The organism is Micromonospora sp. AKA38, from assembly GCF_027925725.1.
GTDB lineage: Bacteria > Actinomycetota > Actinomycetes > Mycobacteriales > Micromonosporaceae > Micromonospora.
In genome coordinates, this window is the sequence record NZ_BNEI01000005.1 from 1 (window position 1) to 224,191 (window position 224,191).

The window sequence follows — 224,191 nt, forward strand, 5'->3', positions numbered from 1 at the left end:
TTTGACCATCCGGCCGAACCGCGGGCCCAGTTCCTTGGCGGTCGGCAGCAGGTGCAGCTCGGCCAGCTCGGTGGCCGCCGGGATCCGCTCCGCCGGGTCGAACGTGGTGGCCACCCGTACGGTGACGCCAGGGCGCGGAACTGCGTCAACGCGTCGGTGAGGACCGCCACCCGCCCGGGGACGGTGCCCATCACCATCAGGACCTCGATCATGACCTACCTTCTCGGGCCAGGACGCGCGCGCCGGCGGGGACGTCCGCGGGGCGCCGGTGCCGAGACCAGCTCGGTGACCTCGCGGACGGCGGGAATGAGCTGCTCCTCGCGGGCGTACTGCCGCGCCTCGGCGCGGGCCTTCGCCCGCTCCTGGGGGCCGGCCTCGCGGGCCATCGCGGCGGCCCGCCGGAACGCGCCGGCCAGCTCGGCCGGGTCCAACCCGACCGCGCCGGTCCAGAGCGGGTACGTCGACAGCACGGTGGAGGCGTCGTGGTCCGCCTCGTGGGCGGAGACCACCGGCATCCCGGTGGCCATGTACTCGTAGACCTTGCCGGAGGTCATGAACCGGCCACCGGTCACCATCAGCACCACCGCGTCCCACCGGGAGTAGAGGTCCACCACCTCGGCCTTGGGCACCGAGCCGCCGACCACCACCCCGTCGACGGCGGCGGCCCGGAGCAGCTCGGCGTGGGCGTTGTCGCCGCGCGCCCAGGCCGCGCCGATGTGGCCGCGGACCTCGAAGCGCGCGTCGGCCAGCGCCGGGTCCTCCGCGCGCGCCGTCCGCCACCCCTCCAGCACGGCGCTCAGCAGCGGCACCGGCAGGTTGAGCGCGCCGAGGTAGCCGAAGGTGAGCGGCCGGTCGGCGGGGGCGGGGAGCGTCTCGGCCGGGATGCTGGCCGCGTCGTAGCCGTTGCGCACGACCCGCATCTTGTGCGCCAGCTCCGGATAGCGTTCGCGGTACCAGCGGGAGATCGGCTCGTTGACGTTCCAGATGGCGATGGCGTTGGTCAGCAGCTTGATCTCCCACTGCCCGGAGACCGACTCCCGGGTGAACGCCTCGCCGTTGTTGATCACGTCGACCGACCAGCCGTCGCGGAAGTCCACCACGTACGGGACCTGGTGGGTCTCCCACAGCTTCCACGTGGCGGACAGGTTCACGTACGGGGCGCAGGTGGTGACCAGCAGGTCGACCGGCCGCTCCCGGTGGATCTGGAGCAGGGCCTTCTCCAGCGCGGGACGCCAGCCGCCGAAGACCGGCTCCGGGAAGATCTTCAGGTTCTGCTTGCGCAGGTCGGCCAGGTAGTCCAGGTGAGCCAGCGCGCGCTGCTCGGTGAACGCGCGGATGTCGGTCTCCAGGTCGTCCCGGAACAGCGGCAGCTTCACCACCCGGACGTGCGGGTCCACCCCCTGGGACAACGTGTGGTCCAGCCCGTACTCGCGCTCCCACGCCTCGTCCGCGATGGTGACCGCGGTCACGTCCCAGCCCGCCGCGGCGAACTGGTTCGCGGTCTCCCGCATCCGGTAGGCGCAGCTCTTGGCGGCCGGCGGAAAGCCGATGGCCAAATAGATCATGTGCGGTCGGGACCCGGACCGTCGCGGCCGGGGGAGCTTCAACGAGTCCCAGAGAGTTCGCCCGTTGTTCATCGATTCCGATCCTGGGAGGGTGGGGGAGAGCGGAACGGCCCTCGGACAGCCTGCGGACCCTACAATAACGCCGTCCCGCGCGCCGGACGTGCCACCGAGGGGTGGGGGTCACCGCTTTCGTAGACTGCTACGCCATGACCTCGCCCGCGCCCGACACCCGCGATCGTGAGCCCGTGCCCGCCGGGGACGCCGAGGTGGCCGGTGGCGACACCCCCGGTCCGGCGCCGGCGGCCGAGGGTCGTCCGGCTCGCCGGCGGTGGTCCCGGGTCGACGCGGTGGTCGCGCTGGTGTTCCTGCTCGGCGCGGTCTGGGTCACCGCCCGGGGCTGGCGGGACCCGGGCGGGCGACTGCTCGGCAGCCGCCCCAACGACCAGGGCTTCAACGAGTGGATGCTGGCGTACGCGGCGCACGCGGTCAGCCACCTGGAGAACCCGTTCTTCACCACGCTCCAGAACGCCCCGGCCGGGGTGAACCTGATGACCAACGTCGGGCTCCAGCTCCCCGGGCTGGTGCTCGCCCCGGTCACCCTGCTGTTCGGCGCGTCCTTCTCCTATCTGCTGTTCATCACGCTGAACCTGGCCGGCACCGGATACGCCTGGTACCACGTGCTCTCCCGGCACCTGGTCGACTCCCGGGCCGCCGCGTTCGTCGGCGGGCTGTTCTGCGCCTTCGCCCCGGCGCTGGTCTCGCACAGCAACGGTCACCCGCACATCACCGCGCAGTGGCTGGTGCCGTTCATCGTCTGGCGGGTGGTCGCGCTGTCCCGGGGCGGGCACGTGGTCCGCGACGGCCTGGTGCTGGGCGGGCTGGTGGTGGCCCAGTTCTTCGTGAGCCTGGAGATCCTCTTCCTCACCGCGCTCGGCTGCCTGATGCTGGTCCTGGCCCACCTGGCGGTGCGACCCCGCGACGCGCTGCGCCGGGCGCGCCCGATGCTGCCCGGGCTGGCGATCACCGCCGTGCTGGTGGGGGTCGCGGCGGCGTACCCGCTCTGGATGCAGTTCGCCGGGCCGCAGCACCGGGTGGGCCACCCGGGCACCCCGGACATCTACGCCCTCAAGCTCGGCTCGTACGTCAGGTACGCCACCCAGTCGGTGGCCGGCGGCCCGACCAGCGCGGTCGGCTGGGCGCCGAACACCACCGAGCAGGCCAGCTTCTACGGCTGGTCGCTGCTGGTGCTCGCGGCCGGCGCGCTGTGGTGGCTGCGGCGGGACGTGACGGCCCGGGTGCTCGGCGTCGTCGGCCTGGTCTCGGCGCTGTTCTCGATCGGCACCACCTGGACGTCCGGCACCCGCCGCACCGACATTCCGGCGCCGTTCGCGCTGGTGCAGGACCTGCCCGTGTTCGACTCCGTGGTGGTGGCCCGGTTCGCGCTGATCACCACCGTGGCGCTCGGTGTCCTGCTGGCCGTGGCCGGCGACCGGCTCGCCGCCCGGCGGGACGAGCCGTCCGGGCGACTGGCCGCCCGGGTCGGTGCCGTCGCGGTGGCCGCCGCGCTGCTGCCGGTGCTGCCGGTGCCGCTTGAGGCGCGGGGTCGCACGCCGGTGCCGGAGTTCGTCACCGGCGGGGCCTGGCGCGACCACGTGGCGCCCGGTCGCACCCTGGTGCCGGTGCCGGTCAACGGCATGACGTCGCTGTACTGGAGTTCGGCCGCGGTGGCCGGCTTCGCGGTGCCCGAGGGCTACTTCCTCGGGCCGGTCTCCGCCACCGACGCGACCGGGCGCTGGGGCGTCGACCCGCAGCCCACCGCCAAGCTGCTCACCGCCGTGTCCCGGGGCGAACGGGACACCGCGGTCGGACCGGCCGACATCGCCCAGGCCCGCACCGACGTGCGGTACTGGAAGGCCGACGCGGTGGTGCTGCCGGACCGGGGGGCGCGCCGCCACGACGACCTCAAGGTCGTGCTCGACGCGCTGTACGGCCCCGGCCGGCGGGTCGACGACGTGTGGCTCTGGGACGTCCGGCCGGTCACCCGCTGACCGCCCGGCGGCGGGCCGGTCAGGGCGACTTCGTCCAGATCAGCAGCAGGTACCCCCCGAAGTAGGCGGAGAACACGACGAGCGTCACCAGCACCGTGACGGCCCGGGCCCGACCGGCCCGGGCCAGGCCCACGGCCGCCGGCAGCAGCAGCGGGAACGCCGGCAGCAGGAACCGCGCCTTGGAGTGGTAGTAGCCGGCCGCGCCGAGCGTGGTCACCAGCAGCAGGCCGCTGTAGAGCAGCAGTTGCCAGGGCTGCCGGTCGAGCACGCTCAGCACGAAGAACATCAGCGACACCAACGCCACCACGGTGACCACCAGCAGCGGCAGCGCGGCCACCTGCACCAGCGCCTGCTGCCCCCGGTCGACGGTGTAGACGCCGAAGTCGAACGAGGTGCCCCAGCCGGCCGACTGGATGTGGAACCAGCCGTCCGGCCGTCCGGTCCGCGCCCCCACCCAGGCCAGGTACGCCAGCCAGCCGGCGGGCGCGAGCAGCAGCGCCGCGTACGGCCGCCAGCCGTCCCGCCGCCGGAGCACCGCCAGCAGCGCGGCCAGCCCGACCACCGGGATCAGGGACGAGGCGGTGGGCCGGGTCAGGCCGGCGAACAGGCAGACCACCCCGGCGGTGACCCAGTGCCGGCGCAGCAGCGCGTACAGCGTCCACGCGGCGAGCGCGGTGAACAGGCTCTCGCTGTAGCCCATCGACTCCACCACCGCGTGCGGCATTGCCGCCCAGAGCGCGGCGAGCAGGACGCCGGTGCGCCGGTCGTGCAGGTACGCGCCGATCGCGAACAGCCCCCACGCGGCGGCCAGCCCGGCCAGCCACGCCACCAGCAGCGCCGACTCGCGTGGGCTGAGCGGGGAGATCCGGTCCAGGGCCGCGGTCAGGCCCGGGTAGAGCGGGAAGAACGCCATGTTGCTCTGCGTCTTCTCGTACCCGTCGTACCCGTGCTGCGCGATGGCGAGGTACCAGCCGCCGTCGGCCCGGGTGAGCTGCTCGACCGGGTTGCTCCCCACGTTGCCGGCCCAGATCCAGACGGTCAGCAGCCCGATCAGGCGGATCACGGCGTAGACCGCCAGCGCGGGCAGCGCGGCGCGGGCGGCGTGGCGCAGCCGCCCGGCGGGCGTGGGCCGGGGCGGGTCGGGCGCTGCCGACGCCGGGCGGCTCGGTTCCTCGGTCGTCACCACGTCCATTGTCTGATCCATCCGCGCTGACCTGGTGTGATCCGGCGGCACGCGGGCCGTGGGCGGGCGGCGTGCCGCCGGCCCGGCGACGACCCGGGGCGTGCACCGGTCGTTGAACAGCATGGAGGGTAGCAATCGGCGCGACAGGTCACGGATCGCCGACGGCGGCCGGCGTGGCGGCCGGAACCGTTGTCGTAGACTCGCTCGGGTCCGCGGGCGCGGTGCTGGCGACGACGGAACGGGCAGGAATGGGATCTGACGGCACGACCGCAGCGGCGGGCACCCGGGGACGGGTGGTCATGCTGGTGGACAACGGGGTCATCGGGGACTCCCGGGTGCAGAAGGCGGCGCGGTCCGCCGCCGACGCCGGCTGGGACGTCGTCCTGCTCGGGCGCGCGCCGGTGGGCCAGCCGCAGAGCTGGCGGCTCGGCGCCGCCGAGGTGCGCCTGATCCCCATGGCCGAGCCGCTGTCCCGTCGCCGGCACGAGTTCCGCCGCGCCTGGCTGCGGCATCCGCTGGCGTACCCGCCGAGCGGCGTCGCCGCGCACCGCACCCAGACGGTCCGGGCGTGGCGCGCGGACCTGGCCGTCCGCCGGGCGGCGCTGACCACCGCGGCCCGCGAGTCCGGCGCCGGCCGCCCCGGCGGGCTGCCCTGGGCCACGCTGCGCGCCGAGGAGAAGCTGGCCGGCCTGACCCGTCGGTGGGTCGGGTTCCGTAACCGCCAGCTCACCCGCGCCCGCAAGGGCCGCAAGCTGGACGGCCCCTGGGACCGCGCGTACACGGCGTTCTGGCGTCGGCTGCGCGGCGACGGCGCGTGGCGCCGGCTGGAGCCCGGCCTGTGGGACTACGAGTTGGCGTACGGCCCGGTCGTCGACGAGCTGGCGCCGGACCTGATCCACGCCAACGACTTCCGGATGCTCGGCGTCGGCGCCCGCGCGAAGATCCGGGCCGCCGCCACGGGCCGGCGGATCGCGCTGGTGTGGGACGCCCACGAATACCTCCCCGGCGTGCAGCCGTGGCGGGACAACGCCCGTTGGCTGCCCGGCAACGTGGCGCACGAGCGGGAGTACGTGCCGTACGCGGACGCCACCACCACCGTCTCCGGCGGCCTGGCCGACCTGCTGCGCGAGGAACACCGGCTGGCCGAGCGCCCGGCCGTCGTGCTCAACGCCCCCGCGGTCGACGAGTTGCCGGCCGACCCGACCGGGCCGGTGCCGGACATCCGCGCGCTGTGCGGGCTCGGGCCGGACGCCCCGCTGCTGGTCTACAGCGGGGTGGCCGCCGCCAAGCGCGGGCTGGGCGTGCTGGTCGAGGCGCTGCCCCGGCTGCCCGGCGCGCACGTCGCCCTGGTGGTCAACAAACCCACCTCGGCGTACGTCAGGGGTCTGGTCACCCGGGCCGGTGAGCTGGACGTGGCGGACCGGCTGCACGTGCTGCCGTACGTGCCGCACCACCAGGTGGTCCGCTTCCTGGCCGGCGCGCAGGTCGGCGTCATCCCGATCCAGCACTGGCCGAACCACGAGATCGCGCTGATCACCAAGTTCTTCGAGTATTCACACGCCCGCCTGCCGCTCGTCGTCTCCGACGTGCGGACCATGGCCGAGACTGTCCGGGAGACCGGCCAGGGCGAGGTGTTCCGCGCCGAGGACGTGGCGGACTTCGTCCGGGCGGTCACCGCGGTGCTCGCCGATCCGGCGCGGTACCGCGCCGCGTACGACCGGCCGGGCCTGCTGACCGACTGGACGTGGGAGGCGCAGGCGCGGGTGCTCGACGACGTCTACGCCCGGCTGCTGCCCGACGCGCCGCCCCGCCCGGCCACGCCGGCGCCCGCGCCGGCTCCGGCGGCGGTTCCGGCTTCGGTGGAGGTGGGCGCGTGAGCCAGCCGGACGTGACGGTGGTGGTGGCCGTCTACAACACCATGCCGTACCTCACCGCCTGCCTGGACTCGCTGGTCGGCCAGACCATCGGCCGGGACCGGCTGGAGGTCGTCGCCGTCGACGACGGTTCCACCGACGGCAGCGGCGCGGAGCTGGACCGTTACGCCACCCGCTACCCGGGGACGGTCCGGGTGCTGCACCAGGCCAACTCCGGTGGCCCGGCGGCGCCGAGCAACCTGGCGCTGGACCACGCCCGGGGCCGCTACGTCTTCTTCGTCGGCTCCGACGACCACCTCGGGCCGGAGGCCCTGGAGCGCCTGGTCGCCGCCGCCGACCGGTGGGACTCCGACGTGGTGCTCGGCCGGATGGTCGGCACCAACAAGCGCTACGTGCACCAGGCGGCGTACGCCTGCACCGCGGAGCGGCTCGACCTGTTCGACAGCGCGCTGCCCTGGTCGCTGTCGAACACCAAGCTGTTCCGCCGGGACCTCGTCGAGCAGCACGGGCTGCGCTTCCGCACCGACATGCCGATGGGCAGCGACCAGCCGTTCACGCTGGAGGCGTGCTTCCGGGCGAAGAAGGTCTCGGTCCTCGGCGACTACGACTACTACTTCGCCGTCAAGCGGGACAACGCCCAGAACATCACCTACGCCAGCCGCTTCTCCGAGCGGTTGCGCTGCGCCGAGGAGCTGGTCGCGTTCGTGGCCGGCCTGATCGGGCCCGGCCCGAAGCGGGACGCGGTGCTGGTGCGCCACTTCAGCTGGGAGGTGGCGAAGCTGCTCCGCGAGGAGTTCCTGACCCTCTCCCCGGACGTGCAGCAGCACGTCCACGACCGGGTCCGGAAGCTGGCCGGGGCGTACCTCACCGAGGGCGTGCTCGCCCGGATGGAGCCGGCCCTGCGGGTGCGGCTGGCGGTGGCGCGCGACGGCGGGCTCGACGCGCTGCGCGAGCTGATCGGGCAGCAGGCCGACAAGACGCTGCCCGAGGTCACCGTGGACGACGGTCGCTGGTACGCCCACCACGTCGGGTTCCGCGACCCCGCGTTCGGCTACCCGGACGACTGGTACGACGTCACCGACCGTGCCGCCGCGCAGCTCGCGAAGCTGACCGCGACCGGGCTGGCCTGGGGGCGGGACGCCGCCGGTGCGCGGGCCCTGGTGGTCACCGCCCGGAGCCGGTGGGCGGAGCTGGCCGAGCTGAGCGCCGAGGCGCTGCGGGTGAGCGTGGGCGATCTCACGGGTGCCACGTCGGTGACGCCGGACGGGCCCGGTACCGTCGTACGGACCGACTTCGCGGTGGACCGGCTGTTGGCGGTCGTCGCGCCGAACGGGGAACGGCGGACGGTACGCGCCGAGGTGTCCGCGCTTGACGGGGCCGGCTCGGCGCCGATGCGCACCGACCGACCCGTCGCCGCGCCCAAGCTGCTGGCCCGCCACGGCGCCCGGTTGCACCTCGTCACACCCACCACGAACCACAAGGGCCACGTGATCGTCGCGATCACGCCGGTGACCCCCGGTCGGTTCCTTGCCCGCCTGCGCCGCATCTGGCCCTCTGGAGGAAAGTAGTTCATGAACATCTGCGTCGTCGCGCTCGGAAAGATCGGCCTGCCGCTCGCCGTGCAGTTCGCCTCGAAGGGGCACCGGGTGATCGGTGCCGACGTCTCCGAGCGGGTCGTCCAGCTGGTCAACGACGGTGCCGTGCCCTTCCCGGGTGAGGCCGACCTGGACGTCAAGCTGAAGGAGGCGGTCGCCGCCGGGCTGCTGTCGGCCACCACCGACACCGCCGCCGCGGTCGCCGAGTCGGAGGCGGTCGTCGTGGTCGTGCCGCTGTTCGTGGACGCCGAGGGCGTACCGGACTTCGGCTGGATGGACGACGCCACCCGGGCCATCGCCCGTGGCCTCAAGCCGGGCACGCTGGTCAGCTACGAGACCACGCTTCCGGTCGGCACCACCCGCAGCCGCTGGGCGCCGATGCTCTCCGAGGGCTCCGGCCTCACCGCCGGCACCGATTTCCACCTGGTGTTCAGCCCCGAGCGGGTGCTCACCGGCCGGGTCTTCGCCGACCTGCGCCGCTACCCGAAGCTGGTCGGCGGCATCGACGAGGCGTCCGCCGCGCACGGCGTGCGGTTCTACGAGGCGGTGCTCGACTTCGACGAGCGGGCCGACCTGGACAAGCCCAACGGCGTGTGGGACCTCGGTTCGGCGGAGGCGTCCGAGCTGGCCAAGCTCGCCGAGACGACCTACCGGGACGTGAACATCGGCCTGGCGAACCAGTTCGCCCGCTTCGCGGACACGGTCGGCGTGGACGTCACCAAGGTGATCGAGGCGTGCAACACCCAGCCGTACAGCCACATCCACTCGCCGGGCATCGCGGTCGGCGGCCACTGCATCCCGATCTACCCGCGGATGTACCTGTGGAACGACCCGGCGGCCACCGTGGTCCGCTCGGCGCGTGAGGCCAACGCCGCGATGCCGGACTACGCGGTCGACCTGCTCGCCGCCGCGTACGGCGACCTGACCGGGGTGGGCGTGCTGGTGCTGGGCGCCGCCTACCGGGGCGGCGTGAAGGAGACCGCCTTCTCGGGCGTCTTCCCGACCGTGGAGGCGCTGCGCCGGCGGGGCGCGACGCCCTACGTGTCCGACCCGATGTACTCGAACGAGGAGCTGGCCGCGCACGGCCTGCCCGGTTACGACGGTGAGCCGGTCGGCGCGGCGGTGATCCAGGCCGACCACGCGGAGTACCGCAACCTCACCCCGGCCGACCTGCCGGGCGTGACGGTGCTGGTGGACGGCCGTCGGGTCACCGACCCGGCCCGCTGGGCGGGCGTGCGCCGGGTGGTCATCGGCGGTTGATCAGGCTGCGCGGCGGGCCCCGGCCGGAACGGCCGGGGCCCGCTTCGTGTTGTGCCCCGGCGGGTACCGGGCGTGAAAGTCGTCGTCCGATGTTCACCTCTCGGACACCCCGGTAATACTTGCGTCACTTGACCCGTTTAGGGTCGCAGCCGTCCGGTATCGGGCCTCGCCGACAGCGGCGGGCAGACAGGGAGCGTGTCGTTGTTCAGCAGAGTACGCAGCCAGCAGGGCCTCGCCGCGGTGGGCGCGACGCTCCTCGGGTACGGCGTGATGATCCTCGCCGGGGCGCTCGGCCTGGTGGTCCCGTACGCGGTGGCCGCGGTGGTCGCCCTCGCCGGTGAGGCGGCCCTGGCCGTCCGGTACGCCGGGACGGCCGAGCTGCTCGCCAAGGCCGGTGTGGGCGCCACGTTCCGGCGGCTGCTGCGGGACCTGTCGGTGGTCCTGCTGGTGCTCGCCGCCGTGCGTCCGGGCGTCACCGGCACGGTTGGGGTGCTGCTGCTGCCCGCCGCGCTGTGGACCCTCGCCGTGCTCACCACCGCCGTGACGAAGACGATCGACGGGCGGGTCGACCCGCCGGCGTACACCCGCAACATCGACCTCGGCGCGCTGCGCCGCGTCCCGGTGCCGCCGGCCTGGGCGCGCGGGCTGGCCGGGCTGCGGATGCCGCTGCTCAACGTGCTGCTGGTGCCGGCGGCGGTGGTGGCCGCCGCGCTGGACCGGGTCGCCCCCGTGGTGTTCACCGGCCTGGTCACGCTGGTCGCCGGTCTGGTCACCGCCGTGGTGCTGGCGCTGACCGCGCTGCGCGGCCGGGGCGGGACGCCGGGCGTGCTGCCCGCCGTGCACGACTGGCTGGCCCGGGAGCAGCCCGAGGTGGCGCTCTACTTCGCCGGCCCGGCCAAGGACGTCTACCAGGCCAACATGTGGCTCGCGCCGCTGGAGGCGACCGGCCGCCGCGCGGTGGTGCTGCTGCGCGCCGCGGACGCGTTCGACCAGCTCGCCGACACCCGGCTGCCGGTGGTCTGCGTGCCGGCCGGTGTCGACTTCATGAACCTCGACCTGGGCTCGCTGCGGGTCGCGCTGTACGCGGCCAACGTCGGCGCCAACATCCACCTGCTGCGCGAGCCGGGCGTGAAGCACGTCTTCGTCGGTCACGGCGACAGCGACAAGGCGGCTAGCGTCAACCCGTACAGCAAGGTGTACGACGAGGTGTGGGTGGCCGGCCCGGCCGGCCGGGAGCGGTACGCCCGGGCCGGCGTCGGCGTGCTGGACCGCGACATCGTGGAGGTGGGTCGCCCGCAGCTCGCCGGCGTGCACACGTTCGGCTCCGGCGCCACCGACCACGCGTTCACCGTGCTCTACGCGCCGACCTGGGAGGGCTGGCTGGACGACGACCCCTACCACACCTCGCTGGTGCTGATGGGGGAGCGGATCGTGGCCGGGCTGCTGGCCGCCGGGAACCTGCGGGTGGTCTACAAGCCGCACCCGTTGACCGGCACCCGCTCGCCGAAGGCCAGGGCGGCGCACGAGCGGATCGTGGCCCGGATCCGGGCCGCCGGCGGCGACACCGACCCGACCTCGCTCGACGGTGCCGCGCACCTGGTGGTCACCGGCCGCACGCCGGCGCTGTTCGACTGCTTCAACGTCACCGACCTGCTGGTCAGCGACGTGTCCAGCGTGGTCTCCGACTTCGTGCAGAGCGAGCGGCCGTACGTGGTGGCGAACCCGGCCGGGCTGTCCGAGGACGAGTTCCGCCGGCAGTTCCCCACCGCGCGGGCGGCGTACCTGCTCTCGGCGGACTGCGGCGAGCTGGCCAAGATCCTGGACGTGACCCGGGGCGGCGACGACCCGATGACCGAGGCGCGGCGGGAGCTGAAGGAATACCTGCTCGGCCCGGCCGGGTCCAACCCGATGGACCGCTTCCGGGACGAGATCGGCCGGCTCTGCGGCTGACCGGCGCACCGACGCGCGGGGGCGGTGACCGGTCCGGTCGCCGCCCCCGTCGCGCGTTCAGCCCTGCTGCGGCGGGTTGTCGACGTCCCGGGAGACGACCTCGCCCTTGGCGTCGACCCAGCCCTTGGGGCGGGCCGGGTTGCCGGCCACCAGCTGGTACGGCTGGACGTCCCGGGTGACCACCGAACCGGCCGCGATCATCGCGTACTCGCCGACCTCGATGCCGCACACCAGCGTCGCGTTGGCGCCGATCGACGCGCCGCGGCGGACCAGCGTCGGGGTGATCGTCCAGTCCGGATTCTGGGCACGCGGCCGGAAGTCGTTGGTGAACACCGCGCACGGCCCGACGAAGACCTCGTCCTCGATGGTCACGCCCTGGTAGACCGAGACGTTGTTCTGGATCTTCACCCGGTCACCGACCGTGACGCTCGCGTCGACGTACACGTTGCGGCCGATCACGCAGCCGGCACCGACCTGGGCGCTCGACCGGATGTGGGCCAGGTGCCAGACCTTGGTGCCGTCGCCGACCCGGGCGCCGTCCTCGACGTCGGCCGTCGGGTGGACGAAGACGGAGGCGGACCGGTCGTTGCTGTCAGTCATTTCCACTCGCATCGTTGCGGGGCGCGTCGCGCCGTCGGGCGGGGCTCGACGCAGCATAACGAGCGCTTCAGATGATCAGTTCGGCCACCGCGTCGGCGGCCGGCCGGTCCGCCGGCAGCGCGTGCGCGGCGACCACCGCGTCGACCGGCAGCGCGGCGTACAGGTGCGGGAAGAGCGCGCCGTCGCGGGACTCCTCCCAGCGCAACGCGTCGCCGAGCCGCGCCTCGTCCACCGCGAGCAGCGTGAGGCCGGTGACGCCGGCGAAGTACCGGCGCGCGGTCTCCACCACCTGCCCGGCGGCGGAGAGGTGGAGGTAGCCGTCCTGCCGGTCCAGGGCGGTGCCGGCGAAGCTCCCGGCCGCCCGCGCCGCCCGCCACTCGTCGTCGGCGAGAATCTTGTAGATCACCACCGCAGCCTAGAACGGCCCTCGCGTCCGGGCGACGCGTCTGCCACCATTCCGGGGGCAACAGGTCGAGCGGACGGAGAGACACGGGTGCGGATCCTCCTGGTCGAGGACGACCGACGGGTCGCCGCGGCGCTGTCGTCCGCGCTGACCCGCCGGGGATACCAGGTGGAGCACGCCGCCACGGTCGCCGCCGCGCTCTCCGCCGCCCCCTGCGACCTGGTGCTGCTCGACCTGACGCTGCCCGACGGCGACGGCACCGACCTGTGCCGCGAGCTGCGCCGGCGCAGCAGCCAACTCGGCATCATCGCGGTGACCGCCCGGGGCGAGGAACGCGACCGGGTGCTGGGCCTGCGACTGGGCGCCGACGACTACGTGGTCAAGCCGTTCTCGATGGTGGAGTTGCAGGCCCGGATCGAGGCGGTGCTGCGCCGGGCCGCGCACACCGTGCCGGAACGCCACCTGATCGAGGCGGGCGAGGTCCGCATCGACGTGGGCGGCCGGACGGTCAGCGTGGCCGGGCGGGCGGTGACGCTGACCCGTAAGGAGTTCGACATCCTGCTCTCGCTGGCCCGCCAGCCCGGGGTCGCGGTGCCCCGGGACCGCATCCTGCTCGACGTGTGGGGCACCACCTGGGCCGACCGGCACACCGTCGAGGTGCACGTCGGTTCGTTGCGCGGCAAGCTCGGCGACCCGACGCTGGTGGAGACCGTACGCGGGGTCGGCTACCGGCTCCGCACCACGTGAGGAGGCCGCGGTGCGCCGCCGGTTGGTGATCAGCTACCTGCTGCTGATGGTGCTGGTGCTGCTCGCGCTGGAGACCCCGCTGGCGGTGACGCTGGCGTCCCGGGAGACCGACCGGGTCCGGGCCGACCGGCTCGCCGACGCCACCCGCTTCGCGTCGCTCGCCGGTCCGGCGCTGCGCGGCGGCAGTCCCGGCCCGCTGGACGGGGAACTGGCCGCCTACGACGACCTCTACCGCATCGGCGCGGCGGTGGTGGACCGGGACCGGCGCACCGTCGCCGCGTCGTCCCGGTGGGAGCCGGACGCCGGCACCGGCCCGGCGGTCGACACCGCGCTGTCCGGGCAGCAGTTCAGCGGCCCGGAGTCGGTCTGGCCCTGGGTGGACGGGCCGCTGGTGACGGCCGTCCCGATCAACGACGGCGGCGAGGTGCTCGGCGCGGTGGTCACCACCACCCCGGCCGACGCGGTGCGCCGCACCGTCACGGTGTGGTGGCTGATGCTGGCCGGCATCGGCCTGCTCGCGGTGCTGGCCTGCGTCTCCACCGCGTTCGGGCTGGCCGGCTGGGTGCTGCGCCCGGTCACCGAGCTGGACGCGGCGACCCACGAGATCGCCGAGGGGCGCCGCACCGCCCGGGTCCGGCCCCGCCTCGGCCCGCCGGAGCTGCGCCGGTTGGCGACCAGCTTCAACCACATGGTCGACGCGGTCTCCGACGTGATGGACCGGCAGCGGGCCTTCGTCGCGCACGCCAGCCACCAGCTCCGCAACCCGTTGACCGCGCTGCGGCTGCGGGTGGAGGAGCTGGGCCCCAGCCTCACCGACCCGGACGGCCGGGCCGAGCACCGGCTGGCGCTGGAGGAGACCGACCGGCTGGCCACCGTGCTCGACGCGCTGCTGACGCTGGCCCGGGCCGAGCGGGAGGAGAACCAGCGGGTCACCGTGGACGCGGGCGCGGCCGCCGCGTCCCGGGTGGCGGCCTGGCTGCCGCTGGCCCGGCACCGGGCGGTCACGCTCCGGCTCGACCCGGTCGACACGCCGGCGTACGCCCGGACCGTGCCGACCGCGATCGACCAGGCGCTCGACGCGCTGATCGACAACGCGGTCAAGTTCAGCGGCGCCGGGGGAGAGGTGACGGTGACCGTCCGCCCGGCCGACGGCGGGACGGCGCTGACCGTGGCCGACACCGGCCCCGGCATGACGGCCAGCCAGCTCGACCAGGCCACCGAGCGGTTCTGGCGGGCGCCGGACGCGCAGAACGTGGACGGCGCGGGGCTGGGGCTGACCATCGCCGCGGTGCTCGTCGACGCGTCCGACGGCCGGCTCACCATGCGCCAGGGAGAGCCGAGGGGCCTGGTCGCCGAGCTGTGGTTCCCGGCGCCGCCCGACGACGCCGACGCCCTCGACCCGGCCGACGGGCCGGCCGCGCCGCAGCGCCACGACGAGCCGGTCGGCCGCTGACCCCGGTCAGGGCTTGGCGTCGCGGTACCACCGGGCCGCGCCCGGGTGCAGCGGCAGCGGGGTGGTCACGATCGCCGACCGGGGGCTCATCCGGCCGGCCGCCGGATGCGCCGCGGCCAACTCCTCCCGGCGTTCCATCAGCAACCGGGTCACCTCGCGCACCAGGTCGGCGGGGAGGCTGGCGCGGACGATCAGGTAGTTCGGGTTCGCCACCGTGCTGACCGGCTCCGCCTGGTAGACCGAGCGGGGAATGTCCCGGGTGACGTAGACCTGCCCGTACGCGCGCCGCAGCGGCTCGGTCCAGTCGCCCAGGTCGACCATCCGCAGCGAGGTCTGCTGGGCCAGCTCGGCGACGCCGCGCACCGGCAGGCCGCCGGAGAAGAAGAACGCGTCGATCCGCCCCTCGCGCAACGCGGCCACCGAGTCGTCCAGCCCCAGGTGCTCCTGGCGGATCCGGGCGCCGCCGAGCTGCGCCACCTCCAGCAGCCGGGTGGCGGTGACCTCGGTGCCGGAGCCGTCGGCGCCCACCGAGACTCGCCGCCCCCGCAGGTCGGCGAGCGTGCGGACCGGACCGCCAGCGGTGGTCACCAGGTGCAGCAGGTCGTCGTAGACGCGGGCCACGGCGAGCACGGCCGGGTGGGCCGGCTCCCGGGGCGGCAGCACGTCGGCCTGGGTGAAGCCCAGCTCCGCGTCGCCGGCGCCGACCAGCCGGACGTTCTGCGCGGAGGCGGCGGTCACCACCACGTCCGCCCGCACCCCGGGCAGCTCCCGGTTGAGCAGCGCGGCGAGCGACTGGCCGAAGGCATGGTAGACGGCGGTCGGGCTGCCGGTGGCGATCCGGATCCGCACCGGCTCGGAGGGCTCGTCCCGGCAACCGGCCACCGCGGCGACGAGCAGCAGCAGCAACGCCAGCGGGGCTGCGGTCCGGCGCCGGCCGCGCGCAGACCAGTGTCGGTTCACGCGCTGCACTCTGCGCCGTGCAACCGCCGCCGCGCAAGCCCGCCGCCGGGACCGGTCAGCCCAGGGCGGCGCTCTCGGTGATCCGGGCCCGGTGCTCGCCGTTGGCGACGCTCACCAGGAAACAGCCCGAACCCGGCCGCAACGCCGCCGGCACCTCCAGCAGCGCCGCGCCGCGCACCAGCACCGCCGCCAGGTCCCGGTCGGTGAGCCGGATGCCGAGGCAGTGCCGGCGTACGTGCCGGCCGCCGGCGAGCAGCGCGGCCCGCCAGACCGCGGTGGCCAGCCGGGGACGCCAGACGCGGCGGGCCGTCGACGCGCCCGGGAACGGCCCGCCGAGCAGCTCGCGACGGCCCTGCCGCCAGCCGGCCGCCAGCAGGTTCGCGTACGTCGACCGGTGCTCCGGGAGCACCGACAGCCGGTGCAACTCGTACCGGCGGCGCAGCCCACCGGTGGTCAGCTCGTGCGCGACCGGCACGTCGAGCCGGCGCAGCAGGTACCGCATCCGGTGCGCCGCGTCCTCCCGGTTGAACTCGGCGATCCCGCCCCGGTACGGGTCGACGTCGAGCCGGCGGACGTGCCCGGCCGGCGGCGTCGTGCAGCGCACCAGGCAGGCGAGTTCGAAGGCGTCGGTCAGGGTCGGCCAGTCCAGCGGCGGGGGCGACGACGGGCGCGGCCGGTCGAGCAGCGTGGTGGGCTCGGAGAGCATCGGCACAGCTCCTTGGTCGACGTCGGGGCCCCTCTACCGTGGCCCGCACCGCCGGGCCGGGGAACCGCTGCGCCCGAGCCTTGAGCAAAATTTGCGCGAAGCCGCGCTCAGAGTTCGGTCACGACCACGTCGAGCAGCCGGGGCCGGCCGGGCGTGCGGGGGCCCTCCTCGACCGTGTGCCCCAGCTCGCGCAGCGCCCCCACCAGCGCGGCGGCGCTGCGCGGGCGGGCGTCGGCGACGAGCAGGTCACGGACCAGCCGGCCCTTGGTGGCCTTGTTGAAGTGGCTCACCACCGACCGGGACGGGGTGCCGTCCACCAGCCGTTCGTGCAGCACCCGCACCGTCACCGTCCGGTCGGCGAGCGGGCCCGATGGCGTCCAGGTGGCCGCGTACGCGCCGGAGCGCAGGTCCAGCACCGGGCCGCGACCCGCCGCCGCCGTCATGGCCGGGTCCAGCGCGGCCCGCCAGTACGCCGCCAGCGCCCCGATCCCCGGCAGCCGCGCCCCGACCGGGCAGCGGTACGGCGGCACCCGGTCGGTGAGCCGCACCGCGCCCCACAGGCCGGAGCTGATCAGCACCGACCGGCGGGCGGCCCGCTGCGCCGCCGGGGGGAGCGTGGCCAGGTCGAGCGCCTCGTAGAGCACCCCGGTGTAGAGCCGCCCGGCCGGTGCGGTCGCCGCCACCCGCAGGCGCGCGTTGCGGCGCAGCTCGCCGCGCTGCCCCTCGCTCAACCCCAACGCGTCCCGGGCGGCGGCCTCGTCCGGCCCGGCGCACAGCGCGACGAGCGCGTCCAGCACCGCGTCCCGGGCCGGGTTCAGCTCGGGCAGGGAGAGCCGGGACAGGTCCAGCCGGCGGCCGGTGCCGGCGTCGGCCTTGCCCTCGGACGGGGGCAGCAGGATGAGCATCGGCACAGCGTACGGGCGCGCCTCAGCGCCACGGCCGCACGGCACGCTCCGGGTGGTACACGCGACTGTGCCCCACCTCGGCCACCACCGCCGCGTCGGCCCGCCCGCCCAGCAGCCGCCGCAGGGCGCGCTCGGCCGGCGACCCGACCGCCACCACGTACCCGGGGCGGGCCGCCCGTGCCACCCGCTGCCAGTACGCCGGGTAGCGGTTCTGTCCCGGGGTCAGGTTGCCGTCCAGCACGCCGCAGGCCACCGCCTCGCCGGTGTTGAAGATCAGCCGGTTGCAGGTCCAGTAGTCGCCGTACACCTCGTGCAGCCCGGCGCGCCGCACCGCGCCGGCCAACCGGCGGGCGTCCCGCTCGTCGGCGCGGATCCCGGGCAGGCCGACCAGGAGCGTCGCGGTGCCGGCCAGCGTGGCGGCGGTCAGCCCGGCCAGCATCACGGCGGCCGGCAGGCCGCGCAGCCGGTCCGCCCGGCCGGCGGTGGCCCGCAGCGCGGGCGCGGCGGCGCGCCAGAGCGGCCAGAGCACCGCCGGCAGCGACACCTGGAGCACCGACAGGTAACGCGCGTCGCCCAGCGGGTCGGTGGCGGCGAGCGGGCTGCGCACGTACGCCAGCAGCGTCAACGCCGCGCCGGCGACCAGCGCGAGGATCGCCGCGGCCCGGACCCGCGCGGCCGGGTCCCCGGCCCGGCGGTACGCGACCACGCCGAGCCCGGCGGCGGTCACCAGCAGCACCGGGTAGAGCACGCCGAACCACTGCGCCCAGCGCGCGCAGCCGTCCATCGGGCAGAGCCCGGACGCCAGCGGCACCCCCTCCAGCAGCCCGCCGTGCAGCCGCGCCGCGAGCGACGGGGCGACCCCCTCCTTCGTGCTGATCTCCCGGAACACCGACAGGGAGTCCTGCCCGGGCGGCGCCACCACGTTGTCCTTGATCATCGGTGCGACGCCGGCCAGGAAACCGACGACCAGCAGCACGCCCGGCCAGCCGATCAGGTCCCGGGGCGCGGCCAGCACCAGCACCACGCCGGCCGCCAGCAGGTAGGGCGTGATCAGCCAGTCCGACCAGAGCGCCAGCCCGGTGAGCAGGCCGAACGCGCCGGTGGCGAGCCAGCGGTGCCGGACCCGCCGCTCGCCGAGCGCGACCGCGAGCAGCAGCAACGCCAGCACCGCCGGTTTGACCTCGGGCCGGCCGCCGACCACGGTGAGCTGGTCCCGGACCACCCGCTCCGAGCCGAGCGCCAGCAGGCCCACCACGGCCACCGCCAGCCAGGGGGAGAACAGCCGGCGGGTCAACCGGTACGCCAACCACAGGAAGACCGCGTAGAGCGCGAGCAGTGGCAGCCGCAGCACCGGCCAGCTCGGCCCGGCCCAGCCCACCAGCGGCGCGGCCAGGTACGACTCCAGCATCCCCATGTAGCGCTGGCCGTAGAGGAAGACCGGCCGCTCGTGGCCGCCGGCGATGTGCAGCGCGGCCAGGCCGAACGTGGCCTCGTCGCTGTTCGAGGCGGGCACCGTGAACAGCGTCAGCACCAGCCGGTAGCCGACCCCGGCCGCGCCGAGCAGCAACGCCACCAGCGCCGGCGCGTCCGGGTTGCGCTTCGCTGTCGACACGACCCAGGCCCCCGTCGTCGCCCCCGACCGCAGTCTGACACGCTGCTCACCCGGTGCCGGGGCGGATCGGCGGAGATCACTCGCGTGGCCGGGCCCGGCCTGTTGTGGCAGGGTTGGCACGTGCCGCCGACACCACCGGACCAGCTCGCCGTGCCCCAACTGCACCGCGCCGCGCGCATCGAGGACGCGCTGCACGGCCTGGTGGAGCGCCGGTTGCGGCGCACCGGGTGGCAGCCCAACATCATCGCGTACGCCGGTTACGGCGCGCCGGGCTGGGCGCGGGTGCTCTGCCGCGTGCTGCTGGGCCGACCGGACACCCGCCGCCGCGGCCGGCTGGACAAGGTGCGCGGCTGGCGCAGCTTCGCCACCCTGCCGGCCAAGCACGCCCGGGTGACCGTCGAGGTCAACGGCGTGCGCCACGAGGTCACCGCGGACCGCAGCGGCTTCGTCGACACCGTCGTCGAGGGTGACTTCACGCCCGGCTGGGGCTGCGTACGCCTGAGCGTGGCGGACGCCGAGCCGGTGGAGGCGCTGGTGCGCGTCCTCGACCCGAACGTCCGGTTCGGCATCCTCTCCGACATCGACGACACGGTCATGGTGACCGCGCTGCCCCGGCCGATGCTCGCCGCGTGGAACACGTTCGTGCTCGACGAGCACGCCCGCAACGCCGTGCCCGGCATGGCGGTGCTCTACGAGCGCCTGGCCACCGCCCACCCCGGCGCGCCGGTCTTCTACCTCTCCACCGGCGCCTGGAACGTCGCGCCCACGCTGACCCGGTTCCTGTCCCGGCACCTCTACCCGGCCGGGCCGCTGCTGCTCACCGACTGGGGGCCGACCGCCGACCGCTGGTTCCGCAGCGGGCGGGAGCACAAGCGGGCCACGCTGGCCCGGCTGTCCCGCGAGTTCCCCGAGGTGCGCTGGCTGCTGATCGGCGACGACGGGCAGCACGACCCGGAGATCTACCGGGAGTTCGCCGCCGCCCACCCGGACAACGTGGCCGGCGTGGCGATCCGGCGACTCTCGCCGACGCAGTCCGTGCTCGCCGGCAGCCTCCCCGCGCCGCAGGGACGGTCCTCCTCCGGCCCGGTCGGCCAGAAGTGGCTCAGCGCCCCCGACGGCGCCGGCCTGTGGAAGCTCCTCCGCGAAGCCGACCTGGTCTGATCGCCGGGCTCCGGAGTCAGTTCTGGCGGAGCCAGAGGACGCCGAGCGGGGGGACCTGGAGGGCCGCTGAGGCGGGCAGGCCGTGCCACGGGATGTTCTCCGCGTGCACCTCGCCCAGGTTGCCCACCCCCGACCCGCCGTAGTGGTGGGCGTCGGTGTTCAGCGCCTCGGTCCAGGTGCCGCCCGCCGGCAGGCCGATCCGGTAGTCCGCCAGCGGCGTCGCGGAGAAGTTCGCCACGCACACCAGCGTCCCGCCGTCCGGAGCGATCCGGATGAACGAGACCGCGTTGTTGGCGACGTCGTCGCCGGCGATCCAGCGGAACCCGGCCGGGTCGGTGTCCTGCGCCCAGAGCGCCGGGGTGGCCCGGTAGGCGCGGTTCAGGTCGGCGACCAGGCGCTGCACGCCGGCGCGCGCCGGGTCGTGGGTGAGGTACCAGTCGAGGCCGCGTTCCTCGCTCCACTCCCGGTCGTCGGCCAGCTCGCAGCCCATGAAGAGCAACTGCTTGCCCGGGTGCGCCCACATGTACGCCAGCAGCGCCCGCACGTTCGCCAGCCGCTGCCAGGTGTCGCCGGGCATCTTGCCGGCGAGCGACCCCTTGCCGTGCACCACCTCGTCGTGGCTGATCGGCAGCACGTAGTTCTCGCTCCACGCGTACGCCAGGGAGAACGTGAGCTGGTGGTGGTGGTGCTGGCGGTAGATCGGGTCCTTCGAGGTGTAGAGCAGGGTGTCGTGCATCCAGCCCATGTTCCACTTGAAGCCGAAGCCGAGCCCGCCGTCGGAGGTCGGCCGCGTCACGCCCGGCCAGGCGGTGGACTCCTCGGCGACCATCAGCACGCCCGGGTGGTGCCGGTAGACGGTGGCGTTGACCTCCTGGAGCAGCGCGATGGCCTCCAGGTTCTCCCGGCCGCCGTGCACGTTCGGGGCCCACTGCCCCTCCGGCCGGGAGTAGTCGAGGTACAGCATCGAGGCGACCGCGTCGACGCGCAGCCCGTCGACGTGGAACTCGTCCAGCCAGTAGAGCGCGTTGGCGACCAGGAAGTTGCGCACCTCGTTGCGTCCGAAGTCGAACACGTACGTGCCCCAGTCGGGCTGCTCGCCGCGGCGCGGGTCGGGGTGCTCGTAGAGCGGGGCGCCGTCGAAGCGCGCGAGGGCCCACTCGTCCGTGGCGAAGTGCCCCGGCACCCAGTCGAGGAGGACCCCGATGCCGGCGGCGTGCAACCGGTCGACCAGGTGGCGGAAGTCGTCCGGGTCGCCGAAGCGGGCGGTGGGCGCGTAGAAGCCGGTGACCTGGTAACCCCACGAGCCGCCGTACGGATGCTCCATCACCGGCAGCAGCTCCACGTGCGTGAAGCCCATCTCGGTGACGTACGCGGTCAACTGCTCGGCCAGCTCGCGGTAGCCGAGGCCGGGCCGCCAGGAGCCCAGGTGCACCTCGTACACGCTCATCGGCTCCTCGTGCGGTCGCCGCGTCGTCCGGCGCTCCAGCCACTCCGCGTCGCCCCACGCGTACGCCGAATGGTGCACCACCGACGCGGTGGCCGGCGGCACCTCGGTGCGGGTGGCCATCGGGTCGGCCTTGTCCCGCCACCGGCCGTCGGCGCCGAGAATGCGGTACTTGTAGCGGCTGCCGGCCGGCACGCCGGGCAGGAAGACCTCCCACACGCCGCTGGACCCGAGCGACCGCATCGGCCAGCCGTCGTCCGGCCCCCAGCCGGTGAAGTCGCCGACCACCCGCACGCCGCGCGCGTTGGGCGCCCAGACCGTGAACGCCACGCCCTCGTCGAAGACCCGGGCGCCGAGCGCCGACCAGAGCCGCTCGTGCCGCCCCTCGCCGATCAGGTGCAGGTCCAGGTCGCCGAGCGTGGGCGGGTAACGGTACGGGTCGTCGAGGGTCGCGCCGTCCACCTCCACCCGGTAGTCGAGCACCTCGCCGGGCACCACCGACTCGAAGACGCCGACGTCGTGCACCCGCTTCATCGGATGCCGTTCCCCGTCGACGAGCAGCGTCACCTCGCCCGCGCCCCGGCGCAGCGTGCGGATCGTGGTGCTCCCGTCGGCCGGGTGCGCGCCGAGCACGGCGTGCGGGTCGTGCGCCTCGCCGGCGATCAGCTGGTCCATCGTGCGTCGTCCTTCTCGGCCGGTGCGGTCGGTGCGGTGCCGCCGGAGAGGTCGGCGGGTACGTCTTCGACGGTCAGGTCGGGCGTCGCCGGGTGCGCCGGCTCGGCGTCGGCCGGTGGCGCCGGGCGGCGCACGGTGAGCACGTGCGCCGGTTGCAGGTACGGGTCGAGGCGCACCGCGTTGCGCTGCCCCCAGTCGTACTCCGTGCCGGTCAGCTCGTCGCGCACGGTGAACCGCTCGTGCCAGTCGAACCCGAGCGCCGGCATGTCGAGCGTGGTGTTGCCCCACTGCACGGTGCGGGAGTCGAACGAGCAGACCACGATCACCGTGTTGCCGGTCGCCGGGTCGTGCTTCGACCAGCACAGCAGCGCCGGGTTGTCGATGTCGTGGAAACGCAGGTTGCGGAGCTGGTGCAGGGCCGGGTTGTCGCGCCGGACCCGGTTGAGCGTGGTGATGAACGGCGCCAGCGACCGCCCGCGCGCCAGCGCGCCGGCCCAGTCGCGGGGCCGCAGCTCGTACTTCTCGTTGTCCAGGTACTCCTCGGCGCCGGGACGCGCGACGTGCTCGAACAGCTCGAAGCCGGCGTACATGCCCCAGGAGGGGCTGAGCAGCGCGGCCAGCACCGCCCGGATCTTGAACATCGGCGGCCCGCCGTGCTGCAACGACTCGTGCAGGATGTCGGGCGTGTTGGGCCAGAAGTTCGGCCGCATCCAGTCCGCCGAGGCGACCAGCTCCTCGCAGTACTCCCGCATCTCGGCCGCCGTCGTGCGCCAGGTGAAATAGGTGTACGACTGGGTGAAGCCGACCTTGCCCAGCCCGTGCATGATCGCCGGGCGGGTGAACGCCTCGGCCAGGAACAACACGTCCGGGTCGACGCGCTTCACCTCGGCGATCAGCCAGTGCCAGAAGTCGAACGGCTTGGTGTGCGGGTTGTCGACCCGGAAGATCTTCACGCCCTCGCCGACCCAGTGCAGGACCACCCGCAGCACCTCGGCCCGGATGCCCTCCGGGTCGTTGTCGAAGTTCACCGGGTAGATGTCCTGGTACTTCTTCGGCGGGTTCTCCGCGTACGCGATGCTGCCGTCGGCGCGGGTGGTGAACCACTCCGGGTGCTCGGTGACCCACGGGTGGTCCGGCGCGCACTGCAACGCCAGGTCCATCGCCACCTCCAGGCCCTGCTCGGCCGCGGCGGCGACGAAGTCGCGGAAGTCCTCCGGCGTACCCAGGTCGGGGTGGATGGCGTCGTGGCCGCCCTCGGCCGCGCCGATCGCCCACGGCGAGCCCACGTCGTCCGGCCCGGCGGTGAGCGCGTTGTTGCGGCCCTTGCGGTTGACCCGGCCGATCGGGTGGATCGGCGGCAGGTAGAGCACGTCGAAGCCCATCGCGGCCACGCCGGGCAGCCGGTCGAGCGCGGTCACGAACGTGCCGGAGCGGGCCGGCGCGTCCACGGTGGCCGGGATCGCGCCCTCGGAGCGGGGGAAGAACTCGTACCAGGCGGAGAACAGCGCGCGCGGCCGGTCCACCCACAGCGTCCGCTCGTCGCCGGCGGTGACCAGCTCACGGACCGGGTGCGCCCAGAGCAGCGGCGCGAGGTCCAGCGCCGCGCTCACCCGGTGGGGCAGGTCCTCGTCGTCGTCGCGCAACGCCTTGACGGCTGCCCGCACGCGCTCCCGGTCGGCCTTCGGCACCAGGTCGAGCGCGGCGGTCAGCACCCGCGCGCCCTCGGCCAGGTCGTTGGCCAGCTCGGCCGGCCCCTGCCCGGCGGCCAGTTTCTTGGTCACCGCGTTCTGCCAGGTGAGGTACGGATCTCCGAACGCCTCGACGGCGAACCGCCACTCGCCGACCGCGTCCGGGCAGATGGTGGCGTGCCAGCGGTCCTGCCCCGGCTCGCCGGGACGCATCCGGGTGAACGGGCGGGCCGCGCCGTCCGGGCCGAGCCAGACCACGTTGCAGCCGAGCGCGTCGTGGCCCTCGCGGTAGGCGCGGGCCGACACCGGCACGACCTCGCCGACCACCGCCTTGGCCGGGTAGCGACCGCAGGCGACGACGGGGGAGACGTCTTCGATCGGGAACCGTCCAGTCACCCGCTCAACCTACTGCGCGAGATCGTCTCGCGCTCGGCAGCGCCCCCCGATGCCCCCGTCGGTGCCCACCGCCGCGCGGCGGGGGTCTCCGGCGTGCGCAGGCGCCTTATTGCCTGCCGGCCTACCAACTTGATGGCGTGGACGGGTCGCCTCGTGACTCGTTCACGCCATCAAGTTGGTAGCGCTGCGCGCACACCCATTGCCCCGCTACGGCGTCTCGCACCGGCCAGGTACTGGACTGGTACTGCTCACGCAGTTCGGCGATGGACGGCAACTCGTCGCCGCCCAGTGGCGGGTGCGCCGCAAGCTGACCCCGCCGCCGGCCGGCCCGCCTAGGGTTCCCGCATCCGGGCCCGGAGCACGTCGAACTCGCATCCCGGCGCGTCCGGGTCGAAGCCGTGCTCGATCAGCCAGCGTGACGCCACCAGGCTGCGCAGCGACCACCAGGCGCGGATCACCTCCCGATCCGCGCCGGCGCCGTAGCCCGCGAGCAGGTCGTCCAGGCGTTCCTCGTGCCCGAGCGTCAGCGTCGCGAGGTCGGCCATGGCGTCGCCGGGGGCGGCCTCGGACCAGTCGATGACGCCGGTGACCTCGTCGTTGTCGACGAACACGTGGGTGATCTGGAGGTCGCCGTGGACGAACGCCGGGTTCCACGGGCGGAGCGCGGCCCCGGCGATCTCCCGGTTGCGCCGGATCACCTCGGCGGGCAGGACGGCGTTGGCGAGCAGCCACGCGCACTCGCTGTCGAGTTCGGCCGCCACGTCGTCGAGCCGGTGTCCGGGCCACGGCGGCAACGGCGCGTCGTGCAGCCGCCGGACGGCGGCGCCCGCGGCGGCCCACGCCGCCGGCGACGCGGTCGACGGTTCGCCGAGGAGGCCGAGCGCCGTGCCGGGCACGGCAGCGATCGCGAGTACGGGCGGCTCGTGCCAGCGGACCGCCGGGGTCGGTATCGGCGCGAGGGCCATCGCCCGCACCTCGATCTCGGCGTGCGACGGGTCGCCGTCGATCTTCAGGAACACGTCGCCGACGCGCAGCGTCACGCGCTGGCGGTGGGCGACGACGACCTCGACGTCCTGCGGGCCGGCCGTCCGGGCGGGATCTGCCATGTCGGCCATCCTGGCCGGGACGGCCGCCGATGTCGCCGGAGTTTGCCGGGCGGGACGGGTCTCCGTCGGTTTGCGGCTCGGTAACGGCTCACCACGGCCACCTGCTCGCCTCGTCATGCTGGACCAGCGCCGGCTTCGACGTCCGGGGCTTAGGTCCCGACTCCCGGGACGTCACGGTGACCGGAAGAAGGGGCCCCGCCTCTACCGGAGGCGTTAGGAAGGGGCCCCTCCTTTCACGGAGTGGTAGAGGGCGAGCGTCTGGTCGGCGATGGCGGGCCAGGAGAAGTGCTCCACGGCGCGCCGCCGGCCCGCCGCGCCGAACTCCGCGATCCGCGCCGGGTCGGCCAGCAGCTCGTTCATCCGGGCGGCCAGGTCGGCCACGAAGCGTTCCGGGTCACGTGGCGTGCCGGAGCCGTCGGCGGCCTGTTCGATCGGCACCAGCAGCCCGGTCTCGCCGTCGGCGACGACCTCCGGGATGCCGCCGGTGGCGGTGGCCACCACGGCCGTCTCGCAGGCCATCGCCTCCAGGTTGACGATGCCCATCGGCTCGTAGACGGACGGGCAGACGAAGATCGTGGCGTGCGTGAGCACCTGGATCACCTCGTGCTTGGGCAGCATCGCCGCCACCCAGACCACGCCCGAGCGCTTCGCCCGCAGCTCGGCGGCCAGCTCCTGGACCTCGGCGCCGATCTCGGGGGTGTCCGGCGCGCCGGCCAGCAGCACGAGCTGGGTGTCGGCGGGCAGCTCCCGGGCCGCGCGCAGCAGGTACGGCAGGCCCTTCTGCCGGGTGATCCGCCCGACGTAGACCACGCTGGGCCGGGCCGGGTCGATGCCGAGCCGGTCGAGCACGTCGGTGTTCCGGTCCGGGGCGTACTGCGTGGTGTCGATGCCGTTGTAGACCACCCGGACCCGGTCCAGGTCCACCGCCGGGTACGCGGTGAGCACGTCGCGCCGCATGCCCTCGCTCACCGCGATGATCGCGTCGGCGCTCTCGTACGCGGTCCGCTCGCACCAGGAGGAGAGCGCGTACCCGCCGCCGAGCTGTTCGGCCTTCCACGGGCGCAGCGGCTCCAGGCTGTGCGCGCTCACCACGTGCGGCACTCCGTGCAGCAGCTTCGCGGTGTGCCCGGCGAGGTTGGCGTACCAGGTGTGGCTGTGCACCACGTCGGTGCCGGCGGTGCCGGCGGCCATCTCCAGGTCGACGCCCATGACGCGCAGCGCGGCGTTCGCGTCGGCCAGCCCGGCCGGCTCGGCGTACGCGGTGACGCCCGGCTCGTCGCGCGGCGCGCCGAAGCAGTGCACCCGCACGTCGGCGAGGCGGCGCAGCTCGCGGGCCAGGTATTCCACGTGCACCCCGGCCCCGCCGTAGACCTCCGGCGGGTATTCACGAGTGAGCAGGTCGACGCGCATCGGTGCCATGCCCGCACCCTAGTGCAGACCGCCGGATCGCACCGGGTACGCAAGTGTGGCCGTCCGAGTGGTGAAGTCGCGCCCGGGTGGATAGCGTCTGACCATGGCTGCCAAGGTGCTCGCGATCGTCCTGGCCGGCGGGGAGGGCAAGCGCCTGATGCCCCTGACCACCGACCGGGCGAAGCCGGCCGTCCCCTTCGGCGGGATGTACCGCATGGTCGACTTCGTCCTCTCCAACCTGGCGAACGCCGGCTTTCTCAAGATCGTCGTGCTGACCCAGTACAAGTCCCACTCCCTGGACCGTCACATCACCAAGACCTGGCGGATGTCGACGCTGCTCGGCAACTACGTCACGCCGGTGCCGGCGCAGCAACGCCGCGGCCCGTGGTGGTTCGCCGGCTCGGCCGACGCGATCTACCAGAGCTTCAACCTGATCAACGACGAGCAGCCCGACTACGTGATCGTCTTCGGCGCCGACCACATCTACCGGATGGACCCCCGGCAGATGGTGGAGGACCACATCGCCTCCGGCGCCGGGGTGACGGTGGCCGGCATCCGCCAGCCGCTGAGCATGGCCGACCAGTTCGGCGTGATCGAGGTCGGCGAGGACGGCAAGCGGATCCGGGCGTTCCGGGAGAAGCCCACCGACGCGGTGGGGCTGCCCGACGCGCCCGACCAGATCTACGCCTCGATGGGCAACTACGTGTTCTCCACGGGCGCGCTCTGCGAGGCGGTCGAGCGCGACGCGGAGGACAAGACGAGCAAGCACGACATGGGCGGCAGCATCATCCCGATGCTGGTCGAGCGCGGCGAGGCCAACGTCTACGACTTCAAGGACAACGAGGTGCCGGGCAGCACCGACCGGGACCGCGGCTACTGGCGCGACGTGGGGACGCTCGACTCGTTCTACGACGCGCACATGGATCTGATCAACGTGCACCCGGTGTTCAACCTCTACAACTTCGACTGGCCGATCTACACCGAACAGCCGCCGTACCCGCCGGCCAAGTTCGTCCACCAGTGGGGCGAGCGGGTCGGCCGGGCGGTCGGCTCGATGGTCTCGCCCGGCGCGGTGATCTCCGGCTCGCTGGTGGAGAACTCGGTCGTCTCGCCGAAGGTCAAGGTGCACTCCTGGGCGCACGTCGACGGCGCGGTGCTGATGGAGGGCGTCGAGATCGGCCGGCACGCGGTCGTCCGCCGCGCGATCCTGGACAAGAACGTCTACGTTCCGGAGGGCGCCGAGATCGGCGTCGACCTGGAGAAGGACCGCCAGCGCTACACCGTCTCCGACAACGGCATCGTCGTCATCGGCAAGGGCCAGCGCGTCGAGCCCTGACCGGCCCCCATCCAACCCGAGGAGGATCCCGCAGTGGCCCACCCCCGTGCCGGGCAGCCCGCCGAGCCCGCCGACCTGGTCGACGTGCCCCGGCTGGTCACCGCCTACTACGCCGAGCACCCGGACCCGGACGACCCGGCGCAGCAGGTCTCCTTCGGCACGTCCGGGCACCGCGGGTCGAGCCTGCGCAACGCGTTCAACTCCGACCACATCCTCGCCGTGACCCAGGCGCTCTGCGACTACCGGCGGGAGCACGGCGTGGACGGGCCGCTGTTCCTGGCCCGGGACACCCACGCGCTCTCCGCGCCGGCCGAGGCCGACGCGCTGGAGGTGCTGGCCGCGAACGACGTCACCGTGCTGCGCGACAGCCGGGACGGCTACACCCCGACCCCGGCGGCGTCGCACGCCATCCTCACCCACAACCGGGGCCGCACCGGCGGGCTCGCCGACGGCATCGTGATCACGCCGTCGCACAACCCGCCGTCCGACGGCGGGTTCAAGTACAACCCCACCAACGGCGGGCCGGCCGACACCGACGTCACGAAGTGGATCCAGGACCGCGCGAACGCCATCCTCGCCGCCGGGCTCAAGGAGGTGAAGCGCATCCCGTACGCGCGGGCCCGCGCCGCCGACACCACCGGGGAGTACGACTTCCTCGCCCGGTACGTCGACGACCTGCCCGCAGTGCTGGACATCGACGCGATCCGGGACGCCGGGGTGCGCGTCGGGGCCGACCCGATGGGCGGGGCGAGCGTCGCGTACTGGGGGGCGATCGCCGAGCGGCACCGCCTCGACCTCACGGTGATCAACCCCGAGGTGGACCCGACCTGGCGGTTCATGACGCTCGACGGCGACGGCAAGATCCGGATGGACTGCTCCTCGCCGAACGCGATGGCCTCGCTGATCGCCGCCCGGGACCGCTTCGCGGTCTCCACCGGCAACGACGCCGACGCCGACCGCCACGGCATCGTCACGCCCGACGGCGGGCTGATGAACCCCAACCACTACCTGGCGGTGGCGATCGGCCACCTGTTCCGTACCCGGGAGCGGTGGAGCCCGGCCGCGGCGGTGGGCAAGACGCTCGTCTCCTCCTCGATGATCGACCGGGTCGCGGCCGACCTGGGCCGGCCGCTGCTGGAGGTGCCGGTCGGCTTCAAGTGGTTCGTGCCCGGCCTGCTCGACGGCACGGTCGGCTTCGGCGGCGAGGAGAGCGCCGGCGCGTCCTTCCTGCGCCGCGACGGCAGCACCTGGACCACCGACAAGGACGGCATCCTGCTCTGCCTGCTGGCCGCCGAGATCATCGCGGTGACCGGGCGCACGCCCAGCGAACACTGGGCCGAGCTGGCCGAGCGGTTCGGCGCGCCCGCCTACGCCCGGATCGACGCCCCGGCCAGCCGGGAGCAGAAGGCCGTCCTCGGCAAGCTCTCGCCGGAGCAGGTGACCGCCACCGAACTGGCCGGCGAGCCGATCACCGCCACGCTCACCAGCGCCCCGGGCAACGGCGCGTCGATCGGCGGGCTGAAGGTGACCACCGAGTCGGGCTGGTTCGCGGCCCGGCCGTCGGGCACCGAGGACGTCTACAAGATCTATGCCGAGTCGTTCCAGGGGCCGGAGCACCTGGCCCGCATCCAGGACGAGGCGAAGTCACTCGTCGACGGCGTGCTCGGCACGGCCTGACGGTCAGCGGTCCGGGGGCAGCTCACGGCGGTTGAGCTGCTCCCGCAGCCCGTCCGGCAGCAGCTCGCGGAGCTGGTCGGGCAGCAGCGGCAGGTCCAGCAGGCTCAGCTTGAGCTGGTTGCGTTCCTGGTAGCGGCGCGGGTCGAGGCGGACCACCCGGCCGGCGTCGCGGACGTACCGGACGTGCACCGACCCGCCGGTCGCCGCCTCGCGGATCAGCAGCCCGTCCATCTCCACCGCCACCGGCGCCGAGTCCGGGCGCAGCTCCAGATGGACGCTCTCGTGCGGGGAGAGCAGCACCGACCGGGAGATCCCGGCCATCGGCGCCGACGGCGTCACCACCAGCGCCTCCGTGGCCGGCGAGACCAGCGGGCCGCCGGCGGCGTAGCTGTACGCGGTCGAGCCGGTCGGCGTGCTCACCACGATCGCGTCGCACCGGTAGTAGCCGTACCGCTGGCCGTCCACCGCGAGCGTGGCGGTGACGAAGCCGGCCCCCGGCTGCCGGACCAGCGCGATGTCGTTGAACGCCACCACGTCGTCGCCGCACACGTCACAGGCCAGGCAGGCGTGCGACTCGATGGTGAAGTCGTGCGCCACCAGCCGTTCCAGCGCCCGGGGCAGATCGGGCGGCTGCACCTCGACCAGGAAACCGACCCGGCCCAGGTGCACCCCGAGCACCGGCTTCGGGTCCCGTACGGCCAGCCGCAACGCGCCGAGCATGGTGCCGTCCCCGCCGATGCTGATCAGCGCGTCGCTCTGCGCGGCCAGCGCGTGGGCGGCCACCGCCGCCACCGAGGGCGGCACGCGGTGCCGGTCCTCGGCGCGTACGGCAAGCGTCTTGCCGTGCCGGGTGGCCCAACCCACGATCATTTCCACCACCTCGGAGACGTCCCGAGTCGGGTGCAGCACCAGCCCGAACACATACCCCGCCACCGATACAGCTCACCACACCGGCGGGCGGCCCGCCGGGTGTACGGCCGCGACCGCGCGGCTCAGTGGGAGGTGACGAAGACGAGCTGCTCACCGGGCCAGGGCTCGGTGATGCCGTGGCGGTCCAGGAGCGTCATGCCGCGGGCCTCGATCGCCTTCACCAGGTCGTCGGTCTCTTTCCAGGCGGTGGCGGCCCACGCGTCGAAGGCCGCGTCGGCGACGCCCTGCTGCGCGTCCACGATCAACCGACCGTCGGGCCGGAGCACCCGCTGGATCTCGTCGACCGTGCGGTCCAGGTCGAGCGCGTGGTCCAGGGCATTGCAGTAGACGGCGTCGACGCACCGGTTGGGGAAGACCAGATGGTGGAAGTCGCCGTGCAGCACCCACGGGTTCTCCTCGCCGGGGTTCAGGTCGATGCCGACGGCGAAGGCGCCCACGTCGTGGAACGCCTTGACCTCGGTGCCGAGCCGGGCGGCGAGGCAGAGCACCGATCGGCCCGTCCAGTCCTCCCCGGCCAGCCTCGCGGCCAACGCGGCGCGGAACCTCCGGTCGTACTCCGACAGGTCCAGCAGCGCGAGCTTGCTGCGTTGGTGTGCCACGTACGACTTGTACGAGCGGTAGCGGCGACTGGTCACGAGCTGGTCGGCGTCCGCTGGTTGCCAGGACCGGGCGTCGCGGACGAACCAGGCCAGGCCGGCCCAGGCCCGGCGGTCCAGCAGGACCCGGGTGGTACGCACGGGGCGTCGGACGGCCTTGGTGACGGTCCTGGCGAGGGTGCGCGCGCTCATCGTGCTCCTTCCGGGTGATCGCGATGCGGGGCGTGGATCACCATCCGACCTGCGGGCGGCGTTCGACCCGCTCCTGTCCTCCTACCAACGGCCGTCGTCCGGTCCGGTGATGGGCGACCGGATGATTTGTCCCTTTAGCGCGGTTGCGCCGCCTCGGTCGCTCGCGCCGCCGGACGTGACCTCCTGCCGCGGTGGTCGTTAGGTGGTGGGTCGGGTGGGAACGGATGAGCGTTCTCGGGGACCAAAACTCCCGCTTTGCCCCACTTGGTGGCGTTCAATCACCCAGAATGTCCACGGTGTGCATCGCAGGAGACGACAAGGAGAGTCCACGTGCCAGGTGACGGTGGGTCGCTGCGGGATCAGCCGCCGACGCGGCCGATGACTGCACACGCCCGCCCCCCGGAGTGGCGGTCCCGCCCGTACGACACGGTCAAGCGGGTGATGGACGTCGCGTTGGCCGTCGTCCTGCTCGTCCTCGCGGCCCCGCTCATGCTGCTGGTGGCGGGCGTGATCCTGGCGACGCACGGGCGTCCGGTGCTGTTTCGGCACACCCGGCCGGGCCGGGACGGCGCGTTGTTCGACGTCGTCAAGTTCCGCACCATGCTGCCGTTGGATCCCCGCCGTGGCCTGGTCACCGACGCCGACCGGCTGACCCGGCTCGGGGCCTGGCTCCGCGCCAGCAGCCTGGACGAGCTGCCGGAGCTGTGGAACGTGCTCCGCGGCGAGATGAGCCTGGTGGGCCCCCGCCCGCACCTGGTCAGCTACCTGGAGCGGTACACCCCGGAACAAGCCCGCCGCCACGAGGTCCGCCCCGGTCTGACCGGTCTCGCGCAGGTGCGCGGGCGCAACGCGTTGAGCTGGGAGAAGAAGTTCGAGTACGACCTGGAGTACGTCGACCGGCGGTCCCTCGCCCTGGACCTGCGGATCCTCGCCGAGACCGTCAAGGTGGTGCTGCGTCGGGAGGGCATCTCGGCACCCGGCACCGTCACCTGGCACGAGTTCATGGGCACCCCGAGCGAGCGTGACGCCAGTGACCGTCGCTCGTCCCCGGCGGCGACATCGGCACGTTCGTCCGGCTGATCTCGACACGACGGGAGCCCCATGGTCAGGATCCTGATCTTCGGCGCGTCCGGCTTCATCGGCCGTGCGGTCCGGGTCGTCCTCGCGGAGCACTTCACGGTCGTCGCGCCGAGCCGGCGGGAATGCGACCTCGTCGCGCTGGACGGGGCGGACCTGATCGCGTTCCTGCGACGGGTACGACCCGACGCGGTGGTCAACTGCGCCGGGCGGATCGTCGGCACCGCCGCCCAGTTCATCGAGGCGCACACGCTGGTCACCGCCAAGCTGATCGAGGGGGTCGAGGCGGTCTCGCCGCGGACCCGGCTGGTCCGGATCGGCTCGGCGGCCGAGTACGGGATCATCCCGTACGGCGGCGACGCGGCCGAGACGGATCCGGCCCACCCGGTGAGCGAGTACGGAATCAGTCAGCTCGCCGCGACCGACCTGGTGCGGCTGGCCGCCGGTCGTCCCCAGGTCGACGCCGTGGTGCTGCGGGTCTTCAACCCCGTCGGACCGGGTTCGCCCCACGGCACCGTGCTGGGGCGGGCCGCCGACCTGCTGAAAGCCGCGTCGGCCAGCGGAGCCGGCCAGATCGAGCTGGGGCTCAGCGACGCACACCGCGATTTCGTCGACGTCCGCGACGTGGCGGGGGCGGTGCTGGCGGCGCTGCGGGCCGATCGTCTGCCGGCGCCCGTCTTCAACGTGGGCAGCGGCCGGGCGGTTGCCGTCCGGGAGGCCGTCGAGATGCTCGCCCGCCAGGCCGGGTTCACCGGGCACATCGTCGACGGGCTGCGATCACCGGCCGCCGAGCGGTCCGCGGCGGTGCCCTGGACCCGCGCCGACATCAGCCGGGCCGCCGACGCGCTGGGGTGGTCTCCCCGGCACTCGCTGGCCGACTCCCTGGCCGGGCTGTGGGCCGGCCGGCTGGGTGCCCCGGCCGCGCCGAACGACACCCTCGCGTTCGAGTCGGTCAACTCCTGACACCGACTTCCACCTCGACGAAAGAGGACATTGTTGAGTGCGACCCGCGTACTGGTCACCGGCGGCGGTGGCTTCGTCGGAAGCAACCTCGTCCGGGCCGCCCTGGCCCGGGGTGCGTTCGCCGACATCCGGGTGATCGACGACTTCTCCGTCGGCCTGGAGAGCAACCTGGACGGTTGCGACGTGGAGGTGATCCGCGGCTCGATCCTCGACCCGTCGGCGCTCCACCGGGCGATGGTCGACCGGGACGCCGTCGTGCACCTGGCCGCCCTGCCGAGCGTGCCGCGCTCGCTGCGCGACCCGATGGCCTCGCACGCCGCCAACGCCACCGGCACGCTCGCGGTCCTCGACGCCGCCCGGCACGCCGAGGTGGGCCACGTGATCGTCGCCTCCTCGTCGTCGGTGTACGGCAGCAATCCGGCGCTGCCCAAGAGCGAGACGGACTGGACCCGACCGCTGAGCCCGTACAGCGCCAGCAAGCTCGCCACCGAGGCGTACGCGTTGGCGTTCCAGTCCAGCTTCGGCCTGCCGGCCCTGGCCTTCCGCTTCTTCAACATCTACGGCCCCGGCCAACGTCACGACCACGCCTACGCCGCGGTGATCCCCCGGTTCGCGTACGCGGCACTCGTCGGTGAGCCGCTCACCGTGCACGGAGACGGCGGCCAGTCCCGGGACTTCACCTACGTGGAGACCGTCTGCCAGGTGCTGATCGACGCGGTGCTCCGTCGGGTCGCGCACCCGCAGCCGGTGAACCTCGCCTTCGGCACCCGCACTGACCTGCGCACCGTGCTGGACGAACTCCGCCTGCTCGTGGACCGGCCGCTCACCGTCCGGCACGAGCCGCCCCGGCCCGGGGACGTGCGGCACTCCCAGGCCGACAACCTGCTGCTGCGAGAGCTGTTCCCCGGCATCCGCCCGGCGCCCTTCGCCGACGGCCTGCGCCACACGGTGGACTGGCTGCGGTCCCGGCTCGGCCCGCTCACCGCCCGGGTTCACGGCGAGGTGGCCCCCAGCGGCTCGCTCAGCGCGCGTACCGTGCGGTAGAAGTCGGACCGGCGGGTGTCGAGCACGTCGGCGCGGTAGTCCTGGGCGCGCCGCAGGTTCCGCCGCGACGCCTCGGTCAGCCGCGCCGGATCGGCCACCAGCGTCCGGATGCGCTCCGCCAGCGCCGCCGGGTCGTCCGGCCGGACCAGGACGTCCTCGGCCAGCAGCTCCGGGATGCCCCCGGCGGTCGAGCCGATCGCCGGCAGGCCCCGCGCCATCGCCTCGATCAACGCCCGGGGCAGCCCCTCGGTGCGCGACGGCATCACGAACACGTCCGCCCGGTCCAGCACCTCGCGCAGGGCCGTGGGGGAGGACACCCAACCGGCGAACGTGACCTGCCCGGCCACTCCTCGTTCGTCGGCGTACCGGCGCAGCTGGTCGGCGAACCGCCCCACGCCGACATGGGTCAGTTCGTGCCGTTCGCCGGTGCGGTTCAGCTCGACGAGCGCGTCGATCAGCGTGTCGACGCCCTTGTACATCTGGTCGAGCGAGCCGACGGAGAGCAGCCGGGCCGCCGGCAGGGCCGCGGTGTGCACCCGCGGTTCGTCGACGTACGCCTCCGTGGGCAGGTCCACCGACGAGATGCTGACCGAGGGCGCGCCGGCGGCGGCCGGATACCGTCGTTGGAGCACGTGCTCGGTCTCGTAGGAGACGGCGGCGGCAGAGCGGCACTGCTGCTGCATGGTGGTGGTGGCCCAGTAGCGCAGGGCGGGCCGCGCCGGGTGCTGCACCCCGCCGGGGGCGAACAGGTCGTAGGGATCCCCGATGACCTCGACGGCGTATGGCCGACCCCGCCGTCGCAACCGACCGCTGGCGATCGTGGCGATCGGTGAGGGCACCCGGAGGATGACCGAGTCGGCGTCCACCACCGCCCGGGCGATCGACTGCCGGATCGCCACGTTGTGCCGGGCGAACTGTGCCGGACCCTCGTAGTACGGAACCGCCCACACCTCGACGCCAGGTCCGTCCACCCGGCCGGCGTCGGACGGCGCGGCGTCGACATGGCGTACCCGGGACAACAGCCGAACCTCGTCGAAGGCGGCCAGATAACGGGACCAGATCGAATGGTCGGGTCCGGCCTCGATCCAGGTGCGGCCGTCGGGCGTTCGCAGCAGCCGGTGCTCCGACGTGACGACGACTTTGGACATCAGTTCTCCCGTCGAGAGTCGGACAGGCTTACCCCGGGTGCATCAGCGTTCTATCAGAATAGTCAGACGCTTGCTGTCGCGTCCTCGAAACAGGACAGATATCCGTGCACCTCGACGATTCCTGCGGTTCTGCCCGTCACTTTCCACGCGACAAGATCGTTGCACCGGACGGTGCGGCAGGCTGGGCGTGGCCGACATTCCAATTCGGGGGCTCAAGGGGGAATTCGGTGTTCTCGTTCGTCGGACTGCCAGGAAGGCCGTGAACCGGGGCTATGTCGGCGCGCACGCCGCCGCGGAGGCGGCCACGCGGCGGGACCGCGCCGCTCGGCGGGCCGACGGAGCCCGGATAGCTGACCCGGGCAAGGTGCTCTGGGCCATGCTCGGCCTGGCCGTGGCGTCGGTGGCCCAGTGGGCGGTCATCACGTTGCTCGCCCGCTTCGGCACCCCGCACATGGTGGGGCAGTACGCGTTCGGCCTCGCGGTCAGCGCGCCGGTGATGCTGGTGGCCGGCCTCGGCCTGCGTACCGTCCTGGTCACCGAGACGCAGGGGCGCTTCGACTTCGACGACTACCTGCGGCTGGGTGTCGTCGCGGCGCTGGTCGGGCTCGTGCCGCTGACCCTCATCGCCGGTGTGCGAGGGTCCGCCGACGGCGTGATCATCATGCTCGTCGGGCTCGCCAAGGCGATCGACGGGATCGGTGAGATCTACTTCGGGTTCTTCCAGCGGCGGCTGCTCATTCGAACGATCAGTGTCGCGATGATGGTCAACAGCGTTCTCACGCTGCTGTTGATGGGAGGCCTGCTGCTACTCACCGGCAATGCGGCGTGGGCGACGCTCGGCTCGGTCATCGGGTCGACCATCGGGTCGATCGCCTACTCCCGCCGGGCGGCCCGTCGACTGACCGGACCCTCGGTGCCGGGCACCGGCGGAAAGGCATGGCGACACTCTCGGCTGCTGCTGGTGATCGCCTTTCCGGTGGGGCTGTCCGTGGGGCTCAACTCGTTCACCACAAACATTCCCCGATATATTCTGGAGCGGCAGCAGGGTACCGCCGCACTCGGCATCTTCGCGGCGCTCAGCTACGTGGTGCTGGCCGCCAACACGTTCTTCTCGGCGGTCTCGCAGACGGTGCTGCCCCGGATGGCTCAGCTCCACCAGGGCGGTCACCACCGCCGGCTGGCGGCGCTGACCGGGCGGCTGGTTCTCGCCTGCCTGGTTCTCGGCGCCTGCGCCTGTCTCGTTGCCGCGGTGGTCGGTGGGCCGGCGCTGAGGTTGCTGTACGGAGCCGAGTATGCCGGCTACACCGGTGTCCTCGTCGTCCTCACCGTCGCGGTTGCGTTCAGCGGGACGCTGTTCTTCATCAACACCGCGTTGCTCGCCGCCCGACGATTCGGCAACCAACTGACGGCGAGTGTCGCGATGCTGGGGCTCAACATGGCCGTCAGCGTCCTGCTGGTTCCGGCGTACGGCCTCGTCGGCGCCGCGTGGACGGTGGTGGTCGCCCTCGGCGTCGAGACCCTGATCAAGGTTGTGATGCTGATCCGGTCGCTCTCGATCCGCCCCGGGGAGAGGGCTCCGGGTGCCGGCCGACGGTCAGGTCTGAATCCTGGTGGGACCCGTCACGTCGGCCCGCAGCATCGGCGGGGACGGATCCGCGCCTGAGGACGGCCGGGCCATCGCGTCCCGCACCATCTGGTAGAAGCCGTTGCGTCGAGGCTCCAGGGTCTCCCGGGAGAACTGACGGGCCCGGGCCAGGTTCCGTGCCGAGGCCGCATCCATGCGAGCGGGATCGTCGAGCATCAGGGCAATGGCCGTGGCCAGGGCCGAAGGGTCCCCCGGAAGCACCGTGTCAGCCGCGGGCAGGAGTTCGGGGATGCCACCGACCCGCGTGCCGATGGCCGGCAGGGCGCGTGCCATGGCCTCGATCAGCGCGCGCGGCAACCCTTCCGTCCGCGACGGCATCACGAACAGGTCCGCGCGGTCGAGCTGTTCCCGGAGCGGGGTGCCGGGGGCAACCCATCCGGCGAGCGTCACCCGGTCGGCCACGCCGTGCTCGGTGATCAGACGATGCAGCCGGTTCCGGTACTGACCGTCACCGAGGTGCACGAGTCGCACCCGCACCCCCCGGGCGGCGAGCTGCGCCACCGCGAGGACGAGCGTGTCGACCCCCTTGTACATCTGCTCGAGCGTGCCCACCGCGACGATGGTGGGTACGACACCGACCTGCCTGGCGAACCGTCGAGGACGAGCCACGAATGCCTCGGCCGGCAGATCGATGCTGGACACGGCGACGGTCGGCACGCCCGGCGCGCCGGGATACCGGGCCTGGAGGTGCGACTCCGTCACGTACGACACGGCTGCCGCGGCGCGGCACTCCCGCCGCAGCCGCCTTGTTGCCCGGCTCCGCAACAGCGGGCGGAGGGGATGCCGGATGACGCCCTTGGCGAAGACGTCCCAGGGATCACCCACGACCTCCACGGCGAACGGCAGTCCCTGCCGGACGCGGGCCGAGCACAGCAGCGTTCCGAGGACGGACGGGACCCGGAGGATCACGGCGTCGTCCGCGGTGGCGGCGGCACCGACGGCGCGGCGTACCAGGTGACGTCGACGGAGATACTGCCAGGGACCGAGGTAGTAGGGCACCGCGTGGACCTCGACGCCCTCGCCGTCGACCCGTCGTAGGTCGGCCGGAGGCTCCCGCTGGTCCCGGACCCGGGCCACGACACGGACCTGGTCGAAGGCGCTGAGGTAGCGTCGCCAGAAGCGGTGGTCGGCGGTCGTGGACGTCCACACACTGCCGTCCGGGGTCCGGATGAGCCTGCTCTCCGTGGTGACCACGACCCTCACTCGGCGGTCTCCAAGGAAGAACGTCGAGTGCCGGCTACCGGGCGTCGCGGGCGATCGGTCGCATGTCGCTCGACGGCCTCCTCAATGAGGTCGACCATCCGGTGTTCCGCCCGCTGCCTGTCGAAATGCTGCTCGGCGTATCGGCGGGCATGGTCGCCACGGGTGTCCAGCCGCCCGGCCGCGTACTCGCGGTACGCCACCTCCAGGCCTTCGGCCAGTGCGTCGACGTCGTCTCGTGGCACCACCCAGCCGGACCGCCGGTCCACGGTCTCCGGCAGTCCACCCGCATCGCTGACCACACTCGGCACCGACATGGCGCTGGCCTCCACCGGGGCCCCGTGCCCCTCGGACAGGGACGGGCTGACGCTGAGGTTCGCCGCTCGGTAGGCCGGGCGCACGTCCTCGACCGAGTTCAGCCACGTCACGCTCGGATCGGCGGTGACGTCGAACCGCCGGATCAGCTCGTCCCGATGCGCCACCCCGATCCGGTTGGTGCCGCCGCCGACCAGCAGGAGGTGCGCGTCGGGCCGGCGGGCCCGGAACGACCGCCATGCCTCCAGCAGCACGTCGTGGCCCTTGATGCCCCGCCGACTCGTGCCCAACCACCGTGGTGGATAGACGAAGGCGACCATGATGACCACGAAGCCCGACAGCGGCAGGCCGAGGTCGGCCCGGGCCTTTGCCCGCTCCCGGTCCCGGTGTGACGGGGGCCGGTAGCGGGAGATGTCGACCCCCACCGTCACCGCGGGGCGGCGTTCGCTCGACAGGCCGAGCTCTCCGTAGAGTCGAGAGGTGTAGGCGGTGCCGCAGATCACGAGATGGTCCAGGCGGCAGAGCACCCGTTCCACCGCGCGGATCACGGGCGACTCGAGGAACAACGGGCCGACCACCGTGTGCACCCGGCAGAACCCGAGCCCCAGGGAGGCGATCCGGGCGGCGAGGGCGGCGGCGTACAGGTGATGGTTCACCACGTCGGGCCGCAGCTCACGCAGGAGCCGGCGGAGCTGCCACAGTTGGCGCACCGTGGCGGGGGTCGGACGGAAGCGGAAGCTGAACGGGGACGGCACGGTCCGTACGCCGATCTCGTGCAGGCGTTCGGTGAGTCGACCGGGGCCGGCCGGAAGGACGACGATGGGCTCGTGCCCACGGTCGCGCAGGGTCGCTGCCTGCGTGGCGACCCAGGCGCCGCCCACATTGGTCTTGACGATGATGGCGATGCGCAGACCCCTCATGGCGTCGTTCACCCGCGCTCCAGGAACCGCTCGATGGTCCGGAAGACGTGTGCCTCCTGTGAGTCGTCCATGGCCGAGCCGCTCGGTAGCGCGAGACCGTGGGCGAAGAGTCGGTCCGACACCCCGTTCAACGCTGCTCGGGCGCCTGCGTAGACCGGCTGGCGGTGCATCGGCTTCCACAGCGGGCGGGTCTCGATGTCGGCGCGGGAGAGTGCCGCCGCGAGGTCGGCGGCGGGCCAACTCGACCGTTCGGGATCGACCACGACACAGGTCAGCCAACAGTTGCTCTCGACGTCGCCTTCGCCGAGCAGTCGCACTCCGGGTATGGCCGCGAAGAACTTGGCGTACCGCTCGCGCAGTTGCCGGCGGCGTGACCTCATCTCGTCGAGCCGGGTCAGTTGGGCCCGGCCGAGAGCGGCCAGCAGGTTGCTCAGCCGGTAGTTGTAGCCGACCTCGTGGTGCTCGTAGTGCACGACCGGCTGCCGGGACTGGGTGGCCAGATGCCGGCACCGCTCCACCAACTCGCCGTCGTCGGAGACCAGCATCCCGCCACCGGAGGTGGTGATTATCTTGTTGCCGTTGAAGGAGAAGACTCCGGCACGTCCGAACGAACCGGCCGGGCGCCCGCCGTGGGCCGCACCCAACGACTCGGCGGCATCCTCCAGCAACGGAACGCCGGCCGCATCGCACACCGGGACCAGGCGGGTGTAGTCGGCGCAGGCGCCGAAGAGATCGACCGCCATGACCGCCGCGACGCTTCGGCCCTCAGCCCGCAGCGTCTCCAGCAGCGCGGCGAGAAGCGCGGGATCGATGTTGCCGGTGTTGGGCTCACTGTCGACGAAGACGGGCTCGGCGCCGGTGTAGACCACCGCGTTCGCGCTGGCCACAAACGTCATGGTGGGTACGACGACGACCTGGCCCGGGCGGACGCCCAGGGCGAGCAGCGCGAGATGCAGCGCCGCGGTGCCCGAGCTGACGGCCACGGCGTGGGCGCACCCGGCTCGCTCCGCGATGTCCCGCTCGAAAGCGGTCACCTCGGGACCTACCGGCGCGATCCAGCCGGACCGCAGGGCGTTGATGAGATAGGACTCCTCGAGCTGCCCCACGTCGGGCGGGGACAGATGGACCCGGCCGCTCATGCAGTCTCCCGTCACGATGGTGGACACCCTCGGGGGGTTCATAGCAAGGATGAACAGATCTTATCCGACATATACCTTGAAAGCGGTCATAATTCCCTCAACGGGTAACCGAAGATGATCGGCCCACTTCCCGTGGCGGCCCGACGCTTGCGACGGCATCAGGACCTGCGGCTAGGCGACCGACGTGACCGATGCTCGCCGGTGCCGGCCCGCCAGTTCGTCGCGAACGGGCCCCGCTGGATGTGGCGGGACGCGAGCGAGATCGTGTGGAGAGGCGTGGTGGGTTCGGCGGGAGAAGAAGACGACGGTGACCAACGGCAGCGCGGTCTTCACGAGGTACCAGAGCAGATTGTCGAGGTCGCTGCCGAGGGCAAGGATCACGATCACCCCGGCGATGCCACTCATGACCGCCACCCCGGATTCCCTGCTCAACCGGGCGCCGAGGTAACGGCGGCGGGCTGTCCGGACCACGGCGGCCAGCACGGCGAACGAAGCTACCGAGCCGGCCGGACCGAAGTTCAGCAGCGCCTCCCCGGCAAGGCCGTAGATGCGGGACGATCGCCAGCCGGAGTCGAAGGCGCCTGTGCCCATCAGCATGTCGGTCCCGGCCTGCACCTTGTCGCGCATCCACTCCGGACGCGAGGCATCGGGAATCATGAACGCCGCGGCGCCGACGTAGGTGACGCCGTAGCTCAGCGGCGCGTATCCGGCCCGTTCATGGTGAAGAAGTACCGCTTGGATATCGGACCGGCCGAGGTCGCCGAGCAGCATGGTCGGCATGGTCCGCCCCGTCTCGTCGCCGAGTTCGGTGACCGAGGTGGTTCCTTTGGTGGCGAACAGGATCTCGCTACCGGCGCTCTTGTAGACGCCATAGGCGTACATGAAGACCAGGAACGAGATGCCCATCGCGGCAAGTGCGCGTCGGGTGACCGGCCGCACCGCCAGGTGCACGACGATCAGTCCGATGAGCAGGGGCCAGATCGTGTTACTACGTGAGCCCCGCAGGCCGCCGACGGCGAACTGCGTGATCGCGAACACCAGGAACAGTGCGGACAAGGTGGCCGGCCGCCCGGTCAGTGCCACCCGGAAGCGCACCACCGCCACGACGAATCCGACAAGCGGGAACGACTCGCCGATGAGGAGCAACCACCCGTAGCCGATGAAGGAATCGCGATCGTCGGCTGCTGCCGACACGTAACCGCTCAGGCCGCCGAAATGGATGATGACGGCGACGAAGCCGGCCAGGCCGACCGCGAACGCCAGCCACCCGAGCTGGACGAACACCCGATCGTTCAGCTTCCGTGCGACGCGCGGGCTCCGTGTCGACGGCACCCGGAGGTTCAGGACCACGCGGTAGACACACAGGCCCAACACGTTCAGCGTCGCCATCGCGCCGAGCCCGGCCTTCCAGTCGGTAAGCGGTTCCAGGAACCTGGGCCAGTAATCGAGCATGACGTGCAGGATCGGCGCCAGATAGAAGAAGTGGAATCCGAACAGGCCGACCAGCGCCCGAGGGTCGAACGTGTCCAGGCGCCGCGCCGCCCAGTCCACCACGTCCGGCGCGACCAGCATGCCGCAGATGGTGACCGGGATCATGTACCAGTGCAGGAGTCGTGCATCGAATGCGATGAGGACCAGGCTGATCAGGGTGGGCAGGATGACGGCGAAGAGCCACGGGTCACCGCCCCTGGTGGTCCTCTCCATGCCGTTGTTGCCGATCATCAGCGCCATCCCCGTATGCGTCCTGCCGCCTTCCCGCACCGACGACCGTGATCGCAGACGCGGCCTGCCGTATGGCTAACGGAACCAGACGTGGAAAGTTGTGAGGGAATCTGCGACGAACTGAAATCGCGAAAAGGGCCGTGTGCCCGCACCTCTCCCTCTACCCTCCAGCCAGGTCGAGTCGTATGTGACGATCACCAGGGAGGGCCGAATTGGCCACCGTCATCCCAACCGGGGCCGCGGCGGCGACGCCCCCGACCGCTGGCCGACCCGCCACTCGCACGGTGGTCTTCGTGGCGGGCGTCGGCATGACGCTCACCAACATCGTCGCGCCCGTCGCACGGTCGCTCGCCGACCGTGGCATCCGGCGGGTGGCGGTGGCCGGGCGTGGTTCCGTCGGCCCCGAACTGCTGGCTTCCTTCGACGACGTCCGCGAGGTGACGCCGTTCCGCCGGGGGCGACCGGCGGAGATCGTACGGGCGGCCGGGGAACTGCGTCGCATCGTCCGCGAGGAACGGGCGGCCCTACTGCACCTGCACTCGCCGTTCGGCATCGCGGTGGGCCGGCTCGTCGCCCGCAGCAGCCGGACCCGCCACCTGGCGGTGGTGAGCGGTACCCTCTTCGGCGTCCCGGGGTTGTCCGGCCGCGTCTTCACCGTGGCCGAGGCGGCGTCCGCGTGGTGCACGCCCACCTACGTCACGCTGAACCCGGAGGACGAGCGCAGCTACCGTCGTCTCGCGCCCTGGAGCCGGGTCCACCGGGCGCCGTGCGGCGCGGCCGGTGTGGACCCGACGCAACTGCGCCTCGATGACGCCGGGGACGCGGCGCCGAGGGACCGCCCACCCCGGGTGCTGGTGCTCGGCCGCCTCACCCCGGACAAGAACCTCGACCTGGCGGTCGCGGCGTGGCGCCGGGCCCGGTCCCACCTGCCCGGTCTCGAACTGCGCATCGTGGGGTCGTCGCCGCCCGGCGAGAGGGCGTGGACACCACCGGCCGAGCCGGGGGTGAGCGTCGGTCCGTGGACCTCCCGGCCGGGTACGGAGCTCGCCCGGGCCGACGTGCTGCTCTCCACCAGTGGCCGGGAGGGCCTGCCGATGACCCAGGTGGAGGCGCTCAGCCTCGGCACGCCGGTGGTGGCGGTGCAGAACCGGGGCAGCCGCGCGTTGGCCGACCAGGTGGAGGCGGGGTTCACGTTGGTGCCGGCCTGCGCCGAGGCGGTGGCGGATGCGCTGCTGGACCAACTGCGGGCCAAGCGGGTGGTGGTTCCGGCCCAGGTGCTGCGGAGCTGGGAACGGCAGTCCGTGGTCGACTTCCACGTCCGGCTGATCCTGCGGGAACTCGGGGTCGGGTGATGTCCGGCGGCCCGGTGTAGGGTGCGACGACCCGTATCCCGACCGGCCGTCCTGGAGTTTGCCCGTGCTGCACCTGAGGGTGATCGCGCCCGCCGACCGGTCGTCGGCCGTCGTCGACCTGTTGGCCGCCGACCCCGGCGTGACGCACCTCGTGGTGCTCCCCGGCGCCGCCCGCGAACCGGCCGGCGACTACGTCACCTGCGACGTGGTCCGGGAGAGCGCGGACGGGGTGCTGCACAAGCTGCGGGAACTCGGCGTCGAGGCGCACGGGGCGATCGCCGCCGAGGACGTGGAGCTGACGCTCTCCGCGGCGGCCGACCGGGCCGCCGACGAGGCTCCGGGGCACGGCGAGGACGCGGTGGTCTGGGACGAGATCGCGGCGAAGACCGGCGAGCAGACGGTGCTCACCGGCACCTTCCTCGCCCTGATCACCGTGGCCACCATGATCGCCGGCATCGGCGTGCTGCTCGACCAGCCCATCCTGATCGTCGGCGCGATGGTGGTCGGCCCCGAGTTCGGCCCGCTCGCCGCGCTCTGCGTGGCGCTGCTGCGCCGTCAGCCCGGCGTCGTCGGCCGCTCGGTGCAGGCCCTGACCGTCGGCTTCCTCGTCGCCATGGTGGCCACCGTGTTGAGCACCTGGGCGCTCACCGCGGCCGGTCTGGTCAGCCGGGACATGCTGCTCGACGAGCGTCCGCTCACCGACTTCATCTGGCGTCCGGACGCGCTCTCCTGGGTGGTCGGGCTGCTCGCCGGTGTCGCCGGCATGCTGTCACTGACCTCGAAGAAGTCCGGCTCACTCGTCGGCGTGCTGATCTCGGTGACCACCGTCCCGGCGGCCGCGAACGTGGCGGTCGCGGCGGGCTACGGGGTGTGGCACGAGGCGGCCGGTTCCGCCCTCCAACTGGTGATCAACCTGGCCGCCATCGTGCTGGCCGGGCTGCTCACGCTGGTCGTGCAGTTGTGCTGGTGGCGGCGGGTGGCGCGGCGGGCCGGGCGGGGGGTGCCGCGGCAGCGGGCCGACCGACCGACGCCGGTCACCGCCAGTCGTCGCCCGCCTCGAGACGCCGGCTGAGCAGCGTCGCCAGCGGAACGGACTCGCCGTCCCGGCCGCCCCGCCCGACCACCAGCGGGGGCGCGCTCGGCGGCGGCTCGGCCCCGAACAGCCGCGACCCCAGACTCGGCGGCACGCTGAGCAGGTAGAAACGCCCGTCGGTGTCCACCGCCCGGCTGCGCGCCCGGTCCACGTACCAGCCGGTGATCCGGGTGCGGTAGCGACCGCGGCCGTCGTGGGCGGTCGCGACCAGCCGGTCGGTCGCCAGGCCGCGCCGCCGCGCCTCGGCGGCGAACGCGGCCACCAGCTTCGCGGCCTCCGCCTGCTCCGCGGCGCGTTCCCGGGCGTCGGCCGCCGCGTGGGCCGCCATCGCCCGGCGCTGCCGCTCCCGCCACTGCGCGTCGTCGTCCACACCCACGACCGCGAGGGTACGCCCGCGCCGCGCGCCCGCGCGCCCCACGACCGCCGGGTCGGGCGGTCCCGCTCGTGTGGGCGGTGTCCGTGCGTGTGGGCCGTGCCCGGCCGGGTCTGGCGGTGCTGGCCGGGTCGCGGTACCCGCCCGGCGTGGGCGGTGCCACCCGCCTCGCGGCGCTGTCGAGCTGAGTCGTTCGTGCTCTCAGCTCGACAGGGCCGCGACCGGCGACGGTCAGGCCAGCCCGGCCCGGCGCAACGCCTCCGCCATGGCGTCGTTGACCGGCGCGGAGGCGCCACCGCCGCGCCCCTGACGCGGCTGTGAGCCGCCCCGGTCCCCACGCTGACGGCCGCCGCCTCCGCCTTGCCCGCCGCCGCCCTGCGCACGGTCCTGCCCGCCGGCCTGTCCGCCCCGCTGCCCGCCGCCGGCCTGCCCGCGACCCGGACGGCCACCGCCCGCACCGCCTCGGCTGCCGTCCGCACCGCCTCGGCCGTCGCGGTCCCGCCGGCCCTCCCCGCCGGCCGGGCGTCCGCCGCCGGTCGGCGCCTCGTCGTCCAGACGCAGCGTCAACGAGATCCGCTTGCGCGGCACGTCCACGTCGAGCACCCGCACCCGGACCACGTCGCCGGACTTCACCACGTCGCGCGGGTCCTTGACGAACGTGTGCGACATGGCGGAGACGTGCACCAGACCGTCCTGGTGCACGCCCACGTCGACGAACGCGCCGAACGCGGCCACGTTGGTGACCACACCCTCCAGCACCATGCCGGGCGTCAGGTCGCCGATCTTCTCGACGCCCTCGACGAACGTCGCGGTGCGGAACTCCGGCCGCGGGTCGCGACCGGGCTTCTCCAGTTCGGCCAGGATGTCGGTGACGGTGGGCAGGCCGAACGTGTCGTCCACGAAGTCGGTCGCCCGCAGGCCGCGCAGGATCGCGGACCTGCCGATCAGCGCGCGCAGGTCCTGCCCGGTGGAGGCGAGGATGCGGCGCACCACCGGGTACGACTCGGGGTGCACGCTGGACGAGTCGAGCGGGTCGTCGCCGCCCGGGATGCGCAGGAAGCCGGCGCACTGCTCGAACGCCTTGGGGCCGAGCCGGGCCACCTTCTTCAGCTCGGTCCGGGTGCGGAACGGCCCGTTCGCGTCCCGGTGCAGCACGATGTTCTCCGCCAGCCCGGCGCCGATCCCGGAGACCCGGGTGAGCAGCGGCGCGGAGGCGGTGTTGACGTCCACCCCGACCGCGTTGACGCAGTCCTCGACGACGGCGTCCAGCGAGCGGGACAGTTTCACCTCGGACAGGTCGTGCTGGTACTGCCCGACACCGATCGAACGCGGGTCGATCTTCACGAGTTCGGCGAGCGGGTCCTGGAGACGCCGGGCGATGGAGACCGCCCCGCGCAGCGACACGTCGAGCCCCGGCAGCTCCTGCGAGGCGTACGCGGAGGCGGAGTAGACCGACGCGCCCGCCTCGGAGACCACCACCTTGGTCAGCGTCAGCTCGGGGTGTTGCTTGATCAGGTCACCGGCCAGCTTGTCGGTCTCCCGGCTGGCGGTGCCGTTGCCGATCGCCACCAGCTCGACGCCGTGCGTCGCGGCCAGCGTGGCGAGCGTGTGCAGCGACGCGTCCCACTGCCGGCGCGGCTCGTGCGGGTAGATCGTGTCGGTGGCGACCACCTTGCCGGTCGCGTCGACCACCGCCACCTTGACGCCGGTGCGCAGGCCCGGGTCGAGACCCATGGTGGGCCGCGCGCCGGCGGGCGCGGCGAGCAGCAGGTCACGCAGGTTGGTGGCGAAGACCCGGACGGCCTCCTCCTCGGCCGCCTGCCAGAGCCGCGTCCGCAGGTCGGCGGCGAGGTGGATGAGGATCCGGGTACGCCAGGCCCAGCGCACCGTGTCGGCCAGCCACCGGTCGGCGGGCCGGCCCCGGTCGCTGACGCCGAACCGGCCGGCCACGGCGGCCTCGTAGCGGCTGGGCCCGGTGACCGTGTCGGCGTCGTCCTCGGCGTCCGGGGCCATGGTCAGCTCCAGCACGCCCTCCTTCTCACCGCGGAACATGGCGAGGATCCGGTGCGAGGGCAGTTTCGGGTACGGCTCGGCGAAGTCGAAGTAGTCGGCGAACTTGGCGCCGGCGGCCTCCTGGCCCTCGCGTACCCGGGAGACCAGCCGGCCCCGCGACCACATCTGCTCGCGGAGCGTGCCGATCAGGTCGGCGTCCTCGGCGAAGCGCTCGATCAGGATGGCCCGCGCCCCGTCCAGCGCGGCGGCGGCGTCGGCCACGCCCTTCTCCGCGTCGACGAAGCCGGCCGCGGTGGCGCGCGGGTCCTGCGCCGGGTCGGCGAGGAGCGCGTCGGCCAGCGGTTCCAGCCCGGCCTCGCGGGCGATCTGCGCGCGGGTCCGCCGCTTCGGCTTGTACGGCAGGTAGATGTCCTCCAGCCGGGACTTCGAGTCCGCCGCCAGGATCTGGGCCTCCAGCGCGTCGTCGAGCTTGCCCTGACCGCGGATCGACTCCAGCACCGCGGCCCGCCGCTCGTCCAGCTCCCGCAGGTAGCGCAGCCGCTCCTCGAGCGTGCGCAGCTGCGCGTCGTCGAGGGTGCCGGTGGCCTCCTTGCGGTAGCGGGCGATGAACGGCACGGTGGCGCCGCCGTCGAGCAGCTCCACGGCCGCCCGCACCTGACGCTCGGCGACGCCGAGTTCCTCGGCGATCCGCTGGTGCACAGACTGAGTCACGATCTTGCTCCGCCTCTTCCCGGTGAGTTCGTCGTGCATTCTGCCCGCCGGCGCCGACAGCCGCGCAGCCGCCCGATGGCAAAGCCGACGAATAATATGAAAGCGCCCCTGGGCTGCCAACCGTGCCTCTAGCCTCCAACCAGGAATTTCTACTCCTGTCTGGAGAACCGGGTGAGCACGGAGAAAGTGGTCGTCATCGGTCAGGGTTACGTCGGCCTTCCCCTGGCCGTGCGCGCCGTCGAGGCCGGTTTCGACGTGGTGGGCCTGGATGTGGACGCCGACCGGGTCAAGCGCCTCGCCTCGGGGGAGTCCTACGTGGAGGACATCCCCGCCGAGCGCCTCGGCCGGGCCCTCGGCAGCGGCCGTTACCGCCCGAGCACCGAGTACGCCGACGCCGAGGGCTTCGACGTCTGCGTGATCACGGTGCCGACCCCGCTCCGGGACGGCACCCCGGACCTGAGCTTCGTCGAACAGGCCGGCCACCACGTCGGCCCGTACGTGCGGCCGGGCGCCACGGTGGTGCTGGAGTCGACGACGTACCCGGGCACCACCGAGGAACTGCTGCGCCCGCTCCTGGAGACGGCCAGCGGACTGCAGGCGCCCGGGGACTTCCACCTCGGCTACAGCCCGGAACGCATCGACCCGGGCAACCCGACCTGGCGGCTGGAGAACACCCCCAAGGTGGTCTCCGGCGTGGACGCCGCCGCGCTGGAGCGGGTGGACGGCTTCTACCGCCGGATCGTGGCCCGGACGGTTCCGGTGCCGTCCACCCGGGTCGCGGAGCTGACCAAGCTGATCGAGAACACGTTCCGCCAGGTGAACCTCGGGTTGATCAACGAGCTCACGATCCTCTCCCACCACCTCGGCATCGACGTCTGGCAGGCGATCGACGCCGCCGAGACGAAGCCGTTCGGGTTCATGCCGTTCCGGCCCGGGCCCGGCGTCGGCGGCCACTGCCTCCCGATCGACCCCTGCTACCTGTCCTGGCAGGTCAAGCGGCGGCTGGGCCGGCAGTTCCGGTTCATCGAGCTGGCCAACGACGTCAACCACGAGATGCCCGAGCACGTCACCCAGCGGATCATGGCCGGCCTCAACCGGGCCGGCCGGGCGGTCAGCGGCGCCCGGCTGCTGATGCTCGGCCTGGCGTACAAGAAGAACACCGGCGACATGCGTGACTCGCCGGCGGTGGACGTCGCGCGCCGGCTGTGCGACCTCGGCGCGGACGTGCGGGCCGCCGAGCCGTACGCCGAGCCGCACCAGATCCCCGCCGGCGTGCTGGTCGTGCCGCTGACCGAACACGAGGTCGACGCCGCCGACGCGGTGATCGTCGCGACCGACCACGACGTCTTCGACTACGAGATGGTGGCCGGCCGGGCCCGCTACGTCTTCGACGCGCGGAACCGGTGTTCGGGACCGACCGTGGAGCGGCTCTAGGAGCACCCCGCCCCGACCGTCGACGGCTGCGCTAGCGTGGCGATCATGGAGGCACCTGCGGATCCACGGGCCCGGCGACTCTTCGGGGGCAGCGCCCGGGCGCTCGGCGACCTGGCCGCCGGTCCGTTCCGGGCCGACCGGGACCGGATCGTCGCCTCGCCGTTCTTCGCCCGGCTGAACGGCGTCACCCAGGTGATCAGTCCGGGCGGCTCCGGGCTGCTGGTGCACAACCGGCTCACGCACAGCCTGAAGGTGGCCCAGGTGGCCCGCGCGATCGCCGAACGGCTGACCGCCGACCCGGCGCACCGGGACCTGCTGGAGAAGCTGGGTGGCTGCGACCCGGACGTGGTCGAGGCCGCCGCGCTCGCCCACGACCTCGGGCATCCGCCGTTCGGGCACCTGGGGGAGCGGGTCCTCGACCGGCTGGCCCGGCAGCGGCTGGGGCTGCCGGACGGCTTCGAGGGCAACGCCCAGTCGTACCGGATCGTCACCAGCACCGAGATCCGCGGCGCCGCGACCACCGGGCTGGACCTGACCGCCGCGGTCCGGGCGGCGATGCTGAAGTATCCGTGGACCCGGCTGGACCACCCCGACCCGCACCCGCGGCACCTCGACCCGGCGCCCCGGGGCGCCGCGCCGCCGCCGGACGACCCGGAGAGCGGGTCGCTGAAGTTCGGCGCGTACCGCACCGAGCTGGACGACCTGCGGGCGGCCCGGGAGCCGTTCGCCGGGCGGATCCCGGACTGGCAGCAGACGCCGGAGGCGTCCGTGATGGACACCGCCGACGACATCGCGTACGCCATCCACGACGTGGAGGACTTCTACCGCGTCGGGGTGCTCCAGCAGGGCGCGGTGGCCGCCGAGCTGATGGCCTGGCAACGTGAGTGCGGGCACCTGCGGTCGATCACCGCCTCGGCGCTGGACACCGCGGGCCGGCGGCCCGGCACGGCGATCGAGCGGCTGCGTCGCCAACTGCACCGCAAGGACGGCTGGATCGCCGACGACGAGGCGTTCGCCGCGGCGGTCGAGCACGTCCGCGAGGAGCTGGTGGAAGGGCTGCTGGCGCTGCCGTTCGACGGCTCGATCGAGGCGGAGCAGTACGTCGCCCGCTTCTCCGCCCGCTGGTCCACCCGCTTCGTGGACGCCATCACGGTGACCCCGGAGCCGGACGTCCGCTCCGGGTACGTGCTGCTGGGCAAGGCGCAGTGGCACGAGGTGCAGGTGCTCAAGTTCGTCCACCACCGGTTCGTGCTGGCCCGCCCCGACCTGGCGCTGCACCAGCGCGGCCAGGCGCGGCTGCTGGACACGCTGGTCGAGGCGCTCTGGGAGTGGCTGCTGGACCCGGAGGAGGAGTCCCGGCTACCCCGCCGGCTGCACGACCTGGTGGAGCTGGCCGAGGCCGAGCTGCACCCGCGTACCCCGGACCGGATCGGTCGGGCCCGGGGCCGGGCCATCGTCGACTTCGTCGCGCAGCTCACCGACGGTCAGGCGGTGGCGATGCTGGACGCGCTCTCCGGGCGTTCCGGCGCGTTGTGGACCGACGCGTTCGTGCTCTGAGGCCCGCTCAGCGGGCCGGTACTCCCTTGACCACGAGGCCCGGCGCCACGTCGCGCACCACGCAGGCGCCGGCGCCGACTGTCGCGCCGGCCCCCACCCGAAGGCCCGGCAGCACCACGGCACCCGCTCCGACCAGCGCTGCGGTGTCGAGGCGGCAGTCGCCCGAGACGGCCGCGAGAGGGTGCAGGGAGACGTAGTCACCGACCACGCAGTCGTGGGCGAGGGTGGCGTTCTGGTTGACGTGCAGGTGCCGTCCGACGGTGACTCCGGTGGTGATCCGGCCGCCGGCGAACACCACCAGACCCTCGGCCGACACCAGGTCCGGGCCGACTGTCGCGTCCGGGTGTACGAGACTGGCCGCGGGCAGGCCGAACAGTTCGACCCGCGTGCCGACGACCCGCCGGATCCGTGGGTCGCCGAGGCCGAGGACGACGTGGGTCGCCGGCGACAGGTGCCCGAGCGTGGCCACGGTCCCGAGGTAGGGGACACCTGTCGACTCGACGCGCTTACGGTTCCGCTCCGACGGGTCGTCGTCGACGAAGCCGACCAGCCGCCAGGGCGGCCGGTTCGACGCGGCGTTGACCGCGGCCACGACCTGCGCGATCTCCCGACCGTGACCGCCGCATCCGACGATGACGAGGTCAAGACCCACCGCCGCTACCGTCCCGCCGTCGCCGGTTCGGGCTGCTCCGGGGCGGTGCCGCGGAACTCGTACGCGGTGGCGGTGCCAGGTGCGTTGATTCCCCGCCGGCGGAGCACGGCCACCGCCGTCCGGGCCAGGATGCGGGCATCGAGGCTGAGGCTCCAGTGGTCCACGTACCGGAGGTCGTAGGCGAACCGCTTCTCCCAGTCGAGCTCGTTGCGGCCATTGACCTGCGCCAGGCCGGTCAGCCCCGGTCGGACGGCGTGGCGCCGGAACTGCTCCGGTGTGTAGAGATCGCGGTAGCTGGTCGGGAACGGGCGAGGACCCACGAAACTCATGTCCCCTCGCAGGATGTTCCAGAGGCTGGGCAGTTCGTCCAGGCTGGTGGACCGCAGCCACCGCCCCAACGGGGTCAGCCGGAGCTGGTCGTCGTCGGGCGAGAAGGCGGGGCCGCCGCCGGCCATGGAACGAAACTTCACGATGGTGAACTCGCGGCCCCGCCAGCCGATCCGCCGTTGCCGGAAGAGCACCGGGCGGCCCAGGCCGAGCAGCACCGCGACCGCCACCGCGGCCAGCACCGGGGCCATGACCAGCAGGGCGGTCGAGGCGACGACGACGTCGACGACCCGCTTGACGACCGCGACGCCGCCCCGGGATGAGGTGGGTGTTGCGGGATCTACCACGCCTGGGGAGAGGCGAACCTGCATGCTGTCCTCCGGCCGCTGACTCGTCAGCGAACAGAGTACGCAAAAACGGGCCGAAGAGTGCCTTGTCTGTCTTTTTCCGCCAAGTCAGGCGATCGCCTGCCACCAGCCGTCCACCGCCGGCGGCTCGTCCACCACGACCCGCTCGCCGGGGCGCGGCACCGCCAGCCGGGCGCCCCGCGCCTTCGCCTCGGCCCAGAGCCGGTCCACCGGCTCCGACCAGTCGTGCAGGGCCAGGTTGAACGTGCCCCAGTGCACCGGCACCAGCAGTTCGCCCCGGACGTCGAGGTGGGCGGCGACCGCCTCCTCCGGGAACATGTGGATGTTCGGCCAGGCCCGGTCGTACGCGCCGATCTGCATGAGCGTGACGTCGAACGGACCGTGCTCGGCGCCGATCGTGGCGTAGCCGTCGAAGTAGCCGGAGTCGCCGGTGTAGAACACCTTCCGCCGCGCGCCGGCCACCACCCAGGAACTCCAGAGCGTGCCGTCGCGACGCAGCCCGCGCCCGGAGAAGTGCTGTGCGGCGGTGGCGGTGAGCGTCACGCCACCGACCCGGTGGTGCTCCGACCAGTCCAGCTCGACGATGCGGTCCGCCGGCACGCCCCAGCGTTCCAGGTGGGCGCCCACGCCGAGCGGCACCAGGAACGGCGCGGACTGGTGGGTCAGCAGCCCCCGGACCGTCGCCATGTCCAGGTGGTCGTAGTGGTCGTGCGAGATCAGGACGGCGTCGAGCCGGGGCAACTCGTCGAGGCGGACCGGCGGCTCGTGGATGCGTCGCGGGCCGACCAGCGCCGACGGTGAGCACCTGTCGCTCCAGACCGGGTCGAGCAGCACCCGGTGGCCCTCGATCTCCACAAGCGTGGAGGCGTGGCCGTACCAGATCACGTTCAGCTCGTCGGCCGGGTCGGCGGGTGCGGCGTCGGTCGGGCGCAGCAGCGGCACGGCGCTGCCCGGCCGCCGCTTCTGCTTGCCGAAGATCAGCTCTCGGACCAGGTTGCGGCCCGGGTCGGCGACCATGGTGGCGTTCGTGCCGGTCGGGTTGTGGAACGTGCCGTCGCGGAACCGCGGTGACCGGGCGGCGCGTTCCGCCCGGGCGCCGGTGAGCCGGCCGCCGAGCTGGGCCGGCACGTCACGCGCCGCCCACGCCAGCCCGGCCACGGCGGCCAGCCCGGCGAGCCGCCACCCCCGCCCGCCGCCTGCCGTGCCCGGTTCGCGTTCCGTTGGTGCCCGCATGTTCGTCCCCTCCGCCGTGTCCCGCAGTACACGGTAGCCACCACCGTCCCCGTCCGTGGAACGACGGGCGTGGGGATGCTGACTCAGCTCAACCGCCGCCGTACCGCCGACCCGACCATCGCGGTCGCCCCGCCAACGGTCCGGACCACCCGCGACAGGTCGGGCAGCCAGCCGCCCCGGACCGCCTCGCCGGCCGGGTTGGGCGTGAACACCGCGCCCTCGGTCGGCGGCACCGGCCGGCCGGTGAGCCCGCCGAGGCGCATCAGCGGGCCGACCAGCACGTCGTAGACGGCCGGCAGCGCGGTGAAACCGACCCGCATGACCAGGTTGACCCGGCCCACCGAGATCTCCCGGCGGGGCTTGTCGGCGCAGTGCGCGATGGCCCGGGCCACCCGCTCGGGGGTGGTGATCGGCAGCGGTGGTCGCCCGATCCGTCCCACGTAGTTCGCCGCCTGCTGGTAGACCGGGGTGTCCACGCTGCCGGGGGTGACCAGGCAGACGTTGACGCCGGGCAGGTGACCGGCCTCCTTGAAGTGCCGCAGCGCCACCCGCGCCACCCCGGCGGAGCCCAGCAGGTCGGTGCGGACCACCTGCTCGAAGACCTCCGCCGGGATCTCCTCGAAGCGTCCGTACGCCATCACGGCGGCGGTGTGCACCCAGACGTCGATCCGGCCGAACCCGGCGACCGCGGTCGCCGTCAACGCGTCGAGCGCGCCCGGTTCGGTGACGTCGGTGGGCACGACGCGCACGTCCGCCGCGCCGGCGTCGGCGCACTCCCGGCGTACCTGCTCCAGCGTTTCGGGCGCGCGGGCCGCGAGGACCAACCGGTCCCCGCGGCCCGCGAACTCCCGGGCCGCCGCCCGGCCGATCCCGCTGGTCGCGCCGGTGACGACCACCGTCCGGGTCACGGTGCGAGCACGACCTTGACGCAGCCGTCCTCCTTCTTCTGGAACATCTCGTACGCCTGCGGCGCCTGCGCCAGCGGCAGCCGGTGGGTCCGCAGGTCCTCGACGCCCAGCGGGTCGTCGTCGCCCGCCAGCAGCGGGATGATCTCGTCCACCCAGCGGCGCACGTGGCACTGGCCCATCCGCAACTGGATGCCCCGGTCGAACATCTCCATCAGCGGCATCGGGTCCTGCTCGCCGCCGTACACCCCGGAGATCGAGACGGTGCCGCCGCGCCGGACCGCCTTGAGCGCGGCGTGCAGCACCACCAGCCGGTCCACGCCGGCCGCGTCGATCATCGGCCGGGCCAGCTTGTCCGGGAGCAGGCCGGCGGCGGCCTGCGCGATCTTGCCGACCGGCGCGCCGTGCGCCTCCATGCCGACCGCGTCGATCACCGCGTCCGGGCCCCGCCCGTCGACCAGGTCGATGAGCGCGCCCGGCACGTCGTCGAGCTGGCTGACGTCGAGCACCTCGATGCCGTGCCGGCGGGCCATCTCCAGCCGCTCCGGCACCAGGTCCAGGCCGATCACCCGGCCGGCGCCGAGGTGCCGGCCGATCCGGGCGGAGAACTGCCCGACCGGGCCGAGGCCGAACACGGCCAGTGTGCCGCCGGGCGGGGTGTCCGCGTACTTCACCGCCTGCCAGGCGGTGGGCAGGATGTCGGAGAGGTAGAGCCAACGCTCGTCCGGCCCGGTGTCGGGGATCTTGATCGGGCCGAACTGGGCCTGCGGGACGCGCAGGTACTCGGCCTGGCCGCCCGGGACCGAGCCGTAGAGCGAGGTGTAGCCGAACAGCGACGCGCCCTTGCCCTCGGCCGTCACCTGGGTGGTCTCGCACTGGGCGTAGAGCTGCCGCTCACACATCCAGCAGTGCCCGCAGGAGATGTTGAACGGGACGACCACCCGGTCGCCCTTCTTCAGCCGGGTCACCCCGGAGCCGACCTCCTCGACGATGCCCATCGGCTCGTGACCGAGGATGTCGCCGGGCTTCAGGTACGGCCCGAGCACCTCGTACAGGTGCAGGTCGGAACCGCAGATGGCGGTCGAGGTGATCCGGACGATCGCGTCGGTCGGCTCCTCGATCCGGGGGTCCGGGACGTCCTCGACCCGGACGTCACGCTTGCCTTGCCAGGTCAGTGCCTTCATGCCTGAATGTCCTCCTCGGTGCCGTCCATGGGACTGCTACCCGCGAGACATCACTTGAACCGGCGTCCGTCGCGCGGAGTCCCGGCCGTGTCGTCGGGCGCTCGGATGGGCAGTGGCGCCCTGCAAACCTGATGGCGCAGGTGGTTCACCGCGCCCGCCGGACGGACTGACGATGATCGACACCAGCTCGCCGAAATGGCGGTATCCCGGCCCGTGCGATACCGCCACCTCGGCGAGCTGGTGTGGATCAAGGCGCCGAAGGCCATCACGCCGGCGAGTCGGCGTGGGAACGCGCTGTTCCCGATGGCCCGCCACCGCGTCCGGGGCTTCGGCCGCTGCTCCCCCGATGCATCGGTGCCATCAAGTTTGTAGCGACCGAGGAGCGCCCCTCCACGTACTGCGCCGTCCGCGCCCGCGCCGCCGGCCGCCAGGCCGCGCCCGCCCTTTCGACCCGGCCGGAGCCGGCTCGAAACATGCAGGACCGGCTCGCGTCGCGCGTGGGTTCGAGGCCGGGCGGGTCAGGAGCCGGGGGTGCCGGCCCGCTTCGTGGTCGCCTTGAGGTAGTCCCGGTTGAGGCGGCCGATGGTGTTCAGCGGGATGCCCTTCGGGCAGGCCGAGGCGCACTCGCCGATGTTGGTGCAGCCGCCGAAGCCGGCCTCGTCGTGCGCGTCCACCATGCCGATCACCCGGGTGTAGCGCTCGGGCTGCCCCTGGGGCAGCAGCGAGAGCTGGGTGACCTTGGCGGCGGTGAACAGCATGCCGGAGCCGTTCGGGCAGGCCGCGACGCAGGCGCCGCAGCCGATGCAGGCGGCCGAGGAGAACGCGGCGTCGGCGTTGTCCTTCGCCACCGGGGTGGAGTGCGCCTCGGGGGCGCTGCCGGTCGGCGCGGTGACGTAGCCACCGGCGGCGATGATCTTGTCGAACGCGTTCCGGTCCACCACCAGGTCCTTGATGACCGGGAAGGCCCGGGCCCGCCAGGGCTCGATGTCGATCGTGTCGCCGTCGGAGAACTGCCGCATGTGCAGCTGGCAGGCGGTGGTGCCGCGCTGCGGGCCGTGCGCCTCACCGTTGATCATGAGGCTGCACATGCCGCAGATGCCCTCACGGCAGTCGTGGTCGAACGCGACCGGCTCCTCGCCGTCGAGGATCAGCCGCTCGTTGAGCACGTCGAGCATCTCCAGGAAGGACATGTCCGGGGACACGTCCGGCACCGGGTAGGTCACCATCCGACCCTTGTCCTCGGGGCCGGTCTGGCGCCAGATGCGCAGGGTCAGGTTCACTTGTAGCTCCGCTGCGAGGGGTGGACGTATTCGAAGGTCAGGTCTTCCTTGTGCAGCACGGGCTCGCCGGTGCCGGTGTACTCCCAGGCGGCCACGTACGCGAACCGGTCGTCGTCGCGCTGCGCCTCGCCGTCCGGGGTCTGGTACTCGGCCCGGAAGTGGCCGCCGCAGGACTCCTCGCGGTGCAGGGCGTCGATGCACATCAGCTCGGCCAGCTCGAAGAAGTCGGCCACCCGGCCGGCCTTCTCCAGCGACTGGTTGAGCCCCTCACCGTCGCCCGGGACGCGGACCCGCTGCCAGAACTGCTCGCGCAGCGCCCGGATCTCGGCGATGGCCTTGCGCAGCCCGGCGTCCGAGCGCTCCATGCCGCAGTGCTCCCACATGATCTGGCCCAGCTCCCGGTGGAACGAGTCCACCGTGCGGTCGCCGTCGACCGCGAGCAGCCGCGCGATCCGGTCCTCGACGTCGGTACGCGCCGCGACCGCCTCCGGGTGGCTGGCGTCGACCTTCTCCATCGGGTTGGCGGCCAGGTAGTTCGCGAGGGTGCTCGGCAGCACGAAGTAGCCGTCGGCCAGGCCCTGCATCAGCGCCGAGGCGCCGAGCCGGTTCGCGCCGTGGTCGGAGAAGTTCGCCTCGCCGATCACGAACAGGCCGGGGATGGTCGACTGGAGGTCGTAGTCGACCCAGAGGCCGCCCATCGTGTAGTGCACGGCGGGGTAGATCCGCATCGGCACCTCGTACGGGTCCTCGCCGGTGATCCGCTCGTACATCTCGAAGAGGTTGCCGTACTTGGCCTCGATGGCCTTGCGGCCGAGCCGGTCGATGGCGTCGGCGAAGTCGAGGTAGACGCCGAGGCCGGTGGGGCCGACGCCGCGTCCCTCGTCGCAGACGTTCTTCGCGGCGCGGGAGGCGATGTCGCGGGGGACCAGGTTGCCGAAGGACGGGTAGATCCGCTCCAGGTAGTAGTCCCGCTCGGCCTCGGGGATGTCCCGCGGGCCGCGGTCGTCGCCCTTGGCCTTCGGCACCCACACCCGGCCGTCGTTGCGCAGCGACTCGCTCATCAGCGTCAGCTTCGACTGGTGGTCGCCGGAGACCGGGATGCAGGTCGGGTGGATCTGGGTGTAGCAGGGGTTGGCGAAGTACGCGCCCTTGCGGTGCGCCCGCCAGGAGGCGGTGACGTTGCAGCCCTTGGCGTTGGTGGAGAGGTAGAAGACGTTGCCGTAGCCGCCGGAGGCGAGCACCACCGCGTCGGCCATCTCGGTGCTGATCTCGCCGGTGACCATGTCGCGGACCACGATGCCGCGCGCCCGGCCGTCGACGACCACCAGTTCGAGCATCTCGTGGCGGGCGTTCATCTCCACGTTGCCCAGGCCGATCTGCCGTTCGAGGGCCTGGTACGCGCCGAGCAGGAGCTGCTGGCCGGTCTGGCCCCGGGCGTAGAAGGTGCGCTGCACCTGGGCGCCGCCGAACGAGCGGGTGTCGAGCAGGCCGCCGTACTCGCGGGCGAACGGGACGCCCTGGGCGACGCACTGGTCGATGATGTTGACCGAGACCTCGGCCAGCCGGTGCACGTTCGACTCCCGGGAGCGGAAGTCGCCGCCCTTGACCGTGTCGTAGAAGAGGCGGTGCACCGAGTCGCCGTCGTTGCGGTAGTTCTTGGCGGCGTTGATGCCGCCCTGGGCGGCGATCGAGTGTGCCCGGCGCGGACTGTCCTGGTAGCAGTAGGACTTCACGTGGTAGCCCTGCTCGGCCAGCGTCGCGGCGGCGGAGCCGCCGGCCAGGCCGGTGCCGACCACGATCACGGTCAGCTTCCGGCGGTTGGCCGGGTTCACCAGCTTCATCTGGAAGCGGTGGCGGTCCCACCGGGTCTCGACCGGGCCGTCCGGGGCCCGGGTGTCGGCGATCGGGTCGCCATCGGTGTAGAGATCCATGTCAGGCCACCAATCCGGTGAGTACGGCGAACGGGACCACCAGGTAGCCGGCGCAGAGCACGACGGCGAAGACGAGCGCGGCGGCGCGGGCCCGGCGCTCGACCCGCGGCGTCTGCTGGCCGAGGCTGCGGAACGCGCTGAACGCGCCGTGCCGCAGGTGGAAGCCGAGGGTCACGATGGCGAGCGTGTAGAAGAGGGTGACGTACCAGCGCTCCGGGGCGAAGTCGGCGACCACGTTGCCGTACGGGTTGGCCGGGTCGCCCTGCGGGTTCAGGTGACCGGTGGTCAGGTCCAGGATGTGGTAGATCACGAAGAGCAGGATGATCACACCACCCCAGCGCATGGTGCGGGCCGCGTAGTTCACGTGGATCTTCCGCCGGTGCGCGTACGCCACCGGGCGGGCGGCCCGGGCGCGCATGGCGAGGACGACGGCCGCGCCGATGTGGGCGAGCACCGCCACGGTGAGGACGGCGCGCTGGATCCACAGGTACCAGGTGGTGGGCAGCAGCGGCGTGCCGAGGTCCCGGAGCCAGTGCGCGTAGTGGTCGAACGACGTCTCGCCCGTGAAGATCTTCAGGTTCCCGAGCATGTGCACGATCAGGAACAGCACCAGGAGGATGCCCGTCACCGCCATGACGGCCTTGAGGCCGACGTTCGAGCGGATGGGCGACCGAGTTTTCGTGATTACCACACGACCGACGCTAGGAGCACTTCGATCAGGCGTCCAATGCATCGAAATCACAGTCTTGATAGCCGTAAGCTATAGAGATGCAGCTCCATCAGCTCCGGTACTTCGTTGCGGTCGCAGAAGTACGACATTTCACCCAGGCGGCCGATGTCGTCGGCATAACGCAGCCCTCGTTGAGTAAGCAAATTCACGCCCTGGAGGCCGACCTCGGGGCGCCGCTCTTCGAGCGGGTAAGGGGCAACATCACGCTCACCACGGCCGGTGAGGTGCTGCTGCCGCTGGCCAAGCGGATCCTCGCCGACGTGGACACCGCGACCCGCGAGGTGCAGGAGCTGGTCGGGCTGCGCCGGGGGCGGGTCCGGCTCGGGGCCACGCCCAGCCTGGCCACCTCGCTGGCGCCCCCGGTGCTGCGCCGGTTCCGCGACGCCCACCCCACCGTCGACCTGCGCGTCGAGGAGGGCGGCTCGCAGGATCTCGTCCGCGACATGCTCCGCGGCGACCTCGACCTCGCGCTGATCATCATGCCGTCCGGCGGCGCCGACCCGGGGCTGCGCGTCGACCCGATCCTGCGGGAGAGCCTGGTGGTCGCCTCGGTCGACCCGCTGCCGGGCGTCTCGACCGGCGGCGAGCTGCGCATCACCGACCTGCGCGACCAGCCGCTCGTCATGTTCCGCGAGGGCTACGACCTGCGCGACGCCACGCTCCAGGCGTGCCGGGCGGCCGGCTTCGAGCCGGCCCTGTCGGTGGACGGCGGGGAGATGGACGCCGTGCTCAGCTTCGTCGAGGCCGGGCTCGGCGTCGCGCTGGTGCCCGGCATCGTGGTGGCCCGCCGGCCCGGCATCCGGGTCACCCGGCTCGCGCCGCCCGGCGTGCGCCGTACCATCGCGGTGGCCCGCCGCCGGGACGTGGTGCCCACCCACGCCGGCCGCGAGCTGCGCCGGATCCTCCTGGAGTACGTGCACGACGCGACCGCCACCGACCGGCTCCCGGCCGGCGTGGAGCCGCTGGCCTAGCTGGCGGCGGCCGTGGGCCAGGTGCGCAGCAGGGCGTCGACGGCGTCCAGGACCCGCGCCCAGCTCTCCGGCGGAGCCGGCGGGCTGTGGTCGAAGCCGCCCCCCATCTCCAGCCCGACGAAGCCCTGGAAGACGCTGCCGAGCAGGCGGACGGCGTGCGTCTGGTCCGGCTCGGGCAGGTAGTAGCCGCGCAGGATCGCCCGCATCATCTGGGCGTGCCGGACGCCGGCGCTGCCGGCGGCGGTCGGTGGATCGAGCCGCAACTGGGCCGCCGCCCAGCGGCCCGGGTGCTCGTGGGCGTAGTCGCGGTAGGCGTTCGCGAAGGCGGTCAGCGCCTCCTTGCCGGCCCGCCCGGCGAGCGCGTCGGCGGCCCGGTCGGCGAGTTCGCCCAGCGCGAGCAGCGCGATCCCGGTCCGCAGGTCCTGGGAGTTGCGGACGTGCGAGTAGAGGCTGGCGACCGTGACGCCGAACCGTCTGGCCAGCGCCGACACGGTCACCTGGTCGAAGCCCACCTCGTCGGCCAGCTCCGCCCCGGCCCGGATCAGACGCTCCTGACTGAGTCCCACGCGCCCCATGTGCCTCCCCTCACCAAAGCTCATTATGCCTTTGCCTAATACCTTTAGGAAAATTACCCTCGGGTGTATGACCCCGCTTACCGAACCCGAGATCCGGGCCGCGTTCGTGAACTGCACCAGAGGTGAGGCGAAGCGCATGCACGTGCCCCGCGACCTCGACGCCCGCCCCTGGGCCGACCTCGACTACCTCGGCTGGCGCGATCCCCAGGCGTCCGACCGGGCCTACCTGGTCGCCACCGTGGACGGCCGACCGACCGGCCTCGCGCTGCGCCGCCCCAGCCCCGGCCCTCGGCAGCAGCGCCGCAACATGTGCTCGGTGTGCCTGACCAACCCGGCCGGCGGCGTCAGCCTGATGGTCGCGCGCAAGGCGGGCAAGGCCGGGCAGCAGGGCAACTCGGTGGGCATCTACCTCTGCGACGACCTCGCCTGCTCCCTGTACCTGCGCGGTCGCAAGGACGCCGGCCCCGGCGGCCGCCTGCCCGAGTCACTGACCCTGGCGGAGAAGATCGACCGCACCGTGTCGCACCTCACCGCCTTCATCACCCGCGTCACCACCTGACCGCACGCCGCGAGCGGGGGTCAGCGGGCTTCGGCGTCGTCCATGGCGCGGTAGATGCGCTGCTCGGAGACCGGGTACGGAGTGCCGAGCGCCTGGGCGAACACGTTCACCCGCAGCTCCTCGATCATCCAGCGGATCTGGCGGGCCGCCGTCGAGCCGCGCCGGGCCGGCGGCAACGCGGCCAGCATGTCCTGGTACTCCTTCTGCACCACGGCGATGCGGTCCTGCTGCTGCTTGTCGCGCTGCGGGTTGCCGGGCAACCGGTCCAGCCGGCGCTCGATCGCGGTCAGGTAGCGCAGCAGGTCGGGCAGGCGGGCGTAGCCGGCCTCGGTGAGGAAGCCGGCGTGCACCAGGCCGGTGAGCTGGGCGCGGATGTCGGCGAGCGCGGCCACCACGGCCAGGTTGCGGGTGGCGCCGAGCCGCTGCTCCACCGCGTACGAGGCGGCCAGCACCTGCCGGGCCCGGGCCATCACCTCGACCACGGTGTCGACCAGGTCGGCGCGGACCCGCTCACGCAGTGCGGCGAAGCCGTCGGCGTCCCAGGCCGGGCCGCCCGCGTCCGCCATCAGCTTGTCGATGGCGGCGCCGGTGGCGTCCTCGATCAGCGCCGGCACCCCGCCGTGCGGGTTGCGGGACAGCGCCAGCTTCGCCTCGTTGCTCAGCCGCCCCTGAAGGAACCGCGCCGGCGACGGCATGGTCAGCCGCAGCAGTCGACGGGTGCCGGCCCAGTGCGCGGCCTCCTGCTCGCCGGCGGAGTCGAACACCTTCACCCCGACGGTCGCGCCCTCGTCCACCAGCGCCGGGTACGCGGTCACCGCGAAACCGGCGCGCACCTGCTCGATGGTGCGGGGCAGGCTGCCGATCGACCACTCGGTGAGCCCGCTGCGGGCCACGTCCGGCGCGGCGGCGGCGACGACCTGGCGTACCTCCTGGCGGAGCCGGCGTTGCAGCGCCGGCAGGTCCTTGCCCTCGGCGACCGGTTTGTCGTCGTCGCCGAGCACCCGGAACGTGACCCGCAGGTGCGACGGCAGCTTGCCCACGTCCCACGCGTCCGGCGGCACGGTCACCCCGGTCATCCGGCGCAGTTGCCGGGTCAGCGCGGCCAGCAGCGGCTCCTCGCCGGGCGTGATGGCGGCCAGCGCCGCCCGCGCGTAGTCGGGCACCGGCACGAAGTTGCGCCGGACCGGCTTGGGCAGCGAGCGGATCAACGCGATGACCAGTTCCTCGCGCAGCCCCGGCACCTGCCAGTCGAAGCTCTCCGCCGGCACCTGGTTGAGCAGCGGCAGCGGGATGTCCACGGTGACGCCGTCGGTGGGCGCGGTCGGGTCGAACGTGTACGTCAGCGGCAGCGTGACGCCGTCGGCCCGCCACTCGTCCGGGTAGTCCTCCTCGTCCACGCCGCCGCGACCGGCGTTGACCAGCAGCTCGCGGGTGAACGTGAGCAGGTCCGGCCGCTCCCGGCGGGTCTTCTTCCACCAGGTGTCGAAGTGCCGGCCGGAGACGACGTCGGCGGGGATCCGCTGGTCGTAGAAGGCGAAGATGGTCTCGTCGTCGACCAGGATGTCGCGCCGCCGGGCCCGGTTCTCCAGCTCCTCGACCTCGGTCAGCAGCTTCTGGTTGTCCCGCCAGAACTGGTGGTGGGTCTGCCAGTCGCCCTCCACCAGCGCGTGCCGGATGAACAGCTCCCGGCTCAGCGCCGGGTCGATCCGACCGAAGTTCACCTTGCGGGAGGTGACCAGCGGGATGCCGTAGAGCGTGACCTTCTCGTAGGCCATCACCGCAGCCTGCTTCTTCTCCCAGTGCGGCTCGCTGTAGCTGCGCTTGACCAGGTGCTGGGCCAGCGGTTCGACCCACTCCGGCTCGACCCGCCCGGCCACCCGGCCGAAGAGCCGGGACGTCTCGACCAGCTCGGCGGCCATCACCCAACGCGGCGGCTTCCGGAACAGCGCCGAGCCGGGGAAGATCACGAACTTCGCGCCGCGCGCGCCGAGGTACTCGTGCTTCTGCGCGTCCTTGAGCCCGAGGTGGGACAGCAGGCCGGGCAGCAGCGACTGGTGCACCTTCGGGGTGTCGATCTCCTCCGGCAGGTCCGCGCCGGCGCCGCGCCGGCCCTCACCCTTCTCCGAGGTACGCAGCACCTGGCGCACCTGGCTGACGATGTCCTGCCACTCGCGCACCCGCAGGTAGTTGAGGTATTCCGCCTTGCACATCCGGCGGAACGCGCTGGAGGACAGCTCCCGCTGCTTCTCCCGCAGGTGCCGCCACAGGTTGAGGTACGCGACGAAGTCCGACTCCTTGTCGGCGAACCGGGCGTGCGCCTGGTCGGCCTGGGCCTGCCGGTCGGCGGGCCGTTCGCGCGGGTCCTGGATGGAGAGCGCGGCGGCGATCACCACCACCTCGGTGGCGCAGCCGTTGCGCTCGCCCTCGATCACCATCCGGGCCAGCCGCGGGTCGACCGGGAGCTGGGCCAGCCGCCGGCCCAGCGCGGTCAGCCGCTTCGCCGGGTCGGCCTCGGTCGGGTCGAGCGCGCCCAGCTCGTGCAGCAGGTTGACGCCGTCGGTCACGTTGCGCCGGTCCGGCGGGTCGATGAACGGGAAGGCGGCGACGTCGCCGAGCCCGATCGCGGTCATCTGGAGGATGACCGAGGCGAGGTTGGTACGCAGGATCTCCGGGTCGGTGAACTCCGGGCGGGAGTCGAAGTCCGACTCGTCGTAGAGGCGGACGCAGATGCCGTCGGAGGTGCGCCCGCAGCGCCCCTTGCGCTGGTTGGCGCTGGCCTGCGAGACCGGCTCGATCGGCAGCCGCTGCACCTTGAGCCGGCTGGAGTAGCGGGAGATCCGGGCGGTGCCCGGGTCCACCACGTACTTGATGCCGGGGACGGTCAGCGAGGTCTCCGCGACGTTGGTGGCCAGCACCACCCGGCGGCCGGCGTGCGGGGCGAAGACCCGGTGCTGCTCGGCGGTGGAGAGCCGGGCGTAGAGCGGCAGGATCTCGGTGCCGAGCAACGAGCGTCTGGACTGCACCAGTTTGCCGAGCGCGTCGGCGGTGTCCCGGATCTCCCGCTCGCCGCTGAGGAAGACCAGGATGTCGCCCGGCCCCTCGGCGGCCAGTTCCTCGACCGCGTCGCCGATGGCCTGGATCTGGTCCCGGACGTTCTCCTCGTCGGCCTCGTCCTCCCCGTCGGCCTCGGTGACCTCGACCAGCGGCCGGTACCGTACCTCCACCGGGTAGGTGCGACCGGAGACCTCCACCACCGGCGCCGGGTTGCCGTCGGCGTCGGCGAAGTGCCTGGCGAACCGGTCGGTCTCGATGGTCGCCGAGGTGATGACCACCTTGAGGTCGGGCCGGCGGGGGAGGAGCTGGCGCAGGTAGCCGAGGATGAAGTCGATGTTCAGGCTGCGTTCGTGCGCCTCGTCGATGATCAACGTGTCGTACTGCCGGAGCATCCGGTCGGTCTGCAACTCGGCCAGCAGGATGCCGTCGGTCATGAGCTTGACCAGGCTGTTCTCGCCCACCTGGTCGGAGAAGCGGACCTTGTAGCCGACCACGCCGCCCAGCTCGGTGCCGAGTTCCTCGGCGATCCGGTCGGCGACCGTCCGGGCGGCCAGCCGCCGCGGCTGGGTGTGCCCGATCAGGCCGGTGACACCGCGCCCCAGCTCCAGACAGATCTTCGGGAGCTGGGTGGTCTTGCCGGACCCGGTCTCGCCGGCCACGATCACCACCTGGTGGTCCCGGATGGCGGCGGCGATGTCGTCCTTGCGCTCGCTGACCGGAAGCTGTGCCGGGTAGGTGACGGTCGGCACCGCGGCCCGCCGGGCCGCCAGGCGCGCCTCGGCGCGGGCCACCTCGGCCCCGATCTCGGCCAGCGCCGCCTCCCGCCGCTGCGGGTTCCGCAGCTTCCGCGCGCCGTCGAGCCGCCGCTGGAGCCGGCGCTGGTCGCGGAACATCAGGGGGCCGAGGCGGCGGTGCAGGTCGCGGGTGGTCTCGGGAGCGGCGGGTACGGCTGGATTCTGCATGTCGTCGCCAAGGATAGGCAGCCGCGCGGCGGACCGCTCCCGGGTTACCCGCGCGTGGGCGTGCCGTCCGGGCGCGACGCCCCGGCCCGGATAGGGTTGCCGCCGACGAGGTCGACGAGGGGCGGGGATGATCATGCGGGACACCGACCGGGCGCTCGTGCAGGCCGCCACCGCCGTCGCGAAGCTCCGCTGCCGCAGCGAGAACCACACCGTCGCGGCGGCCGTGCGCAGCGCCGACGGGCGGGTGTTCAGCGGCGTGAACGTCTACCACTTCACCGGCGGCCCGTGCGCCGAGGTGGTGGCGCTCGGCGCGGCGGCCACCCAGGGGGCCGGCGAGCTGGAGACGATCGTCGCGGTGGGGGACCGGGGGCGGGGCGTCATTCCGCCGTGCGGGCGCTGCCGGCAGGTGCTGCTCGACTACTTCCCGTCGATCCGGGTGATCGTCGGGCCGCCGGACGGGCTGCGCGCCGTGCCGGTGGCCGAGCTGCTGCCCGAGACGTACGTCTGGTCGGACCACCAGGTCGAGGTGCCGGCCGCTCCGCGTACCGGGGTGTGGCCGCAGCCGGTGGTGCCGGTGAGTCGCCAGTCCGCGGAGGACTGAGTTCCGCGCTGGCCGTCACCCGCCCCTACTGGGACGCGCTGCCCGACCTGGTCCGCGACCACCTGCGCTGCCCGGTGGTGGACACGCTCGTCCCGATCCGCCGGAAGCACACCATCGACGGCCCGGTGATGGGCGCGGAGTAGGCCCGCCGCGTCAGCCGCCGCCCGCTCGGGCGCGCAGTGCCCGGATGGTCCAGTCCAGCACCGGCGCCAGGCTCTCGGCCGGGGGCCACCCGTTCACCACCGAGAGCAGGTGCTCGTAACGCTCCCGTCGAGGGTCGTGGGCAGCCTCCAGCCGGTCCAGCAGCCGCTGCCGCAGGTCCGCGTCGTCCGGCCGGCCGCAGAGCCGGGCGTAGCGGGCCGTCGCCCGGTCCAGGGTCGCGTCGGCCCGGGGCGAGGCCGGGTCCACGCCCGCGGGCAGCGCCGGGGCCGCCTCCTCCCGGACCACGGCGACCGCGTCCCGGCGTACGCCCTCGACGCCCCCGCGGTCGGCCGCGTGCGACTCGGCCAGCCGCCGCAGGGCGGCCCGGAAGCCCGGGTCCAGCGCCAGCTCGGCCAGCTCCACCCAGGCTTCCCACCGGGCGTCGTCCGCGTCGGCGGGCAGTTCCGGGGTGAGCGAGCGGCGGACACCCGCGAAACCGGGATCGGTCAGGCCGGTGAAGGTGGCGTCGAGGAACTCGTCGACGAGCCGGCGGCGCTCCCGCTCGGCCAGCCCGGCCAGTCGACGCATCAGGTCGGCCTGGGCCGGGGTGGACCCCCGTCGGGCGATCATGGTCAGCGCCGCGCGCCGCGACCGCAGCACGCGGATCTGCGCGGCCAGGGCGTCCGCGTGCGTCGCGGCGGCCTCGGGCAGGGTGACCTCCAGGGCCACCACCCGGCGCACCGTGGCCAGGTCGACGCCCAGCTCGCGCAGCGTCCGCACCAGGTCGATCCGGGCCGCCGCCTCGGGACCGTAGCGGCGGTGACCGGTCGGGCCCCGGTCGGTCGCCGGCACGATCCCCCGGTCGGACCAGAACCGGATGGTCTTCACCGGCACGCCTGTCCGCCGGGCCAGGTCGCCGATCGAGTAGCGCTCTCCACCGTCCATGTCGCCCACCCTGCCGCCTCCCCCCGGTGGAGGCGCAAGCCCATCGACAACGCCGAGTTAGGCGTGCCTTACCTGGTCAGTTAAGGTAAGGCGTACCTAATCGGAAGGCGAACACCCCCGTGACCACCGTCGCCGTCCGGCCCGCCCGGGCCGACGCCCCCGCCCGCCCCGGCGCGTCCCGCCGCGTCGCGGTCACGTTCGCGGCGGTGCTCCTGCTCGTCGCCGCGCTGCTGGCCAGCCTGGCGCTCGGCAGCCGCCACCTGCCGGTCGACCAGGTGTGGCACGCGCTGGTGGCGCCGGACGACGGCGACGCCACCACCGTGGTCCGCGAGCTGCGGGTGCCGCGTACCGCCCTCGGGTTGGTCGTCGGGCTCGCGCTCGCGCTGGCCGGGGTGCTGTTCCAGGCCGTCACCCGCAACCCGCTCGCCGAGCCGCGCATCCTCGGCGTCAGCGCCGGCGCGTCCTTCGGCGTGGTGCTTGCCATCGCCGTGTTCGGGGTCGGCACGCTGGCCGGCTACGTCTGGTTCGGCATCGCCGGCGCGCTGCTCGCCGGGCTGCTGGTGTTCGCCATCGCCAACCGCACCCGCGACGGCGCCAGCCCGGTCACGCTCGCGCTGGTCGGCGCCGCGCTCGACGCCGGTCTCGGCGCCATCGTGTACGCGCTGCTCAGCATCGACGCCCGCACGTTCGAGGAGTACCGCTTCTGGGTGGTCGGCGGGCTCACCGGCCGGGACGTGGGTGTCGCCGGGCAGGTGCTCCCGTTCGTGCTGGCCGGCGTGCTGCTGGCCGCGCTGGCCGCCCGGGGCCTGGACGCGCTCGCCCTCGGCGACGACGTCGCCCGCGGGCTGGGGCACCGGTTGGCCCTGGTCCGGCTGGCCGCCGGCGGCGGCGGGGTGCTGCTCACCGGCGCCGCGGTGGCCGCCGCCGGCCCGATCGCGTTCGTCGGGCTGGCCGTGCCGCACCTGGCCCGGGCCCTGGTCGGCGCCGACCACCGCTGGACGCTGCTGGTCGCCGCGCTGCTCGGCCCCGCGCTGGTGCTGGCCGCCGACGTGACCGGCCGACTGGTCGCCCCACCCGGCGAGATCCCCGCCGGCATCGTCACCGCCCTCCTCGGCGCCCCCCTGCTCGCCATCCTGGTCCGCCGCGCCAAGGTCGTCACCTCATGACCACCCCCGCCCCCCGCGATCTTGCGCTTTCTGCCCCGGCAAAGCAGACAAAGCCCTCATCGAGTGGGCCGCAATTGCAAGATCGCCGAGGGCGGAGTGGGGCGCTGGCGGGGAAGGCGCTGCTGCGCGTGGGGGCGGTGGCGGTGCCGTTCCGGTGGCGGGCGGTGGTTGTGGCGGGGGTGCTTCTGGGGCTGCTGCTGGGGGCGGTGGTGGTCAGCCTCTCGCTCGGGACGCCGTACGTGGCACCGGGTGACGTGCTGCGGTCGTTGTCCGGGGCCGGCACGCCGTACGACCTCGTGGTGCGTGACCTGCGACTGCCCCGCGCGGTGCTCGCGGCGCTGGCCGGGGCGGCCTTCGGGGTGGCCGGCACGCTGATCCAGAGCGTCGCCCGCAACCCGCTGGCCAGCCCCGACGTCATCGGCGTCACGCAGGGCGCCGGGCTGGCCGCCACGGTGGCGCTGACCAGTGGGGCGGCGGCGGTCCTGGTGGCCCCGGCGGCGCTGCTCGGGGGCCTGGCCGCGGCGGTGCTGGTGTTCGCGCTCGGCGCGCGGCACGGCCTGGCCGCCCAGCGGTTCGTGCTGGCCGGCGTGGCGGTGGCGTTCGCGTTCCGGGCGCTCATCGAGGTGGTGATGCTCACCGCCGACCCGATCGACGGCCTGCGCGCCCAGCTCTGGCTGATCGGCACGCTGGCCGGCAAGGGATGGACCGAGGCGGCCTGGATCGCCGGCACGCTCGCCGTGCTGCTGCCGGTGCTGCTCTGGGCCGGCTGGGCGCTGCGCGGCTCCGCCCTGGACGACGACACCGCCCGGGGGATCGGGCTGCGCCCGGTGGCCCGGCGGATCGGCCTGGCCGGCACCGGCGTGCTGGCCGCCGCCGCGGTCACCGCCCAGGTCGGCGCCGTGGACTTCGTGGCGCTCGTCGCCCCGCAGGTGGCCCGCCGGCTGGTCCGCGCGGAACGCCCGCCGATGCTCTGCGCCGCGCTGCTGGGCGCGCTGTTGCTGGTGCTCGCCGACCTGGCCGGCCGTCGCCTGTTCGCGCCCACCCAGTTGCCGGCCGGTGTGCTGACCGCGGCCATCGGCGGCCCGTACCTCATCTTCGTGCTGCTGCGCACCCGAGGGAGGCGGTCGTGACCGCGCTGCTGTCCACCCGCGACCTGGTCGTCGGCTACGAGGGCCGGACCGTGCTGGACGGGCTGGAACTCGACCTGCCGGCCGACGCGTTCACCGTTATCGTCGGCCCGAACGCCTGCGGCAAGTCGACGCTGCTGCGCACCATGGCCCGGCTGCTCACCCCGCGCCGCGGCGCGGTGCTGCTCGACGGTACGCAGATCCGCGACCTGCCCACCCGGGACGTGGCGCGGCGGCTCGGCGTGCTGCCGCAGAGCCCGCTGGTGCCCGAGGGGATCACCGTGGCCGACCTGGTCGGGCGCGGCCGGCAGCCCTACCAGCGCTGGTGGCGGCAGTGGTCGACCGAGGACGGACGGGCCGTCGACGAGGCGATGCGGCTGGCCGACGTGACAGCGCTCGCCGACCGCCCGGTGGACACGCTCTCCGGCGGGCAGCGCCAACGGGTGTGGATCGCCATGACGCTCGCCCAGGACACCGACGCGCTGCTGCTGGACGAGCCCACCACATTCCTGGACCTGGCCCACCAGGTGGAGGTGCTGGACCTGCTGCACCGGCTGCGCGCCGAGCGGGGCCGGACCGTGGTGGCCGTGCTGCACGACCTCAACCAGGCCGCCCGGTACGCCGACCACCTGGTCGCCATGCGCGGCGGCGCGGTGGTCGCGGTCGGCCCGCCGCGCGAGATCCTCACCGCCGATCTCGTCCGCGACGTGTTCGGGCTCGACTGCGTGGTCGTGCCCTGCCCGGTCACCGGCGCCCCGCTGGTGGTGCCCGCCCGCACCCAGACCTCGGCCGCTCCGGCCGGCACGTCGGCCCCGGCCGGCGCCCCCGTCGGCGACGCCTGAGCGTGCCGACCGCACCCGCACCACGGAAAGGAACCTGATGCGTCGCCTCGCCGCCGTACTCACCACCGCTCTCGCCCTCGGCGTCGGCCTCACCGCCTGCGGGGAGAGCGACCCCGTCGCCGACGCCGGCACCGGGGAGACCCGGGAGATCACCCACGCGATGGGCGCCACCAAGGTGCCGGCCGCGCCGAAGCGCGTGGTGGTGCTCGACACCGACAAGATCGACACCGCGCTGTCGCTGGGCGTCACGCCGGTCGGCGCGGCCACCGCCGGCGAGGCGAAGAGCTGGCCCACCTACTTCGGCGCGGAGAAGCTCACCGGCATCACCGAGGTCGGCGTGCTCACCGAGCCGGACCTGGAGGCGATCAACGCGCTCAAGCCGGACCTGATCCTGGGCAGCAAGTTCCGCCAGGAGAAGTTCTACGACGAGCTGTCCGCCATCGCGCCCACCGTGTTCACCGAGAAGGTGGGCGTGACCTGGAAGGAGAACTTCCTCCTCGACGGCCGGGCGCTCGGCAAGGAGCAGGAGGCCAAGGACCTGCTGGCCACGTACGAGAAGCGGGCGAAGGACGTCGGCGCGAAGCTCGGCGACCCCGGCGCGCGGAAGGTCTCCATCGTGCGCTTCATCCCGGGCAACATCCGGGTGTACGGGCCGGACTCGTTCTCCGGCATCGTGGTCGGTGACACCGGCCTGGGCCGCCCCGAGCGGCAGCGTCTGGACGGCAAGGAGGACAAGCGGTTCGACCTGGTCAGCGCCGAGCGGGTGAACGAGGTCGACGGCGACGTGGTGTTCGTGACCGCGTACGGCGAGAAGGCCGCCGCCGAGCAGGCGAAGGTCACCGCCGGGAGCCTCTGGCAGGGCCTGTCCGCGGTCAAGGCGGGCAAGGCGCACGTGGTCTCCGACGAGACGTGGATGACCGGCATCGGTGTCACCGCCGCCAACAAGATCCTCGACGACCTCGAAAAGCACCTTCCCGCCTGACCCCCACCCTCCACCCCTTTCGAGGGCGCTGGCGGGGAGGGGAGTGGGAGGGGGCGGGGAGGGTTAGGCGGCGGTGGACCAGATGGCGCGGAACGCGGCGGCCTCGCCGGCCAGCCACTGCTCGATCCGCTCGGGCTTGGCGTCGGCCGGCATGCGGTGCGCCTCGCCGCGCCGCACGTCGACCAGCACCGGCTCGGCGTGCGGCAGCACCGCGTCCATGTGCCGGGCCATCAGGTGCAGCGTGGCAAGCGTCGCCTCCTCGCTCGGCGGCGCCTCGTCGAAGTGCAGCCGGATCGCCTCGGCCCGGCCGTCGGCGAAACGCACGCCGAACTGCGGGTTGATCTTCACGGGCAGGTCGCCCAGCATCGCCAGCGCATCCCGGGTCTGGGCCAGGTCGACGCCGGTCGGCTCGCCGAGCGAGTGCAGCCAGCGCGTCGCGCCCGGCACGAGCGCCTCGTAGAGCGGGCGCCAGCGTGGCTTGACCACGTCGGCGACCTGGGCCAGGTGGGTGCCGCCGGTGTGGAACGCGACGTCGGCCTTGAGCGCCTTGACGAACTGCCCGTGCGGGTTGAAACCGTGCCGGCTCGCCCGCTGCCGGCGCAGGCCGCCGACGAACGTCGCCTTGGTGGGGCCGGTCCGGTCGACGTAGCGGGTGAAGCCGAGGAGGGTGGCGTAGGGGGTGAGAGGGGCGGCTGAGGTGGGCGCAGTCACGAGCATCCTCCCAGGTCAAAAGCTCGTTTAGTACATACATTCTAATCGACGGGTGTGACATCGCCCAGGGTTTGGCGGCGCGTACGCGGATGGCGCAGAACGCCCGCGGTGGCGGCACGCCCCGTCGCGGTCGGTGGAGCACCGGGGCGTCTCGGGTACCTGCCGCAGGAGAAGGCGCTGGACCGGCGCCGAGGTGGCCCGGCTCGGCCCGGGCAGCGGCCGGCTCGGCCCGGAAAAGGGCCGGGCCGGCCGAGTCGGGTCAGAGCTGGCCGACGTCGGTGACCCGGACCACCGCCGCGCCCACCTCGTCCGAGGCGGCCAGGTCGACCTCCGCGCTGATGCCCCAGTCGTGGTCGCCGTCGGGGTCGTCCAGGATCTGGCGTACGGTCCACCGCTCCCGGCCCTGCTCGATCATCAGCAGCGCCGGCCCGCGCGCGTCCGGCCCCACCCCGATCGAGTCGTACGCCTCGAAGTACGGCTCCAGCGCGTCCGCCCACGCGTCCGCGTGCCAGCCGTCCCCGGCGTCCAGCTCGGCGAGCAGGTCCCAGCGGCGCAGGGCAGCCAGCTCGACGCGACGGAACAGCGCGTTGCGCACCAGCACCCGGAACGCCCGCGCGTTACGGGTCACCGCCGGCGGCCGGTCGTCCAGCGAGGCGGCCACCTCGGCCACGTCGGACGGGTTGCGCAGCCGCTCCCACTCGTCGATCAGGCTGGAGTCGACCTGGCGGACCAGCTCACCCAGCCACTCGATGAGGTCGACCAGTTCCTCGGTCTTGGCGTCCTCCGGCACGGTCTGCCGCAGCGTCTTGTACGCGTCCGCGAGGTAGCGCAGCACCAGCCCCTCGGAGCGGGACAGCCCGTAGAACTGGACGTACTCCGGGAACGTCATGGCCCGCTCGTACATGTCCCGGACCACGGACTTCGGGGCGAGCTGGTGGTCGGCGACCCACGGGTGGCCCTGGCGGTACATCTCGTACGCGCCCTCCAGCAGCTCGGCGAGCGGCTTGGGCCAGGTCACCTCGTCGAGCAGTTCCAGGCGGGCCTCGTACTCGATGCCGTCGGCCTTCATCGCGGCGACCGCTTCGCCGCGGGCCTTGAACTGCTGCGCGGAGAGGATCTGTCGCGGGTCGTCCAGGATCGCCTCGATCACGCTGAGCACGTCCAGCGCGTACGCCGGGGACTCCCGGTCGAGCAGCTCGATGGTGGCCAGCGCGAGCGGCGACAGCGGCTGGTTGAGCGCGAAGTCGAGCTGGAGGTCGACGGTGAGGCGTACCCGGCGACCCTGCTCGTCCGGCTCGGGCAGCTCCTCGACCACGCCGCCGGCGCGCAGCGCCCGGTAGATGGCGATGGCCCGGCGGATGTGCCGCCGCTGGGCGGCCGGGTCCTCGTGGTTGTCGGTGAGCAGGTGCCGCATCGAGGCGAACGCGTCGCCGGGGCGGCCGATCACGTTGAGCAGCATCGAGTGGCTGACCTGGAAGCTGGAGGTGAGCGGCTCCGGCTCGGCCTCGACCAGGCGCTGGAACGTCGGCTCGCCCCAGCCGATGGAGCCCTCCGGCGGCTTCTTCTTCACCACCTTGCGGCGCTTCTTCGGGTCGTCGCCGGCCTTGGCGAGCGCCTTCTCGTTCTCGATCACGTGCTCGGGCGCCTGCACCACGACGCGGCCGATGGTGTCGAAGCCGGCCCGTCCGGCCCGGCCGGCGATCTGGTGGAACTCGCGCGCCTTGAGCAGCCGGGTGCGGATGCCGTCGTACTTGCTCAGGCCGGTGAAGAGCACGGTGCGGATCGGCACGTTGATGCCGACGCCGAGCGTGTCCGTACCGCAGATGACCTTGAGTAGGCCGGCCTGGGCGAGCGTCTCCACCAGGCGGCGGTACTTCGGGAGCATGCCGGCGTGGTGCACGCCGATGCCGTGCCGGACCAGCCGGGACAGCGTCTTGCCGAAGCCGGACGTGAACCGGAAGTTGCCGATCGCGGTGGCGATCAGGTCCTTCTCGGCGCGGGTGCAGACGTTCACGCTCATCAGCGCCTGGGCGCGTTCCAGCGCGGCGGCCTGGGTGAAGTGCACCACGTACACCGGGGCCTGCTTGGTCTCCAGCAGCTCTTCGAGCGTCTCGTGCAGCGGCGTGGTCGCGTACGAGAAGAGGAGCGGGACCGGTCGCTCGGCCGAGCGGACGACGGCGGTCGGCCGGCCGGTGCGCCGGGTCAGGTCGTCGACGAAGCGGGTGGTGTCGCCGAGCGTGGCCGACATCAGCACGAACTGGGCCTGCGGCAGCTCGATGATCGGCACCTGCCAGGCCCAGCCCCGGTCCGGCTCGGCGTAGAAGTGGAACTCGTCCATGATCACCTGGCCGACGTCGGCGCGGCGGCCCTCCCGTAGCGCCAGGTTGGCCAGGATCTCCGCGGTGCAGCAGATGATCGGCGCGTCCGCGTTGACGCTGGCGTCGCCGGTGAGCATGCCGACGTTCTCCGCGCCGAAGACCTCGCAGAGCGCGAAGAACTTCTCCGACACCAACGCCTTGATCGGCGCGGTGTAGAACGTCGTCCGGTCGCCGGCGAGGGCCGCGAAGTGCGCCGCGATCGCCACCAGGCTCTTGCCCGAGCCGGTCGGCGTATTCATGATCAGGTTCGCGCCGGAGACGATCTCGATGACCGCCTCCTCCTGGTGGGGGTAGAGGTCGAGACCGCGCTCGGACGCCCAGGAGGCGAACGCGTCGTAGAGCGTGTCGGGGTCGGCGGTCTTCGGCAGCGCGGCGGTGAGAGTCATGGCGGCTCCCATCGTGCCTGGGCGGTGCCGTGCCGCGCCAACCGGGTTCAGCGCTGCGGCGTCAGCGCCCCGGTTCAGCGCCCCGGCTTCAGCGCCGCCGGTGGATCAGGTCGAAGACGTCCCGGCCGGCGGTCAGCGCGCGCCGCTCGAACTTGGTCACCGGCCGGTGCGCCGGGCGGGGAGCGTAGCCACCGTGCACGTCGACCAGCTCCGGATCGGCGGTCAGCGTCGTCCGCATCGACTCGGCGTACTCGGCCCAGTCGGTGGCGCAGTGCAGCGTGCCGCCGGGCGCCAGCCGGGACCGCAGCAGCGCCACGTGCGCCGGCGCGATGATCCGGCGCTTGTGGTGCCGGGTCTTCGGCCACGGGTCCGGGAAGTAGACGTGCACCGCGTCCAGGCACCCCTCGGGCATCGCCCGGACCAGGTCCAACGCGTCGCCCTCGGCGACCCGCACGTTCTCCAGCCGGTGCCGTTCCACCAGGTCCAGCAGGTTGGCGATTCCCGGCGTGTGCACCTCGACCGCCAGATAGTGTCGGCTCGGGTCGGCCGCCGCCATCGCGGCGGTGGCGTCGCCCATGCCGGAGCCGATCTCCAGCACCAGCGGCGCCCGCCGTCCGAACAGCGCCGCCGGATCGCACGGCCCGTCGAGGGCGGCGATCTCCAGGCCGTACGCGGGCCAGAGCCGGGTCAGCGCGTCGCGCTGCCGGTCACTCATCCGGCCGCGACGCGGATGGAAGGTGCGGATGCGGGCGGTGGAGACGTCGGTGGTGGTCACAGCGACCCGAGCCTACGCGACCGACGCGGCCGTTCGGATGTGAGGTGCGGCCGGGGGTGAGAGGATTCATTCCCGTACGCCGGGAGGGGTCATGGGGTCAGTCAGGGGACGCGCGGCGCTGCTGGTCGCGGTCGGCGCGTGCGCCTTCCCGCTGCTCGGCGCGGTGCCCGCCCGGGCCGAACCGGTGCCCGAGCAGCCCGCCGGTGACGTGATCTTCGTGGAGGTCACCCCGGGCACGGTCGAGCCGGGTTTCCTGGTCGGCATCCGGGCCAGTTGCCGGGACAATTCGGTGCCCGCGATCGTGGCCTCCGACGCCTTCGGCAAGATCCAGGTGCAGCCGCAGCGCGGCCTGCTCACCGCCTCGCCGATGGTCAACGAGCGCACCCGACCCGGCAACTACCGGGTCAAACTGGAGTGCCCGAGCGGGGAGACCGCGTCCACCATGCTCCAGGTCGTCAAGCGGGCCCAGCCCACCCGGCCGCCGAGTCACCCGCCCAGCCACTTCCCCAGCCGCGGCCCGGCGACCGGCTTCGGCGGCACCGCCGGCCCCGGCCTCGGCGGCCTGCTGGTGCCGATCGGGTTGGCGCTGACCATGGTCGGCGCCGGTCTCGGCGTGGCCGCCTCCCGTCGGCACGCCGCCGGGCGCTGAGGCCCGCCATGGCCGACCACGCCGCCCCGCCGCCCGCCGGTTCCCGGCGCTCCGGCTGGCCGTTCCTCGCCCTGCCCCCGCCCGCCGCCCCGCCGCGATCCGGCGGCTTCCGTTCTGCCGCGCCGGCCACCGGCTCCCGGTCGGCCACCGCGCCTCCGGGCGGCTCGGGGCCGTGGAGCCCGCCCCCGACCGGTCCGCCCCCCGCGCGCTCCCGGCCGGCCGGTCCGCCTCCTGACGGTGGGTCGCCGTCCGGTCCGTCGCCGAGGCGGGACCGGGGCCGGAGCCCCTGGTCGAAGCCGCTGGCTGTGGTGCTGGTGCTGGTCGGTGTGTTCGCCGTCGGGGCCGGCCTCGGCCGCACCGCCGGGCCGTTCGACTGGGCCGAGGCGTCCGCCGGGTCGAGCGCGGTGGCACCCGCGCCGACCACCGCCGCGGCCCGGAAACCGGCCGGCAAGCCGGTCCGCCTGTCCGTGCCGGCCATCAAGGTCGACGCGCCGGTCACCCCGGTCGGTCAGGCGCGGGACGGGTCGGTGGACGTGCCGCCGCTGACCGAGACCGACCAGACCGGCTGGTACAACCGGGGCGCGGTGCCGGGGGAGCCGGGGCGGGCGATCATCGTCGGTCACGTCGACAGCAAGAGCGGGCCGGCGGTGTTCTACCGGCTCCGCGAGCTGAAGCCCGGTGCGCTGATCCGGGTGACCCGCACGGACCGCAGCGTGGTGTCGTTCACCGTCGACAGCGTGGAGTACTTCGACAAGGCGAAGCTACCCGCCGCCCGGGTCTACGGCGACTCCGGCCCGGCCGAGCTGCGCCTGATCACCTGCGGCGGCACGTGGCTCGGCGGTCGCACCGGCTACGAGGACAACGTGATCGTCTTCGCCACCCGCACGCCGTGACCGGCCTTCCACCCACCACGACGGACCGACGTCCATACCGTTCCACTCATGGCGCGCTGGCCGGGTGGGTGGAACGTTATGGCTGTCTCCGCGCCCGTTTGACGTTCATGCCGTTCCACCGACCGCTTGCACTGCGCCCCGCGCTCCGGCCAGAGGAGGGTGAGGGTTTGGGTGCGTCTGTGGTTGCCAGAGCGACAATTGGCGGCGACGAAACGGACGACGAAAGCCGCCAACCTCATGATCGCCGGGCCGGGGCGGGCCGGCGGGGCGCTGTCAGGGGGTGTGGGGGACCTGGAGGGCCACCTCGAACTCCAGGAGGGTGGCGCCGGTGGCGACCGGCTTGCGCGGTTCGGCGCCCTCGGGGGCGGCGTGCGCGGCCCGGGACGAGCCCTGCGCCCACGCCTGGTACGCCTCCTCCGTCTCCCACCTCGTGTAGACGAAGTAGCGGGTCTCGCCGGCGACCGGGCGGAGCAGCTCGAAGCCGAGGAACCCGGGGGAGTTCTCCACCGCGCCGGCCCGGGCGGCGAACCGCTTCTCCAGCTCCTCGCCGGCACCGGGCGGGACGTCGATCGCGTTGATCTTCACGACTGCCATGCCGTCCAGCCTACGGCGACTCAGAACGCCTCGACGGCGGGCGTCAGGTCGGCGTCGACCACGATCGGGGCGTGGTCGGAGGGGCCCTTGCCCTTGCGGGCCTCCCGGTCGACGTACGCGGAGCGGACCGCGCGGGCGAACGGCGCGGTCGCGTACACCAGGTCGATCCGCATGCCCTTGTTCTGGTGGAACATGCCGGCCCGGTAGTCCCAGTAGGTGTAGGGGTGCGGACCCTTCATCGGGGTGGGCACCACGTCGCTGAGCCCCAGGTCGCGCAGCGCGGCCAGCGCGGCCCGCTCGGCCGGCGTGACGTGGGTGGAGGTGGCGAACAGCGCCGGGTCCCAGACGTCGGCGTCGGTCGGCGCGACGTTGAAGTCACCGCAGACGGCGAGCGGCCGGGCCGCGGCCACCTCCGGCTCCAGCGCGTCGCGCAGCGCCGCGAACCAGGCCAGTTTGTACGCGTAGTGCGGGTCGTCCGGGGCGCGGCCGTTCGGCACGTACACCGACCAGACCCGCACCCCGTCGCAGGTGGCGGCGATGGCCCTCGCCTCCGGCGCGGGGAACCCGGGCTCGCCGGGGAAGCCGACCGCCACGTCGGCCAGCCCGACCCGGGACAGCACGGCCACACCGTTCCACCGGCCGTCGCTGTGGCTGGCCACCTCGTAACCCAGCGCGCCCACCTCGGCGACCGGGAACGCCCCGTCCGGGCACTTCGTCTCCTGGAGACAGAGCACGTCGGGCTTCGTGGTGCCCAGCCAGTCGAGCAGCCGGGGCAGGCGGGCCTTCACCGAGTTGACGTTCCAGGTCGCCAGGCGCATGGCCCCAGCCTGCCGCATCCCGGCCCGCTCCGCCCGGTCAGCGTTCCGGGGTGTCGCCCGGGCGGGTCTGCTCGGCGAGGAAGCGTTCCAGCTCGGCGCCGAGTTCGTCGGCGCTGGGCAGCGGGCCGGTCTCGGTGGCGAGCAGGCTCTTCTCGCCGCGACCCCGGGCGAACGCGTCGTACTGCTCCTCCAGCGCCTGGACCAGCGTGGCCGCCTCGTCGGTCTGGGCCACCTGGCGGTCGATCTCCACCCGGATCGCCTCGGCCGCGGTGCGCAGGCCGTCGCGCGGCAGCAGCAGGCCGGTGCCCTTGGACACGGCGGCGAGCAGCGCCTCGGCGGCGGCCGGGTACTCGGTCTGGGCGACGTAGTGCGGCACGTGCGCGGCGAAGCCCAGCGCGTCGCGTCCCTGCTCGCCGAGCCGGTACTCCAGCAGGTGGCCGACGCTGGCCGGCACCTGCACCTTCTGGAGCCAGGGCTCGTGCCCGGCGATCAGCTCCGGCCGGGTGGCGTGCGCGGTGACGCCGCTGGGCCGGGTGTGCGGCACCGCCATCGGGATCGAGTTGAGCCCGACGGTGAGCCGGACGTCGAGGCGGGCCGACAGCCCGGCGACGGCGGCCACGAACCGCTCCCACTGGAGGTCCGGCTCGGGGCCGGTGAGCAGGAGGAACGGCGTCTCGTCGTCGTCGTGCAGCAGGTGCAGCTCGACTTCCGGGGCGTCGTAGTCGGCCCAGTGGTCCTCGACGAAGGTCATCACCGGTCGGCGGGACCGGTAGTCGAACATCTGGTCGATGTCGAAGCGGGCGATGGTGCGGGCGTCCAGGGAGGTGAGCAGCTGTTCCCGGGCCAGCCGGGTGGCGCTGCCGGCGTCGACGAAGCCGGTGAGCGCCTGGATCAGCACCGGCTGGCCGAGGTCGTCGGGCAGCTCGTCGGTGAGTTCGTAGAGCTCGTGTGGGTCGAGCACCGGTGGGTCCTCCCTGTCGACGCGTACGGGGGGCGTCGCGCGAACGCGTCCCCGATTCGGCAAACGTACCGGGGGGAGTGGTCCATTCCGTTACGGACCCGTCGACCGCCCGGAGCGTGATCACAATTCGGCCACGGCTCGGTCCGGCGGCCCATGGCGGGTCGCCCGAACGGACGAGTTAGTCGATCACGGGCCGTTCCGCCGCCGGCCGCGTGCTTCCTGCCCGGGCCGACCGGCTGCGCGGCGGACCGGCGGTTGGCCCGTTCCGCGAGGTCGGCACCGTGCTGGGTGGGCCCGCACACGAATGTCCCGCGGCGTCCCCACGAAGTGTGGCGAGGGCCACCCGTTGAGCCTGGGTGATCCCTATTTGCCCTGTCTAGCCTCGTCGGATGCGTGACAACGGCACCCCCGACGACCCGAACGACCCCGGCCGCCCGACTGACCGTTTGGACGATACCCCCTCAACCGAGTGGACAACCACTGCCTCGGCGGGTACCCGGCGTACCCGGCTGCGGGCGCTGCTGAACCCCCGCGCCCGGCTGGTGGTCGCCGCCGGCACGGCCTGCTGCCTCGGCCTGGTCGGCGTCAGCCAGCTCGGCCTCGGCGCCCCGGACCGCGCCGCGAAGCCCGCCCCCGCCGTGGAACTGGCCGAGCGCGCGGCGCTGGACGCGGCCTCCCGCGGCCTGGCCCGGCCGAGCGCCGCCCCGACCACCCCGACCACCCCGAGCGCCAGCCCGTCCCCGTCCCTGTCCCCGTCCGCGACGTCGAAGCCGAAGGTCAAGGCCACGCCGAAGGCGAAGCCGAAGCCACGCCGGATCGTCCCGGTCGCCGGCCTGAACCGCACCCAGATGGACAACGCCACGAAGATCGTGCGGGCCGGCCGGGAGATGGGTGTGCCGCGCCGTGGGCTGGTCATCGCGGTGGCCACCGCGATGCAGGAGAGCACGCTGCTCAACTACGCCAGCGGGGTGCTGCCCGAGTCGCAGAGCTACCCGCACCAGGCCGTCGGCTGGGACCACGACTCGGTCGGGCTGTTCCAGCAGCGGCCGAGCAGCGGCTGGGGCACGGTGGCCCAGCTGATGGACCCGGAGTACGCGACCCAGGCGTTCCTGGCCGCGCTGGAGGAGATCCCCGGCTGGCAGGACCTGCCGCTGTCGGTCGCCGCCCAGGCGGTGCAGATCTCGGCGTTCCCCGACGCGTACGCGCAGCACGAGTGGCTGGCCGGCGAGGTGGTGGCGGAGGTCCTCGGCTGACCGAACTGGACGGTTGCCGGACGGCCGGTCCGGGTACCAAGGGGTTGCCGGTTCCAGGTACACATGAGGGGGACCGCGAACAGGAGGACGTCATGTCGCTGATGCAACGGATCACCACCTTCCTGCGGTCGCCGCGTGGTCAGCAGTTGGTCGACCGGGGCCGGCGCGAGATCGCCAAGCCGGAGAACCAGGCCCGGCTGCGGCAGCTCGCCACCCGGCTGTCGTCGACCCGCCGTCGCTGACCGACCCACCCCCGCCGTACGAACCCCGGAGCGTCCCGTGACCGACCCCGCCCCCGTCGACGGGGAGCCCACCGCCGTCCCCGCCGCCCCGGTCCCGCCGGTGGAGGCGCCCGAAGCGCCGCCGGCCACGCTGTGGGACCGGATGCGGGAGGACCCGCAGTACGCGCCGGAGCACCTGGCGCTGGAGGCGGTGCGCCGGCTCGGCCCCGAGGCCGCGCAGTGGGCCGCCCGGGCGCGGGCGGAGCGGCCGGACGCACCCCCCGAGCAGGTGGCCGACCAGGCGGTGCGCAAGTTCGTCAACCACGCCCGGCTGTCCGGTGCGGTCTCCGGCGCCGCCGGGCTGCCCGGCGCGGTGATCGACGTGGGCGTGCTGGCCTGGACCCAGGCCCGGCTGGTGCTGCACGTGGCCGCCGCCTACGGCGTCGACCCGACACATCCCGACCGGGCCACCGACCTGCTGGTGCTCCAGCGGGTGCACAAGGCCGCCGAGACCGCCCGGCTGGCGCTGGGCGTGGCCGCCGGCCGGGAACGCGCCGGCGCGTTGTTCGGCTCCGCCGGCAACCGGGCGCTGGGTCGGGTGATGCTCCAGCTCGGCGTGCGGCTGGCCCGGATGGCCGGGGTCCGCGCCGCCAAGCGGATGTTCGCCAAGGTCGTCCCCGGCGCCGCGATCATCCTCGGCACCTGGGCCAACTCGTCGGCCACCAAGGAACTCGCCGACCGGGCCCGCGCGCTCTACCGGGTGGCCGGCCCCCGGCAGCTCCCGGGCCCGCGCCAACCCTGACCGGGTCGGTCGGCCTCAGTCGCGGGCCCAGCCGGAGGCGTTCCAGGCCACCTCGGCCAGCCGGCCCTGGCCGGCCGCGTTCGGGTGGAACCAGTCCAGCGCGTTGACCTGGTCCAGGCCGAACCGGTGGCGGTGCACCGCGCCGCCGTCCCAGCGGCAGCGTGAGCCGTACGCGCGGCAGGCGGCGCGCAGTTCGTCGTCGTACGCCTCGATCCGGGCCTTGACCTTGGCCCGGCGGGCCGTCGCGGCCGACGCGGTCGACGTGGCGTCGGCCAGCAGCGCCGGGCAGACGCCGCGCGACCAGGCCCGGACGGCCCGCGACTCGGTGTGCCCGAGCTGCCAGAGGCGGTAGAGGTCGGGGATGCTGACCACCAGCACCCGCGCCTTCGGCCGGCCCTTGCGCACCACGGTCAGCGCCGCGTCGACCTGGTCCCGGAACGTGTCGACCGGGGTCATCGCGTCGACCCCGGCCCGGCACACGTCGTTCGCGCCGATCAGCACGGTGACCAGGTCCGCCTTGTCGCGGACCGCGGCCCGGGCCTGGTCGGCGAGCCCGGCCGCGCGGGCGCCGGGCTCGGCCCGGTTGTACGCCCGCAGCGCCGGCGCGTCCGCGCGCAGCCGGCGGTAGACGCTCTCCACCCGCAGGCTGTCCCCGCTCGACCACGAGTTGCGTTCACAACTCACCAGCACCAGGCAGGAGCCGAAGCCGGTGGTGACCGAGTCGCCGAGCGCGGTCAGCACCCGGGGGTCACCGGGCCGGGGCGTGTCGGACGGGCGGGGCGACGCCGAGCCGGAGCCGTCGCAGGCCAGCGCCACCAGCGCCGCGACGCAGGCGAGCGCGGCGATCCAGCGTCGAGGCATGCGGGTTCCCCCGTCCGGTGGCGCGAGGCGGCGCGTCGACCCTATGCGCCTCGGTCGTCCGTACGGAAGGTCTGTCGCCCATCTTTCATTGACACCGGTCGTTCACATTCGCGGGCTCAGCGTCGCCAGGGCGCCGGCTGGCCGTGCAGCCACCAGTGCAGCGCCCGGGTGATCCGCGGCAGCACCAGGTAGGTCATCAGCGGGGTCAGCACGAGCGTCATCAGCAGCGTCCGGCCCGCCAGCGGCACGTCGGCGACGAACCGGGCGGTCAGCAGCGTGGCGGTGAGGCTGAGCGGGAAGAACGCCAGCCAGATGGTGACCGCCTGCTTCCAGCGCGGCGGCGCGGCCGGGGCCGCCGGCTCGGCCGCCCCGACGGTCTCCACCACGTGGTCCACCGGCCGGTCGAACCAGCCCTCGATGCCGGTACGGCGTTCCACCCGGGTGTGCTCGACGATGCCCTGCGCGGAACTCAGCCACCAGTGCCGCTGCGGGGAGTCCTCCCAGCCGCGCAGCGTGTCCGCGTCGGCGAAGCGGTACATCACGTGCCACTCGGCGGAACCCGGGGCGCTGCGGACGAAGCCGGCGCCCAGGAACCCCGGGAAACTCTCCGCGAGCGCCGTGCCGGCCCGCATCCACGCCACCATCTCCCCGGTACGCGCCGGGTCGGCGCGCCGCGAGACGGCGACGGTCACGGGCACCGCCTGCATCGTGGTCATGCCATCCTCTCCACCGCCGCGGGATCTCCGCCGGAACCGGCACACCGATCCAACGCGTCCACCCCGCGGTCGCATCCGCCGCGTGCCCGCTCCGTGGCCGGGATCACCGGTCGCCTCGGCCGCACCGGTTAACCCCGGCCGAGCCGGGGTAGCCGGGAAGAATGACCCGATCACAGCCCCGCCGCGCCCGTGGCACGGTCGGACACGCGAACAGCGCGCTGAACCTGCGCCTCGTGCTGGCCCTGTTCGGTGTGGTCGTGATGACCGTCCTCGCGGTGTTCGCGTTCGCCGCCGACCTGGCCTGGCTGGGCGTCGTCTGCGCGATCCTCGCCGTGGTGGCCGTGGTCGATCTGGTCGTCATCCAGCGCCGTCGCGCCGCCCGCCGCCGGGAGGAGCCGGGCGTGCGGCACTCGCTGTTCGAGTGACAGGAGTCCCCATGCCCATCGCCACCACCAATCCCGCCACCGGACAGGTGCTCAAGACGTACGACGCGATGTCGGACGAGCAGGTCGACGCCGCGATCGAGCGGGCCGACCTCGCGTACCGGCAGTTGCGGGACACCACGATCGCGCAGCGCGCCCGGTGGCTCACCGCCGCCGCCGACCTGCTCGACGCCGAGCGGGACTCCACCGCCCGGCTGATGACCACCGAGATGGGCAAGACGTACGCCGCCGCCAAGGCGGAGGTCACCAAGTGCGCCACCGCCTGCCGCTTCTACGCGGACAACGCGCCGGCCATGCTCGCCGACGAGCCGGCCGACGCCGCCGCGGTCAAGGCGAAGCGGGCGTACGTCCGCTACCAGCCGATCGGCGCGGTGCTGGCGGTGATGCCGTGGAACTTCCCGCTGTGGCAGGTGATGCGCTTCGCCGCCCCGGCCCTGATGGCCGGCAACACCGGCCTGCTCAAGCACGCCTCGAACGTGCCGCAGACCGCGCTCTACCTGGAGGACCTGTTCCGCCGGGCCGGTTTCCCCGAAGGCGCGTTCACCACGCTGCTGGTCGGCTCCGACGCGGTGGACCGGATCCTCAGCGACCCCCGGGTCCGCGCCGCCACGCTCACCGGCAGCGAGCCGGCCGGCCGCTCCATCGCGCAGATCGCCGGCCGGGAACTCAAGAAGACCGTGCTGGAGCTGGGCGGCAGCGACCCGTTCGTGGTGATGCCCTCGGCCGACCTGGACAAGGCCGCCGAGGTGGCCACCACCGCCCGCTGCCAGAACAACGGCCAGTCCTGCATCGCCGCCAAGCGGTTCATCGTGCACACCGACGTCTTCGACGCGTTCGCCGAGAAGTTCGCCGCCCGGATGGCGGCGCTGCGGGTCGGCGACCCGATGGACGACGGCACCGACGTCGGCCCGCTGGCCAGCGAACGCGGCCGGGACGAGGTGCACGACCAGGTGACCGACGCGGTGCGGCAGGGCGCCACCGTGCTCTGCGGCGGCGAGAAGCCGACCGGGGACGGCTGGTTCTACCCGCCGACCGTGGTCACCGACCTGCGGCCGGAGATGCGGATGTGGGGCGAGGAGGTGTTCGGCCCGGTCGCCGGCCTCTACCGGGTCGGCTCGTACGAGGAGGCCGTCGAGGTGGCCAACGGCACCAGCTTCGGCCTCGGCTCGAACGCCTGGACCACCGACCCGGCCGAGCAGGAGCGCTTCGCCACCGACCTGGACGCCGGCAACGTGTTCGTCAACGGCATGACCACGTCCTATCCGGAGCTGCCGTTCGGCGGCGTGAAGAACTCCGGGTACGGTCGCGAGCTGTCCGCGCTGGGCATGCGCGAGTTCTGCAACACCAAGACGGTGTGGATCGGCGAGGGTGAGGCCGGCGCGGGCGCCGGCGCGCACGCCGAGTGAGGTGCGGTTGGCCGGACGCCGGCATGGGTAGGAGTGCTGCCCATGACGGCGTTCGGCTTCCACGCATCCCATGAGCAGATCCACCCGGCGAAGCTGCTGGAGGCGGTGATCCACGCCGAGCGGGCCGGCTTCGACGCGGCCATGTGCTCCGACCACTTCTCCCCGTGGAGCGAGCGGCAGGGCCAGTCCGGGTTCGCCTGGTCCTGGCTCGGCGCCGCGCTCCAGGCCACCAACCTCTCCTTCGGCGTGGTCAACGCGCCCGGCCAGCGCTACCACCCGGCGATCATCGCGCAGGCCATCGGCACGCTCGGCGCCATGTACCCCGGTCGCTTCTGGGCGGCGCTGGGCACCGGCGAGGCCAGCAACGAGCACATCACCGGCGACGTCTGGCCCCGCAAGGAGCTGCGCAACGCCCGGCTGCGCGAGTGCGTCGACGTGATCCGGGCGCTGCTGGCCGGCGAGGAGGTCAGCCACGACGGGCTGGTCACCGTGGACCGGGCCAAGCTGTGGACCCGCCCCGAGGAGCCACCCGCGCTGGTCGGCGCCGCGGTCAGCGTGGCCACCGCCCGCTGGTGCGCCGAGTGGGCGGACGGGCTGATCACGGTCAACGCGCCGGTCGACCACCTCCGGCAGATGATCGACGCCTACCGGGACGCCGGCGGGCGCGGGCCGCTGCACCTCCAGGTGCACGTGAGCTGGGCGCCCGAGCAGGCCGAGGCCGAGGCGATCGCGTACGAGCAGTGGCGCAGCAACGTGTTCGCGCCGCCGGTCTGCTGGGACCTGGAGACCGCCGAGCACTTCGACGTGGTCAGCGCCGACGTGCCGATGTCGAAGGTCACCGACACCGTCAACGTCTCCGCCGACCTGGGCCGGCACGTCGGCTGGCTCCAGGAGTACGTGGAGCTGGGCTTCGACCAGATCGCGCTGCACCACGTGGGGCAGGAACAGCGCGCGTTCCTCGACGCGTTCGGCGCCGAGGTGCTGCCGAAGGTACGCCCGACCGCGTGATCACGGGCCGGCCCGGGGCCGCCTAGGCTCGTACCCCATGGAAGCTCTGTTCGAGGTCGTGGTGTTCCTGGCGATCGCCACGTTCGGGGCGGCGCTGGCCCGCCGGCTCGGGTTGCTCGCGCCGATCCTGCTGGTGGTGCTCGGCCTCGCGCTGTCCTTCCTGCCGTTCTTCCCGCACGTGCGGCTGGAACCGGATCTGGTGCTCGTCGGCATCCTGCCGCCGCTGCTCTACGTGGCGGCGGTGAACACCTCGGTCCCGGCGTTCCGGCTCAACCTGCGGCCGATCCTGCTGCTCGCGGTCGGGCTGGTGATCTTCACCGCGTTCGTGGTGGGCACCGTGGTGCACCTGTTCCTGCCCGACCTGCCGTACGCGATCTGCGTGGCGCTCGGCGCGGTGGTGGCGCCGCCCGACGCGGTCGCCGCCACCGCGGTGGCCCGTCGGGTCGGCCTGCCCCGGCGGGTCGTCACCATCCTGGAGGGCGAGAGCCTGGTCAACGACGCCACCGCGCTGGTGCTGCTGCGGGTGGCGATCGTCGCGGCCACCGCCACCACCGGCGGCGTCGGCGTCGGTGACGTGGCCCGGGAGGTGCTGATCGCCGCCGGCGGCGGCATCGTGGTCGGGGTGCTGGGCGTGGTGGTCTTCGGCTATTTGCACAAGCGCATCACCGACCCGGTGCTGGACAACGCGCTGTCGCTGATCGTGCCGTTCGCGGTGGTGTACGCCGCCGAGGAGATCCACGCGTCCGGCGTGGTCGCGGTGGTGGTGACCGGGCTCGGCATCGGCCACAAGCTGCCGATGCTCATGTCGGCCGGCTCCCGCCTCCAGGTGACCGCGTTCTGGCGACTGATCCAGTTCCTGCTGGAGGGATTGGTGTTCCTCCTGGTCGGCCTGCAACTGCCCGAGGTGGTGCGCGACCTCGACGAACCGGTCGGCTCGCTGGTCGGGATCACCGCCGCGGTGCTCGCCGCCGTCTTCCTGTCCCGGTTCGTCTGGATGTTCCCGGCCACCTACCTGGCCCGGCTGGTGCCCCGGATCCGGCAGCGCGACCCCGCGCCGCCGGTGCAGTTCCCCATCGTCATCGGCTGGGCCGGCATGCGCGGCGTGGTGACGTTGGCCGCCGCGCTGGGTCTGCCGCTCACGCTCGCCGACGACCGGCCGTACCCGCGTGCGCTGCTGATCTGGCTGGCCTTCGCGGTGATCGTGGCCACCCTGGTCGGGCAGGGCGCCACCCTGCCCTGGCTGGCCCGGCGGCTGCGGCTGCCCCCGGACGACCCGGTGCAGGACGCGCTCTCCGCCGCCGGGGTGCAGCAGCGGGCCAGCCGCGCCGCCCGGGAACGGCTCGACGCGCTGGCCGGTGACGCGCCCGAGGCGGTGGTGGAACGGCTGCGCGGGCTGACCACGTCCCGCGCCAACCTGGCCTGGGAACGGCTCGGCGGCACCGACCGGGAGACCCCCTCCCAGGCGTACGCGCGGCTGCGGCAGGAGATGATCGACGCCGAGCGGGAGGTGTTCCGGGCCGCCCGCGACTCCGGCCAGATCCCGGAGGAGGTGCTCACCCGCGCCTACCGGGATCTGGACCTGGAGGAGTCGCTGCTACGACAGGAGGTTCTCGAATGAGCTGTCCGCACCTGACCGGGGCGGGCGACGCCGAGCCCGCCATCACCACCGAGTGCCCCGACTGCGTGGCGGTCGGCAACCGGGACTGGGTGCACCTGCGCGCCTGCCTGAGCTGCGGGCACGTGGGCTGCTGCGACTCGTCGCCGTACCAGCACGCCAGCCAGCACTTCCGGTCCACCGGGCACCCGGTGATGCGCTCGATCGAGCCGGGGGAGTCGTGGCGCTGGTGCTTCGAGGACGAGGAGATCGGCTGACGTCGGCGGCGCTCAGTCGAGCCGGCGGGCCAGCACCTGCCCCGGCCACGGCGGCCGACCCGGTCGGATCACCGTGAACGGCTCGGTGGCGGTGAACCCGCAGCCCTCGTAGAAGCGCACCAACGCCCGGTCGGCGCTCCGGAAGCAGTCCACCCGCAGCAGGCCGAGCCCGCGTTCGCGGGCCAGTTCCGCCGCGTGCGACAGCAGCCGCGCGCCGACCCCCCGGCCCGCGTACGCCCGGTCGGTGACCAGCAGGTTGACGTACAGCTCCGGCTCGGTGGCCGGCGGCACGTGCTCGGTCGCGTCGCCGACCACAAGCGCGCCGACGACCGTGCCGTCGGTCTCGGCGAGGTACAGGCCGCCGCCGCGAGCGTAGGCGTCGGCCCGGGCGATGTGGCGCGTGTCGGACGAGACCGGGTCGACGCCCCACTGCTCGGGCCGGCCGCGTTCGACCAGCCACGCGATGGCGCTGTCGAACAGCCGCAGCACGGTCGGTGCGTCCGCCGGGCCGCCGGGCCGGATGGTGATGCTTCCCCGTTCGGTCATCCCGTCATCCTGCTACCCGGGGGTGCCCGGTTGCCCGGTCGGTTCGCCGGTGGGCGCCGGCCGGCTCGCCACCGCGCGGCGGACCAGCGCCGGGGCGGCCAGCCCGACGACGGCGTACAGCCCGCCGAGCACCAGCCAGCCCACCCCGCCGCCGCCCAGCACCAGCAGCGTCAGCAGGCCACGACCGAGCGCCTGGGCCAGCCCGGCGAGCAGCCCGTCCGCCCCCTGGTAGGCGCCGATCGACCCGGGCGGGGCCAAGTCGTAGGCGAGGCCCGCGCCGGCCGCGCCGTGCCACAGGTCGCCCACCGTCCACACCGCGGTCGCCACCAGCAGCAGCACCACTGCCGGGAGCACCGGCAGCGCGGCGGTCACCGCGTACAGCGGGGTGGCGGCGGCCAGCACCAGCCCGGCCCGGCGCGGCTTGCGGGCCGCCGGGGCGGCGGTGTCCGCGCCCTGGCTCAGCCGCACCGCCAGCAGCACGGTGAGCACCGTGTTGGTGGTGGCGGAGAGGCCGACGTCCCGGGTCAGGTACAACGCGCCGCCGGCCAGCCAGAGCCCGGTGCCGACGGTGTTGGCCAGGGTGGCGAGCGCCAGGGTGCGCAGCGGGCCGGGCGGCGGGCCGCCCCTCATCCGCGCCCGACCGGCACGACGCCCTCGTCGACGGTCATCCCCGCGACGCCAGGCGCAGCCGTCCCCCGCCGAGACCCGGAACGGCGCGACGCGGCTCACACCACCCGGCCTCGGTGCCCCGCCCTGCCGTCCGTTCGTCGATCTTGGAATTGTGGCGGTTGACAAAGCTGACATTCATCGCTTCCCAGGCACCACAAGTCCAAGATCGGCAGGAGGCCGTGGTGCGGGGGCCGGTCGGTAGGGGGTTGTCAGGCCGGGCGGGTGGCGGCGCGCTCGCGGGGGTGGGGTACGCGGACCGACGCCATGCCGGCGGCTGTGGCGGCCTCGACGCCGAGGGTGGTGTCCTCGAAGACCAGGCAGTCGGCGGGGTCGACGCCGAGCCGTCGGGCGGCCAGCAGGTAACCCTCCGGGTCGGGCTTGGGCCGCGTGCAGTCCTCGGCGCAGACCAGCGTGTCGAACCGGTCGAGCAGGCCCAGCGTGGTCAACGACGCGGTCACCGACTCCCGGGTGCTGCCGGAGACGACCGCGAACGGCAGCCGCCCGTGCGCGTCCTCGATGTGCGCCAGCACCTCGGGCACGGCGCTCACCCCGGGCAGCAGTTCCTGGAACAGGTCCTCCCGGCGGCGGGCCACCACCTCGACCGGCATGGCCAGGCCGTGCCGCCGGTTGAGGTCGACGACGATGTCGGCGACCGGCCGGCCGCCCCAGGCGTAGAACAGGTCCTCCGGGAACTCGCAGCCCCACTCGGCCAGCGCCGCGCACCAGGCCCGGTGGTGCACCGGCATCGAGTCGACGATCGTGCCGTCGCAGTCGAACAGGTACGCGCGGAAGTCGCCGGCCGGCAGGGGGAGAGCCACCGGTGCAGCGTACGCCGAAAACCGTTCGCGTCCCCGCGTCCGCTCTGCCAGGGTCGGCGCCGTGCCGCACCGCAGCAGAAGCGCCCGCGCCGACGAACTGACCGGGATCCAGCGGATCGAGGTGGCCTCCGGCGCCCCGTTCCGGGAGATCGGCATGCACCTGGTGGCGGACATGCCACCGCTGCCCTTGGACGCGCTGGCCGCCGGGCAGCGCGCCGGCCGGCTGCGGGTGGCGGTCGACGCGGCCGACCGGCCGATCGCGTTCGCGCTCGTCGACCTCGTCGACGGGGCGGCCCACGTCCAGCAGCTCAGCGTCGACCCGGCGTACGCGCGGCGCGGCATCGGACGGGGCCTGCTCGACGAGGTGGCCGGGTGGGCGGCGGCCGAGGGGTGGCCGGCGTTGACGCTGACCACGTTCCGGTCGGTGCCGTGGAACGCGCCGTACTACGCGCGCTGCGGGTTCCGTGAGCTGGCCGAGGCGGAGCTGAGCCCGGGGCTGGCCGGGTTCCTGGCGGCCGAGGCGGCACTCGGCTTCGACGCGACCGACCGGGTCGCGATGCGCCGGCCGGTCGACTGAACCGACTCGGCGACGTGGGCAGGCGGGGCGCGGACCGGGCCGACGTCGGTCAGTGGGCGCCGCCGAGGTTGAGCACCACCACGCCGGCGATGACCAGCCCGGCCCCGACGACCTTGGTCACGCTCAGCGGCTCGCCCAGGAACGCCGCGCCGACCGCCATGATGGCGGCGGTGCCGAGCCCGGACCAGATCGCGTACGCCACGCCGACCGGGACGTCCCGCACCACGAGGGCGAGCAGCCCGAACGCGGCCAGGTAGCACGCCACCAGGCCGACCGTGGGCCAGAGCCGGGTGAAGCCGTCGCTCGCCTTGAGCAGGCTGGTGCCGATCACCTCGGCGGTGATCGCGAGGGCCAGGAGCAGGTACGCCATTTCGGGACCGTACCCGCCGACGTCGCGGACCGTGCGGTGACGACGCCGGACGGGCGCCGCCACCGCACGGTCGCGGGGACGGGAACGGGTCAGGAGAGGGTGCAGGCCTTCCCGTTCAGGGTGATCAGGGCGGGATCGGGGTTGGGGGCCCCGGAGCCGGTGCCGTTCAGGCCGAACGTGGTCGACGCGCCCGGTGCCAGCTTGGCGTTCCACGCCAGGTTCTTCGCGGTCACCGTGGCGCCGCTCTGGGCGACCTGCGCCGACCAGGCGTGGGTCACCTTCTGGTCGCCGGTGAAGGCCCAGCGCAGGCTCCACCCGTTCACCGCCGACGTGCCGGTGTTGCGCACCGTCACCTGGGTGGTGAAGCCGGACGGCCAGCTCCCGTGGGTGGTGTAGGTGACCGCGCAGGTGGGCGCCGGCACGGCCGCCGCGTCACCCTGGTCGGCCAGGAACGAGGCGAGCCAGGCCAGCGCCGAGTTCCAGTTGATCGCCACCTCGTTCGTCGCGTACGAGTTGATGTCGTCGACGTAGCAGAACATCGGCGCGCAGCCGGCGAGCAGGTTCGCCGCGTACGGGTCCTGGAGCGCGGCGTTCGGGCCGCCGGCGAGCGAGCCGGCCGGCGGGGTCGGCAGGTCCGGGTTGAGCTGGTGGCCGAAGATCCGGCTGTGCTGGTTGTGGGCGTTCTGCTCGCCCCAACCGGTCACGTAGGACATGTTCAGCGCGTTGCGGCCGAACAGGTAGTCGGCGGCCTGCACCGCGCCGTCCCGGTACTTCGCGTTCCGGCTCAGGTCGAACGCGGTGGCCAGCACGATCGTGTTGTTCACGATGTTGCTGTTGCTGCCCCAGACGTACGCGTCGGCGGTGCCGGGCATCGGCAGCCCGTACGCCTGGTCGGCGATCGTGGCCAGGTAGCGGTCCGCGGCGGCGGTGATCGACGCGCGGATCCGGGTCTTCTCCGCGGCGGGGAGCGTGTTCGGCACGGTGGCCAGGTCGAGCCGGCCCAGCGCGGCCACACTCTGCCAGCCGAACGCGCCGTTCGGGGTGAACACGTCGGCGGTGTGCAGCGGCGAGCCGGTGACGTCGGCCAGGTACGCCTTGTCGCCGGTGGTCAGCCACAGCTCGACCGCGGCCCAGTAGAACTCGTCGGTGACGTTGTTGTCCTCGTACGCGCCACCGCCGGTGCCGTCGCTGGCCGAGGCGTAGATCGCCGGGTGCGCCTTGGCCGCCGCGTACGCGGTCTTCGCGGCCGTGCCGCAGCGGGTCGCGAACGCGGCGTCGTACGGGGCGAACAGCCGCGCGCACTGGGCGGCGACGGCAGCCAGGTTGAGCGTGGCCGCGGTGGACGGCGGGTGCAGCTCACGCACCTGCGGGTCGTCCTGCGGCGCGAGCGGGAGGCCGGTCCAGTTCTGGTCGTGGATCTTGTGGTGGACCATTCCGGCCAGCGGCTTGCCGGCCGGCACCTGCATGCGCAGCAGGAAGTCCAGCTCCCAGCGGGCCTCGTCGAGCACGTCCGGCACGTCGTTGCCGCGCTCGGGCACCCGCAGCGTGGCGTCGCCGAGCGCCGCGCCGCCGTCGGCGGTCTCCGCGGTCTTGGTGCGCTCGAACGTGTTGAGCAGCTGGTAGGTGGCGATGCCGCCGTTGACCACGTACTTGCCGTGGTCGCCGGCGTCGTACCAGCCGCCGCGCACGTCCAGCTTGTAGTCGCAGACGCCGGGCTGGCACGGCACGTCGGTGTCGCCCTTGTTGGGGGCGACGTCGAGGTGGCCGGCGGGGCGGGCGTACTCGTCGCCGATCAGGTCGCCGTCGATCGCGATGCCGCTGCGCTGGGCGTAGAAGAACTGGAGCGAGTCGGCGCGCAGCCGGTCGTAGACCGTGCCGGAGATGTCGAACGGGTGGCTGGTCTCCCCGTCGACGGTCAGCGTGTAGCCGGTTCCGGGCGTGCGGTACGCGGAGAAGTCGACGGTCTGCACGTTCTGCGCCGACGCCTCGTCCACGCCGCGCGGGGTGGTCTCGCCGCTGGCCACCACGGCCCCGGCGGCGGACTTGAGCTGCCAGGGCAGCGCCCCGGTGGCCTCGGTGACCACGGTGGCGTGCTTCGGGCCGCCGGGCAGGTAGCCGACCTGGTTGACCCGGACCCGGGGACCGGTGTCCGGCTCGTACGGCGGGGCCGCCTCGCCGCCGCGCAGCGACACGTTGTCGAGGCAGAACGTCTGCGCCTGCGCGCTGCCGCCGACCTGGAAGATGAGCTGCGCGCCGGCGTTGTCGGCCGGCGCGGTGAACGTGGTGGTGACGTGCTTCGCGGTGCCGGTGGCGGTGGCGTCCACGCTGGCGTACGTGGTGTACGGGGCGCTGCCGAGCTGGAGCACCGCCTTGAGCGCCGCCCCGGGGGTGGCGGAGACGTCGAAGGAGAGTTCGTACTCGGCGCCGGAGATCAGCGGCACCGCGTCCTGGCCGATGCCGGCGTCCCAGGGGTTGGCCGTGCCGGCGGCGACCGTGGTGCAGAGCCGGCCGTCGGTGACCGCCAGCTCGCCGGTGCCGTAGGAGAACCAGGGGGAGACGCCGGCGCTGAAGTCGCCGTTGCGGAGCTGTTCGGGGGCGTCCGGCGGCACTTCGGCGAGGGCCGGGCCGGCGGTGGCGCCGGTGAGCGCCAGGGCGGCGGTCGCGGCGAGCGCGACCAGCCGACGACGGGAACGGGTCACGGAGGGTTCCTTCCGTGCTTCGGAGGTGACGGTGGGGGAGCGACGGGAGCTGGGAGCGCTCCCAATATCAGGCCGATGTTTCCATCGCGTTCCGTCGCTGTCAATCGATCCGGTCCGATGGCGGGCGCGCGCCCAGGCGCAGTGAGATTCACCGCGCCACGTACGATGGTGGTGATCTCCTAGAGACAACCGAGCCCTCGACCTGGCAGGCTGCGTCCCATGACCCTGAAGCTTCGTTCCGTCGGAGCGAGCGACCGTGGGCTGATCCGCAGCGGCAACCAGGACGCCCAGCACGCGGGCCCCTGGCTGGTCGCGGTCGCCGACGGCATGGGCGGCATGGCGGCCGGCGACCTGGCCAGCCGCATCGCGATCGACGCGATCGCCCCGCTGGACGTGGAGACCCCGGAGGACGCCCTGGTCGCCGCGCTCCAGGGCGCCATCGAGCAGGCCACCGCGGGCATCCGCCGGGCGGTCGAGGAGGACCCGGAACGCCAGGGCATGGGCACCACGCTGACCGCGCTGCTGTTCGCCCGCACCGGGAGCTGCCTGGCGCTGGCGCACGTCGGCGACTCCCGGGCCTACCTGTTCCGCGACGGCGTGCTCAAGCAGGTCACCCGCGACGACACGTTCGTGCAGATGCTCGTCGACCAGGGCCTGATCACCCCCGACCAGGCGAGCAGCCACCCACGGCGCGCCGTGGTGACCCAGGCGTTGCAGGGCGACCAGGTCTCCCCGGCGTACGCCACCATGGTGCCCCGGGCCGGTGACCGCTGGCTGCTGTGCAGCGACGGCCTCTCCAACGTGGTCCGCGCCGACACCCTCACCGAGGTGCTCGGCGAGGGCCTGGACCGGGACGCCTGCGCGGCCCGGCTCATCGACCTCGCGCTGCGCGCCGGCGGGCCGGACAACATCACCGTGGTGATCGCCGACGTCGTCGAGGAGTGAGCCCGGTCAGCGCCGGCGCGGGCTGGCCCGGCGGGTCGGCTCGGCCGTCGTCGGGTCCTCCGGCCACGGGTGCCGCGGGTAGCGCCCGCGCAGCTCCGCCCGCACCTGCGGATAGCCGGTCCGCCAGAACGAGGCCAGGTCCGCGGTGACCGCCACCGGCCGTCCGGCCGGCGAGAGCAGGTGCAGCAGCACCGGCACCCGCCCCTCGGCGATCCGGGGCACGTCCCGCCAACCGAACGTCTCCTGGAGCTTGACCGCGAGCACCGGCGCCGCCGCATCGGCGTAGTCCACCCGGATCCGCGAGCCGCTCGGCACCGGCAGCCGCTCCGGCGCCAGCTCGTCCAGCCGGGCCGCCTGCCGCCAGTCGAGCAGTCGGCGCAGCGCCGTGGCCACGTCGACGCGGGCCAGGTCGGCCCGGCGGCGTGCCCGGCCCAGCTCCGGCCCGAGCCAGCCGGGCGCGGCGGCGAGCAACGCGGCGTCCGACACGTCCGGCCAGTCGTCGCCGAGCGCCTGTCGGCAGAAGGCCAGCCGGTGGCGCAGCGCGGTCGCCTCCGGCGTCCAGCGCAGCAGCCCCGGACCCTCCTGCCGCAGCCCGTCCAGCACCGCCGCCGCGACCAGTTCCGGCTCGGGTGCGGCGAGCGGCCGGTCGACCAGCTCGATCGCGCCGAGACGGACCACCTCCCGGGCCACCACCTCGCCGCCGGACCAGGCCACCTCCCGACCGTCGCGCAGCAGCGCCGCGCCGGCCTCGCGCGCGGTCGCCTCGTCGACCGGCGCGGCCAGCCGGACCCGGGCGGCCGGCGCGCCGGGGGAACGGTCGGCGACCGCGACGGCCAGCCACGTCGACCCGGCCAGCCCCGACCCGGCCGCCAGCTCCGCGGCGGTGCCACCGGCCATCAGGTACGCGGACCCGCCGGGCCGCCGCACCCGGGCCAACCGTTCCGGGTACGCCAACCCGGCCAGCAGCCCCGCGGCCAGATCGTCCGGCAGGCGTTCCGGCCGGCCGCCGAGGTCTCCGGCGGGCCGGTGCGGTGGTTGGCCGGTCGTCGCTCCGGTCTCCGGCCGGCTGTCGGCGGTGCGGGCGGGCAGGGCGGCGCGCAGCCGGCGTACCTCGGCGCGCCACCGGGCGGTGGCGGCCGGGTCGGTGCCGGCGCGCAGCCGGCGCCACCGGGCCGGCAGGTCGTCCCCCATGCCGCCCGACGACTCGTCGGCGAGCACCGCCACCACCTCGGCCGCCCGGTCGGCGCCGACCCGTTGCACGCCGTCGAGCAACGCCCGGGCCAGCCGGGGATGGGCGCCGACCGACGCGATCGCCCGCCCCCGGGACGTGATCCGGCCGTCGGCGTCGACCGCGCCGAGCGTGGCCAGGGTCTCCCGGGCCACGGTCAGCGCGGCCGGCGGCGGCGGATCGGGCAGCGCCAGGCCACTGCCGTCCGGCGCGCCCCAGGCGGCCAGCTCCAGCGCGAACCCGGTCAGGTCGGCGGTGGCGATCTCCGGTTCGGGCTGCGGGGCGAGCCGGGCGTGCGTCGCCTCCGACCAGCAGCGGTAGACCGCACCCGGGGCCTCCCGCCCGGCCCGGCCGGCCCGCTGGGTGGCCGCCGCCCGGGACACCGGCACGGTGACCAGCGCGCCCAGCCCGCGGGCCAGGTCGGTGCGCGGCACCCGGCTCAGCCCGGCGTCCACCACCACCCGCACCCCCGGCACGGTCAGGCTGCTCTCCGCCACCGCGGTGGCCAGCACGACCCGCCGCCGGACGGTTCCCGGGTGGGCGGTTCCTCGGCCGGACGGTGGGGCCAGCGCGGCGTCCTGGGCGGCGCCGGAGAGCCGGCCGTGCAGCGGCAGCACGGCGACCGTGTCGCGCAGGTCGGCCAGCCGCCCGGCGACGGCCGCGATCTCGCCCGCCCCGGGCAGGAAGACCAGCACGTCGCCGGCCCGCTCGCGCAGCGCGCGGCGCACCGTGGCGGCCACGTGGTCCAGCAGCGCCGGGTCCACCCGGCCCGCGCCGGGTGGGGCGATCGGGCGCGGCGGTGGCGCCCACACCCGGTCCACCGGGTGCAACGCGGCCTCGGCACGGACGACCGGGGCGGGCCCGCCGCCGCCGAGCAGCGCGGCGAACCGGTCCGCCTGCGGGGTAGCCGACATCGCCAGCAGCCAGAGGTCCGGCCGCAGGGTGGCCCGGGCCTCCACGCTGAACGCCAACGCCAGGTCGGCGTCGAGTTGCCGCTCGTGGCACTCGTCCAGCAGGACCGCGTCCACCCCGGGCAGCTCCGGGTCGTGGTGCAGCCGGCGTACCAGCAGGCCGGTGGTGACCACCTCGACCCGGGTCCGGGGCCCGCTCCGGCGCTCACCCCGGACCGCGTACCCGATCCGGTCGCCGACCCGCTCGCCGAGCAGGGCGGCCATCCGGTGCGCGGCGGCGCGGGCCGCCACCCGCCGGGGCTGGGCGATCACCACCCGCCCGGTGACCGCGTCGGCGACCGCCAGCGGCGCGGTGGTGGTCTTGCCGGTGCCCGGCGGCGCCACCAGCACCCCGGCGCCCGTCGCGCGCAGCGCCTCGACGAGCGCCGGCAGCACCGGCCGGACCGGCAGGTCGAGAGCAACGTCGGCGAGCACGCTCCCACTCTCGCACCCACCCCCGGATGCAAGCACGGGCCCCCGTTAACGGGGGCCCGTGCTTGCATCCGGGCGCGGAACGGCCCGGTCGGCGCATCGCCGACCGGGCCGGTAGCCGCTAGTACGTGCCGTCGAGCTGGCCGCGCAGCTTGGTCAGCGCCCGCGCCAGCAGCCGGGACACGTGCATCTGCGAGACGCCGATCTGCTCGGCGATCTGCGACTGGGTCAGGTTGCCGTAGAAGCGCAGCGTGAGGATCCGCTGCTCGCGCTGGTCGAGCGTGGCCAGCGCCGGGCCGAGCGCGACCCGCATCTCGGCCAGCTCGAACTCGCCGTCCTCGCCGCCGAGCAGGTCGCCCAGCTCGGTGGCGCGCTCGCCGTCACCGGTGGGGGTGGACAGCGACACCGCGTTGTAGGCGCGGGCGCCTTCCAGGCCCTCCAGCACCTCTTCCTCGGTGACCTTGAGGTGGGCGGCGATGTCGGCGACCGTCGGCGACCGGCCGAGCGTCTGGAGCAGGGTGCTGTTGGCGTCGGAGATCGCCAGGCGCAGCTCCTGGAGCCGGCGCGGCACCCGGATGTCCCAGGTGCGGTCGCGGAAGTGGCGCTTGAGTTCACCGATGATGGTCGGGATGGCGTAACCGGCGAAGTCGACGCCGCGGGACGGGTCGAACTTGTCGATCGCCTTGATCAGCCCGATCGCGGCGGTCTGTGCCAGGTCGTCGCTGGGCTCGCCCCGGCCGCTGTAACGGTGGGCGAGGTGGTTGGCCAGCGGGAGCCAGGCCTCGATGGCGCGGTCGCGCAGGGCGGCCCGCGAGGGGTGGTTCGGGGGCAACGCGACCATCGCGTCGAGCAGACTGGCGGCGCTGTCGGTGAGTGAGCGCGGGTCGAGCTTCGCGGGTGCCTTGGTCGTCGGGGCGGTCATGGTGGTCCTCCCTGCACCTCGTCCGCGGAGAAAAAGAAGAGACGCTGTGGTTTAGGTTTAAGTAGTCCGTTCGGGAGCAAGACTAGCCTGATCAGCTAACGGAAATCTAGCCGAAAGTACGATGCACTTACGGTGCATCAGGGCAGGAAAGGTCCTTATCGGGCCACAGCCCGCCCGAATCGCCGGGACGGAGTGTCGACTTTCTGTCGTTGTTCCGCCAACGGGACCGCCCGTAGCGTCCGTGGGGACACGTCTACGGAGGCACCGTGCTCGATCCCGCCGCGCCGCAACTCGTCATCAACGCCCGGACGCTGCTGTTCAGCTGGCTCCCGGCGGACCCGGGCGCGGCCGAGGCGCTGGTGCCGACCGGGCTCCGCCCGCATCCGCAGCGGCAGGTCTTCCTCAACCAGTACGTGGTCGACGACGACACGCAGACCTCCGGCTTCGGGGCCTACTCGCTGACCTACCTGGGCGTCTCCCTGGCGGACATGGAGCCGCCGGACCGGGAGACCCCCGGTGGCTGGTGGACGCACTACCTGGCCTCCAGCGACCGCGTCCGGCAGTACGCCGCCGCGCGTGGCGCCCCGGCCGCCGACGGGACGACCCGGCTCGACCTGCGGCGCGGGTGGCTCACGGCCGAGACCTGGGTGGACGACCGCCCGCTGATCCGGGTCACCGCCCGCGTCGGGCACACCGGCACCGACGCGTACAGCGGCCACCACCGCTATCTCACCCGCCACCTCGGGGAGCTGATCGTCACCGACTACCCGTACGTGGCCGAGCCGGTGTCCCCGTTCGAGGTCGAGTCGGTGGAGTTCCTGGCGCCCGACCATCCGGTCCACGCGCTACGCCCGGCCAACCCGCTGGACGTCTGCTGGGGGTTCTACTCGCCCCGGGTGTCCTTCGCCTACCCGGCCCGGCCGGGTCCGCCGGGCGAGCCGGCGGCACGTCACCAGGTGCCGGCGCGTCGGGCCCGCAGCGGTCTGCCGTCCGGGTCGTAGACCAGCCGGTACGCGGGCAGCGCCCAGATCCGCGTACGCCAGGGCAGTCGCTCGGGACGGTGCGGCCGCAACCGGCCGGGCGGGCGGGGACCGACACGGCCGCCGTCGTGCCAGCGGTCCAGCGCGTCCGCCGCCGCGGTGATCGCCGCCACCGCGTCCGCCGGGTCCAGCAGGTCGTCGTCCTGCGTCCCGTCCGGGTCCCGGTCCAGGTGCTCACGCCACAGCCGCAGCCGCAGGTCCCGGGCGAAGGCGCGGGCGCCGTCGCCGAGGCCGGCCGGGTCGGCGGGCGCCCGCTCGTCGCGGGTGTCGTCGAGCACGGCGCAGGACAGCTCGCTGTCGTGGGTCCAGGAGCGGCGGTTGAAGTTGTCGCTGCCCACGCTGGCCCAGACGTCGTCCACCACGCACACCTTGGCGTGCACGTAGACCGGGGTGCCCTCGTGGTTCTCCACGTCGAAGATGTGCACCCGCTCCGGGGCGGCCCGGTGGCAGAGCGAGAGCGCCTGCTCCCGGCCCACCATGTTCGGCGGCAGCGCCAGCTTGCCGTCCACGTCCGGATGACGGGGCACCACCGCCACCAGGTGCAGCTCCGGGTGCTCGCGCAACGCCTGGGCGAACAGTTCGGCCACCTCGGTGGACCAGAGGTACTGGTCCTCCAGGTAGATCAGCCGGCGGGCCCGGCGGACCGCCTTGGTGTAGCCGCGGGCCACGGTGCGCTCGCCGTCCGGGGCGAAGGAGTAGCGGGGGCGGACCGCCGGGTAGGTGCGCAACACCTGGATGTGGTGCGGGCCGCAGGGTGGCGGGTCGGCGGGCTGCTCGGGCAGCGGGTCCGGGGTGAGGTCCGAGCCGCGCAGCCGGTCCCGCAGGTAGGCCAACGGGTTCTCCGAGTCCAACGGCATCGGGTCGGTCCACCGCTCGCGGAACGTGGTGTCCAACGCGCCGACCACCGGGCCGCGCACCGCGAGCTGCACGTCGTGCCAGGGCGGGGTGGGGCCGTACCGGGGGGACATGCCCACCGGTTGCGGGTCGCCGGCGTGCGCGGCGTCGTCGCGCCGGCTGTGGCACAGGTCGATGCCGCCGGCGAACGCGATGTCGCGTTCCGGCTCGTCGGGGTGGCGCAGCACGACCAGCTTCTGGTGGTGCGATCCGCCGCGGCGGACCCGCTGGTCGAGCAGCACCTCGCCGCCGGCGGCGCGGATCGTCTCGCTGAGGTCGCGGTTCTCCGCCTCGCTGTAGGAGAGCGTGTCGAGATGGGAGCGCCAGAGCAGCCCCTTGACGATCACCCCGCGCTGGGCGGCCCGCGCGAACAGTTGGGCCACGGTCGGCCCGTCGGGGCGCATCCGTTCGTCCGGGTCGCCCCGCCAGTCGGTGAAGAACAGGTGGTCGCCGTCGCCCAGCGCCTCCACCTCGCTGACCAGCCGGTCAAAGTACGCGGATCCGTGAATCAGCGGCTCGGCGAGGTTTCCATCCGTCCAGACGGGTAAATCAGAGCCTGGGTTGGCGCGTTCCTGTGCGGTGAGGAACCAGTCCCGCAGGGTCACGTTCCAACCTCCCGAGGTCGACGACAGTCCTCACACGGTAGGACCCCCGGCAGGGCCCCGCACCACGACGCAGCAGGTCGGCGGCGGTACGCGCCTGGGGTACCCCGGACCCCTGGATCGCGAAACCCAAGGAGGCACAGACATGCCCGCCGAGACGACGAACACCGTGACCGACGGCCGCGACCAGGCGGTGGAGGGGGAGCGGGGTGCGCTGGTGGCGGTCCTGTTGATGGTGATCCTCGGGGTGGCCGGGATCTTCGCCGTCTCCTGAGCCGCGCCGGGCGCCCCGGCGAACCGGAGCGCCCGAGCGGGGCCGTGCCCCTGACCGCCCGGTCAGGGGCGGTCGCCCTGACCGTCGCTGTGCGGCAACCGCCCGGTCGGGATCACCCCGAGCCGGCCGGCCTGGAAGTCCTCGACCGCCTGGATCAGCTCGGCCCGGGTGTTCATCACGAACGGGCCGTAGTGCGCCACCGGCTCGCGGATCGGCTGGCCGCCCATCAGGTAGAGCTCCAGCGCCGGGGTGTTGCCGTCCTGCGTCCGGTCGGCGGTGATCCGCAGCGCGTCGCCGGGCCCGTGCACGGCGAGCTGACCCAGGTGGATCGGCTGCCGGTCGGTGCCGACCGTGCCCCGGCCGGCCAGCACGTAGACGAGCGCGTTGAAGTCCGGCCGCCAGGGCAGGCTCAGCTCGGCCCCGGGCTGCAACGTCACGTGCGCGATGGTGATCGGCGTGTGGGTCGAGCCCGGCCCCCGGTGCCCGGCGATCTCGCCGGCGATCACCCGGATCAGGCCGCCGCCGTCGGGCGTGGTGAGCAGCGCCGACTCCCGGCCGCGGATGTCCTGGTAGCGCGGCGCGCTCATCTTGGCCACCCGGGGCAGGTTGACCCAGAGCTGGAGACCGTGGAACAGGCCGCCGCTCATCACCAGCTGCTCCGGCGGCGCCTCGATGTGGAGCAGGCCGCTGCCGGCCGTCATCCACTGGGTGTCGCCGTCGGTGATGGTGCCGCCGCCACCTGTCGAGTCCTGGTGGTCCATGATCCCGTCGATCATGTAGGTCACCGTCTCGAAGCCCCGGTGCGGATGCCACGAGGTGCCCTTCGGCTCACCCGGCGCGTAGTCCACCTCGCCCATCTGGTCGAGGTGGATGAACGGGTCGAGATCGGTCATGGAGACCCCGGCGAAGGCGCGGCGGACCGGGAAGCCCTCGCCCTCGTAGCCGCTGGGCGCGGTGGTGACCCGGCGGACCGGGCGGTAGCTGGTGGACTCGTCGAGCTTCGGCAGGCGGGGCAGGACGAGGACGTCGTCGACGGTGATCGCGGGCATCACGGGCTCCTTTACTTGTCGGCCGGGGTGGACGACGCGACGCGGTCGGCGCGCAGGCGCCGGCCGAGCCGCTCGAAGACCCGGGTGAGGCAGGCGACCTCGGCGTCGTCGAGGTCGTCGATCAGGTGGGTGCGCACGGAGCGCCTGTGGTGCGGCGCGGCCTCGCGCAGGGCCAGCAGGCCGGCCGCGGTGAGCACGGCCTCGCTGCCGCGCCGGTCGGCCGGACAGGACTCCTTGGCCACCAGGCCGCGCTTCTGCATCGAGGTGACCTGGTAGGTCAGCCGGCTCGGGGAGAACACCAGCCGGTCGGCCAGCTCACCCATGCGCAGCCGCTGCCCCGGCGCCTCGGAGAGCAGCACCAGCACGTGGTAGTCGGCGAAGCTCAGCTCGCTGGCCGCGCGCAGGTCGTCCTCCAGCTGGGTGAACAGCCGCTGGCTCGACTCGATGTAAGCCCGCCAGCAGGCCATCCGCTCCGCGTCCAGGCTCTCCGTCATGCCGCAAAGATAGCACTACTTAAAATTTAAACAAGTGCCTTCGGCGTGGCCGCCAGCACAGTCCCGTCCCCAGGAAGACGATCGCTCGAAATTTGAAGCGACCGCCCGGCTAGGGTCGGGGGATGGATGACCTCGACGTGCTCGACTGGCGGGAGCGGGTAACCGGGCTCTACCTGTCCGACCTCGACCTGAGCGGGTTCCGGGCCGCCCGGGACGAGCTGTTCCGCAGCCACCCGAGCAGCCCGGTGCCACCCGCCGACCGGGTCGGGTTCACCGGACTGCGGTGGTACCCGCCGGACCCGGCCGCCGTGGTGGAGGCGCCGCTGCGGCCCGCCACCGGCGCGCTGAGCATCGACACCGGCGGGCCCGACGGGGTGGTCGACTACCGCCGGGTGGCGGTCGCCGAGACACCCTGGGGGCCGCTCACCCTGTGGTGGATCGACGCGTACGGGGGCGGGCTGTTCGTGCCGCTGCGCGACGCGAGCTGCGGCGACGGGTCGTACGGCGGCGGGCGCTACCTGACCGACACGGTGAAGGGCACGTTCGGGCGGGGCCTGACCGTGCTGCCCGGCAACCGGGTCCGGCTCGACGCCAACTACCTCTACAACCCGAGTTGCGCCTACGACGACCGGTGGGCCTGCCCGCTCGCCCCGCCGGAGAACCGACTCGACGTGCCGCTGCGCGCCGGGGAGCGGGCGTACCACGAGTGACGCGGAACGGGAGGGCCCCGACCGGGACCCTCCCGCGGGTGGCCGCCGGCCGCCTCAGCGGGCGGTGGCCCCGGTGGGCGTCAGGTGCATCCGACCGAGCATCTGCCGGGCCTGCTCCGCCAGCTCCGCGTCCACGGTGACCGCGTACTGGCTGGCCCGCAGCGAGCTGGCCGAGGTGAAGTCGCGCTGTCCACCGCTCATGGCGTGCGCGACCGCGCCGAACACGGCGCCCCAGATCGCGCCGATGACCAGCCCGACCAGGATCACCGCCAACCAGTTGCCGGCCGTGAAGATGCCGAAGAGCAACCCGATGAACAGGCCGAACCAGGCTCCGGTGCCGGCGCCCAACAGCGCCGCCCGGCCCGTGGTGAGTCGCCCCATCACGGTCTCCACAAGCGTCAGGTTGGTGCCGACGATCGACGTCCGTTCCACCGGGAACCGGTTGTCGGCCAGATAGTCCACCACGCGTTGGGCGGACGGATAGTCCGGGTACGAGCCGATCGTGACGGTCGGCGGGCCGGCCTGCGGCCCGTGTCCGTCCCCGCTCGGCGGCGTCGGGCGACCGCCCGGGCCGGACGGGAGGTTGTCGCTGCCCGGCATTCCGGGTCGCCAGGCCGCGGTCGGAGTCGAGGGTCTGGTCATGAGCATCCTCCTTCGTCAACCCGCCGCGTTCCCGACACCGGCGAGCGGTAACGCGCCGGCCCGCGCCGATCCGGCGAGGCATGGTGACGGCGAGGCCGGGTAGCCCGTGACGTGCGGACCGGACGGATCAGTGAGCACGGCTTCCTCGCCGACGGGCGCAGCGCCGCCCTGGTGGACACCGCCGGCGCGGTCAACTGGTGGTGTCCGGCCCGGTTCGACGGGCCGTCGGTCTTCGGGCGGCTGCTGGACGACGACGCCGGACACTGGGCCATCCATCCGGAGGGCGAGTTCACCAGCACCCGGTCCTACCTGAACGACGCGCTGGTGCTGCGTACCGTCTTCACCACGCCGACCGGGACGGTGGCGGTCACCGACGCGTTGGCGCTGGAGCCCGGCGCGCGCGGGCACGACGTCGGGCTGCGGTCGCCGCGGGTGCTCGCGCGGCTGGTCGAGGGGATCGACGGCGAGGTGCCGATGTGGGTGGACTACGCGCCGCGGTTCGAGTACGGCCGGGTCGGCGCCTACCTCACCGAGCGCGACGGGGTGGTGGTGGCCACCGCCGGCGCGTGCCGGCTGGAGCTGCGCGCCGACGTGGACCTGACGTTCGCCGACGGGACCGCCGTCGGGCGGTTCACCGCCCGCGCCGGCAGCGCCCACCACTTCACCCTCGGGTACGCCCCGACGTACGCCGGTGGGACGCCGACGCTGCCCGACGCCGCCGAGATGGTGGCCGGGACGGTCGCCGGCTGGCGGTCCTGGGCCGAGCTGCACGACTACCGGGGGGAGTACCGCGACCTGGTCCGGCGCAGCGCGCTCGTGGTGCAGGGGATGACCTACGGGCCGAGCGGCGCGGTCGTCGCGGCGGCCACCACCGCGCTGCCGGAACAGCTCGGCGGGGACCGCAACTACGACTACCGTTTCGTCTGGCTCCGCGACTTCAGCCTGACGCTCCAGGCGCTCTGGCGGGCCGCCTGCCCGGACGAGGCGGACCGGCAGTTCACCTGGGTGGCCCGGGCGATGGGCCGGCTCGGCGACGCCCCCGCCCCGATCATGTACGGGGTCGAGGGGGAGCGGGACCTGACCGAGCACGACCTCGACCACCTCGCCGGGTACGCCGGCAGCCGGCCGGTGCTGGTCGGCAACGACGCCTGGCGGCAGCGGCAGAACGACGTGCTGGGCGAGGTGCTCGACGCGGCCTGGCTGATGCGGCACTACCTCGACCCGATGTCACCCGACGTGCGCCACCTGCTCCGCACGCTCGCCCACCAGGCGGTACGCGACTGGCACCGGCCGGACGCCGGGATGTGGGAGGCGCGCGACGCCGAGCGGCACTACGTCTCGTCCAAGGTGCAGTGCTGGACCGCGCTGGACCGGGCGGTCCGGTTCGGGTCGCGGCTCGGCGACCCGGCCGACGTGGCCCGCTGGGCGGCGGCCCGGGACGAGGTCCGGGCGGCGGTGCTCGCCCAGGGCTGGAACGAGCGGGTCGGCGCGTACACCGGCGCGTTCGACTCCGACGACCTGGACGCCTCGGTGCTGGTCATGCCGCTTGTCGGGTTCCTGCCGGCGGACGACCCGCGGATGCGCGCCACGATGGACGTGATCGAGCGGCGGCTGTCCCACAACGGCCTGCTGCGACGCTGGGACGGTGACCCGGCCGGCTTCGTGATCTGCTCGTTCTGGCTGGCCAGTTGCCTGGCCGAGGCGGGCGAGCTGGACCGGGCCCGGCGGTTGTTCGAGCAGCTCGCCGCGCGCACGAACGACCTCGGCCTGTACGCCGAGCAGATCGACCAGGTCACCGGCGAGCAGCTCGGGAACTTCCCGCAGGCGTTCTCGCACATCGGCCTGATCAACGCCGCCGGCCGGATCACCGAGGCCGCCGCGCGGTTCGCGCACGACCGACCGGCCGTGCCGACCGGCGCGGCCCGCACGGAGGGAGCACGCGGATGACCGGACGGCTGGCGGGCAAGACCGCCCTGATCACCGGCTCGGACTCGGGCATCGGCCAGGCCACCGCCATCGAGTTCGGCCGGGAGGGCGCCGACGTGGTGGTGCACTACCTGCACGACCACGCCGGGGCCAACCACACCCGGGCCGAGATCGAGTCGGCCGGCGGGCGGGCCGTGGTGGTGCAGGGCGACATCAGCGTCGAGCACCAGGTCGACGCGATGTTCGACGAGGCGCTGGCCGAGTTCGACCGGCTGGACGTGCTGATGAACGACGCCGGCGTGGACGCCTCCGGCATCCCGGTGGCCGACCTGGACACCGAGACCTGGGACCGGTGCATCCGCACCAACCTCTACGGCATGTTCTTCTGCTGCCGGCGGTTCGTCCGGCACCGCCGGGACGCCGGCGGCGGCGGAAAGATCATCAATATCACCTCGATCCACCAGGAGGTGGCCCGGGCCGGCGGCGCGGACTACGACGCCAGCAAGGGCGGCATGCTGGAGCTGGCCAAGAGCCTGGCGCTGGAGGTCGCCCCGATGCGCATGAACGTCAACAACATCGGGCCCGGGATGGTGCTCACCCCGTTCAACCAGGAGGCCATCGACGACCCGAAGTACCTGCACGAGCAGGTGCAGAGCATCCCGTGGAAGCGGGCCGCCGAGCCGGCCGAGATCGCGAAGCTGGCGGTGTTCCTGGCCAGCGCCGACGCCGACTACGTGACCGGGTCGACGTACTTCATGGACGGCGGCCTGATGCAGAACCAGGGCCAGGGCGCCTGAGCGGCGCCGCCGCGCCGGGTGCGGGAGGATGGCGCGGTGAAGCTGGTCGTCATGGCGGACACGCACGTGCCGAAGCGGGCGCGGGACCTGCCGGAACCGCTCTGGGCGGCGGTGGACGCCGCCGACGTGGTGGTGCACGCGGGGGACTGGGTGGACGAGGCGCTGCTGGACGCGCTCGAGGCACGGTCGCGCCGGCTGGTCGGCGTGTACGGCAACAACGACGGGCCGGCGTTGCGGGCCCGGCTGCCCGAGGTGGCCCGCGTCGAGCTGGCCGGGCTCAGGGTCGCGGTGGTGCACGAGACCGGGCCGAAGACCCGGCGGGAGGAGCGGTGCGCCGCCGCGTACCGCGACTGTGACCTGCTGGTCTTCGGCCACTCGCACATCCCGTGGGACACCGTCGCCCCGGGCGGGTTGCGGCTGCTCAACCCGGGCTCGCCCACCGACCGGCGGGCCCAGCCGTACGCGACCTACCTGACCGCCCGGGTGGCGGCGGGGCGGCTCGACCGCGTCGAGCTGCACCGCCTCCCCCCGCGCTGATCGCCCGGGCTCAGCGCCCCCGGCCGGTCTCCGCCTGGAGCTCGTCGATCCGTCGGGACGCCTCCGCCTTGGTCAGCCCCTCCGGCACCGTCTCGCCCGCCTCCTGGGCCAGGGTGTGCAGGTAGGACTCCTGGGCCGCGGTGGGCGGCTCGTCGCCGGTCACCCAGTCGTCCGGGTCCTTGACGGCGGCGTCCGGGTTCACGGTGGTGCGGTCGTTGGTGCGGTCGGCCATGATGATCACCCTTTCTCGAACGGATGTGCCATTACCCCCGTGCCGGCCGGTTCATGCCGGCCGGCACCTACGATCAACCGATGACAGCGGACCGGGCGGGTGTGGTGGTGGTCGGCGCGGGCATCGCCGGGGTGGCGTGCGCGACCGAGCTGGCTCGGGCCGGCATCCCGGTCGAGGTGCGCGAACGCGCCCGGGTGACCGGTGGGCGAATGGCCAGCAAGCGCTTCGACGGGCGTCCCGCCGACCTGGGCGCCGCCTACTTCACCGTCGACGACCCGGACTTCGCCGCCGTGGTCGCCGGCTGGCAGGCCGCCGGGCTGGTCCGGGAGTGGACCGACACGCTCGTCGCGTACGGGCCGCGCGGCCGGGAGCAGGTGACCGGCCCGATGCGCTGGGCCGCCCCGCGCGGGCTGCGCTCGCTCGTCGAACACCTGGCCGCCGACCTGCCGGTCACGCACGACCGGCTGATCATGGTGGTCGAGCCGGGACCCCGGGTGGACGGCCGGGCCGCCGAGGCGGTGGTGCTCGCCATGCCGGGCCCGCAGGCCGCCCTGCTGCTCGACCCGGCGCTGGAGACGGCCACCCGCGCGGTGGCGACCCAACGCTGGTCGTCCACGCTCGCCGCGGTGCTGCACTTCCCGTCCCGCCGCTGGTCCGACTTCCGGGGCGCGTTCGTCAACGACCACCCGGTGCTGAGCCTGGTCTGCGACGACGGCGACAGGCGTGGCGACGGCGCCCCGGTGCTGGTCGCGCACACCACGCCGGCGTTCGCCGCCGGGCACCTGCTCCAACCGACCGCCGCCCGGCCGGAGATCGAACAGGCCGTCCGGGACCTGCTCGGGCTGCCCGAGCCGGCCCTGTCGACCCACGTGCACCGATGGACGTACGCCCGGCCGGTGGCGACCGGCGCGGACGGCACGTTCCACCTGGACGACGACGGGATCGGCCTGGCCGGCGACGCGTTCGGCCGGCCCCGGGTGCAGAGCGCCTGGCGATCCGGCCACGATCTCGGTCGGGCGTTGGCCGCCCGGCTGCGCGGGGACTGAGCCGCCCCCGCCGGCCGTCGGGGATCGCTCAGCCGGCCGGCACCGGCTCCCTGCCCGCACCGGTCTCGGTGCTGTCCCGGGTGCGGTCGCCCGCCCGGTCCAGTAGCTGCATGACCGGCGTCGCGGCGACCCCGTGGGCCACCACCGAGACCACCACCACCAGGCCGACGGTGGCCCAGAGCAACTCCGCCTGCGGGAAGTCCGTCTTGCTGGTGGCGTACGCCAGGTAGTAGAACGAGCCGACGCCGCGGATGCCGAACGCCGAGATCACCCAGTGCTCGGCCGGCCGGCCCGGCGCGCCGCGCAGCGACAGCCAGCCGACCAGCGGCCGGATCACCAGCACCAGGCCCAGCCCGACCAGCGCCGCCGGCCAGGTGAGCGGCGTCAGCAGCCCACCGATCACCGCGCCCCCGAACAGCAGCAGCAACAGCACGGTGAGCAGCCGTTCCACCTGCTCCGCGAAGTCGTGCAGCACGGAGTGGAACTCGCTGGTGCGTTCGGCGGCCCGGATCGCCCGGGCGGCCACGAAGACCGCCAGGAAGCCGTACCCGCCGATCACCTCGACCAGCCCGTACGCGAGGAACGTGGCGGCCAGCGCGAGGAAGCCCTCGGAGTGCTTGGCCAGCCGCAGCGTGCTCGGGGCGCGGAAGAACAGCTTGCCGAGCAGCCAGCCGACCAGCAGGCCCCCGCCCACGCCGGCGGCGAGCTTGTAGACCACGTCCACGGCCACCCACTCGGCCAACCAGTCGGACGGGGCGAGGCTGGTGCTGGCGATCGCGATGGCGGCGTAGACGAACGGGAAGGCCAGACCGTCGTTCAGGCCGGCCTCCGAGGTGAGCGCGAAGCGCACCTCGTCCTCGGAGTCCTCCACGTCGGTCGGCTCACCCACCTGCACGTCCGAGGCGAGCACCGGGTCGGTCGGCGCGAGCGCCGCCCCGAGCAGCAGCGCCGCCGCCGGCACCAGGCCGGCCCACCACCAGCCGAGCAGCGCCACCGCGGCGATGCACAGCGGCATGGCGATGGCCAGCAGCCGCCAGGTCGACGACCAGCGGGCCCAGCTCAGCGGCCGGTCGATCTTCAGACCGGCGCCCATCAGGGCGACGATCACCCCCACCTCGGTGAGGTGGGTGGTCAGCTCCGGCGAGCGCAGCGGATCCGGTGTCGGCAACCCGGTCGGCAGCGCGAAGACCAGCATGCCGAGCCCGAGGAACGCGATCGGCATCGACAGTGGCCGCTTCTCCAGCACCCGGGGCAGGATGCCCGCCAGCAGCGCACCGACGCCCAGCAGAGCGAACGCGACATCGACCGGTTCCACGACCCCACCCTTCGGCCGCCCGGCGGCCGGGCGGAGGTGGTCAGCAGTGCCCCGAACCGCTGCCGGCTAAGCCTTTCGACGCAGCGGTGTTGACCGGCGGCTCAGCCGAGGGAACCGATCGCGCTGTCCGGCAGCCCGTCGAGCAGCTCGGCCGGGTCCTCGTACACCGCCACCGCGCCGGCGCCCGCCAGCTCGGCCCGGCCGGTGCCGCCGCAGGTCAGGCCGATGCAGGGGATGTCCAGCTTGCCGGCCGCGGCGACGTCCCAGACCGAGTCGCCGACGAACACCACCCGCTCGGCGGCCAACCCCGACTGTTCCAGCGCGGCGGCCAGGATGTCGGGGGCGGGCTTGCTCTCCTTCGCGTCGGCCGAGGAGGTGACCGTGTCGATCACGTCGTCGGCGTCCAGCGCGGCGCGTAGCACCGCCACCTCGTGCTCGGCCGCCGAGGTGGCGAGCACCACCCGCAGGCCCCGGTCCGCGCAGGCGTGCAACAGCTCCCGGGCCCGGGGCAGCGGCGCGAGCCGCTCCCAGTACTCCGCGTAGAGCGCGTCGTGCGCGTCGCGCAGGCGCCCGTCGGCGTCGGTGTCCCGTTCGGCGCCGAGCAGGTGGTCGAGGAGCTTGTCCGAGCCCATGCCGATGGACCGGTGGATCCGCGCCATCGGCACCCGGTGATCGGCCTGGCGCAGCGCCTCCCACCAGCTCACCGCGTGCAGGTAGGTGGAGTCGATCAGGGTCCCGTCGACGTCGAAGAGGACGCCGTGGCGCGTGTCGTCGGTCATGGCGTGCCTCCTACCCGGGACGGATGCGGGCGACGCGCGGCTCACCCGGCCGGAATGAGGATCTCGAACCAGACCGTCGAGCCACGTACGGTCGGGTCGGTGCCCCACGCGTCGCTCAGCTCCTCGATCAGGCCGAGCCCGCGGCCACGGCTGCTCAGCGTGTCGGTCTGGGCGCGGGTGACCTGCCCCCGGGTGCCCGAGTCGGCGACCGACACCAGCAGCCGCTCCGCGCTCAGGTCGATCTCGACCCGGGCGGCGGTGCCGGCGTGCAGCAGCGCGTTGGTGGTCAGCTCGCTGGTGCAGAGCACCGCCGCGCCGACCACCGCCTCGGGCACCTGCCACTCGGTGAGCTGGGCGGTCAGCCAGTGCCGGACCCGGCTCGGCGCGGTCGGCTCGGCCGGCACCTCCATGCCGGCCGACCGGCTGGGCCGGACCGCGTGCTCCACCGCCAGCACGGCCACGTCGTCCTCGGTGGCGCCCGGCACGGCGGCGGTCGCGACCGCGCACAGCGCCCGGGGGTCGCTGCCGTTCGCGGCGCTCACCGCCGCGCCCAGCCCGGCCAGCCCGGAAGCCAGGTCCTGCCAGCGTCGCTCCACCACGCCGTCGCTGTAGAGCAGCAGCGTGTCGCCGGGACGGAACGGCACGGTGACCGGGCGCGGGACGCCGCCGAGGCCCAGCGGTGGGCCGGGCGGCACCTCGACGAACTCCGCGGCCGGGCCGGCGTCCGTCCGGCCGCGCCGGATCAGCGGCGCGGGATGGCCGGCGCTGGCCAGCGTGACCTGCTTCCGGTCGGCGTCGACCACACCGAACACGACGGTGACGAACAGCTCGTGCGTGCCGCCCTCGACGCCCAGGCTCGCCACCAGCCGGTCCAGACCGCCGAGCACCGCGTCCGGCCGGGGATCGGACAGGGCGAGCGCGCGCAGCGCGGCGCGGACCTGACCCATCCGGGCGGCGGCCTGCACGTCGTGCCCGGCCACGTCGCCCAGCACCACGCCGAGCGCGCCGGTGGGCAGCAGGAACGCGTCGTAGAAGTCGCCGCCGGCGGCGTTGCCGTCGACGCCCGGCTCGTAGCGGGCCGCGATGCGCAACCGGGGCAGGTCGGGCAGTTGCTCCGGCAGCATGCTGCGTTGCAGCAACTGGGCGGTGCCGTGCTGGGTCTCGAAGCGGCGGGCCCGCTCGGCGGCCTGGCCGATCAGCTCCGCGGACGCGGCGAGCAGCGCCCGTTCCGCCGGCGACCAGGGGCGTGGCGCCTGGTAGCCCACGGTGAGCGCGCCCCGGACCACGGTCGAGCGCAGCGGCAGCGCGGCGAGCGCCCGGATCTTCTCGTCGTGCCGGTCCGCCGCGACGTCGCGCAACGGCTGCCCGTCGGCGGTGAACGAGGGCACGCCGCTGCGCGCGGTGACCACCGCCGGCAGCGTCGCGTCGGCGCTCGTCCGGCGCCACAACGGCGGCAGCCGCTCGTCGGCCTCGTCGAGCAGCTCGCCCCGGATCCGGCGGACCAGCCGCCAGGTGGTGCCCTCGTCGACCACGAAGGAGACCCGGTCGGCGTCGAACGAGTGCAGGCAGTAGCGCAACGTCACCCGGGCCACGTCGTCCAGGGTGAGCGTGCCGGAGAGCGCCGCGGCGAAGTCGCTGAGGCTCTGCAACTGCCGGGTGAGCTGGGTGGTCTGCGCCGAGACGGTGAGCACGCCGACGATGCGGCCGGTGGAGTCCCGGACCGGGGAGTGGCCGCGGGTGAACACCGCCGGCTCGGCCGGTCCGGCGCCCTGCCGGTCGGCCGGCAGCACCGCCTCGCGCTCCAGGAACGGCTCGCCCTGCCGGTAGACGCGCGCCAGCGCCTCGCCGGCGCCGGCCTCCCGCCACACCTCGGCGAACACCTCCGCCGCCGGCCGGCCCAGCGCGTCCGGGTGCCGATCGCCGATCAACTCGGCGTAGCCGTCGTTGTAGAGCAGGACCAGGTCGTCACCGAGGAGCAGGGCCATCGGTACGGGGGAGGACAGCACCACGTCCGCCACCGCGCGCACCGCCGGGTCCCAGCGCTCCGGGGCGCCCAACGGCGTACCGGCCCACGGGTGGGCCGCCGCTCCCGGAGTGGGGGCGGACGGCGTGGGAATCCGACCGACGGTGCCTGGCATGACCGCAGCCTAACCGGCGGGTGGCCGACGGGTTCCGATCATGCGGCCACCGTCGCTGCCGGTCACCGTCGGCGTGAACGTTAAGGGCAGGTCAGGGCCGGTTCGGCGGGTCATGTCGGGAAATTGCCCCGGTCCGGCCCGGCGTGCTGTCCAGAGCGACGGGTATGCGGGCGGCGCAGTTCACGCGACAGGAGGGACATCATGCCGAAAACCCTCGCGGTCGGCCAGGTCGACATCAGTGCGGCCTGGACCGACTTCTGGAGGTCGGTGCTGCTCTTCGTACCGAGGGCCATCGCGTTCATCGCGATCCTCGTGGTGGGTTGGCTCATCGCCCGAGCCGTCCTCAAAATCGTGGACGCGGCACTGGAACGGGTCGGGTTCGACCGCGCCGTGGAGCGCGGCGGGATCAAGCGCGCACTGGAACGCACCAAGTACGACGCCAGCGACATCCTGGCCAGACTGGCCTACTACGCGGTCCTGCTGTTCACCCTGCAGTTCGCCTTCGGGGTGTGGGGACCCAACGCGATCAGCGACCTGATCCGCGGGGTGGTGTCCTGGCTGCCGCGGGCCTTCGTGGCGATCGTCATCGTGGTGATCGCGGCCGCCATCGCCAACGCCGTCCGGCAGTTGGTGTCCGGCGCGCTCGGCGGGCTCTCGTACGGCCGGATCCTGGCCGACGTGGCGGCGTTCTTCATCCTGGCGCTCGGTGTCATCGCGGCGCTGAACCAGGTGGGCATCGCCACCACGGTGACCACGCCGGTGCTCATCGCGTTCCTCGCCACGGTGGCGGGAATCCTGGTCGTCGGTGTCGGCGGTGGTCTGATCAAGCCGATGCAGAACCGCTGGGACGGCTGGCTGGACCGGGTCTCGGAGGAGTCCCGGGCGTTCCGGCAGCAGCGGCAGGGGCAGCAGACCGGCCGCGGCGACTACGAGCGGCGGATGGCCGACCGGGGCGGACAGCCGGCCCCGACCGGGCCGCAGTCGTCCATGTCGGGAGCGGGCACGTACCGCTCCGGCGAGCGGGGCGACGAGACGCAGCAGTTCCGTCGGCCGGGCGGCTGACGGCAGCACGGGTGACGGGGTGTCCGCGGGGCGATCGCGGGCGCCCCGCGCCGTGTCTCAGGCCAGGTGGCGCGGGTCCAGCGCGCGGGCCAGCAGGCAGACCGCGAGCAGCCGGGTGAGCAGCCAGCCCGGCGCGGACCAGTCGACCGGCCCGACCGGAGGCGTCCAGCCGTGCTCGGACGCCGCCTCCCGCAGCCCCTCGGCGTACCCGGCGAGCGCCGCCACGGTCAGCGGCCGGCGGTCACCGTGCAGGCTGTCGCGTACCCCGGCGGCGTGCTGGTCGACCTCGGCGAGCAGCCCGGGGTTCAGGCGGGCCGCGGCCAGGCCGGCGGCGCCGACGGCGGCGGTGAGCGTGGTGAGGGTCGACCGTGCGGCCACCGCCGCGGACGGGGTCGCGACCCGGTTGTTCGGCACGCGCATGGGGACCGAGGCTAGCCCCGCACGGACCGGGGCGACCTCGGCCGACCGGACGATGCCCGGCTCGTCCGGGCGACCCGACCCGCCTCGGCCCCGGGGATTGAGCCGCCCGCGGCGGGGCAGAAGGGAACCACGCAGACGACGCAGCCGAGTCCGCGGAGGCACACGATGGGACAGCAGGCCGACGGACCGGACCGGGCGCACCGCCGGCCGGACGGGGTGAGTGACGCCACGGTCGAGGCGCTGGGCAAGCTCGGTGAGGCGCTGGAGTGCGTCGAGCGGGCCCGCGGCCACCTCTACGAGCTGCACCAGCTCATCGGCCACGCCGATCTGATGCTGGACGAGGCGGTGGAGCGGTTCCGCTCCGCCGGCCACCCGACCATCGCCGAGCGGATCGACCGGGACCTGCTCGGCCGCAACGTGATCGCGGGTCGGTGGACGTTCCAGATCGTCGAGGACTTCGACGACGGCTACCACGCGCTCTTCCGAGAGGTGGACCGGCAGGCCCGGGACGAGCTGGTCGGGGGCCGGCGGCACCTCTACGAGGCGGAGCTGAAGGAGCGGCGCCGCAGCCGGGGACGGCCGGGGCACGAGGCGCGCCCGGCCGAACGGTGATCAGTCGGAGGAGCGGGCCTGCGCCGGGCGACGGCGGCGGGCGCCGTCGTCGGCGATGATCACGGTCGCGACCATCAACGCGACCACCACGCTGAACAGCCAGGAGCTGTCGTCGCTGAACTTCGCCGCAACGGGAGCCTGGACGGCGGCGAGCAGGAAGCCCAGCCAGGCGAGGCGGCGCTGACGATTGGAGAGGAAAGCGGAGCCCTGATCCATCCCGAAATTCTTACGCGCCGGACCCGGAGAACTGCCAGCCGTTCGGCCGATTCTGGATGGCCTGTCCGTTTTCCCGACCGTCCGTACGGCAGTTTTTGTCGTTTCGGTCGATGCGCGCTCCCGGTTCCGGGCACTCGACGGTGCCCGGAACCGGGGTAAGTCAGATGCTGTCCGGTCCGGTCCGACCGGTGGTGGACGGCCGGTACGCCCGGTCCGCGTCGGTCATCTCCCGACGCTCGGCCTCCGCGCCGGCGCCCCGGTCCACCGCCTCCGGACCGTGGCCGAACGCGGCCTCCTCACCGGCGTCGTTCCCGGTGGCGTCGTCGGCCTGGCCGTCCAGCGTCGACCGGGCGATCGCCTGGTCCAGCTCGTGCAGGGGAGTGCGGTCCTCGTCGCGCCACTGGCGGTCGTTGTCGGTCATTCCCCTGCGGTACCCGGGCCGGATGATCGCAAACGGACCACGGGCACGGCGATGGCCGCCGGCGGAGCCGGCGGCCATCGGGGTTCGTGCGGGGGAGACGCTCAGGGGGTGGGGCGGTCGACCCCGCCGCGCCAGGCGCCGGTCTCCTGACCGCGTCGCTCGATGAACTGCTTGAACCGCTCCAGGTCGCCCTTGGCCCGGCGGTCCACCACGCCCAGCTTGTCGCCGGCCTGCTCGACCACGCCGTGCGGCTCGAACTCCATCTGCAACGTGACCCGGGTGTGCCCCTCGTCGAGGCGGTGGAAGGTCACCACACCGGCCTGCTGGGTGCCGCCGGTGGACCGCCACGCCACCCGCTCGTCCGGGAGCTGCTCGGTGATCTCGGCGTCGAACTCACGCTTCACACCGGCGATCTCCACGGTCCAGTGCGTCATCGTGTCGGAGAGCTGCCGGACCTCCTGCACGCCCTCCATGAAGTGCGGGAACTCCTCGAACTGGGTCCACTGGTCGTACGCGGTCCGGATCGGGACGTCCACATCCACGTGTTCCATAACGCCGCTCATGTCGGGGTTCCTCCTGTTCCGCCGGTGTGCTGTCGCGAACCGTGGGCCGGCCCGCTCACCAGCGCGTCGTCTCGTTCCTGTGCCCGAGTGCGGCCCACACCTCGGAAACCGTCTGGTAACGCGTGTCGTCCGGCAGGCCCTCCAGGGCGGCGACGATGTCCGCCGGCGCCTCGTTCTCCCGGGCGTTGGCCACCAGCGCGTCGCGGTCGCCGGGCAGCGCCGCCATGCCGATGAACCGACCCAGCCGGCTGCGCGCCTCCACGTCCGTGGAACTCATCCCCTGCGGGGAGCCGGTGCGCAGGTCGCCGGCCGGCGCCGTGGTGGCCTCCGGCTGGTCCTCGCCGGACGGCTCGGCCTGGCGGAACTCGTCGACCCGGGCACCACCCGTGCCCGGACCCTGGACCAGGCCGCTGACCTCGCTGCTCATCTGGTCGTCGACCCTGGGCGAGTGCTTGCTGCTGCCACGTTCCATGCCCTCAGGGATGCCCCGGGGGACCGCCGGTAAACCGGAGCCGGTCCGGCGGGCCGGTCATCCGGCCCGCAACCGGGCGGGCGGTGTCAGGAGTCGGCCGGCGCGCGGGGCGGCAGCACCGGCTCCGTCGGGTCCTCGACGCCGGCCTGTATCGCCCGGCCCCGCTGCAACTCCGCGTTGACCTGCACGCCGAGCATCAGCGCGCAGTTCGACAGGTAGAGCCAGACCAGGAACGCGATCACCGCGCCGAGACTGCCGTAGGTGACGTCGTACGAGCCGAAGTTCGCCACGTAGAGGCCGAAACCGAAGGACGCCAGCACCCAGGCCAGCAGCGCCAGCCCGCCGCCCGGGGTGAGCCAGCGGAAGCGCGGCTGCCGCACGTTCGGCGCGATCCAGAACAGCAGCGACAACAACGTCATCGCGACCAGCGCGAGCAGCGGCCACTTCGTCACCGACCAGGTGGTCCGGGCCAGGCCGCCGGCGTGCAGCCGGTCGCCCACCGCGTCGGTGACCGGGCCGCTGACGATCAGCCCGGTGGCCACCACCGCCAGCAGCAGCATGGTCACCGCCGCCATGCCGATCTGGAGCGGGCGGAGCCGGTAGAACGGCCGGCCCTCCTGGACCCCGTAGATCGCGTTGGAGGCCCGGGTGAACGCGCCGATGAACCCGGACGCGGACCAGAGCGCGCCGAGCAGACCGAAGCTCAGCAGCGCCTTCGCCGGGCCCTGCTGCTCGACCACGGTGCGCACCACGCCGACGAACGCGTCGTTGCCGACGACCGAGCCGGCGCCGATCTCCCGGGCCAGGTCGATCACGGTGTCCACCGTGCGCGGGCCGTCGGAGACCAGCCCGACCAGGGCCACCACCACGATCGTGGACGGAAAGAGCGCCAGCACCCCGTAGTAGGTGAGCGCGGCGGCCCAGTCGGCGCAGTTGTCCTTGACGAAGCCCTGGCCGCTGCGCATCAGCACGCCCCGCCAGGTGCGCCAGTCGAGCTGGCGCATCCGGCGGGGGAAGCGGGCGCGGGCCGCACCGTCGACAGTGGGTGGTGTCGTCGCCGTCATGACCGCCTCCTCCACGCGCCGGTGCGCCACCGGGGCGTGGCCGGGCGGTACCCCACGGTGGAAATCGACAAACCGTGCACCGGTTTGTCCCCCGGACCGGAGGGAACGACACCTGACACCCGACCGAGACGGAGGTGGACGAGATGCCCGGGCGCGAGGTGTTGCCCAGCACGTTGAAACGGTCCCCCGCCAAGGCGCAGCGGACCTGGGAGAAGACGCACGACTCGGCGGTCGAGACGTACGGCGAGGGGGAACGCGCGCACCGCGTCGCCTTCGCCGCGGTCAAACACGAGTACGAGAAGGTGGGCGACCACTGGGAGGCCAAGGGCCGCAAGGGCCCGAGCGACAAGCAGGCCGCCGGCGGCGGCCCGGCCCGGCGCGCGCCCACGGCCGGCGGGGTGGACGCCAACGCCACCAAGGACCACCTGATGTCGGTGGCGAAGAAGCTCGACGTGCGGGGCCGCTCCCGGATGACCAAGCCGGAGCTGGTGAAGGCGATCGAGAAGGCGAACAACAACGCCACCCGCAAGGCCCGCGGCGGTCGCTGACCCGCCAGGGGTACGACGAGGGAGCCCGGGACCGCGCGGTCCCGGGCCCGCCGTTGAGGGTGCTCACCAGTGGCCGCCGCCCGGCGCCTCCAGGTGGACCACCTTCACGGTGCTGAACTCGTCGAGCAGCTCCGGGCCGTACCCGAAGCCCTGGCCGCTGCCCCGGCGCGGCTGGGCGGCCCCGCCCGGCGCGCCACCGAACACGGCGTTGACCTTGACGGTGCCCACCGGCAGCTCCCGCCAGGCCCGCTGCGCGTGGCTCATCGAGCCGGTCAGCACGGTGGCGGCCAGCCCGTACGGCGAGTCGGCCGCGCACCGCAGCCCCTCGTCGAACGAGTCGACCAGCACCACCGGCGCGACCGGGCCGAACGTCTCCTCGCGCACCAGCGCCATCTCGTGCCGGCAGCCGTCCACCACCGTGGCCGGGTAGAACGCGCCCGGCCCGTCCGGCGCCGCGCCCCCGGTGCGGATCCGGGCGCCCTGCGCCACCGCGGCGGTGACCTGACCGTGCACGTGGTCCCGGTGCCGCCGGTCGACGAGCGGGCCGAGCTGGGTTTCCGGGTCGCGGCCGGGGCCCATGGCGAGCGCCTCGGCACGGGCCACCAACGCGTCGACGAACTCCTCCGCGACGTCGCGGTGCACGTAGACGCGTTCCACCGCGACGCAGATCTGCCCGGCGTTGGCGAAGCAGCCCAGCGCCGCCTGCTCGGCCGCCCAGACCGGGTCGACGTCGGCGTCCACCAGCAGCGGGTCGCTCCCGCCGTTCTCCAGCAGCACCTTGGCGCCGGTCCGCGCGCCCGCGGCGGAGATCGCCCGGCCGGTGGCGGTCGAGCCCACGTGGGCCACCACGTCCAGCTCCTGCCCGGCCAGCGTCGCGCCCACCTCGCCGCCGCCGGTGAGCAACGACAGCACGCCGGCCGGCAACGCCGAGTCCAGCGCCCGGGCCAGCAGCCAGCCGGTGCCCGGGGTGCGTTCGCTCGGCTTGAACACCACCACGTTGCCGGTCACCAGCGCCGCGCCGAGCAGGCCGCAGGAGACCGCCACCGGATCGTTCCACGGCGTGATCGCGGCGACCACGCCGCGCGGCTCCGGGGCCATGAAGTCCACCGCGGCGTGGCCGCCGTGCAGCGTCCGGCCGCCCCGCAGCGGGGCCAGCTCGGCGTACTGCCGGAGCGTGCCGACGCCCGCCGCCACGCCGCCGCGGGCGTCGTCGAGCGGCTTGCCCATCTCCGCGGTGGTCGCCTCGGCCAACTCGTCGGCCGCCGCCTCGACCGCGTCCGCGGCCCGGTGCAGCGCGGCGGCCCGCTCGGCCGGGGCGGTCGCCGCCCACTCCGCCGCCGCGCCCCGGGCCGCCTCCACCGCCTTGGCCACCTCGTCCACGCCGGCCACCGGCGCCCGGGTCACCGGCGTCCCGTCGGCCGGGTCGTGGACGACCAACTCGCCGCCCTCGCCCCCGGCACCCCACACCCCACCTATGAGCTGCGCAACCGTGTACATGCCCGTGGTTGCCCCGGTCCGGGCCGGACAAACGCGTTTTGCCCGGTCACCGGCCGGGTAGGCGGATCGGATGACTCCCACCGCCGACGCCGTCGTCATCGGGGCCGGGCACAACGGGTTGGTGGCGGCCAACCTCCTGGCGGACGCCGGCTGGGACGTGCTGGTCCTGGAGGCCACCGAGGCGCCCGGCGGCGCGGTGCGTTCCGCGCACGTGACCGCCCCGGGCTACCTCAGCGACCTGTACAGCTCCTTCTACCCGCTCGGCTTCGCCTCCCCGGTGCTGCGCGGGCTGAACCTGGACCGCCACGGCCTGTCCTGGACCAACGCCCCCGACGTGCTGGCGCACCTGCTCCCCGACGGGCGGGCCGCGGTGGTCAACCGCGACCTGGACACCACCGCGGCGTCGCTGGAGGCGTTCGCCCCCGGCGACGGGGAGCGCTGGCGGCACGCGTACGCCGACTGGCTCCAGGTGGCGGAGCCGATGCTGGGCGCCATCACCAGCCCGTTCCCGCCGGTCCGCGGCGGGGTGGGCCTGCTGCGCCGGCTGCGGGTCGCCGGCGCGCTGCGGCTGGCCCGCCGGCTCGTGCTGCCGGTGCGCAAGCTCGGCGCGGAACTCTTCGAGGGTGAGGGCGGGCCGGCACTGCTGGCCGGCTGCGCGCTGCACACCGACCTGTCCCCGGAGGAGGCCGGCTCCGGCGTGTACGGCTGGCTGCTCGCCATGCTCGGCCAGCAGGTCGGCTGGCCGGTGCCGGTGGGCGGCGCGCAGCGGATCACCGACGCGCTGGTGGCCCGGCTGGTGGCGCGCGGCGGCCGGATCGAGTACGACGCCCGGGTCGAGCGGGTGCTCACCGCCCAGGGCCGGGCCATGGGGGTGCGGACCGCGGACGGGGCGGACTGGCGGGCGCGCCGCGCCGTGCTCGCCGACGTCCCCGCCCCGGCGCTCTACCTGGACCTGGTCGGCGCGGCGGCGCTGCCGCCCCGGCTGGTCGAGGATCTGGCGCACTTCAAGTGGGACGGCTCCACGCTCAAGGTCGACTGGGCGCTGTCGGCGCCGGTGCCGTGGCGGAACCGGGACGTCGCCGGCGCCGGCACCGTGCACCTCGGCGCGGACCTGGACGGCCTCACCACGTACGCCGCGGAACTGGCCCGGGGCGAGGTCCCGGTGGACCCGTTCCTGCTGGTCGGACAGATGACGGTGGCCGACCCGAGCCACTCGCCGCCGGGCACCGAGTCGCTGTGGTCCTACACCCACCTCCCGTTCCGCCGGAACTGGCGGGCCGAGGAGATCGCCGGGCACGTGGAGCGGATGGAGGAGGTGCTGGAGGCCGCCGCGCCGGGCTTCCGCGCGTCCGTCGTCGGGCGGCACGTGGCCGGTCCGGCCGATCTGGAGGCGGCCGAGCCGAGCCTGGTGGGCGGCGCGTTGGGCGGCGGCACCGCGGCCGCTTACCAGCAGCTCTTCCTGCGGCCGATCCCGGGACTCGGCCGGGCGGACACCCCGGTGGACCGGCTCTACCTGGCCAGCGCCTCGGCCCACCCGGGCGGTGGGGTGCACGGCGCGCCGGGCGCGAACGCCGCCCGCGCCGCGCTGGCCCGCGACCGCGCGTTCACCGGCCAGGTGTACGCCCGCGCGATCGCCGCCGCCCACCGCACCGTCTACCCCTGACGCCGCGCTGCCCCTGCCCCCGCCCCCGCCCGCGGTCCGGGCCCGGTGCCCGGCGCGCCTGACGCCCCGACCGGGCGTCTCCCTGGCGGGATGATGCCATCACGGAAGGTAGTCGTTGTTGGGGGCCAGTGAGTGTCCATCCGCCGCCTTTGCTCTGCAGCCATCGACGCATCGGTGACGCAACGTGCCGACGGCGGGTCGCGTGCCGGCCGAACGGAAACGCTCGGTCGCAGGTCAGCGCGGTGCTGCGTCGAAGGCTGCAGAGCAAAGGCGGCGAGCGTGTCACCTTACCGACGGCAAAGAAATCACGCTGCGTCATGTTGACGCAGCGTGATGGCTTGGCGTGCGGCGGCTCGGTCAGGAGTCGATGTTGCGGTGGCGGGTGCGCAGCTTGAACGGCATCAGCGCGCTCTCGATCTTGGTGGCCGTGGTCATCTTCGAGTCGCCCTCGCGGCGCTCCTCGAAGCGGATCGGCACCTCCAGGATGGTGTGACCCAGCTTCGTGGCGAGGTAGTGCATCTCCACCTGGAAGCTGTAACCGTTGGACTGCACCCGGTCCAGCCCGATGGCGCGCAACGCGTCGGCCCGCCAGATCTTGAAGCCGGCGGTCAGGTCGCGGATCCGCACCCGCAGCAGCGTGTGCACGTAGAGGTTGGCCCAGCCGCTGAGCGCGCGACGGTAGAGCGGCCAGTTCTCGTCCAGCTCGCCGCCGGGCACGTAGCGGGAGCCGATGACCACGGACGCCTGGGTGGAGAGCAGCGCGCCGAGCATGCCGGGCAGCGCCTCCGGCGGGTGCGACATGTCCGCGTCCATCTGGGCGACGTACTCCGCGCCGTCGTCGATCGCGCGGCCGATGCCGTCCACGTACGCCCGGCCGAGGCCCTCCTTGCCGGGGCGGTGCACCACCAGCACCCGGTCCGGGTGCTCGATGGCCAGCTTGTCGGCGACCTCGCCCGTGCCGTCGGGGGAGTTGTCGTCCGCGACGAGCACCTTCAACCCGGGCAGTGGCAGCGCGAGGAGGCGCTCGACCAGCACCGGGAGGTTGCCCGCCTCGTTGTAGGTCGGAACGACGACGGTCAGGCGCGCGTCCGCCCACGGGGAGGGCAAGTGCACGGGTTCGATCATCACGGACTTCCTCGGTCGGCCGACAGGTTCACCTCAGAGGGTAGCCAGTCCGCTTTCCGGCGTCCGCACAGACGCCCCGCGATCGACGGCTCACCGCTCCGACTTCTGTCGCGTCGCGATGTCGGAGAGCCGGGCCAGCGTCTCCCGGTTCCGTAGATGCAGCACGAGGTCGTTCAGCTTGGTCCGGACCCACCGCAGCGGTCCGGCCGCGAAGTCCTCGCCGAGGGTGACCCGGGTCCGGCCGCCGTCCAACGGCTCCAGGACGAACGCCACGACCGCCTCGCCGGCCGGCCAGAGCCCGGCGCGCAGCACCAGCCGATGCGGCGCCTGACACTCCAGCACCGTGGACTTGTCCTGGAGCGAGAACGGCCACGGGCCGGCCCGGTGGTGCAACCGGCTGCCCACCCGGGGCCAGGTGTCGTCCACGTCCCGCACATGGGCGGTGCCCACCACCCAGTCGCTGTACGTCCAGCCGTCGGCCAGCACCTCGAAGACCCGGTCCGGGGGCGCATCGATCACTTTTTCCACAACCGCCACGAGTGTCCGGTACCCCGGGGCGGCCGTCGCTAACGGCAGCCGGGTTAGCTTCTCGGAGGCGGCGGGTAACCGGGGCTGACGTTTACTCCTCGGGGGGTCGGGAACCCGCCGCCCGTGCGACGGGACCACGAGCGGGATCAGTGCAGGTCAGCCCGGGTTTACCCGGGTGCTGACCGGCTCCCGTCCGGCCTGTACGAGGCGGTGCTGCTGGACCGCGACGGCACGCTGGTGGAGGACGTGCCGTACAACGGTGACCCGGAGAAGGTCCGGCCGGTGCCGGGCGCCCGGGAGGCGCTGGACCGACTGCGCGCGGCCGGGTTGCGGCTGGCCGTGGTCACCAACCAGTCCGGCCTGGCCCGGGGCTGTTTCACGGCGCACGACCTGCACCGGGTCAACGCCCGGGTCGAGGAGCTGCTCGGCCCGTTCGACAGCTGGCAGATCTGCCCGCACGCGGAGCCGGACCGGTGCGCCTGCCGCAAGCCGGCGCCGGGGCTGGTGCACGCCGCCGCGCGTGCGCTCGGCACCACGGCGAGCCGGTGCGTGCTGATCGGGGACATCGGCGCCGACATGGCCGCCGCCGCGGCCGCCGGCGCCGCCGGCGTCCTGGTGCCGACGCCCGCCACCCGGGCCGCCGAGGTGGCCGCCGCGCCGACCGTCGCCGCCGACCTGCCGGACGCGGTGGACACCGTGCTGACCCGGATGCGGCTGGTGGCCGCGCCGGCGCCCGACCGTCGGCGTCGCGCCGGCACCGTGCTGGTGGTCCGCAGCGACGCGGCCGGGGACGTACTGGTCACCGGTCCCGGCATCCGGGCGGTCGCGGCCGGCGCCCGCCGGGTGGTGCTGCTCTGCGGTCCCCGCGGCCGGGCCGCCGCCGAACTCCTGCCCGGCGTCGACGAGATCGTCGAATGGCCGTTGCCCTGGATCGACGCCCCCGCCCCACCGGTCGACCCCACCGCCATCCACGCGCTCACCGACCGGCTCGCCGCCGTGCACGCCGACGAGGCGGTCGTCTTCACCAGCTTCCACCAGTCCCCGCTGCCCCTGGCCCTGCTGCTGCGCCTGGCCGGCGTGCCCCGGATCAGCGCCGTCAGCGACGACTACCCCGGCGCCCTGCTCGACGTGCGCCACCGCGTCCCGGTCGGCGTGCCCGAACCCGAACGCGCGCTCTCCCTCGCCGCCGCCGCCGGCTACCCGCTGCCCGAGGACGACGAACCCGCGCTGCGCCTGCGCGCCGATCGGTTGCCGCAGGTCCCGGCGGCGACCGGAGCGCCCGGCTACGTGGTGCTGCACCCGGGCTCCTCGGTGGAGACCCGGGCCTGCCCGGTCGAGCTGGCCACCCGGGTGGTCCGGGTGCTCGGCGCCGCCGGCCACCGGGTGGTGGTCACCGGCGGGCCGGACGAGCGGGAGCTGACCGCGCGGGTGGCCGCCGCCGGCGGCGTCGACCTGGGCGGCCGGACCGGGCTGGCCGAGCTGGCCGCCGTGATCGCCCGGGCCGGCGCGCTGGTGGTGGGCAACACCGGTCCGGCGCACCTGGCCGCCGCGCTGGGCGTGCCCGTGGTCAGCCTGTTCGCCCCCACCGTCCCGTTCGGCCAGTGGGGACCGTACCGGGTTCCGACCGTCCGCCTCGGCGACGCGGGCGCGGCCTGCCGGGACACCCGCGCCACCACCTGCCCGGTCCAAGGCCACCCCTGCCTCTCCGCGGTCGAGCCGGGCCGGGTGCTGGAGGCGCTGCGGCTGCTCGGGGTGGCCGGATGAACATCCTGCTGTGGCACGTGCACGGGTCCTGGACCACCTCGTTCGTGCACGGCAAGCACCGCTACCTCATCCCGGTCAACCCGGCGCGCGACGCCTACGGACTCGGCCGGGCGCGCACCTACCCCTGGCCCGACAACGCCGTCGAGGTCACCGCGGAACAGCTCCGCACCACCGACGTCGACGTGGTCGTCCTGCAACGCCCCGAGGAACTCGACCTGGCGACCGAGTGGCTCGGCCGCCGCCCCGGCCGCGACCTCCCGGCCGTCTACGTCGAACACAACACCCCCAAGGGCGACGTCCCGAACACCCGCCACCCGATGGCCGACCGCGACGACCTGCTGCTCACCCACGTCACCGGATTCAACGAACTGTTCTGGGACAACGGCGCCACCCGCACCACAGTGGTGGAACACGGCGTCGTCGCACCCGCGGTCGAATGGACCGGCGAACTCGACCGCCTCGCCGTGGTGATCAACGAACCGGTACGCCGCTGGCGGGTCACCGGCACCGACCTGCTCGCCCGGTTCGCCGCGGTCGCCCCGCTGGACGTCTACGGCATGAAGGTGGCCGGGCTCGCCGCCCACCTCGGCCTGCCCGAGGACCGCCTGACCAGCCACGACGACGTGCCGCAGCACGCCATGCACGCCGAGCTGGCCAAGCGTCGCGCCTACCTGCACCTGTGCCGCTGGACCTCGCTCGGCCTCAGCCTGATCGAGGCCATGACGATCGGCATGCCGGTGATCGCGCTGGCCACCACCGAGGCCGTCGAGGCGGTACCGCCCGACGCCGGAGTGCTCTCCACCCGGGTCGACGTGCTGCTCGACGCCGCCCGGGGCCTGCTGGACGACCCGGCGGCCGCCCGCCGCGCGGGCGCCGCGGCCCGGGCCGCCGCCCGCGACCGCTACGGCCTGGAGCGTTTCCTCGCCGACTGGGACCGGCTGCTGGAGGAGGAAGTATGCGCATCGCGATGATCTCCGAACACGCCAGCCCGCTCGCCGTCCTCGGCGGGGAGGACGCCGGCGGCCAGAACACGCACGTCGCCGAACTCTCCGCCGCGCTCGCGGCAGCCGGACACGACGTCCGCGTGCACACCCGCCGCGACGCGGTGGACCTGCCGGTGACCGTGGCCGCCCCGGACGGGTACGAGGTGGTGCACGTGCCCGCCGGCCCGGCCGAGCCGGTGGCCAAGGACGACCTGCTGCCGTACATGCCGGCGTTCTCCGACTGGCTGACGGACCGGTGGCGCACCGAAGACTGGCAGCCCGAGGTGGTGCACGCGCACTTCTGGATGAGCGGGCTGGCCGGGCTCGCGGCGGCCCGGCGCACCGGCGTGCCGATCGTGCAGACGTACCACGCGCTCGGCACCGTCAAACGCCGCCACCAGGGCGCCCAGGACACCAGCCCGCCGGGCCGCGTCGACCACGAACGGGAGTTGGGCCGCGCGGTGGACCGGGTGGTCGCCCAGTGCCAGGACGAGGTCGCCGAACTGGTCCGGCTCGGGGTGCCGCGGTCCCGGATGACCGTCGTGCCGTCGGGGGTGAACCTGTCCACCTTCGACCCGCTGGGCCCGGTCGCCGACGCCGACGGCGGCCGGGCCCGCATCCTCACCGTCGGACGGCTGGTCGAGCGCAAGGGCTTCCAGGACGTCATCCGCGCCACCGCGCTGGTGCCGGACGCCGAGTGCGTGGTGGTCGGCGGCCCGCCCGCCGGGCTGCTGGAGACCGACCCGTACGCGATGCGGTTGCGGGCGCTGGCCCGGTCGCTCGGCATCGCCGACCGGGTACGCCTGGTCGGCGCCGTGCCGCGTGAGGAGATGGGCCGCTGGTACCGCTCCGCCGACGTGCTGGTGGCCGCCCCCTGGTACGAGCCGTTCGGGCTCACCCCGCTGGAGGCGATGGCCTGCGGCGTACCGGTGATCGGCACCGCGGTCGGCGGGCTGATCGACACGGTGGTGCCCGGCCGCACCGGCGACCTGGTGCCGGCCCGCGACCCGGGGGCGCTCGGCGCGGCGATCCGGGGCCTGCTGGCCGACCGGATCCGCCGCTTCGCCTACGCCACGGCGGCGCTGGAACGGGCCCGGACCCGCTACTCGTGGGCCACCGCGGCCGAGCGCCTCGGCGCGCTGTACGGCGAGGTGGCCGGCGTGCGTCGACCCACCCGGGTGGTCGCCTGATGACGGCCGCCCCGACGGCCGGCGGGACGGTGCTGGCGGACCACCTGACCCGGCTGGCCGGCGCGTTGCCGCCGCTGCGCGAGGCGGAACACCTGCTCGCCCGCTGGGGCGGGGAGCTGGCGCACCGCCTCGCCGCCGGCGGCCGGTTGCTGGTGGCCGGCAACGGCGGCAGCGCCGCCGAGGCCCAACACCTCACCGCCGAACTCGTCGGCAAGCTCCGCCACGACCGTCAACCCCTGTCCGCCATCGCCCTGCACGCCGAGACCAGCGCCCTCACCGCCATCGCCAACGACTACGGCTACGACGAAGCCTTCGCCCGCCAGGTCCGCGCCCACGGCCGACCCGACGACCACCTCCTTCTGCTCTCCACCAGCGGCACCAGCACCAACCTCCTGACCGCCGCGCACGCCGCCCACGACACCGGCCTGCGCTGCTGGGCCTTCACCGGACCCGCCCCCAACCCCCTCGCCGACCTCTGCCACGAGCGGCTGGCGGTCGACTCACCGGACGCCCAGGTGGTGCAGGAACTGCACCTGGTGGCCGTGCACGTGCTCTGCGAGTACGTCGACCGGGCGTTGCCGGCGGCGCTGGCCGCCCGGGCCCCGGCCGGTCCGGTGCGCACCGGCGTCGAGGTGGTGCTCGGCGACCCGGCTCCGGAGGTGCAGACCCGATGAGGAGGTCGAGCATGGCGGGACCCGTGGTGGTGCTCGGTGACACGCTGCTGGACCGGGACGTCGAGGGGGCGGTGAACCGGCTCTGCCCGGACTCCCCGGTGCCGGTGCTCGACGAGACCGCGTCCGTCGACCGCCCCGGCGGGGCCGGCCTGGCCGCCGTGTTCGCGGCCGCGCTGGGCGCCGAGGTCGCGCTGGTCACCGCCGTCGCCGACGACGCCGGCGGGGCCCGGCTCGGCACCCTGCTCGCCGCCGCCGGGGTGCAGCTCTACGCGCTTCCGCTGGCCGGGGCCACGCCGGAGAAGGTCCGGCTGCGGGCGCGCGGGCGGGTGCTGCTGCGCCACGACCGGGGCGGGCCGACCGGGGTGCCGGGGGAGCCGGGCGAGGCCGTGCGGCGGCTGCTCGCCGGCGCGTCCGCGGTGCTGGTCAGCGACTACGGCCGGGGCGTCGCCGGGCACCCCGCGTTGCGGGCCGCGCTGGCCGCCACCCGGGCGCCGGTGGTGTGGGACCCGCACCCGCGCGGCCCGGCGGCCGTGCCCGGGGTGCACCTGGCCACCCCGAACGAGCCGGAGGCCCGGGACCTGGCCAAGACGCCGCCGGGCGGGTCCCGGCTGGCGAACGCGTCCCGGAGCGCGCAGGCGTTGCGCCGGCGTTGGCAGGCCGGCGCGGTCGCGGTCACGTTGGGCGGGGACGGCGCGTTGCTCTGCCATGCCGGTTCCACCCCGCTGGTGGTCCCGGCGCCGCCCGCCGAGGGGGACACCTGCGGCGCGGGGGACCGGTTCGCCGCCGCGGCCACGCTGGCGCTGGCCCGGGGCGCGCTGGTGTCCGAGGCGGTGCAGGAGGCGGTCGCCGAGGCGTCCGCGTACGTGGCCGGCGGAGGCGTGACCACGGCGTTGCCGGCGCCGGTCCGGGCCGTCGCCCCGACGGTGGTCGCCGCCGGCGGGGACCGGATCGGCGCGGTCGCCGCCGGCGAGGTGCTGGCCCGGGTACGCGCCGCCGGCGGCACCGTGGTGGCCACCGGCGGCTGCTTCGACCTGCTGCACGCCGGGCACGTGGCGACGCTCCAGGCGGCCCGGCAGCTCGGCGACTGCCTGGTGGTCTGCCTCAACTCCGACGCGAGCGTGGCCGGGCTCAAGGGGCCGGAGCGCCCGGTGGTGCCGCAGGGCGACCGCAGCCGGCTGCTCGCGGCGCTCGGCTGCGTCGACGCGGTGCTGGTCTTCGACGAGCCGACCCCGCACGCGGCGCTGTCCTGGGTGCGTCCGGACATCTGGGTCAAGGGCGGTGACTACGCCAGCGGCGGCGGCGCGGAGACGCTGCCGGAGTCGGCGATCCTGGCCCGCTGGGGCGGCCACACGGTGGTGGTGCCGTACCTGGCCGGGCGGTCCACCACCGACATGATCGCCGCGGCCCGCGCCGGCCGCGGCAGCGCCGGCTGGCCGGCCGGCCCGGTCGCGGAGACCGGTCCGGAGCCGGTCGTCCGGTCCACGGCGAAGGGAGCACGATGAACGCGCCTCGCAACCGGCCCGGTGCCGGGCCGACCGTGCTGGTCACCGGCGGGTCCAGCGGCCTCGGCGCGGCGGTGGTCGCGGCCGTGGCCGGCGCCGGTGGCCGGCCGCTCGTGCTGGACCGGCAGCGCCCCGCCGACGGGGTGCCGTGGGTCGAGTGCGACCTGGCCGACACCCGGGCCGCCGAGGCCGCCACCCGGGACCTCGCGGAACGCTCCGGCGGCCTGGACGCGGTGGTCACCGCCGCCGGCCTGGACGTGCCCGGGAAGCTGGCCGACGTGCCGGCGGAGACCTGGGAACGCATCGTCACGGTGGACCTGCTCGCCACCGCTGCGGTGATCCGGGCCGCGTTGCCCTTCCTGGAGGAGTCCCGGGGCACCATCGTCACGGTCGCCTCCACGCTCGGCGTCAAGGCGGTCGGCGACGCGACCGCCTACTGCGCGGCGAAGTTCGGGGTGGTCGGGTTCACCCGGGCGCTCGCCGCCGAGCTGGCCGGCGCGGTCGGGGTGACGCTGTTGATCCCCGGCGGCATGCGCACCGCGTTCTTCGACGAGCGCGACGAGCAGTACCGGCCCGGGCCGGACGCCGTGCTCAACGAGCCGGCCGACACCGCCGCCGCGGTGATGTTCGCGCTCTCCCAGCCCGCCGGCTGCGCGGTCCGCGAGCTGGTGGTCTGCGCCGAGCGGGAGTCGTCGTACCCGTGATCCTGGTGCTGCGCGCGCTCGGGGTCGGTGACCTGGCCACCGCGGTCCCGGCGCTGCGTGGCCTGCGCGCCGGGCTGCCCGGCCGGGAGTTGGTGCTGGCGGCCCCGGCCTGGCTGGCGCCGCTGGCGGCGCTGACCGGGGCGGTCGACCGGGTGCTGCCCACCACGGGACCGGACCGGATCCGGTGGACCGGGCCGCCGCCCGAGGTGGCGGTGAACCTGCACGGTCGGGGACCGGAGTCGCATCGGGCGCTGGCCGCCGTCCGGCCGGGCCGGCTGGTCGCCTTCCGGAACCCGCCGGCCGGCCACCTCGACGGTCCGGCCTGGGACGCCGACGAGCACGAGGTGCGTCGCTGGTGCCGGCTGCTGCACGCGTACGGCCTGCCGGCGGACGCCGGGGACCTGGCGCTGCGGCGGCCGGCCGCGGTCGGCGTACCGGCCGGCGTGACGGTGCTGCACCCGGGCAGCAAGGTGCCGGCGAAGCGCTGGCCGGCGGCCCGCTTCGCGGGGCTGGCGCGGGTGCTCACCGCGCGCGGCCACCGGGTGGTGTTGACCGGTTCGGCCGACGAGCGGGCGCTGGCCGCCCGGGTGGCCAGCGACGCCGGCCTGCCGCCGACGGCGGTGCTGGCCGGGCGGACCGGCCTGACCGAGCTGGCCGCGCTGGTGGCCGACGCCCGGGTGGTGGTGAGCGGCGACACCGGCGTGGCGCACCTGGCCACCGGGTACCGGACCGCCTCGGTGGTGCTGTTCGGCCCGGTGTCGGCGGCACTCTGGGGCCCACCGCCGGAGCGGCGCCGGCACCTGGTGCTCGGCCGCGTCGAGGCCGCCGGATCCGACCCGGATTCGACCGGTTCCGGCAGGGTAGGAACGCATCCGGCGTTGGATGCCATCGGGATCGACGAGGTGGTGGCGGCGGTGGCCGAGGTGGAACGGGTCTCCGGTGCGGTTGCGGCGTAGCGACCCGGGCCGGCCGGGGTACGCCCGGCGGCGGCGCGGCAAGGGCTGGCTCTTCCTGGACCCGACTGGCGAACCGGTGCGCGACGCCGACGAGCTGGCCCGCCTGCGCGAGCTGGTGGTGCCGCCCGCCTGGCGGGACGTGTGGCTCTCGCCGCACCCGAACGGGCACATCCAGGCCACCGGCATCGACGCGGCCGGCCGCAAGCAGTACCTCTACCACCCGCAGTGGCGGCGCAAGCGGGACGAGGCGAAGTTCGACCACGTGCTGGAGGTGGCCCACCGGCTGCCGGCGCTGCGGGACCGGGTCGCGCACGACCTGGCGCTGCGCGGGCTGCGGCGGGAGCGGGTGCTGGCCACCGTGACCCGGCTGCTCGACATGGGCGCGTTCCGGGTGGGCAGCGACCAGTACGCGACCGGCGACGACCCCACGTTCGGCGTGGCGACGCTGCGGCCGGAGCACGCCCGCTCCCGCGGCGGGTGCGTGGTGTTCGAGTTCCCGGCCAAGGGCGGCATCGACCAGGTCCGCCGCGTCGAGGACGCGGAGCTGTGCCAGGTGCTGCTCAACCTGCGCCGGCGGCGGCGCGCCCAGGAGCGGCTGTTCGGCTACTGGGACGGTCGCGCGTGGCGCGACGTGCGCAGCGACGAGGTGAACGACTACCTGCGCGACGCCAGCGGTGGTGAGATGACCGCGAAGGACTTCCGCACCTGGCACGCCACCGTGCTGGCCGCCGCCGAGCTGGCCTCGGTGGGCCCGCAGCGGTCCGCCACCGCGCGCCGCCGGGCGGTGGCGGTGGTGATGCGCTCGGTCGCCGAACTGCTCGGCAACACGCCGACGGTGGCCCGCACGTCGTACGTGGACCCGCGCGTGGTCGACCTGTACCACGGCGGGGTGCTGGCGCCGGTGCAGCCGGAGATGCCGCGCGAGGCGGTGGAGAAGTCGGTGCTGGCGCTGCTGGAGGAGGAGGCGGCCGACTGACCCCCGACCGGCCCCGTCGGTCCTGGGGGGAAAGCGACGGGGCCGGAACCCGGGTGCCGTCCGATGCGGCGCGAGGGGATCACCGGGCGGCCGCCCGCGGCTGGACCGCCGCGGGCGCCACGCCACGGCCCCCCGTTACCAGCGGGTCGTCACCGTCGCCGGTGGCGGCCCGGGTTCATTGTGTCCGGGTCGAGTTGACTTCGGATGCCGTGCTGTTGACGATCCGTGCCTGTTCCAGGTGACGCGTCCGGAACGCCTGCGGCGTCTCCGCCTGGGTGGCCCGGAAGGCGCGGCTGAAGTGGGCCTTGTCCCGGAACCCCCAGCGGCCGGCGATGACCTGGATCGACCGGTCGGCCAGCGCCGGGTCGGCGAGGTCGCGCCGGCACCGGGCCAGCCGCTCGTCCCGGATGTACGCCGCGACGGTGGTCTCCTCGTCCTCGAAGAGCCGGTGCAGGGACCGCACCGACAGGTGGTGGGCGTCGGCGATCGTGCCGGGGCCCAGCGTCACGTCGCCGAGGTGCTGCCGGACGTACGCGTGCACCTGGGCGAGCAGCGCGCGACGCCGGACGTCGGTCGGCACCGCCTCCTCGGAGACCAGGTGGCGACCGAGCAGCGTGGCGATCAGGTCGAGCGCGACGCCGCCCAGCCGGTCCGCGTCGACCGCGTGGTACTGGTCCGGATGGCTGGTGATCCGGATGAGGTAGTCGGCCAGCAGGGCGCCGATCCCCTCGGCGCCGGACATCCGGCTGGCGAACAGCGGGGTGAGCCGGCGGTGCGGCAGCGGCAGCGCGTCGTACGGGATGAGCGCCGCGATCGACGCGGCGGACCGGTCGTCGGCACGGTCGGTGTGGTGGCTGAGTTCCTGCGGCCGGGCGCAGTCGTAGAAGGTGAGGTCGCCCGGTGGGCAGACCCCCCGCTGCCCGTCCTGGTCGGCGATGCCGGTGCCGTTGAGCGTCAGCGCCAGCACGTAGCAGTCGGCGTCGGAGCGGCTGATCAGCTTGCGGGTCCGGATGCCGTCCAGCGACGGGTAGCGGTGCCGGATGAGCTGGATCGGCCCCAGTTCGAGGAACTCGGCCCGCGCCTCGAAGTTGTCGGCGTGCTCGGTGTGGACGCGCATCAGCGTGGGCGTCTGGGCGAGCATCTCCAGCCAGAGCCCGAAGCGGTCGGCGGCGGGTATCTGCGCCGTGTCGAAGATCTGCGCTTGCATCGGTGTGTCCATGAACGACCCCCGTGGTCTGTCGACATCCCTCCACAAACACGACGCCCCACGGGGCCGAAATGCGGCACCCGTGGGGCGTGACGTCCGTCATTGACGAACGTGGAAGCCTCTGTTAACTCTGCGTTCAGTCGTTGAGCACGTGGGAGAGTCGGTCCCGGAACCGGCGCTCGGAGTCGCTCACCACGTCCCCGCCGATGCCCAGGATGCCGCCGGTGGAGGCGGCGCCCACCACCTGCTCGGCGATCTCCACCAGCCAGTGCCGGTACGCTCCGGCCTGCCCCTCGTCCACCCTGCCGGTGAGCAGGGCGGAGGCCTGTCCGGCCCGGGTGAGCACGTCCTCGATCATCGCGGTCGGGTCGTCCGGCGTGATGACCGGCAGCTCCGCGCCGGTCTCCGGGTCGCCGACCCGGGACACGATCTCGCCGGCCACGGCGGCCACCAGCGGGCTGGCCGACTCCCGGCCGGCGGCGATGGTCTCCAGCCCGGCGGCGTTCTCGGCCATGGTGCGCCGGGTGCCGTCGGACTCGGCGGCCGCCGCCGCGGTGAGCACCGACTGCGGCAGCCCCACCAGCAGCCCCCACTCCTCGTCCGAGACGCCGAACCGGGTGTACGCCGGCTGCTCGATCACGATCAGGTTCCTTTCGCCGCGGTCGTCGTTGTCGACGGGCACCGTCGCGGTGCCCGGATCAGGCTAGTCCAGCTCCAGCAGGCCCTGTTCGGACACCACGCGCACGGACAGCGTCTTGTAGCCCACCTCGTCGAAGAGCACCGTCATCCGGCCCTCCTCGTAGCTGAGCACCAGGCCCGACCCCCACTCGGCGTGGCGGACCTGACTGTGCACCGGGAACGGCCCGACCGCGCCGTCGTTGGCCACGCTGGTGCCGGCGTGGCAGTTGTCGCAGTGGCCGCAGACCTCGCTCATCTGCTCACCGAAGTACGCCAGCAGCGCCTGCCCGCGGCAGCCGGTGGTCTCGGCGAACGCGCGCATCATGTCGGTCCGCGACCGGGTCACGGTCTGCTGCCGTTCGGCCTCGGCGCGCGCGGCACGGCCGGCCTCGGCGGCGTCCGGCGCGTAGCGGGGCACCCCGACGCGTTGCCGGGCGCGGGGCTCGGCGGCGCCGATCTGCTCCAGCAGGGAGAGGTACTGGCCAAGCTTGCGCGGGCCCAGCCCGGTCAGCTCACGCAGCTCCTTGCGGGTACGGGCCTTGCTCCGCAGCACCGCGGCCAGGTCGGACAGTTCTTTCTCGTCGGGCAGCCCGCCGCTGAAGTAGCGCTGGAGGCCGACGTCCTCGGAGCGCCACAGCAGCAGCACCCGGGACGGGGAGCCGTCCCGGCCGGCGCGGCCGATCTCCTGGAAGTAGCTGTCCGGCGAGTCGGGCAGCGCCATGTGCACCACCCAGGCGATGTTCGGCTTGTCGATGCCCATGCCGAACGCCGAGGTGGCCACCATGATGGGCACCCGGTCGGCGAGGAACGCCTCGTGCAGCTCGTGCCGCGCCGCGGTGGGCATGCCGCCGTGGTAGAACTCGGACGGGAAACCTGCCTTGGTCAGTCGCTCGGCCAGTTCCTCGGCCGCGCGCCGGGTCGGCACGTAGATGATGCCGGGCCGCTCGTCGTCGCGCAGCAGCGCGACCAGCCGCCGCCACCGGTAGTCCTCGGTCGGGCAGTGGGCCACCTCGAGGAACAGGTTCGGCCGGTCCAGCCCGGAGACCACCACCTCGGGCTCGCGCAGCCGCAGCCGGGCGATGATGTCGTCGCGCACCGGGGGCGAGGCGGTGGCGGTCAGCGCCACCACCGGCGGCCGGCCGAGCCCGTCGATCAGGTGGCCGAGCGCGAGGTAGTCCGGCCGGAAGTCGTGGCCCCAGGACGAGATGCAGTGCGCCTCGTCGATCGCCACCAGCGCCGGGGACAGCGAGCGGACCTCGGCCAGCCGGTCCGGGTTGCTCAGCGCCTCGGGCGTGATGAACAGGAACTCGGCCCGGCCGGCCCGGACGTCCTCGATCGCCTCGGCCTGCTGGGCGGCGCTCTCGTCCGAGCTGATCCGCACCGCGCGCAGCTCGGGCCGTTGCCGCTCGTTGAGCGCGGCGATCTGGTCCTGCTGGAGCGCGAGCAGCGGGGAGATGACCACGGTCGGGCCGGGGATCAGGCTGGCCGGGATCTGGTAGATCGCCGACTTGCCGGCGCCGGTGGGGAGCACCACCAGGGCGTCGTGGCGCTGCATGACGGCGCGCATGGCGGCCAGCTGGTTGGGCCGCAACGCGGTCCAGCCGAACAGGTTCTTCGCCGCGCGGCGCAGAGTGGTGGCGTGCCTGGTCAGTTTCATCAAGCGCCTCAGCTACCCCCGGAGTCCGACCCCGAAACCGGCCTCGGCGATCACCGCAGTCGGGGCAGCACGTGGCGGATGGTAGTGGTCGGAGATCCACAGTGCCTCGAAGCCGGCGTGTGCTCCTGACTGGACAGGAAGTAACCGATCTTCATGCGCCTCACCCTCCGCCGTGTCGGGACACCGACACCCCTACCCCGGCGGACCCTGTCGAACCGGGTGTCAGCGGCGGAACATGGCCCGGATCGCGATCAGCAGGAAGAGCGCGCCGACCACCAGGCCGAGCAGGCGTACGCCGGGGATGTCGGCGGCGCCGGTGGCGTCCGCGAGCGGCAGGGCGGGCATGGACGAACTCTCCCACGGGGTGGGGCGGGACGCCAGCAGCTAACAGTAAGGATTGTTGACTATTTAGCTGCGCGGTGTGACCATGTCAGCACCCGTCGATCCCCGGCGGGTTCCGTGGGGATACGGGGGTAGCACAGCGTGAGGGAACGGATCGTGGGCGCCAGCGGAGACCTGGCGGCGCTCGCCGCCGCCGTCCTGCAACCCGGTTTCGTCGGCACCACCCCGCCGCCCTGGGTCTGCCGTTGGCTCGGCGAAGGGCTCGGCGGGGTGGTCCTGTTCGCCCGCAACGTCGTCGACCACGAGCAGGTCGCGACGCTGACGGCGAACCTGCGGGCGGAGCGGCCGGACGTGATCGTGGCGATCGACGAGGAGGCCGGCGACGTCACCCGGATCGAGTCGGCCCGGGGCAGCTCGCGGCCCGGCAACTTCGCGCTCGGCGCGGTGGACGACGCGACGCTGACCGAGGACGTCGCCCGCGACCTGGGCGCCGAGTTGGCCGCGGTCGGCATCACGCTCGACTACGCCCCGGACGCCGACGTCAACTCCAACCCGGCCAACCCGGTCATCGGGGTGCGCTCGTTCGGCGCCGACCCCGAGCTGGTCGCCCGGCACACCGCCGCCTGGGTGCGCGGCCTCCAGGCCGGCGGCGTCGCCGCCTGCGCCAAGCACTTCCCCGGGCACGGCGACACCCGGGTCGACTCCCACCTCGACCTGCCCCGCATCGGCGGCGACCGGGACCGGCTGGACGCGGTCGAGCTGGCCCCGTTCCGCGCCGCGGTGGCGGCCGGGGTCCAGGCGGTGATGACCGGCCACCTGCTGGTGCCGGCGCTCGACGAGGAGCTGCCGGCCACGCTCAGCGCGCGCATCCTGGGCGGGCTGCTCCGCGAGGAGCTGGGCTTCCACGGCGTGGTGGTGACCGACGCGGTGGAGATGCGCGCGGTGTCCGACCGGTACGGCTTCGCCGGGGCGGCGGTGCGGGCGCTCGCCGCCGGCGCGGACGCGATCTGCGTGGGCGGGGAACGGGCCACCGAGGCCGACGCCCGTGAGCTGCGCGACGCGATCGTGGCCGCGGTGGTGCGCGGCGAGCTGCCGGAGGAGCGGCTGGCCGAGGCGGCGAAGCGGGTCGGTCAGCTCGCCGCGTGGAGCGTCGCCGCCCGCGCCCACCGCAGCGGTGGCCGGCCGGCCGCCGACGGGTCGCCGATCGGGCTGGCCGCCGCCCGCCGGGCCGTCCGGGTCACCGGTGACGCCGGGCTGCTGCCGCTGGCCGGGCCGGCGCACGTGGTGGAGTTCGCGCCGCCCCGCAACATCGCCATCGGTGAGGAGACCCCGTGGGGGATCGCCGCGCCGCTGGCCCACCTGACGCCGGGCACCACCACCGCCCGGTACGCCGCCGACGCCGTCCCGGCCGACCCGGCCACCGGCCCGGCCGACCGGCCGCTGGTGCTCGTGGTCCGCGACCTGCACCGGCACGGCTGGATGCGGGACGCGGTGACCCGGGCGCTGGCGGCCCGCCCGGACGCGGTGGTGGTCGAGCTGGGCGTGCCCGAGCTGGCCGCCGGTCGGGTGCACCTGGCCACCCACGGCGCCACCGCGGCGGCGGCCCGGGCCGCCGCCGAGCTGCTGGCCGGCGTCCGCTGAACTCCCGGCCCGGCCGGGTGGGGAGGTCCCCCGGTCGGGCCGGGCCTCAGGGCGCGTCGACCACCAGGTCGGCGTAGTCCGGGTGCCGTTCGATGAACGCGGCCATGAACGGGCAGCGGGGCACCACCCGGCCACCGTTGGCGCGCACCTGGTCCAGCGTGCCCCGGATCAGCGCGGCGCCCACGCCCTGCCCCTGGTAGCGGTCCTCGACCTCGGTGTGCGTGAAGACCAGCACCTCGCCGCGTGGCAGGTACGCGGTGAAGCCGGCCAGCGCGTCGTCGACCAGGATCTCGAAGCGGTGCTTGGCGGGGTTCTCCTCGACCAGGAAGCTCACCGGACCATTGTCCCCTCGCCGTCGGCCAGCCGGTCGAGTTCGGCCAGCAGCCGGTCCACCTCGTCGACCGTGTTGTAGTGGTAGACGCTGGCCCGCACCGCGCCGCCGCTGTCGCGCAGGCCCATGGCCTGGAAGTACTCGTACGCGTAGTAGTCGCCGGAGGAGAGGCAGAGGCCCGCCTCGCCGAGCGCCGCGGCGGTCTCCGCCGGGGTCCGCCCGGCCACCCGGAACGACACCGTGGGGCAGCGCCGGGCGGGCGCGCCGTACACCGTGACGAAGGGTCGGGAGGCCAGCCCGGCGAGCAGCCGGTCGAAGACCGCCTCCTCGTGCGCCTGGGCCGCGGCCAGGCCGGCGTGGACCCGTGCCCGGCGGTCGCCGGTCGCGGCCGGGTCGAGCGACGCCAGGTGGTCCACCGCGGCGGTCACGCCGGCCAGCAGCGGGAAGCTGGGCGTGCCGTACTCGAAGCGGTCCGGGACCGTGTCGGCGGAGGGGAGCAGCTTCGCCGGGCGCAGCGCCGCCCACCGTGCCGGGTCGGCGACCATCGCCGCCAGGTGCGGGCCGGACCACTTGTACGCGCTGGTGACCAGCACGTCCGCGCCCAGTGCGGCCAGGTCGGTGGGGCCGTGCGGCACCGAGTGCACCCCGTCCACGCAGACCAGGGCGCCGACCGCGTGCGCGGTCTTGGCGATCGCCGACACGTCCGGCGCGGTGCCGATCGCGTTGCTGCCGGCGGTCACCGCGACCAGCCGGGTGCGCTCGCCGACCAGGTCGGCGTACTGGCCGGCGGGCAGCTCACCGGTGGCCCGGTCGAACTCGGCCCAGCGCACCGTCGCGCCGGCCGCCTCGGCGGCCTGCACCCAGGGCCGGACGTTGGCGTCGTGGTCCAGCCGGGAGACCACCACCTCGTCGCCCGGTCGCCAGCCGGCGCCCAGCGTCCGGGCCAGCGTGTAGCTCAGCGCGGTGGCGCTGGGCCCGAGCACCACGCCCGACGGGTCCGCGCCGAGCAGGTCGGCGACCGCGGCCCGGGCGTCGGCGACCAGTTCCAGCGCGCGCCGCCCGGGCTGGAAGGCGGTGCTGCGGTTACCCATGGCGGCGCGCATGGCGTCGGTCACCGCCTCGATCACCCCGGTCGGGGTCTGGGTGCCACCGGCGCCGTCGAAGTGGGCGAAGCCCTCGCCCAGCGCGGGATACGACCCCCGCACCCGGGCAACATCAAAAGCCATCCCCGCACCCTAGCTTGCGGGACCGGGAGCGGTGGTGGTGAGCACGTACCGTTGGGGAGGTGACGAACCGACGCGCCATCTTCCCCCCGACCCCCACCCGTCGTGCCGCCGGGCTGCTCGCCGGTCTCGCCCTCGGCGCCGCGTTGCTCGCCGGGTGCAGCTCCAACGGCGCCGACACCGACTGCGGCCTGGACGCCTGCACCATCACCTTCGACCGTGGCGTGGACGCCAGCGCCACCATCCTCGGCGTCGAGGCCAAGCTCATCGGCGCCCAGGACGACCAGGTCACCGTCGAGGTGGCCGGGGAGCAGCTCTCGCTCACCACCGGCCAGCAGGCCACCGAGGTCGGCGGCTTCCAGGTCAGCCTGGACAGCGTCACCGACCAGAACGTCACGCTGCGGGTGGCCCGCAACCCCAACAACTGATCGGATTCGGCCGGGCGGCGGTCGGTGGCGACGGGCGGTGACGTTTGGAAAACTGCACGTCGGGAGATTGAGGGCCCATGTCTCTCACCCGGAACGCCGGAGCCACCGCCGCCCAGGCCAAGAACAGCCGGTGGCTCGAACTGCTGACTCGCGCCGGTTTCATCGGCTACGGAATCGTCCACCTCCTCTTCGCCTGGCTGGCGCTACAGATCGCCTTCGGGAATTCCGGGGAGGAGGGCAACCAGAACGGCGCGCTGCGCACGCTCGGCGAGCAGCCGCTCGGCAAGTTCGTGCTGGTGGTGATCGCCGTCGGCCTCTTCGCCATGGCCATCTGGCAGGCCTCCGAGGCGCTTGTCGGTCACCAGTCCAGGACCGGCAAGGAGCGCACCTTCGAGCGGATCGCCTCGGTCGTCCGGGTGATCATCTTCGTCTGGCTGGGCTGGACCGCGATCAAGGTCGTCCAGGACGCCAGCTCCAACTCCTCGGACCAGCAGCAGCAGCTCACCGAGAAGCTGATGGCCTCCGACGGCGGCCGGTGGCTGGTCGCCCTCGCCGGTGTGGTGCTCGCCGCGGTCGGCATCGGCATGGTGATCTACGGTCTGAAGAAGAAGTTCGAGCGCAACCTCAAGACCGGTGAGATGAGCCCGAAGACCCGCCAGCTCACCCGTCGGCTCGGCATGGCCGGGTACGCCGCCCGGGGCGCCGTCTTCGCCATCGCCGGCCTGCTGATCGTGGTCGCCGCCGTCAAGTACGACCCGGAGAAGGCGCGCGGCCTGGACGCCGCCCTGCGGACGCTGCGCGACCAGGCGTACGGGCCGTGGTTGCTGGCGCTGATGGCGCTCGGCATCGCCGCGTTCGGTGTCTACTGCTTCTTCCAGTCCCGGTACCGCAAGGTCTGAGCCTGGTCGATACCCGGACCGCGGGGCACCATTGGGCCTTTGTGCCCGAATCCGCGCGGGCCGGAGGGAGAGAATGTCGTGCAGAGCTATCTGGTGACCGTCGCCGCCGCGCTCGCCGCGGCGGCGGTCGCGCTGGTGCTGGTCGAGGTGGTGCACCGGCTCACCCGCCGGCTCGGTCGCCGCTCGCTGCTGATGACCGAGCTGACCGAGCACTCGCACCGCGCGTTCCAGGTCGCCGCCACCGTGGTCGGCGTCCAGCTCGCGGTGCGGTTCACCACGCTCTACGCGGTGGGCAGCCCGTGGCGGCAGTTCGTCCTGCACACGCTGGTGCTGGCGATGATCGCCGCGGCGGCCTGGCTGGTGGCCTCGCTGCTGGTGGTGGCGGAGGACACCGCGTTGGCCCGGTTCCGGGTGGACGTGCCGAACAACCGGCACGCCCGTCGGGTACGGACCCAGGTGGTGCTGCTGCGCCGGCTGACCATCGCGGTGATCGTGATCCTCGCCGTCGGCGTGATGCTGATGACGTTCCCGGCCGTACGCGGCGTCGGCGCCGGCGTGCTCACCTCCGCCGGTGTGGTCGGTGTTGTCGCCGCGCTCGCCGCGCAGAGCCTGCTCGGCAACGTCTTCGCCGGCCTCCAGCTCGCCTTCAGTGACGCGGTACGCCTCGACGACGTGGTGGTGGTCGAGGGGGAGTGGGGCCGGATCGAGGAGCTGACGCTCAGCTACGTGGTGGTGCAGATCTGGGACGACCGCCGGTTGATCCTGCCCACCTCGTACTTCACCAGCAAGCCGTTCCAGAACTGGACCCGCACCGAGGCGGCGGTGCTCGGCACCGCCGAGTTCGACCTCGACTGGGCCATCCCCGTGCAGGCCATGCGGGAGGAGCTGCGTCGGCTCTGCGAGGGCACCGAGCTGTGGGACGGCCGGGTCTGCGTGCTCCAGGTGACCGACGCGACCGGTGGGATGGTCAAGGTCCGCGCGCTGGTCAGCGCCGCCGACGCCGGCAGCCTCTGGGACCTGCGCTGTCTGGTCCGCGAGCACCTGGTGACCTGGGTACGCGACCACCGCCCGACCGCCCTGCCCCGGCTGCGTGCCGAGGTGGGCGACGCGACCGGCCCGCTGCCCTGGCAGGTGGTGCAGCCGCGCCGGGCGGCCCGCCGGCCGGCCGACACCGAGGCGCACGACGACGCGCGGGTCTTCGGCGGCAGCGACGACGGGGACGCCCGCAGCGAGGTGTTCGTGGGCCGCGAGGACCACGCCGACGCTCGCCGCTGAGCCGTCGTACCCCCGATCGGAGCCCCCGGCCGCCCGCGCGGCGCCGGGGGTTCTCCGTGCGTGCCGAGCCTGGGGGCGGACGGCCGGGGTTCGTAGCGGGCCGGGCCGGACGGGTTTGCCCGGCCGAGTTCCGGGGACCTGCTGCGCACGCCCCGGATTCCGGCTGGTCGACGCCGGGCGCCGGTGGCGCGCGGCCGGGCCGACCGGCCGCCCCGCGCAGGATTGACGGGCGGCGACTCCGGGCATACAGCGCGGTGATGAAGAAAGGAGGACAGCATGGCTGACGTCGCGAGTCACAGTACGTCCCGGACCGGGCACGAGCCGTCCACCGCGGAACTGGTGCAGCGGGCCACCGAACAGGTCACCCGTCTGGTACGGGACGAGTTGACGCTGGCCCGGGCGGAGCTGACCCAGAAGGGCAAGCACGCCGGGATCGGGATCGGTCTGTTCGGCGGCGGCGGGGTGATGGCCCTCTACGGCGCCGGCGCGCTGGTCGCCACCGTGATCCTGCTGCTGGCGCTGGTCATGCCGGCGTGGCTGGCCGCCCTGATCGTGGCGGTGGCGCTGTTCCTGCTCGCCGGGATCCTGGCGCTGGTGGGCAAGAAGCAGGTCAGCCGTGCCGTCCCGCCGGTGCCGGAGGCGACGGTCCGCAGTGTCCGGGCGGACGTCGACACGGTCACCGCCGCGGTGAAGGACGGGAGGCGGGCGTGACCGGCAACGGGAACGAGAAAGCGAACGGGAACGGGACCCCGGACGTGGCGGCGCTCCGGGAGGAGATCCGCCGGACCCGGGTGGAACTCGGTGAGACGGTGGAGCTGTTGGCGGCCCGGGCCGACCCGAAGGCGCTGGTGCGGCACTCCGCCGAGCAGGCCAAGGCGAAGGTGCGCCAGGAGGCGTCGCTGACCGTCGCCCGGGTGCGCACGCGTGCCACCGAGCGGGCCCGGCAGGTCCGGGCGCAGGCGTACGAGTCGGGTGAGGCGGTCGGGCGCAACCCGTTGCCGTGGGCGGCCGTCGCGGCCGGCGCGGTGGTGACCGTGGTGGTGCTGTTGGTGGTCCGAGGGAGGCGCAGGTGAGCGGCAGGATCGGCAAGGCGGCCTACAAGCCGGTGGGGGTGCTGCTCGGCCTGGCCGCCGGCACGGTCGCCGGAATGATCTTCCGGCAGGTCTGGAAGCTGACGGCGGGCGACGGTGACGCGCCGAGCGCCACCGACGAGGACCGCGGGTGGGGCGAGGTCCTGGCCGCCGCGGCGCTCCAGGGTGCGATCTTCTCGGCGGTGCGCGCCGCCGTGGACCGGGGCGGCGCGGTCGGCGTACGCCGGCTGACCGGGCACTGGCCGGACTGAACCAGCTCGATCGAAGGCCCCTTTCCCATCGCGTGGGAGAGGGGCCCTTCGCGTTTCCGGACCCCGGCCATCCGTCGATCTCCGGACAACTTTCAGGTCACATGTCGGAGAACTTCGTCCGGTAGGCTGTGCGAAGTTTTTGCGTACGTGGTTTGCTGTCTCACGCTGTTGCGAGACGCGTGGGTTGAGGGACGTTCCCTGCACGGGGGCCGCCTCAGGCGCCGCTGCTCGAAAACGGCCAATCGGCCGCACGGCGTGCTCGGCCGCCAGTTTTAGAAGGAGTTGCACATGGCGCAGGGAACCGTGAAGTGGTTCAACGCTGACAAGGGCTTCGGCTTCATCACCGTCGACGGCGGGGGTGCAGACGTGTTCGTCCACTTCTCGGCCATCCAGTCCAGCGGCTACCGCACGCTGGAGGAGAACCAGCGGGTGGAGTTCGAGATCGCCCAGGGTCAGAAGGGTCCGCAGGCCGAGCAGGTCCGCCCCATCTGAGCTGACACCGCGCCGGCCGCGCCGGCCGGTGCACGAAGCCCCGCATCCCGTACGGGAGGCGGGGCTTCTCCGTGTCCCGTACGGCAGGCGTGCCGGTGCGCCTCAGCGGCGCCGGGCCCGCATGCCGAGCCAGAGCGCCACGAACCCGACCAGGACGACCACCGGGCCGACAAGTGCCCAGATCCGCCGGTCGGTCAGCACGCTGCCCTCGACGTAGCCGAGCCCCAGCACGGTCCAGAGCGCGCCGATCACCACCGCCAGCAGGCCCATGGTGAGCCGGAACCAACCCCTCATCGTGCCCCCTCCGACGACGTCCGCCCCACCCCAGCATGCCCGCCGACGCCGGTCGTGGGCGACGCCGCGCCGACGGGCCGGGCCGGTGCGGTCACCACCGGTCGTGCACCTGCGGCCGGATCAGCTCGTCGTAGGTGGCCCGCACGGAGGCCAGCTCCACCTCGGTCAGCGGCGGCTGGCCGGCCGCCTCGGCGTTGCGCCGGGCCTGCTCGGCGGAGCGGGCGCCGGGGATCACCACGCTCACGCCGGGCTGGTCGAGGATCCAGCGCAGCGCGAACTGCGCCATGGTGCGGTCGTCGCCGACCAGTGGTGCGAGCCGGCGTACCGCGGCCAGGCCGAGGTCGTAGTCGACGCCGGAGAACGTCTCGCCGACGTCGAACGACTCGCCGTGCCGGTTGAAGGTGCGGTGGTCGTCCGCCGGGAACGTGGTGTGCTCGTCGTAGCGGCCGGAGAGCAGACCGCTGGCGAGCGGGACCCGGGCGATGACGCCCACCCCGGCCGCGGCGGCGGCCGGCAGCACCCGTTCCAGCGGCTTGTGCCGGACCGCGTTGAGGATGATCTGCACGCTGGCCACGCCGGGTCGGGCGATGGCGGTGAGCGCCTGGTCGCAGGTCTCCACGCTGACGCCGTACCCGGCGATGCGCTTCTCGGCGACCAGCGTGTCCAGGCCGTCGAAGACGCGGTCGTCGGCGAAGACCGCGGTGGGCGGGCAGTGCAGCTGCACCAGGTCGAGCGTGTCGACGCCGAGGTTGGTCCGGGACCGGTCGGTCCAGGCCCGGAAGTTGTCGAGCGTGTACGCCTCCGGCGTCTGCGGCACCCGCCGGCCCATCTTGGTGGCCACGGTCAGCCCGTGGCCCGGGTGGGCCCGCAGGAACCGCCCGATGAGCTGTTCGCTGCGGCCGTCGCCGTACACGTCGGCGGTGTCCAGGAAGGTGACGCCGGCGTCGACGGCGGCGGTCAGCACGTCGAGCGCCGCGTCCTCACTGACCTCGCCCCAGTCGGCGCCGAGCTGCCAGGCGCCGAGTCCGATGATGCCGACGTGCCGGCCGAGCCGGTCGAAGTTGCGCTGTTCCATCCGGTCGAGCCTAGTGAGCGGGTTGCCGTGGCGCTCGTCGGGCCGTACGGTCGTTAGCAAGACGTACGTACGGTTTGGAGGCTGTCATGTGGGATCCGAGCACCTACCTGCGCTACTCCGACGAACGCTCCCGGCCCTTCCACGACCTGCTGGCCCGCGTCGGCGCCGAGCGCCCGCGCGCGGTGGTCGACCTCGGCTGCGGGCCCGGCACGCTCACCGCCGGGCTCGCCGAGCGCTGGCCCGGCAGCCGGATCACCGGCCTCGACTCCTCGCCCGAGATGATCGGCCGGGCCGCCGCCCTGGCCGCCCCGGTCACGTTCGCCGTCGGCGACGCCCGCGACTGGCGGCCGGCGCCGGACGTCGACGTGCTGGTCGCCAACGCGGTGCTCCAGTGGGTGCCCGGCCACCGCGAGCTGCTCACCCGCTGGGCCGTCGAGCTGCCGCCGGACGCCTGGCTGGCGTTCCAGGTCCCCGGCAACTTCGCCGCGCCGTCGCACCGCGCGCTGCGTGAGGTCGCCGGCCGGGACCGGTGGCGCCAGCCGCTCGCCGGGCTGCTGCGCGAGGCCCCGGTCGGTGAACCCGTCGACTACGCCACGCTGCTGACCGGAGCGGGCTGCGCGGTGGACGCCTGGGAGACTACCTACGTGCACCTGCTCCCGGTCGCCGGCGCGGACCACCCGGTGCTGACCTGGATGGAAGGCACCGCGCTCCGCCCCGTCCGGGCCGCGCTGGACGCCGCCGGCTGGGCCGACTTCCGGGCCGAGCTGGGGGCCCGCCTCGCCGAGGCGTACCCGGTGCGGCAGGGTCAGGTGTGTTTCCCATTCCGCCGGATCTTCGTGGTGGCCCGCACCGGCGCCCGCGCAGAGGAGAACCCGTGACCGACCTGTCCACCTTCATCGCCGGCCTGCCCAAGGTGGAGCTGCACGTGCACCACGTCGGCTCCGCCTCGCCCCGGATCGTCGCCGAACTGGCCGCCCGGCACGAGGGGCGCAGCCCCGTCCCGGCCGACCCGGAGGCGCTCGCCGACTACTTCGCGTTCCGCGACTTCGCCCACTTCATCGACATCTACCTGAGCGTGGTGGACCTGATCCGGGACGCCGACGACGTCTGGCTGCTCACCCACGAGGTGGCCCGCGAGCTGGCCCGCCAGCAGGTCCGCTACGCCGAGCTGACCGTCACCCCGTACTCGCACGTGCACCGGGGCATCCCCGCGCCGGCGTTCTGCGAGGCGATCGAGGACGCCCGCAAGCGCGCCGAGGCCGACTTCGGCATCGCGCTGCGCTGGTGCTTCGACATCCCCGGCGAGGCCGGGCTGCCGGCCGCCGAGCAGACGCTGCGCATCGCGCTGGACCAGCGGCCGGACGGGCTGATCAGCTTCGGTCTCGGCGGCCCCGAGATCGGCGTGCCCCGGCCCCAGTTCAAGCCCTGGTTCGACCAGGCCCGCGCGGCCGGGCTCCGGTCGGTCCCGCACGCCGGTGAGACCACCGGGCCGGAGACCATCTGGGACGCGCTGCGCGAGCTGGGCGCCGAGCGGATCGGCCACGGCATCTCCGCCGTGCTCGACCCGGCGCTGCTGGCCCACCTGGCGGAGCGCCGGATCCCGCTGGAGGTCTGCCCCACCTCGAACGTCCGCACCCGGGCGGTGGCCAGCCTGGACGAGCACCCGCTGCCGCAGCTCGTCGAGGCCGGCGTGCCGGTCAGCATCAACTCCGACGACCCGCCGATGTTCGGCACCACGCTCGACGAGGAGTACGCGGTCGCCGCCCGGCTGCTGAAACTCGACCCGCACGGGGTCGCCGCGCTGGCCCGCGCCGCGGTGGACGCCGCCTTCCTGGCGCCGGCCGAGGCGACCCGGATCAAGGCCGAGATCGACGCGTACACGGCGGGCGCGGCGGGCTGACCGACCGGACGGAGAGCGGCGCGCGACGGGAGCGAGGTGTGGGGGGACCGGACTCCCGCCGCGCGCACGGATCCGCCGGCCGGAAGGTGTTACGGGGCGTCCCGGCCGACGGAACTGATGGGTTCTGTCAGAGATCCTGGCATTTCGCGGCGGTGTCGGGGCGGTCGTTAAACCACTCCTAAGGAGAACTTGCGCCGGCCCACAACCAGGGGTCAGCGCGGGCGCGGCCAGCGCCGTCCGGCGCGTGGCTCCCGGGCCTCCCGGGTCATCCGACCCACCAGCCCGAACCGGTTGACCTGCCGGGGCGCCGCAGCCGGATCGGCCAGCAACATCACCACGCTGGCCCCGCCGAGCCGGGCCCGGTCGATGCTCACCGAGCCGTTGGCCTGCAACGCGACCCGCTTGGCGATGTCCAGCCCGAGCCCGGTGGAGCCCTTGTCGCTCTCGCCCCGGCGCAGTGCCCGGTCCGGGTTGGCGATGCCCGGCCCGGCGTCGTCGATCCGGATCGCCACCCAGCCGTCCCGGCGGCTCACCGCCACCTCGAACGCGGTGCCCTGCGGCGTGTAGCGGAACACGTTGCCGATCACCGCGTCCAGCGCGGCGGCCAACTCGGCCCGGGGCACCGGCGCGGGGATGCGCAGTTGCGCCCCGACCACCCGGTGCGGCCGGTTCTGGTCGCCGGCCAGCGCCGACCAGAAGACCATCCGGTCCCGCACCACCTCGCTGACGTCGCAGGACGCCGGTGCGGTCTCCTGGCTGACCGCCTTGCGGGTCGTCTTGATGAGCTGGTCGACCTCGCCCTCCAGCGTGACGATGGCCTGCCGGATCCGCCGGATGCCGCGTCGCCGGTCCAGCTCCGCCTCGCTGAACGTGCCGATGCTGGTGTCGTCGGACTCCAGGGCCTCCGCGTCCAGCCGCAGCGCGGTCAGCGGGGTACGCAGCCGGTGCGACAGGTCGGCGACGAGTTCGTGCTCGTCGGCGCGGAGCGCCACCAGCCGCTCCGCCATCCGGTTGAACGCGTGCCCCGCCTCGGCCAGCTCCCGGGGACCGGCCGGCTCGACCCGTACGCCCAGCTCGCCGTCGCCCACCGCGAGCGCCGCCTTGACCAGGTCGCCGGTGGCGTCCACGGCCCGGGCCGCCACCCGGTCGACCACGATCACCGCGGCGCCGACCAGCGCCAGCGCCACCGCGAGCAGCAGCAGCCACCGCCCACCGCTGCCCGCGTCGAGCACCTCGTCGGGGACGAAGACCTCCACGACGGCCACCCGGTCACCGAGCACCACCGGGTCCAGCCGCAGCACGCCACCGTCCACCTCGGTCACCACCGAGCGCCGCTGCGCGGCGGCGTCGGCCAGCGCGGCGGAGTCGGCACGGCCGGCGGACTCGTCGGCGCCGACGCCGTGCACGACCGGCCGCAGCGCCGGGTCGTCACCGCTGGCCGCCACCGCCCGCCGGACCACCTCCGGGTCGGTGCTGACCGCCAGCGCGCCGGTGACCAGCGCGCCGCGCCGGGCGGCGTCGGCCAGCTTCTCCTCGCGGGACTGGTCCGACAGGGTGATCCCGAGCGGGACGAGAAAGGCGAGCGCGACCAGGCTGCACATGCCGGCGGTGAGCCAGGCCAGCGCCGTCCTCAGTCCGGTGCCACCAGCCGGAAGCCGACCCCCCGCACGGTGCGCAGGTAGCGCGGCTTCGCCGCGGACTCGCCCATTTTGCGGCGGAGCCAGTACAGGTGAACGTCGATGGTCTGGTCCTCGCCGACCGATGGCTGCCGCCATACCTCCTCCAAGAGTTCCCGCCGGGACACTACCCGGCCGGGACGCGCGGCGAGATACGCCAGCAGGTCGAATTCCTTGCGGGTCAGTGCCAGCGCCTCCCCGTCCAGCACCGCGCTGCGCTCGCCGACGTCCACCCGCAGGCCGCCGACCGTGTGCACGGCCGGTTGCACGGTACGGCTGGCCCGGCCGGCCCGGCGCAGCACGGTGGTGATCCGGGCGTCCAGGTGCGCGCCGGTGAACGGCTTGACCATGTAGTCGTCCGCGCCGGCCCGCAGCAACCGGACCACCGACTGCTCGTCGTCGCGGGCGGTGGCGATGATGATCGGCACGTCCGTGATGCCGCGCAGCATCCGCAGCGCGTCCGAGCCGTCCAGGTCCGGCAGGCCCAGGTCGAGCACCACCAGGTCGGGCGTCTCCGCGGCGACCCGGCGCAACGCGTCCAGCGCCGTGCCGACCGCGTGCACCGCGTGGCCCCGGTCGGTCAGCGACCGCAGCATCGCGCCGCGGACGACGTGGTCGTCTTCGACCAGCAGGACGGTTGCCACGTCAGCACCGTACTCGGCGTGGCAAGTCGGTCGCGTTGCGGCAGGCCGGGGAACCGGGCAAGCTGGAACGGCGATGACGTTCACCCTCTTCCCCGACGCCCGCCTCACGCTCGCCCGCGACGCGCTGGCCGGCCTGTCGGTGGGCGACGCGCTCGGCTCCCAGTTCTTCGTGCCCGGCCGGCACCCGGCCGACCTCGCCGAGGGCCGGCTGCCCGCGCCGCCGTGGGAGTGGACCGACGACACCGAGATGGCCTGTTCCGTGGTGGCCGAGCTGGCCGCCGCCGGGCGGATCGACCGGGACCGGCTGGCGCTGGCGTTCGCCGAGCGCTGCGAGCCGTACCGGGGTTACGGCCCGGGCGCGGTGACCGTCCTGCGGCTGATCCGCACCGGCACGCCGTGGCCGGTGGCCGCCGCGTCGGCGTTCGACGGGCAGGGCTCCTGCGGCAACGGCGCGGCCATGCGGGTGGCCCCGCTCGGCGCCTGGCACGCCGACTCCACCCGGCGCGCCGCCGACCAGGCCCGGGCCTGCGCCGAGGTGACCCACGCGCACCCGGAGGGGATCGCCGGCGCGGTGGCCGTGGCGGTGGCCGCCTCGCTGGCCGCCCGGGCCCGCCTCGACGGCGACCGGCCCGAACCGGCCCGCCTGCTCAACGCCGTGGCCGGCGCGCTCGACCCGGCCGGCGAGGTGCACCGGGGCGTCCGCCGGGCCGCCGCGATGCTCGGTCGCCCGACCGTCGAGGTGGTCGACGCGGTGGGCAACGGCTCGCGGGTCACCGCGCAGGACACCGTCCCCTTCACGCTCTGGGTCGCCGCCACGCTGCTGGCCGACTACCCGGCCGCGATCCGCGCCTGTGTGGAGGCGGGTGGCGACGTGGACACCACGGCCGCGATCGTCGGCGGCGTCGTCGCCGCGTACGCCGGGGTCGGCACGCCCGGCGGCGTCCCGGAGGGCTGGCTGACGGCGCGCGAGCCGCTGCCCGGCTGGCTCACCGCCCCGGCCTGACCCCACCCCGTCGGTGCTCCGGCGGGGCTCACCCGGCGCCGATCCGTGCCCGTCACGCTCCTCGCGCCCGCTGTGCCGCCCGCGCCCGTCACGCCCGCTGTGCCGCCCGGGCTCGTCATGTTCGCTGTGCCGCCCGCGCGCGGTGCCGCCCCCGGCGGCTGCCGCCGGTCCCGCCATTACCGTGAGTGACGGCCCGGTGGGGCATGGCGCGGAGAATCGATATACCTCAGCGTCATAATTATGACTCCGAGGTATATCGCTTGGCGGACTTACTGTCCCCGCGGCGCGACACGCCGAAGAATTGCCGTCCCGACACGCCCGCAAGCTCACGCGGGCGGGCGCGCGCCGCCGACCGGGACGGGCTCGACCATGGTCACGCCGTCGCCGTCGCCCTCGCCGTCCGCCGCGCTTCGGTGCGGCGCGGGGTCGACCGGGGGTCCGTCGGCGGTGGGGGAGTCGGGTCCGGGCGACAGGGTCATGGTGCCGCGTCGGCGGCGGCTGAGCAGCCAGCCGATCGCCCCGCCGCCGGCCAGGCCGGCGAGCAGGCCACCGCCGAGCAGCAGGTCCGCGCTCGGCCCGTCGTCGGCCGCCGGCGCCGCGGCGGTCACGTCGGCCGGCGCCGGGTCGCCCGGCGCGCCGTGGCCGCCGTGCGCGCCACCGGCCGCACCGGCATCGCCGCCGTGCGGGGCGGCGCCCGACAACGGCGGCAGCAACGCGACAGTCGGCGCCGGGTGCGCGCCACCGGCCGGGTCCGCCCAGCGGACCACCGTGCCGTCGGCGTACGTCTGCACCACGGTGAAGGTCAGCCGGTCGGTGGCCGGCATCGGGCCCATGCCCAGCGGCAGCCGGACCGTCCCGGCGCCGCCACCGGGCACCCGCAGCCAGGTCACCGCGTGCGTCACCTGGTTCAGCTCGGCGGCGTGGATGCCGGCCACCGGCTGGTCCAGGGTGCGGGTGGTGATGGTCGGCGCCCAGTCCGGCACGGACAGCGGGTAGACCTCGCCGATCGGCGCGTCCGCCGGCATGGTCAGCTCGATCTTGCTGGTCCGGGTGCCGGGGCGGTCGGCGGGCACCACCACCGACAGCTCGATCGCGTCGCCCTGGCGCACCTCGCCGGGAGAGGTCGTGACGGTCACGCCGGCGGCGGCGGCCGGGCCCGGCCAGCTCACCGCTCCGGCCAGCGCGGCGGCCAGCAGCGACGCCGCCCACCGGCCCTGACGGGTCATCCTCATGGTCGTCCCCATCCTCGTCGACTGGGGTCGGTTCCGGCTCCGGCCCCACCCGGTAGTTCGGCCGGGACGGCGGAAAGGTTCAACGCGGCGGGGAAGTCGTGACCGGCGGGCCGGCGTCGGCGTCGGCGTGGTCGGGGTGACCGATAGCATCGCAGGGGCCGGTCCCCGGCAGATCCGTACCGTCGACGACAGGAGTCACCGTGTCCGCACCCCGTACCCCCGCCGTGGCCGACCCCGTCGTCGTCGCCGCCGGGACCACGGCGGCCGACGCGGTGGCCGCGGCCGGCCTGCCCACGACCGGGCCCAAGGCCGTCGTGGTGGTCCGCGACCCGCGCGGTCAGCTCCGCGACCTGGACTGGGTGCCGGCCGAGGAGACCACCGTCGAGCCGGTGGCGCTGAACAGCCCGGCCGGCCTGGAGGTGCTGCGGCACTCCACCGCGCACGTGCTCGCGCAGGCCGTGCAGGACGTGTTCCCGGAGGCGAAGCTCGGCATCGGCCCGCCGATCGAGAACGGCTTCTACTACGACTTCGGCGTCGACAAGCCGTTCCAGCCGGACGACCTGGCGAAGCTCGAGAAGCGGATGCAGGAGATCGTCAAGTCCGGCCAGCGGTTCCGCCGGCGGCGCTTCGCCAGCCTCGACGAGGCCCGCGCCGAGCTGGCCGCCGAGCCGTTCAAGCTGGAGCTGATCGAGGTCAAGGGCGAAGGGCTGGACTCCTCCGAGGTGATGGAGGTGGGCGGCGGCGAGCTGACCATCTACGACAACCTCGCCGCGAACGAGGAGAAGGTCTGCTGGTCGGACCTGTGCCGGGGCCCGCACCTGCCGAACACCCGGCTGATCGGCGCGTTCAAGCTGATGCGCTCCGCCGCCGCGTACTGGCGTGGCTCCGAGAAGAACCCGCAGCTCCAGCGCGTCTACGGCACCGCGTGGCCGACCCGGGACGAGCTGAAGGCGTACCTGAAGTTGTTGGAGGAGGCCGCCCGGCGCGACCACCGCAAGCTCGGCGCGGACCTCGACCTGTTCAGCTTCCCCGACGAGATCGGCTCCGGCCTGCCGGTCTTCCACCCCAAGGGTGGCGTGCTCAAGCGGGTGATGGAGGACTACGTCCGCACCCGCCACATCGAGGAGGGCTTCCAGTACGTCGGGACGCCGCACATCTCCAAGGAAGGTCTCTTCCACACCTCGGGACACCTGCCCTACTACAAGGACACGATGTTCCCGCCGATGGAGATGGAGGGCAGCGACTACTACCTCAAGGCGATGAACTGCCCGATGCACAACCTGATCTACCGGTCGCGCGGGCGGTCCTACCGGCAGCTCCCGATCCGGCTGTTCGAGTTCGGGTCGGTCTACCGGTACGAGAAGTCGGGCGTGATCCACGGGCTGACCCGGGTGCGCGGCTTCACCCAGGACGACTCGCACTCCTACTGCACCCGCGAGCAGGCGCCGGCGGAGATCAAGCACCTGCTGGGCTTCGTGCTCAGCCTGCTGCGTGACTTCGGCATCGACGACTTCTACCTGGAGCTGTCCACCCGCGACGACACCCGGCCGGACAAGTTCGTCGGCACCGACGAGGACTGGGCCACCGCCACCGCCGTGCTGGAGGAGTGCGCCCGGGAGACCGGCCTGGACCTGGTGCCCGACCCGGGCGGCGCGGCGTTCTACGGCCCGAAGATCTCCGTACAGGCCAAGGACGCCATCGGCCGGACCTGGCAGATGTCGACGATCCAGTACGACTTCAACCAGCCGAAGGGCTTCGGGCTGGAGTACCAGGCCGCCGACGGCACCCGGCAGCAGCCGGTGATGATCCACTGCGCGAAGTTCGGCTCGATCGAGCGGTTCATCGGCGTGCTCACCGAGCACTACGCGGGCGCGTTCCCGGCCTGGCTCGCGCCGGTGCAGGTGGTCGGTATCCCGATCCGCGACGACCACGGCGACTACCTGGAGGAGTTCGCGGCGACGCTGCGCCGGCACGGGATCCGGGCCGAGGTCGACCTGGGCGACGACCGGATGCAGAAGAAGATCCGCAACGCGCAGCAGCAGAAGATCCCGTTCATGGTGATCGCCGGCGACGACGACGTGGCCGCCGGCACGGTCTCGTTCCGCTACCGGGACGGCTCGCAGCGCAACGGGGTGCCGTTGGCCGAGGCGGTGGCGCACGTCCGCGAGGTGACGGAGTCCCGCACCAACAGCGGCCCCAGCGCCGCCTGAGCGGCGGCGCTGTTCAGCGGCGGTGGGGCGCGGATCGTAGGATCGCCGGTGTGACAGGGGTGGAGCGGCACACGGACAGTGGCCTGGCGGACGGGCTGGACCGGCTCTGGACGCCGCACCGGATGACCTACATCTCCGGCGACGACCGACCCGAGGGCGGGTACGAGAAGCCGACCGGCTGCCCGTTCTGCCTGGCCCCGGGCCGGCCGCCGGAGGAGAGCCTGGTGGTCGCCCGGGGCGAGCACGTCTTCGCGGTGCTCAACCTCTATCCCTACAATCCGGGCCACCTGCTGATCTGCCCCTACCGGCACGTGGCCGACTACACCGAGCTGGACGCGCCGGAGACGACCGAGCTGGCCGCGTTCACCAAGGACGCCATGCGGGTGGTCCGGCGCACCTCCAGCGCGCACGGGTTCAACCTGGGCATGAACCAGGGTGGCGTGGCCGGTGCGGGCATCGCCGCGCACCTGCACCAGCACGTGGTGCCGCGCTGGGGCGGCGACGCCAACTTCATGCCGGTCATCGGCCGCACCAAGGTGTTGCCGCAGTTGCTCGCCGACACCCGCGCCCTGCTCGCCGAGGCGTGGCCTGCCTGACTCGGCGCGGCCGGCCCCGCACCGGCGCGACTCAGCGCAGCCGGCCCCGGACCCGGGCGAGTCGGCGGCGGGCCCCGGTGGCGGTCCGCTGGGCCGCCGCGGCCCGGTCGGCGGCGAGTTCCGCGCGGACCGCGAGCTGACGCAGCCGACGCTGCACCATCCGGTCGCCGTGCCGCGCGATCCACAGGCAGACCCCGGCCAATGGCAGCTCGACCAGCACCGCCAGCACCACCGACACCACCAGGTCCGGCCCGGGCGGCGTGGTCGTCACGTCGAACCAGGCGTCCACCGCGAGCATGGTCGCGGTGGCGGCGGCCGCGAGCACCACCTGCCGGTTTCCCCGGTACGCGTGCCAGGCGGTCAGCCCGAGCAGCGCCACCAGGCCCAGGTCGAAGCCGACCCAGGCGGCCCGGTAGTGCACCGTGACCTGGTGCCGGGGCAGGGTGAACGCCAGGTAGCCGATCCAGGGCAGGGTGAGCACGGCCAGCGCCACGAACGTGGGCGCCACCCAGCGCGGCGCCGGGCGTACCCGCGCCGCCTCGTCGACCTGATCCACCGACGTCTCCATGCGCGCCTCCCGGCCCCGGTGGTGCCCGCGTCACCGGGCTCGGCAAACCCGATGGTCACCCCTCGACAGTACGATCTTGCGCATGGCCCTGTTGCACCGCGCGGAACTGCGCCCCTCGAAGTTGGAGCTGCTCGCCGGGTGGCTGCCCGGCCGGCCCTGGTTCACCGGCGGCGCCGACGGGCCGGTGACCCGGGTGGCGGCCTACCGGTTCGACGACCCGGCCGGCGAGGTCGGCATGGAGACGCTGCTCGTGCGCGCCGGAGACGGGCCGGTGCTCCAGGTGCCGCTGACCTACCGGGGTGCCCCGCTGCCCGGCGCGGAGCGGTTCCTGGTGGGCGTGGTCGAGCACTCGGTGCTCGGCCGCCGCTGGGTGTACGACGCCTGCGGTGACCCGGTATACCCGCCGGCGCTGGCCGCCGCGGTGCTCGCCGACGCGGGCCAGGCGGAGGAGCACTTCGAGGTCGACGGCGAGCGGGAGGTGCGGGCCCCGAGCATGACCGTGTCGGGCAGCCGCGTCGACCGCGCGCTGCCGGCCGGCCCGGTCGACGAGGTGGTGGACGGCGATCCCACAGTGATCCGCGTCGACGGGGTGGAGCTGGCCCTGGTCCGCCGGCCCGCCCCGGCCGACACGCAGGCGGCGGGCCGGCTCACCGGCGCGTGGCCGGGCCGGGACGCGCCGGTGCTGCTGGCCTACGCCCGCTGACTCCCGGCCGTTGCGGGCCCGCGGTTCGCGGCCGGGCGCCGAGTGCCGGCGTTCCGGCCCGCTTCGACGTGCGGTGCTCGACGGTGTGGCGCTCGACGATCGATCGCTCCGGAGCGATATGACGAGGAGTCATAACTATGACTCTGCGGTATGTCGGTTACTCGGCGACGCTTCCCCCGCTGGCGTCACGGAGTGTGACGAAATTCCGGTACACCCGGTGACGAACGGGCCCGCCCGTGCCGGGAAGGTGACAGGATTCGGCGATGGCAGTCAGCACGCGGCCGCTCGGCCGTAGCGGCATCGAGGTGAGCGCGCTCGGCATGGGGTGCTGGGCGATCGGCGGCCCGTGGGCCGAGGGCGCCCGCCCGTTGGGCTGGGGAGCGGTCGACGACGACGAGTCGGTCCGGGCCGTCCGCCGTGCGCTCGACCTCGGCGTGACGCTCTTCGACACCGCCGACACGTACGGGGCCGGGCACGGCGAGCGGGTCCTCGGGCGGGCCCTCGCCGGCCGGCGCGACGAGGCGGTGATCGCCACCAAGTGGGGCTACACGTTCGACGAGCGCACCCGGCAGGCCACCGGCGAGAACGCCTCGCCGCAGTACCTGCGCCGGGCGGTGGTCGACTCGCTGCGCCGGCTGGGCACCGACCGGATCGACCTCTACCAGCTCCACCTCGGCGACCTGCCGCTGCCCCGGGCCGAGGCGCTGGTCGGCACGCTGGACGAGCTGGTCGCCGCCGGCCTGATCCGGGCGTACGGCTGGAGCACCGACCGGGCCGACCGGGCCGGCGCCTTCGCCCAGGTGGCGCACGGTGCCGCCGCCGTGCAGCACGCGCTGTCGGTGCTGCGGGACGCCCCCGCCATGCTGGCCGCCTGCGACAAGCACGACCTGGCCAGCCTGGCCCGGGGGCCGCTCGGGATGGGACTGCTCACCGGCAAGTACACGCCGGAGTCCACGCTGCCCCGCGACGACGTGCGCGGCCTCGGGCCGACCTGGCTGGAGTGGTTCCGCAGCGGCCGGCCGGCCCCGGAGTGGCTGCGCCGGGTGGCCGCGGTCCGGGACGCGCTCACCGCCGACGGCCGCACCCTGGCCCAGGGCGCGCTCGGCTGGATCTGGGCGCGCAGCGACCGGGCGGTGCCGATCCCCGGCGCCCGTACGGTCGCCCAGGTGGAGGAGAACGCCGCCGCGCTGGCCCGGGGCCCGCTCGCCCCGGACCAGTTCGCCGAGGTCGAGCGCCGACTCGCGGCGGTCAGGTCGGCCGCCCGCCGCGACGCCGACCGCCCGCACTGGCCGATGCCCCCCGTCCCCACCGTCCGCCCCTGACACCTCCCCCGCTGACCACCCCGGGAGGGGGTGGGGGATTTAGGGGTGGGGGGTGGACTCCTTGACGGCCTGGTCGGCCAGGTGCGGGGGCATGGGGTCGTGGCGGGCGAACTCGCGGCGGAACGTGCCGGTGCCGGCGGTCATCGCGCGCAGCTCGACCGCGTACCGCAGCAGTTCGGTGGCGGGCACCTCGGCGCGCACCAGCGTCCGGCCCTCGGCGTCCGGGTCGGGCTCGGTGCCCAGCACCCGGCCGCGCCGGCCGGACAGGTCGCCCATGACCGCGCCGACCGAGGAGTCGGGCACCCGGACGACGACCTCGTCGACCGGTTCGAGCAGTGTCGGCCGGCCCTTCTCGGCGGCGTCGCGCAGCGCCAGCGCGCCCGCGGTCTGGAACGCGGCGTCGGACGAGTCGACGCTGTGCGCCTTGCCGTCGACGAGCGTCACCCGCAGGTCCACCACCGGGAAGCCGGCGACCAGGCCGCGTTCCATCTGCGCCCGGACGCCCTTCTCCACCGACGGGATGTAGTTGTGCGGGACCGCGCCGCCGACCACCCGGTCGACGAACTCGAAGCCGGCGCCCCGGGGCAGCGGCTCCACCTCGAGGTCGCAGACCGCGTACTGGCCGTGGCCGCCGGACTGCTTGACGTGCCGGCCGTGCCCCCGGGAGGCCGCGGTGAACGTCTCCCGCAGCGACACCCGGACCGGCTCGGTGTCCAGCTCGACGCCACCGCCGCGCAGCCGGTCGAGCACCACGTCGGCGTGCGCCTCGCCCATGCACCAGAGCACCAACTGGTGGGTCTCCGGGTTGCGCTCCAGACGCAGCGTCGGGTCACCGGCGACCAGCCGGGACAGGTTGCGGGCCAGCGCGTCCTCGTCGGCCCGGCTGCGCGCCACGATCGCCACCGGCAGCAGCGGCTCGGGCATCTCCCAGGGCGCGATCAGCAGCGGATCGTCCTTGGCGGACACCGTGTCGCCGGTCTCCGCGCTGCCCGACTTGGTGATCGCGCAGAGGTCACCGGCGACGCACACCGGCACCTCGCGCAGCGTCGCGCCGAGCGGGCTGTAGACGTGCCCGACCCGCTCGTCGGCGTCGTGGTCCGGGTGGCCGCGCTCGGCCAGGCCGTGCCCGGACACGTGGACCACCTGGTCGGGGCGGAGCGTGCCGGAGAAGACCCGGACCAGCGAGACGCGCCCGACGTGCCGGTCCACCGTCGTCTTGACCACCTCGGCGACCAGCGGGCCGTCCGGGTCGCAGGTCAGCGGCGGGCGGGGCGAGCCGTCCAGCCCGGTGACCGCCGGCAGGTCGTGCTCCAGCGGCGACGGGAACGCCGAGACCAGGCCGTCGAGCAGCGCGTCCAGCCCGACGCCGGTCTCCGCGCAGACCGGCACCACCGGGTAGAAGTGGCCGCGGGCGACCGCCGTCTCCAGGTCGGCGATGAGCACCTCGGGGTCGATCTGCTCGCCGCCGAGGTAGCGGTCCATCAGGGTCTCGTCCTCGCTCTCCGCGATGATCCCCTCGATCAGCTCGTCGCGGGCCTCCTGGATGGCCGGCAGGTGCTCCGGGTCCGGCTCGCGCACCGCCGGCGGCAGCCCGCCGGAGTAGTCGAACACCCGGCGGGTGATCAGGCCCATCAGCCCGGCCACCGACTCGCCGTCGTCGCCCAGCATCGGCAGGTAGAGCGGGAGCACGTTGTCGCCGAAGACGCGCTGGCAGAGCGCCACCGCCTCGTCGAAGTCGGCACGCGGGTGGTCCAGCCGGGAGACCGCCACCGCGCGCGGCATGTCCACCGCGGCGCACTCCTCCCAGAGCGCGGCGGTGGCGGCGTCCATCCCGTCGACCGCGGAGACCACGAACAGCGCCGCGTCGGCGGCGCGCAGCCCGGCGCGCAGCTCGCCGACGAAGTCGCCGTAGCCGGGCGTGTCCAGCAGGTTGACCTTGACGTCGCGGTGGACCAGCGGGGCGCAGGCCAGGCTCACCGAGCGTTGCTGGCGGACCGCGGCCGGGTCGTGGTCGCAGACCGTGGTGCCCTCGGTGACGGCGCCGGCCCGGCCGATCGTGCCGCTGGCCGCGAGCAGCGCCTCGACCAGCGTGGTCTTGCCCGCGCCGGAGTGCCCGACGAGCACCACGTTGCGAACCCCGCCGGGCTCGGTCACCACCGGCGCGCCGCCGGTGACACCCTTCTCGTGACTCTTCTGCGCCATCGCGGCGCACCTCCCTCAACCGGTGGTGGTGGCGACCGCCGCGGGCGACGGGAGCGGACCCCCGGGGTGGGCGCCGCGGCGATATCTTCCGGTGGACTCCTGCGGGACGGGAACGCCGACCGTGATCCGGTGAACTGGCTCACCTCCCACGCTCGATCTCACACCCGCGCCGGTGCCGGCACAAGGTCCGCCGGGCGGGTCGTCCGCCCGGCTGTGTCCCCGGTCCCGGCCGGCCGTTATCGTGGGACCGCCATGGCGAAGATCTTCCAAGTGACGGCCCGAGCGGGCATGACCCGCGTCGTGGAGCCGATCGCGCGCGGACTGCTCCGCGCGGGCGTGTCCCCCAACGCGGTCACCGTGACCGGCACCGTCGGCGTGCTCGTCGGCGCGCTCGGCTTCGGCGCGCGCGGCCACCTGGTCGCCGGCGCGCTGATCGTCACGGTCTTCGCCCTCACCGACCTGCTCGACGGCACGATGGCGCGGATGAGCGGCGGCTCCACCCGGTTCGGGGCGTTCCTCGACTCGAGCATGGACCGGGTCGCCGACAGCGCGGTGTTCGGCGCGGTCGCCTACTGGCTGGCCACCCAGCAGCAGTATTCCGGCGTGGCCGCCGCGCTGGTCTGCCTGGCCGCCGGCGGCCTGGTCTCCTACGTCAAGGCCCGCGCCGAAGGGCTCGGCATGACCTGCAACGTGGGCATCGCCGAGCGCACCGAACGGCTGCTCATCGTGGGCGTCGGCGGCGTGCTCACCGGCGTCGGGCTGGACCGGGCCCTGGAGGTCGCGCTCTGGCTGCTCGCCGCCGTCTCGATCTTCACGGTGGGGCAGCGGATGGCGCACGTGTACCGGCAGGCCCAGCGGGTCGGCGCCGAGTGAACCTCACCGAGGCGGGCTACATCGCGGGCTGGCGCCTGGTCCGCGCGCTGCCCCGGCCCGTCGCGGCCGCGGCCTTCCGGGCGGGCGCCGACCGCGCCCACCGCGGCAACGGCGGCGGTACGCGTCGACTGCGCGCCAACCTGCGCCGGGTGGTCGGCCCGGAGCTGCCCGACGCCGAGCTGGACGCGCTGGTCCGCGCCGGCCTGCGCTCGTACGCCCGCTACTGGCTGGAGGCGTTCCGGCTGCCCGGCCTGAGCCGGGCGGAGATCCTCGCCGGGTTCCGCCTCGACGGCGCGGAGAAGCTCGCCGCGGACGTGGCGGCCGGGCGGGGCGCGGTGGTGGCGCTGCCGCACGCCGGCAACTGGGACGCGGCCGGCGCCTGGGTGGCGGCCACCGGCTGGCCGATGACCACGGTGGCCGAGCGGCTCAAGCCGGAGGGCGTCTACGAGCGGTTCGTCGCGTTCCGGGAAGGGCTGGGGATGGAGATCCTGCCCACCCACGGCGGCCCGCGTCCGCCGTTCGACATCCTGGCCGACCGGCTGCGGGCCGGCGCGGTGGTGCCGCTGCTCGCCGACCGGGACCTCTCCGCCCGGGGCGTCGAGGTGGACTTCTTCGGCGGCCGGACCCGGATGCCGGCCGGCCCGGCGCTGCTGGCGCTGCGCACCGGCGCGCCGCTCTACGTCGCCTCGATGTGGTACGAGCCGGACGCCGCCTGCGCCTCGATCGAGGGCCCGCTGGCGCTGCCGGAGCCGGACAGCGCCCCGCTGGACGCCCGGGTCAAGCTGGTGACCCAGCGGATAGCCGACGGTCTGGCGGCGGGCATCGCCCGGCATCCGCAAGACTGGCACATGTTGCAGCGGATGTGGCTGGACCAGGGACCGGCCGGGGCGCCGACGTCGGCGCAGCCGCCGGCCACCACCGGGACGGTCTAGGGGGACGCCATGCGGATCGGCATCGTCTGCCCGTACTCCTTCGACGTCCCGGGCGGCGTGCAGAACCACGTCATGGACCTGGCCGAGGCGCTGCTCGGGCTGGGCCACGAGGTGAGCGTGCTGGCCCCGGCCGACGAGGACGCGACGCTGCCGCCGTACGTGGTGTCGGCGGGGCGGGCGGTGCCGCTGCCGTACAACGGGTCGGTGGCCCGGATCGCGTTCGGCCCGGTCTCCACCGCCCGGGTACGCCGCTGGATCAACCGGGGCGACTTCGACGTGCTGCACGTGCATGAGCCGCTCACGCCGAGCCTGTCGATGCTGGCGGTGCTCTGCGCCCGGGGCCCGGTGGTGGCCACGTTCCACACCGCGATGACCCGGTCCCGGGTGCTCTCCGCGGCGCAGGGCGTGCTCCAGATCCTCCTCGAACGGATCACCGCCCGGATCGCGGTCAGCGCGCTCGCCCGCAAGGTGCAGGTCGAGCACATGGACGGCGGCGCGGTGGAGATCCCGAACGGCGTGGCGGTGGCGAAGTTCGCCGGCGTCGAGCCGCTGCCCGGCTGGCCGGGGGAGTGCGCGCCGGGCGCCGGCGGCACGCTCGGCTTCCTGGGCCGGTTCACCGAGCCGCGCAAGGGTTTCCCGATCCTGCGGGACGCGTTCGTGGCGCTCGCCCCGGACCGCCCGGAGCTGCGCCTGCTGGTGGCCGGCCCGGGTGACGCCGACGAGCTGTACGGCCGGTTCCCGGCCGAGCTGCGTGACCGGGTCACGTTCCTCGGTCTGGTCTCCGAGGCGGACAAGGCGCGCATGCTGCGCAGCGTGCACCTCTACGTCGCACCGAACACCGGCGGGGAGTCATTCGGGATGATCCTCACCGAGGCGCTCGCCGCCGGGACCACGGTGGTCGCCAGCGACCTGGACGCGTTCCGCCGGGTGCTGGACGGCGGGCGGGCCGGGCGGCTCTTCCCGACCGGGGACGCGGCCGGCCTGCGGGCCGCGCTGACCGAGCTGCTCGACGACGCCGGTGGGCGCGCCGCGCTGACCGGCCGGGGCGACCTGGTGGTGGCGAATTTCGACTGGCCCGTGGTTGCCCGCCGCGTTCTGGAGGTATACGCAGCGGCGATCGAGGCCACCGACGGTCGGGTCATGGACCAGGAGTGGGCGGGGCTGGGCTGACCAGGGTGGCCGGTGGGGCCGCTGTGACGAGCGCGTCGACCGGTGCCCACGCCGGCCGGCCGGGATGAGGGGCAGCACTACGATGCCGGGCATGTGGTGGGTGGTGGGCACGGCACTGGTGCTCGGGCTGGTCTCGGCGTACCTGATCTGGACCGCCGGCCGGGTGCAGCGGCTCCAGGTCCGCGCGGAGTCGGCGGCCCGCGCGCTGGACGCGCACCTGCTGCGCCGCGCGGCCGCCGCCGCGGTCCTGGCCGAGCAGCGGTACGGCGTGGAGCTGTACGCCGCCGCCCGGATCGCGCTGGACGCGCTCCCGGAGGAGCGTGAGGCCGCCGAGAACGACCTGACCCGGCAGTTGCGCGCGGTGCGGCTGGACCCGGACGACCCGGCCTGCGGCGCGGTGATCGCGGCGAGCCGGCGGCTGGCGCTGGCCCGGCAGGTGCACACCGACCTGGTCCGGGACGCCCGCTCGGCGCGGGGCCGTCCGGTGGTGCGCCTGTTCCGGATGGGGCGGGGGCGCGAGTGGCCCCGCTACTTCGACATCGACGACCCGACGCTGGTCCCGCGCGCGGACGTCACCACCGGTTGAGGCGGTGCCGGGCGAGGCCGTGACGGCGGCCACAGGGCAGGCCACCAGGGGTGCGATTGGCTGTCGGAGCGGCGTCGTGGCGGCCGTAGCATTTCCGCGCAGCCACCCCGACCGCCTGCCGAGGAGCGATGACGTGTCCGAACCCACCGCACCGACCACCGACCCCACCGTCGGCACCGCCCGCGTGAAGCGGGGCATGGCCGAGATGCTCAAGGGCGGCGTGATCATGGACGTGGTCACCCCCGAGCAGGCGAAGATCGCCGAGGACGCCGGCGCGGTGGCCGTGATGGCGCTGGAGCGGGTGCCGGCGGACATCCGCGCCCAGGGCGGCGTGTCCCGGATGAGCGACCCGGACATGATCGACGGCATCATCTCCGCCGTCTCGATTCCGGTGATGGCCAAGGCCCGGATCGGCCACTTCGTCGAGGCGCAGGTCCTCCAGGCGCTCGGCGTGGACTACGTCGACGAGTCCGAGGTGCTGACCCCGGCCGACTACGCCAACCACATCGACAAGTGGGCGTTCACGGTGCCGTTCGTGTGCGGCGCGACCAACCTGGGTGAGGCGCTGCGCCGGATCACCGAGGGCGCCGCCATGATCCGCTCGAAGGGTGAGGCGGGCACCGGGGACGTCTCCAACGCCACCACCCACATGCGGAAGATCCGGCAGGAGATCCGCCGACTCCAGAACCTGCCGGCCGACGAGCTGTTCGTCGCGGCGAAGGAGCTCCAGGCCCCGTACGAGCTGGTCAAGGAGGTCGCCGAGCGCGGCAAGCTGCCGGTCGTGCTGTTCACCGCCGGCGGCATCGCCACTCCGGCGGACGCGGCCATGATGATGCAGCTCGGCGCCGAGGGCGTCTTCGTGGGCTCGGGCATCTTCAAGTCCGGCAACCCGGCCCAGCGGGCCGCCGCCATCGTCAAGGCGACCACGTTCCACGACGACCCGGACGTGCTGGCGAAGGTGTCCCGTGGCCTGGGCGAGGCGATGGTCGGCATCAACGTCGACGACATCCCCGTCCCGCACCGCCTCGCCGACCGCGGCTGGTGAGCTCGTAAGGAGGGGCCCCCTCTTAACGCATGCGGTAGAGAAGGGGACCCCTCCAACGCCTCTGAGAGGAGCGACCGGGTGCGCGTACCCGTGATCGGGGTGTTGGCCCTCCAGGGCGACGTGCGTGAGCATGTCGCGGCGCTGGCCGGCGCGGGCGCCGACGCCCGGCCGGTCCGCCGGCCGGGCGAGCTGGACGCGGTCGACGGCCTGGTGGTGCCCGGCGGCGAGTCCACCACGATCAGCAAGCTGGTGGACATCTTCGAGATGCGCGAGCCGATCGACAAGCGGATCGCCGGCGGCATGCCGGTCTACGGCTCCTGCGCCGGCATGATCATGCTGGCCGCCGAGGTGCTGGACGGCCGCCCCGACCAGCGCGGCTTCGCCGGTATCGAGATGACCGTGCGGCGCAACGCGTTCGGCCGCCAGGTCGACTCGTTCGAGGCCCCGGTGACGATCACCGGGGTCGACGGCGAGCCGTTCCACGCGGTGTTCATCCGCGCGCCCTGGGTGGAGCGGGTCGGCGCGGGCGTGGAGGTGCTCGGCCGGGTCACCGACGGCCCGGCCGCCGACCGGATCGTCGCGGTCCGGCAGGGAAACCTGCTGGCCACCTCGTTCCATCCCGAGCTGACCGGCGACCTGCGCCTGCACCGCCTCTTCGTGGACCTCGTCCGGGCGGCGTCCTGACGCGTCCACCCGACGTCGGTCAGTGGTGTCGCGGATTGGGTGCGGCCCACTCCCGGAGCACCGGGTCGGTGAGGTGGTTGAAGCGTTGAATCCGGGTCGGCTGCTCGCTCTTGAAGGCGACCACCTGCTCACCGGGGGACAACTGCAACAGCTCGCCCACGTTGACGCCGAGCCGTCGGGACAGCTCGGCGGCGGCGCCGAAGTTCGCCGGGCTGAACACCTGGAGCACGCCGGAGTTGTTGATCATCGTTTCGCCGACACCCCGGTAGATGCTGGTGAGCTGCGCCAGGTCCTGCCAGAACGTCCAGGTGCGCAGCCCGTATCCGCGCAACAGGGTGATCGCGTCCTGGAGCAGGGAGAACCGGCCCAGTTGCGCCGCCTCGTCGATGAGGAACAGCAGGCGCGACTGGTTGATCGTCCGGCTGTTCATGACGTAGTAGAGCAGGCAACCGATCCAGGCCCGGAGCAGGCGCTGGTGGGTACGGAGCTTGTGCGGCGGTACGACCACGTAGATCGAGATCCGGCGGTCCGGGTCCACCAGGTGGGCGAGCGGAAAGCTCGTGCGGTCGGTGGCCTCCACCGTCCGCCGCGAGCTGAACGGCGCGAGCTGCTGGGCCGCCGTGACCACGATGCTGGGGAAGGTCTTCTGCTGATCGACACCGAGCAGCATCTGGAACTCCTGCCGGGTGCCGGCCGGCATCCGCCCGTCCCGGTCGTTGTCCAACGCCTCGGCCAGATACATCACCAGGTCACTCTGGAACAGCCGACTGCGCAGCTTCTGGAGGGTCAGCGAGGAGGAGCCCGTCGGTTCGGCCCCCGCCTCCGCGGTGATCAGGTGGGTGGTCAGGCCCGCGATCAGGAGCTGGGCCATCTCGTCCCAGAACGGCTCGACCGTCGACTTCTCCCCCCCCATCAGCAGGTCGGACAGGAGCCGCCCGAAGTCCTCCGGCTCCTCGGCGTCCTCGTTGTCCCGACCCAGTTCGGCGAACACGTCGAAGGGGTTCAGGGCACCGCGGTCGGCTCGGCTGCCGTTGCTGGCCCCGAACGGGTCGAGCAGCACGATCTCGTGACCCAGCGCGTCGCGCCGGTGGGCGTGGGTGACGTCGTAGTTCTCCCCCTTCGGATCGAGCACCACCACCGAGCCCTCGTAGCTGAGCAGGTTCGGGATGATCACGTCGCGGCCCTTGCCGGCGCCGGTGGGCGCGATGGTCATGAGATGGCTGTCGTCGTCCGAGGCGACGACCGGGCCCAGCGCGTCGTCCGCGATGATGTGTTCCTCGCGCAGGCCGAGCCGGATCCGGGCGTCGGTGACGCTCGCTCGACGCGGCGCGAACTGGCTCCTCGACTTCGACTCCGGATCGAGGTGGCGGGCCAGGAAGCGTCCGATGATCAGCTTGGACACCGGGATCCCCTCACGCTCGACGACGGGTGATGTGGGCGGGCGTGAAACCGGTCATCGTGCCGCTGCCGGACCCGGCTGAGATGCGGAGGTTGAGGGGCTTGTCGTGTTCGTTGCCGAGCACGTCGAAGTAGCGGATCCGGAGCACCAGCGAGCCCAGCTCGGGGATGTGCGGCGGGTCGCTGAACCGCAGCCGCTGTTCGATGTCCGTCATGGGTTGCACCGCGTCCGCCTTCGGCTCGCCCAACGACACGAACTCCAGCGCCGACTGGTCCAGCGTGATCTGCTCGATCCGCAGGCCGAGCAGCGGGCCGGCGCCGACGTTGCGCAGCCGGACGGAGAGCACCACCAGCTCCTGCCCGCGCCAGGTGAGCCGGGAGTCCTGAATCATGGCGACCGGCACCACCGACGCCTCCAACTGTTCGCCGGCGATCCGCGCCTCCCGGGCCGTGGCGCGGTTGTTCTGCCAGGACAGGATCAGGGCGATGACACTCAGGGTGAGCGTGACGGCCAACCCGACGACCTGGAGCGTGTTGAGCGATTCCTGACTCATGGCATCGTGCCGACGGCGCAGGAGAAGTTCCACTCCCGGAAGAAATCCGCCATGAAACCCTTCACCACCCGGTCGCGGAAGAAGTCGCGGTACGGCACCTCGTAGTTCTCCAGCAGGAAATCCGGACGGGGCGCGATGCGGGCGCCCGGCTCCGCATTGTCCGAGCCGATCGTCTCGGCGATGGAGTGGAAGTCCAGCCAGATGCCCCGGTAACCCTGATTGGCGGGCGCCTGGATGTCGTAGACCTCCCGCAGGTGCACGCCGGGGGCGGCCTCCCGGAAATTGGAGATCTTGATGTCGAGCCGACCGGTGCGCAGTGAGCTGGCCGCGTCCTGACCGGTCGGCACCGGCCGGAACCGGCCGTCCTCGTCGGGCCGACGGGACAGCAGCGGTCCGATCAGTTCATGGCTGCTGACCGGTTTCTGCCGGTGCACCGGAATGAAGTCGTAGACGATCATCGAGAAGCGGTAGGCGGCGCGCAGGGGTTGCAGATCGAAGTCCGAGTGCAGCACCTCGGACAGGTCGATCGCGATTCGGGAGACGAGCCCCCGGAGGTACGGCATCAGGAGCCGGTACCAGTTGTGGAACAACCGCAGCGACGAGCCCGAACGGCTCAGGGTGATCCGCAGGTCCCGCCGGATGTCGATGCGGAAACCGAACGAGGGCTCCTTGTAGACCACGCCGACGTCCCCGTCGCTCCAGTCCAGCCGCAGCGTGTCCACCTCGTGCAGCTCGCTGGCCTCCAGCACCTCCGCCACCGCCCGGTAGAGTCGCGCGCCCAGTTCGCGCCGCAACGCGTCCAGTCCTTGGAGGTCCCGCGCCGCGGGCAGTTCGACGATGAGGGAGAAACCATTCAGGGCGTCCACACCCTGCGGCCCCAGCATGTCGATTCCGGCGGAGAATTCGTCGAACGTCTCGAGCACGCTTCCTCCGCTCATCGCTTTCGGGGATTTGCAGGCTAGCCGGGATGCCAATCAGCTCCGTAGGACCGGACAAGGCAGGAGAGACTGACCCGTCGTTGGGCCCGCATGGCTGTTCGGTTGAGCGTGTGCCGTAGGTCGACCCAAAGACGCAGGTCGACGCGAATACGCGAGCCGACCGCCATCCGGCGCGGGGCGTGACGCCGGTCGGGCGCGGCGGCCCGGGGCGTACCCGAATGATTGTCGGATCTCCGTCATCAGCCCGGCGCGGCGGCCATTCCGGCCCGGTTGCCGCGTCCGGCCGGCGGGTGTGCGACGCCCGGGGTGCGACCTCGGTAGGATTGCCGACGGTTCGGCAGGGCCGTCACCGCCCCAGCCCGTCACGCGGAGCCGTCGGGGGTGCTGCGGCTCGCGGCGCCCGGGCGGTGGGGTGCCGGCGCGAGCAGTCGACGCAGGCGTGGGTCAACAGACGGAGGTATCAGATGTCCGGCCACTCAAAGTGGGCGACCACCAAGCACAAGAAGGCCGTGATCGACGCCAAGCGCGGCAAGATGTTCGCCAAGCTGATCAAGAACGTCGAGGTGGCGGCCCGCACCGGCGGCGGCGACCCGGCCGGCAACCCGACGCTCTTCGACGCCATCCAGAAGGCCAAGAAGAACTCCGTCCCGAACGACAACATCGACCGCGCGGTCAAGCGGGGCTCCGGCCTGGAGGCCGGCGGCGCCGACTGGCAGACGATCATGTACGAGGGGTACGGCCCGAGCGGCGTGGCGATGCTGATCGAGTGCCTGACCGACAACCGCAATCGCGCCGCCACCGAGGTCCGCACCGCGCTGACCCGCAACGGCGGCTCGCTTGCCGACGCCGGCTCGGTGTCCTACATGTTCTCCCGCAAGGGCGTGGTGATCGTGCCGAAGGCCGGCACCTCCGAGGACGACGTGATGATGGCGGTCCTCGACGCCGGCGCCGAGGAGGTCAACGACCTCGACGAGGCGTTTGAGGTGATCTCCGAGCCGGGTGACCTGATCGCGGTCCGGACCGCGTTGCAGGACGCCGGCATCGAGTACGAGTCGGCCGAGTCCTCCCTGATCCCCAGCGTGAACGTGCCGCTGGACGAGGACGGCGCCCGCAAGATCTTCAAGCTGATCGACGTGCTGGAGGACTGCGACGACGTGCAGAACGTCTACGCCAACTTCGACGTCTCCGACGAGGTCATGGCCGCGGTCGGCTGACCCCCTTCCAAATCGACACCGGCTCGGCGTAGTGGCGGTATCCCAGACCCGGGATGCCGCCACTACGCCGTACCGGTGCGTCGCCGCGTCGGTGGGTGCGCTGGTGGGTGTGCCGGCGACAGCCGTCGCAGGCCCGCCGGCTGGACGAAGACGGTCCGGCGGGCGACGGCGTCGCCGGCGGCGTCCAGTTCGTAACCCTCCAGCCAGGCCCACCCGTCGTACGTGGTCCAGTCCAGCCTCCGGATGACGCGGAACATGATGGGCCGGACGAACTGGACCGAGGCCGCCCGGCTGATCTCCAGCAGTTCCCCGGCGCGCGGCGTCACCCGCGCTTCCGGTCCCGCCACGCCCGCAGCGTCTCCCCGGCTCGGGCGAGCCGTTCACAGCCGCCGTCCGGCCGGCATCGGGAGCATGCGTCCCGATGGTGCAGGTCGACGACGTAGCCGGCCAGGACGACGGCGAACGGCGGCTCGGGCAGCCGCTGCTCCGCCCCCGTCACGACGCGCTCCGCGAGTGCCCGGTGCCGTGGCCGGCTCGTCCGTCCCCGGGCCGGTCCGTCGGCCGGTCGTCGGTCGACGCCTGCGGACCGTGCGTGCCGTAGGCGCCGCCCCGGTGCGCGTACGCCGGGCGCTGCACCACGTCGACGGGTTCGTCCTGCCGCTGGAACCACTTCCACCGAACCATGTCCACCTCCGGTGAGGTTGCTGGCCGGAAGCCGGCCTTCACTGCTGGTCTTCGGTATGGAACTCTGCGTGTTGGCGGGACAGTCGCGGAAGCAATCCGGTCCTTGTGGAGTGACGCCGGCAGGAGGCTTCTCTACTGGTGAGGGGCGCTGAGGAGACGAGGCTGCGGATTGGGGAAGGGTTGGGGGATCGTGACCATGACTGCGGCGGAGATCCTGCTCGACGAGTTGCGTCGTCTCCGGACGACGCGAGGGCTCAACCAGGAGGAGTTCGGTCGACTGATCAGCTACTCCGGTACGCATGTCAGTGCGGTGGAGACCGGAAGCAGGCCGCCCACCACCGACTATGCGGCGGCCATCGACAGGGCGTTGCAGACGGGTGGCATCTTCGGCCGGTTGCTCGATCGGCTGTCAGTTCTGGACCTGGCACCGCCTTGGCTCCGCGAATGGATCAGCGTCGAGGAACAGGCGACGGCTCTGCGCTGGTACGAACCCGTGTTCGTGCCGGGACTGCTGCAGACCGAGGGATACGCACGGGCGATCCTGCACGCGGGCGGTCAGCTCACCCCTGAGCAAATCGACCAGCGGGTTCGCTCCCGGATCGACCGCCAGTCGATCCTGAATCGGGAGAATCCGCCCCACCTCGTGGTGGTGCTCGACGTGGCCGTCCTGCGGCGCACCGTCAACGACAGCCGAATGATCATGCGGGAACAGTCGGAACACCTGGCTGCGGCGGCTGAGCTGCCGCACGTCCGAATACATGTCGTGCCCGAGGAAACCGGGCTCTACCCTGGGCTGCAAGGCGGCTTCATCCTGGCGACCATGCCGGACGATTCCGCCCTCGGCCACGTCGACAGCCAAGTCCGATCGGAGACGGTCAGTGGCTCGGCTGAGATTGCTACTCTCCAACGGACGTGGGAAAGCGTCGTCCGGGACGCTCTACCTCGGAAGCTGTCCCTGGCATTGATCAAGGAGGCGGCACTGACATGGACCTGACCAACGCCCGGTGGCGTACGTCGACGAAGTCCGGGACGAACGGCGGGAACTGCGTCGAGGTCGCCGACAACCTCCCCGGTGTGGTCGCCGTTCGGGACAGCAAGGATCAGCAGGGCCCGGTCCTGGCCTTCACGCCACGCTCCTGGCAGGCGTTCGTCTCCCACACGAAGTCGGTCGCCTGACCCGCCCGGGGGGACGCCCGCCGAAACCGGGCTGACCGGGTCGCTGGCAGCCCGTAGCCTGCCGGGGTGCTCGTACCCGATCTGCCGTTGCGCACCGCGCGCCTGGTGCTGCGTGCCTTCACCGCCGACGACCTCGCCGTGGTCCGGGACTACCGGGGCCGCCCGGAGGTCACCCGCTTCCTCTACCACCAGCCGTACGACGACGCCGCCGCCCGGGCGGCGATCGACCGGCTGGTCCGGCGCACCGCGTTGCGCGCGCCGGGCGACGTGCTCAACCTGGCCGTGACGGTGGCGGACACCGGCGTGTTCGTCGGTGACGTGCTGCTGACCTGGATCAGCGCGGAGCATCGGCAGGGCGAGATCGGGTACGTGGCCCATCCCGACCACACCGGCCACGGCTACGTGACGGAGGCGGCCCGGGAGTTGCTGCGGCTGGGCTTCGAGGGCTTGGGCCTGCACCGGATCGTCGGCCGGCTGGACGCCCGCAACACCGCCTCGGCCCGGGTGCTGGAACGGTTGGGCATGCGCCGCGAGGCGCACCTGCGGGAGAACGAGTTCGTCAAGGGGGAGTGGACCGACGAGGCGGTCTACGCCCTGCTGGCGCGGGAGTGGCGGGCGGCGGGCTGACGGCCGGCGTACCCGATGGCCCGGCGCGCCCTCGACGGGCGGCGCCGGGCCGGCGGAGGTCTCAGCGGGCGGCGCGCCGGGCCTTGACCATGCTGTCGATCACGTCCCACAATGCGATGACCACGGTGACCACGGCGGCGACGCGGGCCACGTCGTCCGCCCCGCCTTCGCGCAGCCAGGTGAACCGGTCGACCAGCTCCGGGTTGAGCAGCCGGTCGGTGAGCAGCAGCCAGACCACCGGACCCGCGAACGCCAGGTTGAGCAGCGCGTTGACCGCCACCAGCGGCCAGGTCCAGCGCCCGGCCCGGTACTTCGCGACCTCCAGGCCGACGGTGGCCAGCAGCACCACGATCAGGGCGGGGAGCCAGAAGGTCCACAGTGCCGGGTCGAGCACCGGCAACCGGGAGCCGTCGTCGCTGGTCCACCGCTGGAAGTGCTGCCCGACCAGGACCGCGACGGTGCCGAGCAGGAAGACGACCGAGGCCACGCTGTCCGGCTGGCTGATCTGCCGGTCGCGGGTGTCCTCCGGGAGCTGGTCGACGGTCCACTCGGGCAGGCCGAGCGGAGCCCGGGTGCGCTCCAGGACGGCGAAGCTCAGCGTCACCCAGAACGCGACCTGCACCGCGGTCTGGAACGCGACCGAGATCGCCGCGCCGATGGCCCGGCCGGGCTCGTCGCCGACGGTGGCCGTGACGAGACCGGTGATCACGCCGACCGCCGCCGGGATCCAGGTGAGCAGGGTGCGCAGCACCCGCCACCAGAGCAGGTAGTAGCGCGGGCCGATGAGCTGGAGCGTCCGGTCGCTGTAGCGGGCGGCGAGCTGCTCGGGGCGGCCCATCTCGGTGAGCACCTCGCGCTCGGCGGCGGCGTTGTCCTGGCCGCCGGCGGTCCGGTCGTCGATCATGTCGGCGATGGAGGCGCGCAGCTCCTCGGCCAGCTCGGCCCGGCGGGGGGCGGGCACGGTCCGCAGGGTCGCCGCCACGTAACGGTCGGTCAGGGAACTCATCGTCCCGCTCCTTCGATCAACTGGGTTACGGACGTCCGCACCGCGGTCAGGTCGTCGAGCAGGCGCTCCAGCACCGCCTGGCCGTCGTCGCTGGTGCGGTAGAACTTGCGTGGCCGGCTTTCCTCGGTGTTCCACTCGCTGGTCAGCAGGCCCTGTTCCTCGAGCCGGCGCAGCAGCGGGTAGAGCGTGTTGGCGTCGACCGCGAAGCCGTGCGCGGCCAACCGTTGCAGCAGGGCGTAGCCGTAGTCGGGGCGGCGCAGGGCGACCAGGCTGGCCACCACGACCGTGCCGCGTCGCAGCTCCTGGAGATGGGTCCGGAGGACCTCGTCGCTGACCATGCTTCACACCATAGTGTGTGGCACACACTATTGCAACGCACTGACATATCGTGTGGGGGACAACGATGGGCGAGGTACCGGGCTCCCCGGCGCCCCGCCCATCGCGTACCCCGGTTCAGCTCGTCGCGTCGGTCTCCGGAGCCGGGTCCACCTGGAATGCCTGGTCGTCCGAGTCCGCGCACGGCTCGGCCAGCGCGGCCTCGCCCGGGCCGGTGGTGTCGTCGCGGATGCCGAGGCACAACGATCCCCGGGCCGAGCGGATCCGGTACGCCCCGTCCGCCCGCGCCTCGAACCGGAACACCTGCTCCAGTCGCTGGGCCTGGCAGTCCTCCCACGGCTCCAGCAGGAAGCGCCCCGGGTCGTCGCCGCGGATGGTCAGGCAACCGTCGCCTTTGACCGGATGCCGCCACATGATGAAGGCGCCGTCGCCCACCGGCTCCAGGTCGGTCTCCGGCGGGGTGGCGCCCGCGCAGGCCCGCTGGACGAGGATCTCGTGGCGGTAGCCCCCCGGGCGGTCCCAGCCCTCGCCGAGACAGAGCCCGGGGGTTCGCGCCGGCCGGATCCGGACCCGGCCGGCCGGCGCCGTGGATGTCGCGCCCGTCGCGGTTCGCGCGGCCGGCAGGTTGTCGCCGACCTCCGTCATCGACGTGTCCCGCTGCTGCTCCCCGGCGAGCCGGACGCCGGCTCCCACGGCGGCGGCCAGGGCCGTGGCGGCGAGCGCCAGCAGGGCCAGGAGGCGCTTGCGCTGCCCCGTGCCCGGCGTGGCGGCTACCGGACCGCCGGAAACCACCCCGTCAGCCGGGTCGGTCCCGGTGGGCGCCTCCCCGCGATCGTCAGCGCCGGCCGCCGCCGGACCGGGGTCGCCGGCGGGAGCGGGCCCGGTGGCCTCCGGCGCCGGGACGAGCGCCGCGAGCGCGAGTCGCTCACGGGCCCGTAGCCACGCGGCGACGAGGTCACCCTGCCCGCAGGCGCGCACGAAGGCGGCCAGCACCTCCGGGCGGGGCAGCGCGTCGCGGCTCAGGACGTCGGCGAGGGTGCTGCGGGCCAGGACGTCCCCGTTGTCGGCGGCCCGCTGCGCCAACTGTCGGAAGGTCAGGCCGGATCGTTCCTTGAGCGCGCGCAGCGCCACCAGGAATCCGGCCCGATCGGTGATCTGGTCGATCTGGTGCTCCCCGTGGTCCATCCCCTGATTCTGCGGCAGTCGCCGGCCGGCCGGCGCATCCCGCTGTCCGACGATCCGGACAGAAACCCGGACACACGGGGCTGACCTGCGTGGACGGGCGTGCCTGCCGGACGGGGCATTGCCGGTCGCCGCCGGCCTACCTAACGTGATGGCCCCGCAGGCCGCGACGCCGGCCGCGGACGGGTCAGTATCACGGGGAGGTACCTATGACCGAGGTCGTTCCGGCGTGCCCGCCCGGCGCGGCGACGCCGGCAGAGTACGTGGCGGTGCTGCGCCGGCTGCGGGAGCGTTCCGGGCTCACCTACCGGGAGACGGCCCGGCGCGCCACCGCGGCCGGGCACTGGTTGCCGCCCAGCACCCTGGCCGCCGCGCTGGCCCGCGTCACGCTGCCCCAGGAACGTGTGGTGCTGGCGCTGCTCGCGGCCTGCGGGACGCCGGACGCGGAGGTGCGGAGCTGGCTGGCGGCGCGCAACGAGATCGAGATGCGCCTGGCCGAGGCGGTCCGGCCGCACGGGCCGCCGCCGGCGTCACACCGACCCGAAGGGCCGGTGGCGGCACGGCGCGCCGGGAGTCGGCCGCTCGGTGGGACCGCCGGTGTCCTGGTGGCCTGCGCGGTCGGCGCGTTGGCCGGCGCGGCGGGCGCGCTGGCCCTGCGGCGGCGCGGCGGACCCGGTGGACCGGCCTGCGTCGCCGGCTGCCACGGCCACGGGTGAGACGCGGGGACGCCCCGCCCGGTGGTGCGGCCGGGCGGGGCGTCGTTCCTGGCCCGCGCTCAGGGGCGCAGCCGGTTGGCGAAGCCGTCGAACCCGAGCCGGTAGCGCTGCCCGGCGGTCACCCCGAACTCGAAGTGCCCGACGAGGTCGTCCCAGGTGTGCGGGGCCACCGTCGGCCCGGCGGTGCGGATGGCGAGCCGGCCCGCTCGACCGTGGTGCGGGTCGCGGCCAACCGGGTCCACCACGGCTCGGTGCTGCCGTTGTCGAACGTACCGTTGATGATCAGGTCGCCGGTCGCGGCGGCCGCCGGGACCGGCCGGAGCGCGGCGGGGAGGGTGAGGGCGAGCGCGGCGGCGAGCACCGCGCCGGACAGCCGGCGCAGCCATCGGCGGCGTCCGCCACGGGGTGCGCCCGGGGGTGGGCTCATGGAGACCCTTCCGGCTGGTGGGTGACCCGGGCAGGCCGTCCGGGACCGGCTGACCGTAGGGGTGTCCGCCCTGTTCGCCGCCGTGGAACAGGCGTGCGGAACGGTGCCGGACGCGTCCGTTCCAGGGAGATCCACACCACCTGCGGCGGGTCGCCGCGCGCGGCTGCTGGAGGTCGCCTCACGGGCGGCGCTAGGGTGGGTCGACCGACCCATGACCATGACCGGGGGGCCCCACGCATGGGCGATTCGTTCGCGCATCTGCACGTACACACCGAGTACTCGATGCTCGACGGTGCGGCCCGCCTCAAGGACCTGTTCGCCGAGGCGGCGCGGCTCGGCATGCCGGCCGTGGCGATCACCGACCACGGCAACATGCACGGCGCGAACGACTTCTACAAGCAGGCCATGGCCGCCGGCGTCAAGCCCATCCTCGGCGTCGAGGCGTACGTGGCGCCGGAGTCGCGCTTCCACAAGGCGCGGGTCAAGTGGGGGCGTCCCGAGCAGAAGAGCGACGACGTCTCCGGCAACGGTGCCATCACCCACATGACCATGTGGGCGGCGAACCGCACCGGCCTGCACAACATGTTCCGACTCAACTCCCGCGCCTCGATGGAGGGCCACTACGTCAAGTGGCCCCGGATGGACATGGAGCTGATCGCCGAGCACGCCGAGGGCATCATGGCCACCACCGGCTGCCCCTCCGGCGCGGTGCAGACCCGGCTGCGGCTCGGCCAGTTCGACGAGGCGCTCAAGGTCGCCGCCGCGTACCAGGACATCTTCGGCAAGGAGAACTACTTCCTGGAGATCATGGACCACGGCCTCGACATCGAGCGCCGGGTCCGCGACGGGCTCACCGAGATCGCGCACAAGCTCGACATCCCGCCGGTGGTCACCAACGACTCGCACTACACCCACGAGGCGCAGGCCGAGGCGCACGACGTGCTGCTCTGCGTGCAGACCGGCAGCAACGTCGCCGACCCCAACCGGTTCCGCTTCGAGGGCGGCGGCTACTTCGTCAAGTCCGCCGACCAGATGCGCGCGGTCGACTCGTCCGAGCTGTGGCAGCAGGGCTGCCGCAACACGCTGCTGGTGGCCGAGAAGGTCGACCCGACCGGCATGTTCACGTTCCACAACCTGATGCCGCGGTTCCCGATCCCGGACGGCGAGACCGAGGAGTCCTGGTTCCGCAAGGAGACGTTCGCCGGGCTCAAGCGCCGCTTCCCGAACGGCATCCCGGAGGGCCACGTCGTCCAGGCCGAGTACGAGCTGGGCGTCATCATCCAGATGGGCTTCCCGTCCTACTTCCTCGTGGTCGCCGACTTCATCCAGTGGGCGAAGAGCCAGGGCATCGCGGTCGGCCCCGGCCGTGGCTCGGCGGCCGGCTCACTCGTCGCGTACGCGCTGGGCATCACCGACCTGGACCCGATCCCGCACGGCCTGATCTTCGAGCGGTTCCTCAACCCCGAGCGCGTCTCGATGCCGGATGTCGACATCGACTTCGACGAGCGTCGGCGCGGCGAGGTGATCAAGTACGTGACCGACAAGTGGGGCGAGGACAAGGTCGCGCAGATCGCCACGTTCGGCACGATCAAGGCGAAGGCCGCGATCAAGGACTCGGCCCGGGTCCTCGGCTTCCCGTACGCGGTCGGCGACCGGATCACCAAGGCGATGCCCCCGGCGGTGATGGGCAAGGACATCCCGCTCTCCGGCATCTTCGACCCGAAGCACCCGCGTTACGCCGAGGCGGGCGAGATCCGCGGCCTCTACGAGACCGACCCGGACGTCAAGAAGGTCATCGAGACCGCGAAGGGCATCGAGGGCCTGATCCGGCAGACCGGTGTGCACGCGGCCGGCGTCATCATGTCCGCCGAGCCGATCATCGAGCACATCCCGCTGATGCGGCGCGACGCCGACGGCGTCATCATCACGCAGTTCGACTACCCGACCTGCGAGTCGCTCGGGCTGCTGAAGATGGACTTCCTCGGCCTGCGCAACCTGACCATCATCGACGACGCGGTGAAGAACATCCAGCTCAACCACGGCAAGGAGCTGGACCTGCTCGGCCTGCCGCTGGACGACAAGCCGGCGTACGAGCTGCTCGCGCGCGGCGACACGCTGGGCGTGTTCCAGCTCGACGGCGGGCCGATGCGCTCGCTGCTGCGGATGATGAAGCCGGACAACTTCGAGGACATCTCCGCCGTGCTGGCGCTCTACCGGCCCGGCCCGATGGGCGTCGACTCGCACACCAACTACGCGCTGCGCAAGAACGGCCTCCAGGAGATCACCCCGATCCACCCGGCGCTGGAGGAGCCACTGCGCGAGATCCTCGCCCCCACCTACGGCCTGATCGTCTACCAGGAGCAGGTGCAGCGCGCCGCGCAGATCCTCGCCGGCTACACGCTCGGCCAGGCCGACCTGCTGCGCCGCGCGATGGGCAAGAAGAAGAAGGAGATCCTGGACAAGGAGTTCGTCCCGTTCCGGGACGGCTGCCGCGAGCGCGGCTACCCCGACGACGCCATCCAGGCGGTGTGGGACGTCCTGGTGCCGTTCGCCGGCTACGCGTTCAACAAGGCCCACTCCGCCGCGTACGGCCTGGTGTCGTACTGGACCGCCTACCTCAAGGCGCACTACCCGGCGGAATACATGGCGGCGCTGCTCACCTCCGTCGGCGACGACAAGGACAAGATGGCGCTCTACCTGTCCGAGTGCCGCCGGATGCGGATCCAGGTCCTGCCACCGGACGTGAACACCTCCGCCGGACCGTTCACCCCGGTCGGCAAGGAGATCCGCTTCGGCCTCGGCGCGGTCCGCAACGTCGGCGCGAACGTGGTCGCCTCGATCATGCGCTGCCGCGAGGAGAAGGGCGAGTACGCCGACTTCTACGACTTCCTGTCCAAGGTCGACGCGGTGGCCTGCAACAAGAAGACCATCGAATCGCTGATCAAGGCCGGCGCGTTCGACTCGCTGAAGCACCCGCGCAAGGCCCTGCTCGCCGTGCACGCCGACGCCATCGACGCGTACGCCGACGTCAAGCGCAAGGAGGCGGTCGGCCAGTACGACCTGTTCGGCGCCGGGTTCGGCGACGCGGACGCCGGCAGCACCACCGTCATGCCGGTCATCGCGGACAGCGAGTGGGACAAGCGCGACAAGCTGGCGTTCGAGCGCGAGATGCTCGGCCTGTACGTCTCCGACCACCCGCTGTTCGGCCTGGAACACGTGCTCGGCGCGGCGGCCGACACCACCATCGCCGCGCTGTCCGAGGAGGGCACCGTGCCCGACGGCGCGGTGGTCACCCTCGCCGGCATCCTCTCCGGCGTGCAGCGCCGGGTCACCAAGCAGGGCCGGGCCTGGGCCTCGGCCACGCTCGAAGACCTCGCCGGCGGCGTCGAGACGCTGTTCTTCCCCAACACCTACGAGGTGATCGGGCAGTACATCGCCGAGGACGCGATCGTGGTGGTCAAGGGCCGGGTGGACCGCCGCGACGACACCCCCCGGATCATGGCGATGGACATGTCCATGCCGGACGTCACCAGCAACCCGGCGAACAAGCCGGTCACCCTGACCATCCCGGTGCACCGCTGCACGCCGCCGCTCGTCGAGCGGCTCAAGGAGACGCTGGTGCTGCACCCCGGCGACACCGAGGTGCACGTCAAGCTGCTCAACGGCGGCAAGGTCACCACGCTGCGTCTCGGGCCGTTCCGGGTCGCCGCGACCACCGCGCTGATGGGTGACCTGAAGAGCGTCCTGGGCCCGGCCAACGTGAGCTGACCGAGCGGCCCGGGCGGTGATCGGGCAGCATCGACGGGATGCCGTCCAATCATTTGCTGCACGTACGTGACCTCGTGCCCGACGCGCTGGCCTGCCTGCGCGAATGCCGGTCGGCGCCGGCCGACCGCTGGCCGCAGCACTGGCGGTCCGGCTACCTGGACCGGCACCCGGACGTGTTCCGGGTGCTCGACCGGGACGGTGACTGGTCCGAACCGGCGTCCGTGACCGCCGCCGTGGCCGGGCTCCGCGACCGGGTCGCCGACCTGGCCGCCCGCGCCGAGGCGGTACGCGGACTGCTGCCCGCCGGCGTCGCGGACGCGGCCGGGGCGTTGGGCTGGTCCGGTCAGGGCGGACCGGTCGAGTGCGTGGTGCTGGTCGGGCTGCACCAGGCCAACGGCTGGGCTGACGACCTGGGCGGTCGCTACGCGCTCTTCCTCGCCGTCGAGCGCCTCGGCCCACCGGACGACGACGGGCTGCTGGTGCGGCACGAGGCCGCGCACGTCGTGCACGACCGCCGGGCCGGGATACGCGGCTGGCCCGAGCACGGGGTGGCGACCCATCTCTTCGCCGAGGGGCTGGCCACCCAGGCCACCGCCGAACTCGACCCGGGCCGGCCGCCGGAGGCGTACCTCTGGTTCGGTCGTCCCGGCCACCGGGCCTGGCTGGACGAGTGTCGCCACCGCTGGCCGGAGATCCTGGGCCGGGTCCGGGCCGACCTGGACGCCACCGACCCGGACCACCACGCCGCCTACTTCCTCAAGCGGGACTCGCCGCTGCGCGGCGACCTGCCCGCGCGCTGCGGCTACCTGGTCGGCCTGGCGGCGGTGCGGCGACTGCGGGCGCGGCACGGCCTGCCCGAACTGGCCGCCTGGCCGCTGGACCGGGTCCGGGCGGAGCTGGCGACCGCGCTCGCGGACCTGCCCGCTCCTCGTGCGGTTCACTGAGACCTGCCTCACAGTATGGGCATGGACACCACCACCTCCGCCCCCGAGGACGTCCGGCCCGCCCGCCGGGACCGGACCCGGTACCTCTACCTGGCGGTCATCGCCGCCGTCGTCGCCGGCATCGTGGTCGGCCTGGTCGCACCGGACGTCGGCAAGGCGCTGAAACCGCTCGGCACCGGCTTCGTGAACCTGATCAAGATGATGATCAGTCCGGTCATCTTCTGCACCATCGTGCTCGGCGTCGGTTCGGTCCGGCAGGCGGCCAAGGTCGGCAAGGTCGGCGGTCTCGCGCTCGGCTACTTCCTGGTCATGTCCACCGTGGCGCTGGCGATCGGCCTGGTGGTCGGCAACGTCATCCACCCCGGTGCCGGCCTGGACCTGGGGCCGGACGTGGCCGACGCGGGCCGGTCCGCGGCCGGTGAGGAGGGCGGCGGCACCGTCGACTTCCTGCTCGGCATCATCCCGACCACGCTGGTCTCCGCGCTGACCGAGGGCGAGGTGTTGCAGACCCTGCTGGTGGCGCTGCTGGTCGGCTTCGCGGTGCAGGGCATGGGCCGCCGGGGCGAGCCGGTGCTGCGGGCGATCGGCGTGCTCCAGCGCCTGGTCTTCAAGGTGCTGGCGATGATCATGTGGCTGGCGCCGATCGGCGCGTTCGGCGCGATGGCGGCGGTGGTCGGCGCCACCGGCGTGGACGCGCTGAAGAGCCTGGCGCAGATCATGCTCGGCTTCTACGCCACCTGCCTGATCTTCGTGATCGTGGTGCTCGGCCTGCTGCTGCGCCTGATCGCCCGGATCTCGATCTTCTCGCTGCTGCGCTACCTGGGCCGCGAGTTCCTGCTGATCCTGTCCACCTCGTCGTCGGAGTCGGCGCTGCCCAGGCTGATCGCGAAGATGGAGCACGTCGGCGTCAGCCGGCCGGTCGTCGGCATCACGGTCCCCACCGGGTACTCGTTCAACCTCGACGGCACCGCGATCTACCTGACCATGGCCGCGCTCTTCGTGGCCGACGCGCTGGGCAAGCCGCTCGCGGTCGGGGAGCAGATCTCGCTGCTGGTGTTCATGGTGATCGCGTCCAAGGGCGCGGCCGGCGTGACCGGCGCCGGGCTGGCCACGCTGGCCGGCGGCCTCCAGTCGCACCGGCCGGACCTGGTCGACGGCGTCGGTCTGATCGTCGGCATCGACCGGTTCATGTCCGAGGCCCGGGCGCTGACCAACTTCGCCGGCAACGCGGTGGCGACCGTGCTGGTCGGCACCTGGACCGGGGAGTTCGACCGGGAGCAGGCCCGCGCCGTGCTCTCCGGCGACCGCCCGTTCGACGAGACCAGCATGCTCGACGACGACGACGAGCGCCCCGCCGAGACCGCAACCCCACCCGCCCCCGACCGCCCCCTCGCCACCTCCACCACCCCCTGACAGCCCCACCCCGCCCCCTCACGCGATCTTGCACTTTGTGCCCCGGCGAAACGGACGAAGCGCCCACCGAAGGGGCCGAAACCGCAAGATCGGCGAGGGGTGGGGGGACGGGGGAGGGCCGGGGGTGGGGGTGGGGTGGGCCACGGGGGTGGGATTGGCGGTGTCGGGTGGGGGTGGGGGTGGTTAGCGTCGGTGGCATGGAGCTGGAGCAGGCACGGAAGTTGTGGCAACCGGAGCCGGGCTGGTTGAACACGGCGACCTACGGGTTGCCGCCCGATCCGGTGTGGACGGCGGTGCAGCAGGTGCTCGCCGAGTGGCGGAGCGGCCGGGTGTCGTTCGAGGTGTGGGACGAGTCGGTCGGGCGCTCCCGGGCCGCGTTCGCCCGGCTGGTCGGCGTGGACGCGGCCGACGTGAGCATCGGCGCGGCCGTCTCCCAGTTGGCGGCACCGATCGCGGCGGCGCTGCCGCCGGGGGCCACGGTGGTGGTGCCCGAGGTCGAGTTCACCTCGATCCTGTTCCCCTGGTTGGTGCAGGAGGAGCGCGGTGTGCGGGTGCGCACCGTCCCGCTCGACGGCCTGGTCGACGCCATCGACGCCGGGACCGACCTGGTGGCGTTCAGCCTGGTGCAGTCCGCCGACGGCACGGTCGCCCCGTACGACGAGATCGTCGCGGCGGCCCGGGCACACGACGCGCTCGTGGTGGTCGACGCCACCCAGGCCTGCGGGTGGCTGCCGTTCGCGGCGGACCGGGCGGACGCGGTGCTGGTGGGGGCGTACAAGTGGTTGATGGCGCCGCGTGGTGCGGCCTTCGCCTACCTGGCGCCGGCGCTGCGCGAGCGGATGCGTGCCGACGCCGCCGGTTGGTACGCCGGCCGCGACCCGAGCGCCTCGTTCTACGGCCTGCCGCTGCGGCTGGCCGACGACGCCCGCCGGTTCGACATCTCCCCGTCCTGGCTCTGCTACGCCGGCGCGGCCCCGGTGCTGGAGCTGCTCGCCGAACTCGACCCGGTGGCGGTACGCGACCACGACGTGGCGCTGGCCAACCGGTTCCTGGCCGGGCTGGGCCGCCCGCCCGGCGACAGCGCGATCGTCACCGTCGAGGTGCCGGACGCGCAGGAGAAGCTGGCCCGGGCCGGGGTACGGGCGGCGGTGCGGGCCGGCCGGGTGCGCGCCTCGTTCCACCTCTACACCACCGAGGCGGACGTCGACCTGGCACTGGAGGCGCTGACGGGTTGAGCCCCGGCTCAGGCCAGGTGGCCACGATCCTCGGGTGGCCGCCTCCTCGGGTCGGCGTCGGCTCCAAGCCGGTCGGGGGTAGCGTCGAGGACCCACAGTCGATCTCCGCCCTCGAAGGACGCCATGGATCCCGTCGCCGCACCGCCCGTCCCGCGCCCGCTGCCGGCGGTCAGGCGATGAGGGCGCTCGTGGTACGCGGCCGGGGCGCGACCCCGGCCGTCGAGGAGGTGCGCCTGCCCGCCCCCGGCCCGGGTGAGCTGCGGGTCCGGATCCGCGCCGCCGGCCTGTGCCACTCCGATCTGGCCATGGTGCACGGCACGTTGACGCCCGGGTACCCGCTGGTGCTGGGGCACGAGGCGACCGGCGTGGTGGTCGAGATCGGGCCGGGCACCGCGTTGCCCGTGGGCACGCCGGTGGTGCTCAACTGGGCGCCCGCCTGCCGCGACTGCTGGCACTGCCGGCACGGTGAGCCTTGGCTCTGCGTCGCGAACGGCGCCGCCTCGGTGCCGCGCGGCGAGACCGCCGACGGGGAGCCGGTGCAGGTCACGCTCGGGCTCGGCGCGCTCGCCGAGGAGGTGGTGGTGCCGGAACGGGCGGCCGTGCCGGTGCCGGCCGGGCTGCCGCCGGCGCAGGCGGCGCTGCTGGGCTGCGCGGTGCTCACCGGCACCGGCGCGGTCCGCAACACCGCCCGGGTCGCCGCCGGCGAGTCGGTCGCGGTGATCGGCCTGGGCGGCGTCGGGCTGGCCGTGCTCACCGCCGCTCGCCGGGCCGGCGCGGCACCGATCCTCGCCGTCGACGTGGTGGCGGCCAAACGGGAGCTGGCCCTGGCCGCCGGCGCGACCGACTTCCTGCCCGCCGACGACGCGCTGAGCCGGGAGATCCGGGCCCGCACCGACGGGCGCGGGGTGGACCACGCGTTCGAGTGCGTGGGCCGGGCCGCCACCATCCGCGCCGCCTGGCGGGCGACCCGGCGCGGAGGCGCGGTCACCGTGGTCGGCATGGGCGGCCGGGACGACCTGCTCAGCCTCTCCGCGATGGAGATCTTCCACTCGGCGCGTACGCTGCGCTCCTCGGTCTACGGCTCGACCGATCCGGACCGGGAGGTGCCGGAGCTGGCCGCCGCGCTCGCCGCCGGTGACCTCGACCTGGCGCCGCTGGTCAGCGGCACGGTGTCGCTGGCCGAGGCGCCCGCCGCGCTGGACCGGTTGGCGCGGGGCGAGGGCGCCCGCTGGGTGGTCACGTTCCCGGACTGAGCCCGCCGTCGACCAGGACCGTCACGCCGTCGAGCAGCCGGCGCAGGCCGAAGTCGAAGACGGTCTCCAGGTCCAGGTCGACGCCGCCCGCGGTCAGCGCGTCCATGGTGGCCAGCCGGCCGCCGGCCATCAGCCGGTGCAACGTGTCCCGCTGCCGGTCCACCCACTCCTCGTCGGTGCGCCCGGTGTCCTGCACCGCCTGCGCGCCGGCCTCCAGGTTGACCGCGACGCCCTTCACGTACGCCATCAGCGTGATCGCCACGTGCCAGCGCGCGTCCCGGCCGATGCGCGGGCTCGCCACCCGGCTGTTCCTCGGCCACGCCGACGGGCTCGACCTGCCGGAGTACGCCGTCGACCGGTGAGCCCCCTACCCGGTCGCCGGGCCGGGTCCGCTACCCGGTCGCGGGAGCCGGCCCGGTCACGGTGCCGGGACACATGTCGACGGCCGCCGATGGGGCGGGAGCGCCCGGCGCCTGTGGAGGTCCACACCGTGCCGGGCGGGGGGAATGTGTGGCGCATCGACATGGTTCGACCCGTTCGACGCCCCGTAGGTTTCCTGCACGCGACGGCCCTGTGACCCCGGTCACCGACCCGGCCGTGGCGGACGGACCTGCGGAGGGTGAGGCGATGGCCGGGCAAGCGATCCTGTCGGCCCGTGGGCTGACCCGGGACTTCCGGGGTTTCCGGGCCGTCGATCGCGTCGACCTGGACGTGGCGGCGGGCACCGTGCACGCCCTGGTGGGCCCGAACGGCGCCGGCAAGACCACGCTGTTCAACCTGCTCACCGGCTTCCTGCCGCCCAGTGGTGGCCGGATCGAGCTGGACGGCCGGGACGTCACCGGGCTGCCCCCGGAGCGGGTGGCGCGGCTCGGCGTGGCCCGGTCGTTCCAGATCACCAGCCTCTTCCCGCAGCTCGGCGCGCGCGAGCACGTCGAGTTGGCGCTCCAGTCGCCCAGCGGGCTGGGCTGGCGGTTCTGGCGGTCGGCGAAGTTGATGCGCCGCTACCGGGACCGGGCCGACGAACTGCTGGCCATGGTCGGTCTCGCCGACCTCGCCGAGGCCCCGGCCGAGGCGCTCGCGTACGGGCGCAAGCGGGCCCTGGAGCTGGCCATCGCGCTCGCCCTCGACCCGAAGGTGCTGCTGCTCGACGAGCCGACCGCCGGGATGGGCCTGGAGGACGTCGACCGCACCGTCGAGCTGATCGCCACCGTCCGCACCGGACGGACCGTGGTCATGGTCGAGCACAACATGAGCGTGGTGGGCCGGCTCGCCGACACGGTCACCGTCCTCCAGGCCGGCACCGTGCTGGTCGAGGGGCCGTACGAGCAGGTCCGCGCCGACGAGCGGGTCATCACCGCCTACCTGGGAGCCAGCGATGCTGCGCATTGAGAACCTGTCCGCCTGGTACGGCGAGGCCCAGGTGCTGCGCGAGGTGAGCCTGGAGGTGGCCGCCGGTGAGGTGGTCACGCTTGTCGGACGCAACGGCGCCGGCAAGTCCACCCTGCTGCGGTCCGTGATGGGGCTGCACCCCGGCCAGCGTGGCACGGTGCACCTCGACGGGCGGGACATCTCCCGGCTGCCGGCGTACAAGCGGGCGCGGGCCGGGCTCGGCTGGGTCCCCGACGACCGGGGCGCGTACGCCACGCTCACGGTCACCGAGAACCTGACGCTGCCGCCCCGGGTCGGCCCGGACCCGTGGCCGCTGGCGCGGGTGTACGAGGCGTTCCCCGCGCTGCACGCCCGGCGCGACTCGGCCGCGACCATGCTCTCCGGCGGCGAGCAGCAGATGCTCGCGCTGGCCCGGGTGCTGCGCATGGGCGCCCGGCTGCTGCTCTGCGACGAGCCCACCGAGGGGCTGTCGCCGTTGCTCGTGCAGCAGGTCGGCGACCTGCTGCGGGAGGCCAAGCGGCACGGCGTGACCGTGCTGCTGGTGGAACAGAACCTGCACTTCGCCACCGGCGTCGCCGACCGGCACTACCTGCTGGCCGAGGGCCGGATCGCGGAGGCGATGGAGAACACGGAGGTGCGCTCGCGGGAACGCGAGCTGCTGGCGTACCTCGGGATCTGACAAGTCGACGGCCGAACCCGCGCGGACCGCGCGGCGACGAAGGGGATGACCATGCGTAGGAGCGTGGGTGTGGCCGCCGCCTCGGCGGCGGCGCTGCTGGTGGCCGGCTGCGGCGGCGGTGGCCCGCAGTCCGGCGGTGACTCGAAGCTGACCGGCGACAAGATCGTGCTGGGCGTGCTCAACGACCAGTCGGGGGCCTACTCGGAGCTGTCCGGGCGGAACTCGGTCAAGGCCGTGGAGATGGCCATCGCCGACTTCAAGGCCAAGCACGGCGACGACGCGGTCACGAAGAACATCAGCGTGGAGACCGCCGACCACCAGAACAAGCCGGACGTGGCCAACAGCAAGGCCCAGGAGATGGTCGACCGCAAGGGCGTCGACGCGATCCTGGACGTGCCGACCTCGTCGGCCGCGCTGAAGGTAGCCGACGTGGCCAAGGAGAAGAAGAAGCTCTACTTCAACATCGGCGCGGCGACCACGGACCTGACCGGCAAGAGCTGCAACAAGTACACGTTCCACTACGCGTACGACACCTACATGCTGGCGCACGGCACCGGCACGGTGACCACCGAGCAGGTCGGCAAGAACTGGTACATCCTCTACCCGAACTACGCGTTCGGACAGGACATGGAGAAGAGCTTCACGGCCGCCATCGGCGCGGCCGGCGGGCAGGTCGTGGGTAAGGACGGCGCGCCGTTCCCGAACACCAGCGGCGACTACTCGTCGTTCCTGCTCAAGGCGCCGACGCTGAACCCGAAGCCGCAGGTGCTCGGCACCATGCAGGCCGGCGCGGAGCTGGTCAACGTGGTCAAGCAGTACAACGAGTTCAAGCTGCGGGAGAAGGGCGTCGGGCTGGCCGTCGGCCTGATGTTCATCACCGACATCCACTCGCTCACCCCGGCCGCGCTGGCCGGCACCACCTACACCGACGCCTGGTACTGGAACTTCGACAAGCAGAACCGGGAGTGGGCGGACCGGTTCCAGTCCGAGACCGGCACCCGGCCGTCGTTCGCGCACGCGGCCAACTACTCCGCCGCCATGCAGTACCTGGAGGCGGTGCAGGCCGCCGGCACCGACGACGCCGACGCCGTGGTCAAGGAGCTGGAGGGCAAGGAGATCAACGACCTGTTCCTGCGCAACGGCAAGATCCGCGCGGAGGACCACCGGGTCGTGCACGACGCCTACCTGGCGCAGGTGAAGCCGCAGGCCGAGGTCAAGGAACCGTGGGACTACGTGAAGATCCTCAAGACCATCCCGGCGGCCGAGGCGTTCCGCACCCCGTCGGCCGACTGCAAGCTCTGACATGTCCGGCTTCCTGCAGAACACGTTCAACGGGCTGGTGGGCGGGGCGTTCTACGCCCTGCTCGCCCTCGGGCTCGCGGTCATCTTCGGCATGCTCCGGGTGGTGAACTTCGCCCACGGCGCGTTCTACATGCTCGGCGCGTTCGGGGCGTACGTGCTGCTGGCCGAGGCGGGCGTGCCGTTCTGGGCCGCGTTGGTGATCATGCCGCTGGCGCTGGGCCTGCTCGGCATGGCGCTGGAACGGGCGGTGATCCACCGGCTCACCCGGCTCGACCCGCTCTACAACTTCCTGCTCACCTTCGGCCTGACGCTGATCCTGCAGGACCTGGTCAAGTCCCGGTACGGCGTGCAGTCCAGCCCGTACGCCACGCCCGCCGAGCTGAGCGGGACCGTCGACTTCGGGCTCTTCGACTTCCCGACGTACCGGGTGTTCATCCTCGGCTTCACCGTGCTGCTCTGCGTAGCGGTCTGGTGGGTGCTCGGGCGGACCCGGATCGGCATGGTGGTCCGGGCCGCCACCGAGCGGCCGGAGCTGACCCGGGCGTTCGGCATCGACGTGGGGAGATGGGTCACCCCGGTCTTCGGCTTCGGCATCGCGCTCGCCGGGCTGGCCGGGGTGCTCGCCGCCCCGATGCGGGCGGTCAACCCGCTGATGGGCGCCGACCTGATCATCGTGGTCTTCGCGGTGGTGGTGATCGGCGGGCTCGGCTCGATCTTCGGCTCGGTCGCCGCCGGCTTCGGCATCGGCCTGATCCAGGCGTGGGGCGAGGCGTACCTGTCCGACTACCCGCTCGTGTCGCAGACCGTCGTGTTCGTGGTGATGGCCGCCGTGCTGCTGTGGCGCCCGGCCGGCCTGTTCGGCCGAGAGGAGGCTCCCGCGTGACCAGCACTGTCGACACCAGCCCCGTGGAGAAACCGGCCCCACGGTCCGGGCTGCTCGCCGTCGCGCGGGCGCCCGGCTGGGTCCGGTACGCGCTGCTGGCCGCCGGCCTGCTGGTGGCGCTCTGGCTGCCCAACGGGCTCTACCCGGCGGTCGCGGTGGACATCCTGTGCTGGGCGCTGTTCGCCGTCTCGGTGGACCTGCTGCTCGGCTTCACCGGGCTGATGTCGTTCGGGCACGCCGCGTTCTGGGGCACCTCGGCGTACGTCACCGGGCTGGTCGCGATCCACGCCGGCCTGCCGTTCCCGGCCGCGGTGCTGGCCGGGGCGCTGGCCGCGGCGCTGCTCGCGCTGCCGATCGGCTACCTGGCGGTGAAGCGCACCGGGATCTACTTCGCGATGGTCACGCTGGCGTTCGCGCAGATGGTCTACTACGTGGCCAACGAGTGGCGCTCGGTGACCCAGGGCGAGAACGGCCTCCAGGGCGTGCCGCGCGCGTTCTTCGGCGCCGACCTCACCGACGACTACTACTTCTACTACGCGATCCTGCCGATCGTGCTGCTCGGGCTGCTCGCGGCGTGGCGGATCGTGCACTCGCCGTTCGGCCGGGTGCTGGTCGGCATCCGGGACAACCCGGCGCGGGCCCGCGCGCTGGGCTACCCGGTGCACCGCTACAAGCTGACCGCGTTCGTGCTCTCCGGGTTCCTCGCCGGGCTCGGCGGCGGGCTGTTCGCCGTCGGTCACCGGCTCGTCTCGCTGGACGTGCTGCACTGGACCACATCCGGCAAGGCGGTCATCGTGGTGGTGCTCGGCGGCATCGGCACGCTGTGGGGCGGCGTGCTCGGCGCGGCGCTGGTGGTCCGGCTGGAGGACTGGTTGTCGTTCTCCGGGTTCGAGGCCATCGGGCTGGTCACCGGCGGCATCTTCGTGCTGGTCGTGCTGCTGTTCCGGCGCGGCGTCTGGGGCACTGTCGCGCACCTGGCCCGGCGTCGGGGAGCCGCCCGGCGCGAATGAACCTCCCGGTGGCGCATCCGGATCGGGCCGCCCGGACGAACCCCCAGGTAGAAGAGCTACCCGGGGGTACGTCCGTTGCTGACCGAGAACATGCCGGCCGGGGCCGCCGAGTCGGCCCGTAAACGGCTCATCACCGCCGCCGAGGACCTGGACGACAACCAGGTCGCCGGGCTGGTGCTCGACCTCGCCGCCGAGGTCGGGGTCGCGCCCTTCTGGGAGCAGGTCTGCCTGCCGCTGCTGGGCGCGCTGCGCGGGCACAGCGCCGCCGAGATCGCGGTCGAGCACGCCCTGTCCGAGGGCGTGCGGGTCGGGCTGGACGTGTTCCGCCGGGAACCGACCCGACCGCTGCCGGTCGCGGGGGTGCTGCTCGCCGGCGCCGAGCACGAGACGCACTGCCTGGGGCTGCACGCCCTGGCGGCGGCGCTGCGTGAGCGCGGTCGGGGCTGCCTGCATCTGGGCCCGGCCCTGCCCTGGTCCGCGCTGGCCAGCGCCGTGGCCCGGGTCCGGCCCCGGGTGGTGGTGGTCTGGTCGCAGACCCCGGTGACCGGTCGGGCGTACCGCCTGGTCCGGCTCCGGCGGGACGTCCCGGACGTCCGTCTGCTCGCCGCCGGGCCGGGCTGGATCGAGCCGTTCCCGCCCGGCCCCACCGCCCCCCACCGCCTGACCACCCTCGCCGAGGCCACCGCCGCCTGCCTGGAAGGCGGGGCCCCCGCTTAACGCCTCCGGTAGAGATGGGCGCCCCGCTTGGCGGGCGCATCGTCGGTGGGTGCGCCGTCGGCGGGCGCTCAGCCGGCGCGGAAGCCGTGCAGCAGGGCGGCCACCGCCGACTCCGGATCGAACGCCTCCTCGGGGGCGGCGAGCTGGTTGCCGAGGAGCCCGTCGACGAGCGCGAGCAGGCTCCGGAAATGGGTCGGCGGATCGGTGGAGCCGAGCGCGGCGACCAGCGGCACCCCCCACTCGGCCAGCCGTGCCCGCCCGGCCTCGATGGCGGGACGCAGTTCGGGCCGCACGGCCGCCTCCACGAACAGCGCGTACCGGGCCAGCGTGACCACCCGCTCCTCCTCGGTGAACCGGCGGATCAGCCGGCCGAGCACGCGGGTGAAGCCGGCGAGGTCCCCGGGCGGCAGATCGACGGCGAGCCGCTGCCAGGCCAGCGTCTCCACCTCGACCAGCCGGGCGAAGACGCCGTCGACGAGCGCCTCCCGGGTGCGGAACCGGTTGGACGCGGAGCCCTCGGGCAGGCCCGCCTCGGCGTCCACGGCCCGGTGGGTGAGCTGTCGCGGACCCCGGGTGCCGAGCACCCGGATGGCGGCGTCGAGCAGGAGCTGCCGGCGATCGGTCACCGGGCCAGACTACAGACGTAGTGAAAGCGACTACATCTGTAGTACGGTGGCCGGCATGGCGGGTCGGGCGGTGGTGGTCGGTGGCGGCATCGGGGGGCTGGCGGCGGGCATCGGGTTGCACGGCGCCGGCTGGGAGGTCACGGTCCTGGAGCGGTCCGCCGGGCTGCCGGCCACCGGGACCGGCCTCGGCATCTGGCCCACCGCGATGCGCGCGTTGGACACGCTCGGCGTGGGCGACGAGGTGCGTCGGCGGGCCCGCCGGCAGGCCGGCGGATCGATCCGGCGACCGGACGGACGCCGGATCGCCACCATCGACGTCGACCGGCTGGAACGCCGCCACGGCGAGCCGGTCCACCTCATCACCCGGCCGGCGCTGCTCGCGGTGCTGGCCGGCGCGCTGCCCGGACCGGCGCTGCGGTTCGCCGCGCCGGTCGTCGACCCGGGCGCGCTCGTCGACGCGTACGACCTGGTGGTCGGCGCGGACGGGATCAACAGCGTGGTCCGCGTCGCGCTGCACGGGCAGCGCTGTCCGCTGCGCTACGCCGGCGCGGTGGCCTGGCGCGGGGTGGTCGACGTGGAACTGTCCGAGGGGGGTGAGACCTGGGGGCGGGGCCGCCGGTTCGGCCTCACGCCGATCGGCGACGGGCGGACCAACTGGTACGCCTCGGTGCGCCTCCCGCAAGGGCATCCCGCGCCGGTGGACGACGTCGCCGAGTTGCGCCGCCTCTTCGGGGACTGGCATCCGCCGGTGCGCCGGGTGCTGGACGCCCTCACCCCGGCCGGCGTGCTGCGGCACGAGATCCGCGACCTGACGCCGCTGCCGTCCTACGTGGCCGGCCGGGTGGCGCTGCTCGGCGACGCCGCGCACGCCATGACCCCCGACCTCGGGCAGGGCGCCTGTCAGGCGCTGATCGACGCGGTCGCGCTGGCCGACTGCGTCCGCGATGCCGACGACCTGCCGGCGGCACTGCGGGCGTACGACAGGCGCCGCCGCCGGCCCACCCAGCGGATCGCGGCCGGCGCGCGGTGGGCGGGGCGGCTCGCCCAGGCCGGGCGGCTGCTGCCGGTGCGGGACGCGGTGCTCCGGCTGGCGCTGGCCGCTGGCCCACCGGCCTGAGGTCCCGGTGCGGGCCCGCGCACGGGGGCGGGCCCGCACCGGCGTGACCTGGCACACATTCGATACGGACCTGTTCCGTATCGAAACTCGCTCACCTACGCTCGGCAGCGTTACGAGTCTGCCCCGTATCGTATTCGGACGCGGGTGAGCCGGGGGGAGAACCCAGATGGAAGCGCACGAGAACACCGGACACCCGAGGAGGTGGGCGATCCTGGGCGTGCTGGTGATCAGCCTGCTCGTGGTCGTCCTCGACAACACCATCCTCAACGTCGCCCTGCGCACGCTCGCCGACCCGGTGCACGGTCTCGGCGCCAGCCAGGGCGACCTGGAGTGGGCGATCAACTCCTACACCCTCGTCTTCGCCGGCCTGCTCTTCACGTTCGGTGTGCTCGGCGACCGGTTCGGCCGCCGGCGCTTCCTGATCCTCGGGCTGGTGCTGTTCGGGCTGGCCTCGCTGCTCTCCGCGTACGCGCAGGACCCGGCGCAGCTCATCGGCGCGCGGGCCCTGATGGGCGTCGGCGGCGCCGCCATCATGCCGGTGACGCTCTCGATCATCTCCAACGTCTTCGACCCGCGCGAGCGCGCCCGCGCGATCGGCGTCTGGGCCGGCGCGGTCGGTCTCGCCGTGGCCATCGGCCCGGTGCTCGGCGGCGCCCTGCTGGAGCACTTCTGGTGGGGCTCGGTCTTCCTGATCAACGTGCCGGTGGTGGTGGTCGGCGTGGCGCTGGTGGCGATGCTGGTCCCCGAGTCCCGGGATCCCGCCCCCGGCCGGGTGGACGTGCTCGGCGTGCTGCTCTCCGTGGTCGGCCTGGTCGCCCTCACCTACGGCATCATCGACGGTGGCGAGCACGGCTTCGGCCGGCCGCAGGTCTGGGCCGCGATCGTCGGCGGGCTCGCGGTGCTCGGCTGGTTCGTCGCCCACGAGCTGCGCAGCGACCACCCGTCGCTGGACGTGCGGCTGTTCCGGGTGCCCCGGTTCGCCGCCCCGGTGGCGCTGGTCGGGCTGGTCTTCTTCGCCGCCATGGGCGTGATGTTCTTCGGCGCGTTCTACCTCCAGCTCGTGCGCGGCTACAGCCCGCTGGAGAGCGGCCTGCTCTTCCTGCCCTTCGCGGCCGCCCAGCTGATCTTCGCGCCGCGCAGCGCCGCGATGGTCCGTCGCTACGGCGGCCGGGCGGTCGCCGCGGTCGGGCTGCTGCTGACCACGATCGCGCTCGCCGCGTTCGTGTTCATCGACGCGGACACGCCCATCTGGATCTTCTCGGCGGTGGGCTTCGTGCAGGGCGCCGGAATGGCCAACATCATGCCGCCGGCCACCGAGTCGATCATGTCGGCGCTGCCCCGGGAGAAGGCCGGCGTGGGCTCGGCGGTCAGCAACACGGTCCGCCAGGTGGCCGGCGCGCTCGGCGTGGCGGTGCTCGGCTCGGTGCTCTCCGCGGTCTACCGCGACCAGGTCGGCCCCGCGGTGGCCGCGCTGCCCGCCCCGGTCCGCGACGCGGCCCGGGAGTCGGTCTCCGGCGCGTACGCGGTCGCCGACCGCCTCGGCCCGGCCGCACCGCGACTGATCGACGCCGCCAACGACTCCTTCGTCTCCGCGATGCACTGGGCCGCCGGCATCTCCGCGCTGGTGGCGGCGCTGGGCGTCGTGATCGTGGTGCGGTGGATGCCGGGGCGGGCGGTCGTCGCGCCCACCGCCGCCCCGGCCACCGAGCCGGAGTTGGCCGGGACCGCGTAGGTTCGTGGACAATGTCTGACATGACGTCCACGACGGGTGCTCCGCGATCGCCGGGTCGACCGCGGAGCACCCGCGCCGACGAGGCGATCGTGGAGGCCACCCTCGACCTGCTCGCCGAGGGCAGCACGATCGAGGCGCTCTCCATCGAGGCGATCGCGGCCCGGGCCGGGGTCGGCAAGGCCACCATCTACCGCCGCTGGTCGGGCAAGGAGGCGCTGCTGCTGGACGCGCTGCGCCGGCTCAAGGGCGTCCCGCCGCGCCCCGGCGGGCGTTCCGTCCGCGACGACCTGGTGCTGCTGGTCGGTGCCGTGGGCCAACACACCGACCCCCGGGCCCGCAAGATCATGCCCTGCCTGGTGCCCGAGGTGAGCCGCAGCTCCGCCCACCGGCAGGCCTACGAGGCGATCATCGAGCCCCGGCGGCAGGCCATGCGCGAGGTGCTGCGCCGCGCGACGGACAGCGGTGAGCTGCGCGCCGACCTCGACATCGAGGTGGCCATGGCGCTGCTCACCGCGCCGATGCTCGCCCAGCGCATGCTGCACTGGCACCCCGAGCTGGACGAACGCATCCTGCCCGAGCGGATCGTGGACGCCGTCCTGGACGGCCTGCGCGCCCGCTGACGCCCGGCCCGCGCGCCCGCCGGCCGGGCTACGCGGCGACGTCAGCCGGCCGGGGTGCGCAGCCGGTGCAGGCGCAGCGCGAGCTGCACCTCCAGCGCCCGCTCCGGCTTCTGCCAGTCGGCGCCGAGCAACTGCCCGACCCGCTCCAGCCGCTGGGTCACGGTGTTGACGTGCACGTGCAACTGCTCGGCCGCCCGGGCCAGGCTGCCGCCCACCCCGAAGTACGCCTCCAGCGTCCGCACCAGCGCGGTGCCCCGCCGGGCGTCGTAGTCGACCACCGGCCCCACGGTGGCGGTGAGGAACCGGGCCACGTCCCGGTCGCCCGCGTCGCCGACCGCCCCGAGCAGCAGCCCGACGAAGCCCAGCTCCGCGGTGCTGGCGCCCTGCCCGGCCCGGCCCAACGCGCCGAGCGCGGTCAGGCAGCGCTCCGCCTCGGCGAACGTCACCGCCAGCGACGCCGGACCGGTCGACGGCCCGCTCGCCCCGGCGGTCACCGGCCGGCCGGTCACCCGGGACAGGTCCCGGGCCACCGCGCGGGCCGCGCCGCCGGCGTCCCGGCCGGGCAGCATCAGCACCACCCGCCCGTCCCGCGCCGCGGCCAGCCCGCCCCGCGTCGAGGCGTACGTGGTGGCCCAGGAGAGCACCCGCTGCCGGGCCGAACCGGTCTCGGCGAACGCGTCGTCACCGACCGCCACCAGCACGTGCGGGGCGTCCAGGTCCACCCCGATCCGGCGGGCCCGGCCGCGCAGCGCGTCGGCGTCCCGCAACGGGCGGGCGATCAGGTCGTCCAGCAGCTCGCCCCGGACCCGCCCCTCCGCCTCGGCCACCGTGCGGCGGAACAGCAGCAGCAACGCGGTCACCAGCGCGGCCCGCTCCAGGATGCGCTGGTCGGCGTCGACCAGCTCGTCGTCCGGGCGCAGCACCAGCGCGCCCAGGTTCTCGGCGCCGGCCACCACCGCGGCGTACCAGAGCGGGCCCCGGCGTACGCTGCGCCCCTCGGTGCGGGACGCGGCGACCGCCTCCACGATGTCCGCCCGGTCCGGCTCGTCGATCTCGCCGACCCGGGCCAGCCGCCGCCCCTCGGCGTCCAGCGCCAGCAGCGCGCCGCCGAGCACCTCGGTCACCGCGGCCGCCACGTCCTCCATCCCGCCGCCGCGTACCACCAGCGCGGTCATCCGGTCGTGCGCGGCGGCGGCCCGCTCCACCGAGCTGCTGTGCGCCCGGATCGTGCCGTTCGCCGCCGACAACTCCGCCAGCGCGGCCCGCGTCTCGGCCAGCAGCCGGGCGGTGTCGATCGCCACCGCGGCGTGCGCCCCCAGTGAGACCAGCAGCGACACCTCCTCCCGGGCGAACGGGCGCGCCGAGCGGTTGGCCGCGTAGAGCACACCGATCACGCTGGAGCCCAGCCGCAGCGGCACTCCCAGGATGGCCACCAGGCCCTCCTCGCCCACCCCGCCGTCGATCTCCCCGGTGTGCCGGAACCGCTCGTCCTCCTGGTAGTTCGAGGTGACGTACGGGGTGCCGGTCTGCGCCACCAGACCGCCCAGCCCGTCGCCCATCTCCAGCCGCAGCCGCTGGAACCGGGCCGAGATCGACCCGTCGGTGACCCGCATGTACGTGTCGCCGCGCTCGTCGTCGTTGAGCGTCATGTACGCCACGTCGGTGCCGAGCAGGATCCGGGCCCGGTGCACGATCGCGCGCAGCACGTCGTCCAGGTCCCGCAGGCCGGCCAGGTCGCTGGCGGTGTCGTACAGGCCGGACAGTTCGGTCTCCCGACGCCGGCGGCGCTCCAGCAGCGCCCGGACCCGCAGCGCCACCACCTTCGCCTGCTCCAGCTCGGCCAGCCGGTCCGCGGGCAGGCCGGCGGCGCGCGCGGCGACCAGCGGACCCTCGAACTCGACCGCGGCGGCCTCACGGGCCAGCAGCTCCAGGAACTCCACCGGCGACGACATGACCGACATTGTGCGCGGCGCCACTAGTTGGCCGTCCAGCCCCCGTCGAGGGCGATCGAGGCGCCGGTGAGGAACGCGGCCGGCGGCGCGCACAGGTACGCCACCAACTCCGCCACCTCCTCCGGCTCGATCAGCCGCTTGATCGCCGCCCGCGCCAGCATGATCTTCTCGATCACCTCGTCCTCGCCGATGCCGTGACTGGCCGCCTGGTCGGCGATCTGGCTCTCCACCAGCGCGGTCCGCACGTACGCCGGATTGATGCAGTTGGCCGTCACGCCGTGCGCGGCGCCCTCCAGCGCGACCACCTTGGACAGCCCTTCGAGGGCGTGCTTCGCCGAGACGTACGCCGCCTTGAACGGCGAGGCGCGCAGCCCGTGCACCGAGGAGATGTTGACGATCCGGCCCCAGCCGTTCGCGTACATCCGGGGCAGCGCCCGGCGGATCAACAGGAACGGCGCCTCGACCATCACCCGCTGGATGTACTCGAACCGCTCGACCGGGAACTCCTGCACCGGCGCGACGTGCTGCAGGCCGGCGTTGTTCACCACGATGTCGGCGTCCACCTCGAGCCGGCCCACCGCCTCCGGGTCGGCCAGGTCGACGCCCTCGGCCCGGCCCCCGGCCTCGGCGGCGACCGCCTTGGCCGCCTCCACGTTGCGGTCCAGCACCACGACCGAGGCGCCGGCCGCCGCCAGCCGCAGGGCGCAGGCCCGTCCGATGCCGCTGCCACCACCGGTCACCAGCGCGTTGCGACCGGAGAGGTCGACGTGTACGACGTGGGGGACCGCCACCGGTTCTGCCGTCATGGCGCAAGAAGTTACGAGGCGTGTGGCCCCGGGCACATGGGGCGGCGACACATACTCGACCGCTTCGGTGTGTGGTGCGTTCCGCCCCCTTCCGCCCCCGGCGTGTCCGCCCGTCCGCTGGTCGGACCCGACCAGTAGGGTGTGTCGAACACACGTACTGCTGACGGCTCGGGGAGGAGGCGGCGTGCGCGTGCTGGGCGTCGACCCGGGGCTGACCCGGTGCGGGGTCGGCGTGGTCGAGGGCTTCCCCGGGCGCGCCTGCACGCTTGTCGCCTACTACGTCGTCCACACCGATCCCGAGGACGACCTGCCGCTGCGCCTGCTGCACCTGGACCGGTCGCTCACCGACCTGGTCGCCGAGCACCGGCCGGACGCGGTCGCCGTGGAACGCGTGTTCAGCCAGCACAACGTGCGCACCGTGATGGGCACCGCCCAGGCGAGCGGCATCGCGGTGCTCGCCGGCGCGCGGGCCGGGCTGCCGGTGACGACGTACACCCCGAGCGAGGTGAAGGCGGCGGTGACCGGTTCCGGTCAGGCCGACAAGAAGCAGATGACCACCATGGTCACCCGCCTGCTGCGGCTGGCCGAGCCGCCGAAACCGGCCGACGCCGCCGACGCGCTGGCGCTGGCCATCTGTCACGTCTGGCGGGGCGGCACCCGGTCCAAGCTGGCCGAGGCCGCCGACCAGGCCCGACGAGGAGGGGTGCGACGATGATCGCGAGTGTGCGCGGCACCGTGACCGCGACCGGACCGGATCACGCGGTGGTGGAGGTGGGCGGCATCGGCCTGGCCGTGCAGTGCGCCCCCGGCACGCTCGCCGACCTGCGGGTCGGCCAGCCGGCCCGGCTGGCCACCAGCCTGGTGGTCCGGGAGGACTCGCTCACCCTCTACGGCTTCGCCGACGACGACGCCAAGCAGTTGTTCGAGCTGCTCCAGACCGCCAGCGGGGTCGGCCCGCGGCTGGCGCAGGCGGTGCTCGCCGTGCACACCCCGGACGCGGTCCGCAAGGCCATCGCCAACGCCGACACCGCGGCGCTGACCCGGGTGCCGGGGATCGGCAAGAAGGGCGCCGAGCGGCTCGTGCTGGAGCTGCGCGACCGGATCGGCCCGGTGGCGATCGGCCCGGACGGCGCGGCCGGGGTGACCGCCGGCGCCTGGCCGGAGCAGGTGCGTCAGGCACTGGTCGGGCTCGGCTGGTCGACGGCCCAGGCCGAGCAGGCGGTCGCCGCGGTCGCGGAGACCGTCGACGGTGCGACCCCGCCGGTGCCGGTCCTGCTCAAGCAGGCCATCCGCCTGCTGGGCCGCACCCGATGAGGTCGGTCGGCCGGCCGTCGGGGGGAGCGCGCGGATGAGCAACGAGAACCTGGTCTCGGCGTACGTCAGCGACGCGGAGCTGGACGCGGAGGCCAGCGTCCGGCCGAAGCGGCTCGCCGAGTTCATCGCCCAGGACCGGGTCCGCGACCAGCTCGACCTGCTGTTGCAGGGCGCGATGCGGCGCGGTTCCCCGCCGGACCACATCCTGCTCTCCGGCCCGCCCGGGCTCGGGAAGACCAGCCTGGCCAACATCGTGGCGGCCGAGCTGGGCGCCGGCATCCGGGTGACAAGCGGTCCGGCGATCGAGCGGTCCGGTGACCTGGCCGCGATCCTGACCAGCCTCGCCGAGGGCGACGTGCTGTTCATCGACGAGATCCACCGGATCGCCAAGCCGGCCGAGGAGCTGCTCTACAGCGCCATGGAGGACTTCCGGGTCGACGTGGTGGTGGGCAAGGGGCCCGGCGCGACCGCCATCCCGCTGGACGTGGAGCCGTTCACGCTGGTCGGCGCCACCACCCGGTCGGGCCTGCTGACCGGCCCGATGCGCGACCGGTTCGGCTTCGTCGCGCACCTGGACTTCTACTCCCCGGCCGACCTCAAGACGCTGTTGCACCGGTCCGCCCGGATCCTCGGCGTGCCGATCACGCCGGAGGGCGCGGCGGAGATCGCCGGCCGGTCCCGGGGCACGCCGCGGATCGCCAACCGGCTGCTGCGCCGGGTCCGGGACTACGCCGAGGTCCGCGCCGACGGCGTGGTCACGGTGGAGACCGCCCGGTCCGCGCTGACCGTCTACGACGTGGACGCGCTCGGCCTGGACCGGCTCGACCGGGCGGTGCTCAAGGCGCTGGTGGACTCGTTCCGGGGCGGCCCGGTCGGGGTCTCCACCCTCGCGGTGGCGGTGGGGGAGCAGCCGGACACGGTCGAGGAGGTCTGCGAGCCGTTCCTGGTGCGGGCCGGGCTGCTGGCCCGGACGCCCCGGGGCCGGGTGGCGACCGAGGCCGCCTGGCGGCACCTGGGGCGCAACCCCCCGAATGGTACATTTGGCATGGAAGCCCCTCCGGGGCCCGATCTGTTCTCGACGCAGACCGATCGGCCGTGATCCTAACGTGATCTGTGCCGCATTCGGTCTTCTCAGGAGCAGGGACTAGACTTCGCCGCGGTCTGTACAGGACGTGAGAATCCGCCTCCGCTGCGGTGCCCCCCGGGGCCGGCGGGGGCCAACCGGAAGGTCGACACCGTGCTTTACGCAGCAGCGAGTGGCGGGGGAGCCGGCGGTCTGACGCCGATCCTCATGATCGCTCTGCTCTTCGTCGTCATGTACTTCATGATGATCCGTCCGCAGCAGAAGCGCCGCCGGGAGGCGGAGCAGATGCAGTCCGCTCTCGCCCCGGGCGACGAGGTGGTCACCATCGGCGGCCTGCACGGCACGGTCACCGTGGTCGAGGACGAGACGGTCCTGCTCGAGGTCGCCCCCGGCGTGCAGACCCGGTACGCGCGTCCCGCGGTGGCCCGGGTGGTCAAGCGGGCCGAGGCGCCCGAGGCCGAGACCATCAGCGAGGAAGCCGAGTCGGTCAAGGAGTGACCGGTCGCCCCGGACGGGGCAGCGGAACCACCCCCACAAGTGGATAGTTGGGTCGGCGTCCGTCGTCGGCACGCGGCCGGACCCGCGCGACGCCCCCGCGTCGTGCCCGGGTCCGCGTGCCGGTCGCCGGTGCCGGCCAGCCGGAGCAGTCGGGCGGACACCCCCGGCCCGACAGTTGTCGCCGCCGTGGAAGCGGCGCGACCGTACAGGGAGACAGGACAGCCGTGGCACCACCTCAGGGACAGATGCGCCCCGGACGGCAACTCGCCGTGCTCGGGTTCATCTTCGTCGTCCTCTATCTTTTGGTGTTCTTCTCGGGCGGCGCCAGCGGTGGCTGGAAGGACCGGCTGGAGCCCCGGCTCGGCCTGGACCTCATCGGCGGCACCCGGCTGACGCTCGAGGCCACCAACACGGTGGACGGCAAGCCGCCGACCGCCGAGAACCTCGAAGAGGCGCGCCAGATCATCGAGAGCCGGGTCAACGCCTACGGCGTGGCCGAGGCGGAGGTGGTCACCGAGGGCAACCGGAACATCGTCATCTCCCTGCCCGGCGAGAACCGTGACCTGACCGACGTGGGCAGCGCCGCCGAGCTGCGTTTCCGCAAGGTGCTCAAGGCCACCGACGGCAGCGGCGCGGCCGCCGCCCCGGCGCCGAGCCCCAGCGCCTCGGCTGCCCCGTCCGGCAGCGCCAAGCCCTCGGGCAGCGCCTCGCCGAAGCCGTCCGGCAGCGCGTCGCCGAAGCCGAGCGCCAGCGCCAAGGTCACCGCGTCGCCGAGCGCCGGCGGGCAGGGCGGCATGGCCCCCGCGCCGAGCGCCAGCGCCACGCCGACGCCGTCGGCCCCGGCGAGCGCCGCGCCGAGTCCGAGCGCCAGCGCCGCGCCGGTGCCGCAGAGCATCGAGCAGCAGCGCAAGGCCGTCGAGCAGAAGGTGGGCGCGGCCGCCTGGGCCGCCGCCTCCGGGCTCCAGGCCCCGGCCGATCCGGCGCAGGCCGCCGCGTTCAAGCCGTTCGGCACGCTCTCCCCGCAGGAGATCGCGGTGCTCCCGGTCGAGATGCAGTTCAACGTCCCGACCATCACCTGTGCCCAGCTCGACAAGCGGCCGGCCGGCTCGATCAACGACCCGAAGCAGAAGGCGGTGGCGTGCGAGTCCGGCGCCAAGTACCTGCTCGACGTGGCCAAGGTGGAGGGCACCGACGTCAAGAACGCCTCCGCCCAGCTCGACCAGACCAGTGCCTGGGTGGTCAGCCTCACCTTCAAGGGTGACGGTCAGGAGAAGTGGACCGCGCTGACCCGCGAGGCGTTCAACAACGAGGGCCAGGCCTGCGACCAGACCGCGCTCGGCCAGGACGGCAAGTGCCGGGTCGCCGTGGTGCTGGACAACGAGATCGTCTCCTCGCCGGAGATCCAGGGCGTGCTCACCGGCGACTCGCAGATCACCGGCAGCTTCGACAACAAGTCGGCGAACGCGCTGGCCAGCCAGCTCCGCTACGGCGCGCTGCCGGTCACGTTCGAGCCGCAGGAGAGCCAGAACGTCACCGCGACGCTCGGTGACAGCCACCTGCGGGCCGGCCTGCTGGCCGCCGGCATCGGCATGCTGCTGGTCATCATCTACTCGTTCTTCTACTACCGGCTGCTGGGCTCGGTCATCTTCCTCAGCCTGGTGCTCTCCGCGCTGCTGGTCTTCGGCGCGCTGGTGGTGCTGGGTCGGTCGATCGGCTTCACGCTCACGCTCGCCGGCATCGCCGGCATGATCGTCTCACTAGGTGTGGCGGCGGACTCGTTCGTCATCTACTTCGAACGCCTCAAGGACGAGATCCGCGAGGGCCGCAGCCCGCGTAGCGCGGTGCCCCGCGCCTGGATCCGGGCCCGCCGGACGATCATCTCGGCGAACGCCATCACGCTGATGTCGGCCGTGGTGCTCTACATCGTGTCGGTCGGCGCGGTGAAGGGCTTCGCCTTCGCGCTCGGCCTGGCGACCGTGCTCGACCTGGTCGTCGTGTTCCTCTTCCGTCACCCGATCATGACGATGTTCGCCCGCACCCGGGCGTTCCTGTCCCCGCGGGTCAGCGGTCTGGGCCGGGCGCTGCCGGCCCGGTCGGCCGAGCCGGGCACCGCCCGCAACCCGCGCGTCAAGGAGGCCTGAGATGGCTAAGAGTGGTCTGGCCGCCCGGCTCTACCGGGGCGAGGCCGATCTCAACATCGTCGGCAAGCGCAAGCTGTGGTTCGGCGTGGCCGGCGCGCTGGTGCTGATCGCGGTGCTGAGCTTCGCGATCAACGGGTTCAAGCTCGGCATCGAGTTCGCCGGCGGCAACTCGTTCCAGGTGCCGGCCAGCGTCGGCACGCTCGACCAGGCCGAGCGCACCATCGACGACGTGCTGGCCAAGGAGGCCCCCGGCGTCGAGGTGGTCACCGCGCAGAAGGTCGGCGGGGCCGGCGGCGAGACCTACGAGATGCGTACCGGGCAGCTCAGCCAGGAGCAGGCCAACGCGGCCAAGACCGCGATGGCGCAGGAGTTCGGCATCCCGGCCGACCAGATCAGCGGCAGCCAGGTCTCCGAGGCCTGGGGCAGCCAGGTCACCTCCCGCGCGTTCCTCGGCCTGCTGATCTTCCTCGCCGTGGTGTCGATCTACCTGGTGCTGCGCTTCGAGTGGCGGATGGCGGTCGCCGCGATCATCTCGCTGCTCACCAACCTGGTCCTCACCTCCGGCATCTACTCGCTTGTCGGCTTCGAGGTCACCCCGTCGACGATCATCGGCTTCCTCACCATCCTGGGCTTCGCGCTCTACGACGTGGTGGTGGTCTTCGACAAGGTGCAGGAGAACACGCGGGGCATCACCGCCAACAACAACCTCACCTACGGCGAGGCGTCGAACCTGGCGCTCAACCAGAGCCTCATGCGTTCGCTGAACACGTCGGTGGTGGCGCTGCTCCCCGTCGGCGGCCTGCTGTTCATCGGCGCCGGCCTGCTCGGCGCCGGCACCCTGAAGGACCTGGGTCTGGTGCTCTTCGTCGGTATGGCGGTGGCGTTCCTGACCTCGATCCTGCTGGCCACCCCGCTGCTGGTGCTGCTGAAGAACCAGGACCCGCGGATCAGCGCGCACAACAAGCGGGTGCTCTCCCGCCGGGCGGCCATCGCCCGCGGAGAGGTCACGCCGAAGGGCGCCCCGCGTCCCGCGTCGACCGGTGACCAGCCGATCGAGGCGGACGCGGCGCTGGCCGGCGCCGCCCCCAAGGTCGGCTCCCGGCCGACCGGCAAGCGCCCCAGCGGCGCCCGGGGCGGTCGGCCCAGCGGCGGCGGGGGCAACCGGCCGGGCGGCGCGAAGCGCCGCTGACCGCAGGACCCGAGAAGATCGACCGGACGGCGTCCGTCATGCTGTTACCACGGCATGACGGACGCCGTCGTCGTTTCGAGAGGACATGGGACGCATCGTGACGGAGACGCACACCACCGGCGTACGGGGAGACAGCGGTCCCGAGGCTGCCCGGCTGGTCGCCAGCCGGCTGCTGGACGTGCCGGACTTCCCCAAGCCGGGGGTCATGTTCAAGGATCTGATGCCGCTCTTCGCCGACGGTGTGGCGTTCCGTGAGGTGATCGACCGGATCATCGCGTACCACGGTCCGGAGTCCTTCGACGTGGTCGCCGGCATCGAGGCGCGCGGGTTCGTGCTGGCCGCCGCCGTCGCGTACGCCACCGGCGTCGGCGTGGTGCCGGTACGCAAGGCCGGCAAGCTGCCCCGCGCCACCCACTCCGCCTCGTACGCGCTGGAGTACGGCGAGGCGACGCTGGAGGTGCACCAGGACGCGTTCACCGCCGGGCACCGGGTGCTGGTGCTGGACGACGTGCTGGCCACCGGCGGCACCGCCGAGGCCACGCTCGACCTGGTGGAGCGGGCCGGCGGCACGGTCGCCGGCTTCACCGTCCTGCTGGAGTTGGGCTTCCTCCAGGGGCGGGAGCGCCTCGCTCCGCGCCCGGTCCATGCCCTGCTGACCGTTTGACGCTGCTCGTCCCGCGCAGCCCGCCGGCACCGACCGTCCGGGGGAGCGGCGGTGTGCCCTGCCTACGGGTAGCATTGCCCTTTGCCTGACCGGGCGGGCGACCGTCCGCAGGCGGCGGAGCCGCCGGGGCCGAGCCCCGGTGACCGGCGTGGAACAACACCGGCCCCCGGGTCGGTTGGATCAGACGTCGGCCGGACGGCCGGCGCATCCCGGCGAACGGTGAGGAGGCCGGTGTCCCACGATGTCGTCCCTCCGGTGGAGGGCACGGTGCACCCGACAGGCGACGCGGACGGCTCGGTGACCGAGCGCGACGGCAACCCACCGGCCGGGGCGATCGACGCCACCGACGGCACGCCGGACGCACCGGCCGACGGCGGTGGGGTCGTGGTGCCGTTCCCGACCGACGGCCCCGATGACCCCGGGTCCGGCGGCGGCTTCGCGCTGTCCAACGCGCCGACCGGCCGGCGGGTCCGCGCCCGGCTGGCCCGGTTCAACGCGCCCTGGCAGACCTCCCAGGTCAGCGAGGTGCTGGAGCCGCTGATCGCCAGCCACCGGGACGCCCATCCCAAGGCCGACGCCAAGCTGCTGCAACGCGCCTTCGACACCGCCGCCCGGTGGCACTCGGGGCAGTACCGCAAGTCCGGCGACCCGTACATCACGCACCCGCTCGCGGTGGCGACGATCCTCGGCAACCTGGGCATGGACACCACGACGCTGGTGGCGGCGCTGCTGCACGACACGATCGAGGACACCGAGTACACCCTCGATGCGATGCGCGCCGACTTCGGCGGCGAGGTCGCGCTGCTCGTCGACGGCGTCACCAAGCTCGACAAGGTCAAGCTGGGCGACGCGGCCAAGGCGGAGACGATCCGCAAGATGGTCGTGGCGATGGCCAAGGACCCGCGGGTCCTGGTGATCAAGCTGGCCGACCGGCTGCACAACATGCGGACGCTGACCTTCCTGCCCCGCCCCAAGCAGGAGCAGAAGGCCAAGGAGACGCTGGAGATCCTCGCCCCGCTGGCGCACCGCCTCGGTATGAACACCATCAAGTGGGAGCTGGAGGACCTGGCCTTCGGGACGCTGTTCCCGAAGCGGTTCGAGGAGATCAACCGGCTGATCGGGGAGCACCAGCCGCAGCGCGAGACACTGCTGCGTCAGGTGACCCAGAAGGTCGGCACCGACCTGAAGGCCGCCAAGATCAAGGCGGAGACCACCGGCCGGCCGAAGCACCTCTACTCGATCTACCAGAAGATGATCGTGCGGGGGCGCGACTTCAACGACATCTACGACCTGGTGGGTGTGCGGATCCTGGTCGACACGGTGCGCGACTGCTACGCGGCGCTGGGCGTCATCCACGCCAACTGGCAGCCGGTGCCGGGCCGGTTCAAGGACTACATCGCCATGCCCAAGTTCAACATGTACCAGTCGTTGCACACGACTGTCATCGGGCCCACCGGCAAGCCGGTGGAGATGCAGATCCGCACCTACGCGATGCACCGCACGGCCGAGTTCGGCATCGCCGCGCACTGGAAGTACAAGGAGCACAAGGGCACCCAGGTGGTCGGCCCGCCGGCGCACATCGACGAGATGACCTGGCTGCGGCAGCTCCTGGACTGGCAACGGGAGGCGGCCGACCCCAGCGAGTTCCTGGACGCGCTGCGGTTCGACCTGTCCAGCCAGGAGGTGTACGTCTTCACGCCGAAGGGCGACGTCATCCCGCTGCCCACCGGGTCGACGCCTGTCGACTTCGCGTACGCGGTGCACACCGAGGTCGGGCACAAGTGCATCGGCGCGCGGGTCAACGGCAAGCTGGTGCCGCTGGAGTCGACGCTCTCCAACGGCGACGTGATCGAGATCTTCACGTCGAAGTCCGACACGGCCGGCCCGACGCAGGACTGGCTCGGCTTCGTCAAGAGCCCGCGCGCCCGCACGAAGATCCGCCAGTACTTCAACAAGGAGCGGCGCGAGGAGGCGATCGAGGCCGGCAAGGACTCGATCGTCAAGGCGATGCGCAAGCAGGGCATGCCGTTGCAGCGGATGCTCACCTCGGACGCGCTGATGGCGATCGCCCGGGACCTGCACCTCGCGGACGTGGCCTCGCTCTACGCGGCGGTCGGCGACAGTCAGGTCTCCGCGCAGTCGGTGGTGCAGAAGCTGATGGCGTCCTACGGCGGCGAGGAGGGCGCGGCGGAGGACATCGCCGAGACCGCCGTCGCCACCCGGCCGCCGCGCAGCCGGCAGAGCAGCGCCGACCCGGGCGTGGTGGTGCGCGGCGTCAGCGACGTCTGGATCAAGCTGGCCCGCTGCTGCACGCCGGTGCCGCCGGACTCGGTCTTCGGTTTCGTCACCCGCTCCGGCGGGGTCAGCGTGCACCGCGACGACTGTGCCAACGCCGAGGACCTGCGGGCCCAGCCCGAGCGGGTGGTCGAGGTGAGCTGGAAGCTCACCTCGGCGTCCACGTTCCTGGTCGCCATCCAGGTGGAGGCGCTGGACCGGCACAAGCTGCTCGCCGACGTCACCCGGGTGCTCTCCGAGGAGCGGGTGAACATCCTCTCCGCGACGGTCACCACCACCCGGGACCGGGTGGCGGTCAGCCGGTTCAGCTTCGAGATGGCCGACCCGAAGCACCTCGGGCACCTGCTGGCCGCGGTGCGCAAGGTCGACGGCGTGTTCGACGCGTACCGGGTCACGTCCGGGGCCTGAGCAGGCACGTACGAGAAAACGCCCGCCGGTCGAGCCGGCGGGCGTTTTGTCGGTGACGCGGTCAGCCCTGGATGTCGCTCAGGCTCACCTTGGTCATGACGATCTCCTTCTTCGGGTGACCGCCGCCGGCCTGCTTCGCGAACGCGCCGTCGTCACCGGCCGCGGCGACCTGCTTCACCACGTCCATGCCGCCGGTGATGGTGCCCAGCACCGTGTAGTTCGGGTCGAGCGGCGAGTCGCCGTACACGATGAAGAACTGGCTGCCGGTGCTGCCCGGCTGGCCGGAGTTGGCCATCGCGATGACGCCCTCCGGGTACGGCGGGCGCTTGTTGGTGGGCAGGTTCTCCTCGGCCAGGTTGTAGCTCGGCCCGCCGGTGCCGTCGGTGTCCCGCCAGCCCTTCCCGGTCGCGCTCGGGTCGCCGCACTGGAGCACCTTGATGCCCTCGGTGACCAGGCGGTGGCACTTGGTGTTGTCGAAGAAGCCCTTGCTGGCCAGGTGCGTGAAGCTGCCGGCGGTGCAGGGCACCAGGCTCCGGTCCAGCGTCGCGGTGATCGGCCCCAGGTTGGTGTCGATCGTCATCGTCTGGGTGCCCTTGTTGGCCTGCTGCGTCGGCGGCATCCCGACGTCCTTGATCTGCGCCGGCCGGCCCTCCTTGGGCACCTCGTTGTAGGTGCACTGGGCGAAGCCGGCCGCGGTGCCGGCCTGCTCCTTGTCGTCGTCGTCGCCGAGCGACGTGGCCAGCCAGACGGTGCCGGCCACCACGAGCACCAGCACGGCCGCGGCGCCGGCGATCGCCTGCGTCTGCCGGCGCTTGCGGGCCTTGCCGGTCCGCTCGGCCATCTCCCGCTCGAGCCGGGCCCGCGCCGCCGCTCGCTGGCGGTCTCTGGTGGACGTCACGGTCACTCCTCACCTGCTGTGCATCGGGGGACGGCGTCGCGCGCCGTCGAGTCAGGGTGGGTCGGGGCCGACCCGGGATGGATCAACCGGCGCTGGGGCTGCTCGCCGGCGCGGCGTTCGGCTCGCCGACGGTGAGGCTCTGGATCACCACGTCCGTCTTCGGCTTGACCTTCGCCCCGCTGCCATTGTCCACGGTCGGGAGCTTGCCGATCTTCTCCACCACGTCCAGCCCGCCGGTGACCCGGCCGACGACGCTGTAGGCCGGCTTCGCCGGGTTGAAGTCCTTGAAGAAGATCAGGAACTGGCTGCCGTTGGTGCCCGGCGGGTTGCCGACCAGGGCGACCGTGCCCTTCGGGTAGGCCGGCGGCTGCCCCGGCGCGGGGGAGGCCGACGGGCTCGCCTCGGGCGCGGTGGGGACGTTCTCGTCGTAGAACGAGTAGGTCGGCCCGCCGATCCCGGTGCCGCTCGGGTCACCGCAGCGCAACGCGCCCTCGGTGGTGATCTCGTGGCACTTGGTGGTGTCGTAGAACTTCCGGCTCGCCAGGTGGGCGAGGCTCGCGCCGCCGCAGGGCGCGGCGGCCAGGTCCAGGTCGACGGTGATCGGCCCGCCCTGGTTGGTGGTCACCGTCATCGGCCGCGTGCCCGAGGTGGGCAGGCCCTTGGTGGCCGGCGTGCCGGCGTCCTTGAGGTTGGCGTTCGCGGCGGCGTCCTGCGGGGTCCAGAGGCAGGTGTCCTCGGCGGCCTGCTTCTTCGGCTCCGAGTCGAACGCGCCGAGCGCCCAGGCCGAGCCGGCCACGATCAGCACGAGCACCACCGCGGCGCCCACGCCGGCCTGGATCTGCCGGCGGCGCTTCGCGACCGCGGCCCGCCGGGCGAGTTGCCGGTCGAGCTTGGCCCGCGCCAGTTTGCGCTGCCGGTCCCTGCTGGAAGCCACAGGTGCTCCCCTTCCTCTGCCTGATCGTCGCCGGCGTCCGGGCGCCGCCCGCCGTCCTCGGTAGGGGTGCGCCACGCCACACGCCCGCCAGAGTGTACGGCTACCGACTGGGAAAGTGGTGTACGAGGTCCGGCCTCGCCTTATCGGGCGTTGTCACTGGGGCCGGTGGGGCGTACGACACGATGGCGGGCGAAACCTGTTCGCCGGTACGACTAGGCTGCTGAACGAGGACGACGACCGGACGGAGAGGGGACGGACGTGCTCGTGGCCGGCTTTCCCGCGGACGCCTTCGGCACCAACTGCTACGTGGTGGCGACCGCGCCGGGGGAGCAGTGCGTGGTGGTCGATCCCGGCATCGGGGTGATCGACCGGCTCGACGCCGTGCTCGCCGAGCACCGCCTGCACCCGGCCGCCGTGCTGCTCACCCACGGCCACCTCGACCACACCTTCTCGGTGGCGCCGGTCTGCGGCGCGCGCGGCATCGCCGCCTACGTCCACCCCGAGGACCGCGAGTTGCTGGCCGACCCGTCCAAGGCGCTGTCCATGGACCTCACCGCGATCTTCGGCGGGCGCCTGCCGTACGCCGAGCCGGACGACGTGGCCGAGCTGACCGACGGCGCGACGCTGGCGCTGGCCGGGCTGGAGATCACCGTCGACCACGCCCCGGGCCATACCGGCGGGTCGGTGCTGTTCCGGATGCCCGGCGCCGGCTCGCCCTGGGAGGCCGACGAGATCTGCCTCTCCGGTGACGTGCTCTTCGCCGGCTCGATCGGCCGCACCGACCTGCCGGGCGGCAGCATGCCCCGCATGCTGGCCAGCCTCCGGGAGAAGGTTCTCCCGCTGGCCGACGACACCGTCGTCCTGCCCGGCCACGGCCCCGCGACCACCATCGGCCGCGAGCGCGCGAGCAACCCGTACCTCGTCGAGGTGTCGGGGTCCGCGCGCCCGGCCGCGCCCACCCGAGGCCTCTAGACCTCACCCGCGCCCCGCGTGGGTTCCGCAAGGAGTACGCCATGAGCAAGCCCACGCCCATCTCCGGCTTCCCCGAGTGGACGCCGGCACAGCGGATGGTCGAGCAGTTCGTGCTGGACCGGATCCGCGCCACGTTCGAGTTGTACGGCTTCGCGCCGCTGGAGACCCGGTCGGTCGAGCCGCTGGACCAGTTGCTGCGCAAGGGGGAGACCTCGAAGGAGGTCTACCTGCTGCGCCGGTTGCAGGCCGACGTCGACGGCCCGGCCGGCGACGACGCGCTCGGCCTGCACTTCGACCTGACCGTGCCGTTCGCCCGCTACGTGCTGGAGAACGCCGGCAAGCTCCAGTTCCCGTTCCGCCGCTACCAGATCCAGAAGGTGTGGCGGGGCGAGCGCCCGCAGGAGGGCCGCTACCGCGAGTTCCTCCAGGCCGACATCGACATCGTCGACCGGGACACGCTGCCGGCGCACTACGAGGCCGAGATGCCGCTGGTCATCGGCGACGCGCTGCGGTCGCTGCCCATCCCGCCGGTGCGCATCCAGGTCAACAACCGCAAGATCTGCGAGGGCTTCTACCGGGGCGTCGGGCTGACCGACCCGGAGGCGGCGCTGCGCGCGGTGGACAAGCTCGACAAGATCGGTCCGGCGCGGGTGGCCGAGCTGCTGGCCGAGACCGCCGGGGCGAGCGAGGCGCAGGCCAAGGCGGCCCTGGCGCTGGCCGAGATCTCCGCGCCGGACGCCTCGTTCGCCGACGCGGTGCGAGCCCTCGGCGTGGACGACCCGCTGCTCGACGAGGGCATCGCGGAGCTGACCGCCGTGGTGGAGACCGCCGCCGCGCACGCGCCCGGCCTCTGCGTCGCCGACCTGCGCATCGCCCGCGGGCTCGACTACTACACCGGCACCGTCTACGAGACCCAGATGATCGGGTACGAACGGTTCGGCTCGATCTGCTCCGGCGGCCGGTACGACAACCTGGCCAGCGCCGGCAACGTCCGGTTCCCCGGGGTGGGCATCTCGATCGGGGTGACCCGGCTGCTCGGCCTGCTCTTCGGCGCCGAGGCGCTGACCGCGTCCCGGTCGGTGCCGACGTGCGTGCTGGTCGCGGTCACCGCCGAGGAGGACCGGGCGGCCAGCGACGCGGTCGCGGCGGCGCTGCGCTCCCGGGGCGTCCCCACCGAGGTGTCGCCGTCCGCGGCGAAGTTCGGCAAGCAGATCCGGTACGCCGAGCGGCGCGGCATCCCGTACGTCTGGTTCCCCGGGGCGGACGGCGACGAGGTGAAGGACATCCGGTCCGGCGACCAGGTGGCCGCGACGGCGGGCGAGTGGACCCCGCCCCGGGCGGACCTGAAGCCGCTGGTCGGCGGCGCTGGCGTCTGACGGCGATTCGACCTACGGTGGCGTAAGTTACGCCACCGTAGGGAGAACGTCGTGTCCGTGCTCAGTCAGACCGCTCTGCTCACCGAACTCGAACCGGTCGTGGAGAAGAACCTCGACCGGCATCTGTCGCTGGCCAAGGAGTGGTTCCCGCACGAGTACGTGCCGTGGAGCGACGGGCGCACGTTCGACGGTCCGCTCGGCGGCGAGGCGTGGTCGGAGGCCGACTCGACGCTGCCCGAGGCCGCCCGCACCGCGCTGATCGTCAACCTGCTCACCGAGGACAACCTGCCCTCCTACCACCACGAGATCGCCAGCCTGTTCGGGCGGGACGGCGCGTGGGGCACCTGGGTGCACCGGTGGACCGCGGAGGAGGGGCGGCACGGCACCGCGATCCGCGACTACCTCACGGTGAGCCGGGCGGTCGACCCGGTGGCGCTGGAGCGGGCCCGGATGGTGCACATGTCCGCCGGTTACCGCAACGTCCACGACGACGAGGTGCTGCACTCGCTGGCGTACGTGTCGTTCCAGGAACTGGCCACCCGCATCTCGCACCGCAACACCGGCCGGGCCACCGGCGACCCGATCTGCGAGGCGCTGCTGTCCCGGGTGGCGGCGGACGAGAACCTGCACATGGTCTTCTACCGCAACCTGCTCGCGGCGGCGTTCGAGCTGGCGCCGAACCAGGCCATGCGGGCGGTCGCCGACGTGCTGGCCGACTTCCAGATGCCGGGGGTCGGCATCGACGGTTTCGCCCGCAAGTCGGTGGCGATCGCGCTGGCCGGCATCTACGACCTGCGCCAGCACCGCGACGAGGTGGTGGTGCCGGTGCTGCGCCAGTGGAACCTGTTCGAGGTCACCGGCCTGACCGGCGACGGCGAGGCCGCCCGCGAGCAGATCGCCGCCCACCTGGACATGCTGGAGACCCAGGCGGCCCGCTTCGAGGAGCGTCGCGCCGCCCGCGCCGCCCGCCTGACCCCCACCTCCTGACCCACCCCGCCCCCGCCTCCCTCCCCGCCCCCCGCGCGATCTTGCACTTTCTGCCCCGACAAAAGCCCTGATCCGGACATCTCGCGGGCCGAAAGTGCAAGATCGCGGGGAGGGGAGGGGAGGGAGGGGGCGGGGAGGGAGGGGGCGGGTTAGGGGGTTTCGAGGGGGAAGAGGAGGCAGGTGGAGGTGGCGTGGGCGACCAGGCGGTCCGTCGGGTCGGTCAGGCGGGCCTCGGCCAGCGCGGTGCGGCGGCCCCGTTGCAGCACGGTGCCCTCGCAGCGCAGCATGCCGCTGGTCACGGTGACCGGGCGGAGGAACTTCACGTTGAGGTCGAGCGAGGTGTAGCCGACGCCGGCCGGCAGCGTCGTGTGCACGGCGCAGCCGGCGGCGGTGTCGAGCAGGGTGGAGAGGACGCCACCGTGCACCGTGCCGAGCGGGTTGTAGTGGAACTCCTGCGGCAGCAGCTCGACGACGACGCGACCCTCGTCGGCCGTCATCCGCGCCATGTCGATCAGGTGCATGACCGGTGGCGCGGCCAACTCGCCGGCGATCATCGCGCGCAACAGGTCGAGGCCGCTGCGCCGGCCGACGTGGGCCGCCCCGGCGACCGGGTCGGACCAGGTGAACGTGCGGCTGCGCTCCTGCGTCTGGCTCATGGACCCAGCCTCGCAGCACGTTGCTGAGTCTGTCAATCAGACCTAGCCTGGTCGGCATGAGACCCGCGGCACTGGACTGGTCGGTGGAGAACTGCACCATCGCGCGCGCCATGGAGATCCTCGGCGAGCGGTGGACCGTGGTCGTGCTCCGCGAGGTCTTCAACGGCGTACGCCGCTTCGACGACATGCGGGTACGTACCGGCATTCCGCGTCAGGTGCTGACCAACCGGCTGTCCATGCTGGTGGAACGCGGCGTCCTGCGGCGGGAGCCGTACCGCGAGCCGGGCAGCCGGCCGCGGCACGAGTACCGGCTCACCGGGATGGGGCTGGACCTGTGGCCGGTGCTGGTGGCGGTGCTCGGGTGGGGTGACCGGTACCTGGCCGGCCCGGAGGGTCCGCCGCTGACCGTGACGCACCGCGACTGCGGCGCCGAGGTGCGGGTGGCGTTGCGCTGCGCCGAGGGGCACGACGTGGCCGAGCCGCGGGACGTCCTGCCCGCGCCCGGCCCGGGCGCGCGTCGTCGCGGCTGAGCAGGGCCGCGTCGGGTCTGACACCTGGTGACGATCTTGTTGCTCAGGTGTTACATCCGGCGGCGGTGCGAATCCGGTCAAACGCATGTCTTGTTTACGATCTTAAATGTGTGAATACTTTGGTCAGCCCGGACGGTTTCCCCAGGTCGCCCGGGTTGTCCTCGGGCGTTTCCCCATGACAGCGCCCGTTCACCCCCATTCGGAGGTTGTTACATGCGACCCACGAGGTCCACGCTCCGTCGCGCCGCCGCCGTCGCCGTCGCCGGTACCCTGGTCACCGGCTCGCTCCTCGGCGCACCCGCTCAGGCCGCCCCCTCGCCCGCCTCGCCCGACGCCGCCGCCTCCCTCGTCGCCAAGCTCGGCGACCGCGCCGCCGGCACGTACGCCGACGCCAGCGGCAAGATGGTCGTCACCGTGACCGACGCCGCCGCCGCCCGCCAGGTGCACGCCGCCGGCGCCGTGCCGAAGCTCGTCACCCGCGGCGCCAACCAGCTCAAGGCCGCCACCAGCGAGCTGGAGCGCTCCGCCAAGATCCCGGGCACCGCCTGGTGGACCGACGCGGCCACCAACCAGGTCGTCGTCTCCGTCGACAGCACCGTCACCGGCGCCAAGCTGGAGCGGGTCAAGGCCGCCGTCGCCCGCACCGGTGGCGCGGTCCGCATCGAGGCCGAGGCCGGCACGCTGACCACCCGGATCTCCGGCGGCCAGGCCATCTACACCGGTGGCTACCGCTGCTCGCTCGGCTTCAACGTGCGCAGCGGCTCGACGTACTACTTCCTGACCGCCGGGCACTGCACCAACCTGGGCTCGACCTGGTACTCGAACTCCGGCCAGACCAGCGTCCTCGGCACCCGGACCGGCACCAGCTTCCCGGGTAACGACTACGGCATCGTCCGGCACAGCAACTCGGCCAACGCGGCCGGCAACGTCTACCTCTACAACGGCAGCTACCAGGACATCACCTCGGCCGGCAACGCGTACGTCGGCCAGTCCGTCCGCCGTTCCGGCAGCACCACCGGCCTGCGCAGCGGCAGCGTCTCCGCCACCAACGCGACGGTCAACTACGCCGAGGGCAGCGTCTCCGGCCTGATCCGCACCAACGTCTGCGCCGAGGGTGGCGACAGCGGCGGCTCGCTCTTCGCCGGCAGCACCGCGCTCGGCCTCACCTCCGGCGGCAGCGGCAACTGCTCCTCCGGCGGCACCACCTACTTCCAGCCGGTCACCGAGCCGCTCAGCGTCTACGGCGTGAGCGTCTTCTGATCCGTACCGCGCGAACGGGCCGCCGGGTGACCGGCGGCCCGTTCCGTGTGCACCGGGTTCGGCCGTGTGCGCCGGGTTCGGCCGGTCGGCGGGGCGGGGAGTGCCGGGCCCCGGACCGGGTAGGTATCGGCCGGTGAGCGCCTCCCCGACCGACGTGACCGACGTGACCGACCGGCAGCCGTCCGCCTGGGCGCCGCTGCGGTCGGCCGCGTTCCGCAGCCTCTGGCTGGCGGTGCTGGCCAGCAACATCGGCACCTGGATGCAGACCGTGGGCGCGCAGTGGCTGCTGGTCGACGCCCCGGGCGCCGCGACCCTGGTCTCGCTGGTCCAGACCGCCAGCATGCTGCCGGTGCTGATGCTGGCGCTGCCGGCCGGCGCGCTCGCCGACACGTTCGACAGGCGGCGGCTGCTGATCGCCGTGCAGTGCTTCCTGGCCGCCGTCGGCGTGCTGCTCACCGTGCTGACCGCGGCCGGCCGGATGCCGCCGGCGTTGCTGCTCACGCTCACCTTCGGCCTCGGCGTCGGGCAGGCGCTCACGCTGCCCGCCTGGCAGGCGGTGATCCCGGAACTGGTGCCCCGCTCGCAGCTCGTCTCCGCCTCCGCGCTCGGCTCGATCAGCGTCAACCTGGCCCGTTCGGTCGGGCCGGCGGTCGCCGGCGTACTGGTGGCCCAGGCCGGCGTGGCGGTGGTCTTCGCGGTCAACGCGGTCTCGTTCGCGATCTTCGCGGTGACGCTGGTGCGGTGGCGTCCGGCACGCCGGGAGCAGGACGCCGTGCCGGAGCGGTTCACCGCGGCACTGCGCGCCGGCGGTCGGTACGTGCGGCACTCGCCGGTGGTCCGACGGATCCTGCTGCGCGCCGCCCTGTTCGTGGTGCCCGGCAGCGCGTTGTGGGCGCTGCTGCCGCTGGTCGCCAGCCGCCGGCTCGGCCTCGGCGCGGGCGGCTACGGCGTGCTGCTCGGCGCGCTCGGCGTCGGCGCGGTGGCCGGCGCGCTGGTGCTGCCCCGGGTACGCCGGGTGCTCTCCAGCAACCACCTGCTGCTCCTGGCCGGCCTGCTGTACGCGGTGGTGCTGGCGACGCTCGCGCTGGTGCCGGTACCGGCGGTGGCGGTGGCGGTGGTCGCGCTGGTGCCCGCCGGGCTGGCCTGGATGACGGTGCTGTCCAGCGTCAACGCCGCCATGCAGCTCTTCCTGCCCGGCTGGGTACGCGCCCGCGGCCTGTCGGTCTACCAGATGGTGTTCGCCGGCGGTCAGGCGCTCGGGGCGGTCGCCTGGGGCGCGCTCGGCGAGTTCACCGGCCTGGTCGGCGCGCTCACCGTGGCCGCCGCGTTGATGGCGGTCGGCGCGCTGAGCGTGCTGGTCTGGCCGTTGCGGGAGACCCGGGGCGTGGACCGCGACCCGGCCGTGTACTGGCCCGAGCCACACCTGACGCTGGAGCCGCCGGCGCGGGGCGGTCCGGTGCTGGTCACCGTCTCGTACACGGTCCGCCCCGAGCGGCAGGCCGAGTTCGTCGAGGCGATGCGCGCGGTCGGCCGGTCCCGCCGGCGTACCGGCGCGATGCGGTGGAGGCTGTTCCGGGCCGGGGAGCGGGCCGACGGTTTCGTCGAGGTGTACCAGGTGCCGACCTGGGAGGAACACCTGCGCCAGCACGGCGGCCGGCTCACCGGCGCGGACCGGGTGGTCGAGGAACGGGCCCGGGCGCTGGCCGAGGACGACGTCCGGGTCAACCACCTGCTGCCGGCCGAGCCGGAGTGACAGCCGGGTGCCCGGGAGCCGGCCCGCCCGCCCTGACAGAATGCGGGAAGCAGTCGTGGACCAGATGAGGAGACGCCAGCCGTGATCCGTACCCACAATGCCGGAAGCCTGCGCGCCGCGGACGCCGGCTCGACGGTGACGCTCGCCGGGTGGGTGGCCCGCCGGCGCGACCACGGCGGGGTCATCTTCGTCGACCTGCGCGACGCCACCGGCGTCGTGCAGGTGGTGTTCCGCGAGGAGGACGCGCACGCGCTGCGCAACGAGTTCTGCGTCAAGGTCGTCGGCGAGGTGACCCGCCGTCCCGAGGGCAACGAGAACCCGGACCTGCCGACCGGCGAGGTCGAGGTGACCGCCACCGCGCTGGAGGTGCTCTCCGAGGCCGCGCCGCTGCCGCTGCCGGTGGACGACCAGGTCGAGGCCGGCGACGACATCCGGCTCAAGTACCGCTACCTCGACCTGCGTCGCGGCGGCCCGGCGAAGGCGATGCGGCTGCGCTCGAAGGCCAACCAACTCGCCCGCACGGTGCTGCACGAGCGGGACTTCCTGGAGATCGAGACGCCCACGCTGACCCGCTCCACGCCGGAGGGCGCGCGCGACTTCCTGGTCCCGGTGCGCCTCCAGCCGGGGAGCTGGTACGCGCTGCCGCAGTCGCCGCAGCTGTTCAAGCAGTTGCTCATGGTCGGCGGCATGGAGCGGTACTACCAGATCGCCCGCTGCTACCGCGACGAGGACTTCCGCGCCGACCGGCAGCCGGAGTTCACCCAGCTCGACATCGAGATGTCCTTCGTCACCGAGGACGACGTGATCGACCTCGGCGAGGCGATCGTGGCGAAGCTCTGGTCCGAGCTGGCCGGTCACGAGATCGCCCGGCCGATCCCGCGGATCACCTGGCACGACGCGATGGCCCGCTACGGTTCCGACAAGCCGGACCTGCGCTACGGCGTGGAGCTGACCGAGTTGACCGACTACCTGCGCGGCACCGCGTTCCGGGTGTTCGCCGGCGCGATCGACGCGGGCGGCTACGTCGGCGCGGTGGTCATGCCGGGCGGCGCGAGCCAGACCCGCAAGGAGCTGGACGGCTGGCAGGACTGGGCCAAGGCGCGCGGCGCGCGCGGCCTGGCGTACGTGGTGCTGGACGCGGAGACCGGCGAGGCGCGCGGCCCGGTGGCGAAGAACCTGTCCGAGGCGCACCTGTCCGGCCTGGCCGACGCGGTCGGCGCGAAGCCCGGCGACGCGATCTTCTTCGCCGCGAGCACGGAGACCCGCGAGGCCCAGGAGCTGCTCGGCGCGGCCCGGATCGAGATCGCCAAGCGGACCGGCCTGGTCGACGAGAGCGCCTGGGCGTTCTGCTGGGTGGTCGACGCGCCGATGTTCGAGAAGACGGACGACGGCGGCTGGACCGCCGTGCACCACCCGTTCACCTCGCCGAACGCGGAGTGGGTGGATCGCTTCGAGCAGGCGCCGGACCGGGCGCTGGCGTACGCGTACGACATCGTCTGCAACGGCAACGAGATCGGCGGCGGCTCGATCCGTATCCACCGCGGCGACGTGCAGCAGCGGGTGTTCGACCTGCTCGGCATCACCGCCGAGGAGGCACAGGACAAGTTCGGCTTCCTGCTGGAGGCGTTCAAGTACGGCGCCCCGCCGCACGGCGGCATCGCGTTCGGCTGGGACCGGGTCTGCATGCTGCTGGCCGGCGCGGACTCGATCCGTGAGGTGATCGCGTTCCCGAAGACGCGCGGCGGCTTCGACCCGCTGACCGGCGCGCCGACGCCGATCACCGGGCAGCAGCGCACCGAGGCCGGCATCGACGCCAAGCCGAAGGCGCCCGCCGCGCCGCACGCCGGCACCGCCGGTCCCGCCGCCCCGGTCGCCGACCCCACCTGAGCCCGGCCCTTCCGGCCGGCGTCCGAGCTGTTGATCACGAGGTTGGCAGGACGCCGTCGCGGCATGCCGCCCCGCTAACCTCGTGATCGTGGCGCAGCGGGGCGGGACGAGGTTGCTGCTGGTGGTGGGCGGCAGCGGATTTCTGGGCGGCGAGGTGTGCCGGCAGGCGGTCGCCGCCGGCTGGCGGGTGGTGGCGACCTGCCACGCGGGCGGCGTCCGGGTGCCGGGCGTCACGGTCCGCCGGCTCGACGTCACCGACCGGGCCGCGGTGCGCGCACTCCTGACCGAGGTACGCCCGGACGCCGTGGTCGGCACCCCGTACCGCGTCGACGACTGGGCGGTCACCGCCGACGGGGCGGCCCACGTGGCGTCCGCCGCCGCCGAGGTGGGCGCGCGGCTGGTGCACCTGTCCAGCGACGCGCTGCACGCCGGGCGTCCCGCGCCGTACGCCGACGACGAGCCGCCCACGCCGGTGTATCCGTACGGGGCGGCCAAGGCGGCGGCCGAGACGGCGGTGCGGGCGGTGGACCCGGGGGCGTTGCTGGTGCGGACCTCGCTGATCCTGGGGGAGGGGAGCAAGCAGCTCCAGCGCTGCCGGGACGCGCTCGCCGGCCGGGCCACGCTGTTCAGCGACGAGGTCCGCTGCCCGATCGACGTCACCGACCTTGCCGCGGCGGTGCTGGAGCTGCTCCCGACCGACCTGGCCGGCCCGCTGAACGTGGCCGGCCCGGACCAGGTGAGCCGCGCCGACGTCGGTCGCCTGCTGGCCCGCCGGCTCGGCGTCGACCCGGCCGGGCTGCGGACCATCACCACGGCCGCCGCCGGTCTGCACCGCCCGATCGAGGTACGCCTCGACTCCGCCCGCGCCACCGGCCTGCTCCGGACCCGCCTGCGCGGCGTCGCCGAGCTGTTCGCCTGACCGTCCGTACGGCTGCACACTTTCTTTGCATGAGTCTTGTGCACAGAAAGTGTGCACAGATATTGTGCATCTCATGGAGAGCGAACAGACCCGTCCCGAGCCGCGCCGGGTCCGGCTGGACCACCAGCAGGTGCGCGTGCTGGCCCACCCGCTGCGGATGCGCCTGGTCGGCGCGCTGCGGGTGAACGGGCCGGCCACCGCCACCCGGCTGGCCGAGCTGCTCGGCACCAACACCGGCGCGACCAGCTACCACCTGCGCCAGCTCGCCGAGGTGGGCATGGTGGTCGAGGACCCGGAGCTGGGCACCGGGCGGCAACGGTTCTGGCGGGCCGCGCACGACGTCACCCAGTGGGAGGCCAGCGACTACGACGACGACCCGGACGCCCGCGCCGCCATCGAGTGGATCGAGGCGGACTACATCCGCCTCTTCAGCCAGCACGCGGAGCAGTGGGCCGCCCAGCGGCACGAGTGGTCGCCGGCCTGGCGCGACGCGTTCGGCATGGGCGACTTCTTCATGCGTATCCCGGCCACCCGCCTGGAGGCGATCAAGGCGGAGGTGTTCGCGGTCCTCGAACGGCACCGCGACGAGACCGACCCCGACGACCCCGACGGCGAGCTGGTGCAGCTCTACCTCGCCGCGTTCCCGCTGAGCCCGGTCCTGCCACCCACCGAGGAGAAGCCGTGAGCACCCTGTCCGTACGCCAGGTCCGGTTCCGCTACCTCACGTTGTACGGGCTGCGCTGGCTGCCCAGCGGCCTGCTCATGACCGTGATGATCCTGCTGCTGCAGGAGCGTGGGCTGTCGCTGTCCCAGATCGGCCTGGTCGCCACCGCGCAGGGCCTGGTGGTGCTGGCGCTGGAGCTGCCCACCGGCGGGTTCGCCGACGCGCTCGGCCGCAGACCGGTGCTGCTGGTCGCCTGGGTGGTCGCGCTGGCCTCCCTGGCGCTGATGGCGGTGGCCGACTCGTTCTGGATGTTCTTCCTGGTCTGGGCGTTGCAGGGCGTCTACCGGGCGCTCGACAGCGGCCCGCTGGAATCCTGGTACGTCGACGCCACGCTGGCCGCCGACCCGGACGCCGAGTACGAACGCGGCCTCGGCTGGGCCGGCACCGTCATCGGCGTCGCCATCGGCACCGGCGCGCTGCTCGGCGGCGGCCTGGTCGCGCTCGGCCCGTTCGGGCCGGTCAGCGCGTTGACCGGCCCCGTGCTGGTCGCCGCCGCGCTCCAGGCCGTCTCGATCGTGGCGTTGCTGACGCTGATGCGGGAGCAGCGCCCCACGTCCGGCCCGGCCACGTTGCGGGCCTCGGTGGCGCAGGCGCCCCGGATGGTCGGTCAGGCCGTCGGCCTGCTGCGCCGCAACCGGGTGCTGCTGGCCCTGGTCTCCGTCGAGCTGTTCTGGGGCTTCGGCATGGTCACGTTCGAGTCGCTGCTGCCGATCCGGCTGTCCGAGGTGGTCGGTGGCGCCGACCGGGCGGCGGCGCTGCTCGGCCCCGCCGGCTCGGCCGCCTGGCTCGCCAACGCGGCCGGCGCCGCGCTCACCCCGATCCTGCTGCGTCGCCTCGGCGCCGCGCCGGCCGCCGCGCTGATGCGGGTGCTCCAGGGCGGGACCGTGGTCGGCATGGGCCTGCTCGCCGGCCCGGTCGGCGTGCTGATCGCCTACCTGGCCTGCTACACGGTGCACGGCGCGTCGAACCCGCTGCACATGGGGCTGCTGCACCGGCAGGTCGACGGGCCGTACCGGACCAGTGTGCTGTCGCTGAACTCCATGATGGCCCAGCCGGCCGGCGCGCTCGGCGCGGTGGCGCTCACCGCACTGGCGGACGCCACCAGCGTCCGCGTCGCGATGCTTGTCGGCGCGGTGGTGCTGGCCGTGGCCGCCCCGCTCTACCTGCCGGCCTGGCGCGCCAACCGGGCCGCCGCGCGGTCCGAGGCCGCGCCGCCCCTGGTGGGCCCGGTCCCGGTGACCGGTCCCGACGGAAGCCCCGCCGGCCCCGCGCCGGCGGCCGTGCCGGTGTCGGCACCATCGGCCGGGGCCGCGACCGTGGGCCGCTCCTAGCCCAGGTGGACCGTGGTACGCGGCGCGGCGCCGGTGAAGCCCAGCCGGCGGTAGAGTCGGAGCGCGCCGACGTTGACGGTGTAGACCCCGAGCGCCACGTGGTCGTAGCGGGTGAACAGCGCGCACGTCATGCCGGCGGTCAACGCCCCGCCCAGCCCTCGACCGCGATGCCCGGGCGCCACGGTCAGCCCGGCCAGGAAACCGATGTCGCCCCGGCTGCGGTCGGCGCCGCAGGCGATCAGGCGGTCCCCGTCCCGGATGCCGTACCAGTCGACGACGCCCGGGTCGCCCGGCCGGGACGTGGTGCTCGGAAAGGCCTCGTCGACGAGCGCCGCCAGCGCGGGGTGGTCGGCCTCGGTGAGCCGTACCACCCGCTCCTGCTCCGGCTGGTGCGGTGGCGGCCCGGTGGTCCAGAGGAAGTCCCAGTCGCTGGAGCGGGTCACCGGCAGGCACGCGCCCAGCGCGTCCGGCGCGACCCGGGGCAGGTTCACCGACTGGCCGGCCCGGAGCGTCCCGTCCGCCCGCTGGGCGGCGAGCACCTCCAGCGCCGGGCCGGGCGCGCCGATCGCGCCGCCGGCCGACCACTCGCCCGGCGGCAGCAGCCACCCGACCGTGTCCCCGCGTCGCCACCCCCGCGCGGGCTGGTCGCGGCGCAACGCGTGCCGGGCGTACGGGTGGTGGCCGGTCGCGGCGAGCACCGCCGCCCGCCCGGTCAGCACCTCGTCGACCGTGATCATGTCGCCAGCCTACGAGAGGACCAGCCGTGACCCCCCTCCGCTCCGTCCGTACGGTTCGCCTGCCCGGTTCACGCTGCACGCTGCGCGAGTGGACCGACGCGGACGCGCCCGTCCTGCACGAGTTCCTGACCGAGCCCACCGTGGTCGGCGGCGTGCTGGACGAGGAGATACCGACCCCGGAGGTGGTGCGCGAGGCAATACCGGCCTGGCGGGAGACCGCCGGCGGGGAGCCGCGCCCGGAGTACCGGCTCGCGGCGGTCGACGGTGACCTCCTGCTCGGGCTGGGAGTGCTCACGGTGACGTCGGTGGCGCACCGGCGCGGGGAGGTCGGCTACGCGGTGCGGACCGCGCACCGGGGCGCCGGGATCGGCACCGAGATCACCCGGTTGCTGCTGGACCTCGCGTTCGCGGGGGTGGGGCTGCACCGGGTGGAGGCGACCGTCCAGCCGGACCATGTCGCGTCCCGCCGTGTGCTGGAGAAAGCCGGCCTGCACGCGGAGGGGGTGAGCCGCGACCACCTGCTCGTCCGCGGCGTCTGGCGGGACTCCGCACGGTACGCGGTGCTCGCCACCGACCATCTCCACGGTGGAGATTGACGAACAGACCGATCGGGTACATCCGTCGCCGACCTACTGGGAACCCCCACCGGAGGAAACGACATGCTCGCCATTCTCGCGGCCATCGTGTTCGGCTTCGCGCTGCTTCTCGACTTCATGAACACCGACCTCGGCGCCCCCGACCTGTTCAGCACCTCGACGCTCATGCTGATCGGCTTCCTGCTGCTCTCGCTCTACCTGGCCGGGGTCGGCTCCGGCCCGCGCGGCGGCGGGGGCGGCCGGTGGTACCGGGGCCGGCGGCCGGGTCGCGGCTGACCGGAAAAGACCACAGGGGTCGGGTCGGCGGCGCGATTCCGGCGCCGTCGGCCCGGCCCGGTACTGTTCTCGTGATGGAATCCGACGCCCTCTTCACCCTCGGCGAGCCCGCCGGAGCGCCCGGCGCACCCGCGGCCTCCGGCGGCGTCGACAGTTTCACCGACACCCGCGCGGATTCGCCGCTGCCGGTCCGGATGCGACCGGCCGGCCTGGACGAGCTGATCGGGCAGGAGCATCTGCTCGCCCCCGGCGCGCCGCTGCGCCAGCTGGTCGAGGGGGCCGCCCCGATGTCGGTCATCCTCTGGGGTCCCCCCGGCAGCGGCAAGACCACGATCGCCCACCTGGTGGCCCGCACCACCGACCGGCGCTTCGTGGCGATGTCCGCGCTGACCGCCGGTGTGAAGGACGTCCGCGCCGTCATCGAGACCGCCCGACGGCAACGCCGCTCCGGTGGCCCGCCGACCGTGCTCTTCATCGACGAGGTGCACCGGTTCAGCAAGACCCAGCAGGATTCGCTGCTCGCCGCCGTCGAGGACCGCACGGTCACGCTGCTCGCGGCGACCACGGAGAATCCGTACTTCTCGGTCATCTCGCCGTTGCTGTCCCGCTGCGTGCTGCTCACCCTCCAGGCGCTCGACGACGACGCCGTGCGCGGGCTGCTGCGCCGCGCGGTGGCCGACGAGCGCGGGCTCGGCGGCGCGCTGGTCCTGGCCGAGGACGCGGAGGACCATCTGGTCCGGCTCGCCGGCGGCGACGTGCGCAAGGCGCTCACCGCGCTGGAGGCGGCGGCGGCCACCGCGACCGCCACCGGCGCGGCGCGGATCGACCTCGCCGTCGCCGAGCAGGCGGTCGACGTGGCGGCCGTGCGGTACGACCGGGACGGCGACGCGCACTACGACGTGACAAGCGCCTTCATCAAGAGCATGCGGGGCTCGGACGTGGACGCGGCACTGCACTGGCTGGCCCGGATGCTGGTGGCCGGCGAGGACGCCCGGTTCATCGCCCGCCGGATGGTCATCTTCGCCAGCGAGGACGTCGGCATGGCCGATCCCACCGCGCTGACCGTGGCCACCGCCGCGGCGCACGCCGTGGAGTACGTCGGCCTGCCCGAAGCGCAGCTCAACCTCGCGCAGGCGGTCATCCACCTCGCCACCGCCCCGAAGTCGAACTCGGCCACGACCGCCATCGGGGCAGCCGTCGCCGACGTGCGCGCCGGTCGCGGCGGCTCGGTTCCGCGCGGGCTGCGGGACGCCCACTACTCCGGGGCACGCGGGCTCGGCCACGGGGCCGGCTACCGGTACCCGCACGACGACCACCGGGGGGTGGTCACCCAGCAGTACGCTCCGGACGACCTCGTCGGGACCGACTACTACCGACCCAGCGGGCACGGCGCGGAGCGGGCGGTGGCCACCCGGCTGCCGGTGCTGCGTCGGATCGTCCGCGGGTTGCCCGCACCGGTGACGCGGGGGGAGGCCGGTACGCCGGTCGCCGCGTCCGGGGTCCGGGCAGGTGGCACCGAGCAGGTCGGCGGGGCGAGTGAGGGCGGCGGCGACGCCACCGAGGGGGGTCAACAGTGATGGCGCGTGGTCCGGATCGGCCGGCGGACGGCCCTGACGAGCGGCGCGATCCGAAGGCCAAGGGCCGCCGGTGGGGGCGCGGCCGGTCCGCCGAGGCCGAGCCGGACCAGGCGGTCGCCGGCGAGGAGTTCGGCTGGATCGACGACCTGCGTAGCGCCAAGCAGCAGCGCGGCGAACTCGGCCCGGAGGGGGGGACGCCACCGGGCCCGGGTCCGCGACCCGGTGCCGCCCGCGTCCCCGAGCCGGATCGGCCGCCCCGCCCGGGCGCGGCACCTCCACCCGGTCCCGGCGGCCCCGGCCCCGGTGCGCCGTCGACGCCCGGCGGAGCGGCCCCGCAACCTCCGGCCCCCGGCCGGGCGACTCCACCGACTCCGCCAGCCGGCCGGTCGGCTCCGCCACCTCCCGTACCGGGACGACCGGGCGCGTACGCCCCGGGACCCGGTGGTCCGGCCGCACCGCCGTCGGGCACCGGTGGACCCGGCCCGCAGCCCCCGATGCCCGGCCGTCCTGGCGGCCCGCCGCCGGCCCCCGGTCGTGCCGCCGCGCCGGCTCCCGAGCCCGGTCGCCCCGGCCCGCAGCCCCCGACGCCCGGTCGCTCCGGTCCGCCGCCTCCGTCACCCGGCCGGTCCGGTCCGCAGCCTCCGACGTCCGGTCGGCCCGGCCCGTCGCCGGCCGCCGGCCAGCCGGGTCGCGCCCCGCTGGCACCCGGTGCACCCCGCCCGACCGGCGCCGGCGCAGCCGATCGGACCGACGCGACGATGCCGCCGGTGACGAGTCGCTCCGGCGCGGTGGCGCCCCCGGGCACCGGTGGTCCCGCCCCGGCGCCGCCGGTACCCGGCCGCTCCGGTCCGGACCGCCCCCCGGGCGCCGGCCGGCCGGGTCCGGCCCTGTCTCCGGGCGCCGGCCGGCCGGGTCCGGACTTGTCTCCGGGCGCCGGCCGTCCCGGGTCGGACCTGCCTCCGGGGGCCGTTCGTCCCGGCCCGGCAGCGCCCCCCGGCGGCCCCGGTCCCCGTCCGCAGGCGGCCCGGCGTGGTCCCGACACGACCGGGTCCGGGCCGGCTGCGCCGCCGGTCCGTCCCGCCGGCCCCGAGCCGGCCACGCCGCGCCGTCCGGTGGAGGGGCCCTGGCCCGGAGTGCCCGAGACGCCCCGGCCGGACGGCCCGCCGCACCGTCGCGGCCCGGACGGCCCCACCGGCCGACAGCCGGCGGTCGCCGGCCGG

The 224,191-nt window shown here is 73.7% G+C and carries 214 protein-coding genes (1 of these 214 cut by a window edge); 119 read left to right on the plus strand and 95 right to left on the minus strand.

Going from position 1 to position 224,191, the window contains the following annotated elements:
- Positions 1-215: 215 nt before the first annotated feature.
- Entirely contained in the window at positions 216-1,565 is a 1,350-nt protein-coding gene (locus TPA0908_RS17645; RefSeq protein WP_281939350.1) for a glycosyltransferase family protein, read from the minus strand.
- A gap of 206 nt (positions 1,566-1,771) precedes the next feature.
- Here TPA0908_RS17645 and TPA0908_RS17650 point away from each other — a divergent pair, with 206 nt between their 5' ends.
- Positions 1,772-3,613 (plus strand): hypothetical protein, encoded by a 1,842-nt coding sequence (locus TPA0908_RS17650; RefSeq protein ID WP_281934692.1) that lies wholly within the window; start codon positions 1,772-1,774, stop codon positions 3,611-3,613.
- A 19-nt stretch (positions 3,614-3,632) separates the two neighbouring features.
- Here TPA0908_RS17650 and TPA0908_RS17655 read toward each other — a convergent pair whose 3' ends face one another.
- Entirely contained in the window at positions 3,633-4,817 is a 1,185-nt protein-coding gene (locus TPA0908_RS17655) for a glycosyltransferase family protein (RefSeq protein ID WP_281934691.1), read from the minus strand.
- A gap of 278 nt (positions 4,818-5,095) precedes the next feature.
- Here TPA0908_RS17655 and TPA0908_RS17660 point away from each other — a divergent pair, with 278 nt between their 5' ends.
- The 4 genes from TPA0908_RS17660 (at position 5,096) to TPA0908_RS17675 (ending at position 11,475) form a co-directional block, all read left to right on the plus strand.
- Positions 5,096-6,673 (plus strand): glycosyltransferase family 4 protein, encoded by a 1,578-nt coding sequence (locus TPA0908_RS17660; RefSeq protein WP_281934689.1) that lies wholly within the window; start codon positions 5,096-5,098, stop codon positions 6,671-6,673.
- On the plus strand, positions 6,670-8,238 hold the full coding sequence (locus TPA0908_RS17665; RefSeq protein ID WP_281934687.1) for a glycosyltransferase: 1,569 nt from the start codon (positions 6,670-6,672) through the stop codon (positions 8,236-8,238). Before TPA0908_RS17660 ends, TPA0908_RS17665 begins: the two co-directional genes overlap by 4 nt.
- A gap of 3 nt (positions 8,239-8,241) precedes the next feature.
- On the plus strand, positions 8,242-9,525 hold the full coding sequence (locus TPA0908_RS17670) for a nucleotide sugar dehydrogenase (protein WP_281934685.1): 1,284 nt from the start codon (positions 8,242-8,244) through the stop codon (positions 9,523-9,525).
- A 201-nt stretch (positions 9,526-9,726) separates the two neighbouring features.
- The gene (locus tag TPA0908_RS17675; RefSeq protein ID WP_281939352.1) at positions 9,727-11,475 is read left to right on the plus strand and encodes a CDP-glycerol glycerophosphotransferase family protein; all 1,749 of its coding nucleotides are present in this window, start codon (positions 9,727-9,729) and stop codon (positions 11,473-11,475) included.
- A 57-nt stretch (positions 11,476-11,532) separates the two neighbouring features.
- Here TPA0908_RS17675 and TPA0908_RS17680 read toward each other — a convergent pair whose 3' ends face one another.
- Together TPA0908_RS17680 and TPA0908_RS17685 are read right to left on the minus strand one after the other, a co-directional pair.
- A complete protein-coding gene (locus TPA0908_RS17680; RefSeq protein ID WP_281939354.1) occupies positions 11,533-12,075 on the minus strand; it encodes an acyltransferase in 543 nt (180 codons plus the stop codon).
- A 67-nt stretch (positions 12,076-12,142) separates the two neighbouring features.
- Positions 12,143-12,481: a DUF952 domain-containing protein gene (locus tag TPA0908_RS17685; protein ID WP_281939356.1), complete on the minus strand. Its 339-nt coding sequence runs from the start codon at positions 12,479-12,481 to the stop codon at positions 12,143-12,145.
- A gap of 87 nt (positions 12,482-12,568) precedes the next feature.
- Between TPA0908_RS17685 and TPA0908_RS17690 the strand changes: the two genes are divergently transcribed.
- Together TPA0908_RS17690 and TPA0908_RS17695 are read left to right on the plus strand one after the other, a co-directional pair.
- Positions 12,569-13,225, plus strand: coding sequence for a response regulator transcription factor (locus TPA0908_RS17690; RefSeq protein WP_107156668.1), 657 nt, complete (start codon positions 12,569-12,571; stop codon positions 13,223-13,225).
- Positions 13,226-13,235: 10 nt separating this feature from the next.
- A complete protein-coding gene (locus TPA0908_RS17695) occupies positions 13,236-14,678 on the plus strand; it encodes a sensor histidine kinase (RefSeq protein ID WP_281939359.1) in 1,443 nt (480 codons plus the stop codon).
- A gap of 6 nt (positions 14,679-14,684) precedes the next feature.
- Here the strand turns inward: TPA0908_RS17695 and TPA0908_RS17700 are convergent, their stop codons facing one another.
- From TPA0908_RS17700 to TPA0908_RS17715, 4 genes are all read right to left on the minus strand, one after another.
- On the minus strand, positions 14,685-15,638 hold the full coding sequence (locus TPA0908_RS17700; RefSeq protein ID WP_281939362.1) for a TAXI family TRAP transporter solute-binding subunit: 954 nt from the start codon (positions 15,636-15,638) through the stop codon (positions 14,685-14,687).
- A 55-nt stretch (positions 15,639-15,693) separates the two neighbouring features.
- A complete protein-coding gene (locus TPA0908_RS17705) occupies positions 15,694-16,344 on the minus strand; it encodes a hypothetical protein (RefSeq protein WP_281939364.1) in 651 nt (216 codons plus the stop codon).
- A 107-nt stretch (positions 16,345-16,451) separates the two neighbouring features.
- Positions 16,452-17,249, minus strand: a complete 798-nt coding sequence (gene yaaA, locus TPA0908_RS17710; protein WP_281939365.1) for a peroxide stress protein YaaA — start codon at positions 17,247-17,249, stop codon at positions 16,452-16,454.
- Between the two features lie 22 nt (positions 17,250-17,271).
- Entirely contained in the window at positions 17,272-18,861 is a 1,590-nt protein-coding gene (locus tag TPA0908_RS17715; protein WP_281939366.1) for a hypothetical protein, read from the minus strand.
- A gap of 120 nt (positions 18,862-18,981) precedes the next feature.
- Between TPA0908_RS17715 and TPA0908_RS17720 the strand changes: the two genes are divergently transcribed.
- Entirely contained in the window at positions 18,982-20,022 is a 1,041-nt protein-coding gene (locus TPA0908_RS17720; RefSeq protein ID WP_281942593.1) for an App1 family protein, read from the plus strand.
- 16 nt (positions 20,023-20,038) lie between these two features.
- On the opposite strand, the gene glgB is transcribed toward TPA0908_RS17720, so the two are convergent.
- The 4 genes from glgB to glgA all read right to left on the minus strand — a co-directional run bounded on the left by glgB (position 20,039) and on the right by glgA (position 26,750).
- Entirely contained in the window at positions 20,039-22,141 is a 2,103-nt protein-coding gene (glgB, locus tag TPA0908_RS17725) for a 1,4-alpha-glucan branching protein GlgB (protein WP_281939367.1), read from the minus strand.
- Positions 22,129-24,225 (minus strand): alpha-1,4-glucan--maltose-1-phosphate maltosyltransferase, encoded by a 2,097-nt coding sequence (locus TPA0908_RS17730; protein ID WP_281939368.1) that lies wholly within the window; start codon positions 24,223-24,225, stop codon positions 22,129-22,131. Before TPA0908_RS17730 ends, glgB begins: the two co-directional genes overlap by 13 nt.
- Before the next feature lie 332 nt (positions 24,226-24,557).
- The gene (locus TPA0908_RS17735; protein WP_281939370.1) at positions 24,558-25,331 is read right to left on the minus strand and encodes a phosphotransferase family protein; all 774 of its coding nucleotides are present in this window, start codon (positions 25,329-25,331) and stop codon (positions 24,558-24,560) included.
- Positions 25,332-25,544: 213 nt separating this feature from the next.
- On the minus strand, positions 25,545-26,750 hold the full coding sequence (gene glgA / locus TPA0908_RS17740; protein ID WP_281939372.1) for a glycogen synthase: 1,206 nt from the start codon (positions 26,748-26,750) through the stop codon (positions 25,545-25,547).
- A 94-nt stretch (positions 26,751-26,844) separates the two neighbouring features.
- On the opposite strand from glgA, the gene glgC reads away from it, so the two are divergent.
- Both glgC and pgm read left to right on the plus strand, forming a co-directional pair.
- Positions 26,845-28,077: a glucose-1-phosphate adenylyltransferase gene (gene glgC, locus TPA0908_RS17745; RefSeq protein WP_281939374.1), complete on the plus strand. Its 1,233-nt coding sequence runs from the start codon at positions 26,845-26,847 to the stop codon at positions 28,075-28,077.
- Positions 28,078-28,110: 33 nt separating this feature from the next.
- Positions 28,111-29,754 carry a phosphoglucomutase (alpha-D-glucose-1,6-bisphosphate-dependent) gene (gene pgm / locus TPA0908_RS17750; protein WP_281939376.1) on the plus strand — a complete coding sequence of 548 codons (1,644 nt, stop codon included), beginning with the start codon at positions 28,111-28,113 and terminating at the stop codon, positions 29,752-29,754.
- A 3-nt stretch (positions 29,755-29,757) separates the two neighbouring features.
- On the opposite strand, the gene TPA0908_RS17755 is transcribed toward pgm, so the two are convergent.
- Together TPA0908_RS17755 and TPA0908_RS17760 are read right to left on the minus strand one after the other, a co-directional pair.
- Positions 29,758-30,624 carry an NAD(+)/NADH kinase gene (locus TPA0908_RS17755; RefSeq protein ID WP_281942594.1) on the minus strand — a complete coding sequence of 289 codons (867 nt, stop codon included), beginning with the start codon at positions 30,622-30,624 and terminating at the stop codon, positions 29,758-29,760.
- 122 nt (positions 30,625-30,746) lie between these two features.
- Positions 30,747-31,472, minus strand: coding sequence for a class I SAM-dependent methyltransferase (locus TPA0908_RS17760; protein WP_281939378.1), 726 nt, complete (start codon positions 31,470-31,472; stop codon positions 30,747-30,749).
- Between the two features lie 378 nt (positions 31,473-31,850).
- Between TPA0908_RS17760 and TPA0908_RS17765 the strand changes: the two genes are divergently transcribed.
- Genes TPA0908_RS17765 through TPA0908_RS17775 form a run of 3 tightly spaced genes read left to right on the plus strand, consistent with a single transcriptional unit; the run spans position 31,851 to position 34,556 of the window.
- Positions 31,851-32,552, plus strand: coding sequence for a sugar transferase (locus TPA0908_RS17765; RefSeq protein WP_281939380.1), 702 nt, complete (start codon positions 31,851-31,853; stop codon positions 32,550-32,552).
- 21 nt (positions 32,553-32,573) lie between these two features.
- Positions 32,574-33,512 (plus strand): NAD-dependent epimerase/dehydratase family protein, encoded by a 939-nt coding sequence (locus tag TPA0908_RS17770; RefSeq protein WP_281939382.1) that lies wholly within the window; start codon positions 32,574-32,576, stop codon positions 33,510-33,512.
- Between the two features lie 33 nt (positions 33,513-33,545).
- Positions 33,546-34,556, plus strand: a complete 1,011-nt coding sequence (locus TPA0908_RS17775) for an NAD-dependent epimerase/dehydratase family protein (RefSeq protein ID WP_281939384.1) — start codon at positions 33,546-33,548, stop codon at positions 34,554-34,556.
- Here TPA0908_RS17775 and TPA0908_RS17780 read toward each other — a convergent pair.
- Positions 34,505-35,704: a glycosyltransferase gene (locus TPA0908_RS17780; RefSeq protein ID WP_281939385.1), complete on the minus strand. Its 1,200-nt coding sequence runs from the start codon at positions 35,702-35,704 to the stop codon at positions 34,505-34,507. The genes TPA0908_RS17775 and TPA0908_RS17780 overlap by 52 nt on opposite strands.
- Positions 35,705-35,891: 187 nt before the next feature.
- Here TPA0908_RS17780 and TPA0908_RS17785 point away from each other — a divergent pair, with 187 nt between their 5' ends.
- Positions 35,892-37,367, plus strand: coding sequence for a lipopolysaccharide biosynthesis protein (locus tag TPA0908_RS17785; protein WP_281939387.1), 1,476 nt, complete (start codon positions 35,892-35,894; stop codon positions 37,365-37,367).
- Here the strand turns inward: TPA0908_RS17785 and TPA0908_RS17790 are convergent.
- The 4 genes from TPA0908_RS17790 to TPA0908_RS17805 all read right to left on the minus strand — a co-directional run bounded on the left by TPA0908_RS17790 (position 37,299) and on the right by TPA0908_RS17805 (position 42,654).
- Complete coding sequence (locus TPA0908_RS17790) at positions 37,299-38,552, minus strand: glycosyltransferase (protein ID WP_281939389.1); 1,254 nt, start codon at positions 38,550-38,552, stop codon at positions 37,299-37,301. The genes TPA0908_RS17785 and TPA0908_RS17790 overlap by 69 nt on opposite strands.
- Positions 38,549-39,796: a glycosyltransferase family 4 protein gene (locus TPA0908_RS17795; RefSeq protein ID WP_281939391.1), complete on the minus strand. Its 1,248-nt coding sequence runs from the start codon at positions 39,794-39,796 to the stop codon at positions 38,549-38,551. Before TPA0908_RS17795 ends, TPA0908_RS17790 begins: the two co-directional genes overlap by 4 nt.
- Positions 39,793-40,923, minus strand: a complete 1,131-nt coding sequence (locus TPA0908_RS17800; protein ID WP_281939393.1) for a DegT/DnrJ/EryC1/StrS family aminotransferase — start codon at positions 40,921-40,923, stop codon at positions 39,793-39,795. The genes TPA0908_RS17795 and TPA0908_RS17800 overlap by 4 nt, the downstream gene beginning before the upstream one ends.
- Positions 40,924-41,094: 171 nt before the next feature.
- Positions 41,095-42,654 carry a hypothetical protein gene (locus tag TPA0908_RS17805; RefSeq protein WP_281939394.1) on the minus strand — a complete coding sequence of 520 codons (1,560 nt, stop codon included), beginning with the start codon at positions 42,652-42,654 and terminating at the stop codon, positions 41,095-41,097.
- A 275-nt stretch (positions 42,655-42,929) separates the two neighbouring features.
- On the opposite strand from TPA0908_RS17805, the gene TPA0908_RS17810 reads away from it, so the two are divergent.
- Positions 42,930-43,997 carry a glycosyltransferase gene (locus tag TPA0908_RS17810; RefSeq protein WP_281939395.1) on the plus strand — a complete coding sequence of 356 codons (1,068 nt, stop codon included), beginning with the start codon at positions 42,930-42,932 and terminating at the stop codon, positions 43,995-43,997.
- Positions 43,998-44,061: 64 nt separating this feature from the next.
- Positions 44,062-45,069 (plus strand): DUF389 domain-containing protein, encoded by a 1,008-nt coding sequence (locus TPA0908_RS17815; protein ID WP_281939397.1) that lies wholly within the window; start codon positions 44,062-44,064, stop codon positions 45,067-45,069.
- On the opposite strand, the gene TPA0908_RS17820 is transcribed toward TPA0908_RS17815, so the two are convergent.
- Positions 45,032-45,418: a hypothetical protein gene (locus TPA0908_RS17820; protein ID WP_374709248.1), complete on the minus strand. Its 387-nt coding sequence runs from the start codon at positions 45,416-45,418 to the stop codon at positions 45,032-45,034. The two genes, TPA0908_RS17815 and TPA0908_RS17820, sit on opposite strands and share 38 nt — an antisense overlap.
- A 276-nt stretch (positions 45,419-45,694) precedes the next feature.
- A complete protein-coding gene (locus tag TPA0908_RS17825; RefSeq protein ID WP_281939401.1) occupies positions 45,695-48,187 on the minus strand; it encodes a Tex family protein in 2,493 nt (830 codons plus the stop codon).
- Positions 48,188-48,358: 171 nt separating this feature from the next.
- Here TPA0908_RS17825 and TPA0908_RS17830 point away from each other — a divergent pair, with 171 nt between their 5' ends.
- A complete protein-coding gene (locus tag TPA0908_RS17830; RefSeq protein ID WP_281939403.1) occupies positions 48,359-49,621 on the plus strand; it encodes a nucleotide sugar dehydrogenase in 1,263 nt (420 codons plus the stop codon).
- 45 nt (positions 49,622-49,666) lie between these two features.
- Positions 49,667-51,178, plus strand: a complete 1,512-nt coding sequence (locus tag TPA0908_RS17835; RefSeq protein ID WP_281939405.1) for a deoxyguanosinetriphosphate triphosphohydrolase family protein — start codon at positions 49,667-49,669, stop codon at positions 51,176-51,178.
- A 7-nt stretch (positions 51,179-51,185) separates the two neighbouring features.
- On the opposite strand, the gene TPA0908_RS17840 is transcribed toward TPA0908_RS17835, so the two are convergent.
- The 8 genes from TPA0908_RS17840 to TPA0908_RS17875 all read right to left on the minus strand — a co-directional run bounded on the left by TPA0908_RS17840 (position 51,186) and on the right by TPA0908_RS17875 (position 59,791).
- Complete coding sequence (locus TPA0908_RS17840; RefSeq protein WP_281939407.1) at positions 51,186-51,830, minus strand: NeuD/PglB/VioB family sugar acetyltransferase; 645 nt, start codon at positions 51,828-51,830, stop codon at positions 51,186-51,188.
- Between the two features lie 5 nt (positions 51,831-51,835).
- Entirely contained in the window at positions 51,836-52,504 is a 669-nt protein-coding gene (locus tag TPA0908_RS17845) for a sugar transferase (protein ID WP_281939409.1), read from the minus strand.
- A 108-nt stretch (positions 52,505-52,612) separates the two neighbouring features.
- Positions 52,613-53,758, minus strand: a complete 1,146-nt coding sequence (locus tag TPA0908_RS17850) for an MBL fold metallo-hydrolase (protein ID WP_281939411.1) — start codon at positions 53,756-53,758, stop codon at positions 52,613-52,615.
- Between the two features lie 83 nt (positions 53,759-53,841).
- Complete coding sequence (locus tag TPA0908_RS17855; RefSeq protein WP_281939413.1) at positions 53,842-54,666, minus strand: SDR family NAD(P)-dependent oxidoreductase; 825 nt, start codon at positions 54,664-54,666, stop codon at positions 53,842-53,844.
- Entirely contained in the window at positions 54,663-55,847 is a 1,185-nt protein-coding gene (locus TPA0908_RS17860; RefSeq protein ID WP_281939415.1) for a zinc-dependent alcohol dehydrogenase, read from the minus strand. The genes TPA0908_RS17855 and TPA0908_RS17860 overlap by 4 nt, the downstream gene beginning before the upstream one ends.
- 518 nt (positions 55,848-56,365) lie before the next feature.
- Positions 56,366-57,127: a succinate dehydrogenase/fumarate reductase iron-sulfur subunit gene (locus TPA0908_RS17865; RefSeq protein ID WP_281939416.1), complete on the minus strand. Its 762-nt coding sequence runs from the start codon at positions 57,125-57,127 to the stop codon at positions 56,366-56,368.
- A complete protein-coding gene (locus TPA0908_RS17870) occupies positions 57,124-59,058 on the minus strand; it encodes a fumarate reductase/succinate dehydrogenase flavoprotein subunit (RefSeq protein ID WP_281939417.1) in 1,935 nt (644 codons plus the stop codon). The genes TPA0908_RS17865 and TPA0908_RS17870 overlap by 4 nt, the downstream gene beginning before the upstream one ends.
- 1 nt (position 59,059) lies before the next feature.
- Positions 59,060-59,791 (minus strand): succinate dehydrogenase cytochrome b subunit, encoded by a 732-nt coding sequence (locus TPA0908_RS17875; protein WP_281939418.1) that lies wholly within the window; start codon positions 59,789-59,791, stop codon positions 59,060-59,062.
- Positions 59,792-59,820: 29 nt separating this feature from the next.
- Here TPA0908_RS17875 and TPA0908_RS17880 point away from each other — a divergent pair, with 29 nt between their 5' ends.
- Positions 59,821-60,759, plus strand: a complete 939-nt coding sequence (locus TPA0908_RS17880) for a LysR family transcriptional regulator (protein ID WP_281942596.1) — start codon at positions 59,821-59,823, stop codon at positions 60,757-60,759.
- Here TPA0908_RS17880 and TPA0908_RS17885 read toward each other — a convergent pair.
- Entirely contained in the window at positions 60,756-61,334 is a 579-nt protein-coding gene (locus TPA0908_RS17885) for a TetR/AcrR family transcriptional regulator (protein WP_281939419.1), read from the minus strand. The genes TPA0908_RS17880 and TPA0908_RS17885 overlap by 4 nt on opposite strands.
- 67 nt (positions 61,335-61,401) lie before the next feature.
- Here TPA0908_RS17885 and TPA0908_RS17890 point away from each other — a divergent pair, with 67 nt between their 5' ends.
- On the plus strand, positions 61,402-61,893 hold the full coding sequence (locus TPA0908_RS17890; RefSeq protein ID WP_281939421.1) for an FBP domain-containing protein: 492 nt from the start codon (positions 61,402-61,404) through the stop codon (positions 61,891-61,893).
- 20 nt (positions 61,894-61,913) lie between these two features.
- Here TPA0908_RS17890 and hrpA read toward each other — a convergent pair whose 3' ends face one another.
- A complete protein-coding gene (gene hrpA, locus TPA0908_RS17895) occupies positions 61,914-65,909 on the minus strand; it encodes an ATP-dependent RNA helicase HrpA (protein WP_281939423.1) in 3,996 nt (1,331 codons plus the stop codon).
- A gap of 127 nt (positions 65,910-66,036) precedes the next feature.
- Here hrpA and TPA0908_RS17900 point away from each other — a divergent pair, with 127 nt between their 5' ends.
- Together TPA0908_RS17900 and TPA0908_RS17905 are read left to right on the plus strand one after the other, a co-directional pair.
- Positions 66,037-66,510 carry a cytidine deaminase family protein gene (locus TPA0908_RS17900; RefSeq protein ID WP_281939425.1) on the plus strand — a complete coding sequence of 158 codons (474 nt, stop codon included), beginning with the start codon at positions 66,037-66,039 and terminating at the stop codon, positions 66,508-66,510.
- Positions 66,462-66,653 carry a hypothetical protein gene (locus TPA0908_RS17905; RefSeq protein ID WP_281939427.1) on the plus strand — a complete coding sequence of 64 codons (192 nt, stop codon included), beginning with the start codon at positions 66,462-66,464 and terminating at the stop codon, positions 66,651-66,653. Before TPA0908_RS17900 ends, TPA0908_RS17905 begins: the two co-directional genes overlap by 49 nt.
- 10 nt (positions 66,654-66,663) lie before the next feature.
- On the opposite strand, the gene TPA0908_RS17910 is transcribed toward TPA0908_RS17905, so the two are convergent.
- A complete protein-coding gene (locus TPA0908_RS17910; protein WP_281939429.1) occupies positions 66,664-67,596 on the minus strand; it encodes a MerR family transcriptional regulator in 933 nt (310 codons plus the stop codon).
- Between the two features lie 119 nt (positions 67,597-67,715).
- On the opposite strand from TPA0908_RS17910, the gene TPA0908_RS17915 reads away from it, so the two are divergent.
- The 4 genes from TPA0908_RS17915 (at position 67,716) to TPA0908_RS17930 (ending at position 71,713) form a co-directional block, all read left to right on the plus strand.
- Positions 67,716-68,762 carry a FecCD family ABC transporter permease gene (locus tag TPA0908_RS17915; protein ID WP_281939431.1) on the plus strand — a complete coding sequence of 349 codons (1,047 nt, stop codon included), beginning with the start codon at positions 67,716-67,718 and terminating at the stop codon, positions 68,760-68,762.
- 128 nt (positions 68,763-68,890) lie between these two features.
- A complete protein-coding gene (locus TPA0908_RS17920; protein WP_281939433.1) occupies positions 68,891-69,892 on the plus strand; it encodes a FecCD family ABC transporter permease in 1,002 nt (333 codons plus the stop codon).
- Positions 69,889-70,731: an ABC transporter ATP-binding protein gene (locus TPA0908_RS17925; protein ID WP_281939435.1), complete on the plus strand. Its 843-nt coding sequence runs from the start codon at positions 69,889-69,891 to the stop codon at positions 70,729-70,731. Before TPA0908_RS17920 ends, TPA0908_RS17925 begins: the two co-directional genes overlap by 4 nt.
- A gap of 37 nt (positions 70,732-70,768) precedes the next feature.
- Entirely contained in the window at positions 70,769-71,713 is a 945-nt protein-coding gene (locus TPA0908_RS17930; RefSeq protein WP_281939437.1) for an ABC transporter substrate-binding protein, read from the plus strand.
- 63 nt (positions 71,714-71,776) lie between these two features.
- Here TPA0908_RS17930 and TPA0908_RS17935 read toward each other — a convergent pair whose 3' ends face one another.
- From TPA0908_RS17935 to trmB, 3 genes are all read right to left on the minus strand, one after another.
- Positions 71,777-72,424, minus strand: a complete 648-nt coding sequence (locus TPA0908_RS17935) for a hypothetical protein (RefSeq protein WP_107160752.1) — start codon at positions 72,422-72,424, stop codon at positions 71,777-71,779.
- A 259-nt stretch (positions 72,425-72,683) separates the two neighbouring features.
- On the minus strand, positions 72,684-75,188 hold the full coding sequence (locus tag TPA0908_RS17940; RefSeq protein ID WP_281939440.1) for a DEAD/DEAH box helicase: 2,505 nt from the start codon (positions 75,186-75,188) through the stop codon (positions 72,684-72,686).
- Positions 75,189-75,276: 88 nt separating this feature from the next.
- Positions 75,277-75,903, minus strand: coding sequence for a tRNA (guanosine(46)-N7)-methyltransferase TrmB (gene trmB / locus TPA0908_RS17945; RefSeq protein ID WP_281942598.1), 627 nt, complete (start codon positions 75,901-75,903; stop codon positions 75,277-75,279).
- Positions 75,904-76,054: 151 nt separating this feature from the next.
- Here trmB and TPA0908_RS17950 point away from each other — a divergent pair, with 151 nt between their 5' ends.
- A complete protein-coding gene (locus TPA0908_RS17950; RefSeq protein WP_281939442.1) occupies positions 76,055-76,612 on the plus strand; it encodes a hypothetical protein in 558 nt (185 codons plus the stop codon).
- Between the two features lie 299 nt (positions 76,613-76,911).
- On the plus strand, positions 76,912-77,505 hold the full coding sequence (locus TPA0908_RS17955) for a class F sortase (RefSeq protein ID WP_281942600.1): 594 nt from the start codon (positions 76,912-76,914) through the stop codon (positions 77,503-77,505).
- A 273-nt stretch (positions 77,506-77,778) separates the two neighbouring features.
- Here the strand turns inward: TPA0908_RS17955 and TPA0908_RS17960 are convergent, their stop codons facing one another.
- Genes TPA0908_RS17960 through TPA0908_RS17970 form a run of 3 tightly spaced genes read right to left on the minus strand, consistent with a single transcriptional unit; the run spans position 77,779 to position 79,878 of the window.
- Positions 77,779-78,099 carry an antibiotic biosynthesis monooxygenase family protein gene (locus TPA0908_RS17960; RefSeq protein ID WP_281939444.1) on the minus strand — a complete coding sequence of 107 codons (321 nt, stop codon included), beginning with the start codon at positions 78,097-78,099 and terminating at the stop codon, positions 77,779-77,781.
- Between the two features lie 20 nt (positions 78,100-78,119).
- A complete protein-coding gene (locus tag TPA0908_RS17965; protein ID WP_281939446.1) occupies positions 78,120-78,917 on the minus strand; it encodes an exodeoxyribonuclease III in 798 nt (265 codons plus the stop codon).
- Between the two features lie 37 nt (positions 78,918-78,954).
- Complete coding sequence (locus TPA0908_RS17970; RefSeq protein WP_281939447.1) at positions 78,955-79,878, minus strand: proteasome assembly chaperone family protein; 924 nt, start codon at positions 79,876-79,878, stop codon at positions 78,955-78,957.
- Between the two features lie 389 nt (positions 79,879-80,267).
- On the opposite strand from TPA0908_RS17970, the gene TPA0908_RS17975 reads away from it, so the two are divergent.
- The 3 genes from TPA0908_RS17975 (at position 80,268) to TPA0908_RS17985 (ending at position 82,154) form a co-directional block, all read left to right on the plus strand.
- Positions 80,268-81,131 carry a peptidase M23 gene (locus tag TPA0908_RS17975; protein ID WP_281939448.1) on the plus strand — a complete coding sequence of 288 codons (864 nt, stop codon included), beginning with the start codon at positions 80,268-80,270 and terminating at the stop codon, positions 81,129-81,131.
- Between the two features lie 92 nt (positions 81,132-81,223).
- Positions 81,224-81,373, plus strand: a complete 150-nt coding sequence (locus TPA0908_RS17980) for a hypothetical protein (RefSeq protein WP_281939450.1) — start codon at positions 81,224-81,226, stop codon at positions 81,371-81,373.
- 37 nt (positions 81,374-81,410) lie between these two features.
- Positions 81,411-82,154: an EcsC family protein gene (locus TPA0908_RS17985; protein WP_281939452.1), complete on the plus strand. Its 744-nt coding sequence runs from the start codon at positions 81,411-81,413 to the stop codon at positions 82,152-82,154.
- A 15-nt stretch (positions 82,155-82,169) separates the two neighbouring features.
- Here TPA0908_RS17985 and TPA0908_RS17990 read toward each other — a convergent pair whose 3' ends face one another.
- Both TPA0908_RS17990 and TPA0908_RS17995 read right to left on the minus strand, forming a co-directional pair.
- Complete coding sequence (locus tag TPA0908_RS17990; RefSeq protein ID WP_281939454.1) at positions 82,170-83,015, minus strand: GDSL-type esterase/lipase family protein; 846 nt, start codon at positions 83,013-83,015, stop codon at positions 82,170-82,172.
- Positions 83,016-83,131: 116 nt separating this feature from the next.
- Entirely contained in the window at positions 83,132-83,731 is a 600-nt protein-coding gene (locus TPA0908_RS17995; protein WP_281939456.1) for an antibiotic biosynthesis monooxygenase, read from the minus strand.
- A gap of 161 nt (positions 83,732-83,892) precedes the next feature.
- Between TPA0908_RS17995 and TPA0908_RS18000 the strand changes: the two genes are divergently transcribed.
- Genes TPA0908_RS18000 through TPA0908_RS18020 form a run of 5 tightly spaced genes read left to right on the plus strand, consistent with a single transcriptional unit; the run spans position 83,893 to position 88,460 of the window.
- Positions 83,893-84,156, plus strand: coding sequence for a DUF6343 family protein (locus TPA0908_RS18000; RefSeq protein ID WP_107160622.1), 264 nt, complete (start codon positions 83,893-83,895; stop codon positions 84,154-84,156).
- An 11-nt stretch (positions 84,157-84,167) separates the two neighbouring features.
- Positions 84,168-85,580: an NADP-dependent succinic semialdehyde dehydrogenase gene (locus TPA0908_RS18005; protein WP_281939459.1), complete on the plus strand. Its 1,413-nt coding sequence runs from the start codon at positions 84,168-84,170 to the stop codon at positions 85,578-85,580.
- A 42-nt stretch (positions 85,581-85,622) separates the two neighbouring features.
- Positions 85,623-86,588, plus strand: a complete 966-nt coding sequence (locus TPA0908_RS18010) for a TIGR03885 family FMN-dependent LLM class oxidoreductase (RefSeq protein ID WP_107160756.1) — start codon at positions 85,623-85,625, stop codon at positions 86,586-86,588.
- A 37-nt stretch (positions 86,589-86,625) separates the two neighbouring features.
- Complete coding sequence (locus tag TPA0908_RS18015) at positions 86,626-88,206, plus strand: Na+/H+ antiporter (protein ID WP_281939462.1); 1,581 nt, start codon at positions 86,626-86,628, stop codon at positions 88,204-88,206.
- Positions 88,203-88,460 carry a UBP-type zinc finger domain-containing protein gene (locus TPA0908_RS18020; RefSeq protein ID WP_281939464.1) on the plus strand — a complete coding sequence of 86 codons (258 nt, stop codon included), beginning with the start codon at positions 88,203-88,205 and terminating at the stop codon, positions 88,458-88,460. Before TPA0908_RS18015 ends, TPA0908_RS18020 begins: the two co-directional genes overlap by 4 nt.
- A gap of 12 nt (positions 88,461-88,472) precedes the next feature.
- Here the strand turns inward: TPA0908_RS18020 and TPA0908_RS18025 are convergent, their stop codons facing one another.
- The 3 genes from TPA0908_RS18025 to TPA0908_RS18035 all read right to left on the minus strand — a co-directional run bounded on the left by TPA0908_RS18025 (position 88,473) and on the right by TPA0908_RS18035 (position 90,493).
- Positions 88,473-89,006: a GNAT family N-acetyltransferase gene (locus TPA0908_RS18025; protein ID WP_281939466.1), complete on the minus strand. Its 534-nt coding sequence runs from the start codon at positions 89,004-89,006 to the stop codon at positions 88,473-88,475.
- 12 nt (positions 89,007-89,018) lie between these two features.
- Positions 89,019-89,636, minus strand: a complete 618-nt coding sequence (locus TPA0908_RS18030; RefSeq protein ID WP_281939468.1) for a hypothetical protein — start codon at positions 89,634-89,636, stop codon at positions 89,019-89,021.
- A 248-nt stretch (positions 89,637-89,884) separates the two neighbouring features.
- The gene (locus TPA0908_RS18035; RefSeq protein WP_281939470.1) at positions 89,885-90,493 is read right to left on the minus strand and encodes an HAD family hydrolase; all 609 of its coding nucleotides are present in this window, start codon (positions 90,491-90,493) and stop codon (positions 89,885-89,887) included.
- A 61-nt stretch (positions 90,494-90,554) separates the two neighbouring features.
- Between TPA0908_RS18035 and TPA0908_RS18040 the strand changes: the two genes are divergently transcribed.
- Positions 90,555-91,070 (plus strand): GNAT family N-acetyltransferase, encoded by a 516-nt coding sequence (locus tag TPA0908_RS18040; protein ID WP_281939471.1) that lies wholly within the window; start codon positions 90,555-90,557, stop codon positions 91,068-91,070.
- 49 nt (positions 91,071-91,119) lie between these two features.
- Here TPA0908_RS18040 and TPA0908_RS18045 read toward each other — a convergent pair whose 3' ends face one another.
- Positions 91,120-91,440: a DMT family transporter gene (locus TPA0908_RS18045; protein WP_091067592.1), complete on the minus strand. Its 321-nt coding sequence runs from the start codon at positions 91,438-91,440 to the stop codon at positions 91,120-91,122.
- 89 nt (positions 91,441-91,529) lie between these two features.
- The gene (locus TPA0908_RS18050) at positions 91,530-94,139 is read right to left on the minus strand and encodes a glycoside hydrolase family 9 protein (protein WP_281939474.1); all 2,610 of its coding nucleotides are present in this window, start codon (positions 94,137-94,139) and stop codon (positions 91,530-91,532) included.
- Positions 94,140-94,358: 219 nt separating this feature from the next.
- Between TPA0908_RS18050 and TPA0908_RS18055 the strand changes: the two genes are divergently transcribed.
- Positions 94,359-95,084, plus strand: a complete 726-nt coding sequence (locus tag TPA0908_RS18055; protein WP_281939475.1) for a PP2C family protein-serine/threonine phosphatase — start codon at positions 94,359-94,361, stop codon at positions 95,082-95,084.
- 6 nt (positions 95,085-95,090) lie between these two features.
- Here TPA0908_RS18055 and hrpB read toward each other — a convergent pair whose 3' ends face one another.
- Positions 95,091-97,697, minus strand: a complete 2,607-nt coding sequence (gene hrpB, locus TPA0908_RS18060) for an ATP-dependent helicase HrpB (RefSeq protein WP_281939476.1) — start codon at positions 97,695-97,697, stop codon at positions 95,091-95,093.
- Positions 97,698-97,815: 118 nt separating this feature from the next.
- On the minus strand, positions 97,816-98,616 hold the full coding sequence (locus TPA0908_RS18065) for a SigB/SigF/SigG family RNA polymerase sigma factor (protein WP_281939478.1): 801 nt from the start codon (positions 98,614-98,616) through the stop codon (positions 97,816-97,818).
- Between the two features lie 266 nt (positions 98,617-98,882).
- Here TPA0908_RS18065 and TPA0908_RS18070 point away from each other — a divergent pair, with 266 nt between their 5' ends.
- The gene (locus TPA0908_RS18070) at positions 98,883-99,617 is read left to right on the plus strand and encodes a hypothetical protein (RefSeq protein ID WP_281939479.1); all 735 of its coding nucleotides are present in this window, start codon (positions 98,883-98,885) and stop codon (positions 99,615-99,617) included.
- Here the strand turns inward: TPA0908_RS18070 and TPA0908_RS18075 are convergent.
- Positions 99,566-101,155, minus strand: a complete 1,590-nt coding sequence (locus tag TPA0908_RS18075; RefSeq protein WP_281939481.1) for a phospholipase D family protein — start codon at positions 101,153-101,155, stop codon at positions 99,566-99,568. The genes TPA0908_RS18070 and TPA0908_RS18075 overlap by 52 nt on opposite strands.
- 142 nt (positions 101,156-101,297) lie before the next feature.
- Here TPA0908_RS18075 and TPA0908_RS18080 point away from each other — a divergent pair, with 142 nt between their 5' ends.
- Positions 101,298-101,426: a hypothetical protein gene (locus tag TPA0908_RS18080; RefSeq protein WP_255563042.1), complete on the plus strand. Its 129-nt coding sequence runs from the start codon at positions 101,298-101,300 to the stop codon at positions 101,424-101,426.
- Between the two features lie 62 nt (positions 101,427-101,488).
- Here the strand turns inward: TPA0908_RS18080 and TPA0908_RS18085 are convergent, their stop codons facing one another.
- Entirely contained in the window at positions 101,489-102,475 is a 987-nt protein-coding gene (locus TPA0908_RS18085) for a pirin family protein (RefSeq protein WP_281939484.1), read from the minus strand.
- An 11-nt stretch (positions 102,476-102,486) separates the two neighbouring features.
- On the minus strand, positions 102,487-102,969 hold the full coding sequence (locus tag TPA0908_RS18090; protein WP_281939486.1) for a MarR family winged helix-turn-helix transcriptional regulator: 483 nt from the start codon (positions 102,967-102,969) through the stop codon (positions 102,487-102,489).
- A 122-nt stretch (positions 102,970-103,091) separates the two neighbouring features.
- On the opposite strand from TPA0908_RS18090, the gene TPA0908_RS18095 reads away from it, so the two are divergent.
- Entirely contained in the window at positions 103,092-103,679 is a 588-nt protein-coding gene (locus TPA0908_RS18095; protein ID WP_281939488.1) for a DUF1684 domain-containing protein, read from the plus strand.
- Positions 103,680-103,733: 54 nt separating this feature from the next.
- On the opposite strand, the gene TPA0908_RS18100 is transcribed toward TPA0908_RS18095, so the two are convergent.
- Positions 103,734-104,321 carry a general stress protein gene (locus TPA0908_RS18100; RefSeq protein ID WP_281939490.1) on the minus strand — a complete coding sequence of 196 codons (588 nt, stop codon included), beginning with the start codon at positions 104,319-104,321 and terminating at the stop codon, positions 103,734-103,736.
- 111 nt (positions 104,322-104,432) lie between these two features.
- Here TPA0908_RS18100 and TPA0908_RS18105 point away from each other — a divergent pair, with 111 nt between their 5' ends.
- The 3 genes from TPA0908_RS18105 to TPA0908_RS18115 are packed head-to-tail and all read left to right on the plus strand — an operon-like array spanning position 104,433 to position 107,581.
- Positions 104,433-106,268 carry a glycoside hydrolase family 15 protein gene (locus TPA0908_RS18105; RefSeq protein ID WP_281939492.1) on the plus strand — a complete coding sequence of 612 codons (1,836 nt, stop codon included), beginning with the start codon at positions 104,433-104,435 and terminating at the stop codon, positions 106,266-106,268.
- Entirely contained in the window at positions 106,265-107,044 is a 780-nt protein-coding gene (locus tag TPA0908_RS18110) for an SDR family oxidoreductase (protein ID WP_281939494.1), read from the plus strand. Before TPA0908_RS18105 ends, TPA0908_RS18110 begins: the two co-directional genes overlap by 4 nt.
- A gap of 36 nt (positions 107,045-107,080) precedes the next feature.
- A complete protein-coding gene (locus TPA0908_RS18115) occupies positions 107,081-107,581 on the plus strand; it encodes a metallophosphoesterase family protein (protein WP_281939496.1) in 501 nt (166 codons plus the stop codon).
- Positions 107,582-107,591: 10 nt separating this feature from the next.
- Here the strand turns inward: TPA0908_RS18115 and TPA0908_RS18120 are convergent, their stop codons facing one another.
- Positions 107,592-107,813 carry a DUF3072 domain-containing protein gene (locus tag TPA0908_RS18120; protein ID WP_281939498.1) on the minus strand — a complete coding sequence of 74 codons (222 nt, stop codon included), beginning with the start codon at positions 107,811-107,813 and terminating at the stop codon, positions 107,592-107,594.
- Positions 107,814-107,893: 80 nt separating this feature from the next.
- Between TPA0908_RS18120 and TPA0908_RS18125 the strand changes: the two genes are divergently transcribed.
- The gene (locus TPA0908_RS18125; RefSeq protein ID WP_281939500.1) at positions 107,894-108,859 is read left to right on the plus strand and encodes an NAD(P)/FAD-dependent oxidoreductase; all 966 of its coding nucleotides are present in this window, start codon (positions 107,894-107,896) and stop codon (positions 108,857-108,859) included.
- Between the two features lie 28 nt (positions 108,860-108,887).
- Here the strand turns inward: TPA0908_RS18125 and TPA0908_RS18130 are convergent, their stop codons facing one another.
- The 3 genes from TPA0908_RS18130 to TPA0908_RS18140 form a co-directional block, all read right to left on the minus strand.
- A complete protein-coding gene (locus tag TPA0908_RS18130; RefSeq protein ID WP_281939502.1) occupies positions 108,888-110,174 on the minus strand; it encodes a cation:proton antiporter in 1,287 nt (428 codons plus the stop codon).
- A 101-nt stretch (positions 110,175-110,275) separates the two neighbouring features.
- Positions 110,276-110,953: an HAD family hydrolase gene (locus TPA0908_RS18135; protein ID WP_281939503.1), complete on the minus strand. Its 678-nt coding sequence runs from the start codon at positions 110,951-110,953 to the stop codon at positions 110,276-110,278.
- A gap of 41 nt (positions 110,954-110,994) precedes the next feature.
- Positions 110,995-113,091, minus strand: coding sequence for an ATP-binding SpoIIE family protein phosphatase (locus TPA0908_RS18140; protein WP_281939504.1), 2,097 nt, complete (start codon positions 113,089-113,091; stop codon positions 110,995-110,997).
- A gap of 201 nt (positions 113,092-113,292) precedes the next feature.
- On the opposite strand from TPA0908_RS18140, the gene TPA0908_RS18145 reads away from it, so the two are divergent.
- A complete protein-coding gene (locus TPA0908_RS18145; protein ID WP_281939506.1) occupies positions 113,293-114,153 on the plus strand; it encodes a mechanosensitive ion channel family protein in 861 nt (286 codons plus the stop codon).
- 57 nt (positions 114,154-114,210) lie between these two features.
- On the opposite strand, the gene TPA0908_RS18150 is transcribed toward TPA0908_RS18145, so the two are convergent.
- Entirely contained in the window at positions 114,211-114,573 is a 363-nt protein-coding gene (locus TPA0908_RS18150) for a DUF6401 family natural product biosynthesis protein (RefSeq protein ID WP_281939507.1), read from the minus strand.
- 165 nt (positions 114,574-114,738) lie between these two features.
- On the opposite strand from TPA0908_RS18150, the gene TPA0908_RS18155 reads away from it, so the two are divergent.
- Positions 114,739-115,185 carry a hypothetical protein gene (locus tag TPA0908_RS18155; RefSeq protein ID WP_281939508.1) on the plus strand — a complete coding sequence of 149 codons (447 nt, stop codon included), beginning with the start codon at positions 114,739-114,741 and terminating at the stop codon, positions 115,183-115,185.
- On the opposite strand, the gene TPA0908_RS18160 is transcribed toward TPA0908_RS18155, so the two are convergent.
- From TPA0908_RS18160 to TPA0908_RS18180, 5 genes are all read right to left on the minus strand, one after another.
- Positions 115,186-115,401, minus strand: coding sequence for a hypothetical protein (locus TPA0908_RS18160; RefSeq protein WP_281939511.1), 216 nt, complete (start codon positions 115,399-115,401; stop codon positions 115,186-115,188).
- Positions 115,402-115,561: 160 nt separating this feature from the next.
- Positions 115,562-115,822, minus strand: coding sequence for a hypothetical protein (locus tag TPA0908_RS18165; RefSeq protein WP_107160680.1), 261 nt, complete (start codon positions 115,820-115,822; stop codon positions 115,562-115,564).
- A gap of 101 nt (positions 115,823-115,923) precedes the next feature.
- Positions 115,924-116,385 (minus strand): SRPBCC family protein, encoded by a 462-nt coding sequence (locus TPA0908_RS18170; RefSeq protein ID WP_281939513.1) that lies wholly within the window; start codon positions 116,383-116,385, stop codon positions 115,924-115,926.
- A gap of 55 nt (positions 116,386-116,440) precedes the next feature.
- Positions 116,441-116,857: a DUF2795 domain-containing protein gene (locus TPA0908_RS18175; RefSeq protein ID WP_281939515.1), complete on the minus strand. Its 417-nt coding sequence runs from the start codon at positions 116,855-116,857 to the stop codon at positions 116,441-116,443.
- Between the two features lie 86 nt (positions 116,858-116,943).
- Positions 116,944-117,921, minus strand: a complete 978-nt coding sequence (locus tag TPA0908_RS18180) for a YihY/virulence factor BrkB family protein (RefSeq protein WP_281939517.1) — start codon at positions 117,919-117,921, stop codon at positions 116,944-116,946.
- A 143-nt stretch (positions 117,922-118,064) separates the two neighbouring features.
- Here TPA0908_RS18180 and TPA0908_RS18185 point away from each other — a divergent pair, with 143 nt between their 5' ends.
- Entirely contained in the window at positions 118,065-118,469 is a 405-nt protein-coding gene (locus TPA0908_RS18185; RefSeq protein WP_281939519.1) for a ChaB family protein, read from the plus strand.
- A gap of 63 nt (positions 118,470-118,532) precedes the next feature.
- Here TPA0908_RS18185 and TPA0908_RS18190 read toward each other — a convergent pair whose 3' ends face one another.
- Positions 118,533-119,966, minus strand: coding sequence for an aldehyde dehydrogenase family protein (locus TPA0908_RS18190; protein WP_281939521.1), 1,434 nt, complete (start codon positions 119,964-119,966; stop codon positions 118,533-118,535).
- 70 nt (positions 119,967-120,036) lie between these two features.
- Between TPA0908_RS18190 and TPA0908_RS18195 the strand changes: the two genes are divergently transcribed.
- Complete coding sequence (locus TPA0908_RS18195) at positions 120,037-121,629, plus strand: phytoene desaturase family protein (RefSeq protein ID WP_281939523.1); 1,593 nt, start codon at positions 120,037-120,039, stop codon at positions 121,627-121,629.
- Positions 121,630-121,986: 357 nt separating this feature from the next.
- On the opposite strand, the gene TPA0908_RS18200 is transcribed toward TPA0908_RS18195, so the two are convergent.
- Both TPA0908_RS18200 and TPA0908_RS18205 read right to left on the minus strand, forming a co-directional pair.
- Complete coding sequence (locus tag TPA0908_RS18200; RefSeq protein WP_281939525.1) at positions 121,987-122,754, minus strand: polyprenol monophosphomannose synthase; 768 nt, start codon at positions 122,752-122,754, stop codon at positions 121,987-121,989.
- Between the two features lie 90 nt (positions 122,755-122,844).
- Complete coding sequence (locus TPA0908_RS18205; protein WP_281939527.1) at positions 122,845-123,291, minus strand: SRPBCC family protein; 447 nt, start codon at positions 123,289-123,291, stop codon at positions 122,845-122,847.
- Between the two features lie 114 nt (positions 123,292-123,405).
- Here TPA0908_RS18205 and TPA0908_RS18210 point away from each other — a divergent pair, with 114 nt between their 5' ends.
- From TPA0908_RS18210 to TPA0908_RS18245, 8 genes are read left to right on the plus strand one after another with little or no spacing between them, the layout of a single operon-like run.
- Positions 123,406-125,046, plus strand: coding sequence for an HAD-IIIA family hydrolase (locus tag TPA0908_RS18210; RefSeq protein ID WP_374709233.1), 1,641 nt, complete (start codon positions 123,406-123,408; stop codon positions 125,044-125,046).
- Complete coding sequence (locus TPA0908_RS18215; protein WP_281939529.1) at positions 125,043-126,017, plus strand: glycosyltransferase; 975 nt, start codon at positions 125,043-125,045, stop codon at positions 126,015-126,017. Before TPA0908_RS18210 ends, TPA0908_RS18215 begins: the two co-directional genes overlap by 4 nt.
- Complete coding sequence (locus tag TPA0908_RS18220; RefSeq protein WP_281939531.1) at positions 126,002-127,219, plus strand: glycosyltransferase; 1,218 nt, start codon at positions 126,002-126,004, stop codon at positions 127,217-127,219. Before TPA0908_RS18215 ends, TPA0908_RS18220 begins: the two co-directional genes overlap by 16 nt.
- Positions 127,219-127,893 carry a D-sedoheptulose-7-phosphate isomerase gene (locus TPA0908_RS18225; protein ID WP_281939532.1) on the plus strand — a complete coding sequence of 225 codons (675 nt, stop codon included), beginning with the start codon at positions 127,219-127,221 and terminating at the stop codon, positions 127,891-127,893. The genes TPA0908_RS18220 and TPA0908_RS18225 overlap by 1 nt, the downstream gene beginning before the upstream one ends.
- Before the next feature lie 11 nt (positions 127,894-127,904).
- The gene (locus TPA0908_RS18230; protein ID WP_281939534.1) at positions 127,905-129,395 is read left to right on the plus strand and encodes a PfkB family carbohydrate kinase; all 1,491 of its coding nucleotides are present in this window, start codon (positions 127,905-127,907) and stop codon (positions 129,393-129,395) included.
- Positions 129,392-130,099 (plus strand): SDR family oxidoreductase, encoded by a 708-nt coding sequence (locus TPA0908_RS18235; RefSeq protein WP_281939536.1) that lies wholly within the window; start codon positions 129,392-129,394, stop codon positions 130,097-130,099. Before TPA0908_RS18230 ends, TPA0908_RS18235 begins: the two co-directional genes overlap by 4 nt.
- Positions 130,096-131,055 carry a glycosyltransferase family 9 protein gene (locus tag TPA0908_RS18240; RefSeq protein WP_281939538.1) on the plus strand — a complete coding sequence of 320 codons (960 nt, stop codon included), beginning with the start codon at positions 130,096-130,098 and terminating at the stop codon, positions 131,053-131,055. The genes TPA0908_RS18235 and TPA0908_RS18240 overlap by 4 nt, the downstream gene beginning before the upstream one ends.
- Entirely contained in the window at positions 131,039-132,031 is a 993-nt protein-coding gene (locus tag TPA0908_RS18245) for a DNA topoisomerase IB (RefSeq protein WP_281939540.1), read from the plus strand. The genes TPA0908_RS18240 and TPA0908_RS18245 overlap by 17 nt, the downstream gene beginning before the upstream one ends.
- 175 nt (positions 132,032-132,206) lie before the next feature.
- On the opposite strand, the gene TPA0908_RS18250 is transcribed toward TPA0908_RS18245, so the two are convergent.
- From TPA0908_RS18250 to TPA0908_RS18265, 4 genes are all read right to left on the minus strand, one after another.
- Complete coding sequence (locus tag TPA0908_RS18250; RefSeq protein ID WP_281939542.1) at positions 132,207-133,238, minus strand: AraC-like ligand-binding domain-containing protein; 1,032 nt, start codon at positions 133,236-133,238, stop codon at positions 132,207-132,209.
- A 136-nt stretch (positions 133,239-133,374) separates the two neighbouring features.
- Positions 133,375-133,878, minus strand: coding sequence for a hypothetical protein (locus TPA0908_RS18255; protein ID WP_281939544.1), 504 nt, complete (start codon positions 133,876-133,878; stop codon positions 133,375-133,377).
- 63 nt (positions 133,879-133,941) lie between these two features.
- The gene (locus TPA0908_RS18260) at positions 133,942-135,573 is read right to left on the minus strand and encodes a RecQ family ATP-dependent DNA helicase (protein WP_281939546.1); all 1,632 of its coding nucleotides are present in this window, start codon (positions 135,571-135,573) and stop codon (positions 133,942-133,944) included.
- Between the two features lie 222 nt (positions 135,574-135,795).
- Positions 135,796-135,918 (minus strand): hypothetical protein, encoded by a 123-nt coding sequence (locus TPA0908_RS18265; RefSeq protein ID WP_255563043.1) that lies wholly within the window; start codon positions 135,916-135,918, stop codon positions 135,796-135,798.
- A 138-nt stretch (positions 135,919-136,056) separates the two neighbouring features.
- Between TPA0908_RS18265 and TPA0908_RS18270 the strand changes: the two genes are divergently transcribed.
- Positions 136,057-137,556: a glycoside hydrolase family 3 protein gene (locus TPA0908_RS18270; RefSeq protein WP_281939548.1), complete on the plus strand. Its 1,500-nt coding sequence runs from the start codon at positions 136,057-136,059 to the stop codon at positions 137,554-137,556.
- Positions 137,557-137,602: 46 nt separating this feature from the next.
- Here TPA0908_RS18270 and TPA0908_RS18275 read toward each other — a convergent pair whose 3' ends face one another.
- Together TPA0908_RS18275 and TPA0908_RS18280 are read right to left on the minus strand one after the other, a co-directional pair.
- Positions 137,603-137,890 (minus strand): GNAT family N-acetyltransferase, encoded by a 288-nt coding sequence (locus TPA0908_RS18275; RefSeq protein ID WP_281939550.1) that lies wholly within the window; start codon positions 137,888-137,890, stop codon positions 137,603-137,605.
- Positions 137,887-139,113 carry a cysteine desulfurase-like protein gene (locus TPA0908_RS18280; RefSeq protein ID WP_281939552.1) on the minus strand — a complete coding sequence of 409 codons (1,227 nt, stop codon included), beginning with the start codon at positions 139,111-139,113 and terminating at the stop codon, positions 137,887-137,889. Before TPA0908_RS18280 ends, TPA0908_RS18275 begins: the two co-directional genes overlap by 4 nt.
- Positions 139,114-139,172: 59 nt before the next feature.
- On the opposite strand from TPA0908_RS18280, the gene TPA0908_RS18285 reads away from it, so the two are divergent.
- From TPA0908_RS18285 to TPA0908_RS18315, 7 genes are all read left to right on the plus strand, one after another.
- On the plus strand, positions 139,173-139,538 hold the full coding sequence (locus TPA0908_RS18285; protein ID WP_281939554.1) for a hypothetical protein: 366 nt from the start codon (positions 139,173-139,175) through the stop codon (positions 139,536-139,538).
- Positions 139,539-139,615: 77 nt separating this feature from the next.
- Complete coding sequence (locus tag TPA0908_RS18290; protein ID WP_281939557.1) at positions 139,616-140,437, plus strand: DUF1206 domain-containing protein; 822 nt, start codon at positions 139,616-139,618, stop codon at positions 140,435-140,437.
- Positions 140,438-140,515: 78 nt separating this feature from the next.
- Complete coding sequence (locus TPA0908_RS18295; RefSeq protein WP_281939559.1) at positions 140,516-141,712, plus strand: mechanosensitive ion channel family protein; 1,197 nt, start codon at positions 140,516-140,518, stop codon at positions 141,710-141,712.
- A gap of 276 nt (positions 141,713-141,988) precedes the next feature.
- The gene (locus TPA0908_RS18300) at positions 141,989-142,423 is read left to right on the plus strand and encodes a phage holin family protein (RefSeq protein ID WP_281939561.1); all 435 of its coding nucleotides are present in this window, start codon (positions 141,989-141,991) and stop codon (positions 142,421-142,423) included.
- Entirely contained in the window at positions 142,420-142,785 is a 366-nt protein-coding gene (locus tag TPA0908_RS18305; protein WP_281939563.1) for a DUF3618 domain-containing protein, read from the plus strand. Before TPA0908_RS18300 ends, TPA0908_RS18305 begins: the two co-directional genes overlap by 4 nt.
- Positions 142,782-143,054: a DUF4235 domain-containing protein gene (locus TPA0908_RS18310; RefSeq protein WP_107160738.1), complete on the plus strand. Its 273-nt coding sequence runs from the start codon at positions 142,782-142,784 to the stop codon at positions 143,052-143,054. The genes TPA0908_RS18305 and TPA0908_RS18310 overlap by 4 nt, the downstream gene beginning before the upstream one ends.
- A gap of 288 nt (positions 143,055-143,342) precedes the next feature.
- Positions 143,343-143,546: a cold-shock protein gene (locus TPA0908_RS18315; protein WP_091424054.1), complete on the plus strand. Its 204-nt coding sequence runs from the start codon at positions 143,343-143,345 to the stop codon at positions 143,544-143,546.
- A gap of 102 nt (positions 143,547-143,648) precedes the next feature.
- On the opposite strand, the gene TPA0908_RS18320 is transcribed toward TPA0908_RS18315, so the two are convergent.
- Together TPA0908_RS18320 and TPA0908_RS18325 are read right to left on the minus strand one after the other, a co-directional pair.
- Entirely contained in the window at positions 143,649-143,840 is a 192-nt protein-coding gene (locus TPA0908_RS18320) for a hypothetical protein (protein WP_281939568.1), read from the minus strand.
- Between the two features lie 91 nt (positions 143,841-143,931).
- A complete protein-coding gene (locus TPA0908_RS18325; protein WP_281939570.1) occupies positions 143,932-144,915 on the minus strand; it encodes an aldo/keto reductase in 984 nt (327 codons plus the stop codon).
- Positions 144,916-145,001: 86 nt separating this feature from the next.
- Here TPA0908_RS18325 and TPA0908_RS18330 point away from each other — a divergent pair, with 86 nt between their 5' ends.
- Both TPA0908_RS18330 and TPA0908_RS18335 read left to right on the plus strand, forming a co-directional pair.
- Positions 145,002-145,793 carry a trans-aconitate 2-methyltransferase gene (locus tag TPA0908_RS18330; protein ID WP_281939573.1) on the plus strand — a complete coding sequence of 264 codons (792 nt, stop codon included), beginning with the start codon at positions 145,002-145,004 and terminating at the stop codon, positions 145,791-145,793.
- Complete coding sequence (locus TPA0908_RS18335) at positions 145,790-146,815, plus strand: adenosine deaminase (protein ID WP_281939574.1); 1,026 nt, start codon at positions 145,790-145,792, stop codon at positions 146,813-146,815. The genes TPA0908_RS18330 and TPA0908_RS18335 overlap by 4 nt, the downstream gene beginning before the upstream one ends.
- Before the next feature lie 212 nt (positions 146,816-147,027).
- Here TPA0908_RS18335 and TPA0908_RS18340 read toward each other — a convergent pair whose 3' ends face one another.
- Positions 147,028-148,416 carry a HAMP domain-containing sensor histidine kinase gene (locus tag TPA0908_RS18340; RefSeq protein WP_281939575.1) on the minus strand — a complete coding sequence of 463 codons (1,389 nt, stop codon included), beginning with the start codon at positions 148,414-148,416 and terminating at the stop codon, positions 147,028-147,030.
- Positions 148,417-148,445: 29 nt separating this feature from the next.
- Entirely contained in the window at positions 148,446-149,135 is a 690-nt protein-coding gene (locus tag TPA0908_RS18345; RefSeq protein WP_107160748.1) for a response regulator transcription factor, read from the minus strand.
- Positions 149,136-149,208: 73 nt separating this feature from the next.
- Here TPA0908_RS18345 and TPA0908_RS18350 point away from each other — a divergent pair, with 73 nt between their 5' ends.
- Complete coding sequence (locus TPA0908_RS18350; protein ID WP_281939576.1) at positions 149,209-150,138, plus strand: ADP-ribosylglycohydrolase family protein; 930 nt, start codon at positions 149,209-149,211, stop codon at positions 150,136-150,138.
- Between the two features lie 326 nt (positions 150,139-150,464).
- On the opposite strand, the gene TPA0908_RS18355 is transcribed toward TPA0908_RS18350, so the two are convergent.
- The gene (locus tag TPA0908_RS18355; RefSeq protein WP_281939578.1) at positions 150,465-151,370 is read right to left on the minus strand and encodes a DUF1775 domain-containing protein; all 906 of its coding nucleotides are present in this window, start codon (positions 151,368-151,370) and stop codon (positions 150,465-150,467) included.
- A gap of 200 nt (positions 151,371-151,570) precedes the next feature.
- On the opposite strand from TPA0908_RS18355, the gene thrS reads away from it, so the two are divergent.
- On the plus strand, positions 151,571-153,580 hold the full coding sequence (thrS, locus tag TPA0908_RS18360; RefSeq protein WP_281939580.1) for a threonine--tRNA ligase: 2,010 nt from the start codon (positions 151,571-151,573) through the stop codon (positions 153,578-153,580).
- 50 nt (positions 153,581-153,630) lie between these two features.
- Positions 153,631-154,176: an HIT family protein gene (locus TPA0908_RS18365; protein WP_281939582.1), complete on the plus strand. Its 546-nt coding sequence runs from the start codon at positions 153,631-153,633 to the stop codon at positions 154,174-154,176.
- 31 nt (positions 154,177-154,207) lie between these two features.
- Here TPA0908_RS18365 and TPA0908_RS18370 read toward each other — a convergent pair whose 3' ends face one another.
- A complete protein-coding gene (locus TPA0908_RS18370) occupies positions 154,208-154,744 on the minus strand; it encodes a hypothetical protein (protein ID WP_281939584.1) in 537 nt (178 codons plus the stop codon).
- A gap of 82 nt (positions 154,745-154,826) precedes the next feature.
- Here TPA0908_RS18370 and TPA0908_RS18375 point away from each other — a divergent pair, with 82 nt between their 5' ends.
- Positions 154,827-155,447 (plus strand): CG0192-related protein, encoded by a 621-nt coding sequence (locus tag TPA0908_RS18375; protein ID WP_281939586.1) that lies wholly within the window; start codon positions 154,827-154,829, stop codon positions 155,445-155,447.
- 263 nt (positions 155,448-155,710) lie between these two features.
- Entirely contained in the window at positions 155,711-156,769 is a 1,059-nt protein-coding gene (locus tag TPA0908_RS18380) for an aldo/keto reductase (protein WP_281939588.1), read from the plus strand.
- Between the two features lie 39 nt (positions 156,770-156,808).
- Here the strand turns inward: TPA0908_RS18380 and TPA0908_RS18385 are convergent, their stop codons facing one another.
- Positions 156,809-158,971 carry an elongation factor G-like protein EF-G2 gene (locus TPA0908_RS18385; RefSeq protein ID WP_281939589.1) on the minus strand — a complete coding sequence of 721 codons (2,163 nt, stop codon included), beginning with the start codon at positions 158,969-158,971 and terminating at the stop codon, positions 156,809-156,811.
- Positions 158,972-159,223: 252 nt separating this feature from the next.
- Between TPA0908_RS18385 and pgsA the strand changes: the two genes are divergently transcribed.
- The 6 genes from pgsA (at position 159,224) to pdxT (ending at position 164,261) form a co-directional block, all read left to right on the plus strand.
- Positions 159,224-159,844, plus strand: a complete 621-nt coding sequence (pgsA, locus tag TPA0908_RS18390; RefSeq protein ID WP_281939590.1) for a phosphatidylinositol phosphate synthase — start codon at positions 159,224-159,226, stop codon at positions 159,842-159,844.
- The gene (locus tag TPA0908_RS18395; RefSeq protein ID WP_281939592.1) at positions 159,841-160,776 is read left to right on the plus strand and encodes a phosphatidylinositol mannoside acyltransferase; all 936 of its coding nucleotides are present in this window, start codon (positions 159,841-159,843) and stop codon (positions 160,774-160,776) included. Before pgsA ends, TPA0908_RS18395 begins: the two co-directional genes overlap by 4 nt.
- Positions 160,777-160,785: 9 nt before the next feature.
- On the plus strand, positions 160,786-161,946 hold the full coding sequence (locus TPA0908_RS18400) for a glycosyltransferase family 4 protein (RefSeq protein ID WP_281939594.1): 1,161 nt from the start codon (positions 160,786-160,788) through the stop codon (positions 161,944-161,946).
- Positions 161,947-162,028: 82 nt separating this feature from the next.
- Positions 162,029-162,532: a hypothetical protein gene (locus TPA0908_RS18405; protein ID WP_281939596.1), complete on the plus strand. Its 504-nt coding sequence runs from the start codon at positions 162,029-162,031 to the stop codon at positions 162,530-162,532.
- Positions 162,533-162,665: 133 nt separating this feature from the next.
- Entirely contained in the window at positions 162,666-163,577 is a 912-nt protein-coding gene (pdxS, locus tag TPA0908_RS18410; RefSeq protein ID WP_281939598.1) for a pyridoxal 5'-phosphate synthase lyase subunit PdxS, read from the plus strand.
- A 78-nt stretch (positions 163,578-163,655) separates the two neighbouring features.
- Positions 163,656-164,261, plus strand: coding sequence for a pyridoxal 5'-phosphate synthase glutaminase subunit PdxT (pdxT, locus tag TPA0908_RS18415; protein ID WP_281939600.1), 606 nt, complete (start codon positions 163,656-163,658; stop codon positions 164,259-164,261).
- 19 nt (positions 164,262-164,280) lie between these two features.
- Here pdxT and TPA0908_RS18420 read toward each other — a convergent pair whose 3' ends face one another.
- The 3 genes from TPA0908_RS18420 to TPA0908_RS18430 are packed head-to-tail and all read right to left on the minus strand — an operon-like array spanning position 164,281 to position 167,136.
- Entirely contained in the window at positions 164,281-165,663 is a 1,383-nt protein-coding gene (locus TPA0908_RS18420) for a type IV secretory system conjugative DNA transfer family protein (RefSeq protein ID WP_281939602.1), read from the minus strand.
- Positions 165,664-165,673: 10 nt separating this feature from the next.
- Positions 165,674-166,213, minus strand: a complete 540-nt coding sequence (locus TPA0908_RS18425; protein ID WP_281939603.1) for a hypothetical protein — start codon at positions 166,211-166,213, stop codon at positions 165,674-165,676.
- Entirely contained in the window at positions 166,210-167,136 is a 927-nt protein-coding gene (locus tag TPA0908_RS18430) for a hypothetical protein (protein WP_281939605.1), read from the minus strand. The genes TPA0908_RS18425 and TPA0908_RS18430 overlap by 4 nt, the downstream gene beginning before the upstream one ends.
- Positions 167,137-167,615: 479 nt before the next feature.
- On the opposite strand from TPA0908_RS18430, the gene TPA0908_RS18435 reads away from it, so the two are divergent.
- Entirely contained in the window at positions 167,616-168,365 is a 750-nt protein-coding gene (locus TPA0908_RS18435; protein WP_281939607.1) for a YebC/PmpR family DNA-binding transcriptional regulator, read from the plus strand.
- A 62-nt stretch (positions 168,366-168,427) separates the two neighbouring features.
- On the opposite strand, the gene TPA0908_RS18440 is transcribed toward TPA0908_RS18435, so the two are convergent.
- From TPA0908_RS18440 to TPA0908_RS18450, 3 genes are read right to left on the minus strand one after another with little or no spacing between them, the layout of a single operon-like run.
- Positions 168,428-168,691 carry a hypothetical protein gene (locus tag TPA0908_RS18440; RefSeq protein ID WP_281942605.1) on the minus strand — a complete coding sequence of 88 codons (264 nt, stop codon included), beginning with the start codon at positions 168,689-168,691 and terminating at the stop codon, positions 168,428-168,430.
- A complete protein-coding gene (locus TPA0908_RS18445) occupies positions 168,688-168,864 on the minus strand; it encodes a hypothetical protein (RefSeq protein ID WP_158273891.1) in 177 nt (58 codons plus the stop codon). Before TPA0908_RS18445 ends, TPA0908_RS18440 begins: the two co-directional genes overlap by 4 nt.
- The gene (locus TPA0908_RS18450) at positions 168,861-169,049 is read right to left on the minus strand and encodes a hypothetical protein (RefSeq protein ID WP_281939610.1); all 189 of its coding nucleotides are present in this window, start codon (positions 169,047-169,049) and stop codon (positions 168,861-168,863) included. The genes TPA0908_RS18445 and TPA0908_RS18450 overlap by 4 nt, the downstream gene beginning before the upstream one ends.
- 196 nt (positions 169,050-169,245) lie before the next feature.
- Here TPA0908_RS18450 and TPA0908_RS18455 point away from each other — a divergent pair, with 196 nt between their 5' ends.
- From TPA0908_RS18455 to TPA0908_RS18465, 3 genes are all read left to right on the plus strand, one after another.
- Positions 169,246-170,043, plus strand: coding sequence for a helix-turn-helix domain-containing protein (locus TPA0908_RS18455; protein ID WP_281942607.1), 798 nt, complete (start codon positions 169,246-169,248; stop codon positions 170,041-170,043).
- Entirely contained in the window at positions 170,034-170,225 is a 192-nt protein-coding gene (locus TPA0908_RS18460; RefSeq protein ID WP_281939613.1) for a DUF397 domain-containing protein, read from the plus strand. The genes TPA0908_RS18455 and TPA0908_RS18460 overlap by 10 nt, the downstream gene beginning before the upstream one ends.
- Before the next feature lie 66 nt (positions 170,226-170,291).
- On the plus strand, positions 170,292-170,852 hold the full coding sequence (locus tag TPA0908_RS18465) for a GNAT family N-acetyltransferase (protein WP_281939614.1): 561 nt from the start codon (positions 170,292-170,294) through the stop codon (positions 170,850-170,852).
- A 61-nt stretch (positions 170,853-170,913) separates the two neighbouring features.
- Here TPA0908_RS18465 and TPA0908_RS18470 read toward each other — a convergent pair whose 3' ends face one another.
- The 3 genes from TPA0908_RS18470 to TPA0908_RS18480 all read right to left on the minus strand — a co-directional run bounded on the left by TPA0908_RS18470 (position 170,914) and on the right by TPA0908_RS18480 (position 173,379).
- Positions 170,914-171,858 carry a permease prefix domain 1-containing protein gene (locus TPA0908_RS18470; RefSeq protein ID WP_281939615.1) on the minus strand — a complete coding sequence of 315 codons (945 nt, stop codon included), beginning with the start codon at positions 171,856-171,858 and terminating at the stop codon, positions 170,914-170,916.
- A complete protein-coding gene (locus tag TPA0908_RS18475; RefSeq protein WP_281939617.1) occupies positions 171,855-172,196 on the minus strand; it encodes a PadR family transcriptional regulator in 342 nt (113 codons plus the stop codon). Before TPA0908_RS18475 ends, TPA0908_RS18470 begins: the two co-directional genes overlap by 4 nt.
- Positions 172,197-172,311: 115 nt before the next feature.
- The gene (locus tag TPA0908_RS18480) at positions 172,312-173,379 is read right to left on the minus strand and encodes a helix-turn-helix domain-containing protein (RefSeq protein ID WP_281939619.1); all 1,068 of its coding nucleotides are present in this window, start codon (positions 173,377-173,379) and stop codon (positions 172,312-172,314) included.
- Positions 173,380-173,585: 206 nt separating this feature from the next.
- Here TPA0908_RS18480 and TPA0908_RS18485 point away from each other — a divergent pair, with 206 nt between their 5' ends.
- Complete coding sequence (locus tag TPA0908_RS18485) at positions 173,586-174,092, plus strand: helix-turn-helix domain-containing protein (RefSeq protein ID WP_281939621.1); 507 nt, start codon at positions 173,586-173,588, stop codon at positions 174,090-174,092.
- Positions 174,093-174,151: 59 nt separating this feature from the next.
- Here the strand turns inward: TPA0908_RS18485 and TPA0908_RS18490 are convergent, their stop codons facing one another.
- Positions 174,152-174,337, minus strand: coding sequence for a hypothetical protein (locus tag TPA0908_RS18490; protein ID WP_281939623.1), 186 nt, complete (start codon positions 174,335-174,337; stop codon positions 174,152-174,154).
- A 419-nt stretch (positions 174,338-174,756) separates the two neighbouring features.
- Between TPA0908_RS18490 and dnaE the strand changes: the two genes are divergently transcribed.
- The 5 genes from dnaE to TPA0908_RS18515 all read left to right on the plus strand — a co-directional run bounded on the left by dnaE (position 174,757) and on the right by TPA0908_RS18515 (position 183,132).
- Positions 174,757-178,287, plus strand: a complete 3,531-nt coding sequence (dnaE, locus tag TPA0908_RS18495; protein ID WP_281939625.1) for a DNA polymerase III subunit alpha — start codon at positions 174,757-174,759, stop codon at positions 178,285-178,287.
- Between the two features lie 38 nt (positions 178,288-178,325).
- Positions 178,326-179,231, plus strand: a complete 906-nt coding sequence (locus TPA0908_RS18500) for a hypothetical protein (protein WP_281939627.1) — start codon at positions 178,326-178,328, stop codon at positions 179,229-179,231.
- 21 nt (positions 179,232-179,252) lie between these two features.
- Positions 179,253-180,644 carry a cation:dicarboxylate symporter family transporter gene (locus TPA0908_RS18505; protein WP_281939629.1) on the plus strand — a complete coding sequence of 464 codons (1,392 nt, stop codon included), beginning with the start codon at positions 179,253-179,255 and terminating at the stop codon, positions 180,642-180,644.
- A gap of 197 nt (positions 180,645-180,841) precedes the next feature.
- Entirely contained in the window at positions 180,842-181,879 is a 1,038-nt protein-coding gene (locus tag TPA0908_RS18510) for an aminotransferase class V-fold PLP-dependent enzyme (protein WP_281939630.1), read from the plus strand.
- A gap of 176 nt (positions 181,880-182,055) precedes the next feature.
- Positions 182,056-183,132, plus strand: a complete 1,077-nt coding sequence (locus TPA0908_RS18515; protein WP_281939631.1) for an alcohol dehydrogenase catalytic domain-containing protein — start codon at positions 182,056-182,058, stop codon at positions 183,130-183,132.
- Here TPA0908_RS18515 and TPA0908_RS18520 read toward each other — a convergent pair.
- Positions 183,116-183,379: a TetR/AcrR family transcriptional regulator C-terminal domain-containing protein gene (locus tag TPA0908_RS18520; RefSeq protein ID WP_281939632.1), complete on the minus strand. Its 264-nt coding sequence runs from the start codon at positions 183,377-183,379 to the stop codon at positions 183,116-183,118. The two genes, TPA0908_RS18515 and TPA0908_RS18520, sit on opposite strands and share 17 nt — an antisense overlap.
- 380 nt (positions 183,380-183,759) lie before the next feature.
- Here TPA0908_RS18520 and TPA0908_RS18525 point away from each other — a divergent pair, with 380 nt between their 5' ends.
- From TPA0908_RS18525 to TPA0908_RS18550, 6 genes are all read left to right on the plus strand, one after another.
- Positions 183,760-184,521: an ABC transporter ATP-binding protein gene (locus TPA0908_RS18525; RefSeq protein ID WP_281939634.1), complete on the plus strand. Its 762-nt coding sequence runs from the start codon at positions 183,760-183,762 to the stop codon at positions 184,519-184,521.
- Positions 184,508-185,200: an ABC transporter ATP-binding protein gene (locus tag TPA0908_RS18530; RefSeq protein ID WP_107161231.1), complete on the plus strand. Its 693-nt coding sequence runs from the start codon at positions 184,508-184,510 to the stop codon at positions 185,198-185,200. Before TPA0908_RS18525 ends, TPA0908_RS18530 begins: the two co-directional genes overlap by 14 nt.
- Positions 185,201-185,245: 45 nt before the next feature.
- Positions 185,246-186,502: an ABC transporter substrate-binding protein gene (locus TPA0908_RS18535; protein ID WP_281939638.1), complete on the plus strand. Its 1,257-nt coding sequence runs from the start codon at positions 185,246-185,248 to the stop codon at positions 186,500-186,502.
- Between the two features lies 1 nt (position 186,503).
- Complete coding sequence (locus TPA0908_RS18540) at positions 186,504-187,385, plus strand: branched-chain amino acid ABC transporter permease (protein ID WP_281939640.1); 882 nt, start codon at positions 186,504-186,506, stop codon at positions 187,383-187,385.
- On the plus strand, positions 187,382-188,395 hold the full coding sequence (locus tag TPA0908_RS18545; RefSeq protein ID WP_281939642.1) for a branched-chain amino acid ABC transporter permease: 1,014 nt from the start codon (positions 187,382-187,384) through the stop codon (positions 188,393-188,395). Before TPA0908_RS18540 ends, TPA0908_RS18545 begins: the two co-directional genes overlap by 4 nt.
- Before the next feature lie 75 nt (positions 188,396-188,470).
- Positions 188,471-189,112, plus strand: coding sequence for a transcriptional regulator (locus tag TPA0908_RS18550; protein WP_281939644.1), 642 nt, complete (start codon positions 188,471-188,473; stop codon positions 189,110-189,112).
- Positions 189,113-189,180: 68 nt separating this feature from the next.
- Here the strand turns inward: TPA0908_RS18550 and TPA0908_RS18555 are convergent, their stop codons facing one another.
- Entirely contained in the window at positions 189,181-189,738 is a 558-nt protein-coding gene (locus TPA0908_RS18555; protein WP_281939645.1) for a TetR/AcrR family transcriptional regulator, read from the minus strand.
- 55 nt (positions 189,739-189,793) lie between these two features.
- On the opposite strand from TPA0908_RS18555, the gene TPA0908_RS18560 reads away from it, so the two are divergent.
- From TPA0908_RS18560 to TPA0908_RS18570, 3 genes are all read left to right on the plus strand, one after another.
- Positions 189,794-190,855 carry an FAD-dependent monooxygenase gene (locus TPA0908_RS18560; RefSeq protein ID WP_281939646.1) on the plus strand — a complete coding sequence of 354 codons (1,062 nt, stop codon included), beginning with the start codon at positions 189,794-189,796 and terminating at the stop codon, positions 190,853-190,855.
- Between the two features lie 166 nt (positions 190,856-191,021).
- Positions 191,022-192,587, plus strand: a complete 1,566-nt coding sequence (locus TPA0908_RS18565) for an MFS transporter (protein WP_281939648.1) — start codon at positions 191,022-191,024, stop codon at positions 192,585-192,587.
- 11 nt (positions 192,588-192,598) lie between these two features.
- Entirely contained in the window at positions 192,599-193,207 is a 609-nt protein-coding gene (locus tag TPA0908_RS18570; RefSeq protein WP_281939650.1) for a TetR/AcrR family transcriptional regulator, read from the plus strand.
- Between the two features lie 41 nt (positions 193,208-193,248).
- Here TPA0908_RS18570 and TPA0908_RS18575 read toward each other — a convergent pair whose 3' ends face one another.
- Complete coding sequence (locus tag TPA0908_RS18575) at positions 193,249-195,168, minus strand: helix-turn-helix domain-containing protein (protein WP_281939651.1); 1,920 nt, start codon at positions 195,166-195,168, stop codon at positions 193,249-193,251.
- Positions 195,169-195,182: 14 nt separating this feature from the next.
- Positions 195,183-195,965: a 3-hydroxybutyrate dehydrogenase gene (locus tag TPA0908_RS18580; RefSeq protein WP_281939652.1), complete on the minus strand. Its 783-nt coding sequence runs from the start codon at positions 195,963-195,965 to the stop codon at positions 195,183-195,185.
- Between the two features lie 184 nt (positions 195,966-196,149).
- Here TPA0908_RS18580 and ruvC point away from each other — a divergent pair, with 184 nt between their 5' ends.
- The 8 genes from ruvC to TPA0908_RS18620 all read left to right on the plus strand — a co-directional run bounded on the left by ruvC (position 196,150) and on the right by TPA0908_RS18620 (position 205,558).
- Complete coding sequence (ruvC, locus tag TPA0908_RS18585; protein ID WP_281939654.1) at positions 196,150-196,680, plus strand: crossover junction endodeoxyribonuclease RuvC; 531 nt, start codon at positions 196,150-196,152, stop codon at positions 196,678-196,680.
- The gene (gene ruvA / locus TPA0908_RS18590; protein ID WP_281939655.1) at positions 196,677-197,279 is read left to right on the plus strand and encodes a Holliday junction branch migration protein RuvA; all 603 of its coding nucleotides are present in this window, start codon (positions 196,677-196,679) and stop codon (positions 197,277-197,279) included. The genes ruvC and ruvA overlap by 4 nt, the downstream gene beginning before the upstream one ends.
- Positions 197,280-197,313: 34 nt before the next feature.
- Positions 197,314-198,378 carry a Holliday junction branch migration DNA helicase RuvB gene (gene ruvB / locus TPA0908_RS18595; RefSeq protein ID WP_281939657.1) on the plus strand — a complete coding sequence of 355 codons (1,065 nt, stop codon included), beginning with the start codon at positions 197,314-197,316 and terminating at the stop codon, positions 198,376-198,378.
- Positions 198,379-198,516: 138 nt separating this feature from the next.
- Positions 198,517-198,861: a preprotein translocase subunit YajC gene (yajC, locus tag TPA0908_RS18600; protein WP_278106464.1), complete on the plus strand. Its 345-nt coding sequence runs from the start codon at positions 198,517-198,519 to the stop codon at positions 198,859-198,861.
- 224 nt (positions 198,862-199,085) lie between these two features.
- A complete protein-coding gene (gene secD, locus TPA0908_RS18605; RefSeq protein ID WP_281939660.1) occupies positions 199,086-201,002 on the plus strand; it encodes a protein translocase subunit SecD in 1,917 nt (638 codons plus the stop codon).
- 1 nt (position 201,003) lies between these two features.
- A complete protein-coding gene (gene secF, locus TPA0908_RS18610; protein ID WP_281939662.1) occupies positions 201,004-202,191 on the plus strand; it encodes a protein translocase subunit SecF in 1,188 nt (395 codons plus the stop codon).
- A gap of 97 nt (positions 202,192-202,288) precedes the next feature.
- Positions 202,289-202,855, plus strand: a complete 567-nt coding sequence (locus TPA0908_RS18615; RefSeq protein WP_107161313.1) for an adenine phosphoribosyltransferase — start codon at positions 202,289-202,291, stop codon at positions 202,853-202,855.
- Between the two features lie 231 nt (positions 202,856-203,086).
- Positions 203,087-205,558, plus strand: a complete 2,472-nt coding sequence (locus tag TPA0908_RS18620) for a RelA/SpoT family protein (protein ID WP_374709234.1) — start codon at positions 203,087-203,089, stop codon at positions 205,556-205,558.
- Positions 205,559-205,619: 61 nt separating this feature from the next.
- On the opposite strand, the gene TPA0908_RS18625 is transcribed toward TPA0908_RS18620, so the two are convergent.
- Together TPA0908_RS18625 and TPA0908_RS18630 are read right to left on the minus strand one after the other, a co-directional pair.
- Entirely contained in the window at positions 205,620-206,456 is an 837-nt protein-coding gene (locus TPA0908_RS18625) for a peptidylprolyl isomerase (protein WP_281939664.1), read from the minus strand.
- Between the two features lie 82 nt (positions 206,457-206,538).
- Complete coding sequence (locus tag TPA0908_RS18630; protein WP_281939666.1) at positions 206,539-207,390, minus strand: peptidylprolyl isomerase; 852 nt, start codon at positions 207,388-207,390, stop codon at positions 206,539-206,541.
- Between the two features lie 258 nt (positions 207,391-207,648).
- Between TPA0908_RS18630 and TPA0908_RS18635 the strand changes: the two genes are divergently transcribed.
- Genes TPA0908_RS18635 through TPA0908_RS18645 form a run of 3 tightly spaced genes read left to right on the plus strand, consistent with a single transcriptional unit; the run spans position 207,649 to position 210,725 of the window.
- The gene (locus tag TPA0908_RS18635) at positions 207,649-208,362 is read left to right on the plus strand and encodes an MBL fold metallo-hydrolase (protein WP_281939668.1); all 714 of its coding nucleotides are present in this window, start codon (positions 207,649-207,651) and stop codon (positions 208,360-208,362) included.
- A 41-nt stretch (positions 208,363-208,403) separates the two neighbouring features.
- Positions 208,404-209,738, plus strand: coding sequence for a histidine--tRNA ligase (gene hisS / locus TPA0908_RS18640; protein WP_281939670.1), 1,335 nt, complete (start codon positions 208,404-208,406; stop codon positions 209,736-209,738).
- 51 nt (positions 209,739-209,789) lie between these two features.
- Positions 209,790-210,725, plus strand: a complete 936-nt coding sequence (locus tag TPA0908_RS18645; protein ID WP_281939672.1) for an acyl-ACP desaturase — start codon at positions 209,790-209,792, stop codon at positions 210,723-210,725.
- Between the two features lie 149 nt (positions 210,726-210,874).
- Here the strand turns inward: TPA0908_RS18645 and TPA0908_RS18650 are convergent, their stop codons facing one another.
- Positions 210,875-211,381: a PaaI family thioesterase gene (locus tag TPA0908_RS18650; protein WP_281939674.1), complete on the minus strand. Its 507-nt coding sequence runs from the start codon at positions 211,379-211,381 to the stop codon at positions 210,875-210,877.
- Between the two features lie 56 nt (positions 211,382-211,437).
- On the opposite strand from TPA0908_RS18650, the gene TPA0908_RS18655 reads away from it, so the two are divergent.
- The 7 genes from TPA0908_RS18655 (at position 211,438) to TPA0908_RS18685 (ending at position 219,785) form a co-directional block, all read left to right on the plus strand.
- Positions 211,438-211,911 (plus strand): winged helix-turn-helix transcriptional regulator, encoded by a 474-nt coding sequence (locus TPA0908_RS18655; protein WP_281939676.1) that lies wholly within the window; start codon positions 211,438-211,440, stop codon positions 211,909-211,911.
- A 213-nt stretch (positions 211,912-212,124) separates the two neighbouring features.
- On the plus strand, positions 212,125-213,171 hold the full coding sequence (locus TPA0908_RS18660) for a S1 family peptidase (RefSeq protein WP_281939679.1): 1,047 nt from the start codon (positions 212,125-212,127) through the stop codon (positions 213,169-213,171).
- 133 nt (positions 213,172-213,304) lie between these two features.
- Positions 213,305-214,924, plus strand: a complete 1,620-nt coding sequence (locus TPA0908_RS18665) for an MFS transporter (protein WP_281939681.1) — start codon at positions 213,305-213,307, stop codon at positions 214,922-214,924.
- A gap of 81 nt (positions 214,925-215,005) precedes the next feature.
- Complete coding sequence (aspS, locus tag TPA0908_RS18670; RefSeq protein ID WP_281939683.1) at positions 215,006-216,811, plus strand: aspartate--tRNA ligase; 1,806 nt, start codon at positions 215,006-215,008, stop codon at positions 216,809-216,811.
- An 88-nt stretch (positions 216,812-216,899) separates the two neighbouring features.
- Positions 216,900-217,730 (plus strand): SDR family oxidoreductase, encoded by an 831-nt coding sequence (locus tag TPA0908_RS18675; protein WP_281939685.1) that lies wholly within the window; start codon positions 216,900-216,902, stop codon positions 217,728-217,730.
- Between the two features lie 73 nt (positions 217,731-217,803).
- The gene (locus TPA0908_RS18680; protein WP_281939687.1) at positions 217,804-218,415 is read left to right on the plus strand and encodes an ArsR/SmtB family transcription factor; all 612 of its coding nucleotides are present in this window, start codon (positions 217,804-217,806) and stop codon (positions 218,413-218,415) included.
- Positions 218,412-219,785: an MFS transporter gene (locus tag TPA0908_RS18685; protein ID WP_281939689.1), complete on the plus strand. Its 1,374-nt coding sequence runs from the start codon at positions 218,412-218,414 to the stop codon at positions 219,783-219,785. Before TPA0908_RS18680 ends, TPA0908_RS18685 begins: the two co-directional genes overlap by 4 nt.
- Here the strand turns inward: TPA0908_RS18685 and TPA0908_RS18690 are convergent.
- Positions 219,782-220,522 (minus strand): GNAT family N-acetyltransferase, encoded by a 741-nt coding sequence (locus TPA0908_RS18690; protein ID WP_281939691.1) that lies wholly within the window; start codon positions 220,520-220,522, stop codon positions 219,782-219,784. The two genes, TPA0908_RS18685 and TPA0908_RS18690, sit on opposite strands and share 4 nt — an antisense overlap.
- 26 nt (positions 220,523-220,548) lie before the next feature.
- Between TPA0908_RS18690 and TPA0908_RS18695 the strand changes: the two genes are divergently transcribed.
- From TPA0908_RS18695 to TPA0908_RS31815, 4 genes are all read left to right on the plus strand, one after another.
- Positions 220,549-221,118, plus strand: coding sequence for a GNAT family N-acetyltransferase (locus tag TPA0908_RS18695; protein WP_281939693.1), 570 nt, complete (start codon positions 220,549-220,551; stop codon positions 221,116-221,118).
- Positions 221,119-221,181: 63 nt separating this feature from the next.
- Positions 221,182-221,394: a hypothetical protein gene (locus tag TPA0908_RS18700; protein WP_018785054.1), complete on the plus strand. Its 213-nt coding sequence runs from the start codon at positions 221,182-221,184 to the stop codon at positions 221,392-221,394.
- Positions 221,395-221,468: 74 nt separating this feature from the next.
- Positions 221,469-222,971: a replication-associated recombination protein A gene (locus TPA0908_RS18705; RefSeq protein ID WP_281939696.1), complete on the plus strand. Its 1,503-nt coding sequence runs from the start codon at positions 221,469-221,471 to the stop codon at positions 222,969-222,971.
- 1,133 nt (positions 222,972-224,104) lie between these two features.
- On the plus strand, positions 224,105-224,191 hold the 5' end (the start) of the coding sequence (locus TPA0908_RS31815; protein WP_281939698.1) for a hypothetical protein. It continues 2,163 nt past the right edge of the window; 87 of the gene's 2,250 nt are visible here — the first part of the coding sequence; its start codon is at positions 224,105-224,107; the stop codon falls past the right edge of the window.

What these genes read in the sequence shown, in the direction of transcription:
- TPA0908_RS17860 (WP_281939415.1), bottom strand. Translation starts at nt 55,847, where the DNA reads ATGAAGGCACTGACCTGGCAAGGCAAGCGTGACGTCCGGGTCGAGGAC.
- TPA0908_RS17680 (WP_281939354.1), bottom strand. Translation starts at nt 12,075, where the DNA reads ATGACTGACAGCAACGACCGGTCCGCCTCCGTCTTCGTCCACCCGACG.
- TPA0908_RS18385 (WP_281939589.1), bottom strand. Translation starts at nt 158,971, where the DNA reads ATGGCGCAGAAGAGTCACGAGAAGGGTGTCACCGGCGGCGCGCCGGTG.
- TPA0908_RS17705 (WP_281939364.1), bottom strand. Translation starts at nt 16,344, where the DNA reads ATGCTCTCCGAGCCCACCACGCTGCTCGACCGGCCGCGCCCGTCGTCG.
- TPA0908_RS18400 (WP_281939594.1), top strand. Translation starts at nt 160,786, where the DNA reads ATGCGGATCGGCATCGTCTGCCCGTACTCCTTCGACGTCCCGGGCGGC.
- TPA0908_RS18320 (WP_281939568.1), bottom strand. Translation starts at nt 143,840, where the DNA reads ATGAGGGGTTGGTTCCGGCTCACCATGGGCCTGCTGGCGGTGGTGATC.
- TPA0908_RS18690 (WP_281939691.1), bottom strand. Translation starts at nt 220,522, where the DNA reads ATGATCACGGTCGACGAGGTGCTGACCGGGCGGGCGGCGGTGCTCGCC.
- TPA0908_RS18225 (WP_281939532.1), top strand. Translation starts at nt 127,219, where the DNA reads ATGACGGCCGCCCCGACGGCCGGCGGGACGGTGCTGGCGGACCACCTG.
- glgC (WP_281939374.1), top strand. Translation starts at nt 26,845, where the DNA reads ATGGCTGCCAAGGTGCTCGCGATCGTCCTGGCCGGCGGGGAGGGCAAG.
- TPA0908_RS17660 (WP_281934689.1), top strand. Translation starts at nt 5,096, where the DNA reads ATGCTGGTGGACAACGGGGTCATCGGGGACTCCCGGGTGCAGAAGGCG.
- TPA0908_RS18165 (WP_107160680.1), bottom strand. Translation starts at nt 115,822, where the DNA reads ATGACCGACAACGACCGCCAGTGGCGCGACGAGGACCGCACTCCCCTG.
- TPA0908_RS18095 (WP_281939488.1), top strand. Translation starts at nt 103,092, where the DNA reads ATGGATGACCTCGACGTGCTCGACTGGCGGGAGCGGGTAACCGGGCTC.
- TPA0908_RS18080 (WP_255563042.1), top strand. Translation starts at nt 101,298, where the DNA reads ATGCCCGCCGAGACGACGAACACCGTGACCGACGGCCGCGACCAGGCG.
- TPA0908_RS17835 (WP_281939405.1), top strand. Translation starts at nt 49,667, where the DNA reads ATGGAGGCACCTGCGGATCCACGGGCCCGGCGACTCTTCGGGGGCAGC.
- TPA0908_RS17780 (WP_281939385.1), bottom strand. Translation starts at nt 35,704, where the DNA reads ATGTCCAAAGTCGTCGTCACGTCGGAGCACCGGCTGCTGCGAACGCCC.
- pgsA (WP_281939590.1), top strand. Translation starts at nt 159,224, where the DNA reads ATGGCGAAGATCTTCCAAGTGACGGCCCGAGCGGGCATGACCCGCGTC.
- TPA0908_RS18560 (WP_281939646.1), top strand. Translation starts at nt 189,794, where the DNA reads ATGGCGGGTCGGGCGGTGGTGGTCGGTGGCGGCATCGGGGGGCTGGCG.
- secF (WP_281939662.1), top strand. Translation starts at nt 201,004, where the DNA reads ATGGCTAAGAGTGGTCTGGCCGCCCGGCTCTACCGGGGCGAGGCCGAT.
- trmB (WP_281942598.1), bottom strand. Translation starts at nt 75,903, where the DNA reads ATGAGTGACCGGCAGCGCGACGCGCTGACCCGGCTCTGGCCCGCGTAC.
- TPA0908_RS18355 (WP_281939578.1), bottom strand. Translation starts at nt 151,370, where the DNA reads ATGAGGATGACCCGTCAGGGCCGGTGGGCGGCGTCGCTGCTGGCCGCC.
- TPA0908_RS18680 (WP_281939687.1), top strand. Translation starts at nt 217,804, where the DNA reads ATGGAGAGCGAACAGACCCGTCCCGAGCCGCGCCGGGTCCGGCTGGAC.
- TPA0908_RS18190 (WP_281939521.1), bottom strand. Translation starts at nt 119,966, where the DNA reads ATGTACACGGTTGCGCAGCTCATAGGTGGGGTGTGGGGTGCCGGGGGC.
- TPA0908_RS18065 (WP_281939478.1), bottom strand. Translation starts at nt 98,616, where the DNA reads ATGACCGCCCCGACGACCAAGGCACCCGCGAAGCTCGACCCGCGCTCA.
- TPA0908_RS18315 (WP_091424054.1), top strand. Translation starts at nt 143,343, where the DNA reads ATGGCGCAGGGAACCGTGAAGTGGTTCAACGCTGACAAGGGCTTCGGC.
- TPA0908_RS18480 (WP_281939619.1), bottom strand. Translation starts at nt 173,379, where the DNA reads ATGGACCACGGGGAGCACCAGATCGACCAGATCACCGATCGGGCCGGA.
- TPA0908_RS18160 (WP_281939511.1), bottom strand. Translation starts at nt 115,401, where the DNA reads ATGGATCAGGGCTCCGCTTTCCTCTCCAATCGTCAGCGCCGCCTCGCC.
- TPA0908_RS18010 (WP_107160756.1), top strand. Translation starts at nt 85,623, where the DNA reads ATGACGGCGTTCGGCTTCCACGCATCCCATGAGCAGATCCACCCGGCG.
- TPA0908_RS17930 (WP_281939437.1), top strand. Translation starts at nt 70,769, where the DNA reads ATGCGTCGCCTCGCCGCCGTACTCACCACCGCTCTCGCCCTCGGCGTC.
- TPA0908_RS18265 (WP_255563043.1), bottom strand. Translation starts at nt 135,918, where the DNA reads ATGCCCGCCCTGCCGCTCGCGGACGCCACCGGCGCCGCCGACATCCCC.
- TPA0908_RS18125 (WP_281939500.1), top strand. Translation starts at nt 107,894, where the DNA reads ATGACAGCGGACCGGGCGGGTGTGGTGGTGGTCGGCGCGGGCATCGCC.
- TPA0908_RS17885 (WP_281939419.1), bottom strand. Translation starts at nt 61,334, where the DNA reads ATGGGGCGCGTGGGACTCAGTCAGGAGCGTCTGATCCGGGCCGGGGCG.
- glgB (WP_281939367.1), bottom strand. Translation starts at nt 22,141, where the DNA reads ATGGACCAGCTGATCGCCGGCGAGGCGCACGACCCGCACGCCGTGCTC.
- TPA0908_RS18220 (WP_281939531.1), top strand. Translation starts at nt 126,002, where the DNA reads ATGCGCATCGCGATGATCTCCGAACACGCCAGCCCGCTCGCCGTCCTC.
- TPA0908_RS18325 (WP_281939570.1), bottom strand. Translation starts at nt 144,915, where the DNA reads ATGGAACAGCGCAACTTCGACCGGCTCGGCCGGCACGTCGGCATCATC.
- TPA0908_RS17890 (WP_281939421.1), top strand. Translation starts at nt 61,402, where the DNA reads ATGACCCCGCTTACCGAACCCGAGATCCGGGCCGCGTTCGTGAACTGC.
- TPA0908_RS18540 (WP_281939640.1), top strand. Translation starts at nt 186,504, where the DNA reads ATGTCCGGCTTCCTGCAGAACACGTTCAACGGGCTGGTGGGCGGGGCG.
- TPA0908_RS18575 (WP_281939651.1), bottom strand. Translation starts at nt 195,168, where the DNA reads ATGTCGGTCATGTCGTCGCCGGTGGAGTTCCTGGAGCTGCTGGCCCGT.
- TPA0908_RS18150 (WP_281939507.1), bottom strand. Translation starts at nt 114,573, where the DNA reads ATGCGCGTGCCGAACAACCGGGTCGCGACCCCGTCCGCGGCGGTGGCC.
- TPA0908_RS18705 (WP_281939696.1), top strand. Translation starts at nt 221,469, where the DNA reads ATGGAATCCGACGCCCTCTTCACCCTCGGCGAGCCCGCCGGAGCGCCC.
- TPA0908_RS18055 (WP_281939475.1), top strand. Translation starts at nt 94,359, where the DNA reads ATGACCCTGAAGCTTCGTTCCGTCGGAGCGAGCGACCGTGGGCTGATC.
- TPA0908_RS18660 (WP_281939679.1), top strand. Translation starts at nt 212,125, where the DNA reads ATGCGACCCACGAGGTCCACGCTCCGTCGCGCCGCCGCCGTCGCCGTC.
- TPA0908_RS18405 (WP_281939596.1), top strand. Translation starts at nt 162,029, where the DNA reads ATGCCGGGCATGTGGTGGGTGGTGGGCACGGCACTGGTGCTCGGGCTG.
- TPA0908_RS18110 (WP_281939494.1), top strand. Translation starts at nt 106,265, where the DNA reads ATGACCGGACGGCTGGCGGGCAAGACCGCCCTGATCACCGGCTCGGAC.
- TPA0908_RS18200 (WP_281939525.1), bottom strand. Translation starts at nt 122,754, where the DNA reads ATGATCGAACCCGTGCACTTGCCCTCCCCGTGGGCGGACGCGCGCCTG.
- TPA0908_RS18015 (WP_281939462.1), top strand. Translation starts at nt 86,626, where the DNA reads ATGGAAGCTCTGTTCGAGGTCGTGGTGTTCCTGGCGATCGCCACGTTC.
- TPA0908_RS17995 (WP_281939456.1), bottom strand. Translation starts at nt 83,731, where the DNA reads ATGACCACGATGCAGGCGGTGCCCGTGACCGTCGCCGTCTCGCGGCGC.
- ruvB (WP_281939657.1), top strand. Translation starts at nt 197,314, where the DNA reads ATGAGCAACGAGAACCTGGTCTCGGCGTACGTCAGCGACGCGGAGCTG.
- TPA0908_RS18510 (WP_281939630.1), top strand. Translation starts at nt 180,842, where the DNA reads ATGGAGCTGGAGCAGGCACGGAAGTTGTGGCAACCGGAGCCGGGCTGG.
- TPA0908_RS18140 (WP_281939504.1), bottom strand. Translation starts at nt 113,091, where the DNA reads ATGCCAGGCACCGTCGGTCGGATTCCCACGCCGTCCGCCCCCACTCCG.
- TPA0908_RS18300 (WP_281939561.1), top strand. Translation starts at nt 141,989, where the DNA reads ATGGCTGACGTCGCGAGTCACAGTACGTCCCGGACCGGGCACGAGCCG.
- hisS (WP_281939670.1), top strand. Translation starts at nt 208,404, where the DNA reads ATGAGCAAGCCCACGCCCATCTCCGGCTTCCCCGAGTGGACGCCGGCA.
- TPA0908_RS18135 (WP_281939503.1), bottom strand. Translation starts at nt 110,953, where the DNA reads ATGACCGACGACACGCGCCACGGCGTCCTCTTCGACGTCGACGGGACC.
- TPA0908_RS17910 (WP_281939429.1), bottom strand. Translation starts at nt 67,596, where the DNA reads ATGGACGGTGGAGAGCGCTACTCGATCGGCGACCTGGCCCGGCGGACA.
- TPA0908_RS18090 (WP_281939486.1), bottom strand. Translation starts at nt 102,969, where the DNA reads ATGACGGAGAGCCTGGACGCGGAGCGGATGGCCTGCTGGCGGGCTTAC.
- TPA0908_RS17670 (WP_281934685.1), top strand. Translation starts at nt 8,242, where the DNA reads ATGAACATCTGCGTCGTCGCGCTCGGAAAGATCGGCCTGCCGCTCGCC.
- TPA0908_RS18155 (WP_281939508.1), top strand. Translation starts at nt 114,739, where the DNA reads ATGGGACAGCAGGCCGACGGACCGGACCGGGCGCACCGCCGGCCGGAC.
- TPA0908_RS18250 (WP_281939542.1), bottom strand. Translation starts at nt 133,238, where the DNA reads ATGCAAGCGCAGATCTTCGACACGGCGCAGATACCCGCCGCCGACCGC.
- TPA0908_RS18580 (WP_281939652.1), bottom strand. Translation starts at nt 195,965, where the DNA reads ATGACGGCAGAACCGGTGGCGGTCCCCCACGTCGTACACGTCGACCTC.
- TPA0908_RS18340 (WP_281939575.1), bottom strand. Translation starts at nt 148,416, where the DNA reads ATGTGCAGCCTGGTCGCGCTCGCCTTTCTCGTCCCGCTCGGGATCACC.
- TPA0908_RS18175 (WP_281939515.1), bottom strand. Translation starts at nt 116,857, where the DNA reads ATGGAACGTGGCAGCAGCAAGCACTCGCCCAGGGTCGACGACCAGATG.
- hrpA (WP_281939423.1), bottom strand. Translation starts at nt 65,909, where the DNA reads ATGCAGAATCCAGCCGTACCCGCCGCTCCCGAGACCACCCGCGACCTG.
- TPA0908_RS17805 (WP_281939394.1), bottom strand. Translation starts at nt 42,654, where the DNA reads ATGGCGCTGATGATCGGCAACAACGGCATGGAGAGGACCACCAGGGGC.
- TPA0908_RS18650 (WP_281939674.1), bottom strand. Translation starts at nt 211,381, where the DNA reads ATGAGCCAGACGCAGGAGCGCAGCCGCACGTTCACCTGGTCCGACCCG.
- TPA0908_RS18485 (WP_281939621.1), top strand. Translation starts at nt 173,586, where the DNA reads ATGACCGAGGTCGTTCCGGCGTGCCCGCCCGGCGCGGCGACGCCGGCA.
- TPA0908_RS18030 (WP_281939468.1), bottom strand. Translation starts at nt 89,636, where the DNA reads ATGAGGGGCGGCCCGCCGCCCGGCCCGCTGCGCACCCTGGCGCTCGCC.
- TPA0908_RS17760 (WP_281939378.1), bottom strand. Translation starts at nt 31,472, where the DNA reads ATGAGCGCGCGCACCCTCGCCAGGACCGTCACCAAGGCCGTCCGACGC.
- TPA0908_RS18170 (WP_281939513.1), bottom strand. Translation starts at nt 116,385, where the DNA reads ATGAGCGGCGTTATGGAACACGTGGATGTGGACGTCCCGATCCGGACC.
- TPA0908_RS18535 (WP_281939638.1), top strand. Translation starts at nt 185,246, where the DNA reads ATGACCATGCGTAGGAGCGTGGGTGTGGCCGCCGCCTCGGCGGCGGCG.
- TPA0908_RS17950 (WP_281939442.1), top strand. Translation starts at nt 76,055, where the DNA reads ATGGGGTCAGTCAGGGGACGCGCGGCGCTGCTGGTCGCGGTCGGCGCG.
- TPA0908_RS18085 (WP_281939484.1), bottom strand. Translation starts at nt 102,475, where the DNA reads ATGCCCGCGATCACCGTCGACGACGTCCTCGTCCTGCCCCGCCTGCCG.
- TPA0908_RS18120 (WP_281939498.1), bottom strand. Translation starts at nt 107,813, where the DNA reads ATGGCCGACCGCACCAACGACCGCACCACCGTGAACCCGGACGCCGCC.
- TPA0908_RS17650 (WP_281934692.1), top strand. Translation starts at nt 1,772, where the DNA reads ATGACCTCGCCCGCGCCCGACACCCGCGATCGTGAGCCCGTGCCCGCC.
- TPA0908_RS18350 (WP_281939576.1), top strand. Translation starts at nt 149,209, where the DNA reads ATGACGTTCACCCTCTTCCCCGACGCCCGCCTCACGCTCGCCCGCGAC.
- TPA0908_RS17850 (WP_281939411.1), bottom strand. Translation starts at nt 53,758, where the DNA reads ATGCGGGCACCAACGGAACGCGAACCGGGCACGGCAGGCGGCGGGCGG.
- TPA0908_RS17770 (WP_281939382.1), top strand. Translation starts at nt 32,574, where the DNA reads ATGGTCAGGATCCTGATCTTCGGCGCGTCCGGCTTCATCGGCCGTGCG.
- TPA0908_RS18520 (WP_281939632.1), bottom strand. Translation starts at nt 183,379, where the DNA reads ATGGCGTACGTGAAGGGCGTCGCGGTCAACCTGGAGGCCGGCGCGCAG.
- TPA0908_RS17655 (WP_281934691.1), bottom strand. Translation starts at nt 4,817, where the DNA reads ATGGATCAGACAATGGACGTGGTGACGACCGAGGAACCGAGCCGCCCG.
- TPA0908_RS18185 (WP_281939519.1), top strand. Translation starts at nt 118,065, where the DNA reads ATGCCCGGGCGCGAGGTGTTGCCCAGCACGTTGAAACGGTCCCCCGCC.
- TPA0908_RS18370 (WP_281939584.1), bottom strand. Translation starts at nt 154,744, where the DNA reads ATGGAGACGTCGGTGGATCAGGTCGACGAGGCGGCGCGGGTACGCCCG.
- TPA0908_RS18180 (WP_281939517.1), bottom strand. Translation starts at nt 117,921, where the DNA reads ATGACGGCGACGACACCACCCACTGTCGACGGTGCGGCCCGCGCCCGC.
- TPA0908_RS18565 (WP_281939648.1), top strand. Translation starts at nt 191,022, where the DNA reads ATGGAAGCGCACGAGAACACCGGACACCCGAGGAGGTGGGCGATCCTG.
- TPA0908_RS17980 (WP_281939450.1), top strand. Translation starts at nt 81,224, where the DNA reads ATGTCGCTGATGCAACGGATCACCACCTTCCTGCGGTCGCCGCGTGGT.
- TPA0908_RS17990 (WP_281939454.1), bottom strand. Translation starts at nt 83,015, where the DNA reads ATGCCTCGACGCTGGATCGCCGCGCTCGCCTGCGTCGCGGCGCTGGTG.
- TPA0908_RS18570 (WP_281939650.1), top strand. Translation starts at nt 192,599, where the DNA reads ATGTCTGACATGACGTCCACGACGGGTGCTCCGCGATCGCCGGGTCGA.
- TPA0908_RS18230 (WP_281939534.1), top strand. Translation starts at nt 127,905, where the DNA reads ATGGCGGGACCCGTGGTGGTGCTCGGTGACACGCTGCTGGACCGGGAC.
- TPA0908_RS18235 (WP_281939536.1), top strand. Translation starts at nt 129,392, where the DNA reads ATGAACGCGCCTCGCAACCGGCCCGGTGCCGGGCCGACCGTGCTGGTC.
- TPA0908_RS17965 (WP_281939446.1), bottom strand. Translation starts at nt 78,917, where the DNA reads ATGCGCCTGGCGACCTGGAACGTCAACTCGGTGAAGGCCCGCCTGCCC.
- dnaE (WP_281939625.1), top strand. Translation starts at nt 174,757, where the DNA reads ATGGGCGATTCGTTCGCGCATCTGCACGTACACACCGAGTACTCGATG.
- TPA0908_RS18470 (WP_281939615.1), bottom strand. Translation starts at nt 171,858, where the DNA reads ATGAGTTCCCTGACCGACCGTTACGTGGCGGCGACCCTGCGGACCGTG.
- TPA0908_RS18455 (WP_281942607.1), top strand. Translation starts at nt 169,246, where the DNA reads ATGACTGCGGCGGAGATCCTGCTCGACGAGTTGCGTCGTCTCCGGACG.
- TPA0908_RS18045 (WP_091067592.1), bottom strand. Translation starts at nt 91,440, where the DNA reads ATGGCGTACCTGCTCCTGGCCCTCGCGATCACCGCCGAGGTGATCGGC.
- TPA0908_RS18280 (WP_281939552.1), bottom strand. Translation starts at nt 139,113, where the DNA reads ATGGCTTTTGATGTTGCCCGGGTGCGGGGGTCGTATCCCGCGCTGGGC.
- TPA0908_RS18375 (WP_281939586.1), top strand. Translation starts at nt 154,827, where the DNA reads ATGGCCCTGTTGCACCGCGCGGAACTGCGCCCCTCGAAGTTGGAGCTG.
- TPA0908_RS17870 (WP_281939417.1), bottom strand. Translation starts at nt 59,058, where the DNA reads ATGGATCTCTACACCGATGGCGACCCGATCGCCGACACCCGGGCCCCG.
- TPA0908_RS17940 (WP_281939440.1), bottom strand. Translation starts at nt 75,188, where the DNA reads ATGACTCTCACCGCCGCGCTGCCGAAGACCGCCGACCCCGACACGCTC.
- ruvA (WP_281939655.1), top strand. Translation starts at nt 196,677, where the DNA reads ATGATCGCGAGTGTGCGCGGCACCGTGACCGCGACCGGACCGGATCAC.
- TPA0908_RS18290 (WP_281939557.1), top strand. Translation starts at nt 139,616, where the DNA reads ATGTCTCTCACCCGGAACGCCGGAGCCACCGCCGCCCAGGCCAAGAAC.
- TPA0908_RS17800 (WP_281939393.1), bottom strand. Translation starts at nt 40,923, where the DNA reads ATGAGCGGCCGGGTCCATCTGTCCCCGCCCGACGTGGGGCAGCTCGAG.
- TPA0908_RS18525 (WP_281939634.1), top strand. Translation starts at nt 183,760, where the DNA reads ATGGCCGGGCAAGCGATCCTGTCGGCCCGTGGGCTGACCCGGGACTTC.
- TPA0908_RS17765 (WP_281939380.1), top strand. Translation starts at nt 31,851, where the DNA reads ATGACTGCACACGCCCGCCCCCCGGAGTGGCGGTCCCGCCCGTACGAC.
- TPA0908_RS18450 (WP_281939610.1), bottom strand. Translation starts at nt 169,049, where the DNA reads ATGGTTCGGTGGAAGTGGTTCCAGCGGCAGGACGAACCCGTCGACGTG.
- TPA0908_RS18025 (WP_281939466.1), bottom strand. Translation starts at nt 89,006, where the DNA reads ATGACCGAACGGGGAAGCATCACCATCCGGCCCGGCGGCCCGGCGGAC.
- TPA0908_RS17875 (WP_281939418.1), bottom strand. Translation starts at nt 59,791, where the DNA reads ATGCATTGGACGCCTGATCGAAGTGCTCCTAGCGTCGGTCGTGTGGTA.
- TPA0908_RS18460 (WP_281939613.1), top strand. Translation starts at nt 170,034, where the DNA reads ATGGACCTGACCAACGCCCGGTGGCGTACGTCGACGAAGTCCGGGACG.
- yaaA (WP_281939365.1), bottom strand. Translation starts at nt 17,249, where the DNA reads ATGCTCATCCTGCTGCCCCCGTCCGAGGGCAAGGCCGACGCCGGCACC.
- TPA0908_RS18700 (WP_018785054.1), top strand. Translation starts at nt 221,182, where the DNA reads ATGCTCGCCATTCTCGCGGCCATCGTGTTCGGCTTCGCGCTGCTTCTC.
- TPA0908_RS18425 (WP_281939603.1), bottom strand. Translation starts at nt 166,213, where the DNA reads ATGAGTCAGGAATCGCTCAACACGCTCCAGGTCGTCGGGTTGGCCGTC.
- TPA0908_RS18005 (WP_281939459.1), top strand. Translation starts at nt 84,168, where the DNA reads ATGCCCATCGCCACCACCAATCCCGCCACCGGACAGGTGCTCAAGACG.
- TPA0908_RS18020 (WP_281939464.1), top strand. Translation starts at nt 88,203, where the DNA reads ATGAGCTGTCCGCACCTGACCGGGGCGGGCGACGCCGAGCCCGCCATC.
- TPA0908_RS18530 (WP_107161231.1), top strand. Translation starts at nt 184,508, where the DNA reads ATGCTGCGCATTGAGAACCTGTCCGCCTGGTACGGCGAGGCCCAGGTG.
- TPA0908_RS17820 (WP_374709248.1), bottom strand. Translation starts at nt 45,418, where the DNA reads ATGGCGGCCCACGCGGCGGCCGACGCCCGGGAACGCGCCGCGGAGCAG.
- TPA0908_RS18435 (WP_281939607.1), top strand. Translation starts at nt 167,616, where the DNA reads ATGTCCGGCCACTCAAAGTGGGCGACCACCAAGCACAAGAAGGCCGTG.
- TPA0908_RS18515 (WP_281939631.1), top strand. Translation starts at nt 182,056, where the DNA reads ATGAGGGCGCTCGTGGTACGCGGCCGGGGCGCGACCCCGGCCGTCGAG.
- TPA0908_RS18655 (WP_281939676.1), top strand. Translation starts at nt 211,438, where the DNA reads ATGAGACCCGCGGCACTGGACTGGTCGGTGGAGAACTGCACCATCGCG.
- TPA0908_RS18505 (WP_281939629.1), top strand. Translation starts at nt 179,253, where the DNA reads ATGGACACCACCACCTCCGCCCCCGAGGACGTCCGGCCCGCCCGCCGG.
- TPA0908_RS17755 (WP_281942594.1), bottom strand. Translation starts at nt 30,624, where the DNA reads ATGATCGTGGGTTGGGCCACCCGGCACGGCAAGACGCTTGCCGTACGC.
- TPA0908_RS18000 (WP_107160622.1), top strand. Translation starts at nt 83,893, where the DNA reads ATGACCCGATCACAGCCCCGCCGCGCCCGTGGCACGGTCGGACACGCG.
- TPA0908_RS18260 (WP_281939546.1), bottom strand. Translation starts at nt 135,573, where the DNA reads ATGAAACTGACCAGGCACGCCACCACTCTGCGCCGCGCGGCGAAGAAC.
- TPA0908_RS17735 (WP_281939370.1), bottom strand. Translation starts at nt 25,331, where the DNA reads ATGGCAGATCCCGCCCGGACGGCCGGCCCGCAGGACGTCGAGGTCGTC.
- TPA0908_RS17645 (WP_281939350.1), bottom strand. Translation starts at nt 1,565, where the DNA reads ATGATCTATTTGGCCATCGGCTTTCCGCCGGCCGCCAAGAGCTGCGCC.
- TPA0908_RS18195 (WP_281939523.1), top strand. Translation starts at nt 120,037, where the DNA reads ATGACTCCCACCGCCGACGCCGTCGTCATCGGGGCCGGGCACAACGGG.
- TPA0908_RS17900 (WP_281939425.1), top strand. Translation starts at nt 66,037, where the DNA reads ATGATCATGCGGGACACCGACCGGGCGCTCGTGCAGGCCGCCACCGCC.
- TPA0908_RS18500 (WP_281939627.1), top strand. Translation starts at nt 178,326, where the DNA reads ATGCCGTCCAATCATTTGCTGCACGTACGTGACCTCGTGCCCGACGCG.
- TPA0908_RS18145 (WP_281939506.1), top strand. Translation starts at nt 113,293, where the DNA reads ATGCCGAAAACCCTCGCGGTCGGCCAGGTCGACATCAGTGCGGCCTGG.
- TPA0908_RS18100 (WP_281939490.1), bottom strand. Translation starts at nt 104,321, where the DNA reads ATGACCAGACCCTCGACTCCGACCGCGGCCTGGCGACCCGGAATGCCG.
- TPA0908_RS18215 (WP_281939529.1), top strand. Translation starts at nt 125,043, where the DNA reads ATGAACATCCTGCTGTGGCACGTGCACGGGTCCTGGACCACCTCGTTC.
- TPA0908_RS17975 (WP_281939448.1), top strand. Translation starts at nt 80,268, where the DNA reads ATGCGTGACAACGGCACCCCCGACGACCCGAACGACCCCGGCCGCCCG.
- glgA (WP_281939372.1), bottom strand. Translation starts at nt 26,750, where the DNA reads ATGGCACCGATGCGCGTCGACCTGCTCACTCGTGAATACCCGCCGGAG.
- TPA0908_RS17960 (WP_281939444.1), bottom strand. Translation starts at nt 78,099, where the DNA reads ATGGCAGTCGTGAAGATCAACGCGATCGACGTCCCGCCCGGTGCCGGC.
- TPA0908_RS18475 (WP_281939617.1), bottom strand. Translation starts at nt 172,196, where the DNA reads ATGGTCAGCGACGAGGTCCTCCGGACCCATCTCCAGGAGCTGCGACGC.
- TPA0908_RS18330 (WP_281939573.1), top strand. Translation starts at nt 145,002, where the DNA reads ATGTGGGATCCGAGCACCTACCTGCGCTACTCCGACGAACGCTCCCGG.
- TPA0908_RS18380 (WP_281939588.1), top strand. Translation starts at nt 155,711, where the DNA reads ATGGCAGTCAGCACGCGGCCGCTCGGCCGTAGCGGCATCGAGGTGAGC.